The sequence below is a fragment of the Halomonas sp. G15 genome (assembly GCF_021282295.1).
Lineage (GTDB): Bacteria > Pseudomonadota > Gammaproteobacteria > Pseudomonadales > Halomonadaceae > Halomonas > Halomonas alimentaria.
The window spans coordinates 1-227,452 of the sequence record NZ_JAJSPA010000002.1 but is presented as its reverse complement, the minus strand read 5'-3'; the positions used below and the strand labels follow the sequence as shown (position 1 = coordinate 227,452).

Below are 227,452 nucleotides of genomic sequence, written 5' to 3'. Positions count from 1 at the left end.
GCATAGCCGAACAGCAGCAGGATCCAGATGGCGTTACCCGAGACACCTGCGACTTCCGCCGGCATCTGCAGGGGCACCGAGGGACCGATGCCGATCAGCGCATAGAGCGCGACAACGCCGACGATGGAGACCATCGGCAGGCTCATCTTGCGGCGATAGATCATCTGGCCGATCACCAGGGCCACCAGGATGGCGCCCCACACCGGGACCACGGCGCTTGAGAAGTTCATCATCAGGCCGGCGATCACCACGGCGAACACCGCGTTGACCATCAGCAGCACCAGGAAGATGACGATCATGAAGATGCTGCGGGCGCGCTTGCCGACCACATCGCCGGTCAGGGCACCGACCGACTTGGCCTTGTTGCGCACGCTGGCCCAGATGGCACCGAAGTCATGCACCCCGGCGAAGAACACGGTGCCCAGCACCACCCACAGGAAAGCCGGGACCCAGCCCCAGATCACGGCGATGGCGGGCCCGACAATGGGGGCGGCGCCGGCCACGGAGGTGAAGTGGTGGCCCCACAGCACATAGCGGTTGGTGGGCACGAAGTCGACGCCATCTTCGAACTCGTGGGCGGGCGTCTTGAAGTCGGGGTCCAGTCGGTAGATCTTCTCGGCGATGAACTTCGAGTACAGGAAGTACCCGGCCGCCATCGCGGCAAGACCCAGGACCAGGACGAGAATGGCACTCATGGCACACTCCTAGCAGGTGGGTGTGGGTTGAACAGGATGCAAGGCCTCGGTACGGGACCCTGCAGACAATGGTCTAACCTTGTTACCTTCGCGTCCATGCGCTTCGCTGGCTAATCACCACTTTCGCGACGAAAGTATTAGAACCATCGAATCGGATGGCATCAGGTGGCGTGGAGGCCGAACTCGCCGATACGCGCCACCGTGCGTTGATAGGCCTCGCGCTCGCGGCACGCCGCGAGGAAGGCCTGCAGGTTCGGGTAGCCCTCCAGGCCGCCCCGGCTGGCCAGGGCCAGCACCGGGAAGCTCATCTGGATATCGGCGACACTGAACGCCTCGCCGGCAAACCAGGGCCCGCGGGCCAGCTCATCCTCCCAGAACGCCACCAGGCGGCGGATCTCCGGTCCCAGGTACTGCTGCTCGACCCCGCGCGCAAACAGCCTGCCCAGCGGCCGCGCCAGAGCCGGCACCGGCGGCTGGCCGAGCCGCGAGAACACTAGCCGCATCACCAGCGGGGGCATCGCCGAGCCCTCGGCGTGGTGCATCCAGAAGCGGTAGCGCTCGAAGGCTTCGCTGCCGCCGGGCGGCACCAGCCGACCCTCGGGGTCGTGATGCTCGACCAGGTAGTCGAGGATCGCCCCCGACTCGGCCAGCACACGCTCACTGCGACTGCGATCCCGGATCAGCGGCGACTTGCCGAGCGGGTGCAGCTCGCGCAGGGTGTCTGGGGCCAGCAGGGTCTGGGGGTCGCGCCGATGGGTCACGATCTCGAACTCGACACCCAGCTCCTCGAGCAACCACACGACCCGCTGCGAGCGGGAATTCTCCAGATGGTGTACTTCGATCATGCGACTCTCCCGGTTGTCCATGGGGTCACCCTAGCACGCAGCACACAACGACTCCTGCCAAGGTCGTCTTTGCCCGGCCATCGGCGGCCACTTAGACTGACCGCAACAACGACGATAAATAACAGGAGTGCGTCATGGCCAAGGTGCTGGTGGTGGACGATGAACCCAATATCGTCCTGTCGCTGGAGTTCCTCATGCAGCAGGCCGGCTTCGAGGTAGTCACCGCCGAGGATGGCGAGAGCGCCCTGGCGCGCATCGAGGAGGGTCCACCGGACCTGGTGCTGCTGGATATCAGCCTGCCCGGCATCAGCGGCTTCGATGTCCTCGAGCGCCTGCGCGGCGACCCGACCCACGCCCGCCTGCCGATCATCATGCTCACCGCCCACGGCCGTGAGGTGGAGCGTGAGAAGGGCCTGGCGCTGGGTGCCGACGACTATGTCACCAAGCCCTTCTCCACCCAGGCGCTGGTGGAGAAGGTCAAGTCCCTGCTCGCCGAGGTGTCCTGATGGCGCGTCGACCCTCCGGCCTGCCCCGCCGCCAGCGCCTCATCGGCCTGTGGCTGCTGCTCAGCGGCATCAGCATCTTCGGCGGCGCCACCTTCGCCCTGTGGCTCGACACCCTCTTCCAGCCCCAGGGCTTCGCCAGGCTGGTGCTGTGGGCGGGTTGCTTCTCCGGCGGCGGAACCATCTTCCTGGTCGGCCTGCTGCTGGAGCGCCAACTGTTCACCCCGCTGCGCCACCTGCAGGTACAACTGGCGCGGCTGGTGGCCAACCCCGATGCCCGTGACGACTACCCGCCCGAGGGCTGGTTGCGTGCCCTCGGGCCCGACCTGGTACGGGTGCGCGAGGCGTGGCGCAGCGATCGCTCGCGCCTGGCCACCGCCCACGCCGAGGGGGCCCGCAGCGCCGCGCGTATCCGCCAGGAGCTGGAAACGTTGCTGCAGGTGCTCGACACCCCGCTGCTGCTGTGCGACCACCATCGTCGCATCCTGCTCTTCAACCAGGCCGCCGAGGCGCTGTTCGAGGACCATGCCAGCCTGGGGCTGGGTAAGCGACTCGAGACCCTGCTGCCGGCCACGAGCCTGCAGGACGCCCTGCGCCAGCTGCCCGCCAATGGCACCCCCCGCGAGGTGCTGGTCCCCAGCGGTGAGCGCTGGCTGCGCGCCATGCTGCGCCGGGTGCCCGGCAGCCATGGCGAGACCCTGCTCACGCTCACCGACACCACCGCCGCCTGGACCAGCGAGATGGGTGCCCGGGCCGAGCTGCTCGACGGCCTGCCACGCCTGCGCCGCCACGGCGCCAGCCTGACCAGCGCCGCCGATGCGCTCTCCGCCCTGCCCGAAGGGGCCGGGGAGATGCGCCGCCGGCTGGAGAGGGTGATCCATGAGGAGAGTCAGGGCCTGGGCGAGGACATCGAGGGCCTCGCCTCGCTGGTCGAGCGCATGCAGCAGGAGGGCGAACGCCTGATCCCGCTGTGGTCCAACGACCTCTGGGCCAGCCTCAATGAACGTCGCCCCGCCGAGCGCCAGGTCACCGCCGTGGGCATGCCGGCCTGGCTCAAGGGAGACGCCAGCGCCCTGCTGGTGCTGCTCGGCTCGCTGCTCGATACCCTGGAGGCGAAGCTGGGCGAGACGCCCCTGGAGGGCGAGGTGTGCCTGGGCAACAAGCGGGTCTACCTCGACCTGATCTGGCGGGGTGCGCCGCTCTCCGAGCGCTGCCTCGGCGAGTGGCAGCAGCAGCACCTGGAGTCACTGCCCCTCAACCCACGGGTGGCCGACGTGCTGCGTCAGCACGCCAGCGACGCCTGGAGCCTGGCCGATGACGACGGCGAGCATGCCCGCCTGCGCCTGCCCCTGCCGGCCACCGAACGCGTCGGTGCGCCACTTCCGGCGACCCCGCCACGCCCCGAATTCCACGACTTCGGCATCGCCGACCTGCCGGCCCCCGATGCCGAGCTGGCCGCGCGCCCACTGCGCGCCCTGGAGGTCGTCGCCTTCGACACCGAGACCACCGGCCTGGAGCTGCGCCGCGGCGACACCGTGATCAGCATCGGCGCCTGTCGCATCGTCAACGCCCGCCTGCTGGCCAGCGAGACCTTCGATCTCTACGTCGATCCGGGCAAGCCGATCCCGCCGGCCAGCACCGCCATCCACGGCATCACCGACGATGCAGTGGCCGGCGCCCCGCCCCTCTCCGTGGCCCTGCCACGCTTCCGCGACTACGTGGGGGATGCGGTGATCCTGGCCCACAATGCCGCCTTCGACCTGCTGGCCCTGCAGCCGCCGGGGGCCGGCATCGAGCTGGACATGCCGGTGCTCGACACCCTGCTGATCTCCCGAGCACTGGATGCCAGCCTCGACGGCCACGACCTCGACACCCTGGCCGAGCGCTACGACCTCGCCTTCCCGCCCGGCACCCGGCACACCGCCCTGGGCGACGCCCGGGTCACCGCCGAACTGTGGCTCTCGCTGCTGCCGCGACTCGAGGCCCGCGGCATCGATACCCTGGAGAAGGCGCTGGCCCTGCAGAACAGCGCCCTCAACAAGGAGGACGCCTGCGCCTCATGACCGCCACCACTGACACCAGGGGCGGGCCATGCTGAGCGCCCCGCGCCGCCGCGAACGGCTGCTGGCACTGATCGTGCTCGCCGCGCTGCTGTTCACGCCACCCCTGGTGCTGGTGCCGGACCGCGCCGCGGCTATCTCCTGGCTGCCGCTCTACCTGTTCGCCGCCTGGGGCCTGGTGATCGGCCTGGCCGCCTGGCTGATGGAGCACCCGGCGGCCCCCACGCATCGACCGCCACCCGAGGAGTAGGCCATGCGCAGCGATCTCGTGGTGCTTGGCGTCGCCTTCGGCTACCTGGCACTGCTGTTCCTGATCGCCGCCTGGGGCGACCGCCGCGCCGAGCAGGGCCGCTCGCTGATCGGCTCGCCCAACGTCTATGCGCTCTCCATCGCCGTCTACTGCACCGCCTGGACCTTCTACGGCAGCGTGGGGCGGGCCGCCCAGTTCGGCCCCAGCTTCCTGCTGATCTACCTGGGCCCGACCCTGGCGATGCTGATGGCCCCCTTCCTGATCCGCAAGATGGTGCGCATCGCCGGCGCCCAGCGCATCACCTCCATCGCCGACTTCATCAGCGCCCGCTACGGCAAGAGCTCGAGCCTGGGTGCGCTGGTGGCGCTGATCGCGCTGATCGGCATCACGCCCTATATCGCTCTGCAGCTCAAGGCGATCACCGTCAGCCACGCGGTGCTGGTCAACTATCCCCAGGCCGCCGACCTGCGCCTGGCCGACGAGCCCTTCTGGCTCGACAAGTCGTTCTGGGTGGCCCTGGTGCTGGCGGTGTTCATCATCCTCTTTGGTACCCGCCATCTGGACGCCAGCGAGCGCCACGAGGGCATGGTGGCGGCCATCGCCTTCGAGTCGCTGGTCAAGCTGGTGGCCTTCCTCTCGGTGGGGGTATTTACCGTCTTCGTGCTCTTCCAGGGTCCCGGCGACCTCTTCGCCCGGGTCGCCGCCACGCCCGAGCTGGCCGAGCGACTCGGCCTGAATGCCGTCCCCGGCGGCGCCACCGGCTGGGTGGGCATGCTGGTGCTGGCCTTCCTCGCCTTCCTCACCCTGCCCCGCCAGTTCCAGGTGCTGGTGGTGGAGAACGTCGACGAGCGCCACCTGGCCCGCGCCAGCTGGCTCTTCCCGCTCTACCTGCTGGCCATCAACCTGTTCGTGATCCCCATCGCCATGGCCGGGCTGCTGCTGATGGGCGATGCCGACCCCGACAGCTTCGTGCTCACCCTGCCGCTCTCGGCGGACCTCCAGGGCCTGCCGCTGCTGGTCTTCATCGGCGGGCTCTCGGCGGCCACCAGCATGGTGATCGTCGAGACCATCGCCCTCTCCACCATGGTCAGCAACCAGCTGATCATGCCCCTGCTGCTGCGCACCCGGCGCCTGCACCGCAGCGCCAGCGGCGAGCTGGCCGGCTGGCTGCTGGGCATCCGCCGCGTGGCCATCGTGCTGATTCTGCTGATGGGCTACCTCTACCACGCCCTTGTCGGCGACGCCTACAGCCTGGTAACCATCGGCCTGGTCTCCTTCGCCGCCGCCTGCCAGTTCGCTCCGGCCATGCTGGTCGGCATGTACTGGCGCGGTGCCCATCGTCGCGGCGCCGCCCTGGGGCTGATCGCCGGCACCCTGGTATGGGCCTGGACGCTGCTGATACCCGGTTTCGCCCAGTCCGGCTGGCTGGACGCCGGCTTCCTCGAGCAGGGCCCCTTCGGCATCGCCTGGCTGCGTCCCTACGCGCTGTTCGGCCTGGAGGGCTGGGACATCTACACCCACTCGCTACTGTGGAGCCTGACCGCCAACCTCGGCCTGCTGGTCGGTGTCTCGCTTTTCAGTCGCCAGTCGCCGCTGGAGCAGACCCAGGCAGCGCTGTTCGCCGAGGCGATGCACCCCCACCTGCTGCAGACCTCGCTATGGCACGGCCAGACCACCCGCGGCGAGCTGCGCGCCCTGCTCGACCGTTATCTGGGCACGGGCGCTACGGCCCGGGTATTTGCCGACGCCACGTCGAGCGAGGAAGAGGACGCCGCCGCGCCCGCGAGCCCGAACCAGATCGCCCGTGCCGAGCAGGCACTCTCCGGGGCGCTGGGCAACGCCTCGGCGCGGGTGCTGATCAACTCGGTAGTACGCGGCGAGGCGCTGGACCTGGAGTCGATCCTCAGCATCCTCGACACCACCTCCGAGACCCTGGAGATCAACCGGCGCCTGGAGCAGAAGTCCAGCGAACTGGCCCAGGCCAGCGAGGAGCTGCGCGCCGCCAACGAACGCCTGCGCGAGCTCGACCGGCTCAAGGACGAGTTCGTGGCCATGGTCAGCCATGAGCTGCGCACCCCGCTCACCTCGATCCGCGCCTTCGCCGAGATCCTGCGCGACAGCGGCGAGCTGCCCGAGGAGAAGCGCCTCCACTTCCTCGACGTGGTGGTCAAGGAGAGCCAGCGCCTGTCGCGGCTGATCGAGGAGATCCTCGACCTGGCGCGCCTGGAGAGCGGGCGCCTTACCCTGAATCCCCAGCGACTGGATCTGGTGGCGCTGGCCCGCCACAGCGTGGATGCGGTGCACCATATGCAGGAAGATCGTGGCGTGGCGCTGGAGGTGGCGATCGAGCTCGAGGAGGCGCCGGTGATAGGCGACCCGGACCGACTCGAGCAGGTGATCATCAACCTGCTCGACAACGCCGGCAAGTTCGCCAACGAGGCAAGGCCCCGGGTGCGCCTGAGTCTGGTACGCCACAAGACCCACTACCGCCTGGCGGTGGAGGACAACGGCCCCGGCATCGATGAGCAGGAGCGCGAGCGGGTGTTCGAGAAGTTCCACCAGATCCAGCGCCCCGAGGAGGCGCCGGACAAGCGACGCGGCCGCCCCCGGGGCAGCGGCCTCGGCCTGCCCATCAGCCGCGGCATCGTCGCCCACCTGGGCGGGCGACTGTGGGTGGAGGAGGCCCCCCACCTGGGCGGTGCCTGCCTGGTCATGGAGCTCCCGGAGGCGCCCCCGGCTACGTGCGACGAGCCCGCTTCTGCAGTGACCTGATCTGCTGCAGGTCGTGGCGCAGCAGCAGGTGCTGGTCCTCGCCCAGGTGCGCGACATCCACCCAGCCGTCCGCGGCGCGTCCGGCGGCCAGGTTGCGGCGCTGCTCGCTCAAAAGCAGCCCCTGCAGGCGACCGTGGGCAGCGGTGAGTGCCCGGCAGGTCGCGGTGTCGATGGCCTGTCGAGCAACCAGGGCGACGAGACGCCGCCGCGTGTCGGTCTCCCGCACCGCATGGCGCAGCGCCAGCAGGCGCACCGCGGCAACCAGCGGCAGCAGCGCCTGGTGCTTGAGGTTGACGGCCCGCTCGTGGGGCGCCCCCTCCAGCGAACCGGCCAGCCTGCCGAAGCGATCCAGGGCTACCGGCTGCTCGTCGAGCAGCGCGGCCATCTCGTCGAGGAAGAGCCCCGCGGCGGGCAGACGCTCGGCTACCCAGTCACGCAGTCCCTCGGCGAGGCCCTCGTCACCGTGCACCGGGGTGAAGTCGAGCAGGATATTGGCCTGCTGCACCCGCTTCACACGCCGCTCGGCGCTCCATATCTCGAGCTGGCGCTGCCACTCCGAGAGGCGCTTGCGCCACATCGGCCAGCGCGCCATGACATGGCCGCTGCACAGGGGGATCCCCGCCGCATCGAGCCGCGCGGTAAAGCGCTCGCCCAGTGACTGGAAGTAGCCGTCGATCTCGACGTGCCGGGCATCCGGATAGTCGTCGATGATCATGGCATTGTCCTGATCCGGGGCCAGCAGGCTCTCGTGGCGCCCACCGGAGCCCAGCACCAGCACGCAGTAGCCTACCGGCGGTGCCCCCCACCCCTGGCCACGCATCTCGATCTCGGCGAGGCGGATGGCACGCCGATAGAGCCAGGCGTTGTGGTCGCTGATCAGCTGGGCGATGCGCCAGCCAGGCAGGTCGAGACGCACCAGGGCCTCCACCAGGGTGGACTGCCAGGCGTGGGCATCGGCGAGATCGGGATGGGGCCCCAGGCTTGCCAGGGTCTCGCGCAGCGGCGCGAGCAGGTCAGGCAGGGTGGCGGGATCCGGCAGGGAATCCCCGGCGAACAGCTCCCGCCACGGTGAGGCACGATGCAGGAAGCGCACGGCTCGCGACGGACTCTATCGGGCGAACATGTCGTTGCCCATCTCGTCGATGAAGCGTTGCGCCTTGCTGATCATCAGCTCGTCGCAGGCCTCGCGGCCGGGCACCATGTCAGAGCGCTCGAAGCGATGCTCGAGCACCTCGTCCTCCTCCTCCTCGCCGTCGCCGGTCAGCGGCCGGCGGATCCAGCCGCTGACACGATACTGGCCACCCTGCTTGGCCGGCTCGGAGATGATCAGGTAGCCGTTGTACTCCACCGGCTCGGCAGGCGGCGCGTTGCCTGGTGTGGCATCGTCATCGCCGGCACCGAACAGTCCGGAGAGAAGCTTCTTGAACATGGTGAGGCTCCTTGTGCCGGCGGGGCACCCTGAGGGTGCCCCGCAGCGGCATCAATCCTGCTGGCGGCCCTTGCCGGCGGCGATGCGCAGGCGCAGGGCATTGAGCTTGATGAAGCCCTCGGCATCCTTCTGGTCGTAGGCGCCGGCATCATCCTCGAAGGTCGCAATGGACTCGTCGAAGAGTGACTGCTTGGACTGGCGGCCGGCGACGATGACGTTGCCCTTGTAGAGCTTGAGACGCACCACGCCGGAGACGTTCTTCTGGGTCTCGTCGATGGCGGCCTGCAGCATGCGACGCTCCGGGCTCCACCAGTAGCCGTTGTAGATCACCTCGGCATACTTGGGCATCAGCTGGTCCTTGAGGTGAGCCTCCTCGCGGTCCAGGGTCAGCGACTCGATGGCGCGGTGGGCCCTGAGCATGATGGTGCCCCCCGGGGTCTCGTAGCAGCCGCGGGACTTCATGCCCACATAACGGTTCTCGACGATGTCGAGGCGCCCGATGCCATTGTCACCGCCCAGCTTGTTGAGCTTCTCCAGCACCTCATGGGGCTTCATCGGCACGCCGTCGAGGGCCACGATGTCGCCCTTCTCATAGGTGAGCTCGACATAGGTGGGCGCGTCCGGTGCCGCCTCGGGCGAGACGCTCCAGCGCCACATGTCCTCCTCGGCCTCGGCCCAGGGATCCTCGAGGATGCCGCCCTCGTAGGAGATATGCAGGAGGTTGGCGTCCATGGAGTAGGGAGACTTCTTCTTCTGACTGGTGAAGTCCACCGGGATATCGTGCTGCTGGCAGTAGGCCATCAGCTTCTCGCGGGAGGTCAGGTCCCACTCGCGCCACGGGGCGATGACCTTGACGCCCGGCTTCAGCGCGTAGGCGCCCAGCTCGAAGCGCACCTGGTCGTTGCCCTTGCCGGTGGCGCCGTGGGAGATGGCGTCGGCGCCGGTCTGGTTGGCGATCTCGATCAGGCGGCGGGCGATCAGCGGACGCGCGATGGAGGTGCCGAGCAAGTACTCGCCCTCGTAGATGGTGTTGGCGCGGAACATCGGATAGACGTAGTCGCGCACGAACTCCTCGCGCAGGTCCTCGATGTAGATCTCCTTGACGCCCAGCGCCTGTGCCTTGGCACGCGCCGGCTCCACCTCCTCGCCCTGGCCGATGTCGGCGGTGAAGGTCACCACCTCGCAGTTGTAGGTTTCCTGCAACCACTTGACGATTACGGAGGTGTCCAGGCCGCCGGAATAGGCCAGCACAACCTTCTTGACATCGGACATTCGGGGAGCTCCTTTCTGATGAACGCTAGAGGCCGTCAGTATAGCGCGCCAGCCGGGCCTCGAATACCGCCCCGCGGGACGTCTCCGGAGCGAGCTGCTAGACTGCGCGAATTCTGACCGGGCCATGGCCGACCTGCCCGTGACACGAAGGCCAAACACGAAGGAGAGGTGCATGAGCGAGGCGATCGCCCGCGACCTGATGGCACAGCGATTCCGCAGCTACCTGCCGGTGGTGGTGGACCTGGAAACAGGCGGCTTCAACCCGGAGCGCAACGCGATCCTCGAGATCGCCGCGGTCACCCTGACCATGGATGCCGAGGGCAACCTGATTCCCGAGTCCACCTACGCTTTTCACGTGGAGCCCTTTGCGGGCGCCAGCGTCGAGCAGTCGGCGCTGGATTTCACCGGCATCAATCTCGACGACCCCCTGCGCCGCCAGGTGGCGGTATCCGAGGCCGAGGCGCTGGGCGAGATCTTTCGTCCGGTGCGCAAGTCGATCAAGGCCCATGGCTGCACCCGTGCCATCCTGGTCGGCCACAACTCGGCCTTCGACCACGGCTTCCTCAACGCCGCGGTGAATCGCTGCGGCATCAAGCGCAACCCCTTCCACCCCTTCTCCAGCTTCGATACCGCCTCCCTGGCCGGCCTGATGTACGGCCAGACCGTGCTGGCCCGCGCCTGCCGCGCCGCCGGCATCGAATTCAGCAACAGCGAGGCCCACTCGGCGCGCTACGACACCGAGCGAACCGCCGAGCTGTTCTGCGCCATGGTCAATCGCTACAAGGAGATCGGCGGCTGGGCCCAGGCCCAGCGCGAACAGGGAATGGAGGAGCAGCCGTAGGCTGGAAGCCGGAAGGCAGCTCAAGCGTATTTAGCCCATAAGCAAACACCCCTGCAGCCATGCTGCAGGGGTGTTTTATCTTCAAGCTTCCAGGAGCGAAGTGCTGCTCTTCAAGCTTGAGGCTTACGGCACCTGACGTAGCCCGTTCAGCCTTCCGGCTGATCATCCTTGTGCTTGGCAGCAGTTTCCTTGATCAGCGTCTCGAGCTCACCGTTCTGGTGCATCTCCAGCACGATGTCGCAGCCACCGACCAACTCGCCCTCGACCCACAGCTGCGGAAAGGTGGGCCAGTTGGCGTACTTGGGCAGCTCGGCACGGATATCCGGGTTGTCCAGGATGTTGACGAAAGCGAAACGCTCGCCGCAGGACATCAGCGCCTGGACGGTCTGGGCGGAGAAGCCGCACTGGGGCAGCTGCGGGGTACCCTTCATGTAGATCAGGATCGGATTCTCGCCGATCTGGCGCTGGATGTTCTCGAGGGTGGTGCTCATGGCGTCTCCCTATGAATGTAATGGACAACAGAGGTCGCGAATGCCGGCTCGGGCAATACCCGAGTCCGACAGTAGGTCTTGATGGAGGCCATTCTACTGATCCATGGCGCGTTGCGCATCCCCCGGCGGCTGGCTAGGATGTGCGTTTTTACGAGGAGCACCCCATGGCCACTCGGCACTTCCTGACCCTGATGGATGCCAGCCCCGAAGAGCTGAGCAACCTGATCCAGCGCGCCATCACCATCAAGAACGCGCTAAAGGTGGAGGGCCCCACCTATACCCCCTTCCCGAACCACACCATGGCGATGATCTTCGAGAAGTCCTCGACTCGCACCCGGGTCTCCTTCGAGACCGCCATGGCGCACTTCGGGGGCCATGCGCTGTTCCTCTCGCCCCGCGATACCCAGCTCGGCCGCGGCGAGCCCATCGGCGACACCGCCCGGGTGCTCTCGGAGATGGTTGACATCGTCATGATCCGCACCTTCTCCCATGCCGGGCTCGAGGAGTACGCCGCCGCCAGCAGCGTGCCGGTGATCAACGCCCTGACCGACGACTACCACCCCTGCCAGCTGCTCGCCGACGTGATGACCTGGACCGAGCTGCGCGGCAGTGTGAGTGGCAAGACTGCGGTGTGGATCGGCGACGGCAACAACATGTGCCACTCCTGGATCAATGCCGCCCGCCAGTTCGACTTCCGGCTGCGCATCTGCTGCCCCGAGGGCTATGAGCCGCGCCAGGATATCCTCGCGGCCGCGGGCGACCGTGTCACCATCCTGCGCGATCCCGCCGAGGCCGTCTCCGGTGCGGACCTGGTGACCACCGACGTCTGGGCCTCCATGGGACAGGAGGAGGAGCAGGCAAAGCGGGAAGCGGCCTTCGCCGGTTTCCAGGTGACCGAGGCGCTGCTGGATCGGGCGCAGGACGACGCGCTCTTCCTGCACTGCCTGCCCGCCCACCGCGGCGAGGAGATCAGCGAGACCCTGCTCGACGACCCGCGAGCCGTGGTCTGGCAGGAGGCCGGCAACCGCCTGCACGCCCAGAAGGCGCTGATCGAGTTCCTGCTGCTGGGCCAGGTTGACGACTGACGCCGGCACTCATTAGACCTTGGTCTTGTGCGACCAAGGTTGTATAATGCGCCGCAGCACATTCCACCAGGGAAGACGCGGCGCATGACTACCCCTTCGATCGACACCTTCGGCATGCAGCGCAGCCTGCGCCAGTGCCTCTCCAACATGGCCGCCCTGCTCTACCGTCAGGGCCACGTCCTCGAGACCGTCACCGTGCCCCATCGTGGCCTCGACCCCGATGCTCTGGAGACGCTGGAGAGCGACTGCCGCGAGTGGTCGGCCTGCCAGCGCATCCTCGAGAGCAGCGAGGCTGCTACCTGGAATGAGCAGCGGCGCTTCGTGCTCACCGGCATGGGCCGCGAGCTGCTGTTCGACATGTTCGGCGAGGGTGCTGCCGACTGTGCCTGATCGGCCCACCGCCGACCCTATTCTGAGGCCCGCCGACGCTCGATTGCGTCGGCGGGCCTCTTTGGTTATGTTGACAGCACTTGTCGGGGAGCCCCGGTAGCCGCGAAGCGGTGGACTCGGGGGCTGAGATCGGTACGGCCGAACCCGTTGAACCTGATCAGGTTGATGCCTGCGGAGGGAACAAGATCGTGCATCGCTGCACGCCCCTGTCCCGCATCCGGCCTGCTCATCACCGCCAACCGCCGGATACCAGCCCCATGAACACGCCTTCCCAACGCCGCATTGCCGTGGCCGGCGCCGGTCTGCTCGGCCGCCTTCTCGCCTGGCGGCTGCTGCGCGACGGCCACGCCGTCACCCTGTATGACGCCGGCGCACTCGACACCCCTCCGGCGGCGGCCTGGACCGCCGCCGGCATGGTCGCCCCCCTGGCCGAGACCGTGGTCAGCGAGCGCTGCGTCTACGACATGGGCCGGGTGGCCCTGACCCGCTGGCCCGAGTGGCTCGCCGAACTCGAGGCACCGGAACTGTGGCACCAGCACGGTAGCCTGGTGGTGGCCCACCCCCAGGACGAGAACGAACTGACCCAGTTCCGGCGTGACCTGGACGACGCCCTTGGCGCCCCCCCGGGCTACCGTGAACTGGATGCCGCCGGCGTCCATGCGCTGGAGCCCGGCCTGACGGGCTTTCGCCACGGCCTGTTCCTCGCCGACGAGGCCCATCTCGACAACCGCGAGCTGCTCACCCGGCTGCTCGAGGCGATTCATGCCCTGGGCGGCGACTGTCACGGCCACACCCCGGTGGAGACCCATCCCGGCGAAGTGACCACGCCCGCCGGCCGACGCGCCTTCGACCTGGTCATCGACTGCCGTGGCCACGGCGCCAGGCCGCGCCACCCCACCCTGCGCGGTGTGCGCGGCGAGACCCTGCATGTGCATACCGACGAGGTGCGCCTCTCCCGGCCGGTTCGCCTGATGCACCCACGCTATCAGCTCTACGTGGTCCCGAAGCCCGGCGGGCGCTTCGTGATCGGCGCCACCTCCATCGAGAGCGAGGATCGCTCGCCGATCTCGCTGCAGTCGTCGCTGGAGCTCGCAAGCGCCCTCTACACACTGTCACCGGCCTTCGCCGAGGCGCGCATCCTCGAGCAGGGCGTCAACCTGCGGCCGGCGTTTCGCGACAACCTGCCCCACGTCTCCCGAGAGGACGGCCTGATCGGCGCCAACGGCCTGTTCCGCCATGGCTACCTGCTGGCCCCGGCGGTGGTCGACCATGTGCTGGCCGAGATCCGCGACCAGGGCGAGCGCCCCTTCGCCGCGGTGCTGTCCGAGGCCGCGCCCCAGGAGTCGCTGGCTTGACCCGGCGTCGAAACCGTTGAATAGGAGTGCCCCATGAACGAGATCACCCTGAGCCTCAATGGCGATGCCACCCGGCTGCCCGAGGGTACCGCCCTGGACCAGGCCCTGGAGCGCTGGGGGTACGGCGAGCGCCGCGTCGCCGTGGCCATCAACGACGCCTTCGCCCCCCGCTCCACCTGGCCCGAGCGCACCCTCGACGAAGGCGACCGCATCGATATCGTGGCCCCGGTAGGAGGTGGCTGATGAACACTCGCAACGACGCCCATGACGACGCCCTGGTGCTCTATGGCGAGGCCTTCGCCAGCCGCTTCCTGCTGGGCACCGCCCTCTACCCTTCACCCGTGGTGATGCAGGAGGCGATCGCCGCCGCTGGCTGCGACATGCTCACCCTGGGGCTGCGCCGCCAGAACCCCGCCGGCGGCGACGGCGACGCCTTCTGGCAGATCCTGCGCGAGAGCGGCTGCCGGCTGCTGCCCAATACCGCCGGCTGTCGCTCCGCCCGGGAGGCGATCACCCTGGCCGAGATGTCCCGGGAGCTGTTCGACACCCCCTGGATCAAGCTCGAGGTGATCGGCGACGACTACAACCTGCAGCCCGACCCCTTCGGCCTGCTGGAGGCCGCCCGGGAACTGATCGACCAGGGCTTCAAGGTGTTGCCCTACTGCACCGACGATCTGGTGCTCTGCCAGCGACTGCACGAGGCCGGCTGCCAGGCGCTGATGCCCTGGGGCGCGCCCATCGGCACCGGACGCGGACTGATGAACCGTTACGCCCTGCGCACCCTGCGCGAACGCCTCGACGTGCCGCTGATCATCGACGCCGGCCTCGGCGCCCCCTCCCAGGCCGCCGAGGCCATGGAGATGGGCTTCGACGGCGTGCTGCTCAACACCGCCGTGGCCAGGGCACGCCGGCCGGCACAGATGGCGGGCGCCTTCGCCCGGGCCATCGAGGCGGGGCGTGAGGCCTTCCGGGCCGGTCTGATGGAGCAGCGCCAGACGGCAAGCCCCAGCACCCCGACCCTGGGCCAGCCCTTCTGGCACACAAGGCCCTGAGGCTCGGCTACTCGTGGCGCAGCGCCTCGATGGGGTTGAGGCGCGCCGCCTTGCGGGCCGGGAAGTAGCCGAAGGCCACCCCGATGGCCACCGAGAACGAGAAGCCCAGCGCCATGACCGCGGGCGAGAGCACGAAGGGCATCCCCAGCTTCTCGGTCACCAGCCAGGTGCCGCCCACGCCCAGCACCAGCCCGACCAGGCCGCCCAGGGTGGCCAGCAACACCGATTCCACCAGGAACTGGGTCTGCACATCGCCGCTGCGCGCACCGATGGCCAGGCGGATGCCGATCTCCCGGGTCCGCTCAGTCACCGACACCAGCATGATGTTCATGATGCCGATGCCGCCCACCAGCAAGCTCACCGCGGCGATGGCGCCGAGCAGTATGGTCAGGGTGGCGGTGGTCTGCTCCAGGGCGTCGGCGATGTCCTGGGTATCACGCACATAGAAGTCGTCCGGCTCCCCCTCGGCCAGCCGGCGACGCTGACGCAGCAGCGCCTCGATCTCCCCCTGCACCCGCTGGGTGGTGCCGTCGACCAGTGCCGAGACGTAGACCACGCTGACATCCAGCTCGCCGACCAGGCGGCGCTGCACCGCCTTGATCGGCATCAGCACCGCCTTGTCGCGATCCTGCCCCATGGACTGCCCCTTGGCCTCCAGCACGCCCACCACCTGGCAGGCGGTGCGCCCCACCCGCAGGGTACTGCCCAGAGGCTCCTGCAGGCCGTACATCTCGTCCACCACGGTCTGGCCGATCACGCACACCGCCGCCCCGGCGCGTTGCTCCGCCTCCTCGAAGCCGCGCCCCTGGGCCACCGCATGGTTGCGCACCGTGAAGTACTCGTTGCTGGTGCCCTCCACGCTCAGCGTCTCGTTGGCATTGCCCAGCACCACACTGGTTGAGCGCGAGAGCCCGGGCGCCACCAGGATGCCATCGACTTCGCGGCGCAGCGCCTCAACATCGTCCATGGCGAAGGGCTCGGCACTGGTTCGCACCCCGCCGGGGCCGCGCTGGGCGGTACCGGGCATCACGAACAGCAGGTTGGAGCCGATGCTGGCGATCTGTTCGGTGACGCTGCGCGTGGCCGACTGCCCCAGGTGGACCATGGCCACCACGCTGGCCACGCCGATGATGATGCCCAGGGTGGTCAGGAAGGAGCGCAGCTTGTTGCGCACGATGGCCTGCACGGCCATGCCCAGGGTATCTGCAAGCCTCATATCAGCACCTCCGCCGGGGTGCCGTCGCGGGTCAGGCGACCATCCACGAAGTAGAGCACCCGGTCGGCATGGGCGGCGATATCCGGCTCATGGGTGACCATCACGATGGTGATGTCACGGTCGGCACGCAGCGCGGCGAGCAGGCCCATGATCTCCTCGGCCCGCGCGGTATCCAGGTTGCCGGTAGGCTCATCGGCGAGCAGCAGCGGCGGCTCGGTGACCAGGGCCCTGGCGATGGCCACCCGCTGCTGCTGGCCGCCGGAGAGCTGGCTCGAGGTCGCCATGGCACGCTGCGCCAGGCCTACCGATGTCAGCGCCGCCATGGCGCGGCGGCGCCGGCGCTCACGCCCCTCGCCGGCATAGACCAGCGGCAGCGCCACGTTGTCCAGCGCCGTGATGCGTGGCAGCAGGTTGAAGCTCTGGAACACGAAGCCCATGTAGTGGCGGCGCAGCAACGCCAGGGCATCCCGGGAGAGACCTGCCACCGGCACGCCGCAGAAGCAGTATTCCCCTGCACTGGGCACGTCGAGGCAGCCCAGCAGGTTCATGCAGGTGGACTTGCCGGAGCCGCTCGGCCCCATCACCGCCACGAACTCCCCGGCACGAATGGTCAGGTCGACCCCGGCCAGGGCGTGCACTGCCGTTCCGCCACTGCCGTAGACCTTGCGGATGCCGCGCATCTCGAGGATCGGCAGCCCCCTGGCCGGCGCCAGTCCGGCCTCAGCGGGCATCGGCCTGCACTCCCACCAGCACCTCGTCGCCCTCGGCCAGGTCACCGCCCAGCAGTTCGGTGTGCTGCCCGTCGGTGTAGCCGGTGCGCACCGGTACCCGCAGCGGCGAGCCATCGCGCAGCACCCAGACGGCATTGCCGGCGGCTGCCTGGCCGCCGCCGCGCATGCCCGGCGGCCCCATCATCAGGCTTCCGCCGGCATTCTGTGCCGCCGGCGGAGAGAAGCGCAGCGCCTGGTTGGGCAGCAGCAGTACGTCGTGACGCTCGCCGGTGGTGATGGTGGCGGTAGCGGTCATGCCGGGACGCAGCAGCTCCTCGGTGTTGTCCACGCCGAGCACTGCGGTATAGGTCACCACGTTGTTCTCGATGGTGGGATAGAGGTAGACCGATAGCACCTCGGCCTCGAATTCGCGGTTGGGCCAGGCATCCACCCCGAACCGTGCGGGCTGCCCCGCGGCCACCAGGCCCACATCGGCCTCGTCCACCGCCACATGCAGCTCCATCACCTGAAGATCCTCGGCGAGCAGGAACAGCTCCGGCGCCTGGAAGTTGGCCGCCACGGTATTGCCCGGTTCCACCTGGCGCTTCAGCACCACCCCGTCGATGGGTGAGGTGATCACGCTCTTGCCCAGGCGGGTTCGTGCCTGGCTGACCGCCGCTTCTGCCTCCAGCACCGCCGCACGACTGGTGACCACCCGGGCATCGGCGCGCTTGCGGGTGGCTCGGGCGGTATCCAGCGCCTCCCGCGAGACGCTCTGCCGAGCCACCAGGGAGGCCAGGCGACGCTCGGCCAGCACCGCCTCCTCCTGGGTGGCCAGGGCCTCGTCCACTGCCGCAACGGCCGAGGCGTGGCGGGCCTCGGCCTGGGTCAGCGCCACCTCCAGTTCCTCGGTGTCGAAGCGCGCCAGCACCTGGCCTTGTGCCACGGCATCGTTCTCGGCGACATTCACCTCAGTGATCAACCCGGAGATCTCGGCGCCCACCGTCACCTCGCTCTTCGCCGCCAGGTTGCCGGTGGCCGTCGCGGTCAGCCGCATGTCGCCACGCTCCAGCGCCACCTGCTGCCAGCGGGTCGTCTCCTCCTCGGGCCACCACCACCACGCCGCCACCGCCACCAGCAGCAACAGCAGGCCCCAGAACATGACTGCCAGGCGACGTCGCCCTCTGCCCTGCTCCAGGGTCCGCGACACTTGATCGGCCAGTTCGTCCAGCGCCCGCGCCTCGTCAGCCATCTCGCCCGCTTCCATACACTCGTGAATGTGCCAACAGAGTACGCAAGCGCGCCGGCCGGCACCAGACGGCGAACATCAATGCTCCTGCGACATGTCGACGCCATGGCGCGCCTGCCGCTCTCCCTACACGACAGCGCCACTCCGTACGCGCAGGAAAAATGACGCGCCCCCTCGGGCACACGAAAAAGCCGCCTAGCGGGGTGCGCTAAGCGGCTGATTCGAGATGTCTTGTTGGTGGAGCCTAGCGGGATCGAACCGCTGACCTCAACACTGCCAGTGTTGCGCTCTCCCAGCTGAGCTAAGGCCCCACAGCGTCTCGCCGTTGCGAGAACGAGGCAGATATTACGGAGCGAGACCTGCAGCGTCAAGCATTTTTTCGTTAGCCCATTAACCTCAGGGCTACCGCAGATAGAGACAACACTATTGTGAGGAGCCCGATTATTGTGGGGAGCCCGATTATTGTGGGAGCCCGATTATTGTGGGAGCCCGATTTATCGGCGATCGCGGTGGTACAAGGGCGCCTACCGGCGCCATCGCGCAGAATCTGCGCTCCCACGAAGGGCGCGCCATCGTCGAAGCGTCGACCCGACAGAATCTGCGCTCCCACGAAGGGCGTAACTGCGATAGCCCTCCCATTAACCTAAGTAGGCTTTCCTACCCTCTGCCAGTTGTGCCACTCTTTATTGCATCAGGACCCGTTCCCTTGATGAGAAGTCTCGCTGCTGTCGAGCCGTTCAGGAGTCACCCGCGTTGATCAAGGTACTGATTGCCGATGACCATCACCTGGTAAGGACCAGTCTTGCGCACCTGCTGAATGCCGAGAAGGACCTGCGGGTCATCGGCGAGGCCTCGAATGGCGAGGAAGCGATCACCCAGACCCGCCGCCTCAAGCCCGACGTGGTGCTGATGGACGTGCGCATGCCGGGTATCGGCGGGCTCGAAGCCACCCGCAAGATCACCCGCACCCTGCCGGATGCCCGGGTGCTGATCCTGACCGCCTGGCTGGAGGATACCTTCGCCCAGCGCCTGCTGGATGCCGGCGCCTGGGGCCTGGTCAGCAAGGACTCCAAGCACGACGAGATGGTTGGCGCCATCCGCGAGGTATTCCACGGCCAACGCTATGTCAGTCCCGACGTGGCACAGCGTCTGGTACTGTCGCGTATCGACTCACCCGAGAATCCCTTCGACGAGCTCTCCTCCCGGGAGATGCAGGTGGCGATGATGATCATCAACTGCCAGAAGGTCGCTGACATCTCCGACCGCCTGTTCCTCAGCCCCAAGACGGTGAACACTTACCGCTATCGCGTCTTCGAGAAGCTCGGGGTCAACTCCGACGTGGAGCTCACCCACCTGGGGCTTCGCCACGGGTTGGTGGAAGGCTTCTCCAGCCTCCAGTAATCTGCGAGCCATGACCTTCGACCATCGCCGCTTCCTGGCCCACGTCAGCGAGGCCCCCGGCGTCTACCGCATGCTCGACGCAGCTGGCGACACCCTCTATATCGGCAAGGCGCGCCGCCTGAAGGCGCGCCTGGCCAGCTACTTCCGTGGCGCACTCAACACCAAGACCCAGGCGCTGGTGGGACGCATCGCCGATATCCAGGTCACGGTGACCAACAGCGAGACAGAGGCCCTGCTGCTCGAGCAGACCCTGATCAAGGAGCTGCGCCCGCCCTATAACATCCTGTTGCGTGATGACAAGTCCTACCCCTTCGTCTTCGTCACGGACCGCCATCCCTTCCCGGCCCTGGAGTACAAGCGCGCCCGCCAGCGCCGCGATGACGGCCGCTACCTGGGCCCCTACCCCAGCAGCCACGCGGTGCGCGACAGCCTCTCGCTGATGCAGAAGATCTTCCGCATCCGCAACTGCGAGGACAGCGTCTTCGCCCACCGCACACGCCCCTGCCTGCAGTACCAGATCAATCGCTGCAGCGCGCCCTGCGTGGGCTACATCAGCGAGGCCGACTACCGCCGCGACCTGGAACACGCCGTGCAGTGCCTGGAGGGCAAGAGCGAACAGGTCACCCGCGAGCTGAGCGATGCCATGGAGGCGGCCAGCCGCGAACTGGCCTTCGAGGAGGCGGCGCGGCTGCGTGACCAGGTCCAGCAGCTGCGCCAGCTGCAGCAGCGCCAGTTCGTGGACACCGGGGATGGCGACGCCGACGCCTTTGCGCTGGCCAGCCGCCCCGGGGCGCTATGCATCTCGGTGCTGGCGATCCGCCAGGGACGCCTGCTGGGGGCCCGCCACCACGCCCCTGCCAACGGCCTGGACCTGTCCGAGGAGGCGCTGCTCGGCGACTTCATCAGCCAGTACTACCTGGGTCAGGCCCGCGAGATCCCCCGTGAGGTGATCACCAGCCACCCCGTCCCCGATGCCGAGCTGATCGCCCGGGCACTCGGCGAGCGCGCCGGCCGCCGCGTACGCCTGACCGACCAGGTGCGCGGCCATCGCGCCCAGTGGAAGGAGCTGGCGCGCACCAACGCCGAACAGCAGCTGGCCGGCCAGCTGGCCAGCCAGAACCAGCTGGCGCAACGCTTCGAGGCGCTGCGCGAGGCCCTGGGCATGCAGGCACCCCCGACACGCCTGGAGTGCTTCGATATCAGCCACAGTCACGGCGAGGCCACCGTCGCCTCCTGCGTGGTGTTCGACCAGAACGGGCCACGCAAGTCGGACTACCGGCGCTTCAATATCGAGGGCGTCGCGGCGGGCGACGACTACGCAGCCATGCAGCAGGCGCTGACCCGCCGCTTCCGACGCGTCAAGGAGGGCGAGGGCCAGGCGCCGGACGTGCTCGTCGTGGATGGCGGCAAGGGGCAGCTCAACATGGCCCGCGAGGTGCTCGAATCCCTCGGGGTCAGCGGTATCACCCTGCTCGGCGTGGCCAAGGGCACCACCCGCAAGGCGGGCCTGGAGACGCTGTTCCTGGAGACCGTGGAGCGGACGCTGAACCTCGAGGCCTCCTCTCCGGCGCTGCACCTGATCCAGCACATCCGCGACGAATCGCACCGTTTCGCCATCATCGGCCACCGCACCCGCCGCGACAAGGTACGCCGCACCTCGACCCTCGAGGGCATCGCCGGCGTGGGCCCCAAGCGCCGGCGCGAACTGCTGCGCTTCTTCGGTGGCCTGCAGGGGGTCAAGCAGGCCAGCCGCGACGAACTCGCCCGGGTGCCAGGCATCAGCGACAGCCTTGCCGAGACGATCCATCGCGCCCTGCATGGATGATGGCCGCCAAGGGGGATAGAATACGTCAACGCTCAATGCCCCCCATCACCGGCAAGGACAGCTTCGCGCGATGAACATCCCGAATATCCTCACCTTGGTCCGTATCGCCTTCATCCCGCTGCTGGTGGTGCTGTTCTACCTCCCCTTCACCTGGAGCATGCCGCTGGCCGCCGCCTTCTTCGCCCTGGCCTCGGTCACCGACTGGCTCGACGGCTATCTGGCCCGGCGCTGGAACCAGACCACGCCGTTCGGCGCCTTCCTCGACCCGGTGGCCGACAAGCTGATGGTGGCGGTAGCCCTGGCGCTGATGATCGAGCGCTACGACGTGATCTGGCTGACCCTGCCGGCGCTGGTGATCATCGGCCGCGAGATCGTGATCTCGGCACTGCGCGAGTGGATGGCCGAGATGGGCAAGCGTGGCAGCGTGGCGGTGTCCTGGATCGGCAAGCTCAAGACAACCCTGCAGATGGTGGCTATCTTCCTGCTGCTGGCCTTCGCCCCTGGCACTCCCATCGCCATGCTGGCGGTGGTAACGCTCTACGTGGCCGCCGCGCTCACGCTGTGGTCGATGGTTCTCTACCTCCGCGCGGCCTGGCCCCACCTCCGGCGCTCCATGTAGGCAGTGAGGCAGCAAGCGAGGCGCAAAAACGTTTGACAGTCACCGGCTTATCCGTATAATTCGCTCTCGAGTCAGGCGGGAATAGCTCAGTGGTAGAGCATCGCCTTGCCAAGGCGAGGGTCGCGAGTTCGAATCTCGTTTCCCGCTCCAATTTAGGATCTACAGACTTCCACTGATGTCTGTAAGTCGTTGAAAAAAGGGGCTTCGGCCCCTTTTTTCATTCCAGGGCCGTCCACCGAAATCCACCGGCAGCCAGTGTTTTTAAGGCCAAAATTGAGGCCAAAGAATACGGGTGGATCCAGGACCGGATTGTTGCTGGGCCAGGAGTGGAACCGTGACGAGCATTGAGCCTAAGTCTCAACTTAGGAGCTCGATGATGGCACTCTCTGATCTGATCGTCCGCCAGGCCAAGACCACTGGCAAACTCTACAACCTCCCCGATCTTGATGGCCTCGGCCTGGTAGTCTCACCAGTCGGTGGAAAGTCGTGGCACTTCCGTTACTACTGGCTAGGCAAGCAAAAACGCATCTCACTGGGCAACTATCCTGAGATCGGTTTGCGTGATGCTCGCATCCTGCGTGACGAAGCTAGAGCCCTGCTGGCCAAGGGCATCAATCCGCACACCGATCGCAAGCAGAAGCGGCACGCCATTCAGCTTGCCGCCGAGCATACCTTCAAGGCGGTCTTCGACGCCTGGGTGGAGCATCGCCGCAAGGAACTCAAGGAGGGTCGTCAAAGCACGCTCTCGCAGATTCTGCGGATCTTTGATCGCGACGTGCTGCCGAGCCTGGGCAAGATGTCGATCTTCGACATCCGGCGACCTCAGCTTCTGGGGGTCCTGGCAAAGATTGAGGAACGCAAGGCTTTCACCACTGCGGAAAAGGTTCGAACCTGGTTCCGGCAGATGTTCCGCTATGCCCTGGTGATCGCCGAAGGAATGGAGGTCAATCCGGCCTCAGATCTTGACGTGGTTGCGGCCCCCAAACCGCCGACGGCCCACAACCCCTATCTGCGCCTGCATGAGCTGCCCGAGATGCTCCTGAGGCTACGCGACTATCGTCGGCGTGGTCTGCAGACGCAGTTGGGCATCCGCCTCCTGTTCCTGACGGGTGTGCGCACCGGAGAGCTGCGCCTAGCGACCCCCGATCAGTTTGACCTAGATCGTGGCCTGTGGATCATCCCGCCTGAGTTCGTCAAACAACTGCAGGACGAGATGCGCAAGGCTGGCAAGCGGCCCCAGGATGTTCCGCCCTATGTCGTTCCGCTGTCCCTGCAGGCCATTGAGGTGGTGCGCTATCTCCTCGGTGAAATGAAGCCGGCTCAGCGCTATCTCCTTGCACATCGCAGTGAGCTCAAGAAACGCATCAGCGAAAACACGCTCAACAGCGCTTTGCGCCGGATGGGCTATGAAGACCAACTGACCGGCCATGGCATCCGTGGCACTCTGTCGACGGCGCTCAATGAGGTTGGATATCCCAAAATCTGGGTGGACGCCCAGTTGTCCCATTCCGATCCGAACAAGGTCAGCTCTGCGTACAACCATGCCAAGTATGTGGAACCACGGCGCCGGATGATGCAGGACTGGGCCGACCGCCTGGACCTTCTGGAGCAGGGGCAGGTGGAGGCTGCGAGCACGCATCTGACGATCCACATCGAAGGTGTGCCGACGATGGCTGACGACGAGAAACTGGCCGAGGCTGCGATCGTAGCGGCAATGGGTGGTGTGCCGTCCGCGGATGGCGTACCCATTGTTGTCAGTGCTGGGAGTCAAGGCGTCGCGTTCCAGCGCCTATCTCCTGTGCCCATCGTGCAGGCCCCGGTGGCGCGGGAGCCTGCGGTGTCGGACATCCAGCGCGAGCGAGAGGAGATGCTGGAGATCTACGAGGCGTCGAGCAGCTTGCCCGTGCCCCTATTCGCCAAGCTGGCGGGCAAGTCCAAGGACCAGATAAACCGCGAACTGAAGGCGGGCAAGCTGCTGTCCATCAGCATTGGCAACCGCGGACAGCGAGTGCCCGACTGGCAGTTGGTGCCGCTCAAGCTCAAGCTTGCGCAGGTGATGCTGAAGCGCGCCTCACACGCCGAATCATGGGCGCTGTATCACCTGTTGACAAAACCTCAGCCTGGGCTGGGCGATCGCGTAGCCATCGACTTAGTGACGCCGACCAACCTGGATAAGGTAGTGCAGGCATTGCTGACCGCAGCACAACCCGCATTGGAGGTTCCTATTGATTCGCCTGAGTTCCCGGATCCGGTTCGCGAAAGCGTGAGGCGTCTCGTGGACAGAGCAGCCGTGCTCGAGGTTGGGTAGGATTGTGCTGAGCGAGGGGCTAGAACGCATCGTTGTCCCTCGCCCAGCAATCTTCAATAGTTAGGCCATATTCTCCGTCTGCTGGACTGCGCGCCCTTCCGAAAGTTGACCAAGCTGGCTCAGTTTTCCGGCGAAGGTTCTTCCGCATCGTTCAGTGCTTCACCTAATTTGGGAAGAATCACCGCACTGAGTTGGGACTTCGCCCATTCGCTTCTTGCGTGGGTCTCGAAGGCCGCAAGGACCCCGAGTGCCGTATGAACCCGCGAGAGCAAGGCGATTGAGCCTGAATGGGCCGCAGTCGCGACCCAGTTGTCCGCCTGATCCTCATCGCCGGAAAGATAGTCTAGGATGCCGAGCGTGATCGGCTCAATGATCCCCGCTTCTGAATCCACGATTGATATACCATTGGGTAAGTCTACCGTGGGTAGCATTCGAAGCGATTGCGGGCCACGATTTCCTCGAAGAGGCATTGGGCACGTCGCAATCTGCAGGAGCAGGTTCGGGTCTTCTCTGCGCGCCCCATGTTCTCCTTCCACCTCGAAAGGCGTGGATGCCACGTGAGACAGAATTAGCCATGGGTGGATGTTTTTGTAGGCGACCTGTTCATCATCACCGAGATCAATCTCGTGATGAACCCCCTCAATGACCACAAAGGCTTTGCCATCGAGCTGGTGCTTGATGTCCACCAAAGTGCCATCAGGCAGCGCCAGTGCATAGTGGCCACCTGCATCCAGTACCTCGCGTTCGGGCGGTATGTCCACCAGGGCAGTGATGAGGCCGACGGGCAGGCCGCTTGGCCGTTTGGCCGCATCGACAAGGGCTTGAGCCGCAACCACTTCACCGAGTGGAAGATTACTTGCCGCGCCGGAGATCCAGGCAGCAGCTTCGTGCAGGTCGTTCTTTGACCGCTGCACGATTTCGTCTGCCAGCGCGTGTGCCATCTCGCTTGCCAGCAACTCTGGCAGTCGAATCAAAATCGTAGCTCCTGCGACGTCGTGCATGTCAGGGCGAACGAATCCATGATCAATCAGCCACTGAAGATCATCGGGTTCAAGCTCCGCCCTTACCGCAGCACGGCGGATTACACCCATCTCCATTTGTTGGAGCGCAATTTCTGGTGGCCGTGTTCTGTCTTGTGCATCCGCAATCATCGAGCGCGCTAAGCCCCTGAACCTCCGCCGCAGTTCGTGGTCGTTTGCGAAACGTGTTCGTACGAGCTGCATCAACCGTGGCCCGAGCAGCGAGGGCAGTGAGAGGGCCTGCGTATCTGGCTTGCCTGTGAGTGCTGCATGACCATATCCGCTGATCGCCCGCAGCACCCATGGTTCTCGATACTCGGGGGTCATATCAGCGCCATGCATCAAGTACAGGCGGCGCTTTCCCAAAAGAGCATGAGCAAGCTTGAACTCCCGGTCACTCAGATATCCGACGCGCACTACCTTGGATCGGCGCCCCAATGGAGAAAGAGAGCGCTGGTTTGGTGCTTTGAGCACGCTCTGCGCCACAGTGTCATCCATCGCGAGCACGACTGACAGCGACGCGCCAAAAGTGCTGGAGGTGAGATCTTCGATCTCGCGCAGGGACGTGGTGTCGGCCACGTGCAACCCGTCAAACGCCAAAACCAACCTCACGCCGTCGTGTTTTGAGACACGGATCAGCCAGTTACGGGCCTCTTGAGGGGACACGGGCCAACTCAGCGATCGCGAGAGGGCATCGGCCAGTGTTTGGAGCGCGCCGCCTCCAACACCCGTCTCAACGTACAGGATAGCGAGCGTATCGCTTTGCTCTGTGCGTGCGCAAAGTTCGCGAAGCACGTTGCTTTTTCCAGTGAGAGGCGAGCCTTCTAGAATCAGCAATCGCTCACCCGTAACCAAGCTCCGCCACAACTGATGTGTTGCAGCACGTGGAGCTAGGAATTCAGCAGCGAACGGAAGAGCTGGTTCGTCCCAGGACGCTGTGAGCTCTGCGATCGTCTCCGAGGACACGAGGCGAACGGCCTGCATCCATACAGTCGGTGTGGTACCCATCAAGGTATCGACGGCATGCCGGACGTCGGCACCTGCGACGCGGCTCGCTTGCGTTATGAGGTCCTGGAACGCATCTTCTGTCGGGGTTGCTGGTTGCCAGGGATTCCCCGTGGAGGTTTCAAGGATCCTGACGGCGGTGCCGTTAGTGATCACCACAAGCGGCGCCGGAGGCTGGACCAATCGTGCATACGACAACCCTTGTGCGCTGTCGTCATCGGTCAGGGTGATGCCGGGTCTCTTAAGCTCCATGATGGCCAGAGGCTTTTCATCCTTCTCCAGAAGGATGTCTAGTCGGGCCTCGGCACGGGATTTCCCGGCATCGACCTCCAGGGTCTGGCGTCCGAATTTGAAAGTGAACTTGATCTGGTGCTTGATGGCGCCGTCTGGCATCCAAGGAAATGCCACTTTGATCGCCGCCCGGACGCGTGCTTCCAGATCGGCTTCCGTCTCTTCAGTTGTCGCTCGTTTGCTTGGCATAGTGCTTCCTTGTGTGCCCAGGTTCATTTTCCATGTTGGCCAGCTTAACCAACTCCAGAGGTTGGCGCCCGTCGCATCGCTCCCTGGCAGCGGTCTAAGTTCGCCGATGTTGGCAAGCCCATGTCATAGTTCTGTCAATTGATGGAGTTGACAAACTGCTTTGGGGCTTCCGTATGGGTTTTATATGCGCTGATTGTGTTGGAGAGACGTATCTACAGCGGCTGGTGCGAGACGCCGCGACATCCGAGAACTCTTGCGAGTACTGCGATGGTGATGCACCTGCAGCAGACCTTTGGGAGGTCGCCCAACTTTGCGGGGAAGTTATCGATACGTTTTTTGAGGAATCTAGCCACACCATGGCGGTGATCCACTTCGGCCGAACGCCGGCCGGGAATGACCTGCAGGCCACGATTTCGGAGCTGACCGGCATTCCTCAGGAGGCCGTCGAGGTGGTCGTCGAACATCTCGGCACGCTATGGTACGACGCTGACTCGGGAGAGTCTCGCTACGGCGATGACGACCCCTGGTTTGTCCTCAGGTCTTCTATGGCGGAGCCGCTCGGGCACGCATGGCGCGAGATGGAAGACAGCCTGCGCTCTGACATACGCTACTTCAATCCCAAGGCGCTAACATTGCTCAGCACGATCTTCGGCGAGCTCATCAATGATCGAGACAAAGAGGGCCAGCCGGTCGTTATCGATGCGGGACCACATACATCATTGAAGACGCTCTACAGGGGGCGAGTATTCCAAACTGACGAAGCACTTGTTGCCGCGCTTCGTTGGCCTGAACGATTTCTGGGGTCACCTGCGGCGGGACTTGGCGCTGCCGGCCGAATGAACGGGCAGGGCCAGCCTGCGTTCTACGGCGCCACGGATCCTGATATTTGCATTGCCGAGGTACGCCCACCAGTGGGCAGCCGGATTGCTATGGCGGCATTCGAGGTGATTCGCCCGCTGCGCTTATTGGATCTTCGGCGACTGGCTAACGTCGAGCTGCCACCCGGTACAAGCCTCTTCGATCCGGCGACACGTGCCGCAGCGCAGCGACGCGACTTTCTGAGGACGTTGGGCGAGCGCCTGTCGGCACCTGTGGTCCCTGAACTGCAAGATCGAGACTATCTCGTGACGCAGGCCGTTGCCGACTATCTTGCTGCCCATCATAAATTGGCTGTCGACGGCATCATCTACCCATCGGCGCAAAGCCGTCGCCCAGATGAGCCGCCGGCAGGAGATAACGTTGTGTTGTTTCGAAAAGCCTGCGATGTAACTCTCTCCGATGCCGAGGACGCGACTGCCCAAATCGCGCTATGGGAGTATGAGGAGGATGGGCCTGGCCGCTGGTTCCGTCCATCGATCAATTTCATGGACCGGAACGCGTCGCGGCATGGGCACCGTGCGGTGCATCCGGCGCTATCGTTGAGACGGGACTCGATTGTCATTCATGAAATATCAGCCGTACGTTACTACAGCAAGCCGCATCCCGTGGAAAGCGTCACTTCACTCAATGACCGACATTATGGATGATTGGGTTTTTGCAAATCGAACTGTATTAACAGTCGCTGAGATCGTCGCCCAGCTCCCTGAGCGCGCGGTCTACAAATCCTGTCAAGCTTTCTGGCGTGTCCTCACGCATCTTTCGAAGTAGGAATGTTGTCAGCATTGGGCTTTGCATGGATATTGGGCGTGTGACGACGTCGGAGCATTTGCAAGCGTCCGATTGAGGGGTGGTAACAAACCCAACACCATATCCGGCAGCTACCAACGTCATGAGCATACTCAAGGAGGTTGCTTGCCCTATAAAATTGGGCTGAACGCTAGATCCGCGCAGTAAGTTTTCGATGCTATGGAAATAGCCTTCACACACCTCCGGGTGGCACCCTACTAATGGGTATCGAAGCAGTTCCTCAAGTGGCACTCTTGCGTAGGCAAGTAATGGATGTCGCCTAGGTATGGCCAGCACGAGCCTTTCTTGCCATAGAGGCAATGAAACGATGTCGTCGCCGGTGCTGCTCATGCGAGAAAACCCAATATCAAAGGTGCCATCGCGAAGTCCTCGCAATTGTTCAGCTAGGGTCACCTCTGATATTCGTACTGAAATCTCAGGTTGCTCCTCTCTTAGATTTGCAAGAAATGCTGCAAGTCTCGGCTGAGTAAGCCCGTCGCAAATCGCAAGGTGATAAGAGTTTGCCTGGCCTGCTGCGGCAGCTTTTGCTTCTTCAATCGCATTTTCCAGTGCTAGGAAGACCCGCCTCGCTTCTCGCTGGAAGGCTTCTCCAGCTGGCGTCAGATACGTCCCGCGCCGGTTGCGTTCAAACAAGCGTGCACCAACGTGCTCCTCAAGCTCCTTGATGGCCCTGGACAACGGGGACTGCTCAATGTGAAGCCTCGCTGCAGCCCTGCAAAAGTGCAGTTCTTCGGCCAATGCCATAAAGCAACGCAAATGTCGTAGTTCCATTCGACTCCATTGAGCCCCTCGGGGCTTGATGAGCATGACCGTGCTTCCCGCGCAGCGGGCGCGCGCAGTCTCCAGAGGCGCTCCGTGTCAGGCCAAAGTGCTTGCGCTGCGCGCTCCGCGACCAGGCATGTGTCAGACGCCGCGCAGTCAGCGCTGCTCCACGAGTGGCAGAGCAACAAGCAGCACTTGGCACATGATTCAAGCTTGTAACTGTACAGGATGTAATGTACAGTCTCAACCTGCATGAACCGCATGCAGTCTCGTGAAGGCTGCTGCGTCGTCTCACTTCGGAATTCAGAACAATGGAAATAGCAACCCTCTCAACATCAAGGCGATGGCTCCTGCTGGTCACCGTTGCGGCGGGCCTCCTGCTGGTCACGGTCGACTATTCAGTGCTCTACACAGCGCTGCCAATACTGAGCCGTGAGCTGCATGCGTCTCCGACGGAGGGCTTGTGGATCATCAACGCTTATCCGTTGGTCATGGCCGGGCTGCTACTGGGGGCCGGAACCCTCGGCGATCGACTTGGTCATCGGAGGATGTTCCTCGGGGGGTTGGTCATTTTCGGCATCGCGTCGATAGCTGCCGCCTTCGCCCCAAGCTCTACCGTCTTGATCGGTGCCCGCGCTGCCTTGGCTGTAGGTGCTGCGGCAATGATGCCGGCAACGCTTGCGCTGATACGTATCACCTTTGTCGACGAGCGAGAGCGCAATATTGCGATATCGATCTGGGGCTGCATCGCCATCGTCGGTGCGGCACTAGGTCCGATCATTGGTGGACTCCTTCTGGCGCGGTTTTGGTGGGGGTCGGTCTTCCTCATCAATGTCCCGGTAGTTGTGGTGGCCATCATCGGGACGTTGATTTTTGCCCCGTCAGGTTCAATCGAAAAAGAAAAGCCCTGGGATCTTGCTTCCTCGTTACTTGCGCTAGTCGCCTTGTCGGCGCTGACCCTCGGGATCAAGCATCTTGCCCAGGCCCATCCTGATTGGCTTGGGGCTGGCGTTGCTTGGTTGGTTGCAGTTGGCGCGGGGTATGTCTTCGTTCGTCGGCAAACTCAATTGCCTCATCCGCTGCTCGACTTCTCAATCTTTCGCAATCCAGCGTTCTCCGCAGGGGTCATCGCTGCGGCCCTGACCATGTTCTCAGTTGGGGGTACCCAGTTGGCGACCACCCAGTACTTCCAGCTGGTCGCAGGCTTTACCCCCTTGCAGGCAGGCTTGCTTGTGTCCGTAGTCGTGGTTGGCACGGTTCCAACGGCTCTGCTTGGCGGAGCATTTCTGCACAAGCTCGGTTTGCGCATGCTGATTTCCAGTGGCCTAGCCATTGCGGCGCTCGGTGCTTTCGCGACATCGGCAGGTCTTCACTACGGAATCGGTTGGCTGATAGCCGGCATGGTCTTGAACGGTGCTGGACTCGGCCTCGTGATGGCCGTGGCGTCCGCAGCTATTGTTGGTAATGCCCCTCCCGAGCGGGCTGGCATGGCCTCATCAGTCGAAGAGGTTTCCTACGAGTTTGGCGGCCTCATCGCTGTCGCGCTGCTCGGCAGCCTATTGGGAATGCTGTATTCCACAGGCGTGGAATTTCCGCCAGGAACACCTGACATTGCTGCTTCGGGCGTTGCGCAGGCTTTTGAGCTCGCCACGCAGGGCGGTCAGACAGATCAAGAGATTATTGAAGCCGCGTCATTGGCATTTGCAAATGCCTACGTCGTAGTGCTGTGGGTTGTTGGGGGAATCCTGGGCATTGGCGCAGTCGTCGCACGCCGCATGCTGCGTGCGTATGGGCCAGGCTCATCTGCGTCCTCAATTCATTAATGGAGTTTCGGTATATGCGCTCAAGCAATCGTACAAAAATCCTCGACGCGGCGATTCGTGTCGTCAGTCGAGAAGGAATAACCGCTCTCGCCTATGAGTCAATCTCCGCCGAAGCCGGGTTGACCCGAGGAGGCATGCTGTATCACTTCCCATCGCGTGAAGCCTTGCTGTTGGGGCTTCACGAATATGTTTCCCAGCAATGGGAAAGCGGCCTGGAAGCCGCGGCCGGAAAAACTGCAGCGGAGGCTACGGCACAGGAGCGCTTCGCAGCATATGTGAAGGTGGCCACCCAAATGAGCGCCACTCGCGTGGAGCTGCAGTTCATGCTGGAGGGCTCTACCAGTCCTGAGCTGGCGGCCCCTTGGACGGATGTCATTACTCGGTGGGCACCGGGATTGGCCGGTGAAGCAACGGATGACGATGCGATGCACTGGATTGTCCGCCTGGCCGCCGATGGTCTTTGGGCATATGAGTCAATTACGAACCAGGCCATCCCTGCGGAATTGCGGGAACGTATCAGCAAGCAACTGTTAAGCATGCTCCCTGGAGCGTCCGTCTCCGACAAAGACGGGAAGGGCTCCGTATGACTTACAAGCCTGGCGATCAAGGCGCTAGTACGCCACGCCTGTGCGCCTCTCGGAGGTCTCCAGGCGCTACGCCTCTCGGCACTGTTGCCGCTGGGGTTTTGATTAGCTTGCTTGCCGGCTGCACCTCTATGGCCCCGCCGGATGCAACTCCGCCGCTGCCTGTTCCCAATGCGTGGCTGGATGTCAGCACGCGACCGGGCAGCGTAGGCCGACAAGCAACTGAGCTTGCTTGGGATCAGTACTTTGCCGACCCACTTCTGCGCCAACTGATTGCGACAGCGCTGGAAAACAATAAGGATCTGCGCTCTGCGGTACTTCGTGTCGAAGAGGCTCGTGCAGCCTTCCGCATCCAGCGCTCCGAGAGTTTTCCGGGGATCGGTGTTGGAGGGAAAGCAGCACGGTCAAGAGTCCCTGCAGACCTCAACCCACCAGGTGTACCCCAGGTGGGCGGGGAGTACCGAGCTGAGGTAGGCCTCAGCAGTTGGGAACTTGATCTCTGGGGGCGAATCCGTAGCCTTAATCGGTCAGCGCTGGAAAGCTGGTTGGCCACGGATGCAGCGCATCAAGCTGTACGGATCGCCTTGATCACGCAAGTCGCAGACGGCTATCTAGGGCTGCGAGAACTGGACGATCGGGTCGCGATCGCCCAGCAAACGGTCGCCAGTCGCGAAGAGTCCTATCGCATTTTCGAGCGCCGATATCAGGTTGGATCGACCTCCAAACTTGCTCTCACCCAAGTTCAGACGCTCCTGAACCAGGCCAAATCTCTGCAGGTACAGCTCGCCAAGCAGCGGGCGAATCAATACCACGCCCTGGCGCAGCTGCTTGGCAGCGGTACTGACCTCGAGTGGCCGGTAAAGCAAATGCCTGAGCCTGCGGACTTCATCGAATTGACGCCTGGGCTACCGTCGGAGTTACTGGTGAACCGCCCCGATGTTCTTTCAGCCGAACATCGCTTGCGTGCGGCGAATGCCAACATCGGTGCAGCACGTGCCGCCTTCTTTCCACGTATTGCCTTGACCGGCACGTGGGGCACTGCAAGCTCACAGCTCAACGACTTGTTCGAGTCAGGTAGTCGAGCGTGGGCGTTCGTCCCCACAGTTTCCCTGCCCATCTTCGACGGTGGGCAAAGGCGGGCCAGTCTCGATTTGTCCGAAGTCCGGCGGGACATGGCGATCACAAGCTATGAGCAGACTGTCCAGACCGCCTTTCGGGAGGTTGCTGATGCGCTATCCGACCAACGATGGCTTGCCGATGAGCTGAGTATCGCGCGCACTTCTTTGGATGTTCAGCAAGAACGTGCGCGCCTTGCACAACTGCTCTACGACAACGGCTCTGCAGCCTACCTGGAAGTGTTGGACGCACAGCGCGACCTGCTTGATACCCAGCAGTCACTCATCCAGGTGCGTCGCTCGTTCCTCTCCAGTCAGGTGGCGTTGTACGCCGCGCTTGGTGGTGGAGCAGATCTTCAATCTCGCTCCATGCCTGTGCACCCCGCACAGGCAGAGACTCCTTCCTCCATTCGGTGAATGACGCACATGACTATGTCTATTTCCTTGAAAAATAAAGTTGTACCGGCAGTGCTGATAACAGGCGCGCTCCTGGCCGGCTGGTGGTACTGGTCGTCACAATCTGGCGATGCCTACGGCGAAGGATTCGTCAGTGGCAACGGGAGAATCGAAGCGATTCAAACGGACATTTCAACCAAGCTCGGAGGGCGCATCGAGCAGGTGTTGGTGCGCGAGGGGCACGTGGTCAAAGCTGGCGACCCGTTGGCGAGGATGCAAGTGGACATCCTGCAAGCACAGCGCGCGGAAGCGGATGCGGGGCGCCAGAGAGCTGAGCATGCGGTCAGCTCAGCAGAAGCCCAAGTGGCACTGAACAAGAGCAACCTGGTTGCCGCGCAAGCCGTGGTTGCGCAGCGAGAAGCTGAACTGGACGCGGCACGTCGCCGCGTCGCGCGGTCGGAGGTCCTGTCGAAAGAAGGTGCCTCGTCGGTTCAAGAGTTGGATGACAACAGAGCGACTGTGCGTGGTGCTCAAGCGGCTGTCGCGGCTAGCGTCGCGCAGGTGTCGGCCGCGCAGGCCGCGGTCAAAGCGAGTGAAGCGGATGTGGTGGGCGCTCGATCCGCCGTCGTTGCAGCCCTCGCCACGGTCAGCCGCATCGATGCCGACATCAACGACAGCGAGTTGCGTGCGCCCAGAGATGGCCGCGTGCAGTTTCGCGTTGCCGAGCCGGGTGAGGTACTAAGCCCTGGCGGGACGGTGTTAAACATCATCGACCTGTCCGATGTTTATATGACCTTCTTTCTTCCGGAGAAGGCAGCAGGACGTATCGCACTTGGCAGCGAAGTTCGCATTGTTCTGGATTCAGCCCCCGACAATCCGATCAAGGCAACGGTCTCCTTTGTTGCCAGCAATGCTCAATTCACACCTAAATCCGTAGAAACCGCCAGCGAACGCCAGAAGCTGATGTTTCGGGTGCGTGCCCAAGTCTCCGAAGACTTCTTGCGTCGCCATGCCAAGGAGGTCAAGGCAGGTGTGCCAGGCGTCGCTTGGGTAAAACTCGATGCCGAGTCTCCTTGGCCCACTCCACTTGCCATTCGCGCGCAGGAGTGATCCATGAACGTTGGGGTGTCTAACAAGGCCGTTGCGCGGGTGGGTGGACTCAGCCTGCGCTATGGCTCCACGGTCGCGCTATCCGCTCTGGATCTTGAAGTACCGTCCGGATGCATGGTCGGCTTGATCGGCCCCGACGGCGTCGGTAAATCCAGCTTGCTGTCTCTACTGGCCGGTGCGCGCGCAATCCAGGATGGACAGGTAGAGGTATTGGGCGGTGACATGCGCAGCAAGGCGCACCGCGATCTCGTATGTCCTCGCATTGCGTACATGCCTCAGGGGTTGGGAAAAAACCTCTATCCGACCTTGTCGGTGGAAGAGAACCTGCAATTTTTTGCCAGGCTCTTCGGCCATTCGGAGTCTGAAAGGCGTAGACGGATTGACGATTTGACGCAGAGCACCGGCCTGAAATCGTTCCTGAACCGCCCTGCGGGCAAGCTTTCCGGCGGAATGAAACAAAAGCTGGGACTGTGTTGCGCACTGATTCACGACCCTGACTTCTTGCTACTCGATGAGCCAACAACAGGCGTCGACCCGCTAGCCCGCGCACAGTTCTGGGATTTGATTGATCGCATTCGCAGTGAGCGCCCTTCCATGAGCGTCATTGTGGCCACCGCTTACATGGATGAGGCCCAGCGCTTCGACTGGCTGGTTGCAATGGACGACGGTGGAGTGCTGGCCACTGGCACGCCCAAAGATATCTTGGAGCGTACAGGTAGTCCAAGCCTCGAAGAGGCATTCATCAGGCTGCTTCCAGAAGAGAAGAAGCGTGGTCACAAACCGGTAGAAATCCCACCGCTTCAAACGGATGCGGATGACATCGCGATCGAGGCCAAGGATCTGACGATGCGGTTTGGTGACTTCACCGCCGTAGACCACGTGTCCTTCCGTATTCGCCGTGGCGAGATATTTGGCTTCCTTGGCTCCAACGGCTGCGGAAAGTCCACGACGATGAAGATGCTGACCGGGTTGCTGGTCGCCACCGAAGGTAATGCATGGCTGTTCGGGCATGAAGTAGATCCCCGGGACATCGATACGCGACGGCGCGTTGGGTACATGTCGCAAGCGTTCTCTCTGTACAGCGAGTTGACTGTTCACCAGAACCTGGTGCTTCACGCTCAGCTATTCCACGTCCCTGCTGGCGAAGTCGCTGGGCGCGTCGAGGAAATGGTTGAGCGGTTTGGCCTCGCTCCTATCCTCGACAGCCTTCCAGACAGTGTGCCCCTTGGCATGCGCCAACGTCTGTCGCTGGCTGTGGCAATGGTGCACAAGCCGGAATTGCTGATTCTGGATGAGCCGACCTCTGGGGTGGATCCGGTCGCACGCGACGGCTTCTGGCATCTGTTGGTCGAACTGTCGCGTCGTGATCACGTGACGATTTTTATCTCTACCCACTTCATGAACGAGGCAGCGCGCTGCGATCGCATGTCGATGATGCACGCAGGAAAGGTGCTCGACAGTGACGCACCAGCCCGGTTGGTGGAGAAGCGCGGCGCCAAGACTCTGGAAGAGGCGTTTATTGGATATCTGGTCGATGCAGGCGGTAGTGCCCCTGGCAACGAATCCGAGGGGGATGACAAGGCTGAAAAGAGCACTGAGAGCAAGCCACACTCGGACGCAGTGAGCCCTAAATCCTTCAGCTTGCAGCGCCTCCTGAGCTACGCCTGGCGTGAGGTGCTGGAGTTGCGAAGAGATCCCATACGGGCGACGACGGCGTTGGTGGGCTCTTTGCTGCTCATGGTCATGATGGGCTTTGGCGTCAACATGGACGTCAACCAAATGCGCTTTGCTGTTCTGGATGGCGACCAAAGTGCCGCCAGCCGGAGTTTCATACAGAGCTTGTCGGGCTCTCGCTACTTCCTGGAGCAGCCGCCAATCAGTTCTCAAGGCGAACTGGATCGACGGATGCGGCGCGGCGAACTGACAGTCGCCATTGAGATTCCTCCCGGTTTTGGTCGAGACCTGACCCGTGGGCGCAAGGTGGAAATCGCTGCCTGGATTGACGGTGCAATGCCATCACGCGCTGAGACAGTAAAGGGCTATGTGAACGGCGTGTATGCGCATTGGCTGGTCGAGCAAACGGGTCTGCGTTCGAACTCCGTGGCTCCTGGCCAGGCCTCGATACAGGCACGCTACCGCTACAACCCAGATGTTGAAAGCATCAAGGCCATGGTGCCTGCCATCGTCGCTCTGCTGTTGCTGATGCTGCCGGCCATGCTGACTGCCCTGGCGGTGGTGCGTGAGAAAGAGTTGGGTTCCATCATCAATCTCTACGTCACACCGGTCACCCGCACAGAGTTTCTCATCGGTAAGCAGCTTCCGTATGTAGGCCTGGGCATGGTGAATTTTCTGTGCATGTGCTTGTTGTCGGTCACCCTCTTTCAAGTTCCGATCAAGGGCAGCTTCATCACTCTCACGTTATCGGCCCTGCTGTTCTGCATCGTTTCAACGGGCATGGGTTTGTTGGCATCCGCCATCACGCGCAGTCAGATCGCCGCGCTCTTCATTGCTGTGATCGGCACGCTCATTCCGGCGATGCAGTACACCGGCCTCATCAACCCGGTGAGTTCTCTAGAAGGAAGCTCTCAAACTTTTGGGGAGATGTATCCAGCAACGCACATGGTGCTGATCAGTCGCGGGGTTTTTAGCAAAGCGCTGGGCATGAATGATTTGTACCTGACGGTGATCGCGATGGGCATTTCCATCCCACTAATCCTTGGCACCGCAATTTTCTTTTTGAAGAAGCAGGAGAGATGAGATGCGCAGCCTCATGAATATCCTCCGGCTTGGGCGTAAGGAGTTTTGGAGTCTGATACGAGACCCCATCATGCTCCTGCTGACAGCGTACATATTCACGCTCGATATCTATAGCGCAGCAACGCTTGTACCGGAGCCACTCCATAACGCATCCATCGCCATTGTCGATGAAGATCAATCGTTGCTCTCCGAGCGGATCTCCTCGGCGTTTTATGCACCGCAGTTCACACAGCCACAGCGGATTTCCGTGGCGGAAATGGATGCCGGCATGGACCGCGGGAAGTTCACCTTTGTTCTGAATATTCCTCCCAGTTTTCAGCGCGATGTCCTTGCTGGAAGAGTTCCGGAGATCCAGCTCAATATCGACGCTACCCAGATGAGTCAGGCCTTCATTGGGCATCAGTACGTTGAGCAGATTGTCTACGCGGAAATTGAAGAGTTCGTAAAGCGCTTTCGCAATGCGCCCGAGCAGCCGGTCGAGTTGGTTGTGCGAGCACGCTTCAACACAATGCTGGAGGCATCTTGGTTTGGCAGCGTTGCGGAACTGATCAACATGGTTGCGATGCTCGCCATCATTCTGACCGGCGCCGCACTGATCCGTGAGCGCGAACATGGAACGATCGAGCACCTGCTGGTGATGCCTGTCACGGCCGGCGAGATCATGATTTCGAAGATCTGGTCCATGGGATCAGTGGTCTTGGTCTGCACAGGGCTGTCGCTCATCCTCGTGATACATGGAGCACTGCAAGTCCCTGTCCAAGGGTCATTGCTTCTGTTTTTTACCGGCGCAGCCTTGTGCATATTTGCCATGACTGCCTTGGGCATCTACATGGCAACCCTTGCGCGAAGCATGCCTCAGTTCGGGCTGCTTCTGATGCTCACGCTTTTCCCGCTACAGATGCTGTCTGGCGGCATGACGCCTCGTGAGTCAATGCCTGAGCTCTTGCAGAACCTCATGCTGCTCGCGCCGACAACTCATTTCTTTGAATTAGGCCAATCCATCCTCTTCCGCGGTGCCGGATTGGAGGTTGTCTGGACGAATTTTCTGGCGTTGCTCGTGATAGGGACAGCTCTGTTCGTAATGTCACTGCGACGCTTTCGGAAGACGATCAGCCAAATGGGCTGAGAGCCGCCCGCACGGGCATAACCTAGGAAAACCACAGAGGAAATGACCATGAGTATCGAAGCCCTTCCCTTGAATCTGTACAAGGCCAACACCGAACTTCAACTGCGGCTGACCCGGTTGGTGCAGGAAAGTGGTCATCGCTGGCTTGAAGCCACTCAGCAGGCCAGTAGCGAGAACATCTCTGAAACGACTGCTGAGATCGAAGGCCTGTTGCGGTCGGCCAATTGGCAATCGTTGACTACTCTGCCAGCCGAAAGCTTCTGGAGGCTCTTCCAGTCGCGCATCACAGATGCACAGACGATCAATCAGATCGCAGTCAAGAATCAAGCAGCCTTCACCGTTGGTGTGCAGCAAGCGCTGGAAAGCTGGCAAAAGTCTGTGACGGAGGTGGTGGGAGCCACCACTGCTGCACAGCCTCTCCAGGACATTTTCAAGCAATGGGGCGCCATTTGGCAGCCCGCCGCTGCAAACACCAGAACCAAGGCTGAGAAGGCGGGTTGAGCCATGAGCGCGGAAAAACGTACCGCCCTTGTAACGGGGGGCATGGGAGGTCTTGGCGAGGAGATTGCGCGTTCACTGCATGACGCCGGGCACACCGTGTTAGTGACTTACTCGCCGCAGAACAGCCATGCCCAGGCTTGGCTCGCACAGCAGTCGGCCCAAGGTTATGCATTCACTGCCTACGAGGCGGACATCAGCAACGATGTGGCGTGCCAAGCCATGGCCGACAAGATCCACGCTGATGGCCATAAGGTCGACATCCTCATCAACAACGCCGGCATCACTCGCGACGGGACGCTTCGCAAGATGACCAAGGAAAGTTGGGACGCGGTTCTGCGAACCAACCTCGACTCGGTCTTCAATGTCACTCGTCCACTGGTTGACAAGATGTTGGACCGTGGCTGGGGCCGTATCGTCAACGTGTCCTCCATCAATGGCAACAAGGGGCAGTTCGGTCAAACGAACTACTCGGCTGCTAAGGCAGGCATACATGGATTCACTAAGGCCTTGGCCCAAGAGGTGGCGCGCAAGGGAGTAACCGTCAACACGGTCTCACCCGGCTACTTGGAAACCAAGATGGTCACGGCGGTGGCTGAGGATGTTCTGAAGCAGATCGTCGCGGCAATCCCCATTGGACGCCTGGGCAAGCCCAAGGAAATTGCGGCGTTGGTCGCATTCATCGTGAGCGATGCCGCTGCTTTCATGACCGGCAGCAACGTATCGATGAACGGTGGACAGCACATGTATTGACTGATGGCTTCACTGCCAGGGGGCGCTGGGCCCCCTGGCAGGGCCCTTACCAATTTGAACAAGGCTCGGAACATGATGGATATCGCAATCCTGGCAGCTACGCGTACTGCCATTGGCAGTTTTCAAGGCAGTCTCTCTGAGATTCCTGCTCCACGACTTGGAGCCCTTTTGATTCAGGCCATCCTGCAACGCACCGGTGTGGCTGCCCAAGAGATCGACGAAGTCATTCTCGGGCAGGTGATCACAGCCGGCAGCGGCCAGAACCCGGCTCGCCAAGCTGCGCTTGCTGCAGGGCTGCCGCATCAGGTATCAGCACTGACTATCAACAAGGTATGCGGTTCGGGCCTGAAGGCGGTTCAGCTGGCGGCGCAAGCCATCCAGGCGGGCGATGCCCAGTTGGTACTGGCGGGCGGCCAGGAAAACATGAGTCTCGCACCCTATGTGTTGCCCAAAGCGCGAACAGGCCTGCGGCTTGGACATGCGCCATTGCAAGACAGCCTGATTCAAGACGGCCTGTGGGATGCATTCAACAACTACCACATGGGCATTACTGCAGAGAATCTCGCGGAGCAGTTCAGCCTAACGCGTGCTCAACAGGATAGCTTCGCCGCCGCCTCGCAAGAAAAAGCTGCCGCAGCCATCGCGGCCGGTCGCTTCAAGGATGAAATCACACCTGTGAGTCTCCCCCAGCGCAAGGGCGATCCGATTGAGTTCAACACCGATGAGCAACCGCGCGCAGGTACGACGGCGGAGGCTCTTGCCAAGCTGAAACCCGCTTTCATGAAGGACGGTACGGTTACCGCCGGAAATGCCTCCACGATCAACGACGGTGCAGCAATGCTGCTGCTGGCCAGCGCCGACAAAGCACAAGCGTTGGGGCTGCCAGTGCTGGCTTGGATCAAGGCATGGGGAACCGCTGGTGTCGATCCCGCCATCATGGGGATCGGACCTGTCCCGGCAACTCGGCGTGCGTTGGAAAAGGCAGGCTGGGCGCTTCAGGAGCTGGACTTGATCGAGGCCAACGAGGCATTTGCCGCCCAGGCGCTTGCCGTGTCCCATGACCTGGAACTTGATGCATCGAAAGTCAACGTCAATGGCGGCGCGATCGCATTGGGACACCCGATCGGAGCATCAGGCGCTCGCATCCTCGTAAGCCTGGTGCATGAGTTGATCCGTCGCGATGCCCACAAAGGATTGGCAACGCTGTGCATTGGCGGGGGCCAAGGTATCGCTTTGGCAATCGAACGGCGCTAAGCGCGTACTAACCACGGTACTGGACCTAGGAGATTGTCATGAGCAATGAAACATTCAATACCCAGCAGTGGACCTCGCTCATGAGCAGTCCCTGGGCCCTAACGCAGGCCGCAGCATCGTATACGGTCGATGCTTGGCAAAGGGCGATCCTGTACAGCGATGTTCGGCGACAACGGGGTGATCAGTACCGCGCGCATTTGCTCGAAGAAACCCCCAACGTTCTGGACTTCGCTAGCGAATTCGTAATGTCTGGTCTAGATCTACCGCGGCCGGTCAATTACGCGATGGTGCGAATCCTGCCAACCATCGACCAACCGACTGACGAGGGCAAACGTCCTTTCATCGTATTCGACCCGCGCGCAGGGCATGGCCCAGGTATCGGAGGTTTTAAACCCGACAGCGAAATTGGCGCGGCACTGAAGGCTGGCCATCCGTGCTACTTCGTCGGTTTCCTTCCAGATCCTGTACCTGGTCAAACCATTGAGGACGTCACTCGCGCAGATGCTGAGTTCGTGCGTAGAGCGAGCGAACTGCATCCCGAGAGCGTAGGGAAGCCCGCTGTGATTGGCAATTGCCAGGCCGGCTGGCAGGTTCTGATGGCTGCCGCACTATGGCCTGACCTTTTCGGTCCCATCATCGTGGCTGGTGCGCCACTTTCGTATTGGGCGGGCAACAATCCGATGCGATATGCCGGCGGCTTGTTGGGTGGGAGTTGGCTCACGGCAATGACAAGTGACCTTGGTGCTGGCCGGTTCGATGGTGCTTGGCTGGTGCGCAATTTCGAAAGCCTTAACCCCGCGAATACATGGTGGGGTAAGCAGTACAACCTGTACGCAAACGTAGACACCGAGGCTTCACGCTATCTGAGCTTTGAGAAGTACTGGGGCGGGTACGTTTTTCTCAATGATGTAGAGATGCAATACATCGTGGACAACTTGTTCATTGGCAACAAGCTGTCCTCGGCAGAGATGATTACCTCTGATGGCATGCGCATTGATCTGCGCAACATTCGCTCGCCCATTGTGGTTTTCTGCTCGTATGGGGACAACATAACCCCACCACCACAGGCGCTGGGTTGGATCACGGATCTTTATCGAGATGATTCGGACGTACTAAGCCACGATCAAACTATTGTGTTTGCAACGCATGAGAGCATCGGCCATCTCGGCATCTTCGTGTCAGGCAGCGTAGGAAGAAAGGAACACCGGGAATTTACTGCCGGTATCGACATCATCGACCTTCTTCCTGCTGGAGTCTACCGTGCAGACGTGGTGGACGCTGAGACGCCAGAAGTTGCTGCCGATGGCAAATACACGATGCTCATCCGGCCCAGTAGCGTGGATGAGGTGCGGTCTATCGTTAAACCAGATCCGCAAAGTGACCGCCGATTCGCTGCCGCGGAGCAGATATCCAATATCAATCTTGGTCTCTACCGTACGTTCCTTCAACCTTGGGTGAAGGCGTGCTCGTCGAGTTATTCGGCGCAGTGGATGCAAGCACTCCACCCACTGCGACTGTCCTACGGATGGTGGTCTAGTGCCCATCCTTTGGCAGAAACAATCCAGCAAGCTACGCGGCAAATTGAAGAGCTACGCTGCCCCGTGGATGACACCAACCCGTTCTTGGTCGCCGAAAAGGAGCTGTCGAGATCCGTTGTATTTCTACTGGACCTTTATAGAGATCATCGAGACCAACTTCAGGCGTGGATCTTTGAAAGCATCTATGGATCGCCATGGGTTCAGGCGCTTGCGGCACAGGGTCACTCAAATAACGAGAGTATTCGGCCGCATCCTGGCGACTCCCCCGAACACCGTGAATTCATGGAGTATGAGCTAGGCCAAGCTCAAGCTCGTATGTTGCAAGGAGGTTTGCTGGAAGCTGGCGTGCGAGCCTTGTTCTATGTACTTCGCAATCGCACTGAAGGCAACGCGACACGCTATCGCCATGCTGCGCAGCTGCGCGACCCGCGACATGAGCATGAACGCTACGACATGGCCGAGTGGCGCCACCTTGTACGCGGCCAGGCGCTGCTGCTGGCATATGACATGGATGCGGCTATCTCAGCAATCCCAACATTACTCGCAAGCGCGAGCGCGGATGAAATCCGCTTATTGGCTTCATCTGTTGAGCAGATGATTCATCTCGCTGAAACCGAACTCTCCGACGACGAACGAACGTCGCTCGCACGCATGCTTACCGTATTTAGCGTTGCTGCGGAACAGCGCAACTTAAGTGCTCTACCTTCTGAAAGTACGCTATCTGAGACAACTGAGACCGGGGCGTTTGGCGGAGTGCAGAAATCAAAACAACAGGTCGGTTCTAAACGAATAGCTGCGCAACCTAAAGCTCCAAGATCACCTGCTCAGCAAAAACCTAAGGCTCAAGTCAAGCAACCTCCGGCCAAGCGAGTGCCGGTAAATCGCAGAGGACGGTCGTGATGCAAGATGTCTCCGTATTGCGCAATCGGATTTTCGATGACTTGGCTATTGGTGATGTCGCCAGCATTGAACGCACTCTAACCGCTCAGGACGCTCAGCTCTTCGCGATACAGTCCGGTGGCTTCGAGCCGCCCAACGCTGATCCGAAGTCTGATGTATTTCCCAAGTGGCAAGGTGTTCTTGCCCATAGCATGTGGGCAGCATCACTGATCTCCGGACTCCTGGGCACTCGCCTGCCTGGCTTTGGCTCGACCTATCGACGTCAGAACTTTCAATTTCTGCAGCCCATCAGGATTGGAGACTCGCTGCGAGTCACGGTGGAGATTCTTCGCCTTGATCCGACGGACCTAGGTGTCGTTCTAGACTGCCAATGCGTTAACCAGGATGGAGTCGTTGTGATCGAGGGCGAGGCCGAGATTACCGCCACGCGAGAACACATTGTGGTTGACCGCACAGCGCTGCCTGAAGTGCGACTATTGACGAGCGCAAAGGCAGGCTCGAAGGCGCTTATCGACTATGCGAAGCCACTCGGCCCGATCCGGATAGCCGTCGTGCATCCCTGCGATGCCCTGAGCCTCTCAGCAGCGCTGGACGCGCAGAAGGCTGGTTTGGTCGAGCCGATCTTGGTGGCACCTGCTGCGCGATTGCAAGCCATCGCCGCTGAAGCTGCGCTTGATCTAACGAGCCTGTCCATTGTCGACGTCCCTCATAGCCATGCCGCAGCAGCACAGGCAGCCAAGATGGCAGCACAGGGCGAAGTACAAGCTCTGATGAAGGGAAGCCTGCATACCGACGAGCTCATGGCTGCGGTGCTGACGTCATCAGCGGGGCTTCGCACCAAGCGCCGCGTGAGCCATTGCTTCTTGATGCAGACGCCATTTTACCCGCGGCCGTTCATCATCACTGATGCAGCAATCAACATTGCTCCTAGCCTGCAGGACAAAGCCGACATCATCCGAAATGCGATCGACCTGGCGCATGTCATCGGTGTTGAGCGGCCTCGCGTCGCAATACTCGCTGCAGTGGAAACCATTAATCCATCCATGCCAGCCACGCTCGAAGCCGCCGCGCTATGCAAGATGGCAGACAGAGGTCAAATCAGTGGCGCAGTGCTGGACGGACCATTGGCTCTCGACAACGCGGTGTCGCTAGCTGCAGCGCAAATTAAAGGGATTCGATCCGAAGTCGCTGGACAGGCAGACGTGTTGGTTGTCCCCGATTTGGAGAGTGGCAACATGCTCGCGAAACAAATCGAGTACATGGGTGATGCGGCCAGCGCCGGCATCGTTATGGGTGCGAAGGTGCCGATCGTGCTGACCAGCCGCGCGGACTCTCGCGAGGCAAGAATCTCCTCATGTGCCATCGCCGTGATGCTGGCCAGATATTACGAAAACTCGCCGCCATGAGCACGCCACTATCCAGAACAGCAAAGTCATGACGCTGATGACTCCATGCATCAGCAATAAGCTCTTCTTGTTCATTCATATTTGAAAGGCTTAATTTTCTATGAATCAAATTGCAGACGCTTTAATTCTTGTCCTCAACTGCGGATCATCGAGCATTAAATTTGCCGTGTTCGATGCATCGCTTCCCGTTATCCCTCGTAAACCGCTGTGGAATGGAAAGGTGCAAGGTATAGGAGAGGAACGTCCGGACTTTGGTGAGACAGGGACGGCACCGTATCGCATCAATCTCAACGCTGAGCACCCGTTTCGAGATGCGTTGGAACATATCCTTGAGCAGGTCTTCCATCGACTGAACGGACGAGAATTATGCGGCATTGCGCATAGAGTGGTCCATGGTGGAAGCAAGTACTTTTCGCCGGTGCGCATTGACGCTGATGTGTTGGCTGATTTGAAAAGTTTCATTCCATTAGCGCCCCTGCATCAGCCAGTCACAGTTCAAGCCATAGAACATCTATTACGTCAGCACCCTGAGATTCCGCAAATAGCGTGCTTCGACACGGGGTTCCATCATTCCATACCAAAGCTCGAACAGGTGCTGCCGCTCCCGTATGAGGCTTGGCAACGGGGTGTTCGCCGCTATGGCTTTCATGGTTTGTCGTACGAGTTCATGTCGACCACTTTGGCCGAACAGTATCCTCAGACAGCACGGGGGCGCACGATTGTCGCGCACCTTGGAAATGGTGCCAGCCTATGTGCAATGCTGAATCTGGAGAGCGTTGCGACCACAATGGGATTCTCTGCCCTTGATGGGCTGATGATGGGGACGCGTACGGGCGCTGTCGATCCAGGTGCTGTTCTTTACTTGATGAGTGCAGACAAACTCTCACTTGACCAAGTCAATGATGTCCTGTTTCGCAGATCCGGCTTGCTAGGTATTTCCGGCGTTTCGGCAGAGCCACGAATAATTCGTAAGCATGAGTCTGACCCCGGCGAGGCCGGTGAACGCGCTCGCCTGGCGCTAGATCTCTATGTACGGCGGATTGTTCGAGAGATAGGCGCTCTAGTTGCCGTTCTAGGTGGACTTGATCTCTTGATCTTTACTGCTGGAGTTGGTGAGCACAACGACTTTATTCGTGATCGCGTCTGCCGTGATCTTGAATATCTTGGGGTGAAGATTGATGTACAAGCGAACGCCATAAATTCGCGAGTGATCTCATGCGCAGATAGCCGAGTCGTCGTAGGCGTCGAACCAACCAATGAAGAATGGGTGGCCGCACGCCATGTTCGCCGCCTGTTGCGTTTGCCTTTTCATCGTCCTGACTCATGGAAAAAAGCTATGTACTCTCGAATCCTGGTTCCCCTAGATAGCAGTGAAACTTCCCATCACGCGATGGAGCATGCCGCCGACCTAGCAAAAACGAATGGTGCCATGGTTGTTCTTTTGCATGTGATCGAGGAACTGAGACTCAGCAGCGGATATGAACCGCCAAAAGTCTACATCGACGAAGTATTTCCAGGGTTCTTGTCCAGAGGTCAGGCAATGCTTGATCAAGCTGCAACCCGCTTGCGGCAGGATGGGATCGCTGTCGAGACAGCGCTGATCGTCAGCAAGGGAGAGCGCGTTTCTGATTTGATAGTGGAGCAGGTCGAGACCACTCGTTGTGATGTCGTGGTCATTGGTACGCATGGTCGTAGAGGGCTTGATCGTGTCCTCATAGGCAGTGATGCAGAGCAAGTAGCGCGCCTTGCACCTGTTCCAGTACTGCTGGTTCGACAGTCCCATCCGGCGACAGCAAATCCACCGGCACTGCGAGAGCAATAAAGAACTCCACTGAAGTCTCTGAGGAATTTCTGGGCCTACCCAATTCAAATCGCTCGAAACTCAGTGGGCCAGCCCGGATATTTTAGATAAAAAGACTGATATTAGGTGCGTCGCCAATTTAACACTGGCGCGCTCTAGGTATGTATTTGCCAGCAGCCTTGTATAAGCGCGCGGAGATATCCCATGACTCAACACGACAAAGATGCGCATTCGAAAAAAGACGACGGCGAGTTCCATGCGGCGTGGGCGAAAGCTTGGTCACATTTTTCACCTGAATCAGGAGTTCTTGCCTGGCTGGACTGGTCTCTACATCTCGCATCAAGTCCGGCCAAGCTGAACGATTTGATTAAGTTGGGGGATGACCATGCCCGGCATCTGTCCAATTTAATCATGCAGTCTTGCATTAACGTAGCTCAAGGCGATCCATTGCCTCAGCTGCCCATCACTCCAAACCAACGTTTAACTGATCCCGCTTGGGATGAATTTCCCTACAGTCTATTCCGCGAAGCGTTTCAGCTTCAGTCGAGCTGGTGGGCAGAGGCAACCCAGGGAATATGGGGTGTTGATCCAAAGTCACAACGCATTGTCGAGTTTGCAACGAAACAATGGTTGGATGCCATTTCACCATTCAATGTTGGTTTGTTAAATCCAGTTGTCCAGGAAAGAACACGCGCTGAAAATGGTGCGAACCTGTTGCGTGGATTCTCCAATCTAATGGACGATTTTAATCGCAGCGTTTCTGGAAATCTCCCGCCTGGAGCGGAGAACTTTCAAGTCGGCCGAGATGTGGCTGTTTCGCCTGGCAAAGTGGTTCTTAGGAATCGCCTGATTGAATTAATACAGTACGAGCCCACTACTGAAAAGGTCAACTCAGAACCGCTTTTGATCGTTCCAGCATGGATCATGAAGTACTACATTTTGGATCTGTCGCCGCATAACTCACTTATCAAGTACCTAGTTGAGCAGGGATTCACGGTTTTCTGCATCTCTTGGCGAAATCCGTCATCAGAAGATAGAGAACTGAGCATGGAGGATTACCAAGTGCTCGGTATCCAAGCTGCTCTTTCGGCGATCAATGCCATAGTCCCGAAGCGCCAGGTTCATGCCGCAGGGTACTGTCTGGGGGGAACGCTTCTATCTATTGCAGCTGCGGCCATGTCGCGGGATGGGGACACACGTCTGGCTTCACTCACGCTTTTAGCGGCTCAGACCGACTTCAGTGAACCTGGTGAATTGGGGCTCTTCATAAGCGAGGGGCAGTTGGCGCTTCTAGAAGCTCACATGGCTGTCGCAGGCTATCTTGATTCCCGTCAAATGAGTGGCGCATTTCAAATGCTGCGCTCCTACGATCTTGTGTGGTCGCGCGTAGTCAATGAATACATGCTGGGAGATCGGCGGCCAATGAGCGATTTGATGGCTTGGAATGCCGACACCACCAACATGCCTGCTCGTATGCATTCTGAGTATCTTCGGCGCTTGTATCTCAACAATGATCTGAGCGGAGGACGGTACCTTGTGGATGGGCGCCCTGTTTCGCTAGGAGACATCAACCTACCTACATTCTGTGTGGGCACGACATCTGACCACGTTGCTCCGTGGCAGTCCGTTTATAGGTTGCACCTGTTTTCCCAGGCAGAGATCACTTTTGTGCTCACTAACGGCGGGCACAATGCCGGTATTGTCAGTGAGCCTGGGCGTCCACGTCGCGAGTATTTGATACATAGGCGCCCCGCACGTACTCCGTACCAAGGTCCAGACGAGTGGCGTCAGATTGCGCAAAGCCGCACGGGCTCGTGGTGGCCCGCTTGGGTGGATTGGCTTAACAGCCAGGGTGGAACTCCCGTCAAGCCCCCAAGAATTGGGGCTGTAGGTAAAGGCTATCGTCCCTGCGGGGACGCACCTGGAAGTTATGTCATGGAGCGGGCTTCAGACGTGGGGCACCCAAAGGGCGATGGAGTCAATGACGTCAGTGCTCGCTCGGAGTCTCCACAAAAGTAGGTCCTCAGTTGCTCGCCGCACTTCAAGCGTCTGAGCTTTCTCAAGATAAAACTGAGGCTGGCCGATTTTCTGATACCGGGGTGTTTTTTGGGTGCTTTCTGCACGTTAGAAAGCTGTCATGAAAACGATCTTATTCGACTATTCCGTTGATATTTTCGAAGGGACTACAGAGCATGAATTCATTAAAGGGGCAGTACGCTCTCGTGGTAGGCATTGCCAATCAGGATTCTATTGCGTGGGGCTGTGCAAAGGCTCTGCACCGTTGCGGAGCCAAGGTGGCAGTTACCTGGCTAAATGCAAAGGCGGAGGTATATGTTCGGCCTCTTGCTGAGCAATTGGGCGCGGAGATAATGCTGCCGCTGGATGTCACCAACCCCGATCAATTGGAAGCGGTGTTTTCTGAAATTGATAAGCGATGGGGGAGGCTTGACACTTTGGTGCATTCTATTGCCTTTGCACCAAAAGATGATTTGAATGGTCGATTAATAGACAGCTCTGCAATCGGTTTCTCGAAAGCAATGGACGTGTCCGTTCATTCTTTTTTACGCATGCTCCACATGGCAGAGTCACGGATGACCAACGGTGGAACTTGTCTCACTGTTTCTTTTCTTGGTGCGAATCGGGTAGTACAAACCTACAACATGATGGGGCCAGTAAAGGCTGCACTTGAATGCGCCATGCGTTACGCAGCTGCGGAGCTTGGTGAAAAAGGTATTCGTGTGCACGCCCTTTCGCCAGGACCCATAGCAACAAGGGCCGCATCCGGCATAGATGATTTTCATGAGCTGATGAAGAATGTCATCAGGCAAGCACCAACGCATCGCTTGGCCACAATTGAGGATGTCGGGGAGATGGCCGCGTTTCTGGCCTCACCTGAGGCAGGGAATCTAACAGGCGGAGTGCACTATATTGACGGCGGTTATTCCATCGTTACTTGAACATTGGGAAGAATAATGGACATCCCTCGAATATTCAGCATTATGGAGAGCGCGCACCGGATTCATAATCCGTTCACCTCCGACAAGTTCGAAACGTTGGGTTTGGCGTTGCGTCTTGAACCTGGGACGCGAGTGCTCGATTTAGGTAGTGGGTCCGGTGAGATGCTGTGCACTTGGGCCCGTGATCACGGCATCGTCGGTACTGGCATTGACATGAGTCCGTTGTTCACTGAGCAAGCAAAGCTGCGGGCGCACGACCTAGGCGTGGCTCAACAGGTTGAATTCATCCATGACGATGCAGCTGGCTACGCCTCTGAGGATAAGTTTGACGTCGCTGCTTGCGTAGGGGCTACTTGGATAGGTGGAGGAGTCGCCGGCACTATCGAGCTTCTCGCGCAAAGCCTGAGGACTGGAGGAGTCATTCTGATCGGCGAGCCGTATTGGCGGCAGTTGCCACCGACAGAGGACGTGGCCAAGGGATGTCTTGCTAACTCGATCTCCGACTTTCTTGTGCTTCCAAGACTTATCGCCTCGTTCGGCCAGATTGGCTATGACGTAGTTGAAATGGTTCTGGCCAATCAAGATGGTTGGGATCGTTACGAAGCTGCCAAATGGATCACTATGCGCCGTTGGCTTGAAGCGAATCCTGAGGATGAACTGACTGAGGTGGTCCGCTCCAAGTTGACCTCAGAGCCGGAGCGTCATACCACATACACCCGCGAGTATTTGGGCTGGGGGGTATTTGCCTTGATGTCACAGCGTGCGTTCGAAAATAATTAAGTTACCTGTTTGGGGTTCTTCAGCGACAGATTTCAAAATGGGCGGTTCGCAGCGACGAAAGTACATCGGTCACACCACCTGAAGATACGGATTATTCGGGGGGCATTCGTCAAATACTTGCGCGGGGTCCTCCAGTAGATAGCCATGCAGTTTCCGTGACCTCCGTGGGCCAACCACCTCACATGTCCAAATGTTCAATCCGCTTTGTTGTTTGCGGTGGATTTGAAGCTTCTCAAATTGTTTTTGAATCCATTGCCAATCCTGCTGTTTTTCTGCTTTTGCCATTGATGAAATCACAGGATGTTCCTGTGCATATCGTTGAAACACACCCGGACTAACGAGGTATGCGGTCTCAGCGACGGTGTGCACAAGGGCCTTCGCATCATTTATAAGAATTTTGTGCGACTGAAGGCCTTCCTTTAGCCAGGAAATAAAGTGCTTTCCTGAAGGCAGAGTGGCGGGGGTAGGAGACTGTTGGAATGGTATCTCTTTAGATGATACTGGCCGTTTATCGTGTGAGAGAGACTGTTTTGGAGGTGGTGACGAATATTTCGCAGTTCCTTCTTCTTGGGAGGAGAAAAGTGACAACAGATCATCCACCACTTGTGTGTCGGGAGAGTTCTGTCCATCAATTGATACAGCCTCTCCATCATCGGTTGTCGTCCCGTGTGCGGTAGCGTCGGAATGGATCGGTAATGCTGTCATTGTGGACGGCAAAGGAATCTCTGCTTCGATGCCCTCCTGATCATCGAGAGCAGTCACCGTTCCTGAGAATGATAGGGGGCGTTCGTTAGCTTGCCAAAACAATGCTGGCGAAAGCTGCAGCAAAGTAAAGCTATGCGACCATCCAGCATTGTTATTGACTGCCGCACGCCAGATTGCCCGATCATCTTTTGTGGGAACCAATAAGCCATGCTCTTGAAGTACGTTGAAGATGGCAGTGTTATTTGACGGAATGCCGTCCATACCTTGAGATAGCAAATGTGCGCGGAGCTTGTCAGAAACGGTCTTGCTCACGAGCCACAAGGCATTTTGAGTTATCCAGCCGTCAGAAGCCTCCGACTGGTTCAGCTTTAGTTCGTGCTTGACTAGGTAACGCAATCCATCCAACAGCTTGCGCTGAAGAGCATGTTTCGGTGCTGTTATTGCTCGTGCAGGGTCGCCGCCAAGTTCTTGTGCCACTGATGCGCGGTCTGCTTGTACGACTAGCTCACCTAGAACACCAGCATGCTCATACTGCCCGGCCAGAACATACAGCAACGCCGACCACAGCGTCGGATACCCACTGAGCCAATCGAGAATTTCTCGATTGAGAAGCTGGTTGTATAACAGTCCTGTCGCAGCGCTATGCAAGTGGTACTCACGATTCTCGCGGTACCGAAATCGATACGGTAACTGCAAGGGTCCATGCCAGGGATGCCACGTGGCGCCATCTGACTGCTCGACGCTTATATCCACTGCAAGCTTACCTATGTCGTGCAATAGGGATGCATAGGCTGTCGCCGCAGTCCAGGCCTCAGCCTGCTCAGCTTGGTCTTCTGGTGTTGAACCGGTGGGCAGTAGATACGACTGCCGAAGCTTCAGGGCATATGCAACGATCTCAAGACCATGATCGAGCATGCCTCCGTGGTAGGCATGATGATGACTTTCAGATGCAGGAAACTGCTGGACTAGTTCGGCGTAGCGGTTCAAAGGGGCCTGATAGAGCGAGGCGAATTTTTCCCGCGGCAGTGAAGTACGTTGCCAGATGTGCTCAAGTAGCTTCTGGCGGCGTGGCGTGGCGAGCAGTACCGCGGCTCCCTTTGGATTCGTGAATCCGTTGACCGTATCGGCCGTCTCTACCACTTCGGTGCGGGGTACTGCTGGTGGCTTTCTCTGGAACAGGTTAAACATCGCGGACCTCAAGGGAGTGGGCTGCAACGGGCCTTTTCCTTTTTCGGGTAGGCCCATTCCCCTTGGCATCCCTTCCATTCACCCTTCGAACCCGTTTGCTGACAGGATCCGTCAAGGTGTCAAGACAAGGCAAGGCTCTATACGCAATGCCGTTTCCCCTTTTGTCGGCATCTAAGGCGCTTGCTTTGCGGGTCGCATAATTGCCATAAAGCAATGATGTGAGGCCTGGGGCCGCTACTTCCGAACACTCTTAAATGCAGCATCAAGCATGTCGGCTTGAAGCAGTAGATCGCCTGGCCTGCTATCCATGAATTTCAACAAATTTGATAATTTCCAGCGCAGCGCGGGGAGTTGCTCCGCATGCTGGCACTGCAGCAGAGCCCAGTCAGGTTGCGCACGCGCCAGCCCACGCAGAAAACTCTCGTGCTTGCTACTCAAGCGTTTAGGCAACTCATGTCTCAACCTAGCTCGAGTGCGTATTAGTTGCTCGAGCGGACAATCAAGTTCTGTCATACCGACGAACGCGCGCTCAAACTCATTGGCGATGTCTTTGTCGTTGCCGAACAGCACTTCATGGATCGGACGGTTGTGGCCCGCAAGGTAGACAACGAAGCATTCAACCATCTCGTCGGTGATACCTCCCGTCTCGAATAGGCGCCAGACGTCAAATAGATCTCGCGGGTGCTGACGATCGAGAGCTGCAACCAGTTTGCCGGCGTAGAGTTCGGCCACGTCCAACGTGGGCACGCTGAACTCCACACCGAACCGGTCACTGGTTTTGGTGCCCAAGGGGCGTTGGGCAACAGGTAGGACGGTGCCTCGGAACACAACGTTGACCTCCACTTTCACCTGGCTGGTCTCGTCCTCGGCAATCAGCTTGGTGTCACCCAGCTCCTTGCTGCGAATCAAACGGGCTTGGATGCCCAGTGGCTCGACGCGTTGGGCGATCGCGGCTAGCTCTTCATTGATGGCCATTAGCGCCTCATCCCGAGGAACTTGCCAGGGAAGATAGACGACATCGATGTCGACCGACAGGCGTGGCATGTCCTGAACGAACAGGTTGATGGCCGTTCCGCCCTTCATCGCGAAGATGTCGTTGGCGAACACGTCGGGGGTGATGTTAAGTAGTAGGCGGACGGTGTCCGCGTATTGCTTATCCATGAGGCTTGAGGCTCAGTAGGGTGCCGTCGTCCATGCGGCTCATCCAACGCTTGCTGCTGCCGGTGCGTAGCGGGTATTGCTGTACCAGTGCATCGACATCAACCACGCCGGTCTCGCGAGCCCAAGTCAGGAACAGGCGTACGGTTTTGACACTGGTGCAACAAGACAGGAGCTGGCCCAGTATTTCCTTACGGGGCGAGCGCAAACCGTCGAAAAGGTTGCGAACCTCTTCCAGACTCTGTCGGGTTCCCGCTTCGTACAGCATCTCGAGTACGGCGCGTTCGGGCACCGCCACTTGCAGTTCCTTCGGCTGGCCCGGAGGCGTGTGCAGAGTCTTGTTGGCCACGCCTGTGTCAGGCCAGTCAAACAGCCGCGCGTTGACATACCTGGCAGGAAAGCGTGCACTGAACCAAGCCGGCAGGCTGAAGCGCGCCTCTCCCCACAGCACTAAGACTTCGCGTGTGCTCAGGTTGTGCCGCACCCCTTGCATAGCCAAAGCACTTTTGCCGCCTACGTGCAGGCCTGCGACGCGCTGTTGGAGGAAGCGCAGCGCGCCGGTGACGTCAAAGTTGTCGTTGGGAAACGCGTATGTCCCGTGGCCAAGGCGCACCAGCCATCCGCTTTCTACGTAGCGGGCGGCAAGCTGGGGCGAAACGCCGAAGGTTTCGAGCAGCTGCAGATCGAACGGTGCCCCCCTGGGAAGGTCCGCTTGCAGATGCTTGATTACTTGATGTCTAGAAAATCCACTCATGAGTTAAATATACGTAAAAATCCAATCAGACTCCAGGTCGAAACGCAGAAATGCAGAAAAAGTAGCCTCTTGGTTGAATTTGACGTATAAATCTAATCATGGATGTCATCTTGATGATCCCTATTGCCTTGGGCACCTGAACCGCGCGGTGCCAAAATCGCATTGATGCTCTGCGCGCAACGGCGTGCAGGGCAAACTGGAGCAAACATATAGCGCACGACAGGTGACCGCCATGAACGCAAAGACACATCGCAGCTTCCCCGAACGCTTAGGCCATTGGCTCGGCTGCGCCTGGCGTGCGGGCGCGCGCATCGAACGGCAACTATCGTCTTGGCTGTTGGGCAAAGGCGTGCCCAAAGGTCTCGCTTTGGCGTTGCTGTGGGCGGTGAAGTTGGTTGCCGCGGGTGTCATGCTGTATGTCGCGACTGGGCTTGCGGTCATCCTGCTCTTCGCCATCGCCGCAGCATGGGTAGCGCGTAATTCGGAGGCTGCGTCGAGGCCCGAGGCGGAGTGGAGAAACGGCCCTGCCGGTTTCGGTCTCTACACATATGACGGGTTTCGAATCGATCCTCACGTTTCGGATGACGACTAAACGTCAGGCAAGGGTTACTTCTTGGTGACTGCGCCCATGGCCGCTCCGGCACCTTTGCCGCCCGCAGCTTTGGCATCTCCTGTTCCGCCGGCAAGCCCCTGAAGAACGTTTCCGGTGCGAATGCCAGCCCAGCCCAAGGCCATTACCCAAAAAGTGGGTAGCACGATGAACATCGACGCCATGACGAAATTCAACAGCATGTCGCCGAAGGCGTTGTTCAAGCCCATCACCGGATCGAAGTTCGAGTGCGGTCGGTTCCAGCCCCACCCCCATCCGTACAGCGCGTCTAGGATGGTGCTGTCGATCCATCGGGCGAGCTGGAGCCAGAAGTCCACGAAGAACAGAGAGAACTGCACCACGCTGATCGTCACCACCGTCTTCAGATCGTAGGTGCCGACCACGAGCACCAGCGGGATGCAGATGACCAGGGCCATCTTCAGCAGTGAGAGCACCATCGGCAGCGCCTGCCGTACCACGTCCATAGCGGGGAAGAAACCCAGCGAGCCCACCGCCAGACCCACGTCGCCGGCCGCGCGGGTGACGATGTTCGGCAGCGTCTTGTCGATCTGACCGCCGTAGTCGGAGTAGACCGCTCCCTGATTAAGCTTCTGCTGGCGCGGCGAGGCGATCGCACGGATCACCGAGTCATCTACTTGGGCGCGGCTCAGGAAACCCGCCCAGCCGGCCAACCGATTCATGAGGGTTGGATCAACTTCGGCAAGCAACCGGGCACGCAGGCCATTGCCGCCATCGCTCCACCACTGGCGGCACGTCGGGTAGCCAGCACCGCTGGGCACCTGTGTCAGACCCGCATCGCGGTTGCTGTCATAGGCCCAACTATCCTGAGGTGTGCTGGCACGGTAAGTGTCGTAATAGCCGCCGGTGTTGACGAAGTAGTTGGAGCCGATCCAGGTGACATCGTGCATCTGGGACTCGTCTAGGCTCGGGCGACTCATGAAGAGCTTGGCCCGTGCTGGCCCGTAGCAGTCGTGGGTAAAGTCCGCCACCTCTTGGGCCAGCACCGGATCGTCAATGCGCGTGGCGTCGATCTCCATCCTCATCTGCCGAAGATCCGTGCCGCACGGGATGGCGGCCACCGAAGCGCCAGTGACCGCGCGCGAAAGCGTATGGATGAAGGCCCACCAGACGGGCACCTTCGCGCTCTGGTTATTGAGGGCGGTAAAGGACTGGCTCCAGCCCGTTTCTGAAGGCTGGGGCACACTGACCTGGCATTGCTGGGAGCGCGAGTCGTCCAGTCGGACCATATTGAGATCGACGTCGATGAAGGGGATGCCGGCAAACATCACCACGACGATTGCCACCCAGACGCGGTTCTCAATACGCATGGACGACAGCACACCCTTATTGCCCTCGTCTGCGCCCTCGGCCCGGGCCTTCAGCCATTCTTGGATGATGATGGCCACAAAGGGAATGGCGAACACGCCGCTGGAGACCAGGACGGACCAGATCCCGTTGTGCACGATCCAGCCTACCAAGGTCAGGTAATACTCGAGGTAGTCGGTGGTGAAGAGTGTCATGTTCCGAATCCCTCGTTACGTCTGCAGTAGCAGGCTGGCTTCCAGGGCAACGATGGCAATCACGCCTGCCACCTCCACGCGAACCAGACGGTGACGCGCGTCGGAAGATGCCTCGCGCGTGAGCAGCCGCCGACGCATCCATAACCAGCCATAGACGGTGGCGGCGTAAAGGCAGATCCGCCAGGCCAGGAAGTAGCCAGCTGATGCAGACATCCAGCGTTCCCAGCCCGCCACACTGCCAACCAGGTAAATGCCGGTCACATTGGCAGCCACCGCCAGGCCCAGCAGGACGATGGCCCATGCCAGTGCCTTCGCGTTGCGCCGGTTGAACAGCCACCTCATGCGCAGCCACCGGGTGCTCATGGGGTAGCACCGGGTGCCCGCCGCTGCAGACGGTTGAGCCGGTCGGGCGTTGGGTCACCCTCGAAGACACCGCGCGAACCGGATGCCCGAGTGCCATGGCGTTGGATGATGGTCATCGGTGAGTTGTTGGCCAATTCGCGGCGCAGATCGAGTTCGGTTTTGAGGTTGAGGATCTCTCGATCTAGCGTGTCGCTCTCGTGGTTCACCGCCTCGGTCGCCAGCTGATTGGCTGCGACGTTGGGCTCCTTCTTACCCGTGAGCAAGGTGCGCTGCAGCAACAATGCTTTTTCCAGCACTGACGCAAGCGCCACCTCGGATGCAAGGCGGCGTGCGAGGATGTCCTGGTCCGGTTCGTCGCGCAGGGCCTCGACCACCCCACGGGTGATCGGCAGCGACATGCTGCCGGCGGCGCGCAGGTTTTCCACAGTGGTGTTGCGAGTGCGGCTGATGAGTTCCTGTAGCACTTCCAGCTTCGTCTCGTACTCTTCCTGGATCAATGGCGTCAACCCGACGCCCGGTATGGTCTGGGTCTTGGTGCAACTCTCGCAGGTGCGTTGCTCTTTTTCGCCCAGGACCCGTGTTGCCCAATCTGCCGCAGCCTGAGGCGTAGGCCAGGTCGCGCAGGCCAGGCTGTTGCAGTTGGCAGCGGAGATCGACGAGGTATCGGCCACGCCACGGCCATTGACGAGGTTGTAGCCTGCACGAGTCACGTCGCCGACTACCTTGATGGACGGTTGGCCGGAGCCACCAGCATTGTTGCCGCCCACCCAAGGCACACCATCGTTGCCGCGGCTGCTCTCCGCCTGCTCGATGGCTGAAACCGCGTCTGTGCTAGCCACCGCTTGGCGCAGGGCCATGCCTTCGGCGATCTGGTTCCAACCGAGCTGTCCGCCAGCCGCGTCCGCCATCCGTTCCGCCATCGCACGACAGGTCAGTTTGGAACGGTCGAAGTCCAGACGCGCTTGCAGGACGCCGTTGGTCAAGAGGTTGTACAAGCCCGGATCAGCACGCTGGATGATCAGGGCCGGCAGCGAGGCGACCGCGCTAGTCGCGCTCTGGATCACGTTGCTCATGATGTTCTGGAAGCCGTTCGTGAGCCCGTTGAGCTGGTTCTGGATCGTCGTGCTAATGCTCATGTCACCGCAAATCAGGTTGCTGTTCCAACCCATACCCACGCCGATTGAGCGCATGCCAGCGGCACCGCTCATCGAGACAGCGTTGCCACCCCCAATCGAATACATGACCTCGTCACCTATCACGCTGCCGCTGTTCTGAAAGCCGGATTGAGCCCAGACCAGTCCGGTCGCCAGTACCAGCGCACTGGCGAGCAGCGAGGACTGCCTGCGCACGGACAGACGGCGGAACGGGTGGAAGTTGTCTTGGCAGTTCATGGTAATGGCCTCAGTTGAAGTCGACGCTGCCAAGAAAGACCTGGCCCCGCCGCTGGCAGCAGCTGTAGGGGCGCCACAGCGCCCAGGCGTAGTCACCTTGCTGGGCTTGGGTGAGCGGACCGTGGTTCGGGAACACCGCGCAGGACGAGGACAGGCGCGGTGTCAGTTCCTGCCACTTGCCGGTCGAGGCGTCGCTTTCCATCAGTGCCCCGGCCGGCCAGTAGCCATCGCGGCTGTTGGCGAGGAGGGGTTGATAGACGTGCAGTTGGCCGCGGCGGGTGACGACATCGCCGGCGCGCTGTGCGACCACAGCGCCGGACTTGTGGTCGTCGGCCTGGTGCAGGAAGCCGCCCCGGGGATAGACCGCTCCCCACAGATTCAGGCTGGTGCGGGCACCAATCTCGCGCATGCCCGGAATCAGCGCTTCGGGGTACACAGCCTCCGGCACGTTGTACCGCCAAGCGATGGTGTCCAGCGTGCTGAGCAGGTAGGGCATGAATGCCGTGCCTGCCCCCTCGCACGCGTAGCCCGACGAGCTCGCGAACTGGCCGAACACTTGACCTCCTGGATGGCCGATGACATCGGCGTTCTTGAACTTCGCAAGGTTGTTCTCGTTGTCGTGGTTGGTCGTGCCATCCCCGCCCGCCTGTGCAGTCGGGTTGGGCGTGCTCATTGCACGAACTTCAGTCCAGGGGTTCTCGCCCGTGTTGGAATAGCTGGAAACCACGGCGTCGGGAATGTAGTGCCGCACCTTGATCGAGGTGCGCACTGTGCATCCTGTCCAAGTGCAATGGAGCCAGTAGCAGATGCCGACCACCCGGTACTCCAGGCAGTCGGGCGAGAGCGTAGAGGACACGATGCTCGCGGTGTTGAGCGCGAAGCTCGATGTGGCGCCACAAAGCAGCGCAACAGCGGCAGAGATTCGCAGTCGGCGGGGGACACGGGGCCTCATGGTGTGTCCTTGCGATGCTGTGCGACGCGCGCCAAGGCTTTGTCGAGATCAGATTCGCCGTAGACCACGTAACGCTGGTCCACAACGACGGCCGGGAGTGTGGTGATTCCGAGGCTCCAGGCGTCGGCCACGCCTTGGTAGGCATCCAGCATGCGCTTTTGCAGGAGCTGGCCGCCTTGCTGCAGACGCTGTTGGACCATCGCGGCGGCACGCTGCGGATCGCTCGGCAACTGCGCAGCCAACTCAGCCTCGAAGCGCTGCGGGGTGTCCAGCTCAATGAGGCGGTGGACAGTGGCTTTTCCGGTCACGCGATGGCTCGAATCGGTGACGATCCAGACCTCCTGGGCGCTGGCCGCGCCGGCGACTGACATTGTCATACCGAGTAGAGCTTGTCGCAGCAGAAGGTAGAGATTTCGCATGGTATGCGGCCTGGCAGTTAGAAACCCCTGTAGTCCAACGCAAAGCGCCGACTAGTGCCACGAACAATGCGTACTGCCCCGAACCCTCATTTCCCGCGCTGGTGCGGCCGGATCGTCCATTCCTCGGTCAGGACTGCGGTAAGGTGACGGGAGACAAAGATTGGAGAGAGGAACCGATGCCCTATGTGATTCAGCCGTGGGAGGCCATTGCCCCGAACTACCGAGGCACCGCCATATTGGGAAATGGCGCCAGCATTGCGGTGAGCCCGAGTTTTTCCTATGGCTCGTTGTTGGAACATGCCCGAACGAACGAGCTGATCGCCCCGGACGTCGAGCGGTTGTTCGCATTCTTCGGGACGACGGACTTCGAGCTGATCCTGCGCATCGTGTGGCAGGCATCGAATGTCAATCGATCACTGCTGATCCCGGACCAACGAACGCATGAGGCATACCTTAGGGTTCGGGACTGCCTCATCCAGAGTGTCCAGGACATCCATCCCGAGTTCGACCAGGTCAGCGGGCATTTGCCGGCGATTTACCGATTCATAAAGCACTTCGATACGGTTGCGTCGTTGAATTACGACCTCATCGTCTATTGGGCCTTGATGTATGGCTATGACCATGACGACGAGCACGCCATCAAAGATTGCTTCGGTGCGGGCGGGGTGTTCCAGGATGATTGGCGCAGGCTGAGAACGCCGATTCGGCGCCAGCGATCGACCACGCTGGTGTTTTATCCGCATGGCAGCCTGGTGCTGTGCCGCAATCGCGTCGAGCAGGAGCGCAAGATCTACAACGCCGATGCGGGACTGCTGGAGGCCATCTTGACGCGGTGGCGCAGCGAAGAGGTTGTGCCGCTGTTCGTGAGCGAGGGGACCTGGCAGCAAAAGGTGAGTTCGATCCAGAACAGCTACTACCTCTCCACGGTCTATCGGGAGGTGCTGGGTTCTGAGCGCGAGACGCTCGTCATCTATGGATGGGGGTTGGGCGAGCAGGACATACACCTGCTACAGCGGATGCGAGGCACCGGCATCCGCCGCGTTGCGGTTTCTGTGTACGGCGCAGACCAGATCTACTGCAATCGGGTGATGGCGATCATCCAAGGAGCCTTGGGTGCGGTGCCAGTAGAGTTTTTCGACAGTCAAAGCGCCGGCTGCTGGAATCACCAGGGTGCGTAGTGTCAAGTGCGACAGCCGTCATATCTGGCAGCACCATGCATGCCGGCATTTCCGGGCCTGCTCGGGAAGAAGGTGGCCTCGGACTGTGGGCAGCAAGGCTACTTCGCGTCTGTGTCGACGGCCTCTGAAGGCATCTGGGTTTCCTGCGCTTTATCAGGTTGGTCAGAGGCCAGATAGTCCAGGGCAGACAGCAGGGCATCACCCACGATCGGCCCGCTGAGCGTCATCGACCGATCAATACTGCGGTCGACTAGTCGAATGGTCGGGGTGGCATTGAGTCCATCTTTGCGCGCCTGATCTGCCTGTTGGCGCACCGACTGCCCAGGTCGCTCGCTGTTCAGGCAGGCTTGCACCGCTGCATCATTGGGATAGGCCGTGCCAGGCGGCAATCCCTGGCCGCCGCCACGCGTGTGTTGATACACCCAGGCGATAGCCTCCCAGAAACGTGCATGTCCGAACGTCTCTCCCACGCACTCAACCCAACGTGCTTGCTCGCTGGCAGCCGGCTCATGCGTCGTGAGCGGAAGGTGATGCCACTGCAGGTTGACGTCGGGATGTCCGTCGATCCAGGCTCGTAGTACCGGAGTGTAGGACTGGCAGAACGGGCACTCCAAATCGGCGTAGACAATGATCGTGAAGCGCGCCGAGACGGGGCCGTAGCGCCACGGCGGACCTGGCGCTTTCTCGACAGCGGCCTGCTCAACGGCGACAGGATTTTCAGGCTGGAACGATGCGAGGAATCCCCATGCCGACGCAGCAAAGACTACGCAGGCTGCAGCAAGCCACCAAGCGCGCCGGAATTTCTTGGCAACGGGATGCGATGTGAGAGTCATCCCGCTTCTCCGGCGAACACGTCGTCGTATGGCAGCGGGTTGATACCGCGCGCGCGATCGATCTTCTCGGCGATCTTGAAGGCGGCTTCGAGTTCACCGATGCCGTGCTGCTGCATGAGTTGGAAGCGCTCGGCCTTCTCTTCAGGCTCCGTTTGGGCCAATGCCAAATACAGGCTGGGCGGCACTGCACGAAACAGCACCTCCATCGACTTGGAAAGAATGACGCCCTCGCTGAACTTGCCCGCTTCCTTGCGGGCCGAGAGCATCAGTGCCTTCTGTGCGGGTTTCAGTTCGCGAAAACGCGCGATCTTCTCGACCTCATCCGGTGGCATCGACAGGCAGATCCACCACTCGATCATGTTGAGCATGGGCTCGGCGGACTTGGGTAAATCATCCACATTCTGTGTGGCGAGCCAGAACCAAGCCCCCAGCTTGCGCCACATCTTGGTGATCTTGACTACGTAGGGCGAAAGCAATGGGTTCTTCGTGATGATGTGGCCCTCGTCGGTCACATTGACGATGGGCCGCCCGAGGAACTGGTCACGCTCGGCGATGTTGTTGACCGTGCTGATCAGCGAGATGTAGGCGATGGACAACTGGGCGTTGTAGCCCTCGCGGGCGTAGGTGGCCAGGTCCACCACAGTGACGTCGGCCTCTGGCCATGGAGTTCCCGGCCTGTCGAACATCTCGCCGTCTGTGCCCTGGCAGAACATGTCCATGGCATCGGCCATTTCGAGCAGTCGAGAACGCCGGGTCTCGGGCAGTGTTGTGTCGCGGCCGCGTTCGCGCAGCGCGTCGCGCACATCGCGAGTTAATACGGTCCGGTTGTCCGCGACACAGCGCTGCGCGGCCTCGAGGATGCACTGGCGGATCAGCGACCGGTCGGCGCGAGTCATGCGTGCCTCTTCCTTGTCTTCCCCGCCAGTGATCATCAAACGCGCGGTGATTTCCAGTTCGCCAAGCACGTCACGTTGCTCGTCGGCCTCATTCGTGGTCGGCCCAGGCTGCTCTTCATCAAGGGCGTCGGCGTCGAGGGTTTGCACGGCGCTGGGCGTCTCGATCAAGCGACGTGCATCCGCAAACGGTGCCAGACTGACTCCGGAGCCCGGAGAGAGCTTGACCCGGTTGACAGTAAGACCCAGCCGCTTGGCGAAGTCGCCGAATAGGCCAAAGGAGTTACCTGCTTCGACGATGAACATGCGTGGGCGGTAGATCGCTGCGACCTGGTTCAGGATGTTGTTCAGAGTTGCTGACTTGCCCGAACCGGTCGGGCCGAACAGGAACAGATGGGCGTTCATCTGCCGGTCCAGGCGGTTGAAGGGGTCGAAGGTAATCACACCGCCGCCACGGTTGAAGAACGTGATGCCGGGGTGGCCCGTGCCTTGGCTGCGTCCCCAGACAGGCGACAGGTTTGCAGCATGCTGGGCGAACATCAGTTGGGTGTACCACTGTCTGCGGTCCGCGCTAGGGTTGTACAGACACGGCAACCAACGCAGGTAGCTGTTGAGCGGTGCCACCTCGTCTTCCTCGCGCACCGGTTGCAGGCCGGCGTTGAGCATGACATTGGCGAGCTGCAGCCCGCGCTGATCCAACTCGGCTTCGTCACGGCCGCGCAGGTAGAACGCCAGCGTGCCGCGGTAGAGCTTGTGGGAACTCCCGATCAGCGAGCGGGCCTCGTGGACATCTTTGAGTGTCTGTTCCGATGCCAAGGTTTCGCCCACGGCCTTCTTGGCGAGGTGGTTGAGGTGGGCTTCAAGCACGTCCTGTGGTGTAGCGACCAGCGTTAGGCACAGCGTGGTGTCTTCCGGCATCTGGTCGAACAGTGTGTTGATCGCATCGCCCTTGCGTGTCTCCCCAGTCAAGTGTCCGGTGACCGGCGGCGTGCGCAGCCGGTCAGTGACCAAGACGCGATGTGGCATACCATCGAAGTACCACAGCCCCTGGTCCACGTCCGAGCGCGGCTGCCCGAAGAACAGGCGTTGACTGAAGTCCGTGCCACTGGCCAACTCGATTTCGTCAGCCTCGGGGGTCTCCGGGTAAGCCGCCAGCTGGTAGAAGCGCTCACGGTCCTGCGAGTCGGGACCCAGTATTGTGGGATAGGGATTGAACCAGCGCAGCAGCCAGGCATGGATCGCTGGCGCATTCAACCGGCGAGCCTGGATGCCGGCGTTGCTCAATCCTCCTGCCAAACGATCGCATACGGTGTTGATGGCTTGCTCGGGCGTCTGGCCGCGCCGACTGCTTGGACCTACCGCACGCCGATACACCACCAGGCGCACGCGACGACTTTGGCCACGCCAGCGTAGGCGGGTCACCACGGTGTCTTCGAAAAGGCCGCCAGGTTTGGCGACGGCGCTCAGGTGGTGAGCGAAGAACTTAAGGTAGAACTCGCTGAAGCGTGAGTCCTGCGCCCGTGGCTGGATGTAGCGGCGCAGAGCATCCAGGTATTGGGCGAAGCTTGCTTCGTCCTGGGCGTAGAGCTGGACAACCCAGGGATTCTCATCCAGTTCGTCAAAGCTGTCTTGCAGCGCGTTCTCCAGTGCGTCACGTGCCTGCGCTAGCCAGGCGGCCTCACGGCCCTCAGTACCCAGGGGCGTGAGCTCGAAGAAGGCAGCGACCGATTGGCCGTCTTCGAGCAGCATGCAGCCAGACTCGGGCAGGTATTCCACCCACGGCAGGAGAGAGACGAACGATGGCGCTACGTCGTAGAGGGCCTGCTCATCAGTCGTAGTTGCGGCACGCACACCCTGAACGGCCTCGCCAGGCGGCTGTACGCCTCCATCTCTCAGCGCATGGATATGGCGCTGCCAGCCATCTGGCTGTGCTTGCTCAGAGGATGAAGCGCCGGGTTCCGTCCGGCGGCGCCAGGGCAGCGTCCAGGTCATCAATAGTCCTCCACACGCTCGCCCGGCATGGCGTATTGGATGCGCTGGTACAGCGGGAATACCGTGGTATAGCCTGGCACCGGCACAGGATCCGTTCCCGCGAGATGCGGGAATACGTACATCACTAGATCGGGGTTGGGAAGCCGATGAAACTGACGGTAGATCTCGTTCGCCGCGGTGCGGGTATAGCGGGCCTGCTCGGCAGGTGCGGCGGCGATGTCCGCTTCGAGCAACGGTCGGCGCAGGGTCTGACGCGCATCGAGCAATTGGCGCCGGGCCGCCTGGCCGGTGCCCCCGTCGCCAGCCTCCTGCTGCCAGATGACCTGCATGGTCCGCCCACCGTGGGTGAGCAGCTCTTCCTTGTTGGTGGCGCAGCCGGCGAGTGCGCCCACCGCGAGTGCCAGTACAAGAGACTTAGTCCAGTTCGAGCGCATGGGATTCTCCTGCACGGTGATTGACTTTGCGGCCCTCTGGGTCGTAGTCGATGGCGAGTGGCTTCTCCAGGTGGACGGCCACCTTGGCTCCCGGCGGCACATACACTGCGGCGAATGCCTGCCCGTAAAGCTTGTTGACCCAGCTCGACATCTCTTGGACGCCGCCAGCCAGGATCCGACCGACAGCTTCCTTGCCACTGATGCCAACAGTTCCGATGGAACCATCTGCGCCGACATAGGACGACCGCCCGCTGTCAGACTTGATCAGCGAGGCCGCGCCGGCACCTGCGGCCGTGATCAATGCCTGGGTGCCCAAGTACTGCTGGGCATTGCTGCGGCGGTCGCCGCTGACGCAGGGAATACCGTGCGGATCGCTGATCCAGCCTAGGCCGTCTTGCTGGTTGTTGTTTTGCTGGTTTCCATCGCGGTCTTCGGGAATGGTGCGGATCGTGCCGTCGTTGAAGACGAAGGTGATGCTGCGCACTTGGCCACGCACACACGAGAGCGTCCAATCGCCGGCTGCAGTACCGCTGAAAACTGCGCCTGCCACGTCAGGGATATCTATGCCGTTGGCGGTCAGGTTGTCCGGCCCGACCAGAACCTTGAACGGATACGGATCGTTCACCGTGCCATCGATGGGCACGCGGCCAATCAGTGCGGTCATCGCCACCGAGCCCATTAGCGTCGAGTTGGTCGGTACGGTGTAGACCGCCTTGGCCTTGCTGATCCCAGCGGCTTTGGTGCCGGCATTGGCGACCGAGTCGGCGGTGGCTTCCAGGGTGCGTTGGGCCGGGCCGAAACTGGTGGGGAAGCTGAGCGTGCTGCCGCTGCTCCGGCCCCGTCCATCGGTTTGTTTGGCGTCGTCGGGCTCCACCCAGCGCATACCGCTCGTTGCGCTCCGCATGCCGTCTGAATCGCCCTCACCCAGGCCCAGCCCCACTGGCAGATCGGAATGGCCATTGCTGCGGTTACCGATGTTCTCAAGGCGGCGTTGTAGGTCTTCCAGCAAACCTTCGGCCTGCTGGCGCTCGCTGGCGATCTGCTTCTGGTCGCGGCGAAGACTAGCGCGTTCGGACTCTAGGGCGGTGCCGATGCGCTGGTCGATCGCCGATTCCCGCTGACGCAGGCGCTGGTTCTCTTCGCGTTGCGTCTTGTTGTCCGAGGTGGCCGTCTGCAGTTCTGTACGAAGTTGCTTTACCTGGGCGACCAGAGTTGCGACTGTGTCGCGTGGTGTGTCGCCTTCGATCCCCAGTGCCTTCATTTCTTCAGGCGTGAGCTGGGCACTGGCGTCGACACTGGCGGGGGCTTTGCCGCCGTTACTGGAAAACAGCCGGATGCCAAAGAACAGCACGATCAGCGCCACCGGAATCATTAACCACTTGAGCAGACCGTTACTGCGCATGGACGTCTCCTTGCGTCGATGTGGTTGGCTCGGGCAGATTCACCGCTGGATTGAAGCGTTGGATGGCTGGCAGCAGGGACTGTGGCAGGCCATGGCGTCGTGTCACTAGATACACCATCGTGGTGTCTTCCGGTCGGCCTTTCGGCCCCAGTGCAGGGTGCTGAAAGGTCGCTGTCAGGATGTCGCCTTGCAACGTGCGCGGATCCAGATCGACCCAGACGTTGCTGGTGTTGGTGACGCGGACCGCCGTAACCCAGTGGTCCTCTAGGCGCCAGGAAGCAAGCGCGGTGGATTTGACCGGCAAAGTGGGCAACAACGTGTCGAGCGCCAGATTGCGTCTCAGGTTGACACGCATGATGCCGGGAGCGGGTTCGACCGTACGTAACGGCGCGTAGAGGTTCTGGGCTGCATAGCGTGTGAGCACCACGGCAATCGGGGTTTCACGCAGGCTCTGCGCGGGTTGGGTCCTGTCTGGCACGGCATTGCCGCTTTCGGCTGTTTGCTCGCCATAGCGCGTTGCAGCGCTGGTGCCATCCACGATGCGCACCGGCTCCAACGGCGAAGCACCTTCGCGTGCGGGCTCGGCAGCGATGTCCAGCAGGATTAGCGTGCCCGTATCGGCGTCCTGCAGTTGCAGTCGCGTTGGCTCGATGGGCTCGATAGCGCGCAGATACACCGCGCCTCCGGCGCTCTGGATACGCAGACGCTCACCCACATTGGCCGGTACACCGACGCGCACATTGCGATCGATGAACACGATTCGCTCCTGGCCCACGACCAGAGGCACCGCCAGCGGCAGCCGTTCCCAGCGAAGAATCTCCACCGCATGAACCAGAGGTGCGATCGCGACCACTACGGCAGCACTCAGCCAAAGGGGGACTTGCTTTCTCATGGCGTTTCTCCTTGGACGCCCAGACCACCGCGGGCGGGAGGATGAGGTGGTGTCTCGGGTGCGGCAATGCGCTGCGGCGCGCCGTCGTAGCAATCGAGTGCCAGTCCGAACGGATTCCGAGCGGGATCCACATCCGCCCGAACCACCTTGATTGGATAGCGAACGAGCGCACGCTTGATTTGCTCGGAGCTGTAGTACTCGTCCGCGCTGATGTCCAGGGTCACTACCCAGTCGCGGTCCGAGACGACCCGCACGCGTGCGTTGGGGTTGTCGCCGTAGCCACGACCGGGAATCTCATAGATTCCGCGCACGCGTTGGCGCAGCTCACCTGCGTTGCGGCGATAGTCGTAATCGGCTTGCAGGAAAGCTCGGCACGCGGGAGTGAAGTAAGGCGAAAGTGCGTGAAGGTTTCGCGCGTAGTCATCCTCACCGTTGGTCGGCCAGCGGTTGAGCTGCTGGAACACGTAGAAGGTAAAGGCATACACCGATTCCGGTGGAACCTCCCACCACTTGCGCGTGCTGCCCGAGCGCAGATCCGGTGGCACATGGACGGTGAGATCGCGCGGCGAGTTCCACCACCCCCCGCCCATGACCAGCGCAAGAAGCAACAACGCTACGGCGCCCATGCGCAGGGTCTTGATGTGCGCCTGCAGGTGCGCAACCTCGTTCTTGAACCGGCTCATCGCGACGCCCTTCGTACCGACCAGAAGCCGGAGCGAGTGATCAGCGCCCGCCCGCCGATCCTGTCCGAGACGATGGGGTGATGCGTCGTCAGCCACCATTGCAGATGGCGGTACAGCCAGGTGTCGGGTCGGCCGCGCTTTTGGCGGCGCAAGATGCCGCCGCCAACGAGCACACCGAGCACCACACCTACGACGACGAATGTCGGTGCTAGCGCGATGGTCGAGAACATCCACGACAGTGGCGCACCGAACATCAGCCCGGCAGCTCCGGACAGCCCGCAGCAGATCCAAAGTTCGTCTGCAGTCAGGCCGCGCACAACCACCGGATGACGGTTGAGCCGGTGCGGCAGGAAGGACACCGTGCCGTCCTCCCGCACATGCTGATGCTCGGACATGGCCAAGCCTCCTTACAGGATGCCGGTGGCTTCGGTGAGCAGCCAGATGCCGATCACGAGAAGTACCGCGCCGATGGCCACCGTGAGGCCAAACTGGCCCCAGGTCTTGCGGCCGGTGTGGATCTCGGCGTATGTGCCGTAGGCGTGATAGCAGACGCCGATGAACATGGAGGCGACCACGAGTAGCGCGACAAGCAGCACGATGTCGTAGCCGTAGTTGCGAATGGTCTGCATGATGCCGTTGCCGGTGCCACGCGAGGGGTTCTCCAGTGTGGGCAGGCCTTGGGCAAACGACACCACCGGCAGCGTCAGCACACCGAGGACGAGTGTCGAGAGCCGGAGGCGTTGGGTGGGGGAACTGCTGGTCTTCATGATTGGCCCTTTCGAAGTCAGGAGATAAGGAAAAACGTCAGCACGATGTACATGGCAAGAAACCGCACAAGGACGCCGAGGAACTGGCGCTGGTTGATTCGGCTTTCTGCCCAGCCCACATAGGCTGTACGGATCGCCCAGACCCCCCATAGCAGCAGCACCGTAAATACGGCGCCTACGAGCACGGTGGCCATCACTGCAGGCGTGAAACCGCTGTTGGCTTGAAATGCTGAGAGCTGAGCACCATTCATGGCTTGGGCTCGCTACCGATTGGATAGTCGGAGGCTTCTTGTTCGGTGCGGTACTGGCCGGTCAGCTCGGCAGGATCTCGAGGCTGGGCGCGCGGTGGCGTTAGGTAGTCTTGGAGACCGCTTCGCACGCGGGTTAGGTCATTGCGTAGCCGGGCGTAGTCAAAGTGGTAGCGCTCGCCCGGCGTAATCCTGACATTGGCAGCGCTGTGAGCTACGAGGTGTTCCAGAGTCTCAAGCTGGCGGGCAGCGGCGGCTAAGTCCTGGCGCTGCGCTGGCGTGTCAGCGTTGGCGGCCAGGGGTAGTCCTGTCATCAGGAGGGTATTCAGCAGCAAGTAGGCGCCGCTGCGTGCAACGCCGGGACGGATTGGCAGCACCATCGCGCTATGTCCTAGTCAGATCAGCAATGGAGTGATCGTGGCAAGGCGAGCGTCCCTTGGCTGCAAACAATGAGAAATGCGGGCTACCGGATTTGAGGCGCTAGGACGACACGGTGGATAGATTGTCCGGATCGGTTCCAGTCTCGCCGTCCGGACCGGGTGATAATCAACGTTGGGACTGAACTGAATGGGGTAAGTATGAGTTTTGTAGCGAAATCGCTCGCCTTCGATGGGTTGCTAGAAGAGTTTGATCTATTGATCAATAATTTTAGAAAATTAAGGTTGAAGATTGGAAAAGGCGCACCGATTGAAAGCACAAAGTTGTGGGGCTATCGGAAAAAGCTGGACGACCTTGAAAAAATGGACGAGATGGAGGTTGCGGCGCTCATTGGAATAGTCAACAAATATCGTTCGATCAATGCTCTGTTCGATGTCGATAGTAAAATCATCGTCCCGCAACAGAAGTTGCTTGACTTGCTCGATGGGGGGCACACCCTTGCTGATGAGGATGAGAGATACAACGACGCATTCTTCGAGCTTGCCATGGCAATCAGATTCGCAGCAAGTATGGGTGACGGAGTGGAAATCGACCTCTCTACCGAATGCGATGTGGTCTTGTGTCGACAAAAAATAGCGATTGAGTGCAAGTACCTACACAGCGAAAGAAAATTCAGACATGAGTTTTCTGATGCCATAAAACAGCTGGACAAACGCATAAGTAACGGGCAGGCAGAAGTGGGGTATGTTGCATACGACTTAACTAATTTGGTTGACAAGGTCCGCATTTTTGAAATGGCGCGCTCTATTTTTGATTCTTTCGCCGCCAACTACGAACGTCTAGAGCAGAGTCGAGGTGTATTTTCTCAAAACATCAAGGAACAAGGTTTACTTCGTTCTATTCTCGTCAATCGAAACTTTCAAGCAATAATAAGCAACTTTACGGCCCACCATTTGGAGTCAGTTTTTTATAGCAACTTCAAGAAATCCGAGATGGAGAAGCTTGATTCTGAGAAAGTTGCCGTCATTTTCCAGTTGAGCCACTGCCTTATATTTGAGTACGATAATGAGGTTATTCCGGTGCCGGCCAGGGCTATGAATTACTACATCAACGATGGCCTACCTGAGATACGCCAAGCAGAAATAAAGAAATTCATTCACTCCTTGGCTGTTGGAATCTAGAGCCGAGAGTCTGTCACAGATACTTCTTGAAGCTGCCAGCGGTGAGATTCATGGCCAGCCCAAGAAGAGCCGCACTCGGCAGCAGAATGATCAGCGGGTGAACCGAAACTGGCAAAGCCAGGTAAATCACCCAAGGCAAGATTGCCAGTGGCATGAGCGAGGCTTTGGCGCGATGATAGAGAAAACCGGACTCCCGCCCTGCACCGAATTTGCGTACGTCGCGGCGAACCAATCCATCCACGAAGCCTACGAATGCTGCTGTTACGAACAAAGGCAGGGTCAGCACCAGCACAAGTAGTCGAACCAGGTACGTGAGCGTCGTAAAGGCAGCGGCAATCAAGTAGCTTTCCGCCCACACGTAGGCTTGGCTGATGAAGTAGCGGAAGTCTCGTGTGCGATGCTGACTGGGCGCGCGGGCGCGGTCAGCCGTTTGCTCCATGCGCGCCAGCAGACCAGTGCGCACGAACATCCAGCGGTAGCCTGTATCCACGAGCTCATGCGCTGTGCGCGTGGGCTCCGTGACGATGGCACTGCGAGTGAAATGCCCAGACAGGTGGGTCAGCTCGTACTGCAGCATAGCCTGAGAGTGACGCCAGCCCTGATCCTTCCAAAAGAAGTGCATCCCCACGCATTCGATCACGATCGAGATCAGCAGCGAGCCGATCAAGACGCCGAACAACCTGAACGGCGTGCTGATCAAGCCGACAAGCAGTCCTTCACGGCGGGCCTCCTGGCGCTTCGCGGTGCTGACCGCATCGCTCATGGCAACTGCTCGCTGCCGGCAGCTTCGGGCGGGATCGTGTCATCGGTCAGATCCTCCGGCAGATCTTCCTCCTGCAGGCCTGGTGATCCAGTGTTCTCCCACCACTGTGCTGCCTCGCTATAGCTCTGGCGCATATAGCCGGCTAACTGCTGTAGATCCTTGGGCATGACCTCATCGGGGTCGGGTGCAGGCAGCGGCATGCGGATCTTCCACAAGTTGCCGCCTTGCAATAGAGCAAAGCACTGCCCCTTGGGAAGTCCAACCACCTGCGATGGTTCGATCATCGGCACGCTGGACATGCTGATGCGATCCTGGGTATTCGATGTGAAGTCGGTGGCACCGCGGATGTCTGAGCTGTCGGTGGCACCGCTGACGATGGTTGTGGAGTAAACCTCCACCTTTGGCAACTGGCGGGTCAGCAGTTCCGCAGTGGCCGTCTCCCGCACACGCAGCATGAACAGGTTGTTGAAGTTGCCCACAACCTGGCCAGCCTTGGCGCGATTGCCAATGCGCGCCTCGATGTCGCTCAGTGTCTGTGTGTATGCGGTGACCTGAATACCGGCACCACCGCCCTTGTTGACCATGGGGATAAATTCGTCGCCCATCAGCTCATTGAATTCATCCGCATGGACATTGATGGGGACCTTCGCTCCCGGATTTGCGTCTGGCAAGCCATCATCGACGCCAAACTTGTAGATGTGACCTGCCACCGAGACCATGTCCGAGAACATTGAATTCCCCACTGCGGCAGCAACCTCCGCGTCTGACAGGGCATCCAGACCGACATAAACGACTGCGCGCTTGCGGATGATCTGCATCCAGTCGAAGATCGGACGCGGATCTTCGAGGTCGGAATAATTCGGCGCCAGCAGCTGAGCGATTTTCCCGCTGGTCAGCTTCTCCAACAGCGGCAACAATGACGCAACAATCTTGTCGAAGTAGGTCTTGTCATAGCGCACCGCGCTGCGCAGTCCGTCCAGAACGGGATCGTAGTTGCGCACCTGACTTAAATACTGCTCTAAGGCCACTACACGCTTCTCACGGCCGATCATGTTGCGTGGAATATTCTTGTCGTTCAGCCGCCCCTCAAGTTGGACGATAACCTCCCAAGCCTTGGGCTCGTGCTTGGCGAAGTAGTGCTGCGCATACTCGATGAACAAGGCATCAATGTTGATGACGTGCCGCTGGATCAGCAGGTAGTCGGGGCGCTGGCCCAATTCGATGAGTGCTCTCGCAATAATGTTTACGAAGCGCCAAGCGAATTCCCGGAAGGCGGCGCTGTTGCCCTCGCCCGAGAGTTGCCCGGCGATTCGAGTGGCAACCTCGGAGATGCGCCCGAATCGCCCCACTGCGTTGTAGCGCGAGCTGATCTCGGGCCAGCCCAGGTGGAAGAGGTAAAACTCACCTTCGCGCCCAGCCCGCTTGGCTTCTACGTACATGCGTTTGAGCAGATCGGCATCACCTTTCGGGTCGAAGACGATAACCACCTCATGTTCACCGGTAGCGCTCTTGCGCCGTATGTCCTGGGTGATGAATAGCTCGGCCAATCGCGTTTTGCCGACACGGGTGGTTCCCAGCACCAGCGAGTGACCAACACGCTCGCCAAGCGGCAAACTGACGTCGACCTCATCTGGCTCAATGCCGTGTAGGCGCGGTAAACCGCCAACCGGTGGCAATGGGCGAAAAGGATTGAGCGAGATGTCCCAGGCAGTGATCCTGACCAAACGCGAGAGCGGGAACGGCGCAAACTCCAGGCGCTCTTCCAAACGTCGGACCATCATGTAGGCTGGCGTGGGTTCGACATGGCGTCGGAACTCCGGACGATAGGTTTGCATCAGCCGGTGCGTGTGCTTCTGCTCCCAGAGAAAGCCTCTGCCGATAAACAACCGCTGCTGGCTGATTGGTACGTCTCGGCTGATCATCACGTAGCGGGGAAGGCGTCGGATGTTGCGGCGGTATCGGAGGATCGCGTGGGCCTGTCTCAGGCGGATCGCACCGAAGGCCAGGAATGCCAGCGCACTGCCAATCCCCATGGCCGGACTTAGCGCGAGCGACCATGGAGCTACTAAGGACAAAAACGCCGCGCCGGCGCAAGCCGCCACGGTGTAAAGCTCCACCGCTGGGCGCAGCAGGACTTCTACAGGCTGGGTCTGGCCCATGGCGTCATTGCTCGATGCCGGTGCTGGTGATCAGCACGGGGTAGTGCCGAACGCCAAGCCGGTCAGCCAGATCGTCGGCAGCTACGGGGGCGAGCTGGATACCGGGTGCGAGAGCCCGCAGACGGGTGAGCCCCTGCATCGAGTCTACATTCACGACTAGACCCACGGCGTTGCGCTCACGCAGAGAGGCTGCATGGCGGAACAACCAAGCATGTGAGGCTTCATCGTCTCCGATCAAGAAGAACGGCTGCAGCCCTGGTGCCTCGATGACACGGCGATTAACCGTGCCTGGCGTTAGCTTGGTACTGCGCACCGGCAGCATGTTTGCTTCACCGCCAGCCTTGGATGGTGGCACGGGCATTACGATGGGAGGCTTTGGCGTACCCGACATACGCGGCAGCAGGTTGAGCGCTTCGTAGTAAGGCAGCGCTGAAGTGCCACCGTGGTCTTGGACAACGACTAAGGGCTTGGCCGCATGTAATGGAGTAGCCAGTATGGTCAGCAGAACGACCAACCCGTGTGCAGCCGAGAGGTGGGAGAGGTTCATGGTGGGGTCTCCTTGCGGACATCAGATGCTGCGCGTGACGAGGCTTGCACGCGCTCCAGATGTTGGGCGACGCTGCGCCGGTAGCGCGCGGCAGGTGCACCACCAGCCGGTCGGTGGTAGCGACCTATCGCCAGTAGCCAGTCCTCGCCCGGGGTGTGCTGCTCGCGCAAGATCTGCGCGGCGATCGCCAAATTGGCGTAAGGATCGAGCAAGTCGCAGGGGCGGCCATAGCGATGCTTCTGATAACCAAGATTGATCTGGCCCAGGCCTGCGTCCACGCGTGTTGGCGGAACTTGGCGCAAGGCCAGCTGCAGGCCGGCGCATGCTTCGACACGGGTGGCGAACCGCTGAGACTCGCCCGCGACGTTCAGGGACCAGGGCCAGGGCACAACGCGTCCATTGCGGCGCATGCCGCTTTCCTGCAATGCGACGGCGTACAGCACAACGGAGGGAATTCCAGCCTGCCTGGCGGCCAATTGGTAGGCCGGCGGCGGGATCTCTTGGGCCACGGCGGTCTCGCTGATCACCCCACCGACCAGCCACAGCATCAGGGCTTGTCGGGCCAGGCCTAGGGCTGCCGTTGCCATTGGCCATCCACCTGCCGTACGACAGCGGGCAGTTCACCTGGCAGCCCGAGGGCCAGCCAGCGACCTGCATCGTGATTGAGGGTGATCGTGCGGGCACGAACGCGGGACGGGTCGATCTTGGTCCGGCGTGCCCAGTCGCGAATGCGGGCATCGTCGGCTCGGCTACCTACAACGTATACGTCGAAGGCCGAGCCCGACGCTTGCAGCCGCGCGATGGCTTGGTCACAAGGGGCACAGTTGTCACGCACGAAAACGGCGGTGCGTCCGCTTCCCTGAACTGAGGCGTTGGTTTGACGCGGGCCAGCGTCTGGCAGGTTGACGCGCTGGGCATTGGGCTGCAACCGTTGCCAAGCTTCGTCATAAGCGCGTTGGTAGGCCAGTAGTTTTTCCACGCGGCGTGCTTCAGCTTGCACCTGGAGCTCGGCGTAGCGCCGTCGCTCCTCGTCGGAACGAGCTTCTGTTCCGAGGGCGGAAAGGGGATCCAGATTGGGCGAGTAAATGCCAAGGGGACCGGCCATCAGCTCTCGGTAGCGCGTCCACTCTTCCCGGCGCAGCCCCCAGTCGCGGGCCAGCTTGTCGTCCTGACTGTGCTCGATCTGGCTCTGGGTAGTATGCGACGGTGTAGCCGGTGTTTGCTGTGCCCAGGCTGGTTCGTTGAGGGCTGCCAGAAGCATTGCGGTGAGCAGGAGTGGCTGCTTCATGGGATAGTCCCTCAGGGAATGGCCACGCGACGGATCTGCTCCCCGGCACGAAACACGGCGGTGTTTCGGTCGATATCTTGCAGACGCCAATGGCCGATGCTTTCGCCAGGCAGTAGCACCTGGATTTGAGAGGCGGAGAGAGCGCCACCTGCCGGTGCGACCGATACCGTGCGCTGGCCTGCACGCAGTTCCGAGCCAATCACTCGAAATGGCATGGGAGCCTCCGCTGGCTTGACTGCTGCCTGCTGCACGGGATGGGGCTTGCTCGCTACGGTGCTGCTGCGTGCTGTCGTTTGGCGCGATTTGATTTGTTCCAGATCCGCCCGCAATGCAACAAGATCCTCTTGGCTGGCAAGCGTGACCAATGCCTGGTCCAGGGAATCAGCGCGGGATTTCAATGACTGGTGCACCTCCTGTAGTGCCGTAGCGGTCGCCGGCGCAGGTCGCTCTTGCAGAGCACGATTGGCCTGCACAATCTCACCCACGCGTGACTCCAGTGCTTGCAGACGCTGCACGGAGCTGTCGAGCTGAGACTGTCCAGCAAGCTCGCCGGTTATCTGGAGCGCGACCAAGACCAACGCCGTCAGGCCCACAAGCCACGCCCACAGCAATATGTGGGCGAGAGATGGGGCGCGCGATGACTTCGCCGCGGGAAGGGGGTGTGATGTGGTCATGGCTGGGAACCCTCTTCAACCTGGATAGGCGGGATTGCTCCGGTGGGCGGTAGTTCTTGGATGGGTAGAGCCCCCTGGGCTCTTGGCTGGACGAAACACACCTGCCGTGAGCGGTCATCCACTTCCAGATCCCAGACCGGCCCGATAAGGGTGAGCAGCGCGTCACGCAGCGTCATGGGGCCCAACTGCAGATGGGCGGCGGGCATTGGGAGCGAATACAGCTGGATGACCGCGTGTGCCGTCTCGCACATCTGGTAGCCGCTGCGTTTGAGTACGTGGCGCAGACCATCGCCTATGCTGGCTCTGGCCTCTTCCGGCATCCGCACGTCAATCACCTGCTGAAGCAGGTCACGCTGCGCTGTGAGCGGTGCCAGTTCGACGAGGGTGTAGCGGCCGTAGCGCGCCACCGGAATGAACTCCGGCTCCAGTTGTACGCGAGCAGAGATCGCCGCTTCGTCCGGAACCGACTCGATGACAGCAGGCGCTGAAGCGGTGGCGCAGCCGCCAAGCAGTGTGGCGATGCTCAACAAGCCACACGCGACCGCGCGGGGGACGAGACTGAATGTTTGCATGGATCGGCTTCCTGTTGCAGTAAGCCGATACCTTCGCCGGGCGCCTCGACCCAGTCAGCAAAGAATGCGCAATGGCGCGCGCCCAGTTTTTACGGGATGTCGGTCGGCTACCTCAGGCAGCCGACCTGGAGGTGGGCTTGCTGGAAGTTGTTACGCTGGGATCTGCGTACGACTCCTTCTTGACCCGTTCCCATTCGTCCTTGAGGATCTTCTGAGACTTGGCGATCAGCTGTTGCTTGATCGTTCCGAAGACCTTCTGAATGTCTGCAGGCGGAAGCGAACTCGCGGTACGTTGGAACAGGATGGTGGATGTCTCCAGCTCCTTCATGAGGTTTTTGAGTTCCTGATGATCCACTTCTGTCATATTCAATCGCAACTCGATACGCAACTGCAGTTCCAAGGCCTCCAGGCGCATTTCGGCGATAGGCTGCTTGAACGCGTTGAGCGCTTGGTCGGAGATCTCCTCGGTCCGGGGTTCGCTCACGATGGCATCCCACCGATAACATATCTCCTGCCATAGCGACAGGTATCTGGCGATGTCTTTTCGCAACTCGTCAATCCATATCTGCCGCTTTGCAGAGACGTTGGCGTTTGCTATTCGACGCGATGCGAGTTCCTGCATGGACAGTTGCTCGCTGAGTGCTTGCTTCTGCTGAAGCTCTAGCTGAGCGGCCAACCTTAGCTGTGTCTTACGCTGCGATCGAGCTACCAGCATTTGCGTGAACGAGGCGACAAGAGCGGCAAAAACGGACACAACTACGGCAGCGCCCGCGATCCAAACCTTGTTGATGAACTCGGTGTTTTGCATCGCATCGTGCACGATTCTCTGGATCGCGGCGACATCATCTGGACTCATCTTCTTTTCCTCCGATATGAACGTTTTTCCAATCCGAGACAGCGTTTTTCCAAAGCAGCAGCCTAGCGACTCCCGGCGCGTTGTCAGTGATGCCGCACTCAACTTTTTTCGTAATCATCACCTTAGCAATCGCAGCAGATTGCCTTCTGCGAGTAACCTAATCGACTCAGTTTACCTATCGCCGACAGGGTTACGCGATTAGGTGATTCGTGCACGAAAAAATGCCGGCACCCGAGGGCGCCGGCATACAAAGACCATCAAGCAGCAACAAGCTGTCTGGCCAGGGCGACCTCTACCGAATCACCGTCTTGGTTGAGCACGTCGAGCCCGGATTCCGGGACGTCGCCTGACGTGCTCTGGGACACCAGGATCTTCTTGGCCATCAAGGCCAGGCACGTCATCTGCGACGTGGCCGCGTACCCCAGGTAGATCACCCGCACGTGCAGCTTCTGGCCGATGCGCCACGAACGGCGGGCGGCCTGCTGCAACGTGTAGATGTTCCACCCCGACTGCATGAACACAATCGTGGGGAACTCCAGCAGATCCAGCCCCGTCTTGACGAGCTCGGGGTTGGTGATGAGGACATCGATCCCCCGGTCGAGCTGCTCGGCGATCCAGTCTTCTCGGCGGCTCGCATCCACGCTTGCGCGCAACACAGCGACCTTGAAGCCTTCCTGCTCCAACAGCCCTTTCAAGCGCGACGTGGTGTCGCGCGTACCGGTATAGACCGAGTAGACCAGGGTCTTGCGACCCGCTGCCTTCTCCTCGCGGCAGATGTCGATCAGCTCACGCTCTTTCGGCATGATCTCCAGCTCGTTGAACTGAGCCGGTGTGAACGCCAGGACCTGGCGCGTGCGTGGGTGACGCACGGTTTCTGCACGGAAGCAGCAGTCGGACCAGGCCAACAGCACGTTGAGCACCACACCCAACAAGGTGGTATCCCGCTTGCGCAAGGCCTCCTTGAGTTCCGCGGTCAGGCGCGTGGCCAGGTCGCGGTAGGCGTGGGCCTGTTCGGCATCCATCGCGATTTCCCGGAACTCCTCGTCATACGGCGGCAGCATGCCCCCGATGTCGCGCAGCTTCAGGAAGATCGTGAAAGGCAGGACGCAGCGCAGGACACCTTTCGGACCAAAGCCCGGTGCCTTCACCGTTCGGACTGTGATCTTCGAGCCTTTGGCCGTCTTGTGGGCTGGCCCGTCGCTCTCGGAGTAGATGTCCTTCAGGACGCCGTGGTCCCGCATGAACGCCATGGCGGCCGCGTTCATGCTGCCGTTACTGCTGGGACGGTATCCGTCCTCGATCATGCGCGTGGGCAAAGCCCGGAACAGCAGATGAAAGAGGTCGTCTGCGTAGCCCCCCATGAGGGTGCCGGTGAGCAGCAAGGTCTTGCGGACCTTGGCTGCGATGACGCCCATGGCCTGGCCTTGCGCGGAACCACCCGTCTTGTACTCATGGGCCTCATCGGCGATGAGCAGGTCGAAGGTGCCCTGCGGGAGATAGCGCTTGACGTACTCGGAGGCTTGGTAGCCGCCTTCGCCAAAGCCGAACTCCATGCTGGACATCGCGCGTTCCATGCGCTGTGCCTGGCGATCGGAAAAGACCAGTTCTCCCCGGTCGTCCATCAGATTTATGAAGTTGTGGAGGTTGTCGCCAAGCATCGAGGCCAGGAAGCCATCTCCGAACGTCTTCATCAGCTTCTGCGCAGTGGCTTCGCCGATCGTCGGGATACGCTTCAAGGCCCGCAGCACGGCCGAGTGCTGATCGCTGCCGGACAGGGTTCGCGGGCGAACCAGTGTCCACATAGCGGTGTTGCAGACGCCACACCTGCGGCGGACTTCCTCCGCCTCCAGCTCCAGAGCATTGATCGGCTCGCCGTCAAGGTTGTTGACGACCGTCCCGCAGTGCGGGCAGGCCCCCATGACGCCGTACCGGGTGCGCTTGCGTGTGAATGCGGGCCTCCAATGGAAGCCCATGCGCATGCGCACCCTGCCGATGATGAAGAACTCCTGGCCAGCGGCCGGCACACCCAACTGCTCGCGCAGCTTGATGAGCTTGAGCAGCGTGTCAGGGCCGTTGAGCACCCAGACCTTTGCGCCTGCGACAGTTTCCAGAATCTCCCGCCTCCACTTGTAGACCAGGTGTGGCGGACTGAGGACGAGGGTGCGGCGATAGCCTTCGGCGTGGAGAACGGCCGCCAGCGCGATGCCGACGGTGGTTTTGCCCGTACCCATTTCGCCATTGACGATCGCCGCCCGCTCGCCATGGTTGGCGAGCAGCTCGGCGGCGGCATGGACGACTTCGGCCTGGGCTGGGAACAGCTTGCGCTTGAGACCGGCTAGCACGAGCTGACGGTGGGCGTGCGGCGTACCGCTGTAGACGGGTGGATTGGCCCGGTTGAGCGAGTCCAGCAATTCGTCGCCGAACTCGGCGACGAAGTCTTGCAGGCTCAGGGAGAGCTCGCTGGATGCGGGATCGAAAAGGTCGTCGGTCGTGGGCGAGGTGTCTGCGGCGGGCGCCGCTTCGAGTTGCATGGTCATGGTGATGCTCCAAATAAAAGGGGCACGCACCGTCCCTGAGGGCTGATGAATGCCCCAGGGGGATGAAAGCGAAGTTGCGACCTATGGCCGCCGTGGTTGGATCAGTACTCGCTGGGTAGCAGCAGCGTGGTGACGCTGCGATCCCACTCGGTGATGACCCAGATCTTCAGGTCGGTGGTGACCTGGTAGGAAGAGAACAGGCGATCTTCACCCGATTGCAGCGCGGCGTCGTTCTGTTGCCGGTCGCTGTCATCGAGATCGCCCCAGTCACCGCTGAGATGGCGGCGCAGGTACGGGGTGGGATTGAGCCGACCCTGACGGATCAGCGCATCCACGCCTGAGGTCACGACCATCTGGCCGGGGTTGAAACGCCGCGTGGGACTGGCGCTGAGGGAAACTGCTTCGGTTGCCATGGGGCCTCCTGGATAGGGAGAGCGGGGCCATGGCACCCCATCGGGGCGACATGGCCCCAGTGGGTTGATGAATGGTGCGGGTCTACCGAGTCAGTTCTCGGAAGCCAGCACGATGTGGGTGGCACTGCGATCCGCTTCGGTGAAGATGCGGATGCGCTGGCCGTTGGTTGCAACATAGAACGATTCGAGCTTGGCCTCGGATTGGATTCCCGCGATGTTCGCTTCCCATTGGTCAGCGGGGACATCGCCCCAATCGCCGCGGGCGTGACGCCGCAGAAACTGGAACGGTTCTTCGGTGCCGGCACGAATCAGGCGATCGACGCCTTTGCTGATGATCAGCGCCCCGATGGGGAACTGCAGTTGGTGGATGTAGGTGTCAATCCTGATCGACGCCATCGATAGTCCTCCTTGGTGATTTCATTGGGCCACAACAGCGCGTCCGCCTTCGAGCGCGCTACAGCCTTGTGCTCAGTGGATGGTGATGACTTGCCCCAGTGAGGCCGAGTCGGGAGACAGGTCCCATGCGCGGATGACCGGCACGAACTTGTCCGTGAGGATGCGTGTCTCTGCGATGGAGCCATCGTCGCGCTCACGGTGCTCGACGGCGGTGGCCTTGCGCTTGTAGGTGTCGCCCTTGACGGCCAGGATGCGGCCGCTTTTGGACTGCACGACACCCGAGATGGCGCCAGCCGCAAGGGCCAGTGCCAGGTGCCAGTGGGACAGAGCACGTGCCGGGGCACGCAGGGATTGCTGGGCAGCACCAAGGTGTGTCTCGAATGCGGGCCAAAGGCCCTGCAGCCGGTTCACTTCCTCGGCGAACTGCGCCGGCTCCATGCTGATCCGGTAGAAATGCTCCGGCTCGACCGAGGTCGTGGGAACCACATATGGCAGCGATGTCCACTCGGACGGAAGTTCATCCGCCTCGACTTCACCTTGCCCGATCTGTAGCAATCGGGCCCGGACTGCCTTGGTGTCGTCACCGACCAGCTCGCGCTGGCGGATCCGACGTCCAAATACGACCACCTGCTTGAACTGCGTATCCACCGCACGGTGAATGCTCAGATCGGTGAAGTGTCGCGTCAGCCACCCGACCAGTTCGGCGTCGAGCACATAGGACGGCACGATGAAAACCAGGATGCCTTCGTACTGCAGCAGCTGCAGCGTCTTCTGATAGAACAGCTTCTCCAGCCTGGCGCGGCCCTTGCCTTCGTAGCCGATGTTGCCATTGGCATCCTTGGACAGGTCGCCGTAAGGCGGGTTGAGCCACAGCAGGCTGAACGACTGGCGCGAGACCAGCGTGTCCATGAGGTCACCGTGGATGCAGTGATCGACCAGAAGCCGCGCGTGATTGGCACGCTCCTGGTCGTACTCCACGGCGTACGCGCGGACCTGCGCATGCCCGAGGGCATGCGCGGCTTCCGCGATGGCCACACCTTCACCTGCGCAGGGATCAAGGATGCACATCGGCCCATCGCTGGGCGCCAGTGCGCTGAGCGCTCGTTCGAGCGTGGATTCGTCGGTCGGGTAGTACCCGTTCTTGGCGAAATTGCGGGCGAGCCGCGGGAACATCAGTGCCATGGCAGTCTCCTTATTGGCGGGGGGATAAAGGTCGGATGCGCGCGCAGAGCGCACATCCGTGACGGGCGGATCAAGCCATCGCTTCCATTGGCAGCTCGGCGTGAGCCGGTACCGGGTAGGCGGTCAGGACGCCGCGGCGGATCAGTTCGCCCAGGGCATCGGTGAGAACCGGGACATCGAGCCCGATCCGGAAGCCCTGCAGCGGACCAAGGGCCACCGTCAGGGTTTGGAGCATGTCGCGCTCGCGCAGCAGCGCCAGTACCGGCGCTTGCCAGTGGTCCAGCAGCGGCAGTGGACATGTGTCCTTGACCAGGTGCCACAGGCGCAAGGTGGGATCGGCCGAGGCACGCGGCAGCAGCGTGAGCGCGCTGGCCGTGGCTTTGTCCGGACGGGTGCAGCGCCGGTCGAACAGCCATAGATTGACCATCGAGCCGAACAGCGTGCGGCGATAGGAGCGTGTCAGGCGCTTTTCCAAGCGGTCGACCGATCCGACGAACACGGGGATGGAGCCCCCTTGATCGGTGATGAGGTGGAATTGCTCCAGCCCATCTTCGTCGCGGCCCAGCGTCAGCCGGGCCAGAAACTGCTGGATCGCGGTATCCCGCGCCCAGATTGAGAGAAAGATCAGATCGCCCTGATCGCTGCAAACGCATGCATCGGCCATGAGGTCGCTGCATTCATCGATGCGGTACAGGGGGTTGGGAGATAAAGGTTCAGGCATGGTGGTGTCCTCGATGAAATGAGGGGCAGCACCGCCCGCAGGGGCAGTGATGCCCCGGAAGGAATGAAGGAATGCGGACTACTCCGGCTCGAAGTCCCTGGCGTGCGGGTTGAAACGCAATGCACGTTCTGGGGTACGAATCGGCGTGAAGTCCTGGTGGTACACGTTGATGAGATAGCGGTCGCGGTAGCCGATGGCTTCCCGCGCCTGTGCGTCGGTCAGGCCGGCCTGGATGAAGTCCTCAACCAGTTCCTCGTCTGAGGAAACCTCGTTGTTGGACAGCTGGTCTTCGACCTGGCCCAGCAGCTCGGGCGAGAGGGATTGCAGCGAAGTGTCCATCGCGTCCTCCTTCAGGCCACGGCCAGTTGCGACGAAGCTGCCGGCCGGCGCCGCTGAGCGTGATAGGCCCGAACCTTCTCGCGCCAATCGGGCGAGATCTCTTTGGCCATCTCGAGATAGCGCAGCGGGCAGGTGAAGTAGTACGGTGACACGGACTCGTCCATGCCCTTGTACCCCCACTGACCGCCACTGCGTTGGAGCAGGTCGCAGCGGATGTAGCACATGGACTCGCCGGGCGCGAGTTCCTGGTGAACGCCTTCGGCCTTGGCCGTGATCTCGACAACGGACCACAACACGTTGCCACGCAGCGTATGCGCGATGATGCGGACGCTGGCGCGCTCGCGCTCTTCGGGTTGGATGAGGTCCCGGATCAGTTCTGACCGGGTGCGTGATGAGAAAAGCCAGCCCATGATGAAGTTCTCCTGCAAGAAAATGCCGGAGTCCTCCCTGGCGGGACGGAGCCCCGGCGGGTGGATGAAGATGCCGCGGATGCGGCGAGGCAGATCAGGCGGCCTGTTGTTCCGGCCGGTTCCACTGCTGTGACTTGAAGTCGAGGGCGTAGCCCAGTTCGCCCAGCCGGGCGATCTGTGCACGCAGGGTGCGGCGGTCGATGGTCGAATCCAGTTTCACGGAGTCGCCCAGCGGCCACAGCAGGCCGAACAATGCGGCATCGTCACTGTCGGGGCCGCCGGAGGCAGCCACGGTCGCAGATGGCGCATCCACACCAAAGGGCGTGGTATCGATCAGCGGATCGGCCGAGGCCTGCACAGGATCGGCAGCAGGCTTGACCGCTGGCGTAGCCGATGGCTGAGTCACGTCCTCGTCCAGCGGATCGACCTCTTGCGTGGCGAAGCTGCGAGCCTCGTCCTTGCTCAGCCGGTCCAGGCCCGAGAGGGTCATGCCGTCCAGGTTGGCGCGGATCTCGAAACGCATTCCGCCGGCCGTGGGATAGGCCTTGGGATAGATGAAGCGGATGTGGAACTCCCCGTCGTACTTGCCTTCGGGGTACTGCTCCAGCTCTGCATCCTTGACGGCGAACTCACCGATGGCGGTGACCAGGCGGCCGACATTGAACCGGCCATTGCGGCCGTTGATGGTGCGCAGCGTGAGCTGCCCGGGGACGATGAGGGGTGCGCTGGACTTCGGGGCTGATTTGGCCGCCATGGTGTGCTCCTTCGATGATTGGGGGGATCGTGAGATCCAAGGGAAAAAGAAACGGACCGCACCCGCGAGGGGTGTGATCCGTGCGGCGCTAGGCCTTCAGTTGGCGCATGCCATCGGCCAGCATCCACAACGCCCGGTTCAGGCGCAGGTTCTGGTCGATGCCTTGCACTTCGCGGGTGCGCTGCCGGCGTCCATTGGACGTGCGTGCCGTCAGGCCACCCTTGACCATGTTTTCCTGGATGCGGTTGAACACCGACCACAGGTCCGGTCGTCGATCGTCGAAGCGCCGGGGCGCAAGCAGTTGAGTCTCCGTGACAGGCGCAGGCCTGGTCGGATCGTCGTACTTGAGCGCCAGTGCGGAGCGCGCGAGGATTTCTTCTTCCCCTGTTTCCAGGGTGATGACGCGCATGGCGTCTCGCGACGCCTGCACCTGCTCGAAGCCCTGGAGGACCTCGTAGGCGCCTTCGATCACCTCACCGGCCACGTCGCCCTTGTGGGGGACACGGATGTCGGCAGTGGTTTCACCGCAGACCAGGCCGTTGTGGCAGACGAAGCGGAACATGCCGGCCAGCATCTGATAGCTGCTGGTGCCGTCATGGCTATTGAGCAAGATGATCTCGTTGGCTTCCGAGCCGTTGATCTGGCTCGCATGGCGCATGCGGATCATGTGCTTGGTGAACTCGCGCCGGTCTTCGTTGCGGACACGGGTCTGGCACACCATGAAGGGCTCGAAGCCCTCCTGACGCAGCTTGGTCAGCACGGTCGCGGTCGGTATGTAGGCATACCGCTCGGATCGGCTTCCGTGGGGAGCGTCAGCGAAGATGGAAGGGGCAACAGCACGGATCTGGTCGTCCGACAAGGGACGATCCGCGCGCAGCACCGGGGAACGATGGGCAAAGCGGGTTGCGAGAGACATGGCAATTCTCCTGAGATAAGACGTGCATCTGCCTGGGCCGGATGGCCTGGCTTGACGCTAGGGATGAAAAAGCGCGAACGCGTGCACCTCCCCGAGGGGAGGGCACGGATCAGGTGGGAGAAACGATCAGGCCCCGGAGTGGAGCCTGACGTGGGTCAGAACGAAGCGGCCATTGCCGGTTCGTGCTCGACCGCTTCAGCTTCGTGCTCGCGCGGGGCGGGCTCGGTGGGCTTGGCGGCGTCGCCGATTTCGGCAGTGCTCTTGGCCTTGGGCGCTTGTGCGTCCGGGGTTGCAGGTGCTTCGGTTTTGTCCGCAGGAGCCGGATAGACCTGCTGGCCATCGACCTTGATCAGACCGATGTGGATCAGCGTGGACTCCAGGCTCACGCCCGGTTCGCCGGCTCGTTCGCCCTTGGTGCGCACGTACGGGTCAGCCCGCATGTCGTTCAGCCGGAAGGCGATCAGGACCTTGCGTTCAGCCTCGATGGCCTGAACGCAGCGACGCACCAGGTGCTGGGCGTCGGTGGTAGCGACGATGGTGTCGAAGTAGCGATACTCCGGCTCATCGACCGGACCGGTCAGTGCGCCGATGGTGCACGACAGGAACGGATCGCGGTCCTTGGGAGTGACCTCCTTCGGACGGCTCAGGTAGCCGATGCCTCGGGTGATGAGCTCGTGCTGCTCGATCTTAGCCAGTTCGGCGCGATCGATCACCTCGGCTTTCAGCAGGCGCCCCTTGAGGCTCGCTGCCACTTCACCCTGACGTTCACCGCTGGGGCGGATGAACGCATCGCCCCAGAGGTCGCCGAGCCGGAAACGGACCAGCGGACGCTGCTTGGGATCATCGATGCCGACGTACGACTGAACCAGCTTCTTGGCCTCGGTGCCGGACACCTTGACGTCGAAGTAGCGGATGGACGGCTCCTTGGCGGAACCAACCAGGGCGGCGATCGTGCAAGCCAGGAACGGCTGTGCGCGGCGACCTCCCTTGACGGGAACCTCACGGGCACGCTGCAGGTAGCCGATGCCGGAGGTGTGAAGGTCGAAATAGGATTTCTCGTTGGACGTGGTGCTCATGGTGAATCTCCATAGGAAAAGAGCGGAGACACACCAACCCCACGATGCGGGGAGAGGTGCGTAACCCCGCGATGGGTTGAGAACGGCAAATGCATCCACCACCGGCGAGCCGGTGGCCGTTCGCGCATGGATGCGGTGCGAACTGGTGTGGTCACGCAGCGGGTGCTGCGCCGCAACCTCGAAGACCGATGGTTGCCTGGCATGTCGCTGACAACGTCAGCAAGCATGGACGCAGCGTCACACCATGCGCGCCGGGCCGCCACGACCAATAGGAAATGCCCCGAGCCCGTTTTGCGCAGGCCCAAGAAAGAGAGCCTTCGACTGGCGAAGGCTCTTGGGATGCAGGGTCAGTGTTCTGGTGCGGTAGGTGCCACGGCCTGCAGCGACAGGTGCGTGGGCGTGGCCGACAGCATCAGGTCATCGGTGCTGTTCAGGATGCGTGTGAGCACGACTTCGTTCGGGTCGAAGAACTCGCCGAAGTCGTCGCCGCCCAGCTCGATGCGCGCCAGTTCCCACCAGTCATCGAACGGATCGACATCCGGGTCGCAGCCAACTGCATAGGCAATCAGCTTCTGGCGCTTGTCGGGCCTGCGCTCACCGTGTTCGGCGAGCCAGTACACGCCATGATCCTTGACCAGGATGACGCGGCATTGGTTGGTAATGGCTTCGGCCAGGACGGGTCGAAGCGCGCTGCCTTTGAAGAGCAGAGTCATGAGAAATTCCTTCACGGGATTGGATGAGGGGCGAGCACGAGCCACCACCAGGGTGGGTGGCTCGGTCGCGGTCGGGTAGTTAGTGGGAGGTGGCCTTGCGACCGGAGATGGACTGAACTTGGATGCGGCGCCAGGAGCCATCGTCGATCAGATGTGCCAAGGTGTCGCCTAGCATGTCGAAGTACACTTCGTCGCGCCGCTCGACGCATACGCCATCGCGGTGCATTTCGATGGCATAGACGTCGTCGCCGCGCAGATACAGCACGCTCACGCGCCCGACGAACTTGCCGGTAGTCACGTTGAAACTGATCGTCGGCGGAGTGCGGATGATGTCCTTCGGTGACGGGTCGACCAGTGCGAAGTCGCTGGCGTGGGCATCGACCAACATGTGGCTGATGGTGCGATGCCTGTCTGGTGCGGGCATCGACTCCAATTGCTCGATGAGCTGCTGAAGTTCAAGGCACTCCGGCTTAGCGATCGGCAAATGTGCAGGTGCCGAGCCGAGGATCAGGCGGGTGACCTTGTATGGCGTACCGTCCGAGGAGTGTTCCACGACTTCTTCCGGGGTGTCCGCGCGCAAGCCATCGAAGCGACGGCGTGCGTAGGGTTGGACAGCGACCTTGGCCCCTTCGACCGGGATGTTCGTGACCAGTTCGCGGTCCAGCACGGCGAACTGTGTGCGGCCGATCTTGACGACGATGGCTTCATCGGTGGTCGCAACGACCTTGCCTTCGAAGGGCTTGGGGTCGATGCGAAAGCCCAGGGCGGATTCCTTGGGCTGGCCGTCGAAGATGTTGAACTGAAAGCTACGCGCTGTGCGTGGCAGGTGGCCGGCGACCAGCGAGGGAAGCTGCTGGCGAATGGCTTGGTGATCCATGGTGGAGTCTCCTGAAAAAAAACGGGACTCCCCAACCGCAAGGGATGGATTGTCCCTTGGGGTGGATTGAATGTAGAGCGGCGAACGTTCCGAGGATTGATGCAGCCAGCACACCGATGGCGTGCCGCGGTCTTGATGGCCTTGACCGCCTGGGATGCTGCCGGCTACGCCGACGAACATATACGCAGCGTGAACCCAGACACCTCCAACGTCACTCGAAAACCGAATCTCATGTCTTCGCATTGTTGGCAGCACCTTCGAGGTGCATGGGGAGAATGGTCTCTAGTGGTGGAGCCCCGGCCTCGGCATGCATATCGGATCATCAGAGGGCTCGCCGGCATTTTCTGCAGGTTGTGCCTGACATATCATAAATATGATGGCCATCTGGGGAATGTTCCAGTAATCACGGGGTTTCAAAAGGCTGTCGAAAGAGGATTATGAATGCTGCGCCTTGCTTCTTTGTTGGTTTTCTCTAATGTGGCTGTTGCCTCCATTCTCATTTTTGGGGTCTCGCTGAGCCTAAAAAACAGCCGCGATGCGGATATATACGAGGCGCAACAGGCCGCGGCGAATCTTGCGAACAGTTTGAGTATTGAGATTGGTGCGCAAATGCACTTGATCGAGAACTCTTTATCGACCATTGCTTTGAGAGTGAGTGATGTCCACTCAGAGGAAGAGCGTAATAGGATTGTGACGAAAGAACTGGCGGAGCAAGGGATGTTGCTGCCGCAAGTATCTAATCTCAGGTTTGCCGACGCTTCGGTAACAGTGGGGATCGAGGTGAACGGAAAGGCAGTGGATGTCTCTAAATCCTCACACTTTCTATCAGCTGCGCATGTGGAGAAGATGGTTTTTTCAGAGCCGGTTTTGTGTGATGACTCGAATGAGTGGTGCATTGTTTTGGCTCGCGGGCTCCGAACTAAAAATGGAAACTTCTACGGCATCATTTATGCTGAGGTCAGGTCGGATGCACTGATGACGAGATTTTCCCGTCTGGATATGGGGGATGCTGGTGCGATCGCTTTACGAACAAACTCTCTAAATCTAGTTGCTAGATTTTCTAGGTCTGATCCCTGGTCAAAAAAAGGGGTTGGTGAAAAAATCGTTTCAGACGAGCTTTTGGATCAATTGAGCAAGGGAGATGAAAGGGGCTGGTATATCACGCCAACGCCGCTTGATCATATCGAGCGAATCACTGCGTATTCTCGAATCGAGGGCTATCCGCTTATCGCTCTTACGGGTTTGGCTACGGATGAATTTCTTAAAAACTGGAGGGCTGAGGCTCTTCGTCAGGCTCTTCTTGTCCTTATGGTTCTAGGAATTACTGCAGCCTACTCCTACTATCTTTTCCGTACGCAGCGAGCAGAGAGAAAAGCTCGGCTTGAGGCTATTGGCGTTGTTCAAGAACAGAGCCTGATGCTTGAGAATAATCTCGTTGGAATGATGAGGGTGCGCGAGAGGAAAATAGTCTGGGCGAATATGGCGACGTCGCGCATATTTGGGTATGAAAACGGGCAGCTGGATGGGCAGCCATCACGGCATCTGTACTTGAACGATGAGGATCATCAGCGTATTGGAATTGCTGGGTACACAGCGCTCCGCAATGATGGTCGATATTCAGTGCAGCTGCAAATGCAGCGACAGAATGGTGACGCTATTTGGATTGATCTAAGTGGTGCAGCAGTGTCTGAAAAAGAAAGCTTGTGGATGATGGTAGACATTGACTCCATAAAGCGCAGTGAAAAGAATGCCCAGGATTTGGCATTAAGCGACGCACTTACCGGAATTGCAAATCGGAGATCGTTTGATTTACGCCTTGAGGGCGCTTTGTCCAATGCCCGCCGCAACAAAAAATTTATTGCAGTTTGCTACATGGATCTTGATGGGTTCAAGAAAATCAATGATGTCTACGGCCATGATGCCGGTGATACCGTACTGTGTCAGACGGCTAAGCGATTGACGGAAGCCATCCGCGGTAACGATGTAGTCGCACGGCTTGGAGGAGACGAGTTTGCTGTCCTGCTGAACTCTGTCGAAGGCACTGCCGGAGCAACGGTAGTAATACAGCGCTGCCTTGAGCAGATTCGCGAGAGCATTGAGATTGCGCCTGGTAAGTACGTGCAAATCGACGCAAGTATTGGAATAGTTGTTGGATCCGGGGACTCTGCTCCGCAAGACTTGCTGCGAAGTGCGGACGAAATGATGTATTCAGTAAAAAAAGGAGGCAAAGGCCGGATCCAGGCGGTTGCGATTAAGTCTATTGCTGCAAACACGGAAGAGGCTAAGTGACTATTTGCACGCTCGATCGAGCTTCGCTACCGGGAGGTCGATGGCCAGCGCGCGGGCTACTACAGGGAGCGTGGCGTCTGACGGTGACCCAGAAGAGTGATCGGTTCAAATTTGGCCAATAAAAAAAGGGCCCCTCGTTGGAGGGGCTCGGAGTGGGTTGGTGGTTGACGCGGTGGTAAGGGTCTATGCTCGTTCCTCGATGACCGACAGTCCTTCCAGAATGGAAGCGTCCGCATCGAGGATCAACATGCGCACGTCAGCCTGGCCAGCTAGGTGCAACAGGTCGGCCAGTTCCTCTGGCACACCCTTTGCGCGGTGTTCCGCACGCAGTTCGGTAGCGGTGAGGCCTTCGACCTGTTGCAGATTCGTATCCGTCCAGGGGGTGGCGATCAGCTTGATGCCGATGGCCGGGCTGTAAGGAATGCGAAATGCGACGAAGAGAAGCGCCGTCGGTGTTGCGATGTCGGCGAGTTCGAAAAGGAATCGACCCGCATCCTCGGTAATGTGCACAGTGCTGATTTCCCAGCACCGGCTGTAAAAGCCGGTCTCGAATGCAAGCGTACGCACAACCTCCTGCGCAGATTCCCGGGTCTGGCTGTCGCCAATATGGATGAGCGATCCTTCGACATTCTTGCCGTAGATGCTATGAAAAACCGCCAGGATGGTTCCGCTGCCACCGCAGGTGGCATCCAATTCTTCGGCTACCACCTGGTCGTCAGTGACCAGCGCATACTCCTCGTTGAATATGCCGGCATGCAAGGCCACCTGGTTATCAGGCAGGTGGCGCTGAGAGGGGTGCAGCGGAACGAAAATTTGCGGATGGCGATCGTCATAGCTGATCACCGCTACGCGTCGAATCTCGAAGCCGTAGTAGCCGCGAGCAAAGGGATTGATCTTCTGGATCATGGTGCCATTCTCCGGTGAGGGTTGAAATGGAGCCAACCCCCACCGGGGCTTGGCCCCGAGGGAAGGAAATTCACCGCGCTCAGGCGGTGTGTGAGGTGGATACCCAGCGCCGAATGGCGCCGATTTCAGTGCAGCAGTGCGGACATCCGCTTTTGCGTCTGAGCTCGCACCGATGCGTCCTGAATGCCTGCAAGCAAGCGGTGGACCTCGCGCGTGAAGTGGTTGGCGACCGCTTCCAGGTCTTGTTTGAGTAGTGCTTGGCGAACCGAATCGCCAAACTGCAGCGCCTGTCCGGAAGCGCAGTACGCTTCGAACTCTCGGCTAAAGAACTGCGCATCGCCTCCGAAGTTGAAGAGGCGCGGCTTGCTGCAGTGCCAGCAGCCCTCGAAGCGGATTTCCTGAAGGCCGTGGCCGTCATCGAATCGCGTGGCGATCAGGAACAGCGCATCAAGGTCTGCGGCGTCCTCAAACTGATGGTGCTCGATGAGATGCGCCAGCGCTTCGTCCTGGTCGGTTCCGAAATGTCGAGACAGGGTCTCCAGCAGCGGTTCCACTGCCAGCGGATCATCGGGTAGCGGCAGGTCGAGCGAGGTGGCCAGCTCCGACAGTCCTTCGCAGAGGTCTTCCCAACTCGGGTTGTGGTCCTCGGCAACGAGCGCGATGTAGGCTTGTCCCTCGCTGGGGAAGGAAGCGTCGAGCTTGAAGCCGCCGAACAGCGCGGAGATGACGGGGGTCACCTGGTTGAGGACGAGAACGCCGGTGGCGTCGTAGTAATTGTTGGCCATGATTGGCTCCTTGAGGTTGGAGCGGAGCCAGCCCCTTGCGGACGTGGCATCCGCGGGGACGGACCTGATGCTCGTCGCATCGGGCCAAGAGGTAGAAGGCGAATCAGTCGCCGAAGTCGGTGGTGTCGCCCAGTGCCTTCTGCACCTCGATGAGGCCGCAGTTGGCAATGACGTAGAGTTGGTTGTAGTCGTCGCCCGTCGGTGACTGTTCGGCGGCATTCAGGCGAGCATCCAGGTCGACGATCTCCTCACGTACCGAGCGGGCGAGGGCTAGAGGCTCGGGCATTTTTTCGGCGATTGACTCGCCCAGTGCCGTCAGGATGCTCTGAGGAGACAGGGCGTCTGGAAGAGATTCGAATACTGTTGGCGTGTCGCTGCGACAGATGGCTTCGGCCGTGCTCTGGCCGATGTCAAACCGCGTGATCTCGTCATCGTCGGCGCCCTCGGTGTCGTAGTCCACGACAACAAATGGCGGCAGCGGTAGGTGGCGTGGCCAGTCTTGTACGACGATGGCTTGGACCAGGCCACCTTCGAGGACTATCGCAAAGGAGGGGGTTCGGGACATGGTGTGGCTCCTGTAGAAAAGGGAGGGACACCGCCCCGAAAGGACGGATGTCCCTCTTGGGTGTGGAAAATGGATGCGGAGGTCGGCTTTGGTGACTTACCAGCCGCTGTAGTTCAACACCAGGTCGGCGATGACCTGACGGCGCTCCAGATCCAGGCCGCCGAGATCGGCAAGCCCTTCAAATCCACAACGACGCAGCATGGCAGCGCCCTCAGGGGCGTTGTAGAAGCTGACCATTGCGGACAGGAACATGCGTTGGCCGCTGCTCAGAACGCCGAGGGCTTCGTTGAGCATCAGCATGTTGGGCCGAAGGTCCCATTTGCTGGTGGCGTGCTGCAGGCCTTCGCAGGTGCCGTTGCCAAACCACTCGGGCCCCGCAATTTCGGCGCCGCGTTTCCAGGCTTGAAAGAATGCGTCTGGAGCGCATGCGAAATGCCGCTCTTCCCGCACGATCTGCTCGACGACTTCCGGGGGCAGAAGCTGGTTCATGGATTCTCTCCTAGCTGATGGATCAGGGGTTGGGCAACTGGGTCCAGCCGCCTCTTTCGAGGGCGCGCTGAGCGGTGGCCGCGCTTCGGAAGTACTCGATCGATTCGCGAGACACAGGGCCCTCGCTATCGCGTGTGCCGATGTAGTGGCCCGCCGCGCTTTGCATGACTTCAAGCGGCAGGAACTTGCCGACATAGACCAAGGCCAGATGACCAAAAGAGGCACGGTGAGACATGGACGGCTCCTAGGTGACGGCGAGACGGCCTTGTCCCTGTCGGGATGGCAGTTCCCGCGAGGGGTGAAGAAAGAAAGTTGCATCGACGCCTGGATGGCGTTCGTCCGCGGAACCGATGCGATGGCGGACTGGTGGATCTCAGGGCGGGGATTCCCTGCGCAGCCGGAGGATCCTTGCTGCTGGCATGGTGCTGACAACGTCAGCGACACATGCGGGCAGCTTTGCCCATGCAGCATTTGGCGTCTGGGAGAAATGGGAACCCAGGTTGGACCGGATTCATGCCATCCCGATGCTAGGTGTGCCTCTTGTCGCAAAAAAAAGCCCCCGGAAATCCCGGGGGCGCAGTGGTTGGTGGACGGCAGTGTCAGGCGGTGACTGCTGCCAGTCTTCCTTCAGCATCGAAGGTCAGATGAACAACGGCACCTGCCAACCTTGGTTGCATTGCATACCGCAAGGTGACGGGCAGCAGGGCCTGCACAACACCGGCCGGAGACTGCGAACACCCTACTGCGATGAAGGTGTCGATGGTCCTGCCGTCTTCGTCCTCGCGATCCTCGTCATAGCGATCATCGAAGATGTAGTCGGAGACCAGCGCAGTCGCACCGCCTGCATCGGCAGTGAGGAACAACGTCACGCCTTTGCGAATGGCGCCGACCGCAACGTCCGGCTCGCCTTCGATGCAGACGTTCAGGCCGTCGGCCAAGGTCAATTCGACCTCGTAGTCGGCCAGACACAGGCTGGCGTCATGATGCAGGATGGCACCTGGGCGGACCTGGACTTCCTCCGGCGTGATGGGCCTTACAAGCCCCAGTAACCAGTGCCCGGCATCGATCCCGCTTTCATCGAGCAAGAACGCTTTGCGAGCCTCCAGGTACACCTCAGCCGTGGGCGCGTCATCGCCATCCGATTCGATCCGCCAAGCGCCAGTTTCTTCCAGTACCTCCCGAGCCACGATGCCCTCGGCCAAGTGGCGATCCCAGTAACGGCGGAATCCGGACGGTTCAAGGGCCCAGGATCGGAACCAGGCTCGTGGAACGAAGGGAACGTCGTTGAGCAAGTCGGCGTTGGATGAGTCCATGCAGATGCGCGCGTAGTGCACGATGAAGTCGCTGGTCGAGAGGCGCTCCTTGGTCTCGATCAATGCTTGGCGAAAGGCGCTGTCGATCGCGACTTGGATGCGCTTGTGGTCTTCCGCTTCATTCAACAGATGCTGGCGATCGGGAAGCCTGGCGAGCGTGTTGTTTGGCAACTGGACGACGTGGTGCCTGCAGGTTGACGGTGATCGGCCGATCGGAAGCCCCTGGAGGAAGCATCGCCACTGCGTGCGTGAAGCAGACAGGTCCAGCAGGATCTGGCCCATGGGCGTCTCACGCCATTGCAGCGCGGGGTCCGCCAGGGGCCGAAGCACAGCGTGGCCATTGAGCCAGATGGGAACTGGAAAGGCTTCGCACAGTGTGCGCAGAAGGCGTTCAGCCCAAACAGACAGGGTCTCCCCGGGCTGTGTCGGCTGGATGCCATCCAATCGGATTTCCGTGCCCTCAACCAGATCCCAGGGGATCACCTGAATCGGCTCGCCCCGGATGATGTCCACGGTCGCCGCACTGAATGCCTTCCCACCAGACCGGACGGTCAGGCGCTCGGCGAAGTACAACGTGGACAACACGCCCATGCCGAAAGCGTTCTCGCACGTCTGGGTTTTCTCGTCCCAGCCGGACTCGGCAATGTGGATGAGGGTCTGCAGGTTGGCGATGCCGCTGCCGTTGTCGCGGATGGTGAGACTGCTGTCGTCCACGGTGAAGTGGATGGCGCTCGCTTGAGCTCGCCTGGCGTTCTGCAGCAGCTCTCCGAGCATCGAGCTCTGGTTGAACGCATGGCGCAGGTTGGCGATGAGACGGTTCTGGTTCGTCTGAAGACGGATGGTGGTCATAGGAAACTCCTTAGAAGGTTCAGCGCCCTTGGACGCGTGGAGGGTGGAATGCCGGAAGGCGAACGGAAGCACCGCGTACACACGGAGGTGGTTGGCTTGAGCTTGAAATGGATGGGAGGACCCGACGGATTGCGATGCATCACCGCCCTGGCGGGCGGGCATCCGCGGCACGATGCGATGCGGACGGGGATGGTCGACACGCCTAGGGCGTGGCGCAGCCTGGGGCGACCTTGGCTGCTGGCGGGTTGCTGATGAATCAGCGAGCCAATGCCAAGGATCTTGGTCGGGGCTGGTCCTGTCGTCGGGAAATGGGAACTGAGACGTTCCGCGATGGTGTGCGATTGATTGGGTGCGCTACACGCCTGGGTTCGGCATGAGGAGGTGCCGGAGGCCATCTGGCCTCCGACTCAGGACAAGGTCACCACCCATGGGCTGCACAGGGTTCGGTCGTCGGTATAACCGTCCGCTGTCTCAGCGTTCACATCCGACCCATATCGTGGCTGGGGTCGGTATTGCCTGGCGCACATCCGCGCACAAAAGGCGCCCGTTGATTCGCCGGCGGGCTCCGGCGCTGAATACCATCGACCCGGAGGGATCTCCTGGTAGCTCGCTGCAACGCATGCCGGCAAGCGACCAGGAGACCCCTCTCTGCGGATGGAAGAGAAGCCGATCAGGAGAATGCGCGGGAACGCGATTCAAGTAAAAGTAGCCTTCTCGCCCCATGGACCGCAGGGCCCGCTGGGGCGCGCACACCGTTGCAGAAGGAGTCGCGCGCTGGTTGTCCCGCTGGGCTGCGGGACGGACTGCCATGTCGCCGGCTGCGGGCCGACATGGTGGTGGGATTCAAGCTTTCGGCTTGCCGCCACGCTTGCGACTTGCACCACGAGCGCGATTGCCCGTTTCGACGGGCAGCGTGCCCTTGCAATCCGGATACCGGCTGCAGGACCAGAATGGTCCACTTTTGCCGGTACGTTGGCGGGTGGAGGTGCCGCACTCGGGACACGCCGGCCCCTGCGGTACCTTGATGGCCAGACTGGTGCCGCGATACTGCTGGATCAGCTGGGCGATCCAGGACGACTGCTTCTCAATGAAGGTATCGAGGGTCAGTTGCCCCGACTCGATCATGTCAAGAGCCTGTTCCCAGATTGCCGTGGTTCCTGGGTCCGCGATGGCGGCCGGTACCGTCTCAATCAGAGTGAAGGCCGCATCCGATGCACGGATGGCACGGCCCTTCTTCAGGAGGTATCCACGTCCGAGCAGGCCTCCGATGATGTTGGCACGGGTGGCTTCGGTGCCGATACCCACGGTGTCCTTGAGTTTCTGCTTCAACCTCGGATCCGAGACCAGCTTGGCCACGCCCTTCATCGCCTTGACCAACTCGCCCTGTGTGAAGGGCTTGGGCGGCGTGGTCTTCATGGCCTTGATCTCCGCCTGCGCGACCCGGCACTGCATGCCGTTCGAGAGCGCTGGCAGGATTTGAGCCCGCTGGGCCGGCTCGTCGTCCGTGGCGTCCGGGCCGCAGTTGATCAACGCGAGGCGCCAGCCCAGCGCGACGACCTGCTTGCCCGTGGCCTGCAACGATTCTCCGGCCGATGACAACAGCGCGACAGTGCGGTCATATTCGTGGTGTGGCATGAACTGGGCAAGGTAGTGGGCGCGAATCAGGCCATAGACGGCTTGCTCTTTCTCGGACATGGCAGACAGCTTGGCTGGCTCCATGGTGGGAATGATGCCGTGGTGAGCGGTGACCTTGCTGTCGCTCCAGGCGCGGGACACCTGGGCAGGATCGAGCTTGGCGACGATCGCGCCGAGCGTCGGATCGGTCGCAACCAAGGCGCTCAGCACGGCAGGCACTTCAGCCAGCATGGATTCGGGCAGGTAGCCTGAATCCGAGCGGGGATAGGTAGTGGCCTTATGCGTCTCATAGAGCGATTGCGCGATATCCAGCGTTTCCTGCACGTCGAGGCCGAACTGACGAGAACAGACCTCCTGCAAAGTGCCCAGGTCAAACGGCAGCGGCGGGGCCTCCCTGACGCGCTCGGTTTCCACTGAGCCAACCTTGGCCAAACCCGCTGCACGGATGCGCTCCAGTGCCTGCCGGGCGACAGCCTCTTGAAGGCAGCGACCGTTCGGATCACAGACAGCGGGCGGTGCCTGCCAGTTGGCCGTGAAGGTGGCCGACCCAGCGTTCAGCGCTACCTCGACAACCCAGTAGGGCACAGAGACGAAGCGTGCGATCTCACGATCACGGTCCACGACCAGTTTCAACGTGGGCGTCTGCACGCGCCCCACGGAAAGCACACCCTCGTATCCGGCTTGCCGGCCCAGGACGGTGAACAGTCGACTGAGGTTCATGCCGATCAGCCAGTCTGCACGAGAGCGCGCCAACGCTGAGAAGTACATCGGTAGCGTGTCTGCCGATGTTCTGAGGGAGGTCAGTGCCTTGCGGATGGATGCGTCGTTGAGCGCCGATAGCCACAGTCGCTGGATGGGGCCTTGGTAGCCGCACAGTTCGATGATTTCGCGGGCGATCAATTCGCCTTCACGATCCGCGTCTGTTGCAATGACCAGCTCCGTAGCCTGTGCAAGCAGTTGCTTGACTGCCTTGAACTGCGTCGCCGTCTTGGGTTTGACTTCGACGCGCCAACGCTCTGGAATGATGGGCAGTTGCTCTATCGACCATCGTTTGTACTGCTCCCCGTAGGACTCGGGTGGAGCGGCTTCCACAAGATGACCGATGCACCAGGTGACGGTGACGCCGGGGCCGCTCAAGCAGCCGTTGCCACGCTGTGTGGCGCCCAGGATTCGCCCGATGTCCTTACCCTGAGAGGGCTTCTCGCAGAGAAATAGCCGCATGTTGCCTCACCCGCACGATGTTGTTCATGGGCGCAAGCATGTCGCGAGCTTGAGGGTGAGGCAGCAAACAACGCGGATGCCGGGCGATCGCGTTGTGTCTGCGGCTTGGTGCGTGAAATCGCTCTCTAACTACACGGCGACGGAGTCGCCGTGACGCGAGATCAGCTGCTGCGGCGAGCAATTCGATTCTGCAGCAAGAACCAGCACATATTGAGTGCGAACGATCGCCCCAAACGGGCCATCTGGTTTTCGGGAATACCGACCGGCCGGTGAGCGCCAGGGCTGAGGAAACCAAAGACGCCAGCCAAGCCTTTTTCCTCTTCGAGCGTGATCTCTCCGCTGCTTCGCAAGAAGCCAATGACCTCGCCCCATTTGGCGGGGTTGTAGGAGGCGTTTATCTGCTGCTGGTGGACAACTTCTGCTGCGACATCCACCGAGAGCGCTTCGAGCGCGACGCGTGCATTGGTCAGCGCTGCGTTGTAGTCAGGCGGCGCGGCCCGGAATGCTTCGGCCGAGTCGTTTATCTTGTCGATGATCGCGTCCCGTTGTGGCGATCCAAAGCCACGCAATGCGGTGATCAGATCGTCTTCGACAGGTGCCGCGTCGGCGATGGACGGGTCCGTCTGCAGCAACTTCTTATCCTGCGCAATATAGCCGTCTATCAGCAGACACTGTGTCAGATCATGCATGCGCTCCTCGAAAAGCGTCTTCGGGGACACCTTAGCGCGAAGGTTTCCAGGCGTTGCAACAATCTCCTGTAGTACCTTGAGCAGGGTTCGATCATCCTGGTCACGGACGGTATTAACGATGCTAGGCAGCAACTGGGCTGGATACAGCGCGAGATGCTCAACGCCGTACTTGCTGAACAGCGCGATGGAGACAGAGGCTTCTTGGATCGAGAGAAACTGGGCAAGCGAATAGCGGGTTCTATGGCTGATCACGGATGAAATCTCCTGAATGAAATTCCATCAGTATGCCGGTGAAGATGAGTCCTATCGAGTGGCGAGATCGCCTTGAAGCTCTGATCCATGGCCGAAAGCTCTGCGGCGTTCGCAGGAGCTTCTGCTGGCCCGCCAGAAAATCCTCAGTAGACGTTAGTGGAGTAATCCCCAGGGGATGGCATTGCCCTGGGGGGCGAGGTGCGGGACTAGGACGCACTGCACCGCTCCGATGGATCATTTGGCTTCGTTGTCCTGCTCGTTCGCGGGCCTGGCGCTTAGCTTTACCGACTCGATACGGAACGGAAGAATGCCGACGCGCCGGGCCTCGATCTTGAACGTGGTGCGCTCGTTTTCATCGGCATCCTCCCATTCGTCCTTGACCGTACGTCCCTCGACCATGACACGCATGCCTTTCTGATACAGATCCTTCCAGTGGCCGGTATCGCGGTGCCAGATTTCCACCGGCGCCCAGAACCCACCGCGGTCCTCAAAGGTTCCGTCCTTCTTCGGCACCGGGTTGTCGAAATAGACGTTCAGCCGCAGAAGACGGTTAGGCTCGTCGTTTCCGTTGGCGAACTCGCGGAAGTCAGGGGTGGACCCGATGTTGCCTTCGCCGTAGAAGTGGGTGCTCATGTCGAAATCTCCTTGGTGGGTGAAGTGCCCGCCTGGCCTATGGCCAATGCGAGAGGGGCGCGATTGGCGGTCATGGGAGCAGCATATTTGCTGACCGTGCGGTGGTAGTTGTGCCCTGCACTCGGCGCATGTACGCGAGTTCGGCCTGAGTCATCTTGCTGGCGCACTCCTGTGCCTGGCGGCCCAGCGTGTGCAACAGGCTGATCTGCATGTTCAGCACGATGCGCTGCTGTTCCAGGGCATACAAGTCTGCGAGCAGGCTGACTGGGGTGGTGGCGCTGGCGATGAGCTCCTGCCACAGCGCTACGCCCATGGCCGAGCGGTCCGGCCTGCGCCAGCGCAGAAAGGTCGTCCCTGCGCCAGTTTTCTGCTGGGCCAGTTCCGCGGGCAACAGGTTGAAGGGATGCCCTGCTGCTTGCCGCAGCACGCGGCGTTGCGCCAGGGCGATAAGCTGGTCCCTTTGCTCGTGACAACGGATGGCCCAGTCCTCAAGAGTCCCCTTACCTTTAAAAGGTCTTAAAAGGCCTTTTAGATAGGCTGCCTGTTCCAGCTTGATGAAGTCCGCCTGTTCTAGTGGACGAAAGTGGGCGTATTGCCCCAGGCCAGGATCCGTCATGCTGGTTCGTCCTCTGCATCTGTGCCGGACGCGGGCGGCACTAGCGCCGTGCCGGCGCTCTCGACTGCAGCTGGCTCCGTGGGCTGGGAAGCCTCGCGCTGCTGCAGACCACGGCGCGAAATCGGCGGCGCAAAGCGCGAACGGCGTGTGCCTTCCAGCACGTCCTGCGGCAGCTCGCCTAGTTTTTCCATTGCCGCGCGCGCTGCAGCATTCTTCGCGGCAAAGTCATCGCGCGTCGTGCCTGAGTACCGGAACTGCTGCGCCAGCGAGAAGAGGCTGCGCAAGGCATGTGCGCCGTCATTCAGCCAGCGCTCGAGCGTGCTGCGATCAATCAGCGCGGTGTGATGGGCCAGGATCAGTTTGCGGGCGATGTCGTCGTAGTCAGCCAGCAGATAGACCGCGGCAAAGCCCAATTGGGCATTGACGAACAGTGGAAGCTTGACGGGCTGCACATTGAGGTTCTCGCCGAGTGTCAGTGCTGTTGGCACACCGGCCAGGGCCTGATCAACCTGCTCGCGCAATGTCTGCAGGGTCTCCTTCGTCTGATCGAGCTTCTCTTCAATGCGCAGCATCCACCAGTCTGAGTAAGGGTCATCCTGCTCGGCGCCGCGTTTCATCTTGTTCATGACCGAGACGTAGCCGTTGAGGCCAACTATCGCCGCTCGGCCTTCACCTGCGGCACGCCCATGCCAGATGCGAGAGGCGTGGTGGGTGTGCAGCGTCAATGACATTGCGCTGCGAAGTGCCCCTAGATTCAACTGCAAAGGTTCGTTGGTTGCCATGGTGTGGACTCGCTATTGGGGAAACGAGTCGACAGCTTCGCGTGGGCAGAGAAGGCCGTCTGTCAACAAACCGAACCTGGTGCTTCCCAGCTTTGCGATGAGCCCCCTCACCCTGGTCCATCCCCAGGGGATAGCTCCAAGGACATCCAACAACGTGCCGCAGCTCATGGTCCGGGCTGTTGTCGACGCCCAGTGTCAGAGCATCTGCAACCGTCAACCCTTGCTACTGCAAAGGTAAGACTTGGACAGCCGCCAGTGCGACCTGATAACATACCGTCCAGACGGTACTAATTCTAATTATGGGAGCACGATTTTGGCCGACAAAAAAAATGCTGAGCCTAGTGATGATGCTGTTGCTCCGTCTTCAGCTCGAGCGAAACAAACACGTGAACGCATCCTTCAGGCCGCACGTGATGTGGTCGTCCAAGAGGGGGCGAACCGCTTGACGATCGACGCGGTTGTTGCGCGGGCCTGTCTAAGCAAAGGGGCATTCCTCTATCACTTCAAAACAAAGCGGGACTTGCTCCTTACGCTGATCGACGACCAGGTGCATGCCTTTGACTCCTCACAGGAAGAGCGCGAGCGGAAATTCGCCGGTGACCCGGACCCTTGGCTATCCAGCCAGGTTGCGTCAATGCCCAACAATGAAATGGAAAAATTGGGTGCGGCGTTGTTAGCGGCTGTGGCAGAAGACCCGACATTGCTTGAGCCCATTCGCGCTTGGTACAGGCGGCAATATGCGAGAGCGCGCATTTCCGCGAGAAGTGTTGAAGTGGCTGCACTCGTCCTAGTTGCTCTGGATGGTGCCTTCTTCGCGGAGATGATGGGTTTTCCCACGCTTGAGCTCGAAGAGCGCCATCGTCTACTGCGAACTCTTCAAGGGCTGGCTTCAGGTGAGCTTGAACTCATACCGTCCAAGCAACGCTGACACTAGAGGCTAAGCAATGAATCCACTACGCAGATTTATCCTTGCGGGATCAACGCTATGCGTCGTTGGCCTGATCTCCGGCTGCGCGACTAACGGCATGACTCGCTCCCCGTTTCTCGGCGATCGCGAGATTCTCGTTCCAACGCAGTTTGAAAATGTTTTGCTATACAGGGCGCCCGGATTCAGTTGGGGGTGTTGCACTGAAGTAGTCGTAGATGATGCCTTGGTCGCAACGAACTCGGGTGTCATAACGGGGCTAGACGCGGAACAGCAACGAGAGATCCTAGGCTATACCTCTGCAGAGCTGCGATCGTACTTTGCGGCATCTCTTGCTACTAGTGCATCAGATCGAATCCGAATACGTGTGGCGATCACTGAACTGCAGACACCTAACAGAGCAGTCAATGCGCTTACAACACTACTTGTTGGGCCTGTGACAACGGGTGGTGCAAGCCTGGAGTTTTTGGCAGAGGACGATCGAACAGGTCACCGCGTATTGGCTGCCAGCTGCTTTGAGCATGGCAGTCCAATTGCAGATTTTGCTTCTTCCTACTCATTGTTGGGCCATGCGAAGAATTCAATTCGTGCATGTATCGAACACGTCGGTAGCGTCTGGCGCGATGAGAGCCCTTGACACATGGACAATAAGCTAAATCTCTTCCGCAGTTGCAAAACACCTCGTTCTGGCATGCTGTGCGCGAGAATCCTGACTGTTGCTGCCCTGGGGATTTTGAGTGGCTGCTCTAGCTTTCGCCCCTGGGTCAATGTGGCACAGATAACCGAGGCGCAGCAGGACGACTACAGAACAGGGCCTGTGGTGGTTGCGGTCACGCTGTCGGGAGGCGGAGCACGCGCGGCCGCATTTGGTCTGGGCGTGCTCAAGGAATTAAAGCGCACAGAGTTCACGCTAGACGGACGACCAACGACGCTTCTCGATGAGGTTTCAATCGTCAGCGGCGTCTCGGGAGGAAGTATTCTCGCAGCGCACTACGCTGCCTTTGGTGATCAAACCTTAGAGCGATTTGAACCAGACTTTTTGTTGAAGCCCTTCGAGTCGACCCTGCTCAAACAAGTCTTTTATCCAAATAACTTGTTCAACCTCACCTCTCCTTGGTTCGGACGCACGCACATATTGGCACACCGGTTCGACGAACTATACGAAGGCATGACATTTGGTGATGTCCGCAAGAATCCGAAAGCGCCGAGCTTACTGATCACGGCGACGGACCTAACAACCGGCGCACCTTTCGACTTCACCCCAGAGCAGTTTTCGCTAATCTGTTCGGATCTGAACAGTGTGCCATTGTCCTTTGCTGTGGCGTCGTCATCGGCCGTTCCGATCATCCTGTCCCCGATGACGCTACGCAATTTTTCCGACCGATGCGGTAAAGCGCTTTTCCCACCGGATGGCGAAGCATCCAGTAGCACTGATTTTCGTATTCAGCTGCTGCGGCAAAGCACAGATGGCTACCTAGATGCCAAGGCGCGCCCTTACATTCATTTGGTAGATGGCGGGGTCAGTGACAACCTAGGCATACGATTGATGATCGATAGGCTAATGGCTAATGGCTCAATCTATAACTCTTTTTCTGGTGTGCCTCGACATTCGATTCGTCGCATTGTCTTGGTTGCGGTGAACTCTGCCCGCGATCTGGCAACAAGGGTTGACCTTAGTGATGAAGTGCCGTCGACCGGAGAAGTCCTGGAGACGTTGCTCTATGGCGCTGGCGCGCGCGAGACTCAAATAACGCTTTCCTTGCTGGAAAACGACATCAAGCGAATTGCAGCGGAGCTTGATGAAAATCGAAACCAGGAAGACAGTCCATTCTCTCCCGACGTCGAAATCCATCTCATCACTGTCAGCCTGCGGGACCTTGAAGAACCAGACATACGCACTTCACTGCTTCGTGTGCCAACAGCTTTTACGATCGAAGCGCTTGACGTACGTGCTCTTCAAGATGCGGGCGCTGCCGCTCTACGTTCGTCAACTGCATTCCAGGGGCTGAAGCAATCGTTGGACCATTTGGACAAGCGCTGAGGCATGCACATTGAGATGTTGGCATCTCTGGGTATCCCCTGGGGATAGCTTAAAAAGACGTTGCTTGTACGCGCTTAGCTCTTCTTAAGCAGGTCACGCAATCGTTCGATGTGCTTACGGGCCAGTTCTGGTGGCACAACATTTCGTGGCTCTGCCGGTTGAAGTGACGCCGGAGGGGGGGCTGGCTTGACCTGACCAGCCCAAGCATTGAATTCGCCTCGAATAGCGCGCTGAACAATGCCAAACAGATAACCGGCCGGATTACGGATTGATGTGCCTTTACAGCGTGCGTCCCATTCGTCAAGGACGGCTTGGCGCATGGGCTCTTCGACCTGTTGAAGCGCCACCATCACCCCTCCTTGTTGTTCGGGCTTGAGATCGGAGAAACGTTTTGGCCATTGCAGGCTGTTCAGCGCCCGCGCCCGCGCGGTAGTACGTATTTCATTAATACTTTCCTTACGTACTGTACGGTCCTCCTTCGGATTCCGAAGAGAGGCGTTTTGCGCGGGTTTCGCTCCTGCTTCGGATTCCGTAGCCGGTGCATCGGCATTCCGAAGAAAGCGGTCCGAGCCTTCTTCGGAATCGTGGCTGGTGTCGTCCTGTGAATAACTTTCGGTGAGCCAGCCGCCCTTGGTCATGCGTTGTGTAAGCACCTGCAGGCGCGTTGGCAACTCTCGGCCGCTGAGCATCGGGTCTTCGGCAATATCCTTGAGCGTCTGGACACCAACGGCCTGAACTGCCTTTGCTGAATGGCCCAGCGCCTGGCTGACCAAGCCCAGGTAGTCAGGATCCAGTTGCATGGCTTCGAATGGCGTCAAGGGTTCGTCGTGCAACACGTAGAGGTTCCCTTGTATGCGACCTGTCGAGGCATCGCGTCGCCGGCGGACGAGGCTAAGCCAGCGTGTCAGGCGTAGTAGAGTCAGAGCCCGTGCGACGGTTTCATGCGAGGCTTGCGGGCCACAAGGCATGGACGCCAGCCATGGACGCAGTTGCTCGTAGGTAGGGAATGCGGTGAGCCCATCGTCGTTGAGCAGCAAACGAAATACTTGCCAGGCGTTTCGTTCCAGTGGTGTAAGCCGTCGATCAAGAAACAGCGAACGGGGCACGCTTTCGTGCCGGTTGCCGCTGTACAGGAACCCGTCCGTGGGGGTAGGCGCTGGCGCGGTCTGCTGTTGGGCCGCAAGAGTTTTCAACGCGCCATCGAACAGGTCCGACAGCGGAACAGGGCCACGGCGTTGAGACCCATCTTCCACTGCCATGAGCTAAACCAGTCCCTGGTCGATCCAGGACTTGATGGTGGCCCAGATCACCGACAGAGGTAACGCCATACCTTCGGCAAGATCCATGGCGACCGACAGGAGCGAAACCTCACTGTCGCGGTCTACAGTCTGCCGCGCAGTTAGCTCCTTCCAGCGCCGCCACAGCTCTGTATCTTGTGTCTCGTCCAGTACAGGATGCCGGCCTTTTCGCTTCGGCAGGTTGAGGATCTCGCGGCGCAGGGCGACTTCCTGATGGGTCAGGCCGTAGAAGCGGCTGACCATCTCAGTGCTCGCGCCCAGACGCAGCATACGGTCAACGGTCGCGATTTCCTTCTCTACGTCCAAAGCCTGAGTGAGCAGGCGACGTAGCACCTCGCGATTGATGGAGACGGAGCACCAAGACACGGATGCATTGGCCAAAACGCTGATGAGGGCCGGATGCTTGAGTGCGTCCAAGTCGTCATCGCCAAACCCCATCGCCTTACAACGACGCAACTGCCCATTGCGCAGGTCATGGAGGGCCTGAGCTATGACGGCTTGGTTGAGCGGATGGGGGGGCGACATGGCTAGCCTCCTTTGCTCATGCCGTGATCGTCGCCACCGGACTCAAGATCCAGCAGGCGGCGAGCCAGACGCAGCAGTCGGAACAGCTTGACCAGCGCGGTGTCACTCAACCGCTTGGCGAGGTCACCCTTGCCGTGCAGAAGCTGCGGCAGGGACTGAGGGAGACGATCCAACTCCGCGGCAGACCCTTGCCCGCAAAGGGACGCCAAAAGCATCCAGGCCCCCGAGGCGGCTTCAGTTTCACCGGTTTTTTCCGGCAGGCATCGGAATCCAATGCCGTAGTCGCATGGTGCGATACAGTCGACAAGCGAAGCCTCGTTCGCAATTTCTCGCGCAAACTGAGCAATGTGGACGCGAAGATACTCGGGGGCGTCGAGGCCGGGATCGATGTACCAGACATCTGAAATCGGATAGAGCCCACCCGCCTGGACGGGAATCGCCTGCAGCACGTTTTGCTCGAAGTCTGGCGGAAGCGCATCGCCCAACTGCCCCGCGACGAGGCGCTGTATCGATTGCAAACGTTCAGTCGTTGGTGCGCGGGAGACAATGTGATCTTGTAGAAATGCTCCTGCAGCATTGTTTCCGGTCGAAGTCTCGTCATCGGCTGATTTTTGATCGGAGGCTGCCGTGGTAGGTGGTGTCGAATTTTCGGGCGACCGAACTGAAGGTCGAGGGGATGTATCGGGAGCCGTTTTGGGGATTTCAGACGGATGGTCACTTGAGCCGGAAGGCGAGGTTTTCCTTGTCTCACTTGCTTCGCTAAGCACTCCTGTCTCATGCTGTGGGAAGGTGGACGGCTCGCTGATCAAGGCGCGATGGCGGTTCTCGCTCTCATTGAGATCCAGGCTCAGCGTGTCATAGTTGATGCTCAGGAGCTCCGCCATTTGACCGATGAGCTCGTCTTGCACTCGCTGGGCGGAAAACTCGTCCGGCTGAACGTCAAACTGTGCCAGCACGTCTTGAAAGAAATCCTCAAATCCCAAGGTTAGTTTTCGCTCGGCGGCGTAGCGATCCCAGATGCGCTCACTGGCCTTGCGCATTACTGCAATGCGCTCCACCTGATGGCGGCCCAAGCCGCCGTAAAGAACGTTCGGGATAGCCGGAAGGAGATAGTGAACCGCATCTCGCATGCGACTGATGTGCGATTGCTGGACGGGATATCCGTCAGCTGAAAGCCTCCTTGCTAGCTCCGACTGGCTCAACGTGCTGCCAGCCTCCTGTTCGTAGAACTCTCGCGCCTTTTCGACACCGAGGGCTCGTTCGATGAACGTCAGCCCCCCGCGTAGCTCGTTCTCCGCCAGGTGCCCGGTAAGGGCGACTATTTCGCCACGCTCCGGCCAAGGACGGAATTGGCATGAGATGCGATAGAAGCGCTCTTGCTTGGTCTCGGACCACAGCTCGCGCAGGATCGCCAGCCGGGTGTTGCCGCCGTTGCGGATGACATAGTGCTCTTGGCCAGGTCTGCGGGTGATCGCAGGTGGAGCATCGAGGCCCCGTTCGCGGATGGATGCCTTGATGTCCTCGTAGGCCGGGTTGCGTTTGACGCGGGGGTCATGGTCATACGAGCGCAGTTGGTCTAACGTCACCACCATGGGCGTATCGGCGATCGGGTCGCTCAGTGCGGAGGCGCTTGGGCCGTTGCGTGGAAAGCCCGCAGCGAGCAGTTTTTCAGCCATGTCCTTCTGGGTCATTTCAGCCATGGCTGGCTCCCGGAACAGCGGCCCGTAAGTGGTCTACTGCCTCTCGCTCTGCGCGTCGGATTTGAGCACGTGCATTCAATCCCGCGCGATGGTCGCTTGCAGTTGAGCTGGTGTAGATCGGCGAGCAGCCGGTCTTGGTGAATTTCAAGTGGCCACCGGGTGTGCGTTTGACATGCCAGCCTTCAGCCAGTGCAAACTCAATCAACGCTTTCAGCCTCTTGTGACCGCGGGCCAACTCATGCGCGTTCGCCATTGCCGGCCTCCTTTATCTCAGGAGTCTTGCCGGTGACCAATGCGAAGTGCTCTTGCCAAGTTGGTAGCAGTTCGCTGGCTAGGGCTCGCATGGTTTCCAGTGCAGCGGGTGCGACGCGGCCCAAAGGTTGCCGATACTCGACTCGATGCACCGGCAGGCCCCGCGTTGACGCACGCGGATAGGCCTCGATAGCCGGAACATTGGTATCCAGAACGCGCGCACCAGCGTGTCCCAGGAATACATCGCGCAAGGCCTGTTGGATCAGCCTGGCATTCGATGACACGGGGTGAACACGGTTGATCAGCAGATGCAGCGTAGGCGGCTCGATGCCTAGATGACGATAGGGCGCAATATCCTCAATCAGTTGAAGAGTACCCCGACGCAACTCTCGCGCCGCCAGGATCTCGGGTGTGACGGGCGACAGCGCCATGTTCGATGCAAGAATCGCCATCTCCAGCATGACGCTACGCGCGCCCTGGGTGTCGATAAGCACAAGGTCATACCGAGTGGCAAGCGTTGGTAGCAGATGACGTAGGCGCAATCGGCCATCTGGCGCATGCAGCAACAATGTGTTGAGTTCGCCGCGATCATCGTTGGACAGCACCAAGTCCAGTCCGTCAATCACGGTGCGGGAGATCAACTGCTCTGGACGGCGCTCGTTGAAGGCAAGTAGCTCATAGATGCCTCCGACCGCTCGGTGCGCTAGTTCGAAGTACGATGATAGGGTCGGCTGTACATCAAGATCGATCAGCAGCACGCGCAACCCGGCGTCTGCGACCAATCCACCGAGATTGGCTGCGGTGGTTGTCTTGCCGACCCCGCCTTTGGTTGAAATGATGGAGACAACCTGCATGGCTCTCTCCTCAGGCGTCGTGTGTATGTGGGGACGGGGGCACCCGGTTCTTCAGGCGATCGCTGATCCAGATATCGACTTCGACTGAGTCCCAGCCGACCGCCCGTACGCCAAGGCGCAAGGCTTGCGGAAACTGGCCCTTCTTCATGAGGGCATAGATGTGCGCGCGCTTGAAGCCCGACTTGGCTTCGACCTCATCAAGCCGCAAGATGCGGCGTTCGCCTGGCTGCAGTACCGGTGTCTGCGACATGTTGGTCACTCCTTAACGCTCAGTGGCGTTTGTTGGCGTGACCTCTATTCAATAGACATGGCTGCTGAAGTACATTGCAAATGCAATTTCCGGAGTTGCAGATACAAGCTTGCCTAACTGCCACGAACGCGGTTTCGGTGAGAGGGGCCGCGTTCTACTAGCTGGAGTCGCGGAGCTTTCTGCGCGCCAGAGCGAACTTGCCATTCAGCGTACGCTCGGTGATACCCATAGCTCCGCTGTGATGAGCAATCAGGGCTGAGACGACAGCCTCTTGGGTCCTGAAGCATGAGTAGGCCGCTCCTGCTGGTGATTGACCCAGCATCAGATCGAGCATTCCCCCAACTATGTTGAGGTATGTAGACTCAGCCCGTTCGGTGATGGGACATTGGCTGCAAGCAGGGATGCGAGATGCTTGTTTCAGTAGCCCGTCATGGCTTTCTTGTAGCGCCTGCAACTTACGACGGCAGTGTTCTAACTCGGCCTTCAGTGCTTGACGCTCGATCAGCATCGCCTGACCTGTTTCTAGGGTGATAACGGGGTGCACGATTCGCTCCGCCCGGCTGAACAGGAAGCCCGGACGGTGCTCCGGGTAGTGCATCTGCATCCACCTTTTGAGGTCAACGTGTCTGATTGTCAAATCGCTGGTGCCAAGCAGCGACTCGTCATTGAGTGTGATGCCCTCTCGGCCGTACGGGAGATCGCCGTTGACGATCGCATCATAAATGCGATCGTTGCACAGCATTAACTCTTCCCAGCGCGGGCATTCTAGCCTCGTGGGCAGACATCGCAGCGAAGAAATCGCGGACAAAATAGCTTGCTTGTATCTCAGAAGACCTGCCCATCGGATGGCTGCTTCGATGGGGCGATAGAACACCTTAGACCTTGGCGGATCCTTATGCATGCATCAAGCTCCTTTGGGGAGTGCTACATCACTTACTCCTCTGCTACCGACTGCGCGTCGGTCCGATGATGTTGCTGAGTTAATTTCTTCAGGATCCTGCATCTCGATGCCCGAGTGCAGGGCTGCGTTGTATTCGACGAATGGGCAAGCCAGTCATCAATGAAAAGACGATGCCCTGGAGTCGGCGAACGGTGTGTTTTCACAAGTGGTACGTGTCCGCACATGCCAGCGTTATGGAGGCAGCCTGCTCCGGCAAGACCATTTAGGTCTCCTCTGTCCCCCTGGAGGTCTATGTTGGCCGTCGGTGGCTTGTAAAACTGGTCGCTTAGCACCCGGGGCTCTTGGGTGAGACCGAGCGCGAATGCTGTTAGACCAAATTCGACACAGAGAGAATTTCACGACGATGGTGGTGATCGCCTAACGCGACATGATCACATGTGCTGCTCTAAGGTGTCGGGGCATCTTCGCTACGTCTCCCAGTCTCAAGCTGGGCAAGGTTCCATGGGCAAGTGACGTGCTCCACGATGCAGATTCTTCGCTAGGCTACAGATGTCGCGGGCATGTTGTTGCCCGCTGCTTTGCAACACGGTCACAGGCTTAGCGGTTGTCCGTGTTCACGCGGTGCACCTGCTGTCTCTATCCTAGAGCAGAAGCCAGAAAGAGTATCTGTTGCCCTGACCAAGAACTACAGCCGGAGCATGGCCCAAAGTCTTGGTGGTGACTTCGAGGATCGTTCCTTTGCGTAGCACGAGGGGCGATCCGTAAAGCTCAGAGTGCGGATTCCACGGTCATCTGGCCACCCATTCCATGAGCATCTGACCACCGATTCCACGGTGATCCGGCCACCCATTCCACGCGCATCCGGCCACTGATTCCACGGCCATCCGGCCACCCAACCGGGTAGGCAGCTACGCAGGATTTCTTCACTACCATCGACCTCTTTTTCGAAGCAGAGAGGTTGTCGTGGAGCGTTTATCCATGCGTAAGATTCGCGAAGTACTACGTCTCAAGTTCGAGGTCGGACTATCGGCTCGCCAGATTGCGGTCAGCGTGCAGGTCGGTCGTGTCACCGTCGGCGACTACCTCAATCGTTTTGCCGCCAGCGGCCTCACCTGGCCCTGTTCGTTGTCCGATGCCGAGTTGGAGCAGCAACTGTTCCCGCCGGCCCCGACGGTTGCCAGTGAGAAGCGGCCTTTACCCGATTGGGCATGGGTGCATGCCGAACTGCGCCGCCCCGGCGTAACCCTGGCGCTGCTCTGGCAGGAGTACCGCCTGAGCCAGCCGCAGGGCTTTCAGTACAGCTGGTTCTGCGAGCACTACCGGGCCTGGCAGGGCAAGCTGGACGTGGTGATGCGCCAGGAACATCGCGTCGGCGAGAAGCTGTTCGTCGACTACGCCGGGCAGACGGTGCCGGTGATCGACCGCCACAGCGGCGAGATCCGCCAGGCGCAGGTGTTCGTCGCGGTGCTCGGCGCATCCAGCTACACCTTCGCCGAAGCCACCTGGTCGCAGCAGCTGCCGGACTGGCTGGGCTCGCATACCCGCTGCTTCGCCTTCCTCGGTGGCGTGCCGGAGATCGTGGTGCCGGACAACCTGCGCAGCGCGGTGAGTAAGAGCCATCGCTACGAGCCGGACATCAACCCGAGCTACCGCGATCTGGCCGAGCATTATGGCGTGGCGGTGGTGCCGGCGCGGGCGCGTAAGCCGCGCGACAAGGCTAAGGCCGAGGTCGGCGTGCAGGTGGTCGAGCGCTGGATCCTCGCCGCGCTGAGGAACCGCCAGTTCTTCTCCCTGGACGAACTCAACAGCGCCATCGCCTTATTGCTGGAGCGGCTCAACCGACGACCGTTTCGCAAGCTGCCGGGCTCCCGGCAGTCGGCCTTCGAAGCTCTGGATCGTCCGGCGCTGCGCCCCCTGCCGGAGCAACCCTACGTCTACGCCGAGTGGAAGAAGGCGCGGGTGCACATCGACTACCACGTCGAGGTCGATGGGCATTACTACTCGGTGCCGTATCAACTGGTGAAGAAACAGCTGGAAGTACGGCTGACGGCGCGCACCGTCGAGTGCTTCCACGCCAATCAGCGGGTGGCCAGCCACCTGCGCTCACCGCACAAGGGCCGGCACAGCACACAGGCCGAGCACATGCCCAAGAGCCATCGCGAGCACGCCGAGTGGACGCCGCAACGGCTGATCCGCTGGGCTGAGCAGACCGGGCCGAACACCGCCGGCGTGATCAGCCACATCCTCGAACGGCGCATCCACCCAACCCAAGGCTACCGGGCCTGCCTGGGCATCCTGCGCCTGGGCAAGACCCATGGCGAAGTGCGCTTGGAGCTGGCCTGCCGACGCGCCCTCAGCCTCGGCGCGTGCAGCTACAAGAGCCTCGAATCGATCCTGCGCCAGGGGCTGGAAAACCTGCCGCTGGCTCAAGCCAACCTGCCCCTGCTGCCGGACGACCACGCCAACCTGCGCGGCCCCGGCTACTACCACTGACCCCAAGGAATCCCATCATGCTGCCCCATCCGACCCTGGACAAGCTGCAAACCCTGCGCCTGCACGGCATGCTCAAGGCGCTGAACGAACAACTGAAAACCCCGGACATCGACAGCCTGAGCTTCGAGGAACGCCTCGGCCTGCTGGTCGACCGCGAGCTGACTGAACGCGACGACAAGCGCCTGAGCAGCCGCCTGCGCCAGGCCCGGCTCAAGCACAGTGCCTGCCTCGAAGACATCGACTACCGCAGCCCGCGCGGGCTGGATAAGGCGCTGATCCTGCAACTGAGCGGCGGCCAGTGGCTACGCGACGGCCTCAACCTGATCATCAGCGGCCCCACCGGCGTGGGCAAAACCTGGCTGGCCTGCGCCCTGGCCCACCAGGCCTGCCGAGAGGGCTACAGCGTGCGTTACCTGCGCTTGCCGCGCCTACTGGAGGAGTTGGGCCTGGCTCACGGCGACGGGCGCTTCGCCAAGCTGATGAGCAGCTACGCCAAGACCGACCTGCTGATCCTCGATGACTGGGGTCTGGCCCCGTTCACCGCCGAACAGCGTCGCGACATGCTGGAGCTACTGGATGATCGCTACGGCCAGCGCTCGACCCTGGTCACCAGCCAGATGCCGGTGGACAACTGGCACGAACTGATCGGCGATCCGACCCTGGCCGATGCCATCCTCGACCGCCTGGTGCACAACGCTTATCGGATCAACCTCAAGGGCGAATCGATGAGAAAGCGGGTGAAGAAATTGACGACACCGGGCACCTCAGACTAACAATGCAACCCCTGCGTCGCTGCGCTCCGACTGCCCGGCCGGATGGCCGTGGAACAGGTGGCCAGATGGCCGTGGAATGCCTGGCCAGATGAGAGCGGACTGGGTGGCCGGATGGCGTGGAATCCGCACTCAGAGGTCGGGCTCCGGAGACGAGCATCCTCGGTTGACTTCTTTTTGCTCGCGACAACTGGCACCTGATGAGCAGCATCTGGGCATTAAGAAGCTGCCGATGCGACGCGACGTCGTGGGCCAAGGGCCAGGTGAGATTGCATGTGCTAGATGCTCATCGGAACGGCGGCGAGCTTGAAGGGTGACCTGCATGGCGAAGGCACCATCGGTCGGCGTACGGAAGGGCGATCGTTCTCACGTTCTGTGCCACTTCGTTGGCCGTCACTGGCGGTTGATGGAAATTTTTGGAGCGACTTCGTTGACGGTGCGCGAAAACGAGGCTAGAATCGTGGCTTCACTGATTTGCACAGTGAAATGAAAGCGAAGGAAATCAAAGACTTATAAGCTTAGTGCTTGTCTCGTTTCCCGCTCCATTCCTTGGAATGGCCCGACTCGATGAGGCTGGATGGCAGAGTGGTTATGCAGCGGACTGCAACTCCGTGTACGCCGGTTCGATTCCGACTCCAGCCTCCACTCCCCGATTTCCTGTACTGCCCGACACCGTGCCGCCCGGATGGCGAAATTGGTAGACGCAAGGGACTTAAAATCCCTCGGTGGCGACACCGTGCCGGTTCGAGCCCGGCTCCGGGCACCAGCCATCAGCCGATGCGCTAGTCGATACCTCTGCGGGGCAAACGCTTGATGAATCTGCCGCCCCTGCGCGACCCCTTCTTTACCTACCGCTATCGTCGCCGACTGCATGTCCTGCGCGTGCTGCTGGCGCTGACGACCACCTTTATCATCATCCGCCTGTTCGCGATCCCCCACTCCGGCTGGGCGCTGGTCAGCACCGTGATGGTGATGGGCAACCTGCCACATATCGGCGGTGTGCTCGACAAGGGGCGCCAGCGGCTGCTGGGCACCGTGCTCGGCGCGGCCTCCGGCCTTCTGCTGATCCTGCTGCCCATCGACCTGCCGCTGCTGATCCCCGCCGGCAGTCTGGTCGCCATCGGCATCGCCACCTGGCTCACCTTCGGCAATCGACACGGCTATAGCGGCCTGATGTTCGCCATCAGCCTGCTGCTGGTGGTCGGCGACGGCAGCCACGCCCTGGATGTGGGACTGTGGCGCGCCTTCGACGTGCTGCTGGGTACCCTGGTCGGCATCGTGATCACGGTGCTGGTACTGCCCCAGAAGGCCACCGACATGATGCGCTTCATGCTGGCCGAGAACCTCGATCGCATGGCGCGCCTGTTCCACGTGCACACCACCGCCTCGGCGGCCCTGGATATCGATACCCGCGCCCTGCTCAAGGCCGCCAGCTCGGCACTGGTCAAGCAGCGCGGCCTGGTCGATGCCATCCATCGCGAACGCCGCCTGCGGCGCGACGAGCTGGATGACATCATCTCCCTGCAGCGGCGCATGCTCTCGACCATCGAGCTGCTGCTGGAGACCCACTGGAACACCCGTGCCGGCCATGATCGCATCGAGGCGATGGAAGGGCTGCGCGACGAACAGCACCGCCTCGCCCGGGAGCTGGGCACCCTGGCCTATCAGGTGCGTACCGGCCAGCCCATCGCGGTCGAGATCAGCCAGTTCGACCTCCAGCGTTACGCCCCGCTCGCCACCACCGCGGTCAGTGCGCAGGGACGGGCGCTGTTCAGCCCCAGCGGCTACCTGTGGCTCAACCGCGAGCTGGCACGCCTCACCGAGGCCCTGGTCACCCGCCTGGGTGGCCTGACCCGCCTGCCCAGCCGCCGCCTGCGTCGCGCCTCGGGGCGCAAGTGGGCGCGCCGCCACACCGCCACGCCCGACAGAGGAGCGCAAGATGTCCCACGCCAACCATGACGTGCTTATCATCGGCGGCGGTGTCGCCGGCCTGGTACTCGCCCTGGAAGTGGCCGACCAGCGTGGCGTGACCCTGCTGCGCCCCGCCAGCGACGACCGGGGCGCCAGCCGCTGGGCCCAGGGCGGCATCGCCGCGGTACTCTCCCCCAGCGATGATATCGAGGCGCATATCCAGGATACCCTGGTGGCGGGCGACGGCCTGTGCGACGAGGCCGCGGTGCGCTTCACCGTGGAGCAGGGGCCGGCGGCCATCCAATGGCTGCTTGGCCTGGGCGTGCCCTTCACGCGGGATGCCAGCCCCGGGGCCGACTACCCCTACCACCTCACCCGCGAGGGCGGACACGGCGCGCGACGCATCATCCACGCCGCCGACGCCACCGGGCGCGCGCTGATGGATACCCTCAAGGCCCATGTCGCGGCACACCCGGCGATCCACATCCGCGACGACCTCACCGCCATCGGCCTGCTTAAGGACGATGCCGGCCGCTGCCGAGGTGCACGCTGTCTCGACACTGACGGGCAGCCGATCGACCTGCCGGCCCACGACACCGTGCTGGCCACCGGCGGCGCCAGCGGCCTCTATCGCCACACCACCAGCCCCCAACCGGCCAGTGGCGAGGGCATGCTGATGGCCGCGGAGCTCGGTGCCACGCTGATGAACCTGGAGTTCCAGCAGTTCCACCCGACCTGCCTCTACGATCCCCAGGGCACCCCCTTCCTGATCAGCGAGGCGGTGCGCGGCGAGGGCGGGCGGCTGCTCAATATCCACGGCGAACGCTTCATGCCGGCCATCGACCCGCGTGCCGAACTGGCGCCGCGAGACGTCGTTGCGCGCGCCATCGACGCCGAGATGCAGCGCACCGGAAGCGAGCATGTCTTCCTCGACGTTCGCCATCTGGGCGAGGCGGCGATCCGCGAGCACTTCCCCACCATCCACGCCCACTGCGCCGACCGCGGCATCGATATCGTCAAGGTCCCGATCCCGGTGGTGCCGGCGGCCCACTACAGCTGTGGCGGGGTAGCCACCGACCAGCATGGCGCCACCGACGTGGCCCACCTCTTCGCCGTGGGCGAGGTGGCCTGCACCGGCCTGCATGGCGCCAACCGCATGGCCAGCAACTCGCTGCTGGAGTGCCTGGTGTTTGCGCGCAGCTGCGCCGCCATGCTGCAGGATGCCTCGCGGGTGCCGCTCGTCAGCGCGCCTGCCACCCGGGCCAGGGCCGAGGCGGCACCGGCGGCACTCGCCGAGTGGCGCGAGCGCATGCGCGGCGTGATGAGCGCCCGGGTGGCCATCGTGCGCCGTGACGCCGGACTGGCCGAGGCCGCAGAAACGCTGGCCGAGCTGCAGCAGGAGATCGCCGAGGTCGCAGGACGCGGCCAGCCGGCCGCGGAACTGGTGGGACTGTGGCATTCGCTGCGCCTGGCGCGGCTGACCGTGGCCAGCGCCCGGGCACGCCGCGAGTCTCGCGGCCTGCACTACAACCCGGACTGCCCGCACCACGGCGCCCCCCTTCCCCGTCCCTCCCGGATCCAGCTAAGCGACCTCGTCTGAGCGGAGCCGCAAGCACGGTGACTGGCCAGGCCGGTGGACGGCACCGGAGCGTGAGTCGGCCTAGTGGCGAACCAGATAGCGGCGCAGTTCCCGATGGGCAGACGGCGAGCAGCTATCGGGCCACAGCCACAGCCGCCTCCCATTCAGACGCAGCCCGATCAGCCAGGGCCCCAGGTAGTCACAGCGCAGGCTGATCGGTCGCGAGGCCGTGTCCCCTGCATCCCGCCATTTCCACTGCAGCCCTCCGCCGGGCAGGGCCTCGGCACTCAGTTCCCCCTGAGGCTGGTCACGCACGCACCACAAGGTGATGGCCCCCAGGCCGAGTGCCACGGGGAGCCACCACCAGAAAGCAAGAACTGTCGCGAGGAGGCCGGCCACCGCAGCGGCCGGCAGGAGATGGACCAACAGAGCCAGCCTAGACCGGCCGATGCGACACGCTGTCGGCGCTCTCGGCATGCTCGATGATCATCTGGACGATGCGCCGACGCACCGGCTCCGCAGGGAGCTCGCGGCGCATCAGCCACATGAAGAGGTCCTGGTCCTCCTCGTCGATCAGGTCGCGGAACGCGGCCTGGTCGGCGGGCTCCAGGGCGTCATAGCGCTGTTCGAGGAAGGGCACCAGCAACAGGTCCAGCTCCCACATGCCGCGGCGGGAGTGCCAATAGAGCCGCTTGCGCTGTGCCGTCTCCGGGCTTGATGGTTCGTTCAAGGTCGACCTCGCCTTTGCCTTGGGGTGTGGCGCCAGTATAACCGAGGCGGCGCGGCGACACAGCTGACGCCGGTCACGGATCGAGGTCTCTACCTATGGTCGTAGTGCGTTGTTTTGTCTCGTTTTGCCGAGTATGCTTGAAATAAAACAACAGCCGCGCCGCCAACGGAGACCCGAGATGACCAAGTCCGAGCTGATCGAACAGATCGCCATGCGTCAGCCCGAGCTGTCGCTCAAGGAAGTGGAATCGGCGGTTCGGCTGATTCTCGAGGATATCACCGAGACCCTGGCCGCCGGGGGGCGCGTCGAGATACGCGGTTTCGGAAGCTTCTCGCTGCATTACCGCGAACCCCGCATCGGGCGCAATCCCAAGACTGGCGAACCGGTCGCGCTGGACGGCAAGTTCGTGCCACACTTCAAACCCGGCAAGGAGCTGCGCGAGCAGGTAGACGACAGCCGCGTGCTGGGCTACTGAGCCCGGCGCTCCTCTCTCCCGACCCAACTCTTACTTCACAGGGGACACTTCGCATGCGTTGGCTAAAAGGCCTGATCCTGGCCATCATCCTGCTGGCGGTTCTACTGGTCGGCATCCTGTTCGCGGTGAACAATCGCGAGGCCCTGCCGCTAAACCTGATCTGGATCGAGCTGCCGCCCGCCTCGCTGTCGGTCTGGCTGCTGGCCTCACTGGCGGTTGGCGTGCTGCTGGGCATGCTGGCCATGAGCGGCGTCTACCTGCGCCTGCGCGCCCTGTTGACCCGCGCCCAGCGCCACAATCAGCAGCAGCGCAAGGAGCTCGACAAGCTGCGTGTCCAGGAGCTGAAGGAACTCCCCTGATATGCCCGATGCCCTGCTGCTGACCATTCTGGTGGCAGCCGTCGCCATCGGCTGGTGGCTGGGCCGCCGCGAACGCAGCAAGCCGAACGATCCCGCGCCTCCGCAAGGACTGGCGCGGGATTATTTCGTGGGCCTCAACTACCTGCTCAACGACCAGCAGGATCGAGCCATCGAGACCTTCGTCGGGGCGCTGCAGGTCAACAGCGAGACCATCGATACCCATATCACCCTGGGCAACCTCTTCCGCAGCCGCGGCGAGGCTGACCGGGCGATGAAGATTCACCAGAACCTGCTGGCCCGACCCAGTCTGACGCCTGTCCAGGGCGAGCGCGTACAGCTGGAGCTGGCCCGAGACTTTCTCTCCCTGGGGCTGCTGGATCGTGCCGAACGGTTACTCAAGGGGTTGCTGCGCGATACCCATGACGACGGGCTGCGGCGATCGGCACGCCGGCTGCTGGCGGACCTCTTCGAACGCGAGGGCGAATGGTCGGAGGCCTTCGCGGTGGCCACCCCCCAGCTGATCCGCGAGGATCAGGAAGTGCGGCGTGCCGCGGCCCACTGGCTCTGCCAACTGGCCGAGGAGGAGCGCGCCAACGCCACTCCGGTGCTGGCCCGCCGCCACCTCAAGCAGGCCCTCAACGTCGACCCGCGCTGCGTGCGCGCCAACCTGCTGCTGGCTTCCCTCGAGCACGACACGGGCCACTACCGCCAGGAGATCACCCTGCTGTCGCGAATCCCCGCCCAGGACGCGGCCTTCACCCCGACCCTGCTGGAGCCACTGAGCAATGCCTACCGCCTGCTAGACGACGAGGATGGCCTGATACGCCACCTCCACGACCTGCTCGAGGAGACCCCCTACACCAGCGTGATCATCCAGTTGGCCGAGACCATCCGCCATCACCAGGGCATCGAGCCCGCGATCGCCCTGGTCAGTGAACAGCTCAATCGCGAGGCGAGCCTGGGAGCGCTGGACTACCTGATCGACCTCTACCACCAGCACAGTCACGGCGAGGCGCTGGAACAGTTGGCCCTGCTCAAGCGCCATACCGCCACCCTGCTCGAGCAGCTGCCTCGCCACCGCTGTCGCCGCTGCGGCTTCACCGGTGACCAGTTGCACTGGCAGTGCCCGCGCTGTCGTAGCTGGGGCACCACCCGCCCGATCACCGGCATCGAGGGAGAGTAGCGGCTAGTTGAGCTCGGCCTCGATGGCGGCGAGGGCCTCCATGGGCTCCTCCGCCTGGGTGATCGGGCGCCCTACCACCAGGTGGGTGCTGCCCGCGGCCATGGCATCCCCCGGCGTCATGATGCGCTGCTGGTCGCCGACCTGGGCGAAGGCGGGGCGAATGCCCGGCGTCACCTTGAGGAAATCGTCGCCACACAGCTCGCGCAGGCGGGCAGACTCCTGGGCCGAACACACCACACCGTGCATCCCGCTGTCGCGGGCCAGAGTCGCCAGGCGCTCCACCTGTGCGGCGGGCGAGACGCCCACACCCACCTCGGCCAGGTCATCGGCCGTCATGCTGGTCAGAACGGTCACCGCGATCAGTCGTGTTCCAAGACCGTGGCGCTCCAGTCGCTCCCGGGCCGCCTCCATCATGCGTCGCCCTCCACCGGCATGGACATTGACCATCCAGACCCCCTGCTCCGCCGCGGCATGCACGGCGCCGGCCACGGTGTTGGGGATGTCGTGAAACTTGAGGTCGAGGAACACCTCGAAGCCGCGCCCGTGCAAAGCCTCCAGCACGTCGGGGCCGCTGCGGGTGAAGAGCTCCTTGCCCACCTTGAGGCGGCAGCGTGCCGGATCGAGACGGTCGGCCATGCACAGGGCGGCATCCAGGGAGGGGTAGTCGAGGGCAATGATCAGAGGGGAATCGGTAGACACGAACCGGGCTCCGGGCAAGAGGAAATCGTCGCCAGAGTATACCAGCCATGGGCGATATGGGCGGTGCGAGATCACCGAAGCGAGACCGACGTTCTGTCCTACGTGCTGCACGCCAGAACGACGACGCAAAGACGACCTGTCCCACAGAGTGGCGGGCATAAGCCCCACGGGAATATCTTCCCTCCGGGACTAGCTTGAAGAGGCACCCGCGAAGGATGCGACTACAACAACGGAGGAAGTGACAATGAAAAACAGGATTCACGCCCTCTTCGGGGCCTGCCTGGTCGCGCTCATGCTGGGGCTCGCACCGCTCGGCGCCATGGCCCAGGAGGTAGAGCCGATCAACGTCAACACGGCCGGCGCCGAGCTGCTGACCGAACTACCGGGAATCGGGCCGAGCAAGGCAGCGGCTATCGTCGAGGACCGCGAGGCCAACGGCCCCTACGAGAGCGCCGAGGACCTCACACGCGTCAGCGGCATCGGCGACGGTACGGTAGCCAACCTGGAGGACCAGGTAACCTTCTGATCCTGCGCTCCATGGGCGGCCAGCGGACGGCCGCCACCGAATCCCACCTGCCTAGCCGTGGATCACAGGCGCAGGCCGCCGTCACACTCGATCACGCGACCGGTAAAGTAGTCGTTCTCGAAGATGAACTGCACGCTCTGGGCGATATTCTCCGGCTGGCCAAGCCGCTTGAGTGGCACGCCGGAGGTCAGCTTGTCGAGCATGTCCTGGCGCATCGAGGCAGTCATCTCGGTTTCGATGAAGCCCGGGGCCACGGCACCGACACGGATACCATGGCGTGCCAGCTCCCTGGCCCAGGTGGTGGTGAGGGCCACCACGCCGGCCTTGCAGGCCGCATAGTTGCTCTGCCCCATGTTGCCGGCTCGCGAGATGCTGGAGATATTGACGATCACGCCCTCGTTGCCCGCCTCGACCATCTGTGCCGCCGCCTCGCGCCCGCACAGGAACACGCCGGTCAGGTTGACGTCGATCACCGACTGCCACTGCTCGAGGGACATGGTCTTCTCGACCTTCCCGTCCCGTGCCTTCACCAGCAGGGCGTCACGCAGGATACCGGCGTTGTTGACCAGGCCGCTGACCGGCCCCAGGGAGTCAGCGATATCGGCGAAGGCCTGCTTCACGGAGGCCTCGTCGGCCACATTGGTGACGAAGGCGCGCGCCTCGACGCCGGCTCCATGGAGCCCCGTGACGGCCTCGTCGAGGGTCGCGGCATCGGTATCGAGCAGGGCCAGGCGGGCCCCCTGACGACCCAGCATGGCGGCCATGGCCAGCCCCAGGCCGCGGGCGCCACCGGTAATGGCGATAACGGAATTCTGCAGTTGCATCGTGATTCCTCCGGGAGATGGTGGGTCAACGGTAGATGCCAGGCACTGTAGCAGACTTGTGTGCAGCGCATCATGACACTGTGACTAAGCTTATAATCCCGCCTTTGTCTCCCGCCGGCCAGTGATGCCGACCAACGCTTGATTTCCCCGCCTTCGCCCCCATCTCACCGTGAACGTCATCATGGGAGGCCACATGCCCTTTCTCCTTATCTTCACGCTGTTTGCCCTGCTCGACTTCGTCATCCTCTTTTCGGTGGGCAGCCAGATTGGCCTGCTCACTACCCTGTTGCTGGTGCTGGCCACCGGCTTCATCGGCCTGCACCTGATCCGCCGCGAGGGCGCCGCCACCTTTGCCTGGGCCCGGGAGCGCCTGGAGCGCGGCGAAGTGCCCTCCGGCGAGCTGCTGACCGGCGCTGCCCTGATCTTCGGTGGCGCCCTGCTGATGGCGCCGGGCTTCGTCTCCGACGCCCTGGGCTTTCTGTGCCTGATCCCCGATGCCCGGCGCCTGATGGGCAAGCTGCTGGCGTGGCTTGGCATCCGTACCCAGGGCTTTCATGTCCACAGCGAGGGTTTCACCAGCGCCTCTGGTAACGGCGCCGGCAAGCCCCGGGACGACTGGGCACAGGCCGACGAGGGCCGCCACCGCCGCGGCGCCGACGAGCCGGCGTCAGGGGATGCCGACGACGGCGTCATCGAGGGGGAGTTCATCTCCCGGGACGAGCGCCGCGGCTGATCCGGCCAGATCGGCAAAAAAATTTCCGGAGGGGCCTTGAAAGGCCATGGGCTAGCCCCACTTACACGTCAGCAACAGGTTTCGGCGCGACTCTCGCGCCATTGACACGGAAGGCGTCCGACGCCTCCCCTCGCTGCCTCGGTGGCGAGGTCGTGATACAAACCGCCGGATCATCGGCACATGAACCATCAGGAGAACGTGAGCAATGAACATCCGTCCCTTGCACGATCGCGTCATCATTCGTCGCGTTGAGGAAGAACAGAAAACCGCTGGCGGCATCGTGCTCCCGGGCAGCGCCCAGGAAAAGCCGACTCGTGGCGAAGTGCTCGCCGTCGGTAACGGCCGGATCCTCGACAACGGCGACGTCCGCGCTCTCGACGTGAAGGTCGGCGACACCGTCATCTTCAAGGATGGCTTCGGCGTCGAGAAGCAGAAGATCGACGGCGAAGAAGTCCTGATCATGAGCGAGTCCGACATCCTGGCCGTAGTCGAAGGTTGAGCTGAAGGCTGAGCGCAGGCCGCTCACGCCTTGCACACTGAGAATTCTGACGTTCACGTATTGAAAGGAAGATAGCGAACATGGCAGCGAAACAAGTCAAGTTTTCCGATGATGCCCGCAAGCGCATGGCGCGCGGTGTCGACCTCCTGGCCAACGCGGTCAAGGTTACCCTGGGTCCGAAGGGCCGCAACGTGGTGATCGAGAAGTCCTTCGGTGCCCCCACCGTCACCAAGGACGGCGTCTCCGTGGCCAAGGAGATCGAACTGAAGGACAAGTTCGAGAACATGGGCGCCCAGATGGTCAAGGAAGTCGCTTCCAAGACCTCCGACGTCGCCGGTGACGGCACCACCACCGCCACCGTGCTGGCCCAGTCCATCGTGACCGAAGGCCTCAAGGGCGTCATCGCCGGCATGAACCCGATGGACCTCAAGCGTGGCATCGACCAGGCCGTGGTCGCCGCCGTCAAGGAGATCGAGGCCCTGTCCGTGCCCTGCACCGACTCCAAGTCCATCGCCCAGGTCGGCACCATCTCCGCCAACGGCGACAAGCGCATCGGTGAGATCATCGCCGAGGCCATGGAGAAGGTCGGCAAGGAAGGCGTGATCACCGTCGACGAGGGTCGCGGCTTCGAGGACGAGCTCGACGTCGTCGAGGGCATGCAGTTCGATCGCGGTTACCTGTCGCCCTACTTCGTCACCAACCAGGACACCATGGCGGTCGAGCTGGAAGACCCCTACATCCTGATGGTCGACAAGAAGATCTCCAACATCCGCGAACTGCTGCCGACCCTCGAGGCCGTGGCCAAGGCCGGCAAGCCGCTGGTGATCATCGCCGAGGACATCGAGGGCGAGGCGCTGGCCACCCTGGTGGTCAACACCATGCGCGGCATCGTCAAGGTCGCCGCCGCCAAGGCGCCGGGCTTCGGTGACCGCCGCAAGGCCATGCTGCAGGATATCGCCATCCTGACCAATGGCACCGTGATCTCCGAGGAAGTGGGTCTGGACCTCGAGCAGGCCACCCTGGACCACCTGGGTACCGCCAAGCGCGTGACCATGTCCAAGGAGAACACCACCATCATCGATGGCGCCGGCAACGACGCCGACATCGAGGCCCGCGTCAACCAGATTCGCGCCCAGATCGAGGAGACCTCCTCCGACTACGATCGTGAGAAGCTCCAGGAGCGCGTCGCCAAGCTGGCCGGCGGTGTCGCCGTGATCCGCGTCGGTGCCGCCACCGAGGTGGAGATGAAGGAGAAGAAGGCGCGCGTCGAGGACGCCCTGCACTCCACCCGTGCCGCGGTCGAGGAAGGCGTGGTGCCTGGCGGTGGTACCGCCCTGGTGCGCGTGCTGACCAAGGTTGCCGGCCTCAAGGGTGACAACGAGGACCAGACCCACGGCATCGCCATCGCCGTGCGCGCCATGGAGGCCCCGCTGCGCCAGATCGTCACCAACGCCGGTCAGGAAGCTTCCGTCATCCTGAACCAGGTCAAGGCTGGGGAAGGCAACTACGGCTACAACGCCCAGACCGGCGATTACGGCGACCTGTTCGAGATGGGTGTGCTGGACCCGGCCAAGGTGACCCGCAGCGCGCTGCAGTCCGCCGGCTCCGTGGCAGGTCTGATGATCACCACCGAGGCGATGATCGCCGACGATCCGGACGAGAAGGAAGCCGCTCCGGACATGGGTGGCATGGGCGGCATGGGTGGCATGGGCGGCATGATGTAAAGATCCCCCACCCTGCCCCAGGCACTGCCCATATAGGCAAGCCCTGAGACAGACCCCGCCGGTGCAAGCCGGCGGGGTTTTTGCTTTAAGATACCCTTCCGCTCATCACCTGACGCCAGCCGCCTGCCCATGCTTTCGAACATCCGCATCGTCCTCGTCCAGACCTTCCATCCCGGCAATATCGGGGCCGCCGCGCGGGCCATGAAGACCATGGGTCTGACCGACCTGGTGCTGGTCAATCCCCGGCAGTTTCCCGATCCCGAAGCCTCGCGGCTCGCCGCGGGGGCCGAGGACCTGGTGGAAGGAGCCCGGGTGGTCGGCTCGCTGGCGGAGGCCGTGAGTGATTGCGTGCAGGTGGTGGGCGCCAGCGCGCGGCTGCGGAGCCTGCCGCTGCCGCACTTCGACGAGCCCGACGAGATGGCGCGTGATGTGGTGGAGAATGCCGCCCACGATCCGGTGGCGCTGGTATTCGGTCGTGAGCGCTTCGGCCTCACCAATGACGAGATCGGCCTGTGCAGCCACCAGGTGAGCATTCCTGCCAACCCCGACTACGGCATCCTCAACCTCTCACAGGCGGTGCAGGTGCTCGCCTACGAGACGTTCAAGGCCTGGCGACGGCGACCCGAAAGCGGCTACCGACCGACCCTGCCCGCCGAGGAGCGCCAGCCCAGCCGCGAACAGGTCGGTCATTTCCACGACCATCTGGGCCGGGTGATGCAACGCAGCGGCTTCATCACCCAGCCCCATGCGCGCACCGAGGCACACCTGCATGCGCTGTTCGCCCGTGCCCAGCCCTCCCGCCGCGAACTCTCGCTGCTGCGCGGGCTGCTCGCCTCGCTGGAGGGCCACCTGCCCGAGGAGTGAGGAGTGAGAGGTGAGCGGTGAGGAGTGAGGGGTAACAAAGGGCGGCACGCAGGCCGCCCTTGGGACTCGATGATATCCCCCCTCACAGGGTCATCGCCGCCAGCCAGCCGAAGGCGATCAGCGGGATGTTGTAGTGGATGAAGGTGGGCACAACGCTGTCCCAGATATGATCATGCTGACGGTCGACGTTGAGGCCGGAGGTCGGCCCCAGGGTGGAGTCGGAGGCCGGCGAACCGGCATCGCCCAGCGCCGCGGCCGTACCGACCAGGGCCACGGTGGCCAGCGGCGAGAAGCCGAACTGCACCGCCAGGGGCACGAAGATGGCGGCGATGATCGGGATGGTGGAGAACGACGAGCCGATGCCCAGGGTGATGAACAGGCCCACCAGCAGCATCAGCAGCGCGGCCAGGCCGCGATTGTCACCGATCACCTCGACGCTGGACTCCACCAGGGTCTCGATCTGGCCGGTGGCGGTCATCACCGCGGCAAACCCCGATGCCGAGATCATGATGAAGCCGATCAGAGCCATCATGCGCATGCCGCTGGTGAAGAGGTCGTCGGCCTCGCGCCACTTGAAGATGCCCCCCACCGAGAGCAGCGCGAAGCCCACCAGCCCGCCGAGGATCATGGAACCGGTCCACAGCTGGATGCCCAGGGCCGCCACAATGGCAACGACTGACATCAAAAGGCCCAGGGCATGAGGCTCATGGGTTTCCGGATGGTGATGCGGCACGTTGCTTGTCGCCACGTCCAGCGCCTCATAGTCACGCGGCTTGCGATAGCTGAGGAACACCGCCACCAGCAGGCCCAGCGCCATGCCGCCCACCGGTACCCCCATGGCCAGGGGCACCATGCCGCGAGTGATCTCGAGCCCCAGCGCCTCGCCGGCCTGGTTGATGTTGGCCAGCAGGATATCGTTGAGGAAGATCGCCCCGAAGCCCACCGGCAGCAGCATGTACGGTGCGGTAAGGCCGAAGGTCAGCGCACAGGCCACCGCACGACGATCGAGGCGCAGCTGGTTCATCACCTTGAGCAGCGGTGGGATCAGGATCGGAATGAAGGCGATGTGCACCGGAATCAGGTTCTGGGAGGAGATCGCCACCAGCAGCACCGCGCCGAGCAGCAGATACTTGACCACCGCCTGGCGATTTGCCGTGGCCTCCTGGCCCAGCAGGCCGATCAACCGCCGGGCCAGCAGGTCCGGCAACCCGGAGCGCGAGATCGCGACTGCAAAGGCACCCAGGGTGGCATAGGCCAGGGCCACCTTGGCCCCGCCACCCACGCCGTCGTTGAAGGCGCCGAGGGTCTCCTCCACGGAGAGTCCCCCGACCAGGCCGCCCACCAGCGCCCCGACCACCAGGGCGAAGACGACAGAGACCCGTGCCAGTGACAGTCCGACCATCACCAGCACCGCAATGATTACCGCATTCATGGCAGGTTTCCCCGAACAAGGAATTGAATTGAGACGAAACGGCGCAGGATTCTACCAGAAGCGCCTTCTTCGCGCCCGGGGCTACGTAGCGGGATGTCATGGAATCGACACGCGACGGTCACCGCGCTGTTACCTGCATCGGCGATAAAGGGAGGCGTCCAGCAGGACACGGCAAGGGACACTGCCACTTCTCCGCCACGGATGCGCCAGGGCTGGACGCCCTGCAGGGAGCTTGGCAGCAGGATGCTGCCCATGGAGGCCCTATCGCCACGGCACCCGCCGTGGCGTTCTTCGTTATTGCGACGCGTTGACCTCTTCAGGCTGGAGCGCACTCGCCTCCCACCCAGGCACGCCCTGGCGAATCCTTCGTGAGAAGTCGGGATCATCGTGGGCAGCGACGGCGCGCCGGGTGATATTACCGCAGCGCTTGAGCTCGTTCAGCGGAAAGCCTGGCACCAGGCCACCATGATCATGGACATAGCCGGGCAGGAGTCCGCTTAGCAGCAGCCGATGGTCCAGCGGCAGCCCCTCGATGATGCGTCGCATCAGGGCGTAGACCAGGGTGGTACAGTTGGCGGTGATGGTGTGATAGAAGCGCGGCTCACGCTCCAGCCGGTTGGCCTGCTCCACCAGTGCCAGCAGCAGCTCGCGACGCTCGTGCTGGCCGAGCAGAACCCGATAGAGGGTCACCGCTTCGCCGCGCACGTTGCTGCGCAGGCGCACCGCGTCACGCTCATCGGCGGCGATGATCGCCAGCTCGAAGCGCTTGAAGAACCCGCCGATCTCCGAGAAGGGCTCATCGCGCTCGCGACGCACCTCCACCGAGAAGGCGACGAAGTCGTCGACCTCGCCGGCCTCGTCGGCGAAGCCGAAGGAGAGCAGCACGTGGGCAATACCCGGGCGACCCCAGCCGGAGACGAACAGATCCAGCGAGGCCAGTCGCCGGAGGTCATACTCACGCCGCTCCCAGGCCACCTTGGCCTGGTCACGGCTGAGCCAGTCGAAGCAGCGCACATGGTCGAGAACCAGCCGCTCGCCCTGGCGGTGGCCGGTCGCCAGGTACGCCACATCGTCGGCCCACGCCAGATCGCTTGCCGGTGCCAGTCGCCGCCACCAGCCCAGCAGCAGCGCCATGCTCACCGCCATCACCAGGGTCGGCCCCAGCCTGGCGCCCTGCCAGTGCCACACCAGGCAGAGGCCACCCAACAGTAGCCAGGCAAGGGCGGAGAGACGGCGAAGGGAAATGCCGGCGGGAAAGCGATGCAGCAGCGCGAGGCCGCCCCATAGCGAACACGCCAGCAGCACCAGGCGCAGGGCGAGATCGAGCAACAGCGACATGGGCGGACTCCCTTCGGCCTGTCGCCAGGCTACCATGCCGGCCCGCCCGGAAGCTCAATATATCAGGCAGGTGTCAGCCAGTCGCCGAAGGCCTCCGTGGCCGGCCCCGGCTGGCCACGCGTGACATCGCGGTAGAGCCGCTGCAGGCGCGCGGTCACCGAGACCGCGGCGATGGGTTCGCCCACCGCCGGGGCCCCGGCACGCCCGCCGATGAGACGGCCATCGAGTTCGCGCAGCGGCAGGATCTCCGCGGCGGTGCCGGTGACGAAGGCCTCATCGGCGATATAGAGCTCGTCGCGGGTGATGCGTCGTTCATGCACCTCGATACCCAGTACCTCGCGGGCCAGGTGGATCACGCTGTCGCGGGTGATGCCCTGCAGGCAGGAGGTCACCTCCGGGGTATGCAGCACGCCGTCGCGCAGCAGGAAGACGTTGGCCGCCGAGGCCTCGGCGACATAGCCCTCCGGGTCGAGCATGATCGTCTCGTCGAAGCCCGCCTTCACCGCGGTGTTGAGCGCCAGCATCGAGTTGACGTAGTGGCCGTTGGTCTTGGCCCGGCACAGGCTGATGTTGACGTGGTGGCGCGCCCAGGAGGAGGTCAGCGCACGCAGGCCGATGGCGGCGGCCTCGGGCGAGATATAGTCGCCCAAGTCCCAGGCGGGAATCATCACATGGGTGGTGAGCCCCTTCGCCCGAAGACCCAGCCCCTCGGCACCGAGATACACCGTGGGCTTGAGATAGGCGTTGCTCAGGCCATTGCGCGCCAGGCATTGGCGCTGGGCCTGGATCAACGTCTCGTCATCGTTAGATAACGGTATATCGAGGGCGTGGGCGCTATCCAGCAGCCGGCGGCTGTGTTCCGTCACCCGGAACAGGTGCGTGCCCCGCGGGCCAGCGTAGGCGCGCACGCCCTCGAAGCAGCCCATGCCGTAGTGCAGGCTATGGGTCAGCATATGGGTGCGGGCATCGCGCCACGCCAGCCACTCGCCGTCATGCCAGATCCAGCCGTCGCGATCGAAGAGCGGTGTCATGGGTCCGGGTTCCTGTAGTCAAAGAGTCGGTGATCGAAGGCGAAGGTCAGAGCCGACCGGCCGCTGCCCAGGCCGAACGCCAGCCATCGATCAGCTCGCGCTGGTGGGGCTGCAGGGCCTGGTAGGCCCAGGCGGCGATCTCGTCGTTCTGGGGATCGGGTACGCAGATATCGCTGTCGGCCAGGGTCTGGATCACCGCGTGGCCGCACAGTGGTACATAACCCTCGGAGTAGCCGCCCTCGTGAACCATCACCAGGCGCCCATCGCAGACGCGTTCGGCCAGGTCCCTGACCTGGGCGGTCATGCGCGCGAAGGCCGCGCTGTTGAGCAGCATCTTGCCGAGCGGGTCCTTGGCACAGGCGTCATAGCCGCAAGCCACCACGATCAGCTCGGGGTCGAAGGCCTCAAGTGCCGGCAGCACCAGTTCGGTCATGGCGTGGTCATAGGCGCCGAGGCCGCAGCCGGGCGGCAGCGGCAGGTTGAGACAGGCGCCCATGCCGGCCCCCTCCCCCTGCTCGTCGAAGGTGCCGGTATCCAGCGGATAGTTGCCCGCCTGGTGGATCGACACCGTGAACACCTCGGGATCGGCATAGAACGCCGCCTGCTGGCCGTTGCCGTGGTGCACATCCCAGTCGAGGATCGCCACGCGCCCTGCCTGGCCCAGGGCACGCGCCCGCATCACGGCCACGGGGATATTGCCCAGCAGGCAGAAGCCCCGGCCGCGGTCGGCCTCGGCGTGGTGGCCGGGGGGACGGCAGAGCGCATAGGCGCGCTGAAGCTCCCCGCAGGCCACGGCCTCCACCGCGGCGATGGCCAGGCCCGCCGACTGGCAGGCGGCGGCCAGGCTACCCGGCGTATAGGGGGCGCAGTCCCCGCCGTCACCGCCCCCTGCCCGGTCACCGGCCGCCAGCGCCTCCAGATAGCGGGGCGTGTGGAAGCGCTTGAGATCCTCGCGGCGCGCCGGCGGCGGCTTGCGTACTGTCAGCTGGTCGATCAGGCCGGAGACCTCCAGCAGGTTCTTCAGCCGCCGCTTGCTCTCCGGGCTCTCCGAGGCGGGCTGCGGCTGCAGGAACTCGCCGGGAGCGGAGAAGACCCCGATGGCCCCCGGGTCGTGCCAGAAGCAGCGCTCATGCCAGAAGAAGCCGGTGGTGGCGCGCGTCATCATGCGCTTGGCAGTGCCGCGGTGACCATGATCTCCACCTTGAACTCGGGAAGCGCCAGCCTCGCCTCGGTGGCGGCCCGCGCCGGCGGGCGTCCCGGCGCCACCCAGGCATCCCAGGCCGCGTTCATCTCGGCGAACTCGCCCATGTCGGTCACCCATACCAGGGCGCTGAGCAGATGCTCCTTGCTGGTCCCGGCAGCGGCCAGCTGACGGTCGATCTTGGCCAGCACCTGCTCGGTCTGGCCGCGCATGTCGGCGCTGGTGTCATCGGGCACCTGGCCGGCCAGGTAGACGGTGCCGTTGTGCACCGTGGCCTGGCTCATGCGGGCATTGCTGTCGTGATAGGTGATGCGCATGGGAGTCTCCTTGCAGGAAGCCGGCCGGCAACATCGCACTCCTGGCCGGGGTGGTAGAAGGGTTTCCATCGCGGCTTGCCTAGCCCAGCAGCGTGGGGATCCAGGTGGAGAGCGACGGGAAGGTGACCAGCAGCAGGATCACCACGATGAAGGCTACGTAGAACGGCAGCGAAGCGATGATCGCCCTCTCGAAGGGCACGTTGGCGATCCGCGCCGCCGTCATCAGCGTCATCCCCACCGGCGGCGTGACGTTGGAGATGTTGAGCACCACGATCATCAGGATGGCGAAGTGCAGCGGGTCGACACCGAGCTGGATCATCGCCGGCACCAGCACCGGGGCCACCACTACCAGTGCCGGCAGCACGTCCATGACGGTGCCGATCAGGATCAGCAGGCCGCAGACCAGCAGCAGCTGCAGGAAGGTCGAGTCGCTGAAGGTGGTGATCAGCCCGGCCGCGTCCCGGGCGATGCCGGAACGGGTGACAAACCAGCCGAGCACCGCCGAGGTCGCCAGCAGGAAGAACACCACCCCCGAGAAGCGCACCGTAACCACCAGGGCATGCCAGATCTTCTGCCAGGAGAGGTTACGGTAGAAGATCACGCCGATGGCGATGGCATAGACGGCGGCAAAGCCCGAGGCCTCGGTGATGGTGGTCAGCCCGGAGAGGATGCCACCGAGGATGATCAGCGGCACGATCATCGCCGGCAGCGCCACCAGGAAGGCCACGGCCGCCACCTTGAGCGGCGTGGGGGCCTGCTTGGGGTAGCCCCGCTTCCAGGCCAGGAAGAAGCTCACCGCGAGCAGCGCCAGGGCCATCAGCAGGCCGGGGATGATGCCCCCGGCGAAGAGGTCGATCACCGAGATATCACGCAGCAGGGTCGCATAGACCACCATCACCACGCTGGGCGGGATGATCGGCCCGATGATCGACGAGCAGGCGGTGATCGCCGCGGCGTACTCGGCGTCATAGCCCTGCTCCTTCATCTCCGGGATCATGATCTTGCCGATCGCCACGGTATCGGTGATCGCCGCCCCGGTCAGGCCGGCGAAGAACACCGACACCGAGATATTGACGTGGGAGAGCGCCCCGCGCACCCGGCCGAACAGGGCGTTGTTGAAGGCGATCAGCTTCTGGGTCAGGCCACCCTGGTTCATCAGCTCGGCGGTGAAGATGAAATAGGGCACGGCAATCAGCAGGAAGCCGGAGACACCGGCGAACATGCGGTCGGCGATGATGCCGAGCATGCGCTCGCCGCCCATGGCGAAGCCACCGGCCAGCCCCGACATGGCCATCACCACGGCGACCGGGGCACCGATCAGCAGCAGCACGACGAAGGCAATGATTGCGGGCATCATGGGCGGTGCTCCCCGTCGGCGGTCTCGATCAGCTCATCGATCGTGGACTCGTCATCGATGAAGTGTTCCAGCAGGTCGAAGCCCTGCACCAGGTGCAGCAGGATGATGACCCCGCTGATCGGGATCACGATGGCGGTGAACTTGGCGGATATCTGGATCTGGTCGGAGACCATGTAGACCTGGGAGGCCCCCTGGAAGTAGTCCCAGCCGTACCAGACCAGCATCAACGCGAACAGCGCGATCACGCCGAGGCAGAGCCCCGCCGCCACCTGGAGCAGCACGCGCGGCAGACTGCGCACCAGCAGGGTCATGGCCACGTGCTCGCCGTAGCGCAGCGAGATGGTCATGGAGAGGAAGCCGATCCAGGGCAGGAATAGCCGGGCCAGGGAGTAGGTCCAGCTCAGGGTGCTGCCGGTGGCCAGCTTGTAGAGGAAAGCCGTGAAGGAGATGCCCAGCATGATCAGCACGCAGGCCACGCACGTCACGATCGCCACCTGGTTCACCGCATCACTCAGGCGGCGCAAGGGCTGGAGGAGGGGCATCGGAGTACCTCGGTGACATCGACGACCGACCCGCAGGCCGGTCGCATCAAGAGGCAGGCGCACGCACGCCTGCCGGCTCATCGGCCCCGGCGATCACCGGGGCCGATCACTCGGCGTCGACACTCACTGGCCATAGTTGGCCATGTCGTTCTCGACCACCGCCTCGCCGACCCGGGCGACCTCGGCGAGGAAGGCGTCGACCTTCTCCTCCTCGATGCCGAAGTCGTTGACGATCCACTCCTTCCAGGCCGGGGTGGCGATCTCCGCCATGCGCGCCCGCTCCTCGGGAGGCATGATGTAGCACTCCTCGAAGCGCTCGCAGGACTCCACCCAACTGGCGGTGGCCAGCGCCCCGGACATGCCGTGGCCGATGGCGATGGCCTCGCGGGCCGAGGTGACGATGGCCTGCTGCTGCTCCTCGGTCAGGCTCTGGAACCACTCCTCGCTGACCAGCCAGGCGGCGCTGTTGTAAACGTGCCCGGTCAGGGTGGTGTAGTCCGTCACCTCGTCGAAGTTGAAGGTGGTGTTGAGCACCGGCGCGTTGAACTGGCCGTCGGCCAGGCCGGTCTCCAGGGCGGTGATCACCTCGCCCCAGGGCAGCGGTGTGGCCGAGGCGCCCATCGACTTCATGATCGCCACGTGTCCCGGGTTCTCCTCGGTGCGGATATTGAGCCCCTCGAGATCCTCCACGGTCTTGATCGGGCGCTCGTTGTTGGTGAAGGCCACGAAGCCGCCGCCGTCATCGAAGGTGCCCAGGTAACGCATGTTGGTCTCCTCGATGGTCCCCGACATGAAGTCGGCAAACCACTCCCCATCGAAGAAGGCCCAGGCCTGACGCCAGTTGTCGAAGATGAAGGGCGCAGTCATCAGCTGATAGTCGTCATAGAAGGACGACATGGCACCGGTGGTGATGATGGTGGACTGCAGGGTGCGCCCGCCCTGGACCTCGGACGCGGTCTCCACCTCGGAGCCCAGCTGGCTGTTGCCGAAAATCGACACGGTGATCTCGCCATTGGTGCGAGTCTCAACCAGGTTCTTGAACTGGATCAGAGCCGGATAGACCTCGTTGTTGCTCATGTCCTCGGGAAGGATGGTGGCGATGGCCATCTCCTCGGCCTGGACCTGGGCCGCCGCCATGGCCAGCGGCAGGGCCGCCAGGGCGGTCAGGCGGGGAAACATCGTGCTACGCATGGGCTTGCCTCTCGGTGTTGTCGTTATCGGATGCGGCAATGGCAGCGCCTGTGGCGCTGGCCTGTTACCCAGCCTAGAACGTCGCTGCCGATAGCGCCTGCCCTCGGGGTAGCAACCCTTCAACGCCCGCGACAGATGACCTGTCCCCGATGCCACGCCAGCGTTGAAGCCACAGCCTGCCCAAGCGGCAGTGGCCTCTATAGTGTGGTGAGGAACCCATGCCGGACAGGGAGGCGAGTCCCATGCCGCTTGTACTGATCGTCCTGCTGCCGCTGACCGGCGCCTGTCTGCCTGCCCTGCTGCAGGGACGCTCCTCGCGACTGCTGGCCTCGGTCTCCGCCCTCCCCGCCCTCTTCTGTCTGCTGCTTCTGCTCAGCTGGCTTCCGCATGTCATGGGCAACGACGAGGCCGTGGTCCAGCGGCTCTCCTGGCTGCCGGCACTGGGCCTCGACGTGGCCTTCCGCCTCGACGGCCTGGGCCTGCTGTTCGCCCTGCTGATCACCGGGATCGGCTGCCTGATCCTGCTCTATGCGCGCTACTACTTCGCGGGCAGCGACACCTCGGCGCGCTTCTTCACCCTGATCCTGCTGTTCATGGCGGCGATGCTGGGCATCGTGCTCTCCGAGAACCTGCTGTTCCTGCTGGTGTTCTGGGAGCTGACCAGCCTGGTCTCCTTCCTGCTGATCGGCTACCACAGCCACGACCATGCGGCCCGGCTGGGTGCCCGCATGTCACTGGTGATCACCGCTGGCGGCGGCCTGGCGCTGCTCGGCGGCGTGGTGCTGCTGGGCCAGGCCGCCGGCAGCCATGAGCTCTCGGTGGTGCTCGAGGCCGGCGATCGCATCCGCGCCCACGAGCACTATGGCCTGATGCTCAACCTGATCCTGCTCGGCGCCTTCACCAAGTCGGCCCAGTTCCCGTTCCACCTGTGGCTGCCCCACGCCATGACGGCGCCCACCCCGGTCTCCGCCTACCTGCACAGCGCCACCATGGTCAAGGCGGGGTTGTTTCTGCTCGCACGCCTGCACCCGGCGCTCGCCGACACCTCGCTATGGTTCCACCTGGTCACCCTGACCGGGATGATGACGCTGATGCTAGGCGCCTTCGTGGCCATGTTCATGCACGACATGAAGGGGCTGCTCGCCTACTCGACGGTCTCCCACCTGGGGCTGATCATGCTGCTGCTGGGGCTGGGCACCCCCATGGCACTGGCGGCGGCACTCTTCCACCTGGTGTGCCACGCGCTGTTCAAGGCGCCGCTGTTCATGATGGCGGGCTACGTGGAGCACGCCACCGGCACCCGTGACATGCGACGGATCAACGGCATGTGGCGCTTCATGCCCGCGCTGATGGTGCTCTCGGGCATCTCCGCCGCCGCCATGGCCGGCCTGCCACTGATGAGCGGCTACCTGAGCAAGAAGATGCTGTTCACCGAGAGTCTGCTGATCTCCACCCCCGACTGGGCGGCCGTGGTGATCCCCGCCTGGGTGGCCCTGGCCGCCCTCTTCTCGGTGGCCTACGCGATCCGCATCTTCCACAACGTCTTCTTCAACGGCCGACCGGTGAACCTGCCCACATGGCCCCCCGCAGCACCGCGCGGGGCGGCGCTGTCGCCCATCGTGCTGCTCGCCGCGGCCACGCTGCTGGTGGGACTGGCGCCGGAGCCCCTCTATTCGGTGCTGGTCCACCCCGCCTTCGCCGCCGCCCGTCAGGCGGTCGTCGCACCCTACGACTTCACCACGCTGGGCGGCAGCGTACCGATGCTCATGAGCCTGTTCGCCCTGGCCGGCGGCGCGCTCTTCTACCACCTGCGCGACCCGCTGTTCCGGCTGCACGCGCGGCTGCCTCAGGTCGACGCCAAGGAGATCTTCGACTGGATCATGCGCCGCACCATCGCCCTCTCCCAGCAGCGGGTCTTCCAGCTGGAGAACGGCTCCCTGCAGCGCTACCTGACCTTCATCATGGCCACCCTGGTGGTGCTGGTAGGCCTTGAACTGCTCGCCGTGACCCACTGGGATGGCGGTGTGGCACTCGCCCCGCTCGACCCGCTGACCCTGCTGGCGGCGCTCCTGCTCTGCCTGGCGGCGATCGGCGTGGTGGTCTATCACCACCACCGCCTACCGGCGCTGCTGCTGCTCGGCGTCACCGGGCTCTTCGTCACCGTGGCCTTCGCGCGCTTCTCGGCCCCCGACCTCGCCCTGACCCAGCTGATGGTGGAGGTGATGGCGGTGGTGATCATGATGCTGGCCCTCTCCTTCCTGCCCCAAACCTCCCCCCGCGGCTCGACCCGCGTGCGCATGGGGCGCGACCTGGCCATCGCCGGCCTGATGGGCGTCGGCGTGGCGGCCTTCAGCTTCGCCATCCTGACCCGGCCCCAGCAGACGATCTCGGACTTCTTCCTCGCCAACAGCGTGCCCGGTGGTGGTGGCAGCAACGTGGTCAACGTGATCCTGGTCGACTTCCGCGGCTTCGACACCCTGGGCGAGATCACCGTGCTCGGCATCGCCGCCGTGGCGGTGTTCGCCTTCACCCGCGACCTGCACCTCAAGGAGCGGGTGGTCGAGACCAATCCCGCCCACTGGGTCGCCGAGCCGCACCCCATCATGCTAAGCACGGTGGCCCGGCTGGTGCTGCCCATCGCCCTGCTGGTCTCCGCCTATATCTTCCTGCGCGGACACAACCTCCCCGGCGGCGGCTTCATCGCCGGGCTGATCACCGCGGTGGCACTGACCCTGCAGTACATGGCCGGCGGGCTGGTCTGGGCGCAGCAGCGCATGCTGACCGCCTTCCGGCCGCTGATCGGGGCCGGCCTGCTGATCGCCACCGCCACCGGCCTGGGCAGCTGGCTGTTCGGCTTCCCCTTCCTCACCTCGGCCCATGGCCACCTCTCCCTGCCACTGATCGGCGAATTCGAGCTGGCCACTGCCATGCTCTTCGACCTCGGGGTCTACGCCACCGTGGTCGGGGCCACGCTGCTGATACTCGCCAACCTCGGCAAGCTGATGACCGTGGCCGGCCCCGGCAAGGAGATCGGCTGATGGAACTGCTCTACGCGCTCACCCTGGGCGTGCTTACCGCCTGCGGCGTCTACCTGCTGCTGCGGGCACGCACCTTCACGGTGATCCTGGGCCTGACGCTGCTCTCCCATGCCGTCAATCTCTACCTGTTCGCCTCGGGACGCCTGGTGGCCGGCGCCCCGGCCATCATCGGCCTGGCCGAGCGCTCCGCCGACCCGCTGCCCCAGGCCCTGGTGCTCACCGCCATCGTCATCGGCTTCGCCATGACCGCCTTCGTGGTGGTGCTGGCGCTCAAGGCCGCGGTGGAGCTGCGCAACGACCACGTCGACGGCGAGAACCCGGACGAGGACCGCGCATGAACCACGCCCTGATCCTCCCCATCCTGCTGCCGCTGCTCACCGGCGCCGGCCAGCTGCTCTGCTACCGGGCACCGTTTGCCGTGCAGCGCCTGCTGGGCTTCGCGAGTACCGGCTGGCTGGTGTTGCTGGGCATCTGGGCACTGGCCACGGCCGGGTCGGGCGACTACCTGCTCTACCAGGCGGGAAACTGGCCGGCCCCGTTCGGCATCGTGCTGGTTCTCGACCGCCTCGCCGCCATCATGCTGGCCCTGACCGCGGTACTGGGGCTGTGTTGCCTGGTCTATGCCAGCGGCGGCACCGACCAGCGCGGCGCCCACTTCCACGCCCTCTTCCAGTTCCAGCTGGCCGGCCTCAACGGCGCCTTCCTCACCGGCGACCTCTTCAACCTCTTCGTGTTCTTCGAGATCCTGCTGATCGCCTCCTACGCCCTGTTGCTGCACGGCGGCGGGCGTGCCCGCAGCCGCGCCGGGCTGCACTACGTGATCATCAACCTGGCAGGCTCGGCGCTGTTCCTGATCGCACTGGGCACCCTCTACGGCCTCACCGGCACCCTCAACATGGCCGACCTGGCGCTGCGCGTGGCCGAGGCGCCACCGGAAGACGAGCCGCTGCTCGCCGCCGCCAGCCTGATCCTGCTGGTGGTGTTCGGCATCAAGGCGGCGATCCTGCCGCTGCTGTTCTGGCTGCCGCGGGCCTACTCGGCAGCCAGCGCACCGGTGGCCGCACTCTTCGCCATCATGACCAAGGTGGGCATCTACGCCATCCTGCGCGTCTTCCTGCTGGTCTTCGCGCTGGGCGAGGAACCGATCAACGCCACCGCCTGGGCCTGGCTGTGGCCTCTGGCGCTGCTGACCCTGGCACTGGGCGGTGTCGGTGTGCTGGGCTCGGACAGCCTGCGCACCCTGTCCGCCTACCTGGTGATCCTCTCGGTCGGCACCCTGCTCGCGACCATCAGCCTGGTGACTCCGGCCGCCCTGGGCGCCGCTCTGTTCTACCTGATCCACAGCACCGGCATGGCCGCGGTGTTCTTCCTGCTCGCCGACCTGCTGGGCCAGCAGCGCGAGGAGGGCTACGACCGCTTCTCGGCGACCGGCCCCATCGGGCATCGACGGGTGCTGGGCACGCTGTTCTTCATCGCCGGCATCGCCATGGCGGGGCTGCCGCCCTTCGGTGGCTTCGTCAGCAAGGCGTGGATCCTCCAGGCCAGCGCCAGCGACCCCCGGGGCCTATGGCTGTGGGGCGTGCTGCTGGCCTCGGCCCTGCTGGTCATCATCGCCATCAGCCGTACCGGCAGCAGCTGGTTCTGGCGCCCCGCAGAGATGGCCAGGCCCTATCCGCTCAGGCGCGGCCTGCTGACACTGGTGTGCGGCATGGTCGGCCTCAATGCGCTGCTGGCGGCCTTCGGCAACCCGGTAATGGGCTATCTGGAGCTCACCGCCGAGCAGCTGCTCGCACCGCGCGGCTATATCGCCGCCGTGCTGCCCGACGCCCTCGCCTCCGCCACGGAGATCACCCCATGACGCCATCGATGCGCAACTGGCAGTTCTGGCTGCCACACCCGCTGTTCTCGCTGTTCCTGGCGCTGCTGTGGTTGCTGATGATCAACGACTTCAGCGTGGCCCACGCCCTGCTGGGGCTGGTCCTAGGCGTGGCGATCCCCCTGGTGACCCACGCCTTCTGGCCCGAGGAGGCGAGGATCCGCCGCCCCCTGCCGCTGCTGCGCTACCTACTGGTGCTGCTGATGGACATCCTGCGCTCCAACCTGGTGGTGGCCCTGCGCATCCTGCGACCCGCCCGACACCTGACGCCTGGCTTCTTCACCTATCCGCTGGCCCTGGAGGACGATTTCGCCATCACCATCCTGGCCAGCACCATCTCGCTGACCCCCGGCACCGTCTCCATCCACTACGACGCCGAGGCCAACACCCTGCTGGTGCACGCCCTGCACCTGGTGGACGAGGCCGAGGCCATCGCCGGTATTCGTGAACGCTACGAGCAGCCGCTCGAGGAGATCTTCCGATGATCGCCGTGGTGATACCCATCGCGATGACGCTGTTTGCCATCGCCGCCCTGCTCAACCTCTACCGCCTGGCCATCGGCCCCGATATCGTCGACCGGATCCTTGCGCTGGACACCCTGATGATCAACAGCATCGCGCTGATCGTGCTGGCGGATATCTGGATGGGCCTGGGCATCCTGTTCGAGCTGGCCCTGCTGATCGCCCTGATGGGCTTCGTCAGCACCGTGGCCATGAGCAAGTACCTGCTGCGGGGGGACGTCATCGAATGATCGCTATCGACATGACCTGGCCCCTGCAACTGGTGATCGCGGCCTTCCTGCTGGTCGGCGCGGTCGTGGCGCTGATCGGTTCCTGGGGACTGGCCAAGTTGCCCGACTTCTATACGCGCCTGCACGGCCCCACCAAGGCCAGCACCCTGGGCGTCGGCTGCACCCTGATCGGTTCGCTGCTCTACTTCAGCCTCCAGCAGGACGGCATCTCGGTCCAGGAAGCGCTGGTGACCATCTTCCTGTTTGCCACCGCCCCGGTCAGCGCCCATATGATGGGCAAGGCCGCCCTGCGCCGGCGTCTGCCGGGCGTGGCGGGCACGCGCAACATGCCCGACCGATAAGCCACCCGGGGTTCCCGCGGGGGAGGCCGGCAAGGTCCATCTCTTCGCCAAAGCCTGATAGGGTAAACAGCCAGCTGGCATCAACGACTGGAGGCCGACATGCCCCGCTTCCCCGATCATCTGACCGGCGACGGTCCCCACAACCCCTTCCCCGGCGTGCGCGTGCTGGAGCGGCGCCTGGGGCGTGAGATCCCCCATCAGCTGGGCTCCAACGAGGGCCTCGACATGCCCCATCGCGCCCTGCGCGAGCGCTTCGGGGATGCCATGGCCGAGCATGTCTACAGCTACGGCGATGCCGAGGCACTGGGGATTCGCCAGCGCCTGGCGGACCAGAAGGGGATCCCGCTGGAGGCGATGCTGGTGGACGCCGGCGCCGACAGCCTGATCGCCCTGGCCCTGCGCGCCCTGGTGACACCGGGCGACGCCGTGGTCGGCACCCAGGGCACCTACCCCACCTTCGGCTACTTCGCCCGCGGCCACGGCTGCCGGGTGATCGAGGTCCCCTACGCCGAGGCGCCCGGTCGGCTGGCACCGGACCTCGAGGCCCTGGCCCGCTCCGCCAGGGAGGAGGACGCGCGACTGGTCTACCTGGCCAATCCCGACAATCCCGGCGGTCACCTGCACCGCGACGAGGACGTGCTGGCGCTGCGGCGAGCACTCCCGGCTGACTGCTGGCTGCTGCTCGACGAGGCCTACCACGACTTCCGCGAGGACGCCGACGCCGAATTCGGCCGCCGGGTACTCCCCGGAGTGGTACGCCTGCGCACTCTCTCCAAGGCCCACGGCCTCGCCGGGCTGCGCGTGGGCTACGCCATTGCCGAGCCGGAGACCCTGGCGGTGATGATGAAGGTACGCATCCACTATGCGGTGTCGACGCTTAGCCAGGCCGCCGCGGAGACGGTGCTGAACCACCCGGCCGAGGTCGCGGCCCATGTGGCCGCGGTGCGCGAACGTCGCGAACGCCTGGCGGCCCACCTGCGCGGGCTGGGCGCCGACGTGCTGCCCAGCGCCACCAATTTCGTCGGCGTTCGCCTGGCCAGCGCGGAGCTGGCCGGCAGGGTACACCAGTCACTTCTCGACGAGGGCAAGCTGATCGCCCGCCCTGCCGACCCGGCGCTGGGCCATGTGCTGCGCATCACCGCGGTGGAGGATGCCCTGGCACCCAGCCGGCTGGCCACCCTGGAAGCCGCGCTCCAGCGCTAGCCAAGTGCGGTGCGAGACGCCATAGTAACGTCCCTTAGCCTGCAAAGATCGGACGAGCCCATGGATGCCCTGCGCCGCCACTCCTTATTGATCATCCTCTTCGGCAGCCTGGTGGTGACCCTGGCCATGGGCCTGCGTCACGGCTTCGGGCTGTTTCTGGAGCCCATGAGCAGCGAACTGGGCTGGGGCCGGGGCGTCTTCGCCTTCGCCCTGGCCATCCAGAACCTGCTGTGGGGTCTCGCGCAGCCCTTCGCCGGCGCCCTGGCCGACCGCTTCGGCGCCGCACGCGTGGTAGTGGTGGGCGGCGCCCTCTATACCTTGGGCCTGCTGTGCATGGGGCTCTCCGACTCGGCGCTGGGCATGACGCTCTCTGCCGGGGTATTGATCGGGCTGGGCCTCTCCGGCACCACCTTCTCGGTGGTGCTGGGTGCGGTGGGGCGCGCCGTGGCGCCGGAGAAGCGCAGCATGGCCATGGGCATCGTCAGCGCCGCGGGCTCCTTCGGCCAGTTCGCCATGCTGCCCGGCACCCTGGGGCTGCTGGAGTGGCTGGGCTGGTCAGCGGCGCTGCTGGCGATGGGCGTCATCGGCGCGCTGATGCTGCCGCTGGGGGCCCTGCTGCGCGACCGCCCGGCCGCTGCCGCCGCCGGTGACCTGCCGCTGCGCGAGGCGCTCGACGAGGCCGCCGGCCATCGCGGCTTCTGGCTGCTCTGCATGGGCTTCTTCGTGTGTGGCTTTCAGGTGGTGTTCATCGGCGTGCACCTGCCCGGCTACCTCTACGACAACGGCATCGCGGTCCAGGTAGGCAGTACCGTGCTGGCGCTGATCGGGCTGTTCAATATCTTCGGCACCTACGTCGCCGGCTGGCTGGGCGGGCGGTTCTCGAAGCCGCGCCTGCTGAGCGGGATCTACCTGACCCGGGCGGTGATCATCACCCTCTTCCTGATGGCCCCCCTGAGCCCCACGACCACCTACCTGTTCGGCATCGCCATGGGCCTGCTGTGGCTCTCCACGGTGCCGCTGACCAACGGCATCGTCGCCTCGGTATTCGGCGTCCAGCACCTCTCCATGCTCGGCGGGATCGTCTTCCTGTTCCACCAGCTCGGCTCCTTCATGGGTGTCTGGCTGGGCGGCTTCCTCTATGACCTGCAGGGTGACTACGACGTGGTCTGGAAGCTGGCCATCCTGCTCGGCGTGGCGGCGGCCATGCTGCACTGGTGGATCAGCGAGGCACCGGTTCAGCGTGGCGCCCGACAGGAGGTCGAGGCATGAGTCGTCGACTGGTCTGGCGAGTGGCGGCAGCGGCCCTCACCGCCGCCGCCCTGGCGCTGGTATGGTGGGGCTGGCATCAGCTGGACGCCGCCCTGCTGCTGCTCGGCAGCCGGCTCTGCTGAGGCCCTTGCCGTAGCCGTAGCGAGCGACACGGCGAAGGGGCTGACAGCGACGCGCTTCCCGCAACCGACGGGGGGCGGTACTGGTCGAACCCAGCCCTGGCATAACTCTCAGGCGTTGTAGACCACCCTGCCCAGCTCGCCGAGATCGTAGCCGCCCAGCGCCTCGGCGCGCTCGGCGAAGCGTGGCTCCTGGACGAAGGCCAGCAGTCGCTGGATCGGCGGCTCGAAGTAGCTGCGCCGACGCAGTGCCAGGTCGAAATGCTCCTGGTGCAGGGGAAGGAAGGTCAGCCCCTGGCGCCGCGCCGCCGCCTCCACCCCGAGGCCTGCATCCGCTTCCCCCTGACATATCGCCAGTGCCAGGTCATCCTCCGAGAGTGAGGGGTGGGCCGTGAAATGCAGCCGTGAAGCCTCCACGCCCGCCTGCTCCAGCAACCAGCTCAGCAGCCGCCCGGCCCCGGCGTCCGGCTGGCGATGGGCGATGCGCACCTCGGGACGCGTTAGATCGGCCAGGCGGCGGATCCCCAGCGGGTTGTCCGGCGCCAGCAGCAACCCCTGGCGCCGGGTCGCCCAGCGCACCATCACCAGGTCGCGCATCCCGCCCATTCCCAGGGCCTGGGGTCGGTTGTAGCCACCGCTCGCCGCATCCAGCAGGTGCAGCCCGGCGAGCATTGCCTGGCCCTCCAGCAGCCGTCGCACACCGTCGCCGCTGCCTTGACAGAGCAGCGCCAGCTGGGAGCCGCTCTCGCGCACCGCCCACTCCAGCAGCGGGTCCTGGCTGCCGGCCAGGACCACCGGCACCGGGCGCGTCGTCGCCTGGTCGCCCTCCAGGTGATTCATCAGCCACAGGTCGATGCTGTGGCGCGGAAACAGCAGCTTCCCGGTGACCCGCACGCAGGGGATCGCCCCCTGCCGCACCAGATCGTAGACCTTGCGCTCCTTGAGGCGAAGGTAGTCGGCCACCTCGGCGGTGGTCAGATAAGTGGCTCTCGCTTCCATCGGCGTCTCCTCCCTGGCTCGCAGGGAATATCACCCCGGCCACCTCTGAGGTGCTCGGGCGGGGATACAAGGCAATGTTCTTCTCACCTGCTGCATATAGATGTTTCTGGATGTTCTGATTACCACACCGCATGCATATTGGAACCTGAGCGCACAAGATGCCAGCTAACCAGAGGAGAATTGCATGCCCAGCGACTCCGGTGCCTTCGTCACCGCCCTGAATCTCATCCTCGGACTCGATCCCGACCTGCTGAACATCGTGGCCCTGTCGCTGCAGGTATCACTGACCGCTGTGGCGCTCGCCACCCTGATCGGTCTGCCGCTGGGCGCGGCGTTGGCACTGTGGCGCTTCCCCGGCCATGGGGTCCTGGTGGTGACACTCAATGCCCTGATGGGGCTGCCCCCGGTGGTGGCGGGCCTGTGCGTCTACCTGCTGCTCTCCCGGGCCGGCCCGCTGGGCGAGCTGGGGCTGCTGTTCACCCCCACCGCCATGGTGGTGGCCCAGCTGGTGCTGGTACTGCCGATCATCGCCGCCCTGGCGCGCCAGCAGGTGGAGGAGCTGCACCAGGAGTATCGCGAGCAGCTCACCTCCCTGGGGCTGTCACGGCTGCGCATGATCCCTACCCTGCTGTGGGATGCCCGGCTGGGGCTGGTCACGGTGGTGCTCGCCGGCTTCGGACGCGCCAGTGCCGAGGTGGGTGCGGTGATGATCGTGGGTGGCAACATCGACGGCGTCACCCGGGTGATGACCACCGCCATCGTGCTGGAGACCAGCAAGGGCGACCTGCCCCTGGCGCTGGGGCTGGGTATCGTACTGCTGGGGCTGGTGGCGCTGGTCAACGCCGGCGCCTATCTGGTGGGCGAGACGTCGCGGAGAAAGCTGGGATGAACGACATGACCACGCTCTCCATCACCGAAACACCGGCGCTCGAGCTGCATGGCGTCAGCTTCACTCACCGTGGCCAGCGCCTGCTGGGGCCGCTGGACCTGCGCCTCACCGGCTGCCGGCGCACCCTGGTGATGGGCCCCAACGGCGCCGGCAAGAGCCTGCTGATGCGCCTGGCCCACGGCCTGCTGGCCCCCTCCGCGGGCCGGGTGGATTGGCAGGGGCGCATCCCGCGCCAGGCGATGGTGTTCCAGCGCCCGGTGCTGCTCAAGCGCTCGGCGCTTGCCAACCTCACCTACGCCCTGGCAGTGAACGGTACGCCACGCCCTGAGCGCCGCGCACGCGCCCGCGAGGCACTGGAGCGTTTCGGCCTGGCCGCCCTGGAGAAGCGCCCGGCGCGGGTCCTCTCCGGCGGGGAGCAGCAGCGCCTGGCCCTGGCCCGTGCCTGGCTGCTCGACCCCGAGGTGCTGTTCCTCGACGAACCCACCTCGGCCCTGGACCCCGCCGCCATCAAGGCGGTGGAAGATGCGGTGCAGGAGTTCCACTGTCGCGGCACCCGCATCCTGATGAGCAGCCACGACCTGCACCAGGCGCGTCGCCTGGCGGACGAGGTGCTGTTCCTCAACGCCGGTCGGCTGATCGAGCACAGCGACGCCACCACCTTCTTCACGGCCCCCACCTCGAAAGAGGCGCGGGCCTTCATCCGCGGAGAGCTGGTGCTCTAGCCCGGCGCTCCGAACCCACCCGGCAACTCTTCCCCCGACACAACAAGGAAGCGACCAATGCAACACAAGGCACGCATCGCACTCACCGCCATCGGCATCCTGGGCCTCTCGATGGCCGCCCAGGCCCAGGATGGTGAGCAATACATCACCCTGGCCTCTACCACCTCCACCGAGGCCTCGGGGTTGTTCGACGCCATCATTCCGAAGTTCACCGACAAGACCGGCATCGAGGTGCGCGTGGTGGCCGTGGGCACCGGCCAGGCCTTCGAGATCGCCCGCCGTGGTGACGCCGACAGCCTGCTGGTTCACGACACCGTCGGCGAAGAGGCCTTCGTAGCGGAGGGTTACGGCACCGAACGCGCCGACGTGATGTACAACGACTTCGTGCTTATCGGACCCGACGGCGACCCGGCCGGCATCGCGGATGCCGATACCATCGCCGAGGCGCTGCAGCTGATCGCCGAGGCCCAGGCGCCCTTCGCCTCCCGGGGTGACGACAGCGGCACCAACCGCGCCGAGCTGCGCCTGTGGGAAGCCGCCGGCGTCGAGGCTGACGGCGAGTGGTACCGCGAGCTCGGCAGCGGCATGGGGCCGACCCTGAACACCGCCGCCGGCATGGACGCCTACGTGATGAGCGACCGCGCCACCTGGGTCGCCTTCGAGAATCCCCAGAACCTCGAACTGCTGTTCGAGGGCGACGAGGCGCTCTTCAACCAGTACGGCAGCCTCGTGATCTCCGAGGAGCGCCACCCCCACCTCAAGCATGATCTCGCCGGGCAGTGGCACCAGTGGCTGCTCTCCGAGGAGGGCCAGCAGGCCATCGCCGACTTCACCGTCAACGGCCAGCAGCTGTTCTTCCCCAACGCCGCCGAGTAACCCTCCGGGGTCAGACCCTTCAGGATACTTGAGGGCCTGACCCCAGCCCCGGGGGCGTCGCCTGGACTTCATCCAGGCGCCTCAGCAACACCGGTAGCTCATTGCTCAGAAAGCGTGACTCCACGCACTCCGCGAGTCGCTGGGCGCCGAAGTCCAGGAAGCCCAGCGCCGCATGGGAGAGTCGGCGGTCGCGGCGCACGATGAACTGCCAGTGACTCTCGATGGGCAGCCCCTCCACCGGCAGAATCACCAGCTCCGGGTGCTGAGGCGGCAGCACGTGCTCGGAGAGCACCGCCAGCCCCATGCCGGAAGCCACCCCGACGCGAATCGCCTCGTTGCTGGCCATCTGTAGGGTCGGCCCCAGGGTCAGCCCCTGCTCCTGCAGCCAGCTCTCGAACAGCATCCGCGTGGCCGAACCCGGCTCGCGCAGCAGCCAGCGCTCCTCGAGCAGCTCGCCCATGGCGATACGCTCGCGCCCCGCCAGGGGGTGGCCCCGGGGAGCCACCGCCACCAGCGGATTGCGCAGGAAGCGCCCAGCCAGGGCGTGGGCCAGCGACGGGGGATGGCTGAAGACGTAGAGGTCATCCTCCTGGCGCTCGAAACGGGTCAGCATCTGGCGGCGATTGCCGATATGCACCGTGACCTCCACCTCGGGGAAGGCCTGGCTGTAGGGACCAAGCAGCCGCGGCAGCACGTACTGGGCGGTATTGACCAGGGCGATGGAGAAACGCCCCCGCTCGCCGCCGCGCAGGGCAGCCAGGTAGTCATCCAGGTCGTCGAAGCGACCCAGCACCTCGCGGCTGGCGCGATAGAGCTCGGCGCCCGCCTCGCTGGGCGTGAGCCGCCCCTGCCGGCTCTCCAGCAGCGGCTCCCCCAGCGTCTCGGCCAGGCGCTTGAGCTGCTGCGAGACGGTGGGCTGGGTCAGGTGCAGGCGCCGCGCCGCTTCGCTGATCGAGCCGGCGCGTACCACCGCCACATAGACCTGCAGCAGGCGAAACGTCAGGTGTCGGATGTTCATTCCGGGGGATTCCAGGATGCATAGATGATTATCTATAGTGTATTGCGGAAGAGTTTATTGGAATCAATGGCTACGGGTCAGCAGAATGCGTGGCGTTTCAACCCGCCACCAGAGACCCTTCGATGCCCGATATCGTGGTGATGTTCTTCCTGCTCGGCCTGCTGGCCGGGCTCGTCAAGTCCGACCTGGCCATTCCCAAGGCCGCCTACGACACCCTCAGCCTGCTGCTGATGCTGACCATCGGCCTGAAGGGCGGCATGGCGCTGTACGGCAACCTGGGCTGGTCGCTGCTGCCGGAGCTGGCCGCCGTGGCCGCCCTCGGCGCCCTGATCCCGCTGGCCATGATGCCGCTACTGCGCCGCCTGGTGCGGCTCTCCGCCGCCGACAGTGCCAGCCTGGCCGCCCACTACGGCTCGGTGAGCGCCGGCACCTTCGCGGTGGCCCTGGCCTTCGCCGAGGCGCGTGACCTGTCCATCGGCGCCGAGGTCACCCTCTATCTGGTGATGATGGAGCTGCCGGCGATCATGGTGGCCATCGCCCTCTACCGCCGCTATCGGGGCAGCAACGCCGGCGAGGCGATGCAGGGGATCTGGCACGAGACCCTGACCAACCGCGGGGTGATCCTGCTCGCCGGCGGCGCGGTGATCGGTGCCATGTACGGCCCCCTGGAGGGCGCCAACGTCACCGAGCTCTTCACCGGCGCCTTCCATGCCGTGCTCGCCCTCTTCCTGCTGCAGATGGGCCTGACCGCCGCCGAGACCCTGCGCCCCATTCCCTGGTTTCACTGGCGACTGCTGGCCTTCGCCCTGATCGCCCCGCCGCTGCTGTCGCTGGCCGGTCTCGCGGTCGGCCTGGCCCTGGGGCTGCCCGCCGGCTCGCTCTTGATCCTGACCGCACTTGCCGCCAGCGCCTCCTATATTGCCGCCCCGGCCGCCATGCGCACCGCTATCCCCGAGGCCAATATCGGCCTGGCGATGCTGGCCTCGCTGGGGTTCACCTTCCCCTTCAACGTGATGGTGGGTATTCCCCTTTATCACCGGCTGATCACCTGGCTGGGCGGCTGACACTGAGCGCCCGCCACGGCGGGCGACTCCGACATTCGTCTAAGGCATGACTGGCTGCACTTTACGTTAACGTCAACCTGGCCTAGTCTTGGACCATCACGGTTCACCACCTGACCCGGACCGTTGTGCGCGCCTGCTTCGCCCCTTGGCGGCAGGCGCCACCGCCCTGACCAGTAGACAAGAACGGGAGTCCCGCCCATGCACACGCCCTTCAAGCCCCTCGACTTCGGCCTCGACGACGAGCTCAACATGCTGCGCGAGCAGGTCAATGCCTTCGCCCGCGACGAGATCGCCCCCCGCGCCGCCGAGATCGACGAGAAGAACGAGTTCCCCAACGATCTGTGGCAGAAGTTCGGCGACATGGGCCTGCTCGGCATCACCGTCTCCGAGGAAGATGGCGGCACCGGCATGGGTTACCTCGCCCACTGCATCGCCCTGGAGGAGATCTCCCGGGCCAGCGCCTCGGTGGGCCTCTCCTACGGCGCCCACTCCAACCTCTGCGTCAACCAGCTCAAGATCAACGCCAGCCCGGAGCAGAAGGCCAAGTACCTGCCCAAGCTGATGAGCGGCGAGCACATCGGCGCGCTGGCCATGTCCGAGCCGGGCGCCGGTTCCGACGTGGTCTCCATGAAGCTGCGCGCCCGCAAGGATGGCGACAAGTACATCCTCAACGGCAACAAGATGTGGATCACCAACGGCCCCGACGCCGACGTGCTGGTGGTCTACGCCAAGACCGACCCCGAGGCCGGCTCCAAGGGCATTACCGCCTTCATCATCGAGAAGGGCATGCCCGGCTTCTCCACTGCCCAGAAGCTCGACAAGCTCGGCATGCGCGGCTCCAACACCTGCGAGCTGGTGTTCCAGGACTGCGAGGTGCCGGAAGAGAACGTGCTGGGCGAGGTGGGCCGTGGCGTGCGCGTGCTGATGAGCGGCCTCGACTACGAGCGCACCGTGCTGGCCGCCGGCCCCATCGGCATCATGCAGGCCGCCCTGGATATCGTGGTGCCCTATATCCACGAGCGTAAGCAGTTCGGCCAGTCCATTGGCGAGTTCCAGCTGGTGCAGGGCAAGGTGGCCGACATGTACACCACCCTCAACGCCTGCCGGGCCTACCTCTATGCGGTGGCCGCCGGCTGTGACCGCGGCCAGACCTCGCGCAAGGATGCCGCCGGCGTGATCCTCTACTGCGCCGAGAAGGCCACCCAGGTCGCCCTGGACGCCATCCAGCTGCTGGGCGGCAACGGCTACATCAACGAGTACCCCACCGGCCGCCTGCTGCGCGACGCCAAGCTCTACGAGATCGGCGCCGGCACCAGCGAGATCCGCCGCATGCTGATCGGCCGCGAGCTGTTCAACGAATCCGCCTAACCCCAGCTCGTCTCGGAGAGATGTATGGCAATCCTGAATACCCAGATCAATCCGCGCAGCGAGGGCTTCCAGGCCAACGAGGCGGCGATGCGTGCCGAGGTGATGAAGCTGCGTGAGCTCACCGCCGCCATCGCCCAGGGCGGCGGCGAGAAGGCCCGCGCCCGCCACGAGAGCCGCGACAAGCTGTTCGTGCGCGACCGCATCGACCACTTGATCGACGAGGGCTCCCCCTTCCTGGAGTTCTCGGCGCTGGCCGCCCATGAGGTCTACGACTCAGCGGTGCCCGCCGCCGGCGTGGTCACCGGCATCGGCCGCGTCTCCGGCGTGGAGTGCGTGATCGTCGCCAACGACGCCACCGTCAAGGGCGGTACCTACTTCCCGCTCACCGTGAAGAAGCACATCCGCGCCCAGGAGATCGCCCGCAAGCACCGCCTGCCCTGCATCTACCTGGTCGACTCCGGCGGCGCCTTCCTGCCCCGCCAGGACGAGGTCTTCCCGGACCGCGACCACTTCGGCCGCATCTTCTACAACCAGGCCACCCTCTCCGCCGAGGGCATCCCGCAGATCGCCGTGGTGATGGGCTCCTGCACCGCCGGCGGCGCCTACGTGCCGGCCATGGCCGACGAGTCGATCATCGTCCGCGAGCAGGGCACCATCTTCCTGGGCGGCCCGCCCCTGGTGAAGGCCGCCACCGGCGAGAGCATCAGCGCCGAGGACCTGGGCGGCGCCGATGTCCACGCCAAGAAGAGCGGCGTGGCCGACCACTACGCCGAGAACGACGCGCATGCCCTGCAGCTGTGCCGGGCCAGCATCTCGCGGCTCAACTGGCAGAAGCGCGGCCAGCTCAAGATGCAGGAGCCCAAGGCCCCGCGCCTGGATCCCAGCGAGCTCTACGGCATCGTCGGCACCGACCTCAAGAAGCCCTATGACGTGCGCGAGGTGATCGCGCGCATCGTCGACGACTCCGACTTCGACGAGTTCAAGCGCTACTACGGCGACACCCTTGTCACCGGCTTCGCGCATATCCACGGCTACCCGGTGGGCATCGTCGCCAACAACGGCGTGCTGTTCTCCGAGTCCGCGGTCAAGGGCGCGCACTTCATCGAGCTCTGCGCGCAGAGGAAGATCCCGCTGATCTTCCTGCAGAACATCACCGGTTTCATGGTGGGCTCCAAGTACGAGCACGAGGGCATCGCCAAGCACGGCGCCAAGCTGGTCACCGCGGTGGCCTGTGCCAAGGTGCCCAAGTTCACCGTGCTGATCGGCGGCAGCTTCGGCGCCGGCAACTACGGCATGTGCGGCCGCGCCTACGACCCCAACCTGCTGTTTATGTGGCCGAATGCCAGAATTTCCGTCATGGGGGGTGAACAAGCCGCCGGCGTGCTGGCCCAGGTCAAGCGCGAACAGATCGAGCGCGAGGGGCGCGAGTGGACGCCGGAGGAAGAGGAAGCCTTCAAGGCGCCCACCCGCGAGCAGTACGAGCACCAGGGCCACCCCTACTACGCCAGCGCCCGGCTGTGGGACGACGGGGTCATCGACCCGGCCCAGACCCGCGACGTGCTGGGCCTGTCGCTCGCCGCCGCCATGAACGCCGAGGTCGAAGAGACGAAATTCGGCGTGTTCCGGATGTAAGGGGAAGCAGACATGTCAGATAGCACATTCTCACGCCTGGAACTCGATGAGCGCGGCGTGGCCTGGCTGACCCTGGTCCGCCCCGAGGTCCACAACGCCTTCGATGACAGCCTGATCGCCGAGCTCAACGCCCATCTGGAGCGCCTCCACGACGCCGCCCATCACGGCGAGATCCGCGCCGTGGTGCTGGGCTCCGAGGGCAAGAGCTTCTCCGCCGGCGCCGACCTGGGCTGGATGAAGCGCATGGTCGAGTACGATTTCGACGGTAACCTGGCCGATTCGCGCAAGCTCTCCGCCCTGATGCACGGCCTGGACACCCTGCCCTGCCCCACCCTCTGCCGCGTGCAGGGGGCCGCCTTCGGCGGCGCCGTGGGCCTGGCCGCCTGCTGCGACATCGTCGTCGCCTCCGAGAAGGCGAAATTCTGCCTCTCCGAGGTGAAGATCGGCCTCTCGCCGGCAGTCATCAGCCCCTATGTGCAGCGCGCCATCGGGCCGCGCCAGATGCGCCGCTACGCGCTCTCCGCCGAGGTGATGGACGCCCCCACCGCCCTGGCCCTGGGCCTGGCTCACCAGGTGGTCGACGCTGATGCGCTCGACGACGCCGTCGCCGCCATGCTCGAGACGCTGCTGGCCGGCTCGCCCCAGGCCCAGCGCGCCACCAAGGCGCTGCTCGCCGAGGTGGCTCGGGAGCCCGACAGCAAGGCCACCCGCGAGCATACCTGCCGGGTGATCAGCGAGCTGCGCGTCAGCGCCGAGGGCCAGGAGGGCCTGGCCAGCTTCTTCGAGAAGCGCCGCCCCGCCTGGACAAACGAAAGCGACAACAGTGCCGCCGACAAAAAGGCCGCGGAGCCCCGCTCATGACTACCGATCTGAACAAGTTCGACACCCTGCTGGTCGCCAACCGCGGCGAGATCGCCTGTCGGGTGATGCGCACCGCACGCGCCATGGGCCTGCGCACCGTGGCCGTCTACTCCGACGCCGATGCCAACGCCCGCCACGTGCGCGAGGCCGACGAGGCCGTGCGCCTGGGCCCCGCCGCCGCCCGCGACAGCTACCTCAAGGTGGAGGCGGTGATCGAGGCCGCCAAGCGCACCGGCGCCGGCGCCATCCACCCCGGCTACGGCTTCCTCTCCGAGAACGGCCCCTTCGTGGACGCCCTGGAGAAGGCCGGTATCACCTTCGTCGGCCCGCCCGCCTCGGCCATCGCCGCCATGGGCGACAAGTCCGCCGCCAAGGCGCGCATGCATGACGCCGGCGTGCCCCTGGTACCGGGCTACCACGGCGACGACCAGGACGACGCCCTGCTCAAGGCCGAAGCCGACAAGATCGGCTACCCCGTGCTGCTCAAGGCCAGCGCCGGCGGTGGCGGCAAGGGCATGCGGGTGGTGGAGTCCACGGCGGGCTTCCAGGCCGCGCTGGACGGCTGCCGCCGCGAGTCCCAGGCCGCTTTCGGCGACCAGCGCATGCTGATCGAGAAGTACCTGACCCAGCCGCGCCACGTGGAGGTCCAGGTGTTCTGCGACAGCCACGGCAACGGCGTCTACCTCTTCGAGCGCGACTGCTCCGTGCAGCGCCGCCACCAGAAGGTACTGGAGGAGGCCCCGGCCCCGGGCATGAGCGCCGAGCTGCGCCGCGAGATGGGCGAGGCCGCGGTGCGCGCCGCCCGCGAGATCGGCTACGTGGGCGCCGGCACCGTGGAGTTCCTGCTCGACGTCGACGGGTCTTTCTTCTTCATGGAGATGAACACCCGCCTGCAGGTGGAGCACCCGGTCACCGAGATGATCACCGGCCAGGACCTGGTGGAGTGGCAGCTGCGCGTGGCCATGGGTGAGCGGCTGCCGCTCGCCCAGGACGAGCTGACCATCACCGGCCACAGCTTCGAGGCTCGCCTCTACGCCGAGGACCCGGAGCAGGACTTCCTTCCCGCCACCGGCACCCTGACGCGCTTCGCCCTGGACCTGGAAGGCGCCGGCCTTAATGCCGACAAGGTACGCCTGGACAGCGGCGTGGAGAGCGGCGATGCCGTCTCCATGCACTACGACCCCATGCTTGCCAAGCTGATCGTCCACGGCGGCGATCGCGACCAGGCCCTGGCGACGCTGAACCGGGCACTGGCGGCGCTGGACGTGCAGGGCGTGGTCACCAACCGCGCCTTCCTGCAGCGCCTGGCGACGCATCCGGCCTTCAAGGGCTGCGAGCTCGACACCCGCTTCATCGAGAAGCACGAGGAGAGCCTCTTCGCGCCGCGCGAGATCACCACCGAGGCCCATGCCGCCGCGGCGCTGATCGGCCTCAAGCAGCTCTCCCGGGAGTGCGAGAGCGACTCCCCCTGGGATCGCCACGACGGCTTCCGGCTCAACGCTCCCCACACCATCCGCCTCGCCCTGTGCGCCACCGGCCACGACCTGAGCCGTGCCCAGGCCCCGGACGCCGAGGACGTGGTGATCGTCGAGGGCCGCCGCGAGACCGACGCCGATCCCTGGCAGCTGGTGATCGGCGACGAGACCCTCACCGCGCGCATCCAGCACCTGGAGGGCGACGCCGTGGCGGTCACCCTCAACGGCCACCGCCGCCGCCTGCAGGCCCGCCTCGCCGACAATGGCGTGGTGGTGATGGCCGACGCCGCCGGCGAGACCCGCCTGTTCTGGCGCCGCATCGACGCCATCGACCACGGCCAGCACGAGGCGGAATCCACCCTCACCGCCCCCATGCACGGCACCGTGGTGGCGCTGCTGGTGGAGCCGGGCCAGAAGGTGGAGAAAGGCATGCCGCTGATGGTGATGGAAGCCATGAAGATGGAACACACCATGGCCGCCCCCGCCGATGGCCACGTGGAGAGCTTCCACTTCGCCGCCGGCGACACCGTGGGCCAGGGCGACGTGCTGCTCGAATTCGCCGCGGAGGAGTAAGACGATGGCATTTCCGACACACGTGCGGCTTGTCGAGGTCGGCCCCCGCGACGGGCTGCAGAACGAGCCCGAGCCGATCGGCACGGCCACCAAGCTGGAGCTGATCGACCGCCTGGGTGCGGCCGGCCTCTCCTACATCGAAGCGGCCAGCTTCGTCTCGCCCAAGTGGGTGCCGCAGATGGCCGACCACCGCGAGGTGATGACCGGCCTCACCCGGCGTGACGGCGTCACCTATGCCGCGCTGACCCCCAACCTCAAGGGGCTGGAGGCGGCCCTGGAGTGCGGCGTTCAAGAGGTGGCCGTGTTCGGTGCCGCCTCCGAGGCCTTCTCGCAGAAGAACATCAACTGCTCCGTGGCCGAATCCCTGGCGCGCTTCGAGCCGGTGCTGGAGCGAGCAAAGGCCGCCGGCGTGCGGGTGCGCGGCTACGTCTCCACCGTGCTGGGCTGCCCCTACGAGGGCGAGATCGCCCCCGCCAAGGTGGCCGAAGTCTCCAAGGCACTCTATGAGATGGGCTGCTACGAGATCTCGCTGGGCGACACCATCGGCGTGGGCACACCCCTCAAGGCCAAGCGGATGCTTGAGGCCGTGAGCGACGAGGTACCCATGGCCCATCTCGCCGCGCACTTCCACGACACCTACGGCCAGGCGCTGGCCAACCTCTACGCGGTGCTGGAGGAAGGCATCAGCGTGGTGGACAGCTCCGTCGCCGGCCTCGGCGGCTGCCCCTACGCCAAGGGCGCCTCCGGCAACGTGGCGAGCGAAGACGTGGTCTACCTGCTCAACGGCCTGGGCATCGAGACCGGCATCGATCTCGACGCCCTGGCCGACACCGGCACGTGGATCACCCAAACCATCGGCCGGCCAAACCGCTCCAAGGTGGGGGTGGCACTGGCGGCTAGGTAATCGCAACGGCAACACGCAAAAGCCCCGAGCCAGGTGACTGACTCGGGGCTTTGGTATTGCATAACAGGTACTTGATGACCTCGAAGTGATGGACTGAGAGCTATATATCAAGCTCATACACCTCACCTAGCCCGACGGGAGACATGTAGAATCTCTGCAGCTCCAGCCAGAGCCCTGCGAGAAAGCAGTGTTAGACATAGCCAACGGCACTCATCCCCACCACGCCCCTTCTGAGAAAGACCATCCCGGTCGTTTGCACGTCTATGTGCTGAACCTGAAGCCTCCCGGGCTCAAAGCGCTGCACATTGATACGGTCCACCTTAATCAGATCAAAGCCGCATTGCTGAAGAACATCTTCAGGGACTTGGTAATCCTGGTCAACAAGACCAAACATGGTCCAGCCAGACTCAACACAGATACCCAGCGTAACGGAATGGACCCCCTGAAATGCCATCGCGCCAATGGTGGAGCCAATCATGTTGCCGATCAAGGCACCCATGACCGGTATTGGAATTATGCTGTTTCCCAAGGACGCGCCAAGCAGGCCTGAGGCAAGAGCAATGGAATCCTTGATGCAGTTTAGGGCCACCTCATTGCCAGGCATTTCGCCTTTTGCATACTTCATGGAGTAGCCGATGGAATTGATCACCATCGCGGTAGCCATCCCGACGGCATGCGGGGACATCCCCTTCATCGCTTCACCGCAATAGCCAGCCTTTGAGGCACTGACAATAGCGGCAGCGATAGAAGCTCGCAGGGCTACCTGGGGCGTGGATGTGGCTACGGCTGCAGCCCCTTCGCTTAAGGTAACAAGGTCAATCTCACCCTTCTTGATCCCATTGACAATGGCTTTGGCCAGATACGGCGCGGCCGTAAGTGCTGCCGAGAAAGCTGCAGCATGCAGGGCGGCCTGACCCGCTTCTCGGGCAATATCCGACCACTCAACAAATTCGTTGATGATCAGTCCGTGGTCCTCAGGGTTAACGGCATCCTCAGATTTGAGGTCCTTCGTCAGATCAATGGCCTCCTGGTTGGAGAGCGGCTTTGAGCTGACGTCACCATATTCCAGGCGGTCTGATGCATTCTCGGCGGTGTGGGCGTACGTTTCGGCGACCTCCGGGCGAGTCTCCATATTTCGCAGACTTTCTCTGGAGGCAACCTGGTGCACCTCATCGAGCTGGTCGGCCGGCACCACTTTATCGCCAGAGGAATAGCCGGGGTTGTTAAGCGCCTTGGCCGTTTTTTCGCCGGTGATGTAGTATTTCAGCTCGGCCACCCGCTCATCAACGCCCAGCTGGCCGTAACGGATATCCTGACCGGTCTTGTTGTTGATCATCATTTCCGCGCTAACACCGGTTTGCCCCTTGGCCACAGCTGAGACATTAAAGGTTCCAGCGTGGTAGGCCTCAGCAATATTTCCCTTGGCAAATTTGATGTCCACATTCTGGACCCGGTGAGCTTCAGCCCGGATGGCCTCAAAGGCTGCATCGATCGCCGAGTTCACATCCTGGGTGTAAACGGCCGAGACGTGGGTGCCGTGAGCGCTGGCAGCAGCCCCCATTGCCGTTCGGAAGGTATCGTTAAACACACTCATCCGGCGGACTCTTGATCAAGACCAAGCCACTGAGAAAGACCTCGTTCAAGGAACAGTGTTGAGGCGGTTTTGGTGTTTTCCACACGCTGATCCGAAGCCGACCACATGCCTTTGACTTTCTCTGCGGCGCGTACGGCAACGCGAGCTGAAGCAACACCGCTAACCAGTGCGGTTGCACCTGACAAGGCCTCCCACCCTGCCTTGCCGAATCGACCGAATCCTGTTTTCGCGCTCACTTCATCAGGCAAGACCTCAGTCTCTACCGGCTCAGGCGCAAAGCCAATAGGCGCACCATTGAAGTCGACGTAGGTCTTGTCAGGGCCACTCTCTGCGAACTTTTCAAGTGTCGCGACATCCAGACCATAGACCAGAGCTTTTGGCCCATCCACGGCGTAACAGGCCCCTTCATGGAAGATGACAGACTCAATGTGATCGTGGAAAGGCTTTGCGACAGGACAATCCTTTTCTGAACCCAGGAAAATCACATAGCTTTTGCCAGACAAGGTGGGCAGGTTTTGCTGGTACTGCTCGATGGTCCAGAGCGTGCTATCCAGGCTATCGTGCTTGGAAATGGCGTGTTTTAGCGATGTGGCTACGTCGTAGTAGCCCTTGGGATATACAACCATTACGGACTTGATTTGAGGACCAAACATCACTACTACCTCTTTTTTGAAAATGGATTATAAGGGCCAGAGCCCAAGCCTGAAACGCTGCTTTTGTGTGAGGAGTGAAAGCTTTGATTTTCCAGAAATAGAACGACGAAAAATCTGAGCCTGAGAAACTTGGGTGTCGCTGACGACCCTTTTATACCAGTCAATAATAGTATTTCGTGAGCCCCTTGCCATGAATTTTTGGAACACGAAATTTACATTCCCTCGCAATCATGACTAAGGTATCCACCTTGCCTTGTAACGCTCGCATTTGCGGCTGGTTTGTAGCGCAGCGGAAAACCAGTCCGACAACATGCGCTTGTTATACATTTCTATGAAACAGTAAACATGCTTAACTTTTGGATAAATATAGGAATTAATCGATTTCGTTCTACATTGCACTCCCACAATGATTGGCCGAAGCCTCTTATTCGATCATTCTCATCAAGCTGTTCAAACTGCTCATCCGTTATAAGCGAGAACTTAAGCCACATTGCTAAAAACTGTACCCTTCTCAAATTTCTATCTTCTTGATCATGCTCGGATAGCCCAGTCTTTTCGCAAAGCTCTTCGTAGGTCATTTTTTGATGCAAAAGAGCCTCATAAACGGATGAATCAACTACCTTTATAACGGCCAGAAATGAAATTATGGGAACAAGCCTAAGCTGATTCTTTGATGAGGATGCGTAAAAAACAGCCAGATTTGTGTAGACCCGCTCAAGCTGGCGCAATGACAAATTAAAGTGCGTGGCGAGCACGTCCAGGGAATCCACTAGATTGCGGCCATCTCCCCACGTTTCTATTTGATGTAAGCCAAATAGCTTTTTATTGTACTGATTGATGTCGCTATCGTTACGGTCACCAGTTTTCTTGGGGATCGTGGTTTCTATGTTAATAAATTTTTGAAGATAGGTGTGCGCATCTATATTTTGCCCGTATATACACTTAACGGCCTCTTCAAGCTGCTTTCTATGCATAACCAGAACAAATACAACATTTTTAACAGAAAATAGATGCTTAATTTTTTCAATTAGCTCTACGGCATAAGTGGGTTTACATCGATCGAGCTCATCGATAATTATTACTAGAGGCTTGTCGCCTTCTGGACTAAGAAGGCTCGGCATTTCCGATAGCAAACCTTTAAATGACTGAAGCAGCTCTACATCCTGCTTGTGTGACGCTAGCCTTTCGCCGACGTAGTCTCCTACGACTGTAGATAACCCTTTAGCTACATCGGATTGAATATCTTTTAACTCGTCTATGTCACTATCTTTTATTGCACCCAGCGTGGCCGCTTTAATTCCGACTTTAGCAGTCCAGGATAATAATTGAACTCCAACATGCTTTGCCTTTTCCCGGAATTCTTTTGACTTTTGAGCATCCGGGTTTACAGAATTCAGTTCAATATATGTTGTAATAGCGCTAGCAACGGCAATAAATGCGTCATCTATATAGTCGTTTGCAAAAGCATCAATATATATACTAGGAACGTCGGCTTGGTTGAGCATGCCTTTCCACATTTTTACAAACGTAGTCTTTCCTTCACCCCACTTTCCATCGAGAGAAATAACAAGCTCATCGCTTGACTGGCAAACTAAATTCAATAGAGATTGACCAAAATTACTTCGGCCAAGGACATCTTGCTCGAATGCCTCATCTTCTCCGACAGTAATCGGGGGGGTGACGATGTTCATCTGTGCTCCTTCACGTATAACGCCCGCATTTGCGGCTGGTTTGGAGCGCAGCGGAAAACCAGTCCGACAACATGCGCTTGTTATGTGTTGCGAAATACTGATTCACGATGAAACTCCATATAAGCCTGATGCTCTGGCTTAAGGTTAACCGACATAGCTTCGGAAATACCTAAACTTTCTGGTTCTTGGAGTAAAGGTGAAATTAGAATTCTTCCGGCTACATCAAATGAAATAAGGCCGGAGTCGAATGCCTTATCTAATGTTGGCAACAGAAGCAGACCGTTGTAACCATCGAGCCTCTCAACATTTGACGATACTCTCCAAGGCTTGATATGTGAAGCCACCAACATTGAAGCATCTTTATAACCAGTGACAGCACAACCACCCCAAAGTGAAATCAGTTTTTGACGAAAGTTTCCCTGTCCTATTCTAGTTTTGATTAAAGTTGCTTTATCTGTGTCCGTTACGTTGCCTTCGGACATGATTGATTCAATATCAGCTTCAATGTCAGAATCAAAACCCTCCTGCAAATATTCGGCATACTTATTCAGAGCGCTGTTGTACATATTGTGCCCACGCTCATTTCTCTCCTGATAGATCGGAAGATTCCGTAGACGAATTGCTATGGATTCGAAGCGACTGTGGCTCAAAATAGATGTTAAGGGCCCGTCCATGATCCCGCCTTCAACAACCCACTCGGACATTGCTCCGCTTACGGCCCCTTCATATTTTTTTACAGAGGATTCAGATAAACTTCGAAGCCTCATCCAGTCTTCAAATGTCACGCTTTACTCCGATCTTGTGAAACATAACGCCAAACTCAACCGCCGCTTTAGCGGTCGGTTGCAGTTTCTTGTTGTACGTTTTCATCGCTAGTTAATTCGGTGTCAATAGCTGAAATTTTTCCTTGACTGATCAACTTGGCGATTACTTTATTTGCAAGTTTGTTTGAAATTTTAAGCTCTTTAGCGATAGCTTTATTTACATTTTCAGGCCATGGACGATCAGGAAGAACCCGTTCGACGCGAGCCAATAAGGTATCAGTTATTGAGTCGCCTTTACTTCCTCGAAGATTCCCAAAATTACCTTTTGCTCTTTCCAAGGCGACAATAAATGCGTTTTTTTGTGAAATTATGTGCCCGTGAATTCTTGAAATCCTATCATTACTATAAAGGTTATCAATGTGCTCCGAGAGCGATTCTGCCTGCTTTAGATAACTCTCAATGCGATTATGTAGGTCTGGATCTGTATGCATATTACTGATAATGACGTTCGCCAAATCAGAAGCTTTGGCTACAGCCTTGATTAATCGCACATTCTGCTTTTCATCCCAGTCATTACCAATATCGCCAAATTTATGATGATAGTTAATAAAATGTTTACAGGTGGAAAAAGCTGTTTTATTCCGGCTGGCTAATTCGCTAACAAGAAAATAGTTATGATCCAAGATCGCTTGATTCATTTCATGATTTCTTTCATTTGAGGACTCAATGAAATCCAAAAGCCGCCTCTGAGTATCACTTGCATATACAAGCTTAATTAGTGTTGATGTGCGTTCTGATGCGAGCTTAGATACGATGATGGCTAGAAAAACCAATCCATATATAACCTCGACTGTAGCTAGAATTCTTCCTGCCCCTATGGGTCGATAGTCTCCATAGCCAAGAGACGACACAGTCACAATGCTAAAGCAAATGGAATCGGAAATACCAATCGCAGAATCTTTATCGATAGTGGACTGTATTCCATGCCCAATACAGCTTAAGAAATAGAATAAAATAGCTGCAACTAAGACTCCACCTATTAACGAGAAAATCAAGGTCGATGTCTTTATTCTGTCTAGTATATTCCCCAATGAACTCCGTTGGTGCATCTTCACTCCTATCTTACGTACAACGCCGCGCACACCGGTGCGAGCTTGCGAGCATCCGACGGCCGACAGGCCGTGTAGTGATGCGCTTGGTTATGGCTGCGACGCTCCCAACCTTCTAATAGCACTTTGCATAGCGCTAGCGGAGCCACAGCCCGAACAATGCGGGGCAAGAATTGGGCGCTTGCCGCCGCCCCAAATTTACTTATTGGCACACCATGCCGGTAGCGATGATGTTGCCGATTACCTCTTACTTTCCGAGTGCCACCAGGAGCGAAACTGCCAAGCCTGCGATAAGCTGGTGAACTTCAATACCGGTGAATCCACTTGTGGCACGCTGCAGCCGGAAAAACCTACGCCCAATTAAATGCAAAAAAGCCGAGCTCCATAACAGGTATTAGACAGCGTGCTCGTTTATTGACTTGAACGAGCACGCGCGTTCAACAATCTTATCATCGCAAGCTTTTACCAGCTAACACCTTGATTTCATTATTCCCAAAGAAAAACTTGGCCACCTATACAAAATTCGCACGCTTGCGCGTTTTGCCAGCGTCAATAATACTGTATGGACATCCATGCATCGGGAGGACGGGAGTATGGATACGCACAGCAAACCGCCGAAGCTGATGGACCGGGTCAAGGCCACCCTACGGGTGAAACGCTACAGCCCGCGCACCGAGAAGACCTACTGCTACTGGATACGCTACTTCATTCGCTTCCACGGAGTCCGGCATCCCGCCGGCATGGGCGGCGCGGAGGTCCGCGCCTTCCTGGAACATTTGGCAGTGGAGCGGCGGGTAGCGGCGGCCACGCAGAATCAGGCGCTGAATGCCCTTGTGTTCCTCTATCGGCACGTACTCGACCAGCCCTTGGGCGATATCGGAGAGTTCTCACGTGCCAAGCGTCCTCGTCGGCTTCCGGTGGTGCTTTCTCACGAGGATGTCATGCGCGTGTTGAGCCATCTATCTGGCCCCATGCACCTGATGTCTACCTTGATGTATGGCTCAGGGCTGCGCCTCATTGAGACGTGCCGATTGCGTGTCCGCGATATCGACTTCGAACGCCAGATCATAACGGTGAGAGCAGGCAAGGGCGACAAGGACAGAACCACCCTACTCCCTGGGATCAGCATTCCCGCCCTACAGCTCAGAATAACGGCGGCCAAACATCAGCTTGACGATCGCCTGCAGCATGGGAGCGTGCCGGTGACACTGCCCCACGCGCTCGATCGCAAGTACCCCAATGCCGGTGTCTTCCTGGCCTGGCAGTGGCTCTTCCCCGCCAGCCGCCCTTGCTTCGACGATACCGGAAAGGTCGTGCTACATCATATCCATCCGTCAGCGGTGCAAAGAGCGGTGAGACAGGCAATGCGTGCTGCTTCACTTACCCGTCCAGGCTCTTGCCATACCCTCCGGCACAGCTTCGCCACTCAGCTTCTGAACCAGGGCACGGATATCCGCACGGTACAAGAGTTGCTTGGCCACAAGAGCGTAGAAACCACCCAGATCTACACTCATGTGCTGGGCAAAGGCTTTGCGGGAGTACGAAGCCCTCTTGGGTGAGGGTGCGTTTGGGAGCCGGGACATGCTACCGCCCCTACCTGGGCATGTTCACGGCCTGCAGCCATCCATGCGGTAGTCATTGAGCGTCGCGCTGTGCCTTCCTGGCTCCCTGCGAGTTATTCATTATCGTGAGCCTATGTGAGCCGGTACGGCGTTGCAAAGTCGAGTTTAGTAGCAAGGGCAGCCTCCACCGCCTGTTCGGCGTGGATGGCGGTGGTGTCGAAGAGGGGAACCTCCGTGTCGTCGGCATGGATCAGCAGCCCGAGCTCGGTGCAGCCGAGGATGACGCCCTGGGCGCCCCGCCCGGCCAGCGAGGCCACGATCCCGAGGTAGTCAGCTTTGGAATCCGCCCGGATCTCGCCGCGGCAGAGCTCGTCGTAGATGACGGTGTGGACCCGCTCGCGCTGTGCGGCATCGGGAACCAGCACCTCGATGCCCTGCGCCTCCAGGCGCTCGCGATAGAAGGCTTGTTCCATGGTGAAGCGGGTGCCCAGCAGCCCTACCCGGGTCACGCCCTGCCGGTGCAGCTCATTGGCGGTGGCATCGGCGATATGCAGCAGGGGAATATCCACGGCCTGCTCAATCTGCGGGGCGACCTTGTGCATGGTGTTGGTGCACAGCACCAGGAAGTCGGCGCCGGCCGCCGCCAGGGAGCGGGCCGCATCGCCGAGGATCTGCGCAGTGGCCGCCCAGTTGCCGCGGTGCTGCAGCGCCTCGATCTCGGCGAAGTCCACGCTGTAGAGCACCAGCCGGGCGGAGTGCAGCCCGCCCAGCCGCGCCTTCACCCCCTGGTTGATGAGCCGGTAGTAGGTCTGGGTCGATTCCCAGCTCATGCCGCCGATCAGCCCTATCGTCTTCATCTCCCCTCCTATCATCCCAGGATAAAGATCACGCAGGCGGCGGTGAGCGCCCCCATCACGCCGTTGAAGACCCGCCAGGCGCGGGGCGTGTCGAGCCAGCGGCCGATCGCCATGCCGAAACCCGCCCAGAGCGCGATGCAGGGCAGCGCCACCAGCTCGGCAAAGCCGGCCAGCAGCAGGGCATTGACCAGGGTATTGCCCTCGCCGGGCAGGAAGCCCGCCATCAGCGCCAGCCCCATCACCCAGGCCTTGGGGTTGGCGAACTGGAAGGCCGCCGCCTGCCAGAAGCTTAGCGGACGCCCCTCGCCGCGCCGACGCAGGTCCGGCGGCGGCGCCGTGGCGATACGCCAGGCCAGGTAGAGCAGGTAGCCGCTACCTACCACCCGCAGGATCGTCTGCACCAGCGGGTAGCGCTCGAAGAGCAGGCCCAGCCCCAGGGCGATGCCGGCGAAGAGCAGGAAGCAGCCCCCCAGGATGCCCAGCATGTGCGGCAGGGTCCGCAGGAAGCCGAAGTTGGCCCCGGAGGCAGTGAGCATCACGTTGTTGGGGCCCGGGGTGATGGTCATGGAGATCATGTAGAGGGTCGCCGGCCCCAGGAACGCCACCGCTTCAAGCATATTGCACCCATACAATTTAGGGATTATTGTCGATACTGCCCGTGAATTTTCAGCTTAATGGGCACAATCCTGGCGTCAAAGGTTTTATTGTCACCATGACAATCTGGACACCCCGGCTCGATGCCGAGGGCCCCCGCTACCGGGCCATCGCCGAGTCGATCGCCCGGGCCATCCAGGCCGGCGAGCTGGCCCCGGGCGAGAAGCTGCCGCCCCAGCGCCACCTGGCGGATGCCTTGGGCGTCACCGTGGGCACGGTGTCGCGCGCCTATGCCGAGGCCGAGCGTCAGGGCTGGGTCACCGCCCGGGTGGGCAGCGGCACCTATGTGCGCGGCGCCGAGCAGACGAACGCCTCCCCCTTCCTGGCCTCCGCCTCGGCGGAGGACGAGGGCCTGGTCGACCTGAGCCTGAGTCTGCCGCCGCCCCATGCGCTGCGCGCCTCGCTGCTGGGCCAGGCGCTGGCCGGGATCGCCGAGGATCGCGCGGCGCTGGAGCGCGCCGTGGCCTATCAGCTGGAGCGCGGCCTGGCGGGGCACCGCGAGCGCCTCGCCGCCTGGATGACCCGCCTGGGCATGCCGGTCGCGCCGGAGGCGCTCGTGATCACCCAGGGGGGCCAGCACGGCATCGACCTGACGCTGCGGGCGTTGACGCGCCCCGGCGAGCGGATCGCCGCCGATGCCCTCACCTACCCCGGGCTGATCGGCGCCGCCCGCCAGGCGCACCTCAAGACGCTGGCCGTGCCCCTGGACGACGCCGGCATGGACATGGAGGCCCTGGCGCGGCTGTGTGCCCAGCAGCCGCCGCGGCTGGTCTACGTCACCCCTGACCAGAACAACCCCACCGGCGCCGTGCTGAGCGAGGACCGGCGCGAGCGCCTGGCGGCGCTGGCCCGGCAGCACGAGTTCTGGATCCTGGAGGATGGTGTGCAGTACCTGCCGGAGGCCGAGCGCGGCACCCCTCTCTTCCGGCTGGCCCCGGAGCGCACCCTGTTCGCCTTCAGCTCCGCCAAGGTGCTGGCGGGCGGGCTGCGCATCGGCGCCCTGCGGGTGCCCGAGGCGCTGCAGGAGCCGCTGGGTGCGGCGGTGCGCGCCCAGAGCTGGATGGTGCCGCCCTTGATGGTGGAGGCCGTCTGCCGCTGCGTGGAGAGCGACGATGCCGAGTGCCTGCTGGCCTGGCAGATCGAGGAGCAGGCCGAGCGCCATCGCCTGGCCCGCCGATGGCTGGGGGAGTACGCCCCGACCGGGCGGCCCCACGGCAACAACCTCTGGCTGACGCTGCCGGAGGGGCTGCGCGCCGCCGAACTGCTCGCCGCCCTGGAGGAGCGCGGCGTGCGCCTGACCGGCCCGGAGCCCTTCTGCGTGGGCAGCGAGCCGGCGCCCCAGGCGGTGCGGCTCTGCCTGGGCGGGGCCCGCTCGCGGGAGGCGCTGGCCCAGGCATTGAAGGCAGTGAAGGAGACCCTGCAGGCGCCCCCGCCGATCCCCTGGCGCACGCTCTGACCGCCGCCGGATACCCCCGGCACGAGTCCGCCCATGGCAGCGCCACAGCGCCAGGCCCCCGAGCCGGGTGAGTGACTCGGGGGCCCGGTGGGGTTAGGTTCAGGGGGAGTGCCCGCCAGGGGCCGCGTCGGCATCCCCGCCATCCGCACCCTGGCGCGATATGTGTTCGTTCACCAGGAGCCGCCATGATCGCCGTCATCTTCGAAGTCGAGCCCCACCCCGACCAGCGCGACCACTATCTCGACATCGCCGCCGGCCTGCGCCCGCTGCTGGCGGAGATCGATGGCTTCATCTCCATCGAGCGCTTCGAGAGCCTGGCCCAGCCGGGCAAGCTGCTCTCGCTCTCCTTCTGGCGAGACGAGGAGGCCATCGCCGAATGGCGCCGGGTGGAGCGCCACCGTGCCGCCCAGGCCAAGGGCCGGCAGGAGGTCTTCGCCGACTACCGCCTGCGCGTGGCCGGGGTGATCCGCGACTACGGCATGCACGACCGCGAGCAGGCGCCGGCCGACAGCCGCGAACGGCACGACCAGGGCTGATACCGAGCGCTCCCCTCCTTGACGCCCTCTGCGGCTACTCGGACTTTCGCGCCAGCAGGGTGGCGAACTGCAACCGCGCGCCATTGTGCATGGTCCCGACGTCCTCGTTGTACTTGACCAGCTCCCACCCCGCGTAGGCCTCGCGCAGCTGCCCCTCCCCCAGGGTGAAGGGGAAGCCCACCGGACAGGGATAGGCCTCGGTGTCCATGGCGCAGACGATGGTGTTGTAGCCCCCGGGCAGGGTGTGCTCCTGCATGTCGGCGATCACCGCTTCGACACGCGCAGGGTCGAGGAACATCAGGGTGACGGTGCAGACGATCAGCCCGTAATCCTTGTCCAAGTCGGCACGATTGAGGTCGTAGACCTGGGCATCGATATTCTCGATCCCCTCGCGGCTGACGATCTGCTGCAACATGTCGATGGCGCCGGGGTTGTTGTCCACCGCGGTCACGTCGAAGCCAAGCTGGCTCAGGTAGAGGGCGTTGCGCCCGTTGGAGCAGCCCATGTCCAGGGCGCGGCACGGCGCCACCTGCCGGCATGTCTCGACCACTTCGCTGTGCGCGGGATTCAGGCCATAGCGGCTGTTCAGATCTGACGACATCGTATCTTCCCCTGCCTTTCCATAAAGAGCATTGATTTTACTCTTTTCATGGCGCAGCGAAACAGCAACCGACCACACGGTGAAGGCTCGGGTCATCGGCTCTCGCTAGAACCTGGGGTTGATCGTCAAGGAGAGCATCGCCGAGAGCTGGCAGAGCGGCCTGCCGGAAGTCTCTTGAAGCGCGTTGAAGGCGTCCTGCACTCGCTGTTTGTCGCGCTGGCTGGTGGGGGCCTGGTCGACGATGCCGGCGGCGGCCAGACGGGCCACCACGTCGCTGGTGAGCAGGAAGGTGTCCTTGCCGACCAAGCGCAGGAAGCCTGCCGCCGAGCGTCCGCCCAGGCGAGCGCCTCGCCTGGCCAGCAGGCGCCACAGGCCGACGATGTCGCTGCTCGGCCAGTCGGCGATGAATTCGGCGAAGGTTCCACCGTGCTCCTGTCGAATATCCAGGATGAACTGGGCGTTGCGGGGGATGGTCTGCATCTTGGTTCGATGGCGGATGAGACGCTCATCCTGCATGAAGCCCTCGAGCTGCTCCGGGGTGAGCAGCACCAGGGTCTCGGGCTCGAAGCCCCAGAAGGCCTCCTCGAAGGCGGGCCAGCGGGCATCCACCACCGAGTGCTGCATGCCGGCGCGAAACACTCGCAGGCTTATGGCGGAGAGGTAGCGATCATCCCCCAGCTGCTTCAGCTGGTCGGGCGTCAGCGGCCTGGGCAGGAAGGCCTCCATGGCGTCGTCGGAGTCGAAGCGGTCGCGAACCGTGTCCTGGAGCCAGCGGTAATCAAGTGCCATGGTGGCTCCGTTCAGTTTTTGCCATCCCCGTCCTCTACAACCACGCGATCAACGCATGATCAGCGCGCCGTGCAATTCTCGATGATCTCACCCGAGGTGCCATCCGCTTTATGCTGTAGCAGCATGCCCTCGGCGCCGGGGCCGGTGCCCTTTGTCCACCACTCCAGCCCGCCGCCCACATAGCGTGCGCCGCTGGCGGAGACCGCGATCTGCATATCGTGACGGTTTCCCTGATACTCGATCGTCGCGCTGTCGCTATCGGGATACGCGGCAGCGATCGTTTCACCGCTCTCGCACTGGTACTGCTGCATGGAAGACCCAGAGGAGGCCTGCTGCTTATGGGCATCCCCACTCTCCTGCGGTGAAGTGGTGCAGCCCGCAACAAGCAGGAGGGAAGCGATCGAAACGAGAGTCAGGGTTTTCATAATAGCCTTGGTTTCCATAGGGATTTAATACGAAATTCCGCATGCTACTGCGGCGCCCCCAACGCAGCAAATCAGAGGCAAAGGGCTATCGCAGATGGCAGTACCGCTTAAGGCTATTCCGGCAACAGGCCTTCGAGGGGGCGCTACGAGTACTTCCTTGTAGGCTACCTCGGCCATCCCTGGTCCTCGGCCCCCCTCTCCGACCTGTCCCCGGCGCCTTTCACTATCCACCCTGTCGGTAACTGCGATACCCCTGATCAAAGGTATGGAGGCCACTTTGTGCGATATGGACGACACTTAGCCTGGATATTGCATCAGACATGAAAAAGGCGGCTGAAAATCGGTTATGATTCAAGGGCCTAATCCAGAATCAACCGCTACAGCCGCCATGACAAAATGTACCACGCCGTCCGCTTCCTTTCCACGCTGTAAAGGCCGTCAGGTCATCGCCCGTTTCGATGGCGGTGATGTCACTTCCGACGGCGGTATCCTGCTGCTGAGGCAGCTCGATCGCGAGATGGGCCTGACCCGCGCCGTCGCTCGCCGGCTCAGCGACGAGCGCGACGCTCAGCGCTGCCTGCATCGCACCGAAACCCTGGTCCGGCAGCGCGTGTTCGGCCTGGCGCTGGGCTATGAGGATCTCAATGACCACCAGGCCCTGCGTCACGATATCGCCCTGCAGACCGCCGTCGATACCGATGGCGTGCTGGCCAGTCAGTCCACCTTGTGCCGCTTCGAGCAGCAAGCCGACCGGGACTGGGCGATCACCATCCACGAAGAGATGATCGAGCAGTTCATCCGCTCGTTCCGGCGGCCACCCAAGAAACCGCTCTACCTCGACTTCGATGCCACCGACGATCGGGTGCATGGCCAGCAGCTCGGGCGGCACTTCAACGGCTACTACAACCACTACATCTTCCTGCCGCTGTTCGTATTCTGTGGCGACCAGCTGCTGGTCAGCTACCTGCGTCCGGCCTCGCTGGATGCCGCTCACCACGCCGGCGCCATCCTCGCCCTGTTGGTCCGGCGGCTGCGCCAGGCGTGGCCTGAGGTGAAGATCGTCTTCCGAGGCGACAGCGGATTCTGCCGTCCGCTGATCCTTAATTGGTGCGACCGCCACGGCGTCGATTACATCATCGGCCTCGCCGGCAACAAGCGCTTGGCCAAGCTGGCTCTGGACATCGACTACACGTCGGCTATCCGCTTCGAGAAGAGTTGGGAGAAGGAGCGTGTCTTCGGCTTCATCGAGTACGCTGCCAAGAGCTGGAAGGAGCGTCGACGCAAGGTCATCGTCAAGTCCGAGACCAGCCGGCGTGGCTTCAACACCCGCTATGTGGTCACCAGCCTGCGCGGCTGCAGCGCCGAGTGGCTCTATGACCACCGCTACTGTGCCCGAGGCGAGATGGAAAACCGTATCAAGGAGCAGCAGTTCCTGTTCTCCGACCGCACCAGCTGCCACGAATGGTGGCCCAACCAGTACCGACTGCTGCTGTCGGGGTTGGCCTACCTGCTGCTGGAGCGGCTACGCCGGATCTACCTCAAGCGCACCGCCTTCGCCCAGGCCCAGGTCAACACCCTCCGCCTGAAGCTGCTGAAGATCGGCGCTGTCATCACCCGCAACACGCGCACGATTCGGCTGATGTTGAGCAGCCAGTACCCGGAGCAGGACCTCTTCCTGAAGCTGGCCAGCAAGCTGGTGCCGGGATAGCGCCGCGGCGTGCTGTCCCCGGCACAGAAAACACATGGGGGTTGGGGGCAGTGCGTCCTGAGCGCAGAAAATTGATCAAGAAATAGCCAATCTCAAGCCCGTAGCGCCAATGTCTTCACCGAGCCTGAGATCTGGGAGCGTCTGGCCGGCCCGGTGCAACATCCGGGTTAGCGCTGCTTCTCAAGACAGCACGCTGCCCGGTAACCGGGAATAAAGCACACGACCAACACGGCGGGAAAGGCCAGGCCAGCCAATAGGTAGGCAAGCGCCTCGGGCACCCCGAGCCCCCAACCAAGGAAAAAGGCCAGCCCTTGAAAGGCCTCCCCGGGCCAGCGGTAAACGGGAAGGTGTGTCCCGTAGGTTAGCCACCAGACCAGTAGCGCGCCCCCCACCAGGGATGTCAGCACTCCAGGGACAATTCGCCGTTTCATCTTGCTCGCTTATCGTGAATTCGAAAATGGCCCCAGGGCCGCTCTCTGGTCAGGGCACTTCCACCCCGATAAAACCGCCGGACTGGCGCCGCCACAGGGCGGCATAGAGACCATCCCGCTCCAGCAGTTCGCGGTGGGTGCCGCTCTCCACGATGCGCCCCTCATCGATGACCACCAGGCGGTCGAGCATGGCGATGGTGGAGAGGCGATGGGCGATGGCGATCACCGTCTTGCCCTCCATCAGCGTATAGAGCTGCTCCTGAATTGCCGACTCCACCTCGGAGTCCAGCGCCGAGGTGGCCTCGTCGAGTACCAGGATCGGCGCGTTCTTGAGCAGCACCCGGGCGATGGCGATGCGCTGGCGCTGGCCGCCGGAGAGCTTCACGCCCCGCTCGCCCACATGGGCATCCAGGCCGCGGCGACCCTGCGGGTCCACCAGCTCATCGATAAAGGTATCGGCGTGAGCGCGGCGCACCGCCTCGTGAATCGCCTCCTCGCTCGCCTCGGGACTGCCATAGCGAATATTGTCACGCAGCGAGCGGTGAAGCAGCGAGGTGTCCTGGGTGACCATGCCGATATGGCGGCGCAGTGACTCCTGGGTCACCCCGGCGATATCCTGACCGTCGATCAGGATCCGCCCGCCCTCCAGGTCGTAGAAGCGCAGCAACAGATTGGCGAGCGTCGACTTGCCCGCCCCGGAGCGGCCGATCAGCCCCACCTTCTCGCCGGGGGCGATGGCCAGCTCGAGGCCATCGAAGACCCGCCTCCCCTCCCCGTCCGGACGCTCATAACCGAAGCGCAGCGCCTCGAAATGGATCTCGCCCCTGGGCACCGCCAGCGCCGTGGCGTCCTGCGCATCCCTGACCGCCGGCTCTCGAGCGATGGTGTTGAGGCCATCCTGCACGGTGCCGATGTTCTCGAACAGGCTCGCCACCTCCCAGAGAATCCAGTCGGACATGAAGCGGATACGCATCACCAGGGCAATGGCCACGGCGATGACACCCAGCGACACCGCCTCCAGATACCAGGCGCCGATGACCGCCGCCGCCACCCCGGTCAGCAGCAGGGAGTTGAGCAGGGTCAGGCTGACGGTCAGGCCGGTGGCCAGACGCATCTGGCGATGCACCGTGGTCATGAAGCCCTCCATGGCGTCCCGGGCATACGCCTCCTCGCGACGGGTATCGGCGAAGAGCTTGATGGTCTGGATATTGCTGTAGCTGTCGACGATGCGCCCGGTCATCACCGCCCGGGCGTCGGCCTGCGCCATGGAGACCGCCCGCAGGCGCGGCACAAAGACCCACATGATGGCGAGATAGCCGGCAAGCCACGCCACCAGCGGCAGCATCAGCCAGGGCTCGGCGCTACCCATCAGCAGCATGGCGCCAACGAAATAGACCAACACATAGACCATCAGGTCCATCAGTTTCATTACCGTCTCGCGAATTGCCAGCGCCGTCTGCATCACCTTCTGGGAGACCCGCCCGGCAAACTCGTCCTGGTAGAAGGCGAGGCTCTGACCCAGCATATGGCGATGCGCCAGCCAGCGCCCGATCATCGGGTAGTTGCCGAAGACGCTCTGCTGGGTCACCAGTGCCTGCAGCAGGGTGAGCAGCGGCAACACGACCACCACCAGCGCCGCCATGCCGGCCAGACGCCAGCCATGCTCGGCGAAGAAGCCCGCGCGCTCGGCACCGGCCAGCCAGTCCACCAGCTCCCCCATATAGTGGAAGAAGATGACCTCCGCCGCGGAGACCAGCGCCGTCAGCAGCGACATCACGATCAGCAGCGACAGCACTGGCCGGGAGAAGTGCAGAATAAAGGCGAACAGTCCCCTGGGGGGTGTGCCCCGACTACCCTCGGGATAGGGGTTCACTCGGGTTTCGAAATAGCGCAAGACGGCGCGAAGCATGACAACCATCCGATGGCATGAAATGGCCTGAGCCCCGCCGATGGGTGAGCCCAGGAGTTTGATGATACGACCAGACCCGCGTCATTCTGCCTGCGGGGCAATGCGATACCCCAGAGCATAGAGCGCGGGCACGAAGAACAGGGTGATCAGGGTGCCGACGGCCACGCCACCGATCAACACATAGGCCAGCGGCCCCCAGAAGCTGTCCAGGGTCAGCGGGATAAAGGCGAATATCGCCGCCAGCGCAGTCAATATCACCGGGCGGGCCCGCTGCACGGCCGCCTCCACCACGGCATCGCGCATCGTCATCTCGGATCTGACGTTATCCGCCACCTGCTGGGTCAGGATCAGGGTATTGCGCATCAGGATCCCCGCCAGGCCGATCAGCCCCAGGGTGGCCACGAAGCCGAACGGCTGGTTGAACAGCAGCAGTGCCGCCACCGCTCCGATCAGCCCCAGCGGGGCCGTCGCCATAACGATAAAGGTTCCGGCGAAGGAGCGCATCTGCAGCATGATAAAGACCAGCATCAGCACCACCATCAGCGGCTGCAGGGCCTGAATCGAGGCCTCCGCCTTGGCCGACTGCTCCACCGAGCCGCCGATCTGCAGTTGATAGCCGGCGGGCAGGTGTTCACGCAGCTCGCCCAGCGCCTGCCAGACCTCCCGGGTCACGTCGTTGGGCTGGGCACCCTCGATCTCGGCGTTGACGGCCAGGAACGGCTGGCGGTCGATGCGCCGGATCACCGGCTCCTCGAAGAGGGTCTCCAGCTCGCCCAGCTGAGCCAATGGTATGCGCCGCCCCTCGCGATTGAGGATCTCCAGGCTCGGCAGATCAACGCTGTCGGTCTGCGCCCCACGCCCCACGGCAGGCACCAGGCGAATACCGTCGCGCAGTTCGGTGATGGTCATGCCATCCAGCTGGAACTGCAGCTGACGCGCCACCTCGTCCGGGGTCAATCCGACCAGCTGCAGCCGGTGATGATCGATCGCCAGGTGCAGCCGCGGGACCCGCTCGTCCCACTCCAGATGGGGGTCGCGTGTCGCGGCATGCTCAGCCATTACCTCACGCACCTGATGGCCGATCTCGCGCAGGCGATCGGGGTCATCGCCCAGCACGCGAATGCTGACCGGCCAGTCGACCGGTGGCCCGTAGAGCAGCTTCTGCACACGGACGCGCGCCTCGGGGAAGTCACCGGCGGCGATATGCTCGTTGAGTCTCTCGATCAGCCGCTCCCGCGCCTCGACCCCCTCGGTCACCGCAATCAGCTTGGCAAACGCCGGGTTCGGCTGTTCGGGGTTGGCGGAGATAAAGAAGCGTGGAGCGCCGGCCCCGACATAGGCGGAGAGTGACGCCACCCCCTCGGCCTCGCCGATCAACGCCTCGATACGCCGCGTCGTCGCATCGGTGGCGCCGATGGCCGTGCCCTGGGGGTGGTAGACGCTGACCAGCACCTCGGGACGGTCGGAGCTGGGGAAGAACTGCTTCTCTACCGGCACGGCCAGGCCGGCGGCGGCCGCCACCAGCAGCGCCACCGTAAGCGCGACCACGCTCTTGCGAAAGCGCACGCAGGCACTGATGATCCCGCGCAGGCGACGATAGCCTCGCGACTGATAGGCCTCGTGCTGGCCATGGCCCGCCGTCTGCTCGGGCAGCAGCTTGACGCCCAGGTAGGGGGTGAAGACCACCGCCACGATCCACGACAGCAGCAGCGAGACACACAGCACCCAGAAGATATTGCCGGTGTACTCGCCCACGGCTGACTGGGCAAAGCCGATCGGAACGAAGCCCGCCACCGTGACCAGGGTGCCGAACAGCATCGGCGCCGCGGTAACGTTCCAGGCGTGGGTGGCCGCATCGAGCCGATTCCAGCCCGCCTCCATCTTCACGATCATCATCTCCAGGGCAATGATGGCATCGTCGACCAGCAGCCCGAGGGCGATAATCAGGGCGCCGAGGGTGACGCGGTCCAGATTGATCCCCATCGCCAGCATCGTCACGAAGGTCAGCGCCAGCGTGATCGGAATGGCGATCCCCACCACGATGCCGGCGCGCAGTCCGACCGCCAGCATGGTGACCAGCATCACCACCAGCACGGCGACCAGGAACTTTACCTGGAAGAGATTCACGGCTCCGGCGATGGCATCGGCCTGGTTGGTCATCACCTCGAGGGACATGCCCAGCGGCAGGCGCCTGCGCTCCTGCTGCCAGAAGGCGTCCAGGCGATCGCCAAACGCCAGGCCATTGACGCCCTGCTCCATCACTACCCCCAGCAGCAGTCCCTCTTCACCGAAGGCACGCACCAGGTAGCTGGGTGGGTCCTCGTAGCCCCGCGAGATCTCGGCGATATCGCCCAGGCGAATCAGCCGCTCACCGATACGGATCGGCACATCGGCCAGCGCCTCGGGCTCCGACAGATCATTGGTCAGGCGCAGATAGAGGCGCGGCCCCCGGGTGTCGATGCGCCCGGCAGGCACCAGCCGGTTATGCGCCTGAATGGCGGAGAAGACGGCCTCGGGGGAGATCCCCAGGCTCTGCAGCCGGGCCAGGTCGAAGTCGACATGCATGCGCTCCTGGCGCTCGCCCAGCACCTCGGCCTTGTTGACCCCCTCGACGCGCTGCAACCGGTCCCGAATCTCCTCGGCCTCGCGCAGCAGCTCACGCATCGGCATGCCGGGCGCGGTCAAGGCCGCCAAGGAGAAGTAGACGTCGCCGAAGTCCTCATTGATCATCGGCCCCAATACGCCCTCGGGCAGAGTGGGGGCGGCGTCCTGCATGCGACGACGCACCTGATAGAAGCGCTCGGTTATCGCCTCGCCGGGCACGGTATCCTCGAACTCCACCTTGAGATCGGCGCGCCCGGGGCGGATGGTTGTCTCGATGCGGTAGAGATCGTCGACCTCCTGGATGCGCTTCTCCAGCGGGTCCACCACGCTCTCCTGGATCTCTTCCGGCGAGGCACCGGGCCAGGCCGCGGAGACCATCATCACTCGTACGGTGAAGTCTGGGTCCTCCGCTCGCCCCAGGGAGGCGAAGGCATAGGCCCCCGCCAGCAGCGCCAGTATCAGGAAGAACAGCGTGACGGCCCGCTCACGAACCGCCAGCGCCGAGAGGTTGGGAAAGCTCACGGCGCCTCCTTCGCGTCCAGCGGCCGCACCGCCATGCCTGCCGTGAGCAGATGGGTCCCCAGGCTGATCACCGCCTGCCCGGCCTCGAGCCCGTCACCGCTGACCCAGGCGTGCTCGCGGGTCACCTGTTCCAGCGTCACCGGCAGCGGCTGCGCCTCCCCCTCCACGACCTGCCATAGCCTGGGGCCCTCGCCGCGCTCATCCAGCGCCGCCACCGGCACCTGAAAGCGCGCCTGCGCTGTGGCATCCGGCAGGGTAAAACGTGTCTGGACCACATCCCCCAGGCTGCGCTCCTCGAGCGGCGCCTCCAATCGATAGCGAGCGCGCCAGGTACGGCTGGCCGGATCGGCCGCCCCCGCCACCTCGCGGCGGGTCAGGGGGATGCGCCGCTCCCCCACCAGCAGCTCGCCCGTCTGGGGCGGCCGCGACCGAGCGGGGAAGTTGACCTCGACCTCGCGCGGCCCCTCCTGGGCCAGCCTGGCGACCGCCTGGCCGACGCCGACCACCTGCCCCGGTTCGCCGCTGACATCGATCAGCACACCATCGGCCTCGGCGCGCAGGCTCGCATGTTCCAGGGCGTTTCGCGCCTGGGTCACCCGGGCGCTGGCCGCCTCGCGGCGCGTCCTGTTCTCGCGCACCCCCAGCTCGGCACGCTCGAAGGCCTGGCGGCTGAGATATCCCTTCTCCAGTAGCTTCCGGTCGCGGGAGAGATCCGCCTCGGCCACATCCAGCGCCGCCTCGGCAGCGGCAAGCTCCGCCCGAGCGGCGGCAAGTGACTCTTCCAGATCACTGGGGTCGAGGGTAAACAGCACCTCGCCCTGGTTAACGCGCTGCCCGGCATCGACGTGACGCGTGGCGATCTGGCCGCTGACCCGAAAGGCCAGGGGCGTTTCATAGCGGGCGCGCAGCACGCCGGTGAGCGACAGCGTATGCGCCGAGCTCGCCGACAGCGGGGCCGTCTTGACCCAGCGCGGCGCGTCCGTCGCCGATGGCTCGGGCGCCTGATCCTGGCACCCGGTCAGCAATGGCAAGATCAACAGCAACAGGGCCGCCAGCGGCAGGAACGGCTTCAACAGGGGGCGAAAGGGAGACTGCATCGCGCATCCTTGGGCGTGGCGGTGACAGTCGAGTCGCGCGAACGGACAAGAGACGTCTCGAACCATGGCGGCCTGAATCACGCCACGGGTAATGCCACCAAGGGTTTAAAACATCTATTTGAAACGATCATACCAGATGCGTTCAGGGAGCCAACCGCCTGTCGGCGCGTGGCCGAGAACGACATCGCCCCCACGCCGGGTAACCGATATGGGAGCGATATCATTTACCAACGAAGCTGTCGTCCCCAAGCTATCGTTCGGGACAGTCCCAAACGGGACTGTCCCGGTGTCTCAGTGTCTCGGTATCTGCAGTCCACTGCCGCCCATGCTAACGTAGCAGGATCATTTTATGGGACTTTGCTAACGCAACGGAGGCGCATGTGCTGACATGGCTACAGCGTCGGCTCGGGCTCCAGACCATACCCGGAGTCTTCTTCACCTCGGCCGGCATCGCGGCGCTGTTCGTCGGGATAGCCATTCCCTTTGACGAAGCCGTTGCCAGCAGTTTTGGCCTGCTGACCGGCTGGGTCGCCGCCAACCTGGGCTGGTTCTATATTCTCGTGGTCAGTGCACTGCTGATCTTCCTGCTCGGCCTGGCCGTCAGCCGCTATGGCAATATCCGGCTGGGCGCCGACGACAGTCGTCCCGACTACTCCAACCTGACCTGGTTCACCATGCTGTTCGCCGCCGGCATCGGGACCATCCTGATGTTCTGGGGCGTGGCGGAGCCGGTTTCCCACTTCGCCCGTCCACCCTTCGATGGCGTCACGCCACGCTCGGAGCAGGCGGCCAGCGATGCCATGACCCTCGCGCTGTACCACTTCGGCCTGCACACCTGGACCATCTTTGCCCTGCCGGGCCTGGCGATCGGTTACTTTGCCTATCGCCATGACCTCCCCATGCGCATCAGCAGCCTGTTCTACCCCATCCTGGGAGAGCGGGCCTTCGGGCCCTGGGGTTGGACCATCGATGTGATCGCGGTGCTGGGTACCCTGTTCGGGGTGGCCACGTCGCTGGGGCTCGGCACGCTGCAGCTGAACAGCGGCCTGAACTATCTGGTCGGTGCGCCCTCAAGCCCTCTGGTCCAGGTCGGTCTGATCACCGTCATCACCGGCATTGCCGCGACCTCCGTCGCACTCGGGCTGGACAAGGGTGTTCGCCGCCTCTCCCAGGTCAATATCCTGCTGGCCGTGGTACTGCTGGCCTTTGTGCTTCTCGCTGGCCCCAGCGTATTCATCGCCGAGGGCATGGTGCAGAGCGTGGGCGACTACCTCAGCGCCCTGCCCTGGCTGGCCTTCTGGACCGAGACCTACAAGGAGACCGACTGGCAGCGGCAGTGGACCCTCTTCTACTGGGCCTGGACCATCTCCTGGGCGCCCTACGTCGGCATCTTCATTGCCCGCATCTCACGGGGACGCACCATTCGCGAGTTCGTGGCCGGCGTGCTGTTTGCCCCCACAGCCTTCACCCTGGTCTGGTTCGGCATCTTCGGGCTCTCGGCCATCCAGGCAGAAATGAGCGGTCAGCTGACGCTCGCCGGGCAGGTGCAGCAGGATCCCTCGGTGGCCATCTTCGCCTTCCTCGAGGGGCTGCCGCTGACCAGCGTGGTATCGGCCTTGAGCGTGGCCATCATCGTGATTTTCTTTACCACCTCGTCGGATTCCGCCTCGCTGGTGATCGACATGCTGACCCGTCGCGATGACCAGCCTTCGCTGGTTCGCCAGCGGATCTTCTGGGCCGTCGCCCAGGGGATGATTGCCGCGACGCTGCTGCTGGCCGGCGGCCTGGACGCCCTGCAGAACGTGATCACCGCGCTGGGCCTGCCCTTCTGCATTCTGCTGGTGTTCATGGCGATAGCGCTTTTCAGGGCACTGCGAGCGGACTATCGCGGCTTCGGCGTCGATGCGCTGGTCCAGGGGAGAGTATTTCCCGAGGTCGAGGCCACTTCCGCGGTGAAACAGGAGACCACCGATGTACCAGAAACTATTGCTCGCCATTGATCCGGAGGACGATGGCGAAGGCAAGTGCGCGATCGAGGCTGCCGTGGAGCTGCTGGCAGAGGATGGCGAGCTGCATCTGGCCAGCGCCTATCATCCCGGCGGCGGCGGTTTCTTTCCCCATGTGACGGGCGAGGCGCCGGAGCAGAAGGAAGCCGAGGTGCGCAAGACGCTGGACCTGCTGGTGCGCAAGTATCTACCGTTGGATCGCGACGCCAGCCTGCACGTGGTGGCCGGCAACGCCGGCGAAAAGCTGGTAGGCCTGGCGGGTCAGCTCGGCACCGATCTGCTGATTCTCGTCTCCCGCGGCGGCAGCGGCCGCTGGCCACTGCGCCGCGCCACCGTGGAGTACGTGGCGGTGAACGCACCGTGCCGGGTCCTGGTACTGCCGGCGCTGGAGAAGGCCGATGCCCAGGCCGACACGGGGGAGCCACCGCCCCAGGAGCCACCGAGCCGGGAACCCTAGCCGAACCGACCGCACGCGCTGTTGTGCGGCGGCGCATCTTCGACGAAGGCCCCGCGACGCTCAGGCGTCCGCGGGGGCGTAGACGTCCTGCATACGCATGCCGGCCCGGACGGCACGGGCAGCGTGCAGCTTCTTGTAGCTCTCGATCAGGCGTTGATGCTTCTCCAGCCCCTCCAGCGCCATGCTGGTCGGGGTGAGGCCATGGAAACGCACGCTGCCGTTCACCGAGCCGATCACCGCCTCGATGGTCTCCTCGCCGAACATCCGCCCCAGGTTGTAGCGGAAGTCCTCCACCTCGAGCTCATCATCCAGCACGACCTCCAGCACCGCCTGCACCGCCTGGTAGAAGAGATTGCGCTCCACGCTGTTGTCGTTGTACTGCAGGAACATCTCGACCCGCTCCAGCGCCTCCTCGTGCTGCCCCAACGCCAGATGGATCAGCAGCTTGAGCTCGAGAATGGTGAGCTGGCCCCAGATGGTGTTCTCGTCGAACTCGATGCCGATCAGCGAAATGATCGTCATGTGTTCGTCAAGCTGGCTCTCCTCCAGGCGCTCGAGCAGATCGGCAAGCTCGCCGTCGCCCAGGCGATGCAGGTTGAGGATCTGCTCACGGTAGTCGAGGGCCATATTGGTGTTGTCCCACACCAGGTCCTCCACCGGATAGACCTCGGAGAAACCGGGCACCAGGATGCGGCACACCGGTGCGCCGAGCTCTTCGCGCACCGCGACATAGGACTCCAGCCCCATCTCCTCGAGGATGCCGAACAGGGCCGCGCTCTCCTCCTCGTTGCTGTAGCTACCACCGCTGGTGAAATCCCAGTCGCAGAACGCGATCTCCGAGCGGGAACTGAAGAAGCGCCAGGAGATCACCCCGGAGGAGTCGATAAAGTGCTCCACGTAGTTATTGGGCTCGGTGACCGCCATGGAGTTGAAGGTGGGCGCCGGGAAGTCGTTGAAGCCCTCCAGGCTGCGCCCCTGGAGCAGCTCGGTGAAGGTGCGCTCCAGGGCCACGTGGAAGCTCGGATGGGCGCCGAAGGAGGCGAACACGCCGCCGGTCTTCGGGTTCATCAGGGTGACGCACATCACCGGGAACTGGCCGCCCAGCGAGGCATCCTTGACCAGCACCGGGTAGCCCTGGGCCTCCAGCGCCTCGATGCCCTCGACAATCTCGGGGTAGCGCTGAAGCACCTCGGCCGGCACGTCGGGCAGAGCCAGCTCCTGCTCGATGATCTGCTTCTTCACCGCCCGCTCGAAGATCTCCGAGAGACACTGCACCTGGGCCTCGGCCAGGGTGTTCCCCGCGCTCATGCCGTTGCTCAGGTAGAGGTTCTCGATCAGGTTCGAGGGGAAATAGACCGTCTCGCCGTCGGAGTGGCGCATGAAGGGCAGCGAGACGATGCCGCGGTCGGCCCGGCCGGAGTTGGTGTCGATCAGGTGGGAGGCGCAGAGCTCCCCCTCCGGGTCGTAGATCTCGCGGGTGGTATCGTCGAGGATCCCCTCGGGCAGGGCATCATCGGGCCCCGGCAGGAACCACTTCTCGTTGGGGTAATGGACGAACTCGGCGTTGGCGATCTGCTCGCCGAAGAACTGGTCGTTGTAGAAGAAGTTGAAGTTGGTGCGCTCGATGAACTCGCCCAGCGCCGAACAGAGCGCACTCTCCTTGGTGGCGCCCTTGCCGTTGGTGAAACACATCGGTGAGGCGGCATCGCGGATATGCAGCGACCAGACGTGGGGCACGATATTGCGCCAGGAGGCGATCTCGATCTTCATGCCGAGCTCGGCCAGGATCCCGGTCATGTTGGCGATGGTCTGTTCCAGCGGCAGGTCCTTGCCCTCGATCCAGGTGCCCTCGCCGCGCTCGGCGCCCTTGGGCACACCCGTCAGCATGGCCTGGGCGTCCTCGTCGATATTCTCGACCACCTCGACGTCGAACTCGGGGCCTTCCTGCACCACCCGCTTCACCGTGCAGCGGTCGATGGAGCGCAGGATGCCCTGGCGGTCCTTGTCGGAGATATCCTCCGGCAGCTCCACCTGGATCTTGAAGATCTGCTTGTAACGGTTCTCCGGGTCGACGATGTTGTTCTGCGACAGCCGGATGTTCTCGGTGGGGATATCCCGGGCGTTGCAGTAGACCTTGACGAAGTAGGCCGCGCACATCGCCGAGGAGGCCAGGAAGTAGTCGAAGGGCCCCGGCGCCGAGCCGTCACCCTTGTAGCGGATGGGCTGGTCGGAGATGACCGTGAAGTCGTCGAACTTGGCCTCCAGGCGGAGGTTGTCGAGATAGTTGACCTTGATTTCCATGGGGCACCGGGGGAGTTGGCGTGGGCCGCGGGGGCAGAAAACCCGCCATTATCCAGTTTTTCCCGCCGGGCGTCATGGTGAAGTGGCGGATTGGTACCGCGCAGCCCCCGAGGAGACATCGCGGGCCCAGGCAGGCATGCTGGAATCCTGGCACAGCAGACCCCGGAGGCCCCAATGACAGCACGCCTGATCGACTTCCAGGACGCCTGCGAGGCAACCCGCTGGCGCGCCATCAACGATGCCGTGATGGGTGGCGTCTCCCGCGGCGGCCTGCACGCAGAAAACGGCATCGGGGTGTTCGGCGGCGAGACGTCGCTCGAGAACAACGGCGGCTTCGCCTCGGTGCGCCGCGACCCCGAGGCCATGAACCTGGGCCAGGCCGCGGGCATCGTGCTGCGCGTGCGCGGCGACGGCAGGGCCTACCAGCTGCGCCTCTACACCAACCAGCTGCCGCAGGGCGCGGCCTACCGCGCCAGCTTCCGGCCCGAGGGGGACGAGTGGCAGCGCGTAGAGCTGCCCTGGCACGCCTTCGAGGCGATGTTCCGGGGGCGACGACTCCCGGAGGTGCCGGCGCTGGATCCTTCGCGGATCACCCAGGTGGGGCTGATGATCGTCGACCGTCAGGCGGGGCCGTTTCGGCTCGAAGTGGCGTGGCTCGATGCCTGCTGAATGAGCCGCCCTATCCCAGCGAGTGACCCTGGGCCTCGACACGGCGCCTGAGCCAGGCGCCGGCCAGCAGCAACAGGGTCAGCGCGACCAGCGGGAAAATCACGTTGGGGCTCACGGCCTCCTCGCTCTCCATGGCCTCCAGGGCACCGAAGATGGCGCTGGCGTAGACCGCCCACTTGGCGGCCAGGCCGATGATGGCCGCCATCACGAAGGTGGAAAGCGGCAGGCGCAGCAGGCCGGCAGCGAAGTTGACCACAGAGTGGGGGAAGCCCGGCAGCACGCGCAGGGCACACTGGGTCAGAAAATCACCGCGTCTCTCCAGCTTGTCCATGACCTTGCGAGTGAGCCCCCTGGGCGTCCAACGGTAGCTGAAGCGGGAAGAGAGATAGTAGGCACCCAGGGCGCCCGCCACGCTGCCGACCGTCAACATCAGGGTGGCAACCAGCGGCGTGTAGAAGGGTGCGATCAGCCACAGCCCGATGCTCCCGGGCAGGCCGATCGCCAGGGTCACCGCCATGATCACGATCACCGAGATGATCACCACGGGGTGGTGAGAGGCCTCGTCGGCCCAGCGCTGCACATCGGCCAGCTCCGGCGAGTGCCAGATCCACAGGTAACCGGCCATCAGCAGGGCGGCACCGATGGCGACCCAGCGCCAGAGGCGTCCGGCGGAACTCTCGTTGAACATCGGTGTGTCTCGGTCATCCATTCCCGGCATGGTGTCATGGCCGCCGGGGCGGGTCACCCCTTTAGACCTAAGTCTAATGTTGTTAGAATGCGATCGCTCTAGCCAGCGCCATGGCTCATCGGCGCCCACAGTCACGCAACTAGAGCATCCCCATGCCTCCGAAAATCCCTTCTGAGTCTTCCAAAGGCTCGGCGCTGTCGCGTCTCGGCGACCCCATCGTGCTGCTGCTCACGGTTGGCTTCATCGTCGCCTTCGTCGGCCTGTCGCTCTTCGACATCGACCTGGTGGCCGACAGCATCAGCGCCGGCTTTGCCTGGACGGCGGCCACCCTGGGCACCTACTTCCAGCTCCTGCTGCTGCTGACCTTCCTGATCGCCATCGGCGTGGCCATCTCCCCTGCAGCCGGTGCCCGGGTCGGCAACCTGGAGAGCCCGCAGATCGGCACCTTCAAGTGGCTGTCGATGATCATGTGCACCCTGCTGGCCGGGGGCGGCGTCTTCTTCGCCGCGGGCGAGCCGGTCTACCACTTCGTGGTGACCCCGCCGGCCTTCGACACCGAGGCGGGCACCGCCGAGGCGGTGGCCGGCGCCCTCGCCCAGTCGTTCATGCACTGGGGCTTCCTGGCCTGGGCGGTGCTGGGCTCGCTTTCCGCCATCGTGCTGGCCCACGCCCACTACGTGAAGGGCCAGCCGCTGCAGCCGCGCACCCTGCTCTACCCGGTGCTGGGCGAGCGCGTCATGAAGGGGGCGCTGGGCAGCGTGGTGGATGCCTGCTGCGTGATCGCCGTAGTCGCGGGCACCGTCGGCCCCATCGGCTTCCTCGCCACCCAGGTGAGCTTCGGCCTGCACGAGCTGTTCGGCGTCAGCGAGGGCTACGCCACCCAGCTCGGCATCCTGGTGCTGCTGGCGGGGGTCTACGTCACCTCGGCGATGACCGGCATCCACAAGGGCATCCAGATCCTGTCGCGCTTCAACGTCTTCCTGGCGCTGGCCATCGCCGCGGTGATCCTGGTGGCCGGTCCCACCCTGTTCCTGGTCAACGCCTTCAGCCAGGGCTTCGGCGAGTACCTGTCATCGTTCTTCACCATGGCCACCATGAGCGCCGAGACCGCCCCGGCCTGGTGGATGCAGTGGTGGACGGTATTCTTCTTCGCCTGGTTCATCGGCTATGCGCCGCTGATGGCGATCTTCGTGGCACGCATCTCGCGGGGCCGCACCATCCGCGAGATGATCCTCGCCGTGGCGGTGATGGCCCCGGTGGCTACCGCGATCTGGTTCACCCTACTGGGCGGCTCGGGCATCCACTACCAGCTGACCGGGGCGATCGACCTGAGTGAGGCGCTGAACAACTTCCAGTTCGACGTGGCGACCCTCACCGTAGCCCAGGCGCTGCCGGGCGGGTCCCTGATGGCCCTGGCCATCCTGCTGCTGACCAGCATCTTCGTGGCCACCACCGGCGACTCCATGAGCTACGCCATCGCCGTGGTGTGCGCCGGCCACGACGCGCCGAGCCCGCTGGTACGCGCCTTCTGGGGCATCGCCATGGCGCTGATGGCGGGCATCCTGCTCTACATGGGCGCGGGGCAGATCGGTGCGCTGCAGCAGTTCATCGTGATCACCGCGATTCCCGTCTCGCTGGTGCTGCTGCCCTCGCTGTGGGCCGGCCCTCGGGCTGCCTATGCCATGGCGCGGGAACAGGGCATCATCGCTCCCACGGCGACGGCCGCCACCCACGCCGACTGACCTGCCCCCGGCGGTCAGTGCACACACTGAAGGCGGCACCCGGTCGGGTGCCGCCTTTCTCTTGCCTGCTCGTTATGGTGTCTCGAGCCCCAGCCGCCGGTGCCACTCGGCGAGGCTCTCCTCGGGGTATTCGGCGAAGCGCTTGTCGTTCTCCCGCGCCTCGACCTCGACCCAGCCGGCCTTGCTGTCCAGCAGCAGGTGAACCCGCTCTGGCGGGATCGGCAGGTCGCTGTCGATGGCGGAGGCGAAGGGGTGCACCAGTTCCGGCCAGCGTGGGTCATGGACCCACAGGGCGCTGGCGCAGTGTCGGCAGAAATGGCGCTCGCCGGGGCTCTGCTCGCCATCGATGACGGCGCGGTAGATGCCCTTGCTCTCCTCCCCCTGGACCTCGAGGGTCTCGGCGCGCCCACCAAGGTTGATGGCGTAGCCGCCGCCTCCCGCGGTCTTGCGGCAGATGGAGCAGTAGCAGCGCTGGTAGGGATAGGGATGGGGCGAGTCCACCGAGAAGCGTACGGCACCGCAGTGGCAGGAGCCTTCGAGTCGCATGGTCGATCCTCCGGGATTCAGGGTATGGCCTTGTGAAGTCTAGTTTTCCTGCGAAAGGCGTATGATCCAAGGGTTGGAATCGATGTTTCTTCCCTTAGTGCTGCGGCGCGCCACCGCCAAGGAGTCGTCATGAAGGTCATACCCAGCCTGATCCTCGCCATCGCTGCCGTCGTTGCGGCATCGCTGATCGCCGATGGCTTGACCGACCTGCGTACCGGCGACCGCTACGTCACGGTCAAGGGGTTGGCCGAGCGCGAGGTGGAGGCCGATATCGCACTGTGGCCGCTGCACTTCGTGGCATCCGGCACGACCCTGCAGCAGGCCCGTGACGAGGCCAGCGTCAGCCGCGAGGCGATCCTCGACTTCCTCGAACGCCACGGCATTGCCGCCGACCAGGTGGAGCTGCAGCGACTCAATGTCAACGACACCTCGGCCAATCCCTACCGCAGCAGCGACATGGAGCAGACCTTCATCATCAACCAGACGCTGACGGTGCGCAGCACCGATATCGAGGGCATCCGCGACACCGCCCAGGCGGTGGGCGAGCTGCTCGATGCCGGTGTGGTGCTCTCCTCCGACTACGGCCCCAGCGGTCCGCTCTACCTGTTCAGCCGCCTCAACGAGATCAAGCCGGAGATGATCGCCGAGGCCACGGCGGCGGCCCGGGAGGCCGCCGAGCAGTTCGCGAGGGACGCCAGCGCCGACGTCGGCGACCTGCGCCGAGCCAACCAGGGGGTGTTCGAGATCCGCGCCCGCGACCAGGCGGCGGGCATCCCCGAGGAGCAGCAGCCGGTGAAGACGGTGCGCGTGGTCTCGACGGTGGAGTACTACCTGCGCTGAGGCGTCAGGCCGACTCGCCCAGCTCCCGCCGCATGATCGTCACCGCTTCACCACGGTAAACGCACTCCTCGAACGCCTGCCAGCCCAGGCGACAATAGAGCGCCTGGCGGTCCGGGGTGAAGAGGTGCAGGGTGGCGATGCCATGCTCCCTGGCCTCCTGCTCCACACGGCGGACCAGTCGCGAGGCGATGCCCTGCCCGCGCCACTCCGGGCGCACATAGACCGAGGCCAGCCAGGGATTGAGCTCCGCGCGGTCCTGCATGTCGTCATCGATCAGGCTGGCCATACCCACCGGGGCATCACCGGCCATGGCGACGAACACCGAGGGCAGCCCGCCCTCACCGCACTGGGCCCGGAAGCTGACAAGCGCCTGGTCCAGACGCTTGTCAGGGTCGAGATGACCCCATTGGGCCAGCTCCCAGCGCGCCAGGGTCATCAGGTGGGGCGAGTCCGGCTCCAGGCGCGCGATCCGGATGCGACTCTCGATGGCGTCCTCCCCGGGCGCCCCCACTGCGACATCCGCCGCCGGCGCCTTCACAGCCCCGGCTCCATCACGCCGGCGTAACGAACGCCGCTGAGCAGGGCCATCTCACGCTTCCAGGTCGCCAGGTCGTTGGGGTTGAGGCCCGCCAGGCTGTCGTGGCCACAGGCCCTCGCCATCACCTGCATCAGCCCCGCGGAGGCGCGCAGGAAGCGCTCGAGCTGGGCGGCGGATTTCTCGACGTCGAGGCGCTGGCGCAGGTCGCCACGCTGGGTGGCGATCCCCGCCGGACAGTTGTTGGTGTGGCAGATACGCGCCGCCACGCAGCCGATGGACTGCATGGCACTGTTGGCGATGGCCACCCCGTCGGCCCCCAGCGCCAGGGCCTTGACGAAGTCGATGGGCAGGCGCAGGCCGCCGGTGACGATCAGGGTCACCCGCCCGCTCGCCCCCTCGTCGTCAAGGTAGTGACGGGCACGGGCCAGGGCCGGGATGGTGGGCACGCTGATATGGTCGCGGAACATCAGCGGCGCCGCCCCGGTGCCACCGCCACGGCCATCGAGGATCAGGTAATCGGCGCCGGCATCCAGGGCGAACTGGATATCGCGCTCGATATGGTTGGCGCTGAGCTTGAAGCCGATGGGGATGCCACCGGTCACCTCGCGGACGCGGTCGGCACAGCGGCGAAAGTCATCCACCGAGTGCAGGTCCTCGAAGGTGGCCGGCGACTCCGCGGGCTCACCCTCGGCCAGGCCTCGCACCTCGGCGATCCTGGCGCTCACCTTGCTGCCCGGCAGGTGGCCGCCGGCGCCGGTCTTCGCCGCCTGGCCGCCCTTGAAGTGGAACGCCTGCACCTTCTCGAGCAGGCTCTCCTCGAAGCCGAACTGGGCGCTGGCCAGCTCGTAGAAATAGCGGGAGTTCTCGGCCTGCTCTTCGGGCAGCATGCCGCCCTCACCGGAGCAGATGCCGGTACCGGCACGCTCGGCACCCCGGGCCAGAGCGATCTTGGCCTCCTCGGAGAGCGCTCCGAAGCTCATGTCAGAGACCAGCAGCGGCATCTCGAGGGTCAGCGGCTTTTTCGCCTCGGGGCCCACCACCAGCCGGGTAGCCACCTCGGCCTCATCCAGCAGCGGCTGTGTCGCCAGCTGGGCCACCATCAGCTGCAGGTCGTCCCAGCTCGGCAAGCTGTCGCGCGGCACACCCATGGCGTCGATGGGGCCGTGGCGCCCCACGCCCTCCAGCCCCTCCCGGGCCAGGCGATGGATGAACTCCACCGTGGGCTCCTCCGCGGTGGCCTTCGCTTCGGGCATCCGATCGCCACCCTCCTCCTCGGCCTGCGGCGCCTCCTGGCCCACCTGGTCGGCATCGAAGTTCTTGTGGGTACCATCGCAGTAGGGGGCGTCACCGGTCTGCTTGCACTGGCACAGGAACGCCTCACCGTCCTTCTCGGCGGTAAACATCAGCGGAGTGAAGCCGGTGCCCTGGTGGGAGCCATCACAGAAGGGCTGGTCGCTGGAGCGGCCACAGCGACAGAAGGCGTACTCCTTGCCCTTCTCCAGCATGACCTTCTGCGGCTTGTTGTCGGCGATGATCGGCTGATTCATGCATCCCTCCTTGTCGGCGAGCCACCGCCTGGTGGCGAAGGTGTCCTGCTCCAGTCTGGTGGAGGGGCGCCGACGCTGCCAGCGGCGCAGGCCGGGCAGCGTCAACGCAGCGAGGGTGCCTTACAGCGTTGAGCCGCGCCATTCCCGCCTCGGTAACGCTTCGCTAGTATGAAGGCTTACTGAACCACGAGCCCTCATCCATGCAAGCCACCCTCGAGCAGCGCGCGCTGAAGCTCTCCATCGTGATGACCCTGGTGGTCTCCAGCCTGGGGGTGACCATCGGCCTGCTGGCCGGCTCCCAGTCGATCCTCTTCGATGGCGTCTTCTCGACCATCGATGCCGCGATGTCGGGGCTGGCGCTGCTGGTGGCACGGCTCGCCGTGCGCGAGGCCAGCGAACGCTTCCAGCATGGCTACTGGCACCTGGAGCCGCTGGTCGCGGCCCTGAATGGCAGCATCCTGATACTGCTCTGCTTCTATGCCTTCCTCACCGCCCTGCTCGACCTGCGCGAGGGCGGCCGTGAGCTCGCCTTCGACCTGGCCATCGCCTACGCCGTGGTGGTGGCCATCGTCTGCGTCGCCATGACCGCCTACCAGCGGCGGATCAATCGCACCGCGAACTCCGAGTTCGTGCGTATCGACATGCAGGGCTGGCTGATGGCGGCGCTGATCACCATCTCGCTGCTGGCGGCCTTCATCGTCGCCCGATTCCTGCAGGGCACCGCCTGGGCGCACCTCACCCCCTACGTGGACTCGGTGCTGCTGATGCTGCTGACGGCCGGCTTCATGCCGGTGCCCATCGGCATCGTGCGTCGGGCGGTGAAGGAGATCTTCCTGATCGCGCCGAGCGCGCTGGACGAGGAGGTCCACACCGCCATGGCCCCGGTGATGGCCCGCGAGGGGCTGCTGCACTACTACAGCCATGTCGCCAAGGCGGGACGCGGCCACTTCATCGAGATCCATATCGTCACCGCCCCGGACTTCGCCAGCGGACAGGGGGTGGCGGTGATGGACGAGATCCGCGAGCAGATCGCCGAACGCCTCAGCCCGCCCCCCGAACGCCGCTGGTTCACCGTGGCCTTTACCGCCGACGAACGCTGGGCCTGACCGCCGAGAGCCTCACGAAGGCCCACTGCCGGTGGTGATGTCGTGGCGGTCGAGCGCGACCACCTCCCGCGGCCACCACTCCGGGTGCTCGTCACGGACGAAGGCCAGCAGCTTCTCGCGAAGATGGTTCTCGGCGACCCAGCCACCAATGGGCTCGCGAGTCATCAGGTAGCAGGTGACCTCGAGGGTCGCCTCGTGCTGGGCCGTCACGTGACACTCCAGCTTCTCCGGCTCGATCACATCCTCCTCCTCCCTGGCCAGCTCGATGAAGCGCTGACGCAGGCACTCGACATCGGCGCTGAGGTGCAGGGTCAGCGACACCCGGCGATAAAGCCGCGCGTCCTTGGCCGAGAGGTTCTGGAAGGGCCGCGAGACGAAGTACTTGATCGGCACGATCAGCCGCCGCTCGTCCCAGCTGCGCAGCCGGATGAAGGTGTAGAAGATCCCCTCCACATAGCACCACTGCCCCTCGAAGACGACCAGGTCGCCCATGCGGATCGGCTTGGCCAGCGACACCTGGAAGGAGGAGAGGATATTGCCCAGCACCGCCTGGCCGGCGATGCCCACCAGCACCGTCAATACACTGGCCGAGGCCAGCAACGACAGCCCCAGGGTGCCGAACAGGTTGATCTGCGCAAGGATGTAGACCGTCACCGCGGCGACGGTGACCAGGATGATGCCGCGACGCAGCGCATAGAGCGAGGTGAGCAGGCGCCGCTCATCGCGGTGGCGGGTGTCGTCGATCTCACCGACCAGGCGATGGGTCATCTGCAGCAGGAAGGTGTCGACGAGGCGCAGCGCGGCCAGCCCCATGCCCCAGGCCATGATCACGATCAGCAGGACCCGGAAGGTGGCGGTGGCGACACCCGAGAAGGAGACCACACCATCCAGCAGCAGCTGGGCCAGCAGCGACATGGCGATAAAGGCGAGCGGCATCGGTACCTGGGCAACGAAGCGCTTCGCCAGGCCACCCCCCGGCAGCCTGGCGGCGAGGGCCGCGGTGACCCGATGTACCGCCCAGCCCAGCAGGCCCACCAGCAGCAGGAAGAGCGGGATGGCCAGCCACTCCCACAGCTGCAGCATGCCCAGCTTGCGCTGGAAGCGCTCGGGAATGCGCTGCTCGAGCCAGGAGGGGCCGTAGGTCGCGTAGAGCACGGGGACGAAGGCCAGGGTGTCGGGGGTGATCAGCCATACCGGGTCGTCTTCGCCGACCCGGTAGCGGGCGATACGGATGTCGTGGGTCTCGCCCTCGGCGTCCAGCGAGGTGAGGCGCAGGTTGCGCCGCGGCTGCCCCGCCAGGGGGTGCTGGCCGGAAGGATCCTCGACCATGGCATCGCGTCGGCCGGGAAGGTCCGAGGGCTCGAGCCAGTCACCCCGCTGCAGCACCGAGGCGAGTTGGCGCGCCAGATCCCCGCCCCGCGACGCCTGCTCCTCGGGCGGCATTCGGAGAGGTTGAGCAGATGGGCCGCCGCCGCGAACTCGCCCTCCCGGGTCAGGCCGAGGAAGCTGCGAAGCGCCTCGCGCGGGGTCTGGCGCCGCGCGGCTTCGGGTGGCTCGCCGAGCCCGCTGTTGAGTGCATCGAGAGTGAACCAGCGGCTCTCCTCTCCCTCGGAGGACTGCGCCACGGCGGAGCCGGCCATGAGCAGAAGGAGGAGCAGGCACCACGTGAGAAAGCGTGTCATGTCGATGACTCCCAGCCAGGACGTCCGCCACCCGATCATCCCGGACCGGGCCCCATGGCAGTACACCCCATGGCCGCCACGACGTCCACCCTGGCCCTCTGCCCCCCCTGCACCGCCATCACAGCACCGGCGCAGGCCAGCCAACGACGTCACTCCTCCACGACCTCCCAGAGGGCGTCATGCTGTAGCGCCCTCCCCTCCACCTCCAGCTTGAGCAGATGAGCCAGCGCCGAACGTGCGGCCAGTGCCCGGCGTGCCTCGGGCACATCATCGTAGGCATGCTGCGTCAGCGTCTCCAGGCTGGCAGGACCGTGACGCGCCAGCGCCAGGCGCACCTTGTGCTCCCGGGCCAGGCGATGGGTGACCAGGAAGTCGATGGCGGCGTGGGCCTCACCGATCAGGAAGCCGTGGCCCGGAGCGATGGTATCGAAGGTCTCTTCCCCCAGGGCCTGCAGGGCGGCCAGATAGGCGCCCATGTCGCCGTCCGGCGGGTTGATCACCACCGTGGAGCCCTGCATCACCTGGTCGCCGGCGAACAGTAGCCGCGCGGGCTCCAGCAGGTAGCAGAGGTGGTTGGAGGCGTGCCCCGGCGTATGCAGCACCTTCAGCGGGCCGACGGGCGTGTCGAGGCGCTCGCCGTGGGCCGGCCGGTGGTCGGGCACGAAACCGGCGTCCTGGCTGGCCCCGGGCGGCGGCGGCAGACCCACCAGCCGGGCACCGGTGCGCGCCTTGAACCAGGCCGCCCCCGGCGAGTGGTCGATATGGGTGTGGGTCACCAGCACACGGGAGATGCGTCCATCGGCCAACGCCAGCAGCCGCTCCAGATGGGCCGGATCCGCGGGGCCCGGGTCGATCACCAGAGACTCATCACCGTTGCCCAGCAGATAGCTGTTGGTGCCGGGTCCGGTCATCGCGCCCGGATTGGGTGCGGTCACCCGGGTCACCCCCGGCGCCAGCTCCACCGCCCTACCGGGCACGAGCTCGGCGCTGGCCGTACCCTGGCGGTGCGGATCCAGACGCCGCACCTCCGCATAGGCCGGGGCATCCGGCTCCACCTGCCAGGCAACGCCGCCCCTGTGAGCCGGCCAGGGACGGCTGGGACTCGCCGTCGGCGGGTTGGCGTGGGCGTAACGCAACAGCGCCTCGGCGGAGGGAAAGTCACCGAGCAATCGCAGGGTACGCAGGGTGGGATACCCCAGCGACATGCGACCCTGGCGATGTGCGGCCAGGGCCTCGGCGGGGGTCAGCCAGGCGTGGTCGATGGTCTCGCTGCCGTCGTGTGCCGCCTTCTGGTCCGGCGGCGCCAGCGCCACGAAGAAGCGCGTGTCGAAGCGCCGCGGTGCACCAGGGGGCGTGACCCAGTGGCCCAGGTAGGCCAGCCGGTCCAGCGGCAGGCCGAGGCCATGGCGCTCGCACAGTGCGCGGAAGCTCGTCTGCTCCCGACGCAGTGCCTCGCGCCCCTCGCCCAGCACCGGATGGTCCCCCGCCGGCAGGCGCCCCTGGGCGTCCACGGCCAGCAGCAGGCCCGCCTCCTCGAGACACTCGCGCAGTGCCGCGATCATGTAGTCGGCTCCACCCTCGTCAAGGCTGAGCGTCTGGCTGATCGCATCATCCCCGCGGCCGCAGGTGAAGGCGCGCACGTCCGGGTCCCGGGGGTCCACGGCCCCGCCGGGGAAGACGAAGTAGCCGGGCAGGAAGGCCGCCTGCCAGGTGCGCTGCAGCAGCAGTACCTCGAGACCCGGCGCCCCGTCGCGTACCAGCGCCAGGGTGGCGGCGGGCCGCACTCGCTTGGCCGTATCGGGTTGACTCATCAACAGATCCTTGTGGCAATAGACTCGACAATACCGTGACCCCGTCTCTACGGCGGCGCCCACGTCGAGATCACCGTGATGGCGCGCCGTCCGGCCGGCAGCGAGGAGGACGCCGGCTGACGCTTCCCCCGAATGCGTGGCAGGGTCAGGCGCGCTGCGCCGAACCGGTACGCGCGCGGCAGGGGCCGAACAGGCAGGCGGCGAGCAGGATCAGTCCGGCGACGGTGGCGATCATGCCGGCGGCGCTGAGCGAGGCCTCGAAGCCCAGCCAGCGCGGTGCCTCGCCTGCCAGCAGGTAGCCGACCACCGCCGCCGCCACCGCGAAGCCCTGGCTCCAGGCGATCTGGGCGCCGAGGCGGTTGGTCATCAGCCGCGCCGCGGCGGCCGGGCAGACGAACATGGCGATGACGATGATCGACCCCACAGCCTCGAAGGCGGCGATGGCTGCCACCGCCACCAGGGTAACCAGCAACAGGTCGACCAGCGCCGGGCGGGCGCGCATGCTGGCGGCGAAATCGGGATCGAAGCTGGCCAGCACCAACGGGCGGCGCATGACCACCACGAAGGTCACCACCACCAGCCCTACCCAGGCGGCCCGCCCCAGCTGGGGCGGAAGGTCGGCCAGCGCCACCGGATCGAACAGCGCACCGAGGCCACTCCCCTCGAACCAGATCAGGCTCTCCAGGTTGCCGTAGAGGGCGTGTTCGACATCCAGGTGCACCCCGCCGGCGCCGTGCCACTCCAGCAACAGTACGCCCAGAGCGAACAGGCTGGTGAACACCACACCCATGGCGGCGCTGCCCTCCACTCGGCCCAGGCGACGGATCAGCTCGATCAGCACCACCGTCACCAGGGCGGCCACTCCGGCGCCCAGCATCATGGCCAGCGAGGCCAGGGTGCCGGTGATCAGGAAGCTCACCACGATGCCGGGCAGTGCCACATGGCTGATGGCATCACCGATCAGGCTCTGGCGGCGCAGGACCAGGAAGTTGCCAAGCAGCGCACAGGTCATCGAGATGATGATCGCGACCGTCAGCGGCACCAGGCTGAACATCATGAACTCGTTCATCGTGCCGTCTCCGCGGGCGGCAACTCCGCCTCCAGGGCCATGATGGCATCCGCCGAGAGCACCTGGCCGATGGGCGTCAGTCCGGCGTGCTCGCGGTGCAGGGCGTCGTCCGGGTAGCGCCGGCGATAGAGCGCCCAGAGGCGCTCCTCATGCTCGGCGTCACGCGCCGCCGCCAGGCCTGCCGGGGTGGCGACCCCGTCGCGGCGCACATGCCCGCGCCGCTGCAGCAGCTTGAGGGTCAGGCCGTCGAAGATCGGTTCGTCACGCCCCAGGGCGAGCAGTCCCTGACGCAGATGCACCCGCTGACGCAGGCGGCGATAGGCGAGCAGTGAGGCCAGCACACCGCGACGCGGCGAGAACAGGAAGGAGACCAGGAACAGCGTGAAGGCGGCAAGCACGATCAGCGGCCCGGTGGGCAGCCCCTCGCGCACGCTGGAGAGCGAGACGCCGAGATAGCCCGACAGGGCCCCGAGCAGGGCCGCCAGCGCCACCATGCGCATGGGCTGGTCGGTCCAGAAGCGGGCCGCCACCGGCGGGATGATGGTCAGCGCCACCACCAGGATCAGCCCGGTGACCTTGAGTCCGATCACCACCACCGCCATCAGCAGCAGCAGGAGCAGCAGGTCGAGCCTGCCGGTATCGAAGCCCTGGGTGCGGGCAAAGTCCGCATCGAAGCACAGCAGCAGCAGGTCACGGCGCCACACCAGCAGCGCCAGCAGCAGGCCCACGGCACAGGCGGCGATCAGCAGCGCCTCGGAGTAGAGCATGCCAGCCGTGGCGCCCACCAGGTAGCCGGTCAGCCCCGACTGGCCGCGCACCGAGAGGGTCTGGATCACAGTAATCAGCACCACCCCGAAGGCGAAGAAGGTCGAGAGCACGGCGCCGATGGCGGCATCCTCACCCAGCCGGGTGCGCTCGCCGATGCGCTGCACCAGCCACAGCCCCAGGGCGGCACTGGCCGCGGCGCCGGCCAGCAACGCCGGCAGCACCCGGCCATCCCCCTGCCACACGCCCATGACCAGGAAGGCCAGCGCCAGCCCAGGCAAGGTGGAGTGGCTGATGGCATCGCTGACCAGGGCACGCTTGCGCAGCAGCACGAAGCTGCCCACCATGCCGGCGGCGGCGGCCAGCAGCATGGCACCCACGGTCACCAGGCTGGTGTTGTAACCCAGGGTGAAGGTGAGTGCCCGCCACCAGGTCTCCATCATCATTGCCCCGCCTCTACCCTGCGCCCCGCTCTCGGCGACTCGACGAGCCGCGCCAGCTGCACGGGGCTTAGCCGGCCGCCATAGGTGGCCTGCAGGTTCTCCTCGGTGAAGGCTTCGTCCACGGGGCCGGCGGCGATGCGCCGCACATTCATCAGCAGCACATGATCGAAATAGTCACGCACCGTGGCCAGGTCGTGGTGCACGCAGAGCAGGGTTCGGCCCTCGTCGCGCAGCGACTTGAGCACCTCGATGATCGCCGCCTCGGTGGCGGCATCGACCCCGGCGAAGGGCTCGTCGAGGATGGTCAGGTCGGCCTCCTGGACCAGCGCCCTAGCCAGGAACACCCGCTGCTGCTGGCCTCCGGAGAGCTGCCCGATCTGGCGCTCGGCGAAACCCTCCATGCCGACCCGGGCCAGGCTCTCCATGGCTCGCCGGCGCAGCTGCCGGGAACCGAACTGCCACCAGCGCAGGTCGCGATAGAGCCCCATCCCCACTACGTCGATGACCCGTGCAGGGAAGTCCCAGTCGACGCTGGAGCGCTGGGGCACGAAGGCCAGATGGCGCGTCTCCTGCTCGAGGGGACGACCGAAGACCCGCACCTCGCCGGAGAGTCGTCGGGTGATGCCCAGCGCCGCCTTGAGCAGCGTCGACTTGCCGGCCCCGTTGGGGCCGATGATGGCGCTCATGCTGCCCGGCGGCGTGATGAAGTCCACCGAATGCACCACCGGTCGGTGGTCGTAGCTGACGGTGAGCCCCTGGATCGCCAGGGGACTGGCTATCACCGCCTTGCCGAGTCGCGAATCGGGCATGGGTTACTCCTCCTCGGCCGAGCCTGGGTCGGCCATGGCCAGGCGACCCTGCCAGCCAGCCTGGCGGGCGTCACCGTCCAGGGCCCGGGCGATGGTGGTGACGTTGTGGTCGAGCATGCCCAGCCAGCTGCCCTCGTAGCTGCCCTCGGGGCCCATGGCGTCGGAGAACAGCTCTCCACCGATGCGCACCTCGTGGCCCACGGCGGCGGCGCCCTCGATCAGCGCCCGGATGCTGCGCTCCGACACCGAGGTCTCGACGAAGATGGCGCCGATCTCGCGCTCCACGAGCAGGTCGACCAGGGTCTCGATACGCGAGAGCCCCGCCTCGCTCTCGGTGGAGAAGCCCTGGATGCCCATCACCTCCAGCCCGTAGGCGTCGCCGAAGTAACCGAAGGCATCGTGGGCGGTGACCAGCACCCGGGAGGTCTCGGGGATGCTGGCGAGGACCTCGCGGGCATAGACGTCAAGCCCCTCGAGCTCCTCCAGATAGGCCTCGGCGCTAGCTTCGTAGGCATCGGTGCCATCGGGGTCCAGCTCGATCAGCGCATCGCGCACGGCGATGACCGCGTGGCGCCAGCGCCCCGGATCCATCCACACATGGGGGTCGGGCTGGTCGGGATACTGTTCGTCGGCCAGCAGCGCATCACGGGGCACCGCCTCGGCCACGGCAAACACCGGTCGCCGCCGGGCCAGACGCTCGAGCAGCTCGGCCAGTTGCACCTCGAGGCTAAGGCCGTTCCAGAACACCGCATCGGCGCGGCTCATGGCGACCACGTCGCTGCGGGTCTGGCGATAGAGGTGCGGGTCGACACCGGGACCCATCAGGCCCAGCACCTCGACCCGCTCTTCGCCCACCTCGCGCACGATATCGGCGACCATGCCGGTGGTGGCGACCAGGCGCAGCGGCGCTGCCTCCTCGGCGACAGCCGGGCCCCAGGAGAGCAGCGCGCACAGAGCGGTGATCGGGATCGACAGCGAACGGGGACTAGGCAAGAGGCACTCCTCGGGTAGGCTCGATATCCCCTTAGGGTACCGCGCCGGAGAGACTTTGCTAATGGCCGCTTGTCGATCTCCCCGATAGCCTCGCGCTTTCAGGGCAACAGGCGCCACCTCCGTCGGGGGACTGCCTTGGCTACTTGCAGTCTAGCCAAACGGCCTGTCCGACAACGTGGATCGCGGCTGCGTGGCGACTGGGATAAAGTATCCGGGTTGCCTTCCGCCAATGGAGTCCCGATGCCGCTCCCCCTGACCCGGTTATCCAAACTGCTCGGTCTGCTGATCGCCTTGGCGCCGCTACCGGCCACCGCCGACTGCCCAATGCCGGGAGAGTGGCAGCGCGACGGCCAACCGGTCGCCGCCGACGTCCTGCTGCAGGAGCTCGCCACTCAGCGGGTGGTCCTGCTGGGCGAACAGCACGAACGACTGGCCCACCACCGCTGGCAGCTGCACACCCTGGCGGCGCTGCATGCCCACCGCCCGCAGTTGGTCATCGGCCTGGAGATGCTGCCACGCGAGGCCCAGTCGGCACTGGATGCCTGGGTGGCAGGCGAACTGGACGAGGCGACCTTCCTGGAATCCAGTGGCTGGCACGACGCCTGGGGCTATGACCCCGACCTCTACCTGCCGATCCTGCACTTCGCGCGCATGAACCGCATTCCGCTGGTGGCCCTGAACGTCACCCCGGAACTGCGCCGGCGGCTGGCCGACGAGGGCTGGGAGGCGGTGCCGGCGGCGGAGCGCCACCAGCTGACACCACCGGTGCCGCCCTCGCCGGACTACCTCGGCGCCCTCACCGAGGTCTACTCCAGCCACCCCAGCGAATCCGGGGAGCCCGGCGGGCTCGAGCGCTTCATCGATGCCCAGCTGGTGTGGGACCGCGCCATGGCCGAGGGGCTGGCCGATGCCAGCGAGGACGCACCGCTGGTGGTCGGACTGATGGGAGAGGGGCACATCACCCATGGCCACGGCGTTCCCCACCAGCTCGATGCCCTGGGTATCACGGCGCAGCGCACGCTGCTGGCCTGGTCGCCAGACCAGGAGTGCCCGCCCCCCGTGGCGATCGCCGACGCCCTGTTCGGCCTGGGCGACGAATCGCGCCACGAGCCGGCGAGCCCCATGCGCCTGGGGGTGATGATCGTGCCGGACCCGGCGGGTGTGCGGGTGGCCCGGGTCGAGGCCGACAGCGTGGCGCAAGCGAGCGGCCTGCACGAGGATGACATCATCAGTGCCGCCGCCGGCAAGCCGCTGGGCTCCCCCGGCGAACTGATCGCCCTGGTAAGGCGCCAGGCGCCCGGCACCCTCCTGCCGATGGAGATCATGCGCGACGGCGAACCACGCGAGATACTCGCGCGCTTTCCGGCCGAGGTGCCGTGATTTCGCCGGAAAGGTCTTGAGCGGTGTCGCCATCAGCGCAAGCGGTGGCAAGCCTGCTCCCCGGTGGTCGCTTCCCCAAGGGCGTGGCATCATGGCCGCCCCCTGCGAACCACCGAGGATGCCTAGACGCCATGCGACCACTGATCCGCCTCTTCTTCCGCGGCCTGCGCCTGCTGCTCGCCCCGGTCGTGCTGATCTCCGAGAAACTCTCGACTCCCAAGGCCGTGGAGCGCTCCGCCCAGGCCCAGGCCGAGGTCGACCGCGCCTGCGAAAGCCTCGCCCTCTACCAGTTCCGCACCTGCCCCTTCTGCGTGAAGGTCCGCAAGGAGATCGCCCGCCTGGGCCTGCCCATCGAGACGCGTGACGCCCAGCTCGACCCGGATCATCGCCGCGAACTCGCCGAGGGCGGCGGACGCGTCAAGGTCCCCTGCCTGCGCATCGCCCACGCCGACGGCGAGGTCGAGTGGCTCTACGAATCCGACGACATCAACGCCTGGCTGCAGCGCCGCTTCGCCGCGGCCTGAGCGCCCCTCAAGCGCAGGCCGGCCACGCCGGGGCGGCCTTCCCCTCCCGCCGCGAGTGGACGTCTGGTGACCTGGCACCTACACCTTGGTCATGGAGACCACATCGGCGCCCACCGGCAGCGGCCCCCTGCCGGTGCTGCGTTTCCTGGGGCTGGTGCTGCTTGGTGCCGTTATCGGCGGCGTCGCGGCACTCTTCGCCGCCGGCTTCGTGCGCGGCGTGTTGTGGCTCAACGAGGTCCTGCTGATCTCGCCGCGCAGCCGCATGATGTTTGCCTGGCCCGAGTGGCTGACCCTCACCACCGTGGCGGTGCCGACCCTGGGCGGGCTGATCGTCGGCCGCCTGCATCGCAGCCTGCCCGAACGCCGCCCCCATACGCCCGCCGATGCCATCGCCGCCGTCCAGACCCGGCGTGGCCGATTGCCGACCAGGGCCGGGGCTGTCTCGGCACTGACCGCGATGATCTCCCTGGGGGCGGGTGCCTCGGTAGGCCAGTACGGCCCGCTCGTGCACATGGGGGCCACCCTGGGCTCGCTCGGCGCACGGCTGCTGCGCCTGGGCCGCTCCGACGACAACATCACCATCGCCTGCGGCGTGGCCGCGGCCATCGCCACCGCCTTCAATGCCCCGCTCGCGGGCATCGTCTTCGCCCATGAGGTGGTGTTGCGCCACTATGCGCTGCGCGCCTTCGCCCCCATCGCCGCCGCCGCCCTCGTCGGCCATGTGATCGCCACCCAGGCGCTGGCCCAGGGCGCCCTGTTCCATGTCGCCGAGACCGCCGTGCCGCGGGCCTGGGAATTTGCGCTCTTCGTGGCCATCGGCGGGCTTGGCGCCCTGCTCGCCGGAGGCTACATGCACGCTATCCTCGGCGTCGGCCGCCTCGCCCGGCGCCTGCCGCTGCGTCCCGACCTGCACCCCGCCCTGGCCGGGGCACTGCTGGGGATGGTGGCGTTATGGGTTCCCGACATCCTGGGCATGGGTCAGGAAACACTGCGCTTCGCCACCATCGCCGGGGCCTTCGGCAGCGGCGAGCTGCTGCTGGTGCTGGGCCTGAAGGTGGCGGCCACCGCCCTGTGTCTGGGCATGGGCTTCAGCGGTGGCGTATTCAGCCCCGCCCTGGTGATCGGCACCCTGTTCGGCGCGCTCTGTGGCACCCTGGTGGCCAGCCTTACCGGCGTCTCCCAGGAGAGCTTCGTCTTCTATGCGGTGTGTGGCATGGTCGCCGTCACCGCCCCGGTCATCGGCGCCCCATTGACCAGCCTGCTGATTGTCTTCGAGCTCACCGGCAACTACGCCCTGACCACGGCGGCCCTGGCCAGCGTGACACTGGCCAGCCCCATCGCCGCCCAGCTGTTCGGACGCTCGCTGTTCGATATCCAGCTGCGCGACCGCGGGCTGGACCTCTCCTCGGGGCGCGGCCAGGCCCTGCTGATGGATACCCGGGTGATCGACTACCTGACGCGGGAGTGCGTCACCCTCTCCCCCGATGCGTCGCTGGACGAGGCCATCGCGACCCTGGCCCGGGAGCGCCACGCCGAGGCCTACCTGGTGGATACCAAGGAGCGTTTCCACGGCTGCGTGACCCTGGCCGAACTGGAGGCGGCGCGCCAGGAAGCAGGCCCGCTCCGGCGGGCCCGGGAGTGTGTCGATGCCGAACGGCCGACACTGCACTCCGACACCACCCTGTGGGCGGCGATGGCCCTGCTCGAAGAAGTCACCGGCGAGGCCCTGGCGGTCGTCGACGAGGGCATCTTCCGCGGGGTGGTCTACGAGGTACATATCGCCCACGCCTACCTCCACCAGAGCGATGCCCTGCGCCGCGAGGAGCATGGCCATGGGTAGTCGACGGCTTGCCGCCCTGCTGCTTCTGCTCGCCTGGATACCCGGGGCGCTCGCCGAACCACTGCGGGTGCTGAGCTGGGGCGGTGCCTACGAGCGCGCCCAGCAAGAAGCGCTGTTCACCCCCTTCAGCGAATCGAATGGCACCCCGGTCGAGGTGCAGCGATACGCCGGCGGCCTGGCCGAGCTGCGCCGGGCCGTGGCCGCCGGGGAGGTGCCCTGGGACGTGATCGACATGACCCGCAGCCAGGCCATGGCGGCCTGCGACGAGGGCCTGCTGCAGCCGCTGTCGCCGGACCTTGCCGCCCCGGCCCCGGATGGTACCCCCGCCGAGCGGGACTTCATGCCGGGAGCCATCGGCGACTGCGCACTGACCCATACACTGTTTGCCACGGTGGTGGCCTATCGCTCCGACGCCTTCCCGGGGAGACGACCCACGCGCATCGCCGACCTCTTCGATCAGCGACGCTTCCCGGGCCCCCGGGCCCTGCAGCGCACTCCCGCCGTCAACCTGGAGTGGGCGCTGCTCGCCACTGGCGTGCCCCACGAGGAGCTCTACCGGCTGCTCAGCACACCGCGGGGGCTGGGCCTCGCACTGGAACGCCTGGATGCGCTGGAGGAGATCCACTGGTGGGAGGACGGCGAGACGCCGGTGCGCCTGCTCACCGAGGGCGAGGTGGTGATGGCCTCGGGCTACAACGGCCGCTTCTTCGACGCGATGATCTCCCGGGGAGCACCCATCGAGATCCTCTGGGACGGGCAGGTCCAGGAGCACGAGACCTGGGTGATTCCCCGCCATGCCGACAATCCGGACACAGCACGGGAGTTTATCCGCTTCGCCACCTCCACCGAGCGCCTCGTCGCCCTGGCCCGGCGGATTCCCTACGGGCCGGCACGCGCCTCGGCGGCGGTGCGGGTCGGAAGTCATCCGCAGAGCGGCGTGGACATGCGCCTGCACATCCCCACCCACCCGCTGAATGCCGAGCGTGCCATCACCAAGGACGAGACCTGGTATGCACGCACGCTGACGCGCATGGACGACTACTTCGCGGAGTGGCTGGCGGCCCGCCAGGCCCGCACCGGTGAGGCGCCAGCGACACCCGCCGCTGCTGACGACCAGCCAGTGTCGCCATGACCGCCGAACTGGCAACTCAGGCGGAGGCGGGGCGGCGAGCCCGGATCAGCAGGTTGCGTGGGGTGAGCTCGCGGTCGCAGAAGGTGCCGAGCTCCGCGACGTAGCCGGCCTCCTCGAGGAAGACCAGGCGATCCAGTGCCAGCCACACCTCCAGGGGTCGCCGGAACAGGTGGCGTACCAGCTCCAGGCGTGCCACCTCGGCCCGGCGGCGCCAGCCCGCCGCCTCGCAGGCGACCCAGTCGATGCCGTCGGGCAGCGCGACTCCCTTCTGCTCGGCGGCCCAGTGACAGAAGTCGGCGAAGCTCCCGGGCATGCGGCCATAGGCCAGGCTGGGCACCGGCAGGTAGTCATCCTGGCCGCGCACTGCCCGCTGCAGCCGATCGAAACCCAGCCGCCAGGCACCGGCCCGCTCGCGGTGACGCCGGTCATGCCGGGGTGCGGTGACGGTTTCCTGCACCGCCATGGCCAGATCCTCCCGGGACAGTGCCAGGCGATGGCGCGCCATGGCGTCGGCGCCGAGACGCGAGAGCGGCCGGTAGCTGGCATCGGCGGTACGCTGATAGCAGCAGGGAGCCAGGGTCAGCGCACTGCCGGCGGCCACCGCCTGTTCCAGCAGGCGGCGGTGCAGGTCGCCGCAGGCGTGCAGCGCGCAGGCATGGGTGGTCGGGGTCAGCCAGCGCTCGACGCCCGGCGCCATCACGTCCTGGTGGACCAGCTCCTGGGGAACGCCCTGCGCCTCGGCCAGCGCCGCGCCGCTGTCGCAGAGCGCGACATCCCACTCCAGCCCCCGCACCTCGAGCCCATGTCGGCGCGCCAGGGTGCGGGCCAGGTGTCCCTTGCCGGCACACCACTCCAGGGGCCTGTCGCCCGCGGCCAGCTGCACCCTGGGCAGGAAGGCCGCTATCTGGCGCCACTTGCGACCGCCGACATGGGCCGCCCAGTTCTCCGCAAGCATCAGCTCCTCGCCTGGCAGCCGTGGCAGGCTGGACAGCGCCTCGAGCTCTGCGACCGGCAGCCATTCGGCCAGGGGGGAGTCGCTGAAGGGGGTATCCTGCAGCCGCGCCACCTCGGCATCGGTGAGTGCCAGCAGCGCCTCGGCCATGGCGGGCGACTCGGCCAGCCAGGGCAGCCGGGGATGCTGGAACGGCAGCGGCTGCCACAGCGGTTGCCACTCGGCGAGCAGCTCGGTCAGGCGCCCCAGGCGACGGTAGGCATCGTGGTTACTGTGCATGATCACTCTCCTGCTGGCTCGCCGCTTTCCGCCGACTCGAGGGGCGCCATTGTGGCATAGCCACGGCGGTACGCCAGCGCCTGCGCAGTCGCCCGGTGCTGGGGTACACTGCACGCTCCGGAATCCTACTCAGGCCACCAGGGAGTCAGTTCATGGGCCGCTTCGTCTTCTATCTCGTCCTGCTCGGCGGTATCGCCTATGGCGGGCTCTACTTCTACTACGGCATCGCCATCAAGCAGGGAATCGAGGCGGAGTTCGCCGAGCGCGGCTTCGATGCCGTGGAGGTGACCGGGGTGGAATACGGCCCCCTGGCGCCGGTGAGCCGCGACGCCGAGATCGCCACCTCCATCGCCTACCGTGGCGCCGAGGCCACCCTGGAGATCCGCCTCGACGGTCATCCGCTGTTCAGCGATGAGGTCAACATCCAGCTCGACGGCCTGCAGGCCCTGCGCCTGACCCTCGGTGGCGGTAACTAGCGCCGCTCCAGCCAGGCCTTGAGGTCATCCAGCGGCATGGGACGCGCCAGCAGGAAGCCCTGGAAGCGATCGCAACCATGCTCCAGCAGGAACTCTCGCTGGGCCTCCTCCTCGATGCCCTCGGCCACCACCATGAGTCCCAGGTGGTGGGCCATGGCGATGATGGCCTGGACGATGGCGGCATCATGGGGGCGGTGTGTGACCTCGCTGACAAAGCTGCGGTCGATCTTCACGGTGCTGATCGGCAGGTGCTTGAGATAGCTCAGGCTCGAGTAGCCGGTACCGAAGTCGTCGATGTCCACGCCGACCCCCATCCCGCGCAGGGCATGCAGGGTGTCGATGGCGGCCTCGGTGTTGTCCATCAGGATGCCTTCGGTGAGCTCCAGGGTCAGTCGCGAGGCCGGCAGGCGGCTCTCGGCGAGCGCCTCGCGCAGACTTCCCAGGAAGTTGGCGCGATGGAACTGCAGCGGCGAGAGATTCACCGCCACCGCCAGGGCATCATGGCCGGCGTCACTCAGCACCAACAGGTCGCGGCAGGCCCGGCGCAGCACCCACTGGCTGATGGGAATGATCTGGCCGGTCTCCTCGGCCAGGGGAATGAAGGTGCCGGGGGAGATCACACCACGCTCGGGATGTGACCAGCGCAGCAGCGCCTCCACCCCCACGACCCGCCCCTCGCGGTCGAGCTGAGGCTGGTAGTGCAGCGCGAGCTGGTCGTTGTCGATCGCCTCCTGCAGGTCGTGACGCAGCGCCACCCGCTCGTTGACCCTCGCGGTGATTTCCGGCGTGAACCATTGATAGGCGTTACGGCCCTGCTGCTTGGCCTTGTACATCGCCATGTCGGCCTGCTGTATCAGCGTCAGCGGGTTCTCCAGCTCGTCATCCCCGATGGCGATCCCGATGCTGCTGGTCAGGTGGAGCTCGTGGCCCGCCACCCGGTAGGGCCTGGCAACCAGCGCCAGCAGGCGCTCGGCGACCCCCTGGGCCTGCTCCTCGTTCTCCAGCGAGGGCAGCAGCACCACGAACTCGTCGCCGCCCAGGCGCGCCAGGGTATCGCCCAGGCGCAACGCGCGGGACAGCCGCCGGGCCACTTCCACCAGCACCCGGTCGCCGACCGCGTGGCCCAGGCTGTCGTTGATCGGCTTGAAGTCGTCGAGGTCGATGAACAACACTGCCAGGCGTTCGCCGTGCAAGCGCGCCAGCTCCACATCGTGGGCCAGCCGGTCCTCGAACAGTGAACGGTTGGCCAGGCCAGTCAAGGCGTCGTGGCTGGCATGGTGGGCCAGCTGCGCCTCGTAGGCCTTGTGCTCGGAGATATCGTGCTGGACGCCGACGAAGTGGGTGACCCGCCCCTGGCCATCGCGCACCGGGGAGATGTAGAGGTCGTTCCAGAACGGCGAGCCGTCGCGACGGTAGTTGCACAGGGTCACGTGCACCTCGCGCTGTGCCGTCAGGGCCTCACGCAGCTGCTTCACCGCCTCGGGATCGGTCTCGGGCCCCTGCAGGAAACGGCAGTTGCGCCCCAGGATCTCCGCCAGCGGGTAGCCGCTGATACGCTCGAAGGCGGGGTTGGCATAGCGGATCGGCAGGTCCGGCGCCAGGGCGTCGGCCACCACGATGCCATTGGTACTCGCCTCGACACTGCGCTCGAGCAGCCGCAGTCGCAGCTCGCGCTCGCGCCGTTCGGTGATGTCCTTGGCGATACCGAAGATACCGGTGACTCGCCTGTCGACGATGATCGGCAGGGTGGTCAGGTCGAGTCGTCGCGGAACGCCGTCGCGATGCACGAAGGTGATCTCGGCCCGCTGGGGCAGCCCCTCCAGGGTGGCATGGAACAGGCCCTCGACTTCCGCCATCCCCTCTTCATGCAAGAAGTGGCGGAAATGGCTGGCGATCAGCTGATGCTGATCGTAGCCGCTGATCTCGCTGCAGGTCGGGTTGACCGTGCGGAAGTGTCCCCCGCGGTCCAGCGAGAAGACCGCATCCGGGTTATAGGCGAACAGCGAGCGGTAGCGCTGCTCGCTCTGCCACAGCGAGTGCCTGGCGCGATCCAACTCCCGGGAACGAGCGGTGACCTGACGCACCAGAGCCAGACTGACGGCCAGCAGATAGCTCATCAGCAGACCCACCACGGCCACCGCCAGGGGAATCAGCGCACCCGAGAGCCAGCCCGAGCCGGGGCCGGCCCAGGCCAGCAGGCCGAGGCGAAATTCACTGGCTGGAGCGATGCTGCGCTCGGCCACTCGCGGCATGGCCAGCGACGCGTCATTGTTCGGCTCGGCGGCTCCCAGGACGGTGATCGTGCGCCCTTGATGGGTGACCTCGACCCGGTAGCCATCCACCAGCGTCTCGGGCAGGGCATCGAGCAGACGCGCGAGATCGAACAGCGCCACCAGCCAGGCGCCATGGCGCGGCACCGGCAAAAGCATCAGCAGTTGTTCCGACGCGCGGGTATCGGGCAACAGGATCACCGCCTCCTGGCGCTCGGCCATCCACTCGCGGGCGGCGTCCACGCCAGCCAGTCGGGCGAGACGCTCCCCCAATGGCTGCCGCCGGGCGTGTTGCCAGCGCCAGCTATCCTCGGTCATCAGCCCCACGGCCTGCAGGCTTGGCGTATCGGCCAGGTAATTGACGACATCGGCCTCCAGCACGCTGGGCTCGATGCCGTCCGGCGCGGCCTGCAAGCGCTGCGCCATGCGCTGCATCAACAACCGGTGGGACTCCAGCGCCGCGCCGGCGTTAACGTCCACGGCATCCAGCACGTACTCCCCCTGCTGATGCAGCCGCGCCTGATGTTGGCCGATCAGCATCAGCCAGGCCAGGCAACTGAGCAGCACACCGGCGATGCCGGCGGCCAGCACCGGGCGACCGAGGGGTACGGCATGACCGGGATCGCGAAAGCCGGCTACCGCCAGGGCGCTGCCCAGCACCCCCAGGTAGCTGAGTGTCAGCAGCGGCGAGGAGGCGAACAGTGACGTGGCCCGAAGGTGCGTATCGGGAAGCCCCAGCAGCGCGATCAGCAGCACCAGGCCCACGATACCCTGCAGCAGGCCACCCCAGGCCCACAGTGGCCGCAAGCGCCCCCCCTGGCCGAGCGTCAGGACGACACCACAGGGCAGCAGCGCCAGCGATGCCAGGGAGGAGAGCCGGGGGCCGCCCGTGAGCAGCGAGACACCCCCAAGATGGCTCCTCAGCAGGTCACCGGCGGCCAGGTTATGCCCCACGCTGTAGACCAGCAGCGCCGTGAAGGCGGCACCCGCCAGCAGACGCAGGGTCCACCAGCGCTGCAGGGTGGCCAGTAGAGCCAGTCCGGACAGAACCGCCAGCAGGCCCCCGTCGAGCACCAACTGGCGGCCCAGGGCATCGGGAAGGTGCAGCAGCAGGTTGGCGAGCAGGCTGGTGCTGCCCAGCAACAGGAAGGTGACCGCCGCCATCAGCAGCCAGATATCCAGGGCGAGGTCGCGTGATCGGGGCATCTTGTCGGGCGCTCCATGCATGACGGCAAGTCGAGTCGAGGTGGCGATCGATCGCTCCTCATTCCAGCGTAACACCGCAGGCGACTCCCGGCTGATGCCGAGCCAACGCTGTGGCATCATCAAGACTCCCTTTCGAGACAAGGAGCCCTGCCGTGCCCCAGATCATCACCCCGGATATCTGCGACGCCCACCCCGAGGTGCGCGTACTCGACCCGCTGTTCATCAACTTCGGTGGCCGCGAGGCCTTCTACGGCCCGATTCGCACCGTCAAATGCTTCGAGGACAACTCCCTGGTCAAGCAGGCCGTGGCCGAGCCCGGCGAGGGCGCCGTGCTGGTGGTGGATGCCGGCGGTTCACAGCGCTGTGCCATGCTTGGTGATATGCTGGCAGAGCAGGCGGCCGGCAACGGCTGGAGCGGCGTGATCATGTACGGTTGCGTGCGCGATGTCGACGTGCTGGCGGAGACCGACCTCGGCATCCAGGCACTGGGAGCCCACCCCCGCAAGAGCGAGAAGCGCGACGAAGGCCAGCGCGATATCCCGGTGACCTTCGCCGGCGTCACCCTTTCCCCCGGGGAGTGGCTCTACGCCGACAACAACGGCATCCTGGTTGCCGACGAGCGCCTGCCGCTCGAGTGAGCCGCCCGCCCCTGCCGATACCTGGAGCCTGACATGCTGGCTCTCGCGAACCTGAGCCGCGATGTCCTGCGCAGCCTGCGGGAGCACCTGCGCCCGCTGGTGGCCTACCACCTGTTCTTCACCGTGCTGGCCTCCAGTTTGCTGCTGCCGGCAGTGGCCTGGAGCCTGGCCCATCTCGTGGGTCGCTTCGGCCGCACCGTGATCAGCAATGCCGAGCTCATCGACCTGCTGGTCAGCCCCGCCGGCACGCTCTGGCTGCTGGCCGCCACCGGCCTCACCTTCCTGGTGCTCTACCTGCAGCAGGCGGGAATGATCCTGGTCGCGGCACGCCCCCGCGACCATCACTTGCGTCTGGCCTTCGAGGCACTGTGGTGGACCCTGCACCGCCTGCCGGCACTGGCCGGGCTGGTGGTGGTTCAGGTGGGTACCCACCTGCTGCTGGTGCTGCCGGTGGCCTTCGTTCTGGTCTGGCTGCATGGCGCCCTTCTCGGCGGCCTCGACCCCTACTATGTTCAGCGCGTCAGGCCGCCGGCGCTGTGGCAGTTCCTCGCCCTGGCCGTGCCGCTGGTGGCCGCCTGGGCGTGGCTCGCCGCCTCCCTCTATGTGCGCTGGATCCTGGCCCTGCCGCTGGTGGCACTGGAGACACTCTCGCCGCGCCGGGCACTGGCCCGTAGCGTCGAGCTCACCCGCGGTCACCGTCGTCCCATCGCCGTGGTCACCCTCGCCCTGCTGGCGACGATCGTGATCCTGCCGATCCTGGCCACCCTGATCTTCGATCGCCTGTTCACGCCGCTGCTGTGGTGGCTACCCGAGCGCAACGCCGTCCTGGTGCCGGCGACCCTCGCCTACCTGACCGCCTACGTGCTGGTGACCCTGGCCATCACCTTCGCCGGGATCGCCGCCAACGCACTGCTCTCGACCTGTCTCTACCTGCGCCTGGCCCACCGCGAGCCACGCCCTGCCCCGCCTCCTGCCGATGCCCATCCCGGGCGCCTGGCCTGGGCGGTGGAGCTCGGCGTGGTGTGCTTCGCCCTGTGGCAGGCATGGCTGATCGTCAACAGCTTCACGCTGCACGACGAGGTCGCAGTGATCGCGCATCGCGGCAGTTCCCTGGATGCCCCCGAGAACACCCTGCCGGCGATTCATCGTGCCCTGGATGACGGAGCGGACATGGTCGAGCTGGATGTCCGCCTCACCGCCGACGAGCAGGTGGTGCTCTACCACGACAGCACCCTGCAGCGCCTGACCGGCGATCCACGCCGGCTGGGCGAGCTCGAGCGCGGGGCGCTGGTTGGCTTCGATGTGGGGAGCTGGTTCGGCGACGCCTATGTGGGCGAGCGGATTCCGGGACTGGATGAGGCGCTGGCAGCCGTGCGAGGCCGCAGCGGCTTGATGATCGACCTGAAGACCGATCCCGGCCGTGAGGTGGCGCTGGTGGAGGCGGTCGTCGCGACCCTGCAGGCAGAACAGGCGGAGCGCCGCCGCTGCCTGGCCGAGGCAGTAGTGGACAGGCAGGTGCATGCCTGTGGCGACCCCGATCTCTTCGCCGAGACTCGCCTGGCCACCACCTCGCCGACGCTGGCCCGTACGATCCGCTCACGCCACGCCGAATTGCGCGTGACCCTGCTGGCCCAACTGATCCTGCCCGGCACCCTGGAGCGCCGGAGTCTGGACGCGCTAGGTCTGCGCCATAACCGCATCAGTGAGCGCGAAGTCAGCCTGGCAGGGCGCTACGGTTACGAACTCCACGCCTGGACCATCAACGACCGGACACGGATGTCACAGCTGATCGACCTGGGTGTCGACGCCATCATCACCGACCGCCCTGCCCTGCTCGCGGCGCTGGTCGCCGAGCGTCGCGAGCTCGGCGACGGCGCCCTGCTGCTGATCAAGCTGCGTAACTGGCTGCGCCATTAATCTCCCATGACCACCCCTTCCCGGGGCGGGTCGGCGCCGCCGAAGAAGCCCTCACCCACCACCTGGATGGCCTGTAACCCGCTGACCAGTTCGCGCTCGCTGACCTCGTGGCCGCGCTCGGCCAGCCCCTCGAGGGTAGCCGCCGGGAAGCGGCCCTGCTCCAGATAGACCGGCCCACCCAGAGTGATGGCGTGGGGCAGGTCGAGCGCCTCCTGGGCGTCAAGCCCCCAGTCGAGCATCGCCACCAGTGACTTCGCCGTGTAGTGGATGATTGCTGCACCGCCGGGAGAGCCCAGGCTCGCCACCAGGTCACCTCGCTGCTCACCATCGCGGGCGAACACCAGGGTCGGGCTCATGCTGGAGCGCGGCCGCTTGCCGGCCTCCACTCGGTTGGCGATGGGCCGCCCCTCGGCGTCTTCCGGGGTGAAGGAGAAGTCGGTGAGCTCGTTGTTGAGCAGGTAGCCGCCAGGCAGTCCGGTGCCGCCATCGGCCATGATCCGTGAACCGAAGGCCTGCTCGATGGTGGTGGTCATGGCCAGGGCGTTGCCCTGCTCGTCGACGATGCTGATATGGCTGGTGCCATACTCCGGCTGCAGGGGATGCTGGCCCCAGGCGGTGGCGAGCTCGCCGGGGTTGCCGGGCTTGGCGCCACCGCTGCCCAGACTCTGCTCATCGACCAGCTCGGCGCGCTTGGCAAGGTAGTCGGGGGCCAGCATGCTCGACCAGTCGCCGCCGGGAGCGTCGACGAAGGCCGGGTCACCGATGAAGCGACCGCGGTCGGCGAAAGCCAGCCGGGCGGCCTCGAGGAAGGTGTGCAGCCAGGCTTCGCTCGGCACCCCATCGACCATCGGTGTCTCCACCTCCGGCAGCGCCTCGAGGATGCCGAGGATCTGCATCACGGTGAGGTGCCCCGAGGAGGGCGGCGGGAAGCCGCACAGCACATAGGCCTGCCAGGGAGTGCAGAGCGGTGTGCGCTGCTTGGCCTCGTAGCCGGCCAGGTCCTCCCGGGTGAGCTTGCCGGGGCGCTCGGCGTGGCCCTGGACCCGCAGCACCAGGTCGTGGGCGACGGCGCCGGTGTGCAGCGCGGAGCTGCCCCCCTCGGCCACCTGACGCAGGATCTCGGCCAGGGCCGGGTTGCGCAGGGTCGCGCCGGCCTCGAGGGGCTCGCCGTCGGGGTAGTAGAAGGGGCCGGCCTGGGGATCGTCGCGCAGGCGTTCCTCACCGGCGAGACTCTTGGCCAGGCGCGGGCTCACCATGAAGCCCTCCTCGGCGAGCCGGATGGCCGGTGCGAAGAGCTCGCTCCACGGCAGCACGCCGTGCTGCTTGTGCGCCATCTCCAGCATCCGCAGGGTGCCGGGCACCCCCACTGAGAGGCCGCTGGCGGCGGCGTCGAGGAAGGCGAGGGGCTCGCCCTCCTCGTCGAGGAACAGCCCGCCGTCGACGGCAGCCGGGGCGGCCTCGCGGCCATCGAAGGTGGCCACCTCCTCGCCGTCGAAATGGACCAGGAAGGCGCCGCCGCCGATGCCGCTGGACTGGGGCTCCACCAGGTTAAGCACCATCTGCACGGCGATGGCGGCGTCGATGGCGCTGCCCCCGGCCTTGAGCACCTGATAGCCGGCATCGGTGGCCAGCGGGTTGGCGGCGGCCACGGCGAAGCGCTCGGTGGCCCAACCGGGCTTCTCCTCGCTCTCCGAAGACACCTCGGGGGCGATGGCGGGGATATCGTAGGTGAAAGCGGTGTCAGCCTGGCCGGCCAGGGGCAGGCCAAGCATCAGGGCGGCGACGAGCGGCGCCAGCAGGCGGCGACGGTGGGTGGCGGGGGGCAACATCATGGGACAGGCTCCTTGTCGTGGCGAGTGGCCAGGCAGTGAGCCTATCAGCATAGACGAAAGACGCCCGGTCGACGGAGGTCGACCGGGCGTCATTGGCCTATCGATCATCAGCTCGGTGCTTAGCCGAGAGTTTCGCCGGCGAGCATGAACCAGGTCTCGAGCACCGCGTCGGGGTTGAGGGAGACGGAGTCGATGCCCTGCTCCATCAGCCACTTGGCGAGGTCCGGGTGATCCGAGGGGCCCTGACCGCAGATGCCGATGTACTTGCCCTGGGCCTTGCAGGCCTGGATCGCCATGGCCAGCAGCTTCTTCACCGCGGGATTCCGCTCGTCGAAGAGGTGGGCGACGATGCCGGAGTCGCGGTCCAGCCCCAGGGTGAGCTGGGTGAGGTCGTTGGAGCCGATGGAGAAGCCGTCGAAATACTCCAGGAACTCCTCGGCGAGCAGGGCGTTGGCCGGCAGCTCGCACATCATGATCACCTTGAGGCCATTGTCGCCGCGCTTCAGGCCATTGGCGGCGAGCAGGTCGATGACCTCGCTGGCCTCCTCGGTGGTGCGCACGAAGGGCACCATGATCTCGACGTTGTCCAGGCCCATCACCTCGCGCACCCGCTTGAGCGCCCGGCACTCCAGCTCGAAGCAGGCGCGGAAGGCGTCGGAGATGTAGCGCGAGGCGCCGCGGAAGCCGAGCATGGGGTTCTCCTCCCCCGGCTCGTAGAGCTTGCCGCCGATCAGGTTCTCGTACTCGTTGGACTTGAAGTCCGACAGGCGCACGATCACCCGCTCCGGATAGAAGGCCGCCGCCAGGGTGCTGATGCCCTCCACCAGCTTGTCGACGTAGAAATCCACGGGGCTGGCGTAGCCGGCGATGCGCAGGTCGATGGTCTGCTGCAGATCCTCGGGCAGGGTGTCGTACTCGAGCAGCGCCTTGGGGTGCACGCCGATCATGCGGTTGATGATGAATTCCAGACGCGCCAGGCCGACGCCGGCGTTGGGCAGCCCGGCGAAGCCGAAGGCACGGTCGGGGTTACCGACGTTCATCATGATCTTGAAGGGAATATCAGGCATGGCATCGACGCTGGTCACGGTGCGGTCGAACTCCAGCAGCCCGTCGTAGACGTGACCGGTGTCACCCTCGGCGCAGGAGACGGTGACATCGCGACCATCGGCGAGCACCTCGGTGGCGTCGCCGCAGCCCACCACGGCGGGGATGCCGAGCTCGCGGGCGATGATCGCCGCGTGGCAGGTGCGCCCGCCACGGTTGGTGACGATGGCCGAGGCGCGCTTCATGATCGGCTCCCAGTCGGGGTCGGTCATGTCGGTGACCAGTACATCGCCGGCATTGACCTTCTCCATGTCATCCGGTGAGAAGACCACCTTGACCGCTCCGCGGCCGATGCGCTGGCCGATGGCGCGGCCGCTGACCAGGTTGCGCCCCTTCTCCTTGAGCTGGAAGCGCTCGAGCTTGCCGCCCTGCTGCTGGGAAACCACGGTCTCGGGACGCGCCTGGACGATGTAGAGCTTGCCGTCGTCGCCATCCAGTGCCCACTCGATGTCCATGGGGCGCTGATAGTGCTGCTCGATGGTCACCGCCTGGCGAGCCAGGGCCATCACTTGTTCGTCATTGATGCAGAAGCGGCCGCGATCCTTGAGCGGGACGTCCACGGTCTCCACCGACTTGCCGGCGCTGGCCTCCTGGCCGTAGACCATCTTGATCAGCTTGGAGCCCAGGTTGCGGCGCAGCACCGCCGGGCGGCCGGCGGCCAGGGTCGACTTGTGCACGTAGAACTCATCGGGGTTCACCGCGCCCTGCACCACGGTCTCGCCGAGACCCCAGGAGGCAGTGACGAACACCGCATCGCGGTAGCCAGACTCGGTATCCAGGGTGAACATCACGCCCGAGGCGCCGGTCTCGGAGCGCACCATCTTCTGGATGCCGGCAGAGAGCGCCACGTTCTCGTGGGCGTAGCCGCGGTGGACGCGATAGGAGATGGCGCGGTCGTTGAACAGCGAGGCGAACACCTCGTGCACGGCACGCTTGATATTGTCGAAGCCCTCGATGTTGAGGAAGGTCTCCTGCTGACCGGCGAAGGAGGCATCGGGCAGGTCCTCGGCAGTAGCCGAGGAGCGCACCGCCGCCTTGAGGTTGGGGTGCTGGGCGAGCAGGCTGTCGTAGGCGCTGCGCAGGTGCTGCTCGAACGTCGGCGGCAGGGGGGTGTCGATCACCCACTGGCGAATCTGGGCGCCGACCCGGGCAAGCTCGGCGACGTCGTCCACGTCCAGGGTGGCCAGTGCCTGGTTGATGCGCTCGTTGAGGCCCTCGTGGGAGAGAAATTCGCGGTAGGCGTGGGCGGTGGTAGCGAAGCCGCCGGGCACAGTGACTCCGGCGCCGGCCAGGTTGGAGATCATCTCACCGAGGGAGGCGTTCTTACCGCCCACACGCTCGACATCGTCCATGCCCAGTTCATCGAACCACAGAATATAATCGTCCACGGGACCCCCTTGGCTAACGACGACAGTTCGTCATGCCGGCAGGCATGACGGGATGCTGGCGACTCTACCAAGCGGTAGCCATATTCGCCATTGGTCTAACAGCGAAGTCACTGGAGGATTTTTACAACAGACAGGCATTTTCGGGAATTCGTGTAGTCTGCAAACTACCTGGAGGCTTGTCGAGCGGGCGTCCCAGCGCTGACAATGGCCCCCTTTTCCTGCCAAAGCGACGCCGCCATGACCCGTACCGCCTTCTTTATCTCCGACGGCACCGGCATCACCGCCGAGAGCCTGGGCCGCAGCCTGCTGGCCCAGTTCGAGAATGTCGAGATCCGCATGCTCACCAAGCCTTACATCGACACGGTCGAAAAAGCCGAGAATCTGGTCGAGATCATCAACGGCGTGGCGGTACGCGACGGCGAGATGCCGATCATCATCGACACCATCGTCGACAGCAATATCCGCCAGATCATCAGCGATGCGGAAGGCTTCAATATCGATATTTTCTCGACCTTCCTGGAGCCGCTGGAGCAGGAACTCAAGACCCACTCCAGCTACACCGTGGGCCGCGCCCACTCCATCGGCAAGGATGAGGTCTACATGGATCGCATCCACTCGGTGCACTTCGCCCTGGATAACGATGACGGCGCCCGTACTCATCAATACGACAAGGCCGACGTGATCCTGATCGGAGTGTCGCGCTGCGGCAAGACCCCCACCTCGCTCTACCTGGCACTGCAGTTCGGCATCCGCGCGGCCAACTACCCGCTCACCGAGGACGATCTCGACGAGGACGGCACCCTCAAGTTGCCCAAGGCGCTGGCCCCTCACCACCACAAGCTGTTCGGCCTGACCATCGATCCCAGGCGGCTGGCGGCGATCCGCCACGAGCGTCGACCCAACAGCCGCTACAGCTCCATGGACCAGTGCGTGCAGGAGGTGGGCCAGGCCGAGGGGCTCTACCGGCAGATGCATATCCCCTTCATCGACACCACCCGCTTCTCGGTGGAGGAGATCTCCACCCGGATGATCGCTGAGATGGGGCTGATGAGGCGGTTTTCGCCGAGGTAGTTGCTGTCACAGCCGCGGCTTTCCCGGGGTCAGGCCTTCGCGGAGGCGCTGTGAACCCTTCCTTGGGCGCTACCGACGCCTTCCCTGGCGTAGGACCTCCGCTACGGCCTGGCCCCGGCGCCGCTAACTGGCTGTACTAGCGGACCACCCCTGCCCGCCTCAGCCGGGCGATATCCTCCGCCGTGAGCCCCATCTCGGCCAGCAGGGCGTCGCTGTCCTGGCCCAAACGGGGCGGGGCCACGTCACTGGTGGCGGAGGCGCCGTCGAAGCGTAGCGGGTTGGCCACCTGGGGTACCTCGAGATCGCCTCGCTTCATGACCCGGTGCATCTGGCGATGCTGCACCTGGGGATCCACGAACACCTCGCTGACGCTGTTGATGGGCCCGGCGGGGATGCCGCGCGCCTCCAGCTCACCCAGCCACTCGTCCCGGGGCCGGGTAGCCAGTATCGCCTGGATCATCGGCACCAGGACCTCGCGGTTGCCGACCCGGGCGGCATTGGTGGCATAGGCGGGATCCCGCGCCCACTCGGGATGGCCCAGCAGTGCGGCGAAGCGGGCGAACTGGGCATCATTGCCCACGGTGAGCACCAGGTGGCCGTCGGCACAGGCGAAGGCCTGGTAAGGCACGATATTAGGATGGGCGTTGCCATGGCGCTCGGGGTCCTTGCCGCTGACCAGGGCGTTGAGGGCCTGGTTGGCCAGGGTGGCCACCTGGACGTCGAGCAGCGCCACGTCCACATGGCGGCCGACGCCGGTGCGAGCACGCTCCTGCAGCGCCGCCAGCACGCCCACCGTGGCGTAGAGGCCGGTCATCACGTCGGTGATCGCCACTCCGGTCTTCATGGGCATGGCGTCGGCTTCGCCGGTCAGGCTCATCAGCCCGCCCATGGCCTGGATCATGAAATCGTAGCCGGCGCGGTGGGCATAGGGGCCATCCTGGCCGAAGCCCGTGATGGAACAGCCGATCAGCCTCGGGTTGTCGGCGTGCAGGCTGGCGTAGTCGAGGCCGTACTTGGCCAGGCCACCGACCTTGAAGTTCTCGAGCAGGATATCGGCACCCGATGCCAAGCGGCGCACCAGCGCCTGGCCCTCCTCGGTAGCGATGTCCACGGCCAGGGAGTGCTTGCCGCGGTTGGCGCAGAGGTAGTAGGCGGCGACCTTGTCGCGCTCGCTCTCCTCGGCCAGCCACGGCGGTCCCCAACCGCGGGTGTCGTCGCCGCGGCTGGGGTGCTCGATCTTGATCACCCGGGCGCCCAGGTCGGCGAGCAGCTGGCCCGCCCAGGGGCCGGCCAGCACCCGCGACATGTCGAGCACCGTGATGCCATCCAGCGGTCCACTCATCTCGAGCTCCTTGCTACCGTGTGCCGAAAGTGGCACCACTCGGGGCTGATCCGGCGGCAGGACTTCGAGGAGGCGCTGTGAATACTTCCCTGTACGCTACCTCGGCCATCCCTGGTCCTCGGACCTCCTCTACGTCCTGCCCCCGGCGCCCCTCGTTATCGTCACTCAGCTTCGTTGCGGTCCATCAGCCGGTAAAGGCCTGGAGGCCGGTCTGGGAACGGCCGAGGATCAGGGCGTGGACGTCGTGGGTGCCCTCGTAGGTGTTGACGGCCTCGAGGTTCATCACGTGGCGAATCACGTGGTACTCGTCGCTGATGCCGTTGCCGCCGTGCATGTCCCGGGCGACGCGGGCGATGTCCAGGGCCTTGCCACAGTTGTTGCGCTTGATCAGCGAGATCGCCTCCGGCACCAGCTGTCCGTCGTCGATCATGCGCCCGACACGCAGCGCCGCCTGCAGGCCCAGGGTGATCTCGGTCTGCATGTCGGCGAGCTTCTTCTGGATCAGCTGGTTGGCGGCCAGCGGACGGCCGAACTGCTTGCGCTCCAGGGTGTAGTCGCGACCGGCATGCCAGCACGCCTCGGCGGCGCCCATGGCGCCCCAGGCGATGCCGTAGCGGGCGCGGTTGAGGCAGGAGAAGGGTCCCTTGAGTCCCTTGACGTGGGGCAGGCGCTGCTCGTCGGAGACCTCCACGTCCTGCATGGCGATCTGGCCGGTGATGGAGGCGCGTAGGCTGAACTTGCCCTCGATCTTGGGCGCGCTGAGGCCCGGCATGCCCTTCTCGAGGATGAAGCCGTTGATCACCCCCTCGTCATCCTTGGCCCACACCACGAAGACATCGGCGATGGGCGAGTTGGTGATCCAGGTCTTGGTGCCGTTGAGGCGCCAGCCGTTCACAGTGCGGGTGGCGCGAGTGGCCATGCCACCCGGGTCGGAGCCGTGGTCGGGCTCGGTGAGCCCGAAGCAGCCCACCCACTCGCCGCTGGCCAGTTTGGGCAGGTACTTCTCGCGCTGCTCCTCGCTGCCGAAGGCGTGAATGGGGTACATCACCAGGCTCGACTGCACGCTCATGGCGCTGCGGTAGCCGGAGTCGACGCACTCCACCTCGCGGGCGATCAGGCCGTAGCTGACGTAGTTGAGGCCGGCACAGCCATAGCCGTCGATGGTGGCGCCGAGCAGGCCCAGCTCGCCCATCTCGTTCATGATCTCGCGATGGAATATCTCGTGGCGGTTGGCCTCGAGTACCCGCGGCAGGAGCTTCTCCTGGCAATAGTCCCGGGCGGTCTGGTGGACCATGCGCTCCTCTTCCGAGAGCTGGTCGACGAGGCGGAAGGGGTCGTCCCAGGTGACGGGGGTGATCTGGCTCATGGCGGGCTCCTGATGGTGGCGGCTCAATAATATCTACATTTCTGACAAATGTAGACCAGGAGCACCGCCCTGCCAAGTCCTGGTGGCAAAAAACTCCTCAGCGATAGCGCGCGAGCACCACCCGGATCTGCCACCAGGCGACCAGTGCCATCAGCAGGTTGGCGACGAGCATGCCGGAAAAGATCCCGGTGGTGCCGGCCAGACGCCCTCCCAGCCAGGCCAGGGGGACGCTGAGCACGAACAGCCGCACCACCGAGAGGCGCATGGCCCGGGCCGGTCGATGCAGGGCGTTGCATGACGATACCGCCAGGATCACCACGCCCTGGGCACCCAGGCCCAGGGGCACCAGCCACAGGAAGGTGCGCAGCACCTCCCCCACCGCCTCGCGCTCGGCGTAACCTGCCACCAGCCACGGTGCCAGCCCCTGCAGGATGGCCCACACCAGCAGCTGCCAGAGCAGCACGAACAGGAAGCAGCCGAAGATGGCGCGACGCACCCGGTCGTACTGACCGGCACCGGCATTCTGGCTGACCAGCGGCGAGAGGGTCATGGAGAGCCCCAGCACGGCGATCTGGGCGAACGCCTCGATACGGGTGCCGACACCGAAGCCGGCCACGGCGTGGTGGCCGTGGCCGGCGACGATACGCGTCAGCAGGCCCATGGCCAGCGGCGTGAAGACGCTGGTCAGGGCCGCAGGGCCGGCGATGCGGCCGAGCTCGCGCCAGGAGTCGAGCAGCCCGGCTGGAGTGAGCCCGGCCAGGTCGAACAGGCCGCGCAGTTCGCGCTGGAAGACCAGGGTCACCGCCATCAGGCCCCAGCTCAGCACCGTGGCCAGCGCCGCACCGGAGACACCCATGGCGGGAATCGGCCCCACGCCGAAGATCAGCCACCAGTCCAGCACCACGTTGACCAGGGCGGCCAGCCCCATCATCAATCCCTGGGTAACGGTATTGCCGTGGGCACGCAGGATGCTGTTGAGCACCCGGGGCACGATCATCGCCGCGGCGCCGAAGTACCAGACGCCCATGTAGTCGCGAATATGCGGCAGCAGGGTGTCATCGGCACCCAGCAGCCGGAACAGCGGTTCGAGGGTGGCAAGGCCCAGCAGTGTCATCAGCACACCGACCACCAGTCCCAGCAGGGCGGCATCGGTGGAGCGACGGCGCACCGCCGTGAACTCCCCGCGCCCCAGGCGCCGCCCCACCACCGCCGAGGTGCCTATCCCCAGGCCGATGGCCAGGCTGATGACGGTGAATACCACCGGGAAGGTGAAGGAGACCGCCGCCAGTTCCTCGGTGCCCAGCCGCGAGATGAACCAGGTATCCACCAGGTTGAAGCTCAGCATGGCGATCATGCCGCCGATCACCGGCAGGGTCTTGCGCAGCAGGGTAGCGGCGATGGGGCCTTCCAGCAGTTCGCGGCGGGCAGGGCGCGGCGGTGCAGCGCCAGGGGAAGCAGTCATGGGCAGCCTACTTGGTATCGATGTAGCGGTGGTCGTTGAAGGTCGCCACCCAATGCGGGTGATAGACCAGCAGGATGCTCATCAACATGCCGGTGATGAACGCCTCGGAGGGCATCAGCAGTGGCAGGAAACGGGCATACTCCAGCGCCTGGTAGAGGGCGTGGGCATCGCTGGCGCCGAGCAGCATCAACCCCACCGCGGCAAGGCCGGCGGCCAACGAGGTGAGTGCGGCACCGAAGAAGCCGCAGACGAACAGGAACACCATCAGGTTGTCGGGCAGGAAGCGATCCACCAGTCGCCAGATGATCACCATGGTCAGCGCCGGCATGACCCCGGTGACCAGCACGTTGACCCCCAGCAGCGGCCAGGCGACCCGGCCCGTCACCACCATCGCCAGATTGATCAGCAGCAGGGAGAGCAGCGCCAGGGGCGCCTTGAACACCAGCACCAGCAGCGCGGTGAACATCAGATGCAGGGTCAGCCAGTCCACCGCCTGGGCGCGCAACTGCCACATCAGCAGCACCGCTACGCTGGCGGCCAGCCAGCGATGTTGGAGGCCGCTGTCGGCGAGTAGCGCGCGCCAGGGGCGCTGCAGCAGGGCAAGGGCCAGCACAGCGAAAGCGATCAGCGAGGCGATGACCAGCAACCAAGGGGCCAGCACCGCATCGGAAAAGGACATGGACGCCTCCCGCCGTCAGGCAAAGACCACGGTCTTGTTGCCATGGATCAGCACGCGATCCTCGAGGTGCCAGCGCAGGCCTCTCGCCAGCACCGCCTTCTCGACATCACGGCCGAAGCGCACCAGATCATCGGGGGTATGGCAATGGCTGACGCGATGGATGTCCTGTTCGATGATCGGTCCGGCGTCGAGTTCGGCGGTGACGTAGTGACAGGTGGCACCGATCAGCTTGACCCCGCGCTCGTAGGCCTGGTGGTAAGGCTTGGCACCGGCGAAGCTGGGCAGGAAGCTGTGGTGGATATTGATCACCCGGCCGGCATAACGCTCGCACAGGGCCGGCGGCAGGATCTGCATGTAACGTGCCAGCACGATGCAGTCCGCACGAGCTTCCTCGACCAGGCGTTCCACCTCATCGAAGGCCGCCTGCTTGTCGTCGGCCGGCACCGGTACATGGTGATAGGCGATGCCGTGCCACTCCACCAGGCCACGCATGGCCTCGTGGTTGGAGATCACCGCGGCGATCTCGCAGTCGAGCTCCCCGGCGGTCCAGCGGTAGAGCAGGTCCACCAGGCAGTGGGACTCCTTCGAGACCATCAGCACCACCCGCGGACGCTGCCGGGTATCGGTCAGCGCCCAGGTCATCTCGAACTCAGTGGCGATGGGCGTGAAGGCCTCGCGCAGCGCCTCCGGCGGCATGCCGATGGAGTCGGCCAGGATCTCGTAGCGCATGAAGAAGCGCCCCGTCTCGAGATCGGAGTGCTGGCTCGCCTCGGTGATCGAGCCGCCGTGGCCGGCGATGAAGCCGGAGACGCGGGAGACGATCCCCACGCGATCGGGACAGGAGACCACCAGGCGATAATAATGTGACATGTCGAGCTCCAGGCTATGGCGAGACGGGCGCAACAGTGTAGCGAAAACAGCGAGTTCCGGCATCCGCCGGACGCCGCGCGTCAGGACAATCGCAGTTAGCCATGCGGCCATAGCGAAAGGCGCCGGGGACAGGTCGTAGAGGGGGTCCTATGCCAGGGATGGCATCGGTAGCGCCCAAGGAGGGGTTCACAGCGCCCCCTCGAAGGCCTGTCGCCGGGAAAGCCTTGAGCGGTGCTTCCATCTGCAATAGCCCTGCGCCGCGCGTTGTGGGCCCCGGCGGGCTTCCCGTATAGTGAAACCGCCATGTCCCAGGAAATTCCCTCCGCGATGCCCAAGCCTCGAGTCCAGATCCGCCCACGCCGCCGCCCTCCCCTGCGCTTCCTGCCGCTGGGCGGCTGCGGCGAGATCGGCATGAACCTCAGCCTGTATGGCTATGGTGATGAAGGCCAGGAGGGCGCCTGGATCGCGGTGGACTGCGGCATGATGATCCGCCAGGACCTGCCGGACTCGCCGCTGCAAGTGCCCAACCTGGCCACCCCGGAGACGCTGGGGATCGTGCCGCGGGCGCTGGTCATCACCCATGGTCACGAGGATCATATCGGCGCCGCCGCCTGGCTGTGGCCGAAATGGGGCTGCCCCATCCACGCCACACCGCTGGCCGCCGGCCTGCTGCGCGCCAAGTTCGCTGAACGCGGACTCTCCACCGACGCCATCCAGGTGATCGAGCCCGGCGAGGCGATGGAGACGGGGCCCTTCACCCTGCGTTTCCTGCCGGTGACCCACTCCATTCCCGAAAGCTGCTCGCTGCTGATCACCGCCGGCGAGCACCGCGTCCTGCATACCGGCGACTGGAAGCTCGACCCCGAACCGCTGCTCGGCGCCCCGATCTCCCCGGCCACCTTCCGTGCCATCGCCCCGGTGGACCTGGTGGTGGGCGACTCCACCAATGCCCCGATGCCCGGCGACTCACGCAGCGAGGGCGAGGTGGCCAAGGCCCTGGAGCACGCCATCGCCCGCTGCGAGGGCCGGGTGGTGGTCTCCTGCTTCGCCAGCAACCTGGCCCGGGTGCTGGCCATCGGTCGCGCCGCCGAACGCTGCGGACGCCGGGTCAGCCTGATGGGTCGCTCCATGGAGCGCATGGTGGCGGTGGCCCGCGGTCTCGGCTACCTGAACGACTTCCCCCCCCTGGTGCCCAGCAGCGACCTCGGCTACCTGCCCCCCGAGGAGGTTCTGGTGATCGCCACCGGCAGCCAGGGGGAGCCGCGCGCCGCGCTGCAGCGACTGGCCCGGGGGCGCCATCGCTCACTGGAGCTGGGCCCCGGCGACAGCGTGATCTTCTCGGCCAAGGCGATCCCCGGCAACGAACTGCTGATCGAGCGGCTGAAGCGGGGGCTACGCCATCTGGGCATCGAGATCCTCGACGAGTTCAACCACCCCGAGCTGCATGCCTCCGGCCACCCGGCCCAGGAAGAGCTGCGCACCCTCTACGGCTGGGTGCGGCCCCGCTACCTGCTGCCGGTGCACGGCGAGCCGCGCCACCAGCAGGCCCACCGCGAGATCGCCGAGGAACTCGGCATCCAGGCACCGCTCTCTCCCCTGAACGGCGACATGATCCGCTTCGATGCCGACGGCCTGACCCTGGAAGGCCGCCATCCCCAGCCCCCCTGCATCGTCAACCAGAACGCCGTGGCGCCGCTCCCCGGGCTGGGTGGCCACCACGGCGAAGGCAGCCGCCATGGCAGCCTCTACCTGGCACTGTCGGTGGCCGCCACCGAGGAGGGAGGCTGGACTCGCATCGGTCGACTGATGCTCGACGCCGGTGAAGTGCAAGCCTTCGACGAGACCGACTTCTGCGACTGGCTCGACGATGTCCTGGAATCGCTGCGCGCCGAGACCCTGGCCGATCTGCGGCTGGCCCTGCAACCACGACTGATTGCCTGGTTCGCCGACCACCTGCGTCGTCTTCCCGAGATTCACCTGCAGATTCTCGCCATGGAGGCCCCGGCCACCAGCCACTCGGGATAGGGCTTCACGCCGGAATACCTGCGCCTGGCAATGCCCCAGACAATGAAAAAGCCGCTCATCGAGAGCGGCTTTTTCTTACTGCTGGCACTGCCCGAGGCCTTACCCCTTGCTGGCGTTCTTGGGCGGACGTCCGCGCTTGCGACGCGGCGGCTCCACTACCAGGTCATCCACCGAAAGTCCCGCCTCGTTGATCGCCTCAAGGATCTCGGAGCGCTTGCGCTCCTTCTCGGCCTCCTCCTCCTGGCGCTGCTGCTCCTCGTCCTTCTTCTGTTCGATGACCTCCTCGATCACCTCGGCAAGCTTGTGCAGCTGCTCCATGCTGAGCTGACGGGCCGCGGCGCGTGCCACGTTCTTGTTGCGAGCGATGCGCTCCAGGGTTTCGCTGGACATCAGTCCCTCCTGAGCTGGATTTGCGAGACGGGTGCGGTACGGTTACATCGTGAAAAGTATATGCAGTGACCACCGCTTGGCAAGAAAAGTCGACGGAAATTCTGCCGTAAAACAGCCGAAAAAGTCGCCACACAGAGGGCGTTTAACAGGATGCAAAAGCGGCACCCGAGGGCGCCGCTGATGGTAGGCAAGAAGCGAGTCAGCCTCGCCGTGGCGCCTCAGCCACCGGTCATGTTCATGAACCGAACCACCTGCACATCCCCGTCGGTGGTGAAGTGATGACGCTCGGGCTTGAGCGGCATGGCGGCAACGATGGCATGCTTGAGGGCATCCATATCACCCGGATGAGCACGCAGCACGCGGCGCAGGTCCACGGAGTGTTCATTGCCGAGACACAGCAGCAGTCGCCCCTCGACGGTCACGCGAACCCGGTTGCAGGTGGCGCAGAAGTTGTGGCTATGCGGCGAGATGAAGCCGATCCGGGAATCACTGTCGGCCATGCGGAAATAGCGTGAGGGCCCCAGGGTCGACTCCGTGGTGGGGGTCAACGGATAGCGACGCTCGATGATCTCCTGCACCTCGTCACTGGAGCAGAAGGTCTCGGCTCGGCTGTGATCGGAGACATCCCCCAGCGGCATCTCCTCGATAAAACTGATATCGAGCCCCTCGTTGCGGGCAAATTCGACCAGGTCGAGCACCTCGTCATCGTTGCGCCCCTTGAGGATCACCGCGTTGAGCTTGATGCGCTCGAAGCCCGCCTCCCGGGCAGCTCGAATGCCGTCGATGACCCGGTCGAGATCTCCGGTGCGGGTCAATTGACGGAAGCGCTGCGGGTCGAGGGAATCGAGGCTGATGTTGAGACGCTTGAGTCCTGCATCACGCAGCCGAGACGCATACCTGGGCAGGCTGGCGCCATTGGTGGTCATGGCGAAATCCCTGAGTCCGGGCAGACCGCCGATCTGCTCGACCAGGGAATCGATGTCGCGCCTGACCAGTGGCTCGCCGCCGGTCAGGCGCACCTTCTCCACGCCCAGCTCGACGAAGGCACGAGCCACCATCGCCAGCTCCTCCAGAGTGAGGACCTGGGCCCGCGGCAGGAAGGTCATCTCCTCGCTCATGCAGTAGACACAGCGAAAATCGCAGCGGTCGGTCACCGAGATGCGCACATAGTTGACGCGTCGTCCGAAATCGTCGATCAGTTCGCGAGGCAGAGTCGTCATTGGGGGTGTCTCCCGTTTCAAGCTTCCCAGCGGCGGGCATCCGCATGATCGGAGTGTCTTTCCGATACCCAGTAATCGCCGTCGCTGGCATGCTCCTTCTTCCAGAATGGCGCGCGCGTCTTGAGGTAGTCCATGATGAAGTCGCAAGCCTCGAAGGCAGCACGTCGATGGGCACTGGCGACCACTACCAACACGATAGGGTCACCCGGGGTCAGTCGTCCAACCCGATGGATCACGCGGACCGCATCCAGTGGCCAGCGCCCCTGTGCCTCCTCGACGATGGCCTCGAGCGCGGACTCGGTCATCCCGGGATAGTGTTCCAGGGTCAGCGCCGTCACCTCGGGGCGCTCGTTGAAGTCACGCACCAGACCGGTGAAGCTGACCACCGCCCCGATATCGGTGCGCCCGGCCAGCAGCGCCTGCTGCTCGGTGCCGGCATCGAAGGGGGCCTCCTGCACTCGAATCATCGCTCAGCCTCCGGTCACCGGCGGGAAGAAGGCGACCTCATCCTCGTTGGTCACCGGCGTGGCATCGCTGGCCATCACCTGGTTGACCGCGCACAGCACGCGCCCCTCATCGAGTCGCGAGAAGCGCGGGTCGAGCACCTTGAGGGCCGCCTTGAGGCCGGCCACATCGGAGCGTTCCAGGCTGTCCAGGGGCACCGCGATCTCGCCCACGCCGAGGCGCTCGCGCAACTCGGCCAGGCACTTGACACGGATACAGGGAGAGGCGATGTCGCAGCGGCTGCCGAGACTGACCTCGCCGGCCTGTCCCTCGCCGGTGACGATGGGCGCGGGTCGCGACTCGAGGGTATCACGACGGTAGTCACCGGAGCGGCCGCCGCTCTTGGACTCGAGCTGGATGGCGCCGATCTCCATGGACTTGTCCACCGCCTTGCACATGTCGTAGAGGGTCAGGCAGGCCACCGAGACCGCGGTGAGCGCCTCCATCTCGACGCCGGTGCGACCATTGAGGCGGCAGGTGGCGGTGACCTCGACGCAGCTCTCGGCCTCGTCGAGGCGGAAGTCGACCGCCACCTTCGAAAGCGCCAGGGCATGACAGAGCGGGATCAGTTCGTGGGTGCGCTTGGCCGCCTGGATGCCGGCGATGCGTGCCGTGGCCAGCACGTCGCCCTTGGGCAGGCCACCCTCGGCGAGCAGCGCCAGGGTCTCGGGACGCATATGGATGCGACCGGAAGCGGCGGCCTCTCGACGGCTCTCCGGCTTGTCGGCGACATCGACCATATGGGCCTCACCGCGCGCATTGAGATGGGTCAGGGACATGGGAAACGGCACCTCATGGCAGTCGGAACAGGGGTTGAATGGTGACGCTTTCGCCCGCGGCCACGCTGGCCCGGGCGTCGTCGATCTCGATCAGGCAGTTGGCCCGCACCATCGAGGAGAGGATGCCGGAGCCCTGGGCGCCACCGTCGCGCACCACCAGGCGGCCCTCGCCATCGCTGCGGTAGATGCCGCGCAGGTAGTCGACGCGCCCCTCGCGGCTGCGCAGCGGCTGCTCGGCCACCGCCGTCAGCCGCTGCGGCCAGGCCTCCTCGCGACCCTGCAGCCGAGCCAGCAACGGCGCGGCGAACTGCAGGAAGGTCACCATGCTGGCCACCGGATTGCCGGGCAGCCCCAGGAACGGCACCCCGCGAGCGCCCAGCCGTCCGCAGGCCAGTGGCCGCCCGGGGCGGATGGCGATCTTCCAGAAACCCAGCTCGCCCTGCTCGAGGAGCGCCGCCCGGGTATGGTCGGCATCGCCCACCGAGACACCGCCGCTGGAGAGCACCAGGTCTGCCTCGACGGCGGCGCGCGCCAGGCCATCGGCGATGGCGCCACGCTCGTCGGGGAGGATGCCCAGATCGATCACCTCTCCGCCATGCTCCTCCACCAGCGCCATCAGCACAAAACGGTTGGCATCGAAGATGCCGGCGGCGGGTAGCGGCTCACCCGGGGCGGCGACCTCGTCGCCGGTGGAGAAGAGCGCCACCCGAGGGCGACGCACCACCCTGGCCTCGGCGAAGCCCAGGGAGGCGATCAGGCCCAGCTCGGCGGCCCCCAGGCGGCTTCCGGCGTCCAGTGCCACCGCGCCGCGGGGAATATCCTCGCCGGCCTGGCGCACGTTCTGGCCGCGGCGCACGCGCTCGGGCCGCTCGACCCGGACACGCACCGCGCCATCGGCCCCGTAATCGATGGCCAGCTGCTCACGCATGATCACGGTATCGGCGCCGGGAGGCAGCGGCGCGCCGGTGGTGATCCCGGCGCACTCGCCGTCGGCCAGGGGGCGCTGGGCGTCGTGGCCGGCGAAGATCTCCGCTACCCTCAGGAATCCATAGATTGGCAACGCTTCGGGCCAGGCCAGGGCCACGCCATCCATGGCGGCATTGGTGTTCTGGGGCACGTCGATGGGGGCGATGAGCGGTTCGGACAGTACCCGGCCGCGCAGTGAATGCAGCGCAACGCACTCGCTGGGCCACGGCCCCTCGGCCAGCGCCAGCACCTCGGCACGGGCCTCCTCCACGGCCAGCATGCGCTCACCCAGTTCGAAGCAGGAGAGGCTCATGACGGCATCCCCTCCCCCACCGCTCGTGGCTGGCGCTCGGCGGGCCAGCGCGCCGGCCAGGCAGCGATCCAATCGGTCAGGGCCGGCAGGTCGTTGAGATCCAGGCGCTCGACCCCATCGGGCAGGGACAGGGGCGCGTCCGTGGCCACGGCGCGCACCCAGCGGTCCTCGGCCACCCGCAGGGGCTTGCCCAGTGCCGGGCGATACAGCTCCAGCTTGGGCAGCGGCCAGGCCTTGAAGCCTTCCACCAGCACCAGGTCAGGACGCTGGGGCGCCACCATGGCGAGCAGCGCCGCGAGGTCGGCCTCCTCCTGGTCCGGGGTCTCCATCATCAGCGCCAGCCGGGACCGGGAGGCCACCAGCATGGGGCTGGCACCGGCCTGGCGCAGGCGATGACTGTCCTTGCCGGGCTGGTCGACGTCGAAGGCGTGGTGGGCATGCTTGATCACCGCCACACGCAGCCCCCGCTCACGCAGGCGCGGCAGCAGGGCCTCGAGGAGCGTGGTCTTGCCGGTACCGCTCCAGGCCGCGATGCCCAGCAGCGGCAGGTGCTCATCCAGGGGCAGGTCGTCCACAGGTGAATTCATCGCTTGGCGGGCTCCTCGGCCAGCGCCTGCTCCAGGCGGTGTTTCTCGTCCTGGGTATTGAGGTTGGCAAAGGCCCCCTCCCCCTCGGGGAAGTCCACCTGCACCCAGGCGTGGCGGGCGTACCAGCGGTCGATCTTGCGCTCGCCGTCGGCCAGGGCCGCCGCCAGGTCGTCGGCCAGGGCGGTGCGGATCAGCGCCACCACCGGATGTAGGCGCTGGCCATCACCGGCCACGGCGATGTCGGCCTCACCGATACCGGCCACCAGGCGCGCCACCAGGTCGTCGGGCAGCGCCGGAGTATCACAGGGGACCACCAGCAGCCAGGGCGTGCGCGCCGCCCGCAGACCACTGTAGATGCCCATCAGCGGGCCCTGGTAACCCGCTTCGGCGTCCTCGATGACGCGATCGGCGAACTCGGCGTAGGTGTCAAGGCTGCGGTTGGCATTGACCAGCAGCTCGGCGACCTGGCCCGCCAGGCGCTCGCGCACATGGGCCAGCAGCGGACGGCCGGCAAAAGGTACCAACCCCTTGTCGACGCCGCCCATGCGGCGCCCCTGGCCGCCGGCCAGGATCAATCCGGTGAGGTCGTGTTGCGGGATCATCGAAGGTCTCCATCTCATCCCTTCATGATGCCTGAGCCAGCCGCCGGGTGCCACGCCGAAGCGCCGCGCAAGTCATTGTCCTGACGCGCATCAAGTCGTCGCCACCGGATGGCTCCTGACATCGGCAGACGACGCTTACCGGGGCCGCCGAGAGCCGCTATCATATGTGCAGTTTTCTTGACAGGATGCCACATGCAAGCGGAAAGCGGATTCGACGTGGGCGGCCGGCTGCGCCAGTTGCGCCTGGCCCGCGGCCTCTCCCAGCGCGAGCTGGCCAAGCGCGGCGGCGTGACCAACAGCACCATCTCGCTGATCGAGCAGAACAGCGTCAGCCCCTCGGTGAGTTCCCTGAAGAAGATCCTCGACGCCCTGCCGGTATCGATCAGCGCCTTCTTCGCCGGCGACGAACCCAGCGCTCCCCAGACGTTCTACCGAGCCCGGGAACTCACCGAGATCGGTGACGGCCGCCTGTCGTTTCGGCTGGTCGCAGCACGGCGACCCGAGCGGCACATGTCGATCATCCATGAGCGCTACCCCCCGGGGGCGGATACTGGCGAGGAGATGCTCGAGCACGCCGGTGAGGAAGGCGGCGTGGTGGTGGCCGGCGAGATCGAGATCACCGTCAACGGCGAGAGCGAGGTACTCGGCGTGGGCGACGCCTACTACTTTGACTCCCGCCTGCCCCACCGCTTCCGCAACACCGGTGAGAAAGAGTGCGTGATCGTCAGCGCCAATACCCCGCCCGGCTTCTCGGACGGCGGCCAGGAGTTGCATCACGCCTGAGGCGTCCGCCTCAGGCGGCCTCCTCCAGCGGGCGCCGCCGCGGACTGGCCAGGATGCGCCGCAGAACCCCCCAGGCGGCGAGACCGGCCATCAGGTTGCCGATGGCGGCACCGACGGCCAGGCCGAGGAGCCCACCCAGCCAGGCACCCAGCGCCAGACAGGGCAGGTAGAAGATGAACAGCCGCGCCCCCGACATCAGCATGGCACGCAGCGGCCACCCCAAGGCGTTGCCCGCCGAGACCACGATCATGCACACGCCGAGTGCCGCGTAGCTGGGCAGCAGGAAACGGATCAGCAGCGCCAGGTCGTCGCGCACCTCGGGATTTCCGGATAGCGCCAGCGCCACCCAGGGGGCAGCAGCGGCCATCACCAGTCCCAGGAGCAGCTGCCAGGCGACGATGACCCGCAGCGCCAGGCGCATCAGGCGATGGATCTGCGCCCAGTCGCCGGCGCCATAGCAGCGCCCCAGCCAGGGCGGCAACGACATTGTCATGGCCAGCACCACCATCAGCGACAGGGTCTCCAGACGGCTGGCCAGGCCCCACGCGGCCACCTGGGCCTCGCCCAGGCTCGCCACCACGGCAATCGCGAGCATCGCCGCCAGCGGCGGCATCAGCTGGCTGACCATGGCCGGCCCGGCGATGCCGGCGAAGGGCCGCGCCGAGGCGCGCAACTCCTCGAGCAGCCCTTCCCGCGCCAGCCAGTCGGTCTCGCCGATACGCCAGCCCAGCACCCCCAGCCCCACGCCGAAGGCGATCGCCGTGGCCCAGGCGGCACCGGGCAGCCCCAGCCCCTCCCAGGAC

At 63.7% G+C, this 227,452-nt stretch carries 209 protein-coding genes, 4 tRNA genes and 1 riboswitch (1 of these 214 cut by a window edge); of the genes, 90 read left to right on the top strand and 123 right to left on the bottom strand.

The window, feature by feature from the left end; translation table 11 throughout:
* Window positions 1-695, bottom strand: the beginning of a protein-coding gene (locus tag LWH48_RS02600) for a carbon starvation CstA family protein (protein WP_232911130.1). 982 nt of this gene lie to the left of the window's left edge; the window shows 695 of its 1,677 coding nt (coding positions 1-695); it begins with the start codon at window positions 693-695; the stop codon falls past the left edge of the window.
* A gap of 161 nt (window positions 696-856) precedes the next feature.
* The gene (locus LWH48_RS02595) at window positions 857-1,540 is read right to left on the bottom strand and encodes a glutathione S-transferase (protein WP_232911129.1); all 684 of its coding nucleotides are present in this window, start codon (window positions 1,538-1,540) and stop codon (window positions 857-859) included.
* A 134-nt stretch (window positions 1,541-1,674) separates the two neighbouring features.
* Here LWH48_RS02595 and LWH48_RS02590 point away from each other — a divergent pair, with 134 nt between their 5' ends.
* The 4 genes from LWH48_RS02590 to LWH48_RS02575 are packed head-to-tail and all read left to right on the top strand — an operon-like array spanning window position 1,675 to window position 7,125.
* Window positions 1,675-2,046 carry a response regulator transcription factor gene (locus tag LWH48_RS02590; protein WP_232911128.1) on the top strand — a complete coding sequence of 124 codons (372 nt, stop codon included), beginning with the start codon at window positions 1,675-1,677 and terminating at the stop codon, window positions 2,044-2,046.
* On the top strand, window positions 2,046-4,106 hold the full coding sequence (locus LWH48_RS02585) for a 3'-5' exonuclease (protein WP_232911127.1): 2,061 nt from the start codon (window positions 2,046-2,048) through the stop codon (window positions 4,104-4,106). Before LWH48_RS02590 ends, LWH48_RS02585 begins: the two co-directional genes overlap by 1 nt.
* Window positions 4,107-4,134: 28 nt before the next feature.
* Window positions 4,135-4,353: a hypothetical protein gene (locus tag LWH48_RS02580; RefSeq protein ID WP_232911126.1), complete on the top strand. Its 219-nt coding sequence runs from the start codon at window positions 4,135-4,137 to the stop codon at window positions 4,351-4,353.
* 3 nt (window positions 4,354-4,356) lie between these two features.
* Window positions 4,357-7,125: an ATP-binding protein gene (locus LWH48_RS02575; protein ID WP_232911125.1), complete on the top strand. Its 2,769-nt coding sequence runs from the start codon at window positions 4,357-4,359 to the stop codon at window positions 7,123-7,125.
* Here the strand turns inward: LWH48_RS02575 and LWH48_RS02570 are convergent.
* Genes LWH48_RS02570 through LWH48_RS02560 form a run of 3 tightly spaced genes read right to left on the bottom strand, consistent with a single transcriptional unit; the run spans window position 7,091 to window position 9,826 of the window.
* Entirely contained in the window at window positions 7,091-8,218 is a 1,128-nt protein-coding gene (locus tag LWH48_RS02570) for a DUF294 nucleotidyltransferase-like domain-containing protein (protein ID WP_232911124.1), read from the bottom strand. The two genes, LWH48_RS02575 and LWH48_RS02570, sit on opposite strands and share 35 nt — an antisense overlap.
* A gap of 15 nt (window positions 8,219-8,233) precedes the next feature.
* Window positions 8,234-8,554, bottom strand: a complete 321-nt coding sequence (locus LWH48_RS02565) for an HlyU family transcriptional regulator (RefSeq protein WP_232911123.1) — start codon at window positions 8,552-8,554, stop codon at window positions 8,234-8,236.
* Window positions 8,555-8,605: 51 nt separating this feature from the next.
* Window positions 8,606-9,826 carry an argininosuccinate synthase gene (locus tag LWH48_RS02560; RefSeq protein ID WP_161432919.1) on the bottom strand — a complete coding sequence of 407 codons (1,221 nt, stop codon included), beginning with the start codon at window positions 9,824-9,826 and terminating at the stop codon, window positions 8,606-8,608.
* A 172-nt stretch (window positions 9,827-9,998) separates the two neighbouring features.
* On the opposite strand from LWH48_RS02560, the gene rnt reads away from it, so the two are divergent.
* Complete coding sequence (rnt, locus tag LWH48_RS02555; protein ID WP_161432918.1) at window positions 9,999-10,667, top strand: ribonuclease T; 669 nt, start codon at window positions 9,999-10,001, stop codon at window positions 10,665-10,667.
* A gap of 146 nt (window positions 10,668-10,813) precedes the next feature.
* Here the strand turns inward: rnt and LWH48_RS02550 are convergent, their stop codons facing one another.
* Window positions 10,814-11,158, bottom strand: a complete 345-nt coding sequence (locus LWH48_RS02550) for a Grx4 family monothiol glutaredoxin (protein ID WP_213311078.1) — start codon at window positions 11,156-11,158, stop codon at window positions 10,814-10,816.
* Between the two features lie 164 nt (window positions 11,159-11,322).
* On the opposite strand from LWH48_RS02550, the gene argF reads away from it, so the two are divergent.
* From argF to LWH48_RS02525, 5 genes are all read left to right on the top strand, one after another.
* The gene (gene argF, locus LWH48_RS02545; protein ID WP_232911122.1) at window positions 11,323-12,243 is read left to right on the top strand and encodes an ornithine carbamoyltransferase; all 921 of its coding nucleotides are present in this window, start codon (window positions 11,323-11,325) and stop codon (window positions 12,241-12,243) included.
* Window positions 12,244-12,327: 84 nt separating this feature from the next.
* Window positions 12,328-12,633: a hypothetical protein gene (locus tag LWH48_RS02540; protein WP_161432915.1), complete on the top strand. Its 306-nt coding sequence runs from the start codon at window positions 12,328-12,330 to the stop codon at window positions 12,631-12,633.
* Window positions 12,634-12,707: 74 nt separating this feature from the next.
* A riboswitch (TPP riboswitch) is annotated at window positions 12,708-12,830 on the top strand.
* Window positions 12,831-12,890: 60 nt separating this feature from the next.
* Complete coding sequence (gene thiO, locus LWH48_RS02535) at window positions 12,891-13,988, top strand: glycine oxidase ThiO (RefSeq protein ID WP_232911121.1); 1,098 nt, start codon at window positions 12,891-12,893, stop codon at window positions 13,986-13,988.
* A gap of 33 nt (window positions 13,989-14,021) precedes the next feature.
* Window positions 14,022-14,231 carry a sulfur carrier protein ThiS gene (gene thiS / locus LWH48_RS02530; RefSeq protein WP_232911120.1) on the top strand — a complete coding sequence of 70 codons (210 nt, stop codon included), beginning with the start codon at window positions 14,022-14,024 and terminating at the stop codon, window positions 14,229-14,231.
* A complete protein-coding gene (locus LWH48_RS02525) occupies window positions 14,231-15,040 on the top strand; it encodes a thiazole synthase (protein WP_232911119.1) in 810 nt (269 codons plus the stop codon). The genes thiS and LWH48_RS02525 overlap by 1 nt, the downstream gene beginning before the upstream one ends.
* A gap of 7 nt (window positions 15,041-15,047) precedes the next feature.
* Here LWH48_RS02525 and LWH48_RS02520 read toward each other — a convergent pair whose 3' ends face one another.
* The 4 genes from LWH48_RS02520 to LWH48_RS02505 all read right to left on the bottom strand — a co-directional run bounded on the left by LWH48_RS02520 (window position 15,048) and on the right by LWH48_RS02505 (window position 18,526).
* Window positions 15,048-16,256, bottom strand: a complete 1,209-nt coding sequence (locus tag LWH48_RS02520) for an ABC transporter permease (protein ID WP_232911118.1) — start codon at window positions 16,254-16,256, stop codon at window positions 15,048-15,050.
* Entirely contained in the window at window positions 16,253-16,987 is a 735-nt protein-coding gene (locus LWH48_RS02515) for an ABC transporter ATP-binding protein (protein WP_232911117.1), read from the bottom strand. Before LWH48_RS02515 ends, LWH48_RS02520 begins: the two co-directional genes overlap by 4 nt.
* The gene (locus LWH48_RS02510) at window positions 16,977-18,218 is read right to left on the bottom strand and encodes an efflux RND transporter periplasmic adaptor subunit (protein ID WP_232911116.1); all 1,242 of its coding nucleotides are present in this window, start codon (window positions 18,216-18,218) and stop codon (window positions 16,977-16,979) included. Before LWH48_RS02510 ends, LWH48_RS02515 begins: the two co-directional genes overlap by 11 nt.
* Before the next feature lie 232 nt (window positions 18,219-18,450).
* Window positions 18,451-18,526: transfer RNA gene (locus LWH48_RS02505), tRNA-Ala, on the bottom strand.
* 442 nt (window positions 18,527-18,968) lie between these two features.
* Here LWH48_RS02505 and LWH48_RS02500 point away from each other — a divergent pair.
* The 5 genes from LWH48_RS02500 (at window position 18,969) to LWH48_RS02480 (ending at window position 24,368) form a co-directional block, all read left to right on the top strand.
* Entirely contained in the window at window positions 18,969-19,616 is a 648-nt protein-coding gene (locus LWH48_RS02500) for a response regulator (protein WP_232911115.1), read from the top strand.
* Between the two features lie 10 nt (window positions 19,617-19,626).
* Complete coding sequence (uvrC, locus tag LWH48_RS02495; protein WP_232911114.1) at window positions 19,627-21,441, top strand: excinuclease ABC subunit UvrC; 1,815 nt, start codon at window positions 19,627-19,629, stop codon at window positions 21,439-21,441.
* A gap of 70 nt (window positions 21,442-21,511) precedes the next feature.
* Entirely contained in the window at window positions 21,512-22,060 is a 549-nt protein-coding gene (gene pgsA / locus LWH48_RS02490) for a CDP-diacylglycerol--glycerol-3-phosphate 3-phosphatidyltransferase (protein WP_232911113.1), read from the top strand.
* A gap of 75 nt (window positions 22,061-22,135) precedes the next feature.
* Window positions 22,136-22,210 (top strand) — tRNA-Gly (locus LWH48_RS02485).
* Window positions 22,211-22,436: 226 nt separating this feature from the next.
* A complete protein-coding gene (locus tag LWH48_RS02480; protein WP_023098570.1) occupies window positions 22,437-24,368 on the top strand; it encodes a tyrosine-type recombinase/integrase in 1,932 nt (643 codons plus the stop codon).
* A 119-nt stretch (window positions 24,369-24,487) separates the two neighbouring features.
* Here the strand turns inward: LWH48_RS02480 and LWH48_RS02475 are convergent, their stop codons facing one another.
* Entirely contained in the window at window positions 24,488-26,872 is a 2,385-nt protein-coding gene (locus LWH48_RS02475) for a type I restriction endonuclease (RefSeq protein ID WP_023098571.1), read from the bottom strand.
* 356 nt (window positions 26,873-27,228) lie between these two features.
* On the opposite strand from LWH48_RS02475, the gene LWH48_RS02470 reads away from it, so the two are divergent.
* A complete protein-coding gene (locus LWH48_RS02470; protein ID WP_074198449.1) occupies window positions 27,229-28,398 on the top strand; it encodes an RES family NAD+ phosphorylase in 1,170 nt (389 codons plus the stop codon).
* A gap of 25 nt (window positions 28,399-28,423) precedes the next feature.
* On the opposite strand, the gene LWH48_RS02465 is transcribed toward LWH48_RS02470, so the two are convergent.
* Window positions 28,424-29,329, bottom strand: coding sequence for a LysR family transcriptional regulator (locus tag LWH48_RS02465; protein WP_074198448.1), 906 nt, complete (start codon window positions 29,327-29,329; stop codon window positions 28,424-28,426).
* Between the two features lie 302 nt (window positions 29,330-29,631).
* On the opposite strand from LWH48_RS02465, the gene LWH48_RS02460 reads away from it, so the two are divergent.
* From LWH48_RS02460 to LWH48_RS02390, 15 genes are all read left to right on the top strand, one after another.
* A complete protein-coding gene (locus LWH48_RS02460) occupies window positions 29,632-31,143 on the top strand; it encodes an MFS transporter (RefSeq protein WP_023098574.1) in 1,512 nt (503 codons plus the stop codon).
* 14 nt (window positions 31,144-31,157) lie between these two features.
* Entirely contained in the window at window positions 31,158-31,730 is a 573-nt protein-coding gene (locus LWH48_RS02455; RefSeq protein ID WP_023098575.1) for a TetR/AcrR family transcriptional regulator, read from the top strand.
* On the top strand, window positions 31,727-33,259 hold the full coding sequence (locus LWH48_RS02450; RefSeq protein WP_023098576.1) for an efflux transporter outer membrane subunit: 1,533 nt from the start codon (window positions 31,727-31,729) through the stop codon (window positions 33,257-33,259). The genes LWH48_RS02455 and LWH48_RS02450 overlap by 4 nt, the downstream gene beginning before the upstream one ends.
* Before the next feature lie 9 nt (window positions 33,260-33,268).
* Window positions 33,269-34,348, top strand: a complete 1,080-nt coding sequence (locus LWH48_RS02445; protein ID WP_023098577.1) for an HlyD family secretion protein — start codon at window positions 33,269-33,271, stop codon at window positions 34,346-34,348.
* A 3-nt stretch (window positions 34,349-34,351) separates the two neighbouring features.
* Window positions 34,352-37,105 (top strand): ribosome-associated ATPase/putative transporter RbbA, encoded by a 2,754-nt coding sequence (gene rbbA, locus LWH48_RS02440; RefSeq protein ID WP_023098578.1) that lies wholly within the window; start codon window positions 34,352-34,354, stop codon window positions 37,103-37,105.
* 1 nt (window position 37,106) lies between these two features.
* Entirely contained in the window at window positions 37,107-38,231 is a 1,125-nt protein-coding gene (locus LWH48_RS02435; protein WP_023098579.1) for an ABC transporter permease, read from the top strand.
* Window positions 38,232-38,279: 48 nt separating this feature from the next.
* Window positions 38,280-38,732, top strand: a complete 453-nt coding sequence (locus LWH48_RS02430; RefSeq protein WP_023098580.1) for a phasin family protein — start codon at window positions 38,280-38,282, stop codon at window positions 38,730-38,732.
* Window positions 38,733-38,735: 3 nt separating this feature from the next.
* Window positions 38,736-39,482: an acetoacetyl-CoA reductase gene (phbB, locus tag LWH48_RS02425; RefSeq protein WP_023098581.1), complete on the top strand. Its 747-nt coding sequence runs from the start codon at window positions 38,736-38,738 to the stop codon at window positions 39,480-39,482.
* Window positions 39,483-39,554: 72 nt separating this feature from the next.
* A complete protein-coding gene (locus LWH48_RS02420; RefSeq protein ID WP_031629828.1) occupies window positions 39,555-40,736 on the top strand; it encodes an acetyl-CoA C-acetyltransferase in 1,182 nt (393 codons plus the stop codon).
* 38 nt (window positions 40,737-40,774) lie between these two features.
* A complete protein-coding gene (locus LWH48_RS02415; protein WP_023098583.1) occupies window positions 40,775-43,174 on the top strand; it encodes a DUF3141 domain-containing protein in 2,400 nt (799 codons plus the stop codon).
* Complete coding sequence (locus tag LWH48_RS02410) at window positions 43,174-44,580, top strand: bifunctional enoyl-CoA hydratase/phosphate acetyltransferase (RefSeq protein ID WP_023098584.1); 1,407 nt, start codon at window positions 43,174-43,176, stop codon at window positions 44,578-44,580. The genes LWH48_RS02415 and LWH48_RS02410 overlap by 1 nt, the downstream gene beginning before the upstream one ends.
* A gap of 100 nt (window positions 44,581-44,680) precedes the next feature.
* Window positions 44,681-46,402, top strand: coding sequence for an acetate/propionate family kinase (locus LWH48_RS02405; protein WP_023098585.1), 1,722 nt, complete (start codon window positions 44,681-44,683; stop codon window positions 46,400-46,402).
* Window positions 46,403-46,585: 183 nt separating this feature from the next.
* On the top strand, window positions 46,586-48,400 hold the full coding sequence (locus LWH48_RS02400) for a PHA/PHB synthase family protein (protein ID WP_023098586.1): 1,815 nt from the start codon (window positions 46,586-46,588) through the stop codon (window positions 48,398-48,400).
* Between the two features lie 173 nt (window positions 48,401-48,573).
* Complete coding sequence (gene fabI, locus LWH48_RS02395) at window positions 48,574-49,338, top strand: enoyl-ACP reductase FabI (protein WP_023098587.1); 765 nt, start codon at window positions 48,574-48,576, stop codon at window positions 49,336-49,338.
* Between the two features lie 15 nt (window positions 49,339-49,353).
* A complete protein-coding gene (locus LWH48_RS02390; RefSeq protein ID WP_023098588.1) occupies window positions 49,354-50,118 on the top strand; it encodes an SAM-dependent methyltransferase in 765 nt (254 codons plus the stop codon).
* A 69-nt stretch (window positions 50,119-50,187) separates the two neighbouring features.
* Here the strand turns inward: LWH48_RS02390 and mobH are convergent, their stop codons facing one another.
* From mobH to LWH48_RS02375, 3 genes are all read right to left on the bottom strand, one after another.
* Window positions 50,188-52,011: a MobH family relaxase gene (gene mobH / locus LWH48_RS02385; protein ID WP_023098589.1), complete on the bottom strand. Its 1,824-nt coding sequence runs from the start codon at window positions 52,009-52,011 to the stop codon at window positions 50,188-50,190.
* Between the two features lie 234 nt (window positions 52,012-52,245).
* Window positions 52,246-53,172, bottom strand: a complete 927-nt coding sequence (locus LWH48_RS02380) for a nucleotidyl transferase AbiEii/AbiGii toxin family protein (RefSeq protein WP_023098590.1) — start codon at window positions 53,170-53,172, stop codon at window positions 52,246-52,248.
* Window positions 53,165-53,923: a type IV toxin-antitoxin system AbiEi family antitoxin domain-containing protein gene (locus tag LWH48_RS02375; RefSeq protein WP_023098591.1), complete on the bottom strand. Its 759-nt coding sequence runs from the start codon at window positions 53,921-53,923 to the stop codon at window positions 53,165-53,167. Before LWH48_RS02375 ends, LWH48_RS02380 begins: the two co-directional genes overlap by 8 nt.
* A 232-nt stretch (window positions 53,924-54,155) precedes the next feature.
* On the opposite strand from LWH48_RS02375, the gene LWH48_RS02370 reads away from it, so the two are divergent.
* Window positions 54,156-54,515, top strand: coding sequence for a DUF3742 family protein (locus LWH48_RS02370; protein WP_031629833.1), 360 nt, complete (start codon window positions 54,156-54,158; stop codon window positions 54,513-54,515).
* A 14-nt stretch (window positions 54,516-54,529) separates the two neighbouring features.
* On the opposite strand, the gene LWH48_RS02365 is transcribed toward LWH48_RS02370, so the two are convergent.
* Genes LWH48_RS02365 through LWH48_RS02345 form a run of 5 tightly spaced genes read right to left on the bottom strand, consistent with a single transcriptional unit; the run spans window position 54,530 to window position 59,178 of the window.
* Window positions 54,530-56,053: a conjugal transfer protein TraG N-terminal domain-containing protein gene (locus LWH48_RS02365; protein ID WP_023098592.1), complete on the bottom strand. Its 1,524-nt coding sequence runs from the start codon at window positions 56,051-56,053 to the stop codon at window positions 54,530-54,532.
* Between the two features lie 15 nt (window positions 56,054-56,068).
* Window positions 56,069-56,416, bottom strand: coding sequence for a hypothetical protein (locus tag LWH48_RS02360; protein ID WP_023098593.1), 348 nt, complete (start codon window positions 56,414-56,416; stop codon window positions 56,069-56,071).
* Window positions 56,413-57,807, bottom strand: a complete 1,395-nt coding sequence (locus tag LWH48_RS02355) for an integrating conjugative element protein (RefSeq protein WP_023098594.1) — start codon at window positions 57,805-57,807, stop codon at window positions 56,413-56,415. The genes LWH48_RS02360 and LWH48_RS02355 overlap by 4 nt, the downstream gene beginning before the upstream one ends.
* Before the next feature lie 10 nt (window positions 57,808-57,817).
* On the bottom strand, window positions 57,818-58,759 hold the full coding sequence (locus LWH48_RS02350; protein ID WP_023098595.1) for a TIGR03756 family integrating conjugative element protein: 942 nt from the start codon (window positions 58,757-58,759) through the stop codon (window positions 57,818-57,820).
* On the bottom strand, window positions 58,756-59,178 hold the full coding sequence (locus LWH48_RS02345; protein ID WP_023098596.1) for a TIGR03757 family integrating conjugative element protein: 423 nt from the start codon (window positions 59,176-59,178) through the stop codon (window positions 58,756-58,758). The genes LWH48_RS02350 and LWH48_RS02345 overlap by 4 nt, the downstream gene beginning before the upstream one ends.
* 176 nt (window positions 59,179-59,354) lie before the next feature.
* Here LWH48_RS02345 and LWH48_RS02340 point away from each other — a divergent pair, with 176 nt between their 5' ends.
* Complete coding sequence (locus LWH48_RS02340; RefSeq protein ID WP_023098597.1) at window positions 59,355-60,356, top strand: DUF4917 family protein; 1,002 nt, start codon at window positions 59,355-59,357, stop codon at window positions 60,354-60,356.
* Between the two features lie 98 nt (window positions 60,357-60,454).
* On the opposite strand, the gene LWH48_RS02335 is transcribed toward LWH48_RS02340, so the two are convergent.
* The 10 genes from LWH48_RS02335 to LWH48_RS02290 are packed head-to-tail and all read right to left on the bottom strand — an operon-like array spanning window position 60,455 to window position 68,880.
* Window positions 60,455-61,189 (bottom strand): DsbA family protein, encoded by a 735-nt coding sequence (locus LWH48_RS02335; RefSeq protein WP_023098598.1) that lies wholly within the window; start codon window positions 61,187-61,189, stop codon window positions 60,455-60,457.
* Window positions 61,186-64,074, bottom strand: a complete 2,889-nt coding sequence (locus LWH48_RS02330) for a conjugative transfer ATPase (protein WP_023098599.1) — start codon at window positions 64,072-64,074, stop codon at window positions 61,186-61,188. Before LWH48_RS02330 ends, LWH48_RS02335 begins: the two co-directional genes overlap by 4 nt.
* Entirely contained in the window at window positions 64,074-64,508 is a 435-nt protein-coding gene (locus LWH48_RS02325; protein ID WP_023098600.1) for a TIGR03751 family conjugal transfer lipoprotein, read from the bottom strand. The genes LWH48_RS02330 and LWH48_RS02325 overlap by 1 nt, the downstream gene beginning before the upstream one ends.
* A complete protein-coding gene (locus tag LWH48_RS02320) occupies window positions 64,489-65,910 on the bottom strand; it encodes a TIGR03752 family integrating conjugative element protein (protein WP_023098601.1) in 1,422 nt (473 codons plus the stop codon). The genes LWH48_RS02325 and LWH48_RS02320 overlap by 20 nt, the downstream gene beginning before the upstream one ends.
* Complete coding sequence (locus tag LWH48_RS02315) at window positions 65,900-66,802, bottom strand: TIGR03749 family integrating conjugative element protein (protein ID WP_023098602.1); 903 nt, start codon at window positions 66,800-66,802, stop codon at window positions 65,900-65,902. The genes LWH48_RS02320 and LWH48_RS02315 overlap by 11 nt, the downstream gene beginning before the upstream one ends.
* The gene (locus LWH48_RS02310; protein ID WP_232911112.1) at window positions 66,799-67,485 is read right to left on the bottom strand and encodes a PFL_4703 family integrating conjugative element protein; all 687 of its coding nucleotides are present in this window, start codon (window positions 67,483-67,485) and stop codon (window positions 66,799-66,801) included. Before LWH48_RS02310 ends, LWH48_RS02315 begins: the two co-directional genes overlap by 4 nt.
* Window positions 67,482-67,880 (bottom strand): TIGR03750 family conjugal transfer protein, encoded by a 399-nt coding sequence (locus LWH48_RS02305; protein WP_023098604.1) that lies wholly within the window; start codon window positions 67,878-67,880, stop codon window positions 67,482-67,484. Before LWH48_RS02305 ends, LWH48_RS02310 begins: the two co-directional genes overlap by 4 nt.
* A 12-nt stretch (window positions 67,881-67,892) precedes the next feature.
* Window positions 67,893-68,252, bottom strand: coding sequence for a TIGR03745 family integrating conjugative element membrane protein (locus LWH48_RS02300; RefSeq protein ID WP_023098605.1), 360 nt, complete (start codon window positions 68,250-68,252; stop codon window positions 67,893-67,895).
* Between the two features lie 17 nt (window positions 68,253-68,269).
* Complete coding sequence (locus LWH48_RS02295) at window positions 68,270-68,503, bottom strand: TIGR03758 family integrating conjugative element protein (RefSeq protein ID WP_023098606.1); 234 nt, start codon at window positions 68,501-68,503, stop codon at window positions 68,270-68,272.
* Window positions 68,500-68,880, bottom strand: coding sequence for an integrative conjugative element protein, RAQPRD family (locus LWH48_RS02290; RefSeq protein ID WP_023098607.1), 381 nt, complete (start codon window positions 68,878-68,880; stop codon window positions 68,500-68,502). The genes LWH48_RS02295 and LWH48_RS02290 overlap by 4 nt, the downstream gene beginning before the upstream one ends.
* A 198-nt stretch (window positions 68,881-69,078) precedes the next feature.
* On the opposite strand from LWH48_RS02290, the gene LWH48_RS02285 reads away from it, so the two are divergent.
* On the top strand, window positions 69,079-70,059 hold the full coding sequence (locus LWH48_RS02285) for a hypothetical protein (RefSeq protein ID WP_023098608.1): 981 nt from the start codon (window positions 69,079-69,081) through the stop codon (window positions 70,057-70,059).
* Between the two features lie 13 nt (window positions 70,060-70,072).
* On the opposite strand, the gene LWH48_RS02280 is transcribed toward LWH48_RS02285, so the two are convergent.
* The 20 genes from LWH48_RS02280 to LWH48_RS02185 form a co-directional block, all read right to left on the bottom strand.
* The gene (locus tag LWH48_RS02280; protein ID WP_023098609.1) at window positions 70,073-70,822 is read right to left on the bottom strand and encodes a TIGR03747 family integrating conjugative element membrane protein; all 750 of its coding nucleotides are present in this window, start codon (window positions 70,820-70,822) and stop codon (window positions 70,073-70,075) included.
* Complete coding sequence (traD, locus tag LWH48_RS02275; protein WP_023098610.1) at window positions 70,819-72,981, bottom strand: type IV conjugative transfer system coupling protein TraD; 2,163 nt, start codon at window positions 72,979-72,981, stop codon at window positions 70,819-70,821. The genes LWH48_RS02280 and traD overlap by 4 nt, the downstream gene beginning before the upstream one ends.
* Window positions 72,982-72,985: 4 nt before the next feature.
* Entirely contained in the window at window positions 72,986-73,528 is a 543-nt protein-coding gene (locus LWH48_RS02270; protein WP_023098611.1) for an integrating conjugative element protein, read from the bottom strand.
* A complete protein-coding gene (locus LWH48_RS02265; protein ID WP_108222946.1) occupies window positions 73,525-74,076 on the bottom strand; it encodes a transglycosylase SLT domain-containing protein in 552 nt (183 codons plus the stop codon). Before LWH48_RS02265 ends, LWH48_RS02270 begins: the two co-directional genes overlap by 4 nt.
* 20 nt (window positions 74,077-74,096) lie before the next feature.
* Window positions 74,097-74,816: a TIGR03759 family integrating conjugative element protein gene (locus LWH48_RS02260; RefSeq protein ID WP_023098613.1), complete on the bottom strand. Its 720-nt coding sequence runs from the start codon at window positions 74,814-74,816 to the stop codon at window positions 74,097-74,099.
* 11 nt (window positions 74,817-74,827) lie between these two features.
* Window positions 74,828-75,490, bottom strand: a complete 663-nt coding sequence (locus tag LWH48_RS02255; protein ID WP_023098614.1) for a hypothetical protein — start codon at window positions 75,488-75,490, stop codon at window positions 74,828-74,830.
* Complete coding sequence (gene pilL2, locus LWH48_RS02250) at window positions 75,487-76,062, bottom strand: PFGI-1 class ICE element type IV pilus protein PilL2 (RefSeq protein ID WP_023098615.1); 576 nt, start codon at window positions 76,060-76,062, stop codon at window positions 75,487-75,489. The genes LWH48_RS02255 and pilL2 overlap by 4 nt, the downstream gene beginning before the upstream one ends.
* Before the next feature lie 112 nt (window positions 76,063-76,174).
* Window positions 76,175-76,918, bottom strand: coding sequence for a hypothetical protein (locus LWH48_RS02245; RefSeq protein ID WP_023098616.1), 744 nt, complete (start codon window positions 76,916-76,918; stop codon window positions 76,175-76,177).
* Between the two features lie 257 nt (window positions 76,919-77,175).
* Window positions 77,176-79,455: a DEAD/DEAH box helicase family protein gene (locus tag LWH48_RS02240; RefSeq protein WP_023098617.1), complete on the bottom strand. Its 2,280-nt coding sequence runs from the start codon at window positions 79,453-79,455 to the stop codon at window positions 77,176-77,178.
* A gap of 101 nt (window positions 79,456-79,556) precedes the next feature.
* A complete protein-coding gene (locus LWH48_RS02235) occupies window positions 79,557-79,868 on the bottom strand; it encodes a hypothetical protein (RefSeq protein WP_023098618.1) in 312 nt (103 codons plus the stop codon).
* A 90-nt stretch (window positions 79,869-79,958) separates the two neighbouring features.
* The gene (locus LWH48_RS02230) at window positions 79,959-80,264 is read right to left on the bottom strand and encodes a hypothetical protein (RefSeq protein WP_023098619.1); all 306 of its coding nucleotides are present in this window, start codon (window positions 80,262-80,264) and stop codon (window positions 79,959-79,961) included.
* 72 nt (window positions 80,265-80,336) lie between these two features.
* Window positions 80,337-81,500 (bottom strand): DUF6094 domain-containing protein, encoded by a 1,164-nt coding sequence (locus LWH48_RS02225; RefSeq protein WP_225321758.1) that lies wholly within the window; start codon window positions 81,498-81,500, stop codon window positions 80,337-80,339.
* 16 nt (window positions 81,501-81,516) lie between these two features.
* Window positions 81,517-82,167: a hypothetical protein gene (locus tag LWH48_RS02220; RefSeq protein ID WP_023098621.1), complete on the bottom strand. Its 651-nt coding sequence runs from the start codon at window positions 82,165-82,167 to the stop codon at window positions 81,517-81,519.
* 78 nt (window positions 82,168-82,245) lie between these two features.
* Window positions 82,246-82,506: a hypothetical protein gene (locus LWH48_RS02215; RefSeq protein ID WP_023098622.1), complete on the bottom strand. Its 261-nt coding sequence runs from the start codon at window positions 82,504-82,506 to the stop codon at window positions 82,246-82,248.
* A gap of 11 nt (window positions 82,507-82,517) precedes the next feature.
* Entirely contained in the window at window positions 82,518-82,934 is a 417-nt protein-coding gene (locus LWH48_RS02210; RefSeq protein ID WP_442908286.1) for a hypothetical protein, read from the bottom strand.
* 76 nt (window positions 82,935-83,010) lie between these two features.
* The gene (locus LWH48_RS02205) at window positions 83,011-83,670 is read right to left on the bottom strand and encodes a DUF3275 family protein (RefSeq protein WP_023098624.1); all 660 of its coding nucleotides are present in this window, start codon (window positions 83,668-83,670) and stop codon (window positions 83,011-83,013) included.
* Window positions 83,671-83,758: 88 nt separating this feature from the next.
* A complete protein-coding gene (locus LWH48_RS02200) occupies window positions 83,759-84,586 on the bottom strand; it encodes a DUF932 domain-containing protein (RefSeq protein ID WP_023098625.1) in 828 nt (275 codons plus the stop codon).
* 155 nt (window positions 84,587-84,741) lie between these two features.
* Window positions 84,742-85,662 (bottom strand): DUF3577 domain-containing protein, encoded by a 921-nt coding sequence (locus LWH48_RS02195; protein ID WP_023098626.1) that lies wholly within the window; start codon window positions 85,660-85,662, stop codon window positions 84,742-84,744.
* Between the two features lie 347 nt (window positions 85,663-86,009).
* A complete protein-coding gene (locus LWH48_RS02190) occupies window positions 86,010-86,375 on the bottom strand; it encodes a DUF3085 domain-containing protein (protein WP_023098627.1) in 366 nt (121 codons plus the stop codon).
* Window positions 86,376-86,454: 79 nt separating this feature from the next.
* Window positions 86,455-87,252, bottom strand: a complete 798-nt coding sequence (locus tag LWH48_RS02185; protein WP_023098628.1) for a hypothetical protein — start codon at window positions 87,250-87,252, stop codon at window positions 86,455-86,457.
* A 441-nt stretch (window positions 87,253-87,693) separates the two neighbouring features.
* On the opposite strand from LWH48_RS02185, the gene LWH48_RS02180 reads away from it, so the two are divergent.
* Window positions 87,694-89,541, top strand: a complete 1,848-nt coding sequence (locus LWH48_RS02180; RefSeq protein ID WP_023098629.1) for a bifunctional diguanylate cyclase/phosphodiesterase — start codon at window positions 87,694-87,696, stop codon at window positions 89,539-89,541.
* A gap of 183 nt (window positions 89,542-89,724) precedes the next feature.
* Here the strand turns inward: LWH48_RS02180 and LWH48_RS02175 are convergent, their stop codons facing one another.
* From LWH48_RS02175 to LWH48_RS02125, 11 genes are all read right to left on the bottom strand, one after another.
* Window positions 89,725-90,447, bottom strand: a complete 723-nt coding sequence (locus LWH48_RS02175; protein ID WP_023098630.1) for a DUF5983 family protein — start codon at window positions 90,445-90,447, stop codon at window positions 89,725-89,727.
* A gap of 125 nt (window positions 90,448-90,572) precedes the next feature.
* Window positions 90,573-91,232 (bottom strand): hypothetical protein, encoded by a 660-nt coding sequence (locus LWH48_RS02170; protein ID WP_023098631.1) that lies wholly within the window; start codon window positions 91,230-91,232, stop codon window positions 90,573-90,575.
* A gap of 103 nt (window positions 91,233-91,335) precedes the next feature.
* Complete coding sequence (locus LWH48_RS02165) at window positions 91,336-91,797, bottom strand: hypothetical protein (RefSeq protein ID WP_023098632.1); 462 nt, start codon at window positions 91,795-91,797, stop codon at window positions 91,336-91,338.
* Between the two features lie 96 nt (window positions 91,798-91,893).
* Complete coding sequence (locus tag LWH48_RS02160; protein WP_023098633.1) at window positions 91,894-92,286, bottom strand: hypothetical protein; 393 nt, start codon at window positions 92,284-92,286, stop codon at window positions 91,894-91,896.
* A gap of 22 nt (window positions 92,287-92,308) precedes the next feature.
* Complete coding sequence (locus tag LWH48_RS02155) at window positions 92,309-92,521, bottom strand: hypothetical protein (protein WP_023098634.1); 213 nt, start codon at window positions 92,519-92,521, stop codon at window positions 92,309-92,311.
* Between the two features lie 364 nt (window positions 92,522-92,885).
* Complete coding sequence (locus LWH48_RS02150; protein WP_023098635.1) at window positions 92,886-94,448, bottom strand: ATP-binding protein; 1,563 nt, start codon at window positions 94,446-94,448, stop codon at window positions 92,886-92,888.
* 843 nt (window positions 94,449-95,291) lie between these two features.
* A complete protein-coding gene (locus tag LWH48_RS02145) occupies window positions 95,292-97,304 on the bottom strand; it encodes a DNA topoisomerase III (RefSeq protein ID WP_023098636.1) in 2,013 nt (670 codons plus the stop codon).
* A gap of 161 nt (window positions 97,305-97,465) precedes the next feature.
* Entirely contained in the window at window positions 97,466-98,245 is a 780-nt protein-coding gene (locus LWH48_RS02140; protein WP_023098637.1) for a hypothetical protein, read from the bottom strand.
* A 234-nt stretch (window positions 98,246-98,479) separates the two neighbouring features.
* Window positions 98,480-98,878 carry a single-stranded DNA-binding protein gene (locus LWH48_RS02135; RefSeq protein ID WP_023098638.1) on the bottom strand — a complete coding sequence of 133 codons (399 nt, stop codon included), beginning with the start codon at window positions 98,876-98,878 and terminating at the stop codon, window positions 98,480-98,482.
* A 70-nt stretch (window positions 98,879-98,948) separates the two neighbouring features.
* Window positions 98,949-99,494: a DUF3158 family protein gene (locus tag LWH48_RS02130; RefSeq protein ID WP_023098639.1), complete on the bottom strand. Its 546-nt coding sequence runs from the start codon at window positions 99,492-99,494 to the stop codon at window positions 98,949-98,951.
* The gene (locus LWH48_RS02125; RefSeq protein WP_023098640.1) at window positions 99,491-100,276 is read right to left on the bottom strand and encodes a PFL_4669 family integrating conjugative element protein; all 786 of its coding nucleotides are present in this window, start codon (window positions 100,274-100,276) and stop codon (window positions 99,491-99,493) included. The genes LWH48_RS02130 and LWH48_RS02125 overlap by 4 nt, the downstream gene beginning before the upstream one ends.
* Before the next feature lie 313 nt (window positions 100,277-100,589).
* Here LWH48_RS02125 and LWH48_RS02120 point away from each other — a divergent pair, with 313 nt between their 5' ends.
* From LWH48_RS02120 to LWH48_RS02110, 3 genes are read left to right on the top strand one after another with little or no spacing between them, the layout of a single operon-like run.
* Window positions 100,590-101,204, top strand: a complete 615-nt coding sequence (locus tag LWH48_RS02120; protein WP_079280447.1) for a TetR/AcrR family transcriptional regulator — start codon at window positions 100,590-100,592, stop codon at window positions 101,202-101,204.
* A gap of 16 nt (window positions 101,205-101,220) precedes the next feature.
* On the top strand, window positions 101,221-101,838 hold the full coding sequence (locus tag LWH48_RS02115; protein WP_023098641.1) for a DUF3313 family protein: 618 nt from the start codon (window positions 101,221-101,223) through the stop codon (window positions 101,836-101,838).
* A gap of 3 nt (window positions 101,839-101,841) precedes the next feature.
* Complete coding sequence (locus LWH48_RS02110; RefSeq protein ID WP_023098642.1) at window positions 101,842-103,242, top strand: patatin-like phospholipase family protein; 1,401 nt, start codon at window positions 101,842-101,844, stop codon at window positions 103,240-103,242.
* A gap of 74 nt (window positions 103,243-103,316) precedes the next feature.
* Here LWH48_RS02110 and LWH48_RS02105 read toward each other — a convergent pair whose 3' ends face one another.
* The 7 genes from LWH48_RS02105 to LWH48_RS02075 all read right to left on the bottom strand — a co-directional run bounded on the left by LWH48_RS02105 (window position 103,317) and on the right by LWH48_RS02075 (window position 109,022).
* A complete protein-coding gene (locus LWH48_RS02105; RefSeq protein ID WP_023098643.1) occupies window positions 103,317-104,501 on the bottom strand; it encodes an STY4528 family pathogenicity island replication protein in 1,185 nt (394 codons plus the stop codon).
* 3 nt (window positions 104,502-104,504) lie between these two features.
* Window positions 104,505-105,065, bottom strand: coding sequence for a DUF2857 domain-containing protein (locus tag LWH48_RS02100; RefSeq protein WP_023098644.1), 561 nt, complete (start codon window positions 105,063-105,065; stop codon window positions 104,505-104,507).
* Window positions 105,066-105,067: 2 nt separating this feature from the next.
* Entirely contained in the window at window positions 105,068-106,765 is a 1,698-nt protein-coding gene (locus tag LWH48_RS02095; protein WP_023098645.1) for a ParB family protein, read from the bottom strand.
* On the bottom strand, window positions 106,758-107,018 hold the full coding sequence (locus LWH48_RS02090; RefSeq protein WP_074198446.1) for a hypothetical protein: 261 nt from the start codon (window positions 107,016-107,018) through the stop codon (window positions 106,758-106,760). Before LWH48_RS02090 ends, LWH48_RS02095 begins: the two co-directional genes overlap by 8 nt.
* Window positions 107,002-107,871, bottom strand: coding sequence for a ParA family protein (locus LWH48_RS02085; RefSeq protein WP_023098646.1), 870 nt, complete (start codon window positions 107,869-107,871; stop codon window positions 107,002-107,004). Before LWH48_RS02085 ends, LWH48_RS02090 begins: the two co-directional genes overlap by 17 nt.
* A 10-nt stretch (window positions 107,872-107,881) precedes the next feature.
* Window positions 107,882-108,121 (bottom strand): AlpA family transcriptional regulator, encoded by a 240-nt coding sequence (locus LWH48_RS02080; RefSeq protein WP_023098647.1) that lies wholly within the window; start codon window positions 108,119-108,121, stop codon window positions 107,882-107,884.
* A 157-nt stretch (window positions 108,122-108,278) separates the two neighbouring features.
* Window positions 108,279-109,022: a hypothetical protein gene (locus LWH48_RS02075; RefSeq protein ID WP_023098648.1), complete on the bottom strand. Its 744-nt coding sequence runs from the start codon at window positions 109,020-109,022 to the stop codon at window positions 108,279-108,281.
* Between the two features lie 978 nt (window positions 109,023-110,000).
* On the opposite strand from LWH48_RS02075, the gene istA reads away from it, so the two are divergent.
* From istA to nadB, 6 genes are all read left to right on the top strand, one after another.
* Window positions 110,001-111,515, top strand: a complete 1,515-nt coding sequence (gene istA, locus LWH48_RS02070; protein ID WP_232911111.1) for an IS21 family transposase — start codon at window positions 110,001-110,003, stop codon at window positions 111,513-111,515.
* Window positions 111,516-111,532: 17 nt separating this feature from the next.
* Complete coding sequence (gene istB / locus LWH48_RS02065) at window positions 111,533-112,288, top strand: IS21-like element helper ATPase IstB (RefSeq protein ID WP_232911110.1); 756 nt, start codon at window positions 111,533-111,535, stop codon at window positions 112,286-112,288.
* Between the two features lie 568 nt (window positions 112,289-112,856).
* Window positions 112,857-112,930: transfer RNA gene (locus LWH48_RS02060), tRNA-Cys, on the top strand.
* 34 nt (window positions 112,931-112,964) lie between these two features.
* Window positions 112,965-113,051: transfer RNA gene (locus LWH48_RS02055), tRNA-Leu, on the top strand.
* A 47-nt stretch (window positions 113,052-113,098) separates the two neighbouring features.
* Window positions 113,099-114,244, top strand: coding sequence for an FUSC family protein (locus tag LWH48_RS02050; protein ID WP_232911109.1), 1,146 nt, complete (start codon window positions 113,099-113,101; stop codon window positions 114,242-114,244).
* The gene (nadB, locus tag LWH48_RS02045; RefSeq protein WP_232911108.1) at window positions 114,225-115,796 is read left to right on the top strand and encodes an L-aspartate oxidase; all 1,572 of its coding nucleotides are present in this window, start codon (window positions 114,225-114,227) and stop codon (window positions 115,794-115,796) included. The genes LWH48_RS02050 and nadB overlap by 20 nt, the downstream gene beginning before the upstream one ends.
* 60 nt (window positions 115,797-115,856) lie before the next feature.
* On the opposite strand, the gene LWH48_RS18350 is transcribed toward nadB, so the two are convergent.
* Both LWH48_RS18350 and LWH48_RS02035 read right to left on the bottom strand, forming a co-directional pair.
* Entirely contained in the window at window positions 115,857-116,252 is a 396-nt protein-coding gene (locus LWH48_RS18350) for a protein YgfX (protein ID WP_332875601.1), read from the bottom strand.
* The gene (locus tag LWH48_RS02035; protein ID WP_161432902.1) at window positions 116,212-116,505 is read right to left on the bottom strand and encodes an FAD assembly factor SdhE; all 294 of its coding nucleotides are present in this window, start codon (window positions 116,503-116,505) and stop codon (window positions 116,212-116,214) included. Before LWH48_RS02035 ends, LWH48_RS18350 begins: the two co-directional genes overlap by 41 nt.
* 178 nt (window positions 116,506-116,683) lie before the next feature.
* Between LWH48_RS02035 and LWH48_RS02030 the strand changes: the two genes are divergently transcribed.
* The 3 genes from LWH48_RS02030 to lapB are packed head-to-tail and all read left to right on the top strand — an operon-like array spanning window position 116,684 to window position 118,522.
* A complete protein-coding gene (locus LWH48_RS02030) occupies window positions 116,684-116,980 on the top strand; it encodes an integration host factor subunit beta (protein ID WP_232911106.1) in 297 nt (98 codons plus the stop codon).
* A gap of 53 nt (window positions 116,981-117,033) precedes the next feature.
* Window positions 117,034-117,339, top strand: a complete 306-nt coding sequence (locus LWH48_RS02025) for a LapA family protein (protein WP_232911105.1) — start codon at window positions 117,034-117,036, stop codon at window positions 117,337-117,339.
* Between the two features lies 1 nt (window position 117,340).
* On the top strand, window positions 117,341-118,522 hold the full coding sequence (lapB, locus tag LWH48_RS02020) for a lipopolysaccharide assembly protein LapB (protein ID WP_232911104.1): 1,182 nt from the start codon (window positions 117,341-117,343) through the stop codon (window positions 118,520-118,522).
* 3 nt (window positions 118,523-118,525) lie between these two features.
* Here lapB and pyrF read toward each other — a convergent pair whose 3' ends face one another.
* Window positions 118,526-119,221: an orotidine-5'-phosphate decarboxylase gene (pyrF, locus tag LWH48_RS02015; protein WP_161432898.1), complete on the bottom strand. Its 696-nt coding sequence runs from the start codon at window positions 119,219-119,221 to the stop codon at window positions 118,526-118,528.
* Between the two features lie 244 nt (window positions 119,222-119,465).
* Between pyrF and LWH48_RS02010 the strand changes: the two genes are divergently transcribed.
* Entirely contained in the window at window positions 119,466-119,747 is a 282-nt protein-coding gene (locus tag LWH48_RS02010) for a ComEA family DNA-binding protein (RefSeq protein WP_232911103.1), read from the top strand.
* A 62-nt stretch (window positions 119,748-119,809) separates the two neighbouring features.
* Here LWH48_RS02010 and LWH48_RS02005 read toward each other — a convergent pair whose 3' ends face one another.
* A complete protein-coding gene (locus tag LWH48_RS02005) occupies window positions 119,810-120,571 on the bottom strand; it encodes an SDR family oxidoreductase (protein WP_232911102.1) in 762 nt (253 codons plus the stop codon).
* A gap of 193 nt (window positions 120,572-120,764) precedes the next feature.
* Between LWH48_RS02005 and LWH48_RS02000 the strand changes: the two genes are divergently transcribed.
* The 4 genes from LWH48_RS02000 to LWH48_RS01985 all read left to right on the top strand — a co-directional run bounded on the left by LWH48_RS02000 (window position 120,765) and on the right by LWH48_RS01985 (window position 124,391).
* The gene (locus LWH48_RS02000; RefSeq protein WP_232911101.1) at window positions 120,765-121,304 is read left to right on the top strand and encodes an FxsA family protein; all 540 of its coding nucleotides are present in this window, start codon (window positions 120,765-120,767) and stop codon (window positions 121,302-121,304) included.
* Between the two features lie 205 nt (window positions 121,305-121,509).
* Window positions 121,510-121,803, top strand: a complete 294-nt coding sequence (locus LWH48_RS01995; protein WP_161432894.1) for a co-chaperone GroES — start codon at window positions 121,510-121,512, stop codon at window positions 121,801-121,803.
* Window positions 121,804-121,883: 80 nt separating this feature from the next.
* Window positions 121,884-123,527 carry a chaperonin GroEL gene (gene groL / locus LWH48_RS01990; protein ID WP_161432893.1) on the top strand — a complete coding sequence of 548 codons (1,644 nt, stop codon included), beginning with the start codon at window positions 121,884-121,886 and terminating at the stop codon, window positions 123,525-123,527.
* A 129-nt stretch (window positions 123,528-123,656) separates the two neighbouring features.
* Window positions 123,657-124,391 carry an RNA methyltransferase gene (locus LWH48_RS01985; protein ID WP_232911100.1) on the top strand — a complete coding sequence of 245 codons (735 nt, stop codon included), beginning with the start codon at window positions 123,657-123,659 and terminating at the stop codon, window positions 124,389-124,391.
* Window positions 124,392-124,473: 82 nt separating this feature from the next.
* Here LWH48_RS01985 and LWH48_RS01980 read toward each other — a convergent pair whose 3' ends face one another.
* From LWH48_RS01980 to dctP, 8 genes are all read right to left on the bottom strand, one after another.
* Window positions 124,474-125,823, bottom strand: coding sequence for a Na+/H+ antiporter family protein (locus LWH48_RS01980; RefSeq protein ID WP_232911099.1), 1,350 nt, complete (start codon window positions 125,821-125,823; stop codon window positions 124,474-124,476).
* A gap of 294 nt (window positions 125,824-126,117) precedes the next feature.
* Entirely contained in the window at window positions 126,118-127,161 is a 1,044-nt protein-coding gene (locus tag LWH48_RS01975; protein WP_232911098.1) for an Lnb N-terminal periplasmic domain-containing protein, read from the bottom strand.
* Window positions 127,162-127,223: 62 nt separating this feature from the next.
* The gene (locus LWH48_RS01970; protein WP_232911097.1) at window positions 127,224-128,192 is read right to left on the bottom strand and encodes a branched-chain amino acid transaminase; all 969 of its coding nucleotides are present in this window, start codon (window positions 128,190-128,192) and stop codon (window positions 127,224-127,226) included.
* 46 nt (window positions 128,193-128,238) lie between these two features.
* Window positions 128,239-129,357, bottom strand: a complete 1,119-nt coding sequence (locus LWH48_RS01965) for a class II histone deacetylase (RefSeq protein WP_442908285.1) — start codon at window positions 129,355-129,357, stop codon at window positions 128,239-128,241.
* Entirely contained in the window at window positions 129,354-129,710 is a 357-nt protein-coding gene (locus LWH48_RS01960) for a RidA family protein (protein WP_161432878.1), read from the bottom strand. Before LWH48_RS01960 ends, LWH48_RS01965 begins: the two co-directional genes overlap by 4 nt.
* 79 nt (window positions 129,711-129,789) lie before the next feature.
* Window positions 129,790-131,067 (bottom strand): TRAP transporter large permease, encoded by a 1,278-nt coding sequence (locus tag LWH48_RS01955; RefSeq protein ID WP_232911096.1) that lies wholly within the window; start codon window positions 131,065-131,067, stop codon window positions 129,790-129,792.
* The gene (locus LWH48_RS01950; protein WP_161432876.1) at window positions 131,064-131,609 is read right to left on the bottom strand and encodes a TRAP transporter small permease; all 546 of its coding nucleotides are present in this window, start codon (window positions 131,607-131,609) and stop codon (window positions 131,064-131,066) included. The genes LWH48_RS01955 and LWH48_RS01950 overlap by 4 nt, the downstream gene beginning before the upstream one ends.
* 123 nt (window positions 131,610-131,732) lie before the next feature.
* The gene (gene dctP, locus LWH48_RS01945; protein WP_232911095.1) at window positions 131,733-132,800 is read right to left on the bottom strand and encodes a TRAP transporter substrate-binding protein DctP; all 1,068 of its coding nucleotides are present in this window, start codon (window positions 132,798-132,800) and stop codon (window positions 131,733-131,735) included.
* A 242-nt stretch (window positions 132,801-133,042) separates the two neighbouring features.
* Between dctP and LWH48_RS01940 the strand changes: the two genes are divergently transcribed.
* From LWH48_RS01940 to LWH48_RS18210, 9 genes are all read left to right on the top strand, one after another.
* Window positions 133,043-135,838, top strand: a complete 2,796-nt coding sequence (locus LWH48_RS01940) for a monovalent cation/H+ antiporter subunit A (protein ID WP_232911094.1) — start codon at window positions 133,043-133,045, stop codon at window positions 135,836-135,838.
* Window positions 135,838-136,176: a Na+/H+ antiporter subunit C gene (locus LWH48_RS01935; protein WP_232911093.1), complete on the top strand. Its 339-nt coding sequence runs from the start codon at window positions 135,838-135,840 to the stop codon at window positions 136,174-136,176. Before LWH48_RS01940 ends, LWH48_RS01935 begins: the two co-directional genes overlap by 1 nt.
* Window positions 136,173-137,696: a monovalent cation/H+ antiporter subunit D gene (locus LWH48_RS01930; protein ID WP_232911092.1), complete on the top strand. Its 1,524-nt coding sequence runs from the start codon at window positions 136,173-136,175 to the stop codon at window positions 137,694-137,696. Before LWH48_RS01935 ends, LWH48_RS01930 begins: the two co-directional genes overlap by 4 nt.
* Window positions 137,693-138,199: a Na+/H+ antiporter subunit E gene (locus tag LWH48_RS01925; RefSeq protein WP_232911091.1), complete on the top strand. Its 507-nt coding sequence runs from the start codon at window positions 137,693-137,695 to the stop codon at window positions 138,197-138,199. Before LWH48_RS01930 ends, LWH48_RS01925 begins: the two co-directional genes overlap by 4 nt.
* Window positions 138,196-138,465 carry a K+/H+ antiporter subunit F gene (locus tag LWH48_RS01920; RefSeq protein WP_161432871.1) on the top strand — a complete coding sequence of 90 codons (270 nt, stop codon included), beginning with the start codon at window positions 138,196-138,198 and terminating at the stop codon, window positions 138,463-138,465. Before LWH48_RS01925 ends, LWH48_RS01920 begins: the two co-directional genes overlap by 4 nt.
* Window positions 138,462-138,806 (top strand): Na+/H+ antiporter subunit G, encoded by a 345-nt coding sequence (locus LWH48_RS01915; protein WP_232911090.1) that lies wholly within the window; start codon window positions 138,462-138,464, stop codon window positions 138,804-138,806. The genes LWH48_RS01920 and LWH48_RS01915 overlap by 4 nt, the downstream gene beginning before the upstream one ends.
* A gap of 99 nt (window positions 138,807-138,905) precedes the next feature.
* Window positions 138,906-140,009: a pyridoxal phosphate-dependent aminotransferase gene (locus LWH48_RS01910; RefSeq protein WP_232911089.1), complete on the top strand. Its 1,104-nt coding sequence runs from the start codon at window positions 138,906-138,908 to the stop codon at window positions 140,007-140,009.
* A gap of 60 nt (window positions 140,010-140,069) precedes the next feature.
* The gene (locus tag LWH48_RS01905) at window positions 140,070-141,278 is read left to right on the top strand and encodes an MFS transporter (protein WP_232911088.1); all 1,209 of its coding nucleotides are present in this window, start codon (window positions 140,070-140,072) and stop codon (window positions 141,276-141,278) included.
* Complete coding sequence (locus tag LWH48_RS18210) at window positions 141,275-141,400, top strand: hypothetical protein (protein ID WP_023006741.1); 126 nt, start codon at window positions 141,275-141,277, stop codon at window positions 141,398-141,400. The genes LWH48_RS01905 and LWH48_RS18210 overlap by 4 nt, the downstream gene beginning before the upstream one ends.
* Before the next feature lie 108 nt (window positions 141,401-141,508).
* On the opposite strand, the gene LWH48_RS01900 is transcribed toward LWH48_RS18210, so the two are convergent.
* Window positions 141,509-142,396 (bottom strand): substrate-binding domain-containing protein, encoded by an 888-nt coding sequence (locus tag LWH48_RS01900; protein ID WP_232911087.1) that lies wholly within the window; start codon window positions 142,394-142,396, stop codon window positions 141,509-141,511.
* A gap of 184 nt (window positions 142,397-142,580) precedes the next feature.
* On the opposite strand from LWH48_RS01900, the gene LWH48_RS01895 reads away from it, so the two are divergent.
* From LWH48_RS01895 to LWH48_RS01885, 3 genes are read left to right on the top strand one after another with little or no spacing between them, the layout of a single operon-like run.
* Window positions 142,581-143,285, top strand: coding sequence for an ABC transporter permease (locus tag LWH48_RS01895; protein ID WP_232911086.1), 705 nt, complete (start codon window positions 142,581-142,583; stop codon window positions 143,283-143,285).
* Complete coding sequence (locus LWH48_RS01890) at window positions 143,282-144,007, top strand: ATP-binding cassette domain-containing protein (RefSeq protein ID WP_232911085.1); 726 nt, start codon at window positions 143,282-143,284, stop codon at window positions 144,005-144,007. The genes LWH48_RS01895 and LWH48_RS01890 overlap by 4 nt, the downstream gene beginning before the upstream one ends.
* Window positions 144,008-144,064: 57 nt before the next feature.
* Window positions 144,065-144,883 carry a substrate-binding domain-containing protein gene (locus LWH48_RS01885; protein ID WP_442908284.1) on the top strand — a complete coding sequence of 273 codons (819 nt, stop codon included), beginning with the start codon at window positions 144,065-144,067 and terminating at the stop codon, window positions 144,881-144,883.
* A 19-nt stretch (window positions 144,884-144,902) separates the two neighbouring features.
* Here LWH48_RS01885 and LWH48_RS01880 read toward each other — a convergent pair whose 3' ends face one another.
* Window positions 144,903-145,901, bottom strand: a complete 999-nt coding sequence (locus LWH48_RS01880) for a LysR family transcriptional regulator (protein WP_232911084.1) — start codon at window positions 145,899-145,901, stop codon at window positions 144,903-144,905.
* 122 nt (window positions 145,902-146,023) lie between these two features.
* Between LWH48_RS01880 and LWH48_RS01875 the strand changes: the two genes are divergently transcribed.
* The 6 genes from LWH48_RS01875 to LWH48_RS01850 all read left to right on the top strand — a co-directional run bounded on the left by LWH48_RS01875 (window position 146,024) and on the right by LWH48_RS01850 (window position 153,778).
* Window positions 146,024-146,965: a sodium-dependent bicarbonate transport family permease gene (locus tag LWH48_RS01875; protein WP_232911083.1), complete on the top strand. Its 942-nt coding sequence runs from the start codon at window positions 146,024-146,026 to the stop codon at window positions 146,963-146,965.
* Between the two features lie 198 nt (window positions 146,966-147,163).
* Window positions 147,164-148,333, top strand: coding sequence for an isovaleryl-CoA dehydrogenase (locus LWH48_RS01870; protein WP_232911082.1), 1,170 nt, complete (start codon window positions 147,164-147,166; stop codon window positions 148,331-148,333).
* A 24-nt stretch (window positions 148,334-148,357) separates the two neighbouring features.
* Window positions 148,358-149,965 carry a carboxyl transferase domain-containing protein gene (locus tag LWH48_RS01865; protein ID WP_232911081.1) on the top strand — a complete coding sequence of 536 codons (1,608 nt, stop codon included), beginning with the start codon at window positions 148,358-148,360 and terminating at the stop codon, window positions 149,963-149,965.
* A 12-nt stretch (window positions 149,966-149,977) separates the two neighbouring features.
* Entirely contained in the window at window positions 149,978-150,826 is an 849-nt protein-coding gene (locus LWH48_RS01860; RefSeq protein WP_232911080.1) for an enoyl-CoA hydratase-related protein, read from the top strand.
* Entirely contained in the window at window positions 150,823-152,874 is a 2,052-nt protein-coding gene (locus LWH48_RS01855; protein ID WP_232911079.1) for an acetyl/propionyl/methylcrotonyl-CoA carboxylase subunit alpha, read from the top strand. The genes LWH48_RS01860 and LWH48_RS01855 overlap by 4 nt, the downstream gene beginning before the upstream one ends.
* A 4-nt stretch (window positions 152,875-152,878) precedes the next feature.
* Window positions 152,879-153,778 (top strand): hydroxymethylglutaryl-CoA lyase, encoded by a 900-nt coding sequence (locus LWH48_RS01850; RefSeq protein WP_232911078.1) that lies wholly within the window; start codon window positions 152,879-152,881, stop codon window positions 153,776-153,778.
* Window positions 153,779-153,968: 190 nt separating this feature from the next.
* On the opposite strand, the gene LWH48_RS01845 is transcribed toward LWH48_RS01850, so the two are convergent.
* The 5 genes from LWH48_RS01845 to LWH48_RS01825 form a co-directional block, all read right to left on the bottom strand.
* Entirely contained in the window at window positions 153,969-155,372 is a 1,404-nt protein-coding gene (locus tag LWH48_RS01845) for a hypothetical protein (protein ID WP_232911077.1), read from the bottom strand.
* Window positions 155,369-156,025 carry a hypothetical protein gene (locus LWH48_RS01840; RefSeq protein WP_232911076.1) on the bottom strand — a complete coding sequence of 219 codons (657 nt, stop codon included), beginning with the start codon at window positions 156,023-156,025 and terminating at the stop codon, window positions 155,369-155,371. Before LWH48_RS01840 ends, LWH48_RS01845 begins: the two co-directional genes overlap by 4 nt.
* Window positions 156,026-156,354: 329 nt before the next feature.
* Window positions 156,355-157,716, bottom strand: a complete 1,362-nt coding sequence (locus tag LWH48_RS01835; protein WP_232911075.1) for a KAP family P-loop NTPase fold protein — start codon at window positions 157,714-157,716, stop codon at window positions 156,355-156,357.
* Between the two features lie 80 nt (window positions 157,717-157,796).
* Complete coding sequence (locus LWH48_RS18345) at window positions 157,797-158,501, bottom strand: HNH endonuclease (RefSeq protein WP_232911074.1); 705 nt, start codon at window positions 158,499-158,501, stop codon at window positions 157,797-157,799.
* Window positions 158,502-158,548: 47 nt separating this feature from the next.
* Window positions 158,549-159,589 (bottom strand): potassium channel family protein, encoded by a 1,041-nt coding sequence (locus tag LWH48_RS01825; protein WP_232911073.1) that lies wholly within the window; start codon window positions 159,587-159,589, stop codon window positions 158,549-158,551.
* Window positions 159,590-160,182: 593 nt separating this feature from the next.
* Between LWH48_RS01825 and LWH48_RS01820 the strand changes: the two genes are divergently transcribed.
* Window positions 160,183-161,148 carry an integron integrase gene (locus LWH48_RS01820; RefSeq protein ID WP_232911072.1) on the top strand — a complete coding sequence of 322 codons (966 nt, stop codon included), beginning with the start codon at window positions 160,183-160,185 and terminating at the stop codon, window positions 161,146-161,148.
* Window positions 161,149-161,282: 134 nt separating this feature from the next.
* Here the strand turns inward: LWH48_RS01820 and LWH48_RS01815 are convergent, their stop codons facing one another.
* On the bottom strand, window positions 161,283-162,008 hold the full coding sequence (locus tag LWH48_RS01815; protein ID WP_232911071.1) for an aspartate/glutamate racemase family protein: 726 nt from the start codon (window positions 162,006-162,008) through the stop codon (window positions 161,283-161,285).
* 11 nt (window positions 162,009-162,019) lie between these two features.
* Window positions 162,020-162,625, bottom strand: a complete 606-nt coding sequence (locus LWH48_RS01810; RefSeq protein ID WP_232911070.1) for a LysE family translocator — start codon at window positions 162,623-162,625, stop codon at window positions 162,020-162,022.
* 95 nt (window positions 162,626-162,720) lie between these two features.
* Here LWH48_RS01810 and LWH48_RS01805 point away from each other — a divergent pair, with 95 nt between their 5' ends.
* Entirely contained in the window at window positions 162,721-164,118 is a 1,398-nt protein-coding gene (locus LWH48_RS01805; RefSeq protein ID WP_232911069.1) for an aminotransferase-like domain-containing protein, read from the top strand.
* Between the two features lie 185 nt (window positions 164,119-164,303).
* Entirely contained in the window at window positions 164,304-164,654 is a 351-nt protein-coding gene (locus LWH48_RS01800) for an antibiotic biosynthesis monooxygenase family protein (protein ID WP_232911068.1), read from the top strand.
* Window positions 164,655-164,688: 34 nt separating this feature from the next.
* Here LWH48_RS01800 and tehB read toward each other — a convergent pair whose 3' ends face one another.
* The 3 genes from tehB to LWH48_RS01785 all read right to left on the bottom strand — a co-directional run bounded on the left by tehB (window position 164,689) and on the right by LWH48_RS01785 (window position 166,469).
* Complete coding sequence (gene tehB, locus LWH48_RS01795) at window positions 164,689-165,255, bottom strand: tellurite resistance methyltransferase TehB (protein WP_232911067.1); 567 nt, start codon at window positions 165,253-165,255, stop codon at window positions 164,689-164,691.
* A gap of 105 nt (window positions 165,256-165,360) precedes the next feature.
* A complete protein-coding gene (locus LWH48_RS01790) occupies window positions 165,361-166,044 on the bottom strand; it encodes a DNA-3-methyladenine glycosylase I (RefSeq protein ID WP_232911066.1) in 684 nt (227 codons plus the stop codon).
* Between the two features lie 59 nt (window positions 166,045-166,103).
* Window positions 166,104-166,469, bottom strand: coding sequence for an MliC family protein (locus tag LWH48_RS01785; RefSeq protein WP_232911065.1), 366 nt, complete (start codon window positions 166,467-166,469; stop codon window positions 166,104-166,106).
* 388 nt (window positions 166,470-166,857) lie between these two features.
* On the opposite strand from LWH48_RS01785, the gene LWH48_RS01780 reads away from it, so the two are divergent.
* Window positions 166,858-168,177: an IS1380 family transposase gene (locus LWH48_RS01780; protein WP_232911064.1), complete on the top strand. Its 1,320-nt coding sequence runs from the start codon at window positions 166,858-166,860 to the stop codon at window positions 168,175-168,177.
* 480 nt (window positions 168,178-168,657) lie between these two features.
* On the opposite strand, the gene LWH48_RS01775 is transcribed toward LWH48_RS01780, so the two are convergent.
* The 3 genes from LWH48_RS01775 to LWH48_RS01765 form a co-directional block, all read right to left on the bottom strand.
* Complete coding sequence (locus LWH48_RS01775; protein ID WP_205743555.1) at window positions 168,658-170,517, bottom strand: ABC transporter ATP-binding protein; 1,860 nt, start codon at window positions 170,515-170,517, stop codon at window positions 168,658-168,660.
* An 81-nt stretch (window positions 170,518-170,598) separates the two neighbouring features.
* Complete coding sequence (locus tag LWH48_RS01770) at window positions 170,599-173,643, bottom strand: efflux RND transporter permease subunit (protein ID WP_232911063.1); 3,045 nt, start codon at window positions 173,641-173,643, stop codon at window positions 170,599-170,601.
* Window positions 173,640-174,740: an efflux RND transporter periplasmic adaptor subunit gene (locus tag LWH48_RS01765; RefSeq protein ID WP_232911062.1), complete on the bottom strand. Its 1,101-nt coding sequence runs from the start codon at window positions 174,738-174,740 to the stop codon at window positions 173,640-173,642. Before LWH48_RS01765 ends, LWH48_RS01770 begins: the two co-directional genes overlap by 4 nt.
* Before the next feature lie 380 nt (window positions 174,741-175,120).
* Between LWH48_RS01765 and LWH48_RS01760 the strand changes: the two genes are divergently transcribed.
* Window positions 175,121-176,740: a BCCT family transporter gene (locus tag LWH48_RS01760; protein ID WP_232911061.1), complete on the top strand. Its 1,620-nt coding sequence runs from the start codon at window positions 175,121-175,123 to the stop codon at window positions 176,738-176,740.
* Entirely contained in the window at window positions 176,712-177,203 is a 492-nt protein-coding gene (locus tag LWH48_RS01755; protein ID WP_161432848.1) for a universal stress protein, read from the top strand. Before LWH48_RS01760 ends, LWH48_RS01755 begins: the two co-directional genes overlap by 29 nt.
* 60 nt (window positions 177,204-177,263) lie before the next feature.
* Here the strand turns inward: LWH48_RS01755 and LWH48_RS01750 are convergent, their stop codons facing one another.
* Window positions 177,264-179,504, bottom strand: coding sequence for an OsmC domain/YcaO domain-containing protein (locus tag LWH48_RS01750; protein WP_232911060.1), 2,241 nt, complete (start codon window positions 179,502-179,504; stop codon window positions 177,264-177,266).
* A 174-nt stretch (window positions 179,505-179,678) separates the two neighbouring features.
* Between LWH48_RS01750 and LWH48_RS01745 the strand changes: the two genes are divergently transcribed.
* Window positions 179,679-180,173, top strand: coding sequence for a CIA30 family protein (locus tag LWH48_RS01745; RefSeq protein ID WP_232911059.1), 495 nt, complete (start codon window positions 179,679-179,681; stop codon window positions 180,171-180,173).
* A 10-nt stretch (window positions 180,174-180,183) separates the two neighbouring features.
* Here LWH48_RS01745 and LWH48_RS01740 read toward each other — a convergent pair whose 3' ends face one another.
* Window positions 180,184-180,861, bottom strand: coding sequence for a TVP38/TMEM64 family protein (locus LWH48_RS01740; RefSeq protein ID WP_232911058.1), 678 nt, complete (start codon window positions 180,859-180,861; stop codon window positions 180,184-180,186).
* Window positions 180,862-181,013: 152 nt separating this feature from the next.
* Here LWH48_RS01740 and LWH48_RS01735 point away from each other — a divergent pair, with 152 nt between their 5' ends.
* Window positions 181,014-182,603 carry a BCCT family transporter gene (locus tag LWH48_RS01735; RefSeq protein ID WP_232911057.1) on the top strand — a complete coding sequence of 530 codons (1,590 nt, stop codon included), beginning with the start codon at window positions 181,014-181,016 and terminating at the stop codon, window positions 182,601-182,603.
* A 72-nt stretch (window positions 182,604-182,675) separates the two neighbouring features.
* On the opposite strand, the gene LWH48_RS01730 is transcribed toward LWH48_RS01735, so the two are convergent.
* Window positions 182,676-183,149, bottom strand: coding sequence for a GFA family protein (locus LWH48_RS01730; protein WP_232911056.1), 474 nt, complete (start codon window positions 183,147-183,149; stop codon window positions 182,676-182,678).
* A 129-nt stretch (window positions 183,150-183,278) separates the two neighbouring features.
* Here LWH48_RS01730 and LWH48_RS01725 point away from each other — a divergent pair, with 129 nt between their 5' ends.
* On the top strand, window positions 183,279-183,989 hold the full coding sequence (locus LWH48_RS01725) for an SIMPL domain-containing protein (RefSeq protein ID WP_161432843.1): 711 nt from the start codon (window positions 183,279-183,281) through the stop codon (window positions 183,987-183,989).
* A 4-nt stretch (window positions 183,990-183,993) separates the two neighbouring features.
* Here LWH48_RS01725 and LWH48_RS01720 read toward each other — a convergent pair whose 3' ends face one another.
* Both LWH48_RS01720 and LWH48_RS01715 read right to left on the bottom strand, forming a co-directional pair.
* On the bottom strand, window positions 183,994-184,527 hold the full coding sequence (locus LWH48_RS01720; RefSeq protein ID WP_332875600.1) for a GNAT family N-acetyltransferase: 534 nt from the start codon (window positions 184,525-184,527) through the stop codon (window positions 183,994-183,996).
* Window positions 184,524-186,074, bottom strand: coding sequence for a glutamate synthase-related protein (locus tag LWH48_RS01715; RefSeq protein ID WP_232911055.1), 1,551 nt, complete (start codon window positions 186,072-186,074; stop codon window positions 184,524-184,526). The genes LWH48_RS01720 and LWH48_RS01715 overlap by 4 nt, the downstream gene beginning before the upstream one ends.
* Before the next feature lie 200 nt (window positions 186,075-186,274).
* Here LWH48_RS01715 and LWH48_RS01710 point away from each other — a divergent pair, with 200 nt between their 5' ends.
* Window positions 186,275-187,180 carry a cation diffusion facilitator family transporter gene (locus LWH48_RS01710; RefSeq protein WP_232911054.1) on the top strand — a complete coding sequence of 302 codons (906 nt, stop codon included), beginning with the start codon at window positions 186,275-186,277 and terminating at the stop codon, window positions 187,178-187,180.
* A gap of 12 nt (window positions 187,181-187,192) precedes the next feature.
* On the opposite strand, the gene LWH48_RS01705 is transcribed toward LWH48_RS01710, so the two are convergent.
* From LWH48_RS01705 to LWH48_RS01680, 6 genes are all read right to left on the bottom strand, one after another.
* Complete coding sequence (locus LWH48_RS01705; protein WP_332875599.1) at window positions 187,193-188,623, bottom strand: mechanosensitive ion channel family protein; 1,431 nt, start codon at window positions 188,621-188,623, stop codon at window positions 187,193-187,195.
* Window positions 188,624-189,011: 388 nt separating this feature from the next.
* Entirely contained in the window at window positions 189,012-190,673 is a 1,662-nt protein-coding gene (locus LWH48_RS01700) for an MBL fold metallo-hydrolase (protein WP_232911053.1), read from the bottom strand.
* Window positions 190,674-190,818: 145 nt separating this feature from the next.
* Window positions 190,819-191,742, bottom strand: a complete 924-nt coding sequence (locus LWH48_RS01695) for a metal ABC transporter permease (RefSeq protein ID WP_161432839.1) — start codon at window positions 191,740-191,742, stop codon at window positions 190,819-190,821.
* Entirely contained in the window at window positions 191,739-192,953 is a 1,215-nt protein-coding gene (locus tag LWH48_RS01690) for a metal ABC transporter permease (RefSeq protein WP_232911052.1), read from the bottom strand. Before LWH48_RS01690 ends, LWH48_RS01695 begins: the two co-directional genes overlap by 4 nt.
* A complete protein-coding gene (locus tag LWH48_RS01685) occupies window positions 192,950-193,759 on the bottom strand; it encodes a metal ABC transporter ATP-binding protein (protein WP_232911051.1) in 810 nt (269 codons plus the stop codon). Before LWH48_RS01685 ends, LWH48_RS01690 begins: the two co-directional genes overlap by 4 nt.
* A gap of 3 nt (window positions 193,760-193,762) precedes the next feature.
* Window positions 193,763-194,752 carry a metal ABC transporter solute-binding protein, Zn/Mn family gene (locus LWH48_RS01680; protein ID WP_232911050.1) on the bottom strand — a complete coding sequence of 330 codons (990 nt, stop codon included), beginning with the start codon at window positions 194,750-194,752 and terminating at the stop codon, window positions 193,763-193,765.
* A gap of 240 nt (window positions 194,753-194,992) precedes the next feature.
* On the opposite strand from LWH48_RS01680, the gene LWH48_RS01675 reads away from it, so the two are divergent.
* From LWH48_RS01675 to LWH48_RS01660, 4 genes are all read left to right on the top strand, one after another.
* A complete protein-coding gene (locus LWH48_RS01675) occupies window positions 194,993-196,132 on the top strand; it encodes a ChaN family lipoprotein (RefSeq protein ID WP_232911049.1) in 1,140 nt (379 codons plus the stop codon).
* A 131-nt stretch (window positions 196,133-196,263) separates the two neighbouring features.
* Window positions 196,264-196,656 (top strand): glutaredoxin family protein, encoded by a 393-nt coding sequence (locus LWH48_RS01670; RefSeq protein ID WP_161432835.1) that lies wholly within the window; start codon window positions 196,264-196,266, stop codon window positions 196,654-196,656.
* Window positions 196,657-196,747: 91 nt separating this feature from the next.
* Window positions 196,748-198,496, top strand: coding sequence for a chloride channel protein (locus tag LWH48_RS01665; protein ID WP_232911048.1), 1,749 nt, complete (start codon window positions 196,748-196,750; stop codon window positions 198,494-198,496).
* Window positions 198,489-199,628, top strand: a complete 1,140-nt coding sequence (locus tag LWH48_RS01660; RefSeq protein WP_232911047.1) for an extracellular solute-binding protein — start codon at window positions 198,489-198,491, stop codon at window positions 199,626-199,628. The genes LWH48_RS01665 and LWH48_RS01660 overlap by 8 nt, the downstream gene beginning before the upstream one ends.
* A 16-nt stretch (window positions 199,629-199,644) precedes the next feature.
* On the opposite strand, the gene LWH48_RS01655 is transcribed toward LWH48_RS01660, so the two are convergent.
* A complete protein-coding gene (locus tag LWH48_RS01655; RefSeq protein ID WP_232911046.1) occupies window positions 199,645-200,859 on the bottom strand; it encodes a methyltransferase in 1,215 nt (404 codons plus the stop codon).
* Between the two features lie 152 nt (window positions 200,860-201,011).
* On the opposite strand from LWH48_RS01655, the gene LWH48_RS01650 reads away from it, so the two are divergent.
* The gene (locus tag LWH48_RS01650; protein ID WP_232911045.1) at window positions 201,012-201,335 is read left to right on the top strand and encodes a hypothetical protein; all 324 of its coding nucleotides are present in this window, start codon (window positions 201,012-201,014) and stop codon (window positions 201,333-201,335) included.
* Here LWH48_RS01650 and LWH48_RS01645 read toward each other — a convergent pair.
* The gene (locus LWH48_RS01645; protein WP_232911044.1) at window positions 201,332-204,811 is read right to left on the bottom strand and encodes a bifunctional diguanylate cyclase/phosphodiesterase; all 3,480 of its coding nucleotides are present in this window, start codon (window positions 204,809-204,811) and stop codon (window positions 201,332-201,334) included. The genes LWH48_RS01650 and LWH48_RS01645 overlap by 4 nt on opposite strands.
* A 152-nt stretch (window positions 204,812-204,963) precedes the next feature.
* On the opposite strand from LWH48_RS01645, the gene rraA reads away from it, so the two are divergent.
* Together rraA and LWH48_RS01635 are read left to right on the top strand one after the other, a co-directional pair.
* Window positions 204,964-205,449, top strand: coding sequence for a ribonuclease E activity regulator RraA (gene rraA / locus LWH48_RS01640; RefSeq protein WP_232911043.1), 486 nt, complete (start codon window positions 204,964-204,966; stop codon window positions 205,447-205,449).
* Window positions 205,450-205,482: 33 nt separating this feature from the next.
* On the top strand, window positions 205,483-207,366 hold the full coding sequence (locus tag LWH48_RS01635; protein ID WP_232911042.1) for a glycerophosphodiester phosphodiesterase family protein: 1,884 nt from the start codon (window positions 205,483-205,485) through the stop codon (window positions 207,364-207,366).
* Here LWH48_RS01635 and LWH48_RS01630 read toward each other — a convergent pair.
* Both LWH48_RS01630 and ppsA read right to left on the bottom strand, forming a co-directional pair.
* A complete protein-coding gene (locus LWH48_RS01630; RefSeq protein WP_232911041.1) occupies window positions 207,363-209,198 on the bottom strand; it encodes a gamma-glutamyltransferase family protein in 1,836 nt (611 codons plus the stop codon). The two genes, LWH48_RS01635 and LWH48_RS01630, sit on opposite strands and share 4 nt — an antisense overlap.
* 119 nt (window positions 209,199-209,317) lie before the next feature.
* Window positions 209,318-211,690: a phosphoenolpyruvate synthase gene (gene ppsA / locus LWH48_RS01625; RefSeq protein ID WP_232911040.1), complete on the bottom strand. Its 2,373-nt coding sequence runs from the start codon at window positions 211,688-211,690 to the stop codon at window positions 209,318-209,320.
* 237 nt (window positions 211,691-211,927) lie between these two features.
* On the opposite strand from ppsA, the gene ppsR reads away from it, so the two are divergent.
* On the top strand, window positions 211,928-212,761 hold the full coding sequence (gene ppsR / locus LWH48_RS01620; protein WP_232911039.1) for a posphoenolpyruvate synthetase regulatory kinase/phosphorylase PpsR: 834 nt from the start codon (window positions 211,928-211,930) through the stop codon (window positions 212,759-212,761).
* Window positions 212,762-212,897: 136 nt separating this feature from the next.
* Here ppsR and LWH48_RS01615 read toward each other — a convergent pair whose 3' ends face one another.
* The 5 genes from LWH48_RS01615 to purU all read right to left on the bottom strand — a co-directional run bounded on the left by LWH48_RS01615 (window position 212,898) and on the right by purU (window position 218,480).
* Window positions 212,898-214,103 (bottom strand): CaiB/BaiF CoA transferase family protein, encoded by a 1,206-nt coding sequence (locus tag LWH48_RS01615; RefSeq protein WP_232911038.1) that lies wholly within the window; start codon window positions 214,101-214,103, stop codon window positions 212,898-212,900.
* 184 nt (window positions 214,104-214,287) lie between these two features.
* Window positions 214,288-215,469, bottom strand: a complete 1,182-nt coding sequence (locus tag LWH48_RS01610; RefSeq protein ID WP_232911037.1) for an acyl-CoA dehydrogenase — start codon at window positions 215,467-215,469, stop codon at window positions 214,288-214,290.
* Window positions 215,470-215,566: 97 nt separating this feature from the next.
* The gene (locus tag LWH48_RS01605; protein WP_232911036.1) at window positions 215,567-216,931 is read right to left on the bottom strand and encodes an MATE family efflux transporter; all 1,365 of its coding nucleotides are present in this window, start codon (window positions 216,929-216,931) and stop codon (window positions 215,567-215,569) included.
* Window positions 216,932-216,938: 7 nt separating this feature from the next.
* Window positions 216,939-217,610, bottom strand: coding sequence for an energy-coupling factor ABC transporter permease (locus LWH48_RS01600; protein WP_232911035.1), 672 nt, complete (start codon window positions 217,608-217,610; stop codon window positions 216,939-216,941).
* A 15-nt stretch (window positions 217,611-217,625) separates the two neighbouring features.
* Complete coding sequence (gene purU / locus LWH48_RS01595; RefSeq protein WP_232911034.1) at window positions 217,626-218,480, bottom strand: formyltetrahydrofolate deformylase; 855 nt, start codon at window positions 218,478-218,480, stop codon at window positions 217,626-217,628.
* A 411-nt stretch (window positions 218,481-218,891) separates the two neighbouring features.
* Between purU and LWH48_RS01590 the strand changes: the two genes are divergently transcribed.
* On the top strand, window positions 218,892-220,505 hold the full coding sequence (locus tag LWH48_RS01590) for a ribonuclease J (RefSeq protein ID WP_232911144.1): 1,614 nt from the start codon (window positions 218,892-218,894) through the stop codon (window positions 220,503-220,505).
* A 99-nt stretch (window positions 220,506-220,604) separates the two neighbouring features.
* On the opposite strand, the gene LWH48_RS01585 is transcribed toward LWH48_RS01590, so the two are convergent.
* The 7 genes from LWH48_RS01585 to mobA all read right to left on the bottom strand — a co-directional run bounded on the left by LWH48_RS01585 (window position 220,605) and on the right by mobA (window position 225,866).
* Window positions 220,605-220,895 carry an H-NS family histone-like protein gene (locus LWH48_RS01585; protein ID WP_161432821.1) on the bottom strand — a complete coding sequence of 97 codons (291 nt, stop codon included), beginning with the start codon at window positions 220,893-220,895 and terminating at the stop codon, window positions 220,605-220,607.
* A 218-nt stretch (window positions 220,896-221,113) separates the two neighbouring features.
* Complete coding sequence (moaA, locus tag LWH48_RS01580; protein ID WP_232911143.1) at window positions 221,114-222,106, bottom strand: GTP 3',8-cyclase MoaA; 993 nt, start codon at window positions 222,104-222,106, stop codon at window positions 221,114-221,116.
* Window positions 222,107-222,132: 26 nt separating this feature from the next.
* Window positions 222,133-222,582 carry a molybdopterin synthase catalytic subunit MoaE gene (gene moaE, locus LWH48_RS01575; protein ID WP_232911033.1) on the bottom strand — a complete coding sequence of 150 codons (450 nt, stop codon included), beginning with the start codon at window positions 222,580-222,582 and terminating at the stop codon, window positions 222,133-222,135.
* Between the two features lie 3 nt (window positions 222,583-222,585).
* Window positions 222,586-223,398, bottom strand: coding sequence for a cyclic pyranopterin monophosphate synthase MoaC (moaC, locus tag LWH48_RS01570; RefSeq protein ID WP_161432819.1), 813 nt, complete (start codon window positions 223,396-223,398; stop codon window positions 222,586-222,588).
* A gap of 13 nt (window positions 223,399-223,411) precedes the next feature.
* Window positions 223,412-224,677 carry a molybdopterin molybdotransferase MoeA gene (moeA, locus tag LWH48_RS01565; protein WP_232911032.1) on the bottom strand — a complete coding sequence of 422 codons (1,266 nt, stop codon included), beginning with the start codon at window positions 224,675-224,677 and terminating at the stop codon, window positions 223,412-223,414.
* The gene (mobB, locus tag LWH48_RS01560; protein ID WP_232911031.1) at window positions 224,674-225,264 is read right to left on the bottom strand and encodes a molybdopterin-guanine dinucleotide biosynthesis protein B; all 591 of its coding nucleotides are present in this window, start codon (window positions 225,262-225,264) and stop codon (window positions 224,674-224,676) included. Before mobB ends, moeA begins: the two co-directional genes overlap by 4 nt.
* Complete coding sequence (mobA, locus tag LWH48_RS01555; protein WP_232911030.1) at window positions 225,261-225,866, bottom strand: molybdenum cofactor guanylyltransferase MobA; 606 nt, start codon at window positions 225,864-225,866, stop codon at window positions 225,261-225,263. The genes mobB and mobA overlap by 4 nt, the downstream gene beginning before the upstream one ends.
* Window positions 225,867-226,058: 192 nt before the next feature.
* On the opposite strand from mobA, the gene LWH48_RS01550 reads away from it, so the two are divergent.
* A complete protein-coding gene (locus LWH48_RS01550; protein ID WP_232911029.1) occupies window positions 226,059-226,649 on the top strand; it encodes a cupin domain-containing protein in 591 nt (196 codons plus the stop codon).
* A gap of 10 nt (window positions 226,650-226,659) precedes the next feature.
* Here the strand turns inward: LWH48_RS01550 and LWH48_RS01545 are convergent.
* A partial coding sequence (locus tag LWH48_RS01545; RefSeq protein ID WP_269816052.1) for an MATE family efflux transporter occupies window positions 226,660-227,452 on the bottom strand: 793 nt, incomplete at its 5' end.

Bases quoted from the DNA above. Each gene is read 5' to 3' on its own strand.
- LWH48_RS02595 (WP_232911129.1), bottom strand. From the start codon at position 1,540: ATGATCGAAGTACACCATCTGGAGAATTCCCGCTCGCAGCGGGTCGTG.
- LWH48_RS02590 (WP_232911128.1), top strand. From the start codon at position 1,675: ATGGCCAAGGTGCTGGTGGTGGACGATGAACCCAATATCGTCCTGTCG.
- LWH48_RS02585 (WP_232911127.1), top strand. From the start codon at position 2,046: ATGGCGCGTCGACCCTCCGGCCTGCCCCGCCGCCAGCGCCTCATCGGC.
- LWH48_RS02580 (WP_232911126.1), top strand. From the start codon at position 4,135: ATGCTGAGCGCCCCGCGCCGCCGCGAACGGCTGCTGGCACTGATCGTG.
- LWH48_RS02575 (WP_232911125.1), top strand. From the start codon at position 4,357: ATGCGCAGCGATCTCGTGGTGCTTGGCGTCGCCTTCGGCTACCTGGCA.
- LWH48_RS02565 (WP_232911123.1), bottom strand. From the start codon at position 8,554: ATGTTCAAGAAGCTTCTCTCCGGACTGTTCGGTGCCGGCGATGACGAT.
- LWH48_RS02560 (WP_161432919.1), bottom strand. From the start codon at position 9,826: ATGTCCGATGTCAAGAAGGTTGTGCTGGCCTATTCCGGCGGCCTGGAC.
- rnt (WP_161432918.1), top strand. From the start codon at position 9,999: ATGAGCGAGGCGATCGCCCGCGACCTGATGGCACAGCGATTCCGCAGC.
- LWH48_RS02550 (WP_213311078.1), bottom strand. From the start codon at position 11,158: ATGAGCACCACCCTCGAGAACATCCAGCGCCAGATCGGCGAGAATCCG.
- argF (WP_232911122.1), top strand. From the start codon at position 11,323: ATGGCCACTCGGCACTTCCTGACCCTGATGGATGCCAGCCCCGAAGAG.
- LWH48_RS02540 (WP_161432915.1), top strand. From the start codon at position 12,328: ATGACTACCCCTTCGATCGACACCTTCGGCATGCAGCGCAGCCTGCGC.
- thiO (WP_232911121.1), top strand. From the start codon at position 12,891: ATGAACACGCCTTCCCAACGCCGCATTGCCGTGGCCGGCGCCGGTCTG.
- thiS (WP_232911120.1), top strand. From the start codon at position 14,022: ATGAACGAGATCACCCTGAGCCTCAATGGCGATGCCACCCGGCTGCCC.
- LWH48_RS02525 (WP_232911119.1), top strand. From the start codon at position 14,231: ATGAACACTCGCAACGACGCCCATGACGACGCCCTGGTGCTCTATGGC.
- LWH48_RS02520 (WP_232911118.1), bottom strand. From the start codon at position 16,256: ATGAGGCTTGCAGATACCCTGGGCATGGCCGTGCAGGCCATCGTGCGC.
- LWH48_RS02515 (WP_232911117.1), bottom strand. From the start codon at position 16,987: ATGCCCGCTGAGGCCGGACTGGCGCCGGCCAGGGGGCTGCCGATCCTC.
- LWH48_RS02510 (WP_232911116.1), bottom strand. From the start codon at position 18,218: ATGGCTGACGAGGCGCGGGCGCTGGACGAACTGGCCGATCAAGTGTCG.
- uvrC (WP_232911114.1), top strand. From the start codon at position 19,627: ATGACCTTCGACCATCGCCGCTTCCTGGCCCACGTCAGCGAGGCCCCC.
- pgsA (WP_232911113.1), top strand. From the start codon at position 21,512: ATGAACATCCCGAATATCCTCACCTTGGTCCGTATCGCCTTCATCCCG.
- LWH48_RS02480 (WP_023098570.1), top strand. From the start codon at position 22,437: ATGGCACTCTCTGATCTGATCGTCCGCCAGGCCAAGACCACTGGCAAA.
- LWH48_RS02475 (WP_023098571.1), bottom strand. From the start codon at position 26,872: ATGCCAAGCAAACGAGCGACAACTGAAGAGACGGAAGCCGATCTGGAA.
- LWH48_RS02470 (WP_074198449.1), top strand. From the start codon at position 27,229: ATGGCGGTGATCCACTTCGGCCGAACGCCGGCCGGGAATGACCTGCAG.
- LWH48_RS02465 (WP_074198448.1), bottom strand. From the start codon at position 29,329: ATGGAACTACGACATTTGCGTTGCTTTATGGCATTGGCCGAAGAACTG.
- LWH48_RS02460 (WP_023098574.1), top strand. From the start codon at position 29,632: ATGGAAATAGCAACCCTCTCAACATCAAGGCGATGGCTCCTGCTGGTC.
- LWH48_RS02455 (WP_023098575.1), top strand. From the start codon at position 31,158: ATGCGCTCAAGCAATCGTACAAAAATCCTCGACGCGGCGATTCGTGTC.
- LWH48_RS02450 (WP_023098576.1), top strand. From the start codon at position 31,727: ATGACTTACAAGCCTGGCGATCAAGGCGCTAGTACGCCACGCCTGTGC.
- LWH48_RS02445 (WP_023098577.1), top strand. From the start codon at position 33,269: ATGACTATGTCTATTTCCTTGAAAAATAAAGTTGTACCGGCAGTGCTG.
- rbbA (WP_023098578.1), top strand. From the start codon at position 34,352: ATGAACGTTGGGGTGTCTAACAAGGCCGTTGCGCGGGTGGGTGGACTC.
- LWH48_RS02435 (WP_023098579.1), top strand. From the start codon at position 37,107: ATGCGCAGCCTCATGAATATCCTCCGGCTTGGGCGTAAGGAGTTTTGG.
- LWH48_RS02430 (WP_023098580.1), top strand. From the start codon at position 38,280: ATGAGTATCGAAGCCCTTCCCTTGAATCTGTACAAGGCCAACACCGAA.
- phbB (WP_023098581.1), top strand. From the start codon at position 38,736: ATGAGCGCGGAAAAACGTACCGCCCTTGTAACGGGGGGCATGGGAGGT.
- LWH48_RS02420 (WP_031629828.1), top strand. From the start codon at position 39,555: ATGATGGATATCGCAATCCTGGCAGCTACGCGTACTGCCATTGGCAGT.
- LWH48_RS02415 (WP_023098583.1), top strand. From the start codon at position 40,775: ATGAGCAATGAAACATTCAATACCCAGCAGTGGACCTCGCTCATGAGC.
- LWH48_RS02410 (WP_023098584.1), top strand. From the start codon at position 43,174: ATGCAAGATGTCTCCGTATTGCGCAATCGGATTTTCGATGACTTGGCT.
- LWH48_RS02405 (WP_023098585.1), top strand. From the start codon at position 44,681: ATGAATCAAATTGCAGACGCTTTAATTCTTGTCCTCAACTGCGGATCA.
- LWH48_RS02400 (WP_023098586.1), top strand. From the start codon at position 46,586: ATGACTCAACACGACAAAGATGCGCATTCGAAAAAAGACGACGGCGAG.
- fabI (WP_023098587.1), top strand. From the start codon at position 48,574: ATGAATTCATTAAAGGGGCAGTACGCTCTCGTGGTAGGCATTGCCAAT.
- LWH48_RS02390 (WP_023098588.1), top strand. From the start codon at position 49,354: ATGGACATCCCTCGAATATTCAGCATTATGGAGAGCGCGCACCGGATT.
- mobH (WP_023098589.1), bottom strand. From the start codon at position 52,011: ATGTTTAACCTGTTCCAGAGAAAGCCACCAGCAGTACCCCGCACCGAA.
- LWH48_RS02380 (WP_023098590.1), bottom strand. From the start codon at position 53,172: ATGGATAAGCAATACGCGGACACCGTCCGCCTACTACTTAACATCACC.
- LWH48_RS02375 (WP_023098591.1), bottom strand. From the start codon at position 53,923: ATGAGTGGATTTTCTAGACATCAAGTAATCAAGCATCTGCAAGCGGAC.
- LWH48_RS02370 (WP_031629833.1), top strand. From the start codon at position 54,156: ATGAACGCAAAGACACATCGCAGCTTCCCCGAACGCTTAGGCCATTGG.
- LWH48_RS02365 (WP_023098592.1), bottom strand. From the start codon at position 56,053: ATGACACTCTTCACCACCGACTACCTCGAGTATTACCTGACCTTGGTA.
- LWH48_RS02360 (WP_023098593.1), bottom strand. From the start codon at position 56,416: ATGAGCACCCGGTGGCTGCGCATGAGGTGGCTGTTCAACCGGCGCAAC.
- LWH48_RS02355 (WP_023098594.1), bottom strand. From the start codon at position 57,807: ATGAACTGCCAAGACAACTTCCACCCGTTCCGCCGTCTGTCCGTGCGC.
- LWH48_RS02350 (WP_023098595.1), bottom strand. From the start codon at position 58,759: ATGAGGCCCCGTGTCCCCCGCCGACTGCGAATCTCTGCCGCTGTTGCG.
- LWH48_RS02345 (WP_023098596.1), bottom strand. From the start codon at position 59,178: ATGCGAAATCTCTACCTTCTGCTGCGACAAGCTCTACTCGGTATGACA.
- LWH48_RS02340 (WP_023098597.1), top strand. From the start codon at position 59,355: ATGCCCTATGTGATTCAGCCGTGGGAGGCCATTGCCCCGAACTACCGA.
- LWH48_RS02335 (WP_023098598.1), bottom strand. From the start codon at position 61,189: ATGACTCTCACATCGCATCCCGTTGCCAAGAAATTCCGGCGCGCTTGG.
- LWH48_RS02330 (WP_023098599.1), bottom strand. From the start codon at position 64,074: ATGACCTGGACGCTGCCCTGGCGCCGCCGGACGGAACCCGGCGCTTCA.
- LWH48_RS02325 (WP_023098600.1), bottom strand. From the start codon at position 64,508: ATGCGCTCGAACTGGACTAAGTCTCTTGTACTGGCACTCGCGGTGGGC.
- LWH48_RS02320 (WP_023098601.1), bottom strand. From the start codon at position 65,910: ATGCGCAGTAACGGTCTGCTCAAGTGGTTAATGATTCCGGTGGCGCTG.
- LWH48_RS02315 (WP_023098602.1), bottom strand. From the start codon at position 66,802: ATGAGAAAGCAAGTCCCCCTTTGGCTGAGTGCTGCCGTAGTGGTCGCG.
- LWH48_RS02310 (WP_232911112.1), bottom strand. From the start codon at position 67,485: ATGAGCCGGTTCAAGAACGAGGTTGCGCACCTGCAGGCGCACATCAAG.
- LWH48_RS02305 (WP_023098604.1), bottom strand. From the start codon at position 67,880: ATGTCCGAGCATCAGCATGTGCGGGAGGACGGCACGGTGTCCTTCCTG.
- LWH48_RS02300 (WP_023098605.1), bottom strand. From the start codon at position 68,252: ATGAAGACCAGCAGTTCCCCCACCCAACGCCTCCGGCTCTCGACACTC.
- LWH48_RS02295 (WP_023098606.1), bottom strand. From the start codon at position 68,503: ATGAATGGTGCTCAGCTCTCAGCATTTCAAGCCAACAGCGGTTTCACG.
- LWH48_RS02290 (WP_023098607.1), bottom strand. From the start codon at position 68,880: ATGGTGCTGCCAATCCGTCCCGGCGTTGCACGCAGCGGCGCCTACTTG.
- LWH48_RS02285 (WP_023098608.1), top strand. From the start codon at position 69,079: ATGAGTTTTGTAGCGAAATCGCTCGCCTTCGATGGGTTGCTAGAAGAG.
- LWH48_RS02280 (WP_023098609.1), bottom strand. From the start codon at position 70,822: ATGAGCGATGCGGTCAGCACCGCGAAGCGCCAGGAGGCCCGCCGTGAA.
- traD (WP_023098610.1), bottom strand. From the start codon at position 72,981: ATGGGCCAGACCCAGCCTGTAGAAGTCCTGCTGCGCCCAGCGGTGGAG.
- LWH48_RS02270 (WP_023098611.1), bottom strand. From the start codon at position 73,528: ATGAACCTCTCCCACCTCTCGGCTGCACACGGGTTGGTCGTTCTGCTG.
- LWH48_RS02265 (WP_108222946.1), bottom strand. From the start codon at position 74,076: ATGCTGTGGCTGGTCGGTGGGGTGATCAGCGAGACCGCCGTGGCCCAA.
- LWH48_RS02260 (WP_023098613.1), bottom strand. From the start codon at position 74,816: ATGAAGCAGCCACTCCTGCTCACCGCAATGCTTCTGGCAGCCCTCAAC.
- LWH48_RS02255 (WP_023098614.1), bottom strand. From the start codon at position 75,490: ATGACCACATCACACCCCCTTCCCGCGGCGAAGTCATCGCGCGCCCCA.
- pilL2 (WP_023098615.1), bottom strand. From the start codon at position 76,062: ATGCAAACATTCAGTCTCGTCCCCCGCGCGGTCGCGTGTGGCTTGTTG.
- LWH48_RS02245 (WP_023098616.1), bottom strand. From the start codon at position 76,918: ATGAGTCCAGATGATGTCGCCGCGATCCAGAGAATCGTGCACGATGCG.
- LWH48_RS02240 (WP_023098617.1), bottom strand. From the start codon at position 79,455: ATGACCATGCAACTCGAAGCGGCGCCCGCCGCAGACACCTCGCCCACG.
- LWH48_RS02235 (WP_023098618.1), bottom strand. From the start codon at position 79,868: ATGGCAACCGAAGCAGTTTCCCTCAGCGCCAGTCCCACGCGGCGTTTC.
- LWH48_RS02230 (WP_023098619.1), bottom strand. From the start codon at position 80,264: ATGGCGTCGATCAGGATTGACACCTACATCCACCAACTGCAGTTCCCC.
- LWH48_RS02220 (WP_023098621.1), bottom strand. From the start codon at position 82,167: ATGCCTGAACCTTTATCTCCCAACCCCCTGTACCGCATCGATGAATGC.
- LWH48_RS02215 (WP_023098622.1), bottom strand. From the start codon at position 82,506: ATGGACACTTCGCTGCAATCCCTCTCGCCCGAGCTGCTGGGCCAGGTC.
- LWH48_RS02205 (WP_023098624.1), bottom strand. From the start codon at position 83,670: ATGGCGGCCAAATCAGCCCCGAAGTCCAGCGCACCCCTCATCGTCCCC.
- LWH48_RS02200 (WP_023098625.1), bottom strand. From the start codon at position 84,586: ATGTCTCTCGCAACCCGCTTTGCCCATCGTTCCCCGGTGCTGCGCGCG.
- LWH48_RS02195 (WP_023098626.1), bottom strand. From the start codon at position 85,662: ATGAGCACCACGTCCAACGAGAAATCCTATTTCGACCTTCACACCTCC.
- LWH48_RS02190 (WP_023098627.1), bottom strand. From the start codon at position 86,375: ATGACTCTGCTCTTCAAAGGCAGCGCGCTTCGACCCGTCCTGGCCGAA.
- LWH48_RS02185 (WP_023098628.1), bottom strand. From the start codon at position 87,252: ATGGATCACCAAGCCATTCGCCAGCAGCTTCCCTCGCTGGTCGCCGGC.
- LWH48_RS02180 (WP_023098629.1), top strand. From the start codon at position 87,694: ATGCTGCGCCTTGCTTCTTTGTTGGTTTTCTCTAATGTGGCTGTTGCC.
- LWH48_RS02175 (WP_023098630.1), bottom strand. From the start codon at position 90,447: ATGATCCAGAAGATCAATCCCTTTGCTCGCGGCTACTACGGCTTCGAG.
- LWH48_RS02170 (WP_023098631.1), bottom strand. From the start codon at position 91,232: ATGGCCAACAATTACTACGACGCCACCGGCGTTCTCGTCCTCAACCAG.
- LWH48_RS02165 (WP_023098632.1), bottom strand. From the start codon at position 91,797: ATGTCCCGAACCCCCTCCTTTGCGATAGTCCTCGAAGGTGGCCTGGTC.
- LWH48_RS02160 (WP_023098633.1), bottom strand. From the start codon at position 92,286: ATGAACCAGCTTCTGCCCCCGGAAGTCGTCGAGCAGATCGTGCGGGAA.
- LWH48_RS02155 (WP_023098634.1), bottom strand. From the start codon at position 92,521: ATGTCTCACCGTGCCTCTTTTGGTCATCTGGCCTTGGTCTATGTCGGC.
- LWH48_RS02150 (WP_023098635.1), bottom strand. From the start codon at position 94,448: ATGACCACCATCCGTCTTCAGACGAACCAGAACCGTCTCATCGCCAAC.
- LWH48_RS02145 (WP_023098636.1), bottom strand. From the start codon at position 97,304: ATGCGGCTATTTCTCTGCGAGAAGCCCTCTCAGGGTAAGGACATCGGG.
- LWH48_RS02135 (WP_023098638.1), bottom strand. From the start codon at position 98,878: ATGAGCACCCACTTCTACGGCGAAGGCAACATCGGGTCCACCCCTGAC.
- LWH48_RS02130 (WP_023098639.1), bottom strand. From the start codon at position 99,494: ATGACGGATCCTGGCCTGGGGCAATACGCCCACTTTCGTCCACTAGAA.
- LWH48_RS02125 (WP_023098640.1), bottom strand. From the start codon at position 100,276: ATGGCAACCAACGAACCTTTGCAGTTGAATCTAGGGGCACTTCGCAGC.
- LWH48_RS02115 (WP_023098641.1), top strand. From the start codon at position 101,221: ATGAATCCACTACGCAGATTTATCCTTGCGGGATCAACGCTATGCGTC.
- LWH48_RS02110 (WP_023098642.1), top strand. From the start codon at position 101,842: ATGGACAATAAGCTAAATCTCTTCCGCAGTTGCAAAACACCTCGTTCT.
- LWH48_RS02105 (WP_023098643.1), bottom strand. From the start codon at position 104,501: ATGGCAGTGGAAGATGGGTCTCAACGCCGTGGCCCTGTTCCGCTGTCG.
- LWH48_RS02100 (WP_023098644.1), bottom strand. From the start codon at position 105,065: ATGTCGCCCCCCCATCCGCTCAACCAAGCCGTCATAGCTCAGGCCCTC.
- LWH48_RS02095 (WP_023098645.1), bottom strand. From the start codon at position 106,765: ATGGCTGAAATGACCCAGAAGGACATGGCTGAAAAACTGCTCGCTGCG.
- LWH48_RS02090 (WP_074198446.1), bottom strand. From the start codon at position 107,018: ATGGCGAACGCGCATGAGTTGGCCCGCGGTCACAAGAGGCTGAAAGCG.
- LWH48_RS02085 (WP_023098646.1), bottom strand. From the start codon at position 107,871: ATGCAGGTTGTCTCCATCATTTCAACCAAAGGCGGGGTCGGCAAGACA.
- LWH48_RS02080 (WP_023098647.1), bottom strand. From the start codon at position 108,121: ATGTCGCAGACACCGGTACTGCAGCCAGGCGAACGCCGCATCTTGCGG.
- LWH48_RS02075 (WP_023098648.1), bottom strand. From the start codon at position 109,022: ATGCATAAGGATCCGCCAAGGTCTAAGGTGTTCTATCGCCCCATCGAA.
- istA (WP_232911111.1), top strand. From the start codon at position 110,001: ATGCGTAAGATTCGCGAAGTACTACGTCTCAAGTTCGAGGTCGGACTA.
- istB (WP_232911110.1), top strand. From the start codon at position 111,533: ATGCTGCCCCATCCGACCCTGGACAAGCTGCAAACCCTGCGCCTGCAC.
- LWH48_RS02050 (WP_232911109.1), top strand. From the start codon at position 113,099: ATGAATCTGCCGCCCCTGCGCGACCCCTTCTTTACCTACCGCTATCGT.
- nadB (WP_232911108.1), top strand. From the start codon at position 114,225: ATGTCCCACGCCAACCATGACGTGCTTATCATCGGCGGCGGTGTCGCC.
- LWH48_RS18350 (WP_332875601.1), bottom strand. From the start codon at position 116,252: ATGCCGAGAGCGCCGACAGCGTGTCGCATCGGCCGGTCTAGGCTGGCT.
- LWH48_RS02030 (WP_232911106.1), top strand. From the start codon at position 116,684: ATGACCAAGTCCGAGCTGATCGAACAGATCGCCATGCGTCAGCCCGAG.
- LWH48_RS02025 (WP_232911105.1), top strand. From the start codon at position 117,034: ATGCGTTGGCTAAAAGGCCTGATCCTGGCCATCATCCTGCTGGCGGTT.
- lapB (WP_232911104.1), top strand. From the start codon at position 117,341: ATGCCCGATGCCCTGCTGCTGACCATTCTGGTGGCAGCCGTCGCCATC.
- LWH48_RS02010 (WP_232911103.1), top strand. From the start codon at position 119,466: ATGAAAAACAGGATTCACGCCCTCTTCGGGGCCTGCCTGGTCGCGCTC.
- LWH48_RS02005 (WP_232911102.1), bottom strand. From the start codon at position 120,571: ATGCAACTGCAGAATTCCGTTATCGCCATTACCGGTGGCGCCCGCGGC.
- LWH48_RS02000 (WP_232911101.1), top strand. From the start codon at position 120,765: ATGCCCTTTCTCCTTATCTTCACGCTGTTTGCCCTGCTCGACTTCGTC.
- LWH48_RS01995 (WP_161432894.1), top strand. From the start codon at position 121,510: ATGAACATCCGTCCCTTGCACGATCGCGTCATCATTCGTCGCGTTGAG.
- groL (WP_161432893.1), top strand. From the start codon at position 121,884: ATGGCAGCGAAACAAGTCAAGTTTTCCGATGATGCCCGCAAGCGCATG.
- LWH48_RS01985 (WP_232911100.1), top strand. From the start codon at position 123,657: ATGCTTTCGAACATCCGCATCGTCCTCGTCCAGACCTTCCATCCCGGC.
- LWH48_RS01980 (WP_232911099.1), bottom strand. From the start codon at position 125,823: ATGAATGCGGTAATCATTGCGGTGCTGGTGATGGTCGGACTGTCACTG.
- LWH48_RS01975 (WP_232911098.1), bottom strand. From the start codon at position 127,161: ATGTCGCTGTTGCTCGATCTCGCCCTGCGCCTGGTGCTGCTGGCGTGT.
- LWH48_RS01970 (WP_232911097.1), bottom strand. From the start codon at position 128,192: ATGACACCGCTCTTCGATCGCGACGGCTGGATCTGGCATGACGGCGAG.
- LWH48_RS01965 (WP_442908285.1), bottom strand. From the start codon at position 129,357: ATGATGACGCGCGCCACCACCGGCTTCTTCTGGCATGAGCGCTGCTTC.
- LWH48_RS01960 (WP_161432878.1), bottom strand. From the start codon at position 129,710: ATGCGCATCACCTATCACGACAGCAATGCCCGCATGAGCCAGGCCACG.
- LWH48_RS01955 (WP_232911096.1), bottom strand. From the start codon at position 131,067: ATGATGCCCGCAATCATTGCCTTCGTCGTGCTGCTGCTGATCGGTGCC.
- LWH48_RS01950 (WP_161432876.1), bottom strand. From the start codon at position 131,609: ATGCCCCTCCTCCAGCCCTTGCGCCGCCTGAGTGATGCGGTGAACCAG.
- dctP (WP_232911095.1), bottom strand. From the start codon at position 132,800: ATGCGTAGCACGATGTTTCCCCGCCTGACCGCCCTGGCGGCCCTGCCG.
- LWH48_RS01940 (WP_232911094.1), top strand. From the start codon at position 133,043: ATGCCGCTTGTACTGATCGTCCTGCTGCCGCTGACCGGCGCCTGTCTG.
- LWH48_RS01935 (WP_232911093.1), top strand. From the start codon at position 135,838: ATGGAACTGCTCTACGCGCTCACCCTGGGCGTGCTTACCGCCTGCGGC.
- LWH48_RS01930 (WP_232911092.1), top strand. From the start codon at position 136,173: ATGAACCACGCCCTGATCCTCCCCATCCTGCTGCCGCTGCTCACCGGC.
- LWH48_RS01925 (WP_232911091.1), top strand. From the start codon at position 137,693: ATGACGCCATCGATGCGCAACTGGCAGTTCTGGCTGCCACACCCGCTG.
- LWH48_RS01920 (WP_161432871.1), top strand. From the start codon at position 138,196: ATGATCGCCGTGGTGATACCCATCGCGATGACGCTGTTTGCCATCGCC.
- LWH48_RS01915 (WP_232911090.1), top strand. From the start codon at position 138,462: ATGATCGCTATCGACATGACCTGGCCCCTGCAACTGGTGATCGCGGCC.
- LWH48_RS01910 (WP_232911089.1), top strand. From the start codon at position 138,906: ATGCCCCGCTTCCCCGATCATCTGACCGGCGACGGTCCCCACAACCCC.
- LWH48_RS01905 (WP_232911088.1), top strand. From the start codon at position 140,070: ATGGATGCCCTGCGCCGCCACTCCTTATTGATCATCCTCTTCGGCAGC.
- LWH48_RS18210 (WP_023006741.1), top strand. From the start codon at position 141,275: ATGAGTCGTCGACTGGTCTGGCGAGTGGCGGCAGCGGCCCTCACCGCC.
- LWH48_RS01900 (WP_232911087.1), bottom strand. From the start codon at position 142,396: ATGGAAGCGAGAGCCACTTATCTGACCACCGCCGAGGTGGCCGACTAC.
- LWH48_RS01895 (WP_232911086.1), top strand. From the start codon at position 142,581: ATGCCCAGCGACTCCGGTGCCTTCGTCACCGCCCTGAATCTCATCCTC.
- LWH48_RS01890 (WP_232911085.1), top strand. From the start codon at position 143,282: ATGAACGACATGACCACGCTCTCCATCACCGAAACACCGGCGCTCGAG.
- LWH48_RS01885 (WP_442908284.1), top strand. From the start codon at position 144,065: ATGCAACACAAGGCACGCATCGCACTCACCGCCATCGGCATCCTGGGC.
- LWH48_RS01880 (WP_232911084.1), bottom strand. From the start codon at position 145,901: ATGAACATCCGACACCTGACGTTTCGCCTGCTGCAGGTCTATGTGGCG.
- LWH48_RS01875 (WP_232911083.1), top strand. From the start codon at position 146,024: ATGCCCGATATCGTGGTGATGTTCTTCCTGCTCGGCCTGCTGGCCGGG.
- LWH48_RS01870 (WP_232911082.1), top strand. From the start codon at position 147,164: ATGCACACGCCCTTCAAGCCCCTCGACTTCGGCCTCGACGACGAGCTC.
- LWH48_RS01865 (WP_232911081.1), top strand. From the start codon at position 148,358: ATGGCAATCCTGAATACCCAGATCAATCCGCGCAGCGAGGGCTTCCAG.
- LWH48_RS01860 (WP_232911080.1), top strand. From the start codon at position 149,978: ATGTCAGATAGCACATTCTCACGCCTGGAACTCGATGAGCGCGGCGTG.
- LWH48_RS01855 (WP_232911079.1), top strand. From the start codon at position 150,823: ATGACTACCGATCTGAACAAGTTCGACACCCTGCTGGTCGCCAACCGC.
- LWH48_RS01850 (WP_232911078.1), top strand. From the start codon at position 152,879: ATGGCATTTCCGACACACGTGCGGCTTGTCGAGGTCGGCCCCCGCGAC.
- LWH48_RS01845 (WP_232911077.1), bottom strand. From the start codon at position 155,372: ATGAGTGTGTTTAACGATACCTTCCGAACGGCAATGGGGGCTGCTGCC.
- LWH48_RS01840 (WP_232911076.1), bottom strand. From the start codon at position 156,025: ATGTTTGGTCCTCAAATCAAGTCCGTAATGGTTGTATATCCCAAGGGC.
- LWH48_RS01835 (WP_232911075.1), bottom strand. From the start codon at position 157,716: ATGAACATCGTCACCCCCCCGATTACTGTCGGAGAAGATGAGGCATTC.
- LWH48_RS01825 (WP_232911073.1), bottom strand. From the start codon at position 159,589: ATGCACCAACGGAGTTCATTGGGGAATATACTAGACAGAATAAAGACA.
- LWH48_RS01820 (WP_232911072.1), top strand. From the start codon at position 160,183: ATGGATACGCACAGCAAACCGCCGAAGCTGATGGACCGGGTCAAGGCC.
- LWH48_RS01815 (WP_232911071.1), bottom strand. From the start codon at position 162,008: ATGAAGACGATAGGGCTGATCGGCGGCATGAGCTGGGAATCGACCCAG.
- LWH48_RS01810 (WP_232911070.1), bottom strand. From the start codon at position 162,625: ATGCTTGAAGCGGTGGCGTTCCTGGGGCCGGCGACCCTCTACATGATC.
- LWH48_RS01805 (WP_232911069.1), top strand. From the start codon at position 162,721: ATGACAATCTGGACACCCCGGCTCGATGCCGAGGGCCCCCGCTACCGG.
- LWH48_RS01800 (WP_232911068.1), top strand. From the start codon at position 164,304: ATGATCGCCGTCATCTTCGAAGTCGAGCCCCACCCCGACCAGCGCGAC.
- tehB (WP_232911067.1), bottom strand. From the start codon at position 165,255: ATGTCGTCAGATCTGAACAGCCGCTATGGCCTGAATCCCGCGCACAGC.
- LWH48_RS01790 (WP_232911066.1), bottom strand. From the start codon at position 166,044: ATGGCACTTGATTACCGCTGGCTCCAGGACACGGTTCGCGACCGCTTC.
- LWH48_RS01785 (WP_232911065.1), bottom strand. From the start codon at position 166,469: ATGAAAACCCTGACTCTCGTTTCGATCGCTTCCCTCCTGCTTGTTGCG.
- LWH48_RS01780 (WP_232911064.1), top strand. From the start codon at position 166,858: ATGACAAAATGTACCACGCCGTCCGCTTCCTTTCCACGCTGTAAAGGC.
- LWH48_RS01775 (WP_205743555.1), bottom strand. From the start codon at position 170,517: ATGCTTCGCGCCGTCTTGCGCTATTTCGAAACCCGAGTGAACCCCTAT.
- LWH48_RS01765 (WP_232911062.1), bottom strand. From the start codon at position 174,740: ATGCAGTCTCCCTTTCGCCCCCTGTTGAAGCCGTTCCTGCCGCTGGCG.
- LWH48_RS01755 (WP_161432848.1), top strand. From the start codon at position 176,712: ATGTACCAGAAACTATTGCTCGCCATTGATCCGGAGGACGATGGCGAA.
- LWH48_RS01750 (WP_232911060.1), bottom strand. From the start codon at position 179,504: ATGGAAATCAAGGTCAACTATCTCGACAACCTCCGCCTGGAGGCCAAG.
- LWH48_RS01745 (WP_232911059.1), top strand. From the start codon at position 179,679: ATGACAGCACGCCTGATCGACTTCCAGGACGCCTGCGAGGCAACCCGC.
- LWH48_RS01740 (WP_232911058.1), bottom strand. From the start codon at position 180,861: ATGTTCAACGAGAGTTCCGCCGGACGCCTCTGGCGCTGGGTCGCCATC.
- LWH48_RS01735 (WP_232911057.1), top strand. From the start codon at position 181,014: ATGCCTCCGAAAATCCCTTCTGAGTCTTCCAAAGGCTCGGCGCTGTCG.
- LWH48_RS01730 (WP_232911056.1), bottom strand. From the start codon at position 183,149: ATGCGACTCGAAGGCTCCTGCCACTGCGGTGCCGTACGCTTCTCGGTG.
- LWH48_RS01725 (WP_161432843.1), top strand. From the start codon at position 183,279: ATGAAGGTCATACCCAGCCTGATCCTCGCCATCGCTGCCGTCGTTGCG.
- LWH48_RS01715 (WP_232911055.1), bottom strand. From the start codon at position 186,074: ATGAATCAGCCGATCATCGCCGACAACAAGCCGCAGAAGGTCATGCTG.
- LWH48_RS01710 (WP_232911054.1), top strand. From the start codon at position 186,275: ATGCAAGCCACCCTCGAGCAGCGCGCGCTGAAGCTCTCCATCGTGATG.
- LWH48_RS01705 (WP_332875599.1), bottom strand. From the start codon at position 188,623: ATGCCGCCCGAGGAGCAGGCGTCGCGGGGCGGGGATCTGGCGCGCCAA.
- LWH48_RS01700 (WP_232911053.1), bottom strand. From the start codon at position 190,673: ATGAGTCAACCCGATACGGCCAAGCGAGTGCGGCCCGCCGCCACCCTG.
- LWH48_RS01695 (WP_161432839.1), bottom strand. From the start codon at position 191,742: ATGAACGAGTTCATGATGTTCAGCCTGGTGCCGCTGACGGTCGCGATC.
- LWH48_RS01690 (WP_232911052.1), bottom strand. From the start codon at position 192,953: ATGATGATGGAGACCTGGTGGCGGGCACTCACCTTCACCCTGGGTTAC.
- LWH48_RS01685 (WP_232911051.1), bottom strand. From the start codon at position 193,759: ATGCCCGATTCGCGACTCGGCAAGGCGGTGATAGCCAGTCCCCTGGCG.
- LWH48_RS01675 (WP_232911049.1), top strand. From the start codon at position 194,993: ATGCCGCTCCCCCTGACCCGGTTATCCAAACTGCTCGGTCTGCTGATC.
- LWH48_RS01670 (WP_161432835.1), top strand. From the start codon at position 196,264: ATGCGACCACTGATCCGCCTCTTCTTCCGCGGCCTGCGCCTGCTGCTC.
- LWH48_RS01665 (WP_232911048.1), top strand. From the start codon at position 196,748: ATGGAGACCACATCGGCGCCCACCGGCAGCGGCCCCCTGCCGGTGCTG.
- LWH48_RS01660 (WP_232911047.1), top strand. From the start codon at position 198,489: ATGGGTAGTCGACGGCTTGCCGCCCTGCTGCTTCTGCTCGCCTGGATA.
- LWH48_RS01655 (WP_232911046.1), bottom strand. From the start codon at position 200,859: ATGCACAGTAACCACGATGCCTACCGTCGCCTGGGGCGCCTGACCGAG.
- LWH48_RS01650 (WP_232911045.1), top strand. From the start codon at position 201,012: ATGGGCCGCTTCGTCTTCTATCTCGTCCTGCTCGGCGGTATCGCCTAT.
- LWH48_RS01645 (WP_232911044.1), bottom strand. From the start codon at position 204,811: ATGCCCCGATCACGCGACCTCGCCCTGGATATCTGGCTGCTGATGGCG.
- LWH48_RS01635 (WP_232911042.1), top strand. From the start codon at position 205,483: ATGCTGGCTCTCGCGAACCTGAGCCGCGATGTCCTGCGCAGCCTGCGG.
- LWH48_RS01630 (WP_232911041.1), bottom strand. From the start codon at position 209,198: ATGATGTTGCCCCCCGCCACCCACCGTCGCCGCCTGCTGGCGCCGCTC.
- ppsR (WP_232911039.1), top strand. From the start codon at position 211,928: ATGACCCGTACCGCCTTCTTTATCTCCGACGGCACCGGCATCACCGCC.
- LWH48_RS01615 (WP_232911038.1), bottom strand. From the start codon at position 214,103: ATGAGTGGACCGCTGGATGGCATCACGGTGCTCGACATGTCGCGGGTG.
- LWH48_RS01610 (WP_232911037.1), bottom strand. From the start codon at position 215,469: ATGAGCCAGATCACCCCCGTCACCTGGGACGACCCCTTCCGCCTCGTC.
- LWH48_RS01605 (WP_232911036.1), bottom strand. From the start codon at position 216,931: ATGACTGCTTCCCCTGGCGCTGCACCGCCGCGCCCTGCCCGCCGCGAA.
- LWH48_RS01600 (WP_232911035.1), bottom strand. From the start codon at position 217,610: ATGTCCTTTTCCGATGCGGTGCTGGCCCCTTGGTTGCTGGTCATCGCC.
- purU (WP_232911034.1), bottom strand. From the start codon at position 218,480: ATGTCACATTATTATCGCCTGGTGGTCTCCTGTCCCGATCGCGTGGGG.
- LWH48_RS01590 (WP_232911144.1), top strand. From the start codon at position 218,892: ATGAACCTCAGCCTGTATGGCTATGGTGATGAAGGCCAGGAGGGCGCC.
- LWH48_RS01585 (WP_161432821.1), bottom strand. From the start codon at position 220,895: ATGTCCAGCGAAACCCTGGAGCGCATCGCTCGCAACAAGAACGTGGCA.
- moaE (WP_232911033.1), bottom strand. From the start codon at position 222,582: ATGATTCGAGTGCAGGAGGCCCCCTTCGATGCCGGCACCGAGCAGCAG.
- moaC (WP_161432819.1), bottom strand. From the start codon at position 223,398: ATGTCCCTGACCCATCTCAATGCGCGCGGTGAGGCCCATATGGTCGAT.
- moeA (WP_232911032.1), bottom strand. From the start codon at position 224,677: ATGAGCCTCTCCTGCTTCGAACTGGGTGAGCGCATGCTGGCCGTGGAG.
- mobB (WP_232911031.1), bottom strand. From the start codon at position 225,264: ATGAATTCACCTGTGGACGACCTGCCCCTGGATGAGCACCTGCCGCTG.
- mobA (WP_232911030.1), bottom strand. From the start codon at position 225,866: ATGATCCCGCAACACGACCTCACCGGATTGATCCTGGCCGGCGGCCAG.
- LWH48_RS01550 (WP_232911029.1), top strand. From the start codon at position 226,059: ATGCAAGCGGAAAGCGGATTCGACGTGGGCGGCCGGCTGCGCCAGTTG.